We start from the raw sequence: 226,128 nt of genomic DNA on the forward strand, positions 1-226,128 counted from the left end.
CTTCTACAACCATCCCGACGGTTGGGGCAGCGGCATCGCTCCGGCGCTGATGACCGAGACGCTGCACCGCCTGCGCGCCGCCGGATTCGCGGAAGTGCACCTGTGGACCCTGCGGGACACTCCGCAGTCGCGTCGGTTCTACGTCAAGTGCGGCTTCGCCGAGAGCGGTGCCGCGCGGGACCTCGACTTCGGCGACGGCAACCTTCTGGAGCAGGTCGAGTACGCCCGCGGGTGCTGAAGGTGCCGGGGCGGACGGACCGTGGCTCCCTCACTCCGTAGCTGCGTGGCTCCGTAGGGTCCCGGGCCCCGTCAGCTCCCCGTACGCCGCCGCGGCACGGGACCGGGGACCGGGCGGGGCGACGGCTCGTAGGGGAACCGTGCCGCCGAGGGGTCGTCCGCGGGCGTGACCGGACCGCGGCCCCCGGACCGGTGGAAGACGTCCTCGAACTCGACGGGGTCGTCGAGCAGCAGGGTGGGGCCGGGCGGGCCGTACAGCGGTGGCCGGCCGTGGTCGATCCGGTAGCCCGTCTCCAGGACTTCCTCGAACGCGCTGCTGTTGCGGACCGCGGCGAAACCCTCGGTGTCGGCGCCCCATTCACCGCTGATCCGCCAGGTGTAGCGGAGGGCCAGCCGGCCGGCGGTCGGGCAGTGCCAGCGGAAGCGGGCGACGGCCAGTTCGCCGCTGACGCTGTCGAACCTGCTCCAGCCCCGGCCGTCCGGCAGGAAGGCTATGCCGCTCGCCTCCATCGCACCCACGGCGGAGCCGGACCAGGAGCCGACCAGTCGTTCGTCAAGGAAGTTCATCCGTTGATCATGCACGAGCCGGGCGCCGTCCGCTCATCCCGGCTCGACCAGGCCGTGCCGGTAGGCCATGGCCACCAGCTGGGCCCGGTCGCGGGCGCCCAGCTTGGACAGGGCGCGGCTCACATGGGTCTTCGTCGTTGCCGGGCTGATGACCAGCCGGGCGGTGATCTCCTCGTTGCTCAGGCCCTGCGCGGCGAGCGCGACGACCTCCCGCTCCCGGGTGGTCAGCCGGGTGAACACCTCGTGGTTGACCGCACCCGTCGGGCAGCCCGTACGGGACAGGAGGCGGCGGGTCAGGCCCGGCGAGAGCAGTTCCTCGCCGCCCGCGACCACCCGGATGCCGTGCAGGAGCTGGGCGGGGTCGGTGTTCTTGAGCAGGAAGCCGCTCGCTCCCGCGAGGAGGCCCTCGACGGCGTACTCGTCCTCGTCGAAGGTGGTGAGGATGAGGACCCGGACTCCGGTCAGGGAGGGGTCGGCGGCCACCTTCCGGATGCCCTCGATCCCGTCGGTGCCGGGCATCTGGACGTCCATCAGGATGACGTCGGGGCGGGTGGATCGGGCGAGTTCGGCGGCGGTGGCGCCGTCGCTGGCCTCGCCGACGACGGTCATGTCCGGCTCGCTGTCGATCAGCATCCGGAAGCCTCCGCGTACGAGCGCCTGGTCGTCGGCGATGAGCACCTTGATCATTGGATCTCCTTCCCTGTCGGCAGCGTGCAGTGCACCTCGAAGCCCCCTTCGGGCCGGCGGCCGGCGCGGAGCGTCCCGCCGAGCTTCGCCGCCCGGGCCCGCATGCCCTCGATGCCGTGGCCCCCGACGGCCGTCGCGGCGTCCACCGGCCGTCCGTCGTCGCGGACCGCTATCCGCAGCGTCCCGCCCTCGCGCGACCCGTAGTCGAGCTCCACCTGCACCGTCGAGGCGCGGGCGTGCCGCCGTACGTTGGTCAGCGACTCCTGGATGATGCGGAAGGCGGCGACGTCGACGGCCACCGGCACGGTCCGGTCCTCACCGTGCACCGTCAGTTCCACGTCGACCCCCGCGGTGTCCAGGAGGTTTTCGAGCCGGTCCAGTCCGCCGGTGGCGGTGCGCATGTCGGGCGACCGCATCGCGCGCAGCAGCACCTGCACCTCGGCCAGACCCTCGTCGCTGATCCGTTTGATCGTGTTCAGCGCCTCGGACGCCTGCTCCGGTTTGCGGTGCATCACGTGGACGGCCACCCCGGCCTGCACGCTGATCGCCGCCATGGTGTGGCCGAAGACGTCGTGCAGTTCCCGGGCGATCTCCAGGCGTTCCTCGGCGGCCTGCCGGCGGGCCTGCTCGGACGTGGCCTCGGCGATCCGCTCGGCCTGCTCCCGGGCACCCGCGGCGAACGCCTGGTGGTAGCGGACGGCCCCGCCCAGGGCCACCGCGGCGGCCTCCAGCGTCACGGCGTTGAACACCTGGTCACCGAACCACTCACCGTTCACCCCGGTACGGACCGCCAGGACCGTGGTGACGGCGGCGAGCAGGCCGCCCGCCACTCCGGCGATCAGGCCGCGGTACGCGGCGAGGGTGTAGCAGCCGATCAGCGGCGCGACGGTGATGAGCCTGCCGTGGTAGTCGAGGTGGAACCAGGCGAAGGTGACCAGGTTGAGCAGCAGCAGGCAGGCCAGGGGCAGCCTGCGCCGGGACGCGACCCCGGCTCCGGCCACCGCCGCCAGGGCCACCGCGCCCAGGTCCAGGGCCCCGGACGGCCCGGACGGACCCACCCGCAGGAATCCGGTGGCCAGTACCAGGGCGGCGAGCCCGGCACCCAGTCCGATGTCGGCCGCACGTAACACGTCCTACCCCCCACGCCGAGTCCCCCGGGCGCGTCCCCCGCCCCGCGGACATCTTGCCCGGCTGCGGGTCGCCCACCCAAGTGACGGGCGGAAACGGGCTGTTGGGGGGCAGGACGGAGGCTGCGCGGGCGGGGTGGGCGGCGCGGGCGGGATGGGCGGCGCGGGCGGGATGGGCGGCGCGGGCGGGATGGGCGGAGTGGGGAGCGGACGTGGGAACCGGCCCCCGGATGTGCATCATGGGACAACCCTGGCGGCGCGGTCCCCGCTGCCGCGTCCTCCGGGTGCGGCACCCGCCGGATACCGCCCGGGTATGACGCTACTCCCCCGGATGTAGCCCCGGGTTGCCGCTCCCGGCCGACGCGGCCCTCCGGGGCCGGGTAGCACCATCCATGCCCATGAGACGCTCCTTGAACACCCGGCCCGCGGGCGCCGTGGCGGACGGACGGCAGACGGAGGGATCCACCGGCATGCCGCCCGGGAGGCCGTTGCGGCGCTGGCCCGTCGTCGTGGTCCGCGCCCTGGCCACCCTCTTCCTGCTGGGCGTCCTCACCCAGGCGGTGCTCGCCGGGCACTTCGTGACCGGCGACGTGGACATGCTGAAGGTGCACAGTGCCGTCGGCGGGTCGCTGAGCCTGGTGCCCATCCTCCTGCTGCTCGCCTCCCTGGCGCAGTGGCGGTGGAGCGGCGGGCGGCCGTGGTACCCGGCCGTCCCCGCCGTGCTGCTGGTGCTGGTCGGCGCGCAGATCGGAGCCGGTGAGAGCCGCGCCCTGGCGCTGCACATCCCCCTCGGCGTGGCCCTCTTCGGGTTGTCGGTGGCGCTGGTGATCTGGGCGTACGGCTACCGCCGGCACCTCACCGGCGGATCCGCGCAGGACCCGCAGGACGGCGGCGCCGCGCCCCTGCGGTCCGTCCCGGCGGCGCGCAAGGAGGCCGCGCAATGACCGGATCGGGCGGGTGGGTGCCCGGGTCGGCCCTGAGCCGCCGGCGCTTCCTGGGAGCGGGCGCGGGTGCCGCCTTCGCCGGACTGACCGGAACCCTCGCCACCGGCTGCGGCCGGGAGACCAGCGGGGAACTGCTGCGCAGCGGCGGGGCGAAGCTCCCCCGCCGGTTCACCGTGCCGCTGCCCGTCCCGCGGACCGCGCAGGCCGTGACCGCGGGCGGGCCGGGCGCCGCCGACCTCTACGAGGTCGTGCAGCGCAGCGCAGGGGTCGAGATCCTGCCGGGCGTCCGGACGACGGTGTGGGGCTACGACGGGACCTTCCCCGGGCCGACGTTCCGGGTCAGGTCCGGGCGGGCGGTGACCGTACGGGTGACCAACGAGCTCACCGTGCCGACGTCGACCCATCTGCACGGCGGGGTCACCCCTCCGGACTCGGACGGCTATCCGACCGACCTCGTCGTGTCGGCGGGCGGCTTCCGCCCGGGCGGCGCCGGGCACGGCGGCCACGGCGGCGGGGGTGGCGGCGGGCACCTGTCGCACGTACCCGCCGACGCGTGGACCCTGCACGAACGGACCAGGGAGTACGCCTACCCGCTGGAGCACCAGCGGGCCGCGACGCTCTGGTACCACGACCACCGGATGGACTTCACCGGTCCGCAGGTGTGGCGGGGACTGGCCGGCTTCTTCCTCGTCGCAGACGCGGCCGAGGACGCCTCGGGGCTCCCCGGGGGCGCCCGCGACATACCGCTGATGCTGTGCGACCGGTCCTTCGACGCGGAGGGGCAGTTCCGGTACCCGGCGGCCGATCCCGCCCTCACCGGTGTCCCGGGCGTCACCGAGGACTACATGGAGGGCGTGCTGGGCGACGTGCTCCTGGTCAACGGGGCGCCGTGGCCGGAGCTGGAGGTGGACGCCGCCCGCTACCGGTTCCGGTTCCTCAACGGCTCCAACGCACGCCGCTACCGCCTCCGCCTCGACCCTCCCCCGCCGGACGGGAGCGCCCCGTTCACCCAGGTCGGGAGTGACGCCGGACTGCTCGCCGGGCCGCGCCCGCACGAGGAGGTGCCCATCGCCCCGGCCGAACGCTTCGACCTGGTCGTCGACTTCGCCCGCTATCCGGTCGGCACGGTGGTCACCGTCCGCAACACGCTGGGCGAGACGGAGTCGACCCGGGACGTGATGCGCTTCCGGGTGGTGCGCGCCGGACGCGACGACTCGGCCGAGCGGCCGAAGCTCCCCGAGGCGGACCTGCCCCGGCGGAACCAGGCCGTGCGCACCCGTACGTTCGACTTCCGCCGGACGAACGGCGACGGCGCGTCGATGTGGACCGTGAACGGCAAGTCCTTCGACGTGAAGGGTTCGCTCGCCGACCCGGCGCTGGGGACGGTCGAACTGTGGCGGTTCTCCAGCGACTTCCACCATCCGGTGCACGTGCACCTGGCGCACTTCGCCGTGGTGGGGCGGGGTGCGGGCGGTCCGGCGGCGACGGACGGCGGGTGGAAGGACACGGTGGACGTGCGGCCCTACGAGGTCGTCGAGGTGCTGGCCCGGTTCGACGGCTACCGGGGGCGGTACATGATGCACTGCCACAACCTGGAGCACGAGGACATGGCGATGATGGCCAACTTCCGCGTGGTCTGAGTGGTCTGAGTGGTCTGACTGTTCTGAGTGGTCTGACTGTTCTGAGCGTTCCGGGCCTGGAGGCCCGGCCCCCGGGGACGTCCTCGGGGGCCGGGCCCGCGCTCAGTGGGCGACGTAGGCCGCGAGGTGTTCGCCGGTGAGGGTGGAACGGGCGGCGACGAGCTCGGTGGGGGTCCCCTCGAAGACGACGCGGCCGCCGTCGTGGCCGGCGCCGGGTCCGAGGTCGATGATCCAGTCGGCGTGGGCCATGACGGCCTGGTGGTGCTCGATGACGATGACCGACTTGCCGGAGTCGACGAGGCGGTCGAGCAGGCCGAGCAGGTGCTCGACGTCGGCGAGGTGGAGGCCGGCGGTCGGTTCGTCGAGGACGTAAACCCCGCCCTTGTCCGCCATGTGGGTGGCCAGCTTGAGCCGCTGCCGTTCGCCGCCGGACAGGGTGGTGAGCGGCTGGCCGAGGGTGAGGTAGCCCAGGCCGACGGCGGCGAGGCGCTCCAGGACGCGGTGGGCCGCCGGGGTCTTCGCCTCGCCGTCGGCGAAGAACTCCTCGGCCTCGGTCACGGACATCTCCAGCACCTCGCTGATGTCGCGGCCGCCGAGACGGTATTCGAGGACGGAGGCGTCGAAGCGCTTTCCCTCGCACTCCTCGCAGGTGGTGGCGACCCCGGCCATCATGGCCAGGTCGGTGTAGATCACGCCGGCGCCGTTGCAGTTCGGACAGGCGCCCTCGGAATTGGCGCTGAAGAGCGCCGGCTTGACGCCGTTGGCCTTGGCGAACGCCTTGCGGATCGGGTCGAGCAGTCCGGTGTAGGTGGCCGGGTTGCTCCGCCGGGAGCCGCGGATCGGGGCCTGGTCGACGGACACCACGTCCGCGCCGGCCGGGATCGAGCCGTGGATCAGCGAGCTCTTGCCGGAGCCTGCGACGCCGGTGACGACGGCGAGCACGCCGAGCGGCACGTCGACGTCGACGTCCTTCAGGTTGTGCGTGGACGCGCCCCGGATCTCCAGCGTGCCGGTGGGCTTGCGGACGCTCTGCTTGAGGGAGGCCCGGTCGTCGAAGTGGCGGCCGGTGATGGTGCCGCCGGTCCGCAGCCCCTCGACGCTGCCCTCGAAGCAGACGGTGCCGCCCGCGGTGCCGGCGCCGGGCCCGAGGTCCACGATGTGGTCGGCGATCGCGATGACCTCCGGCTTGTGCTCGACCACCAGCACGGTGTTCCCCTTGTCGCGCAGGCGCAGCAGCAGGCTGTTCATCCGCTGGATGTCGTGGGGGTGCAGGCCGGTGGTGGGCTCGTCGAAGACGTACGTCGTGTCCGTGAGCGAGGAACCCAGGTGGCGGATCATCTTGACGCGCTGCGCCTCGCCGCCCGAGAGGGTGCCGGCCGGCCGGTCGAGCGAGAGGTAGCCCAGGCCGATCTCCACGAACGAGTCGAGGGTGTGCCGGAGGGTGGCGAGCAGCGGTGCGACGGAGGGCTCGGCGAGGGCGCCGACCCAGGTGGCGAGGTCGCTGATCTGCATCGCGCAGGCGTCGGCGATGCTGATCCCGTCGATCTTCGAGGAGCGGGCTCCTTCGTTGAGCCGGGTGCCGTCGCACCCGGGGCAGGTGGTGAAGGTGACCGCCCGGTCCACGAACTCGCGGATGTGCGGCTGCATCGACTCCTTGTCCTTGGAGAGCATCGACTTCTGGATGCGCGGGACCAGACCCTCGTAGGTCATGTTGATGCCCGCGATCTTCATCCGGGTCGGCTCCTGGTGGAGGAACGCCTCCAGCTCCTTCTTGGTGTAACGGCGGATCGGCTTGTCCGGGTCGTAGAGGCCGGACTCGGTGTAGAGGCGGTGGTTCCAGCCGCCCGGCTTGTAGCCGGGGATGGTGAGGGCTCCCTCGTTGAGCGACTTGGTGTCGTCGTAGAGCTGGGTGAGGTCGAGGTCGGTGACCTTGCCGCGGCCTTCGCAGCGGGGACACATCCCTCCGGTGATCCTGAACTCGCGGCGTTCCTTGGTGGTCCTGCCGCCGCGTTCGAAGGTGACCGCACCGGCACCGCTGATCGAGGCGACGTTGAAGGAGAAGGCCTTGGGCGAGCCGATGTGCGGTGTGCCGAGGCGGCTGAAGAGGATGCGCAGCATCGCGTTGGCGTCGGTGGCGGTGCCGACCGTGGAGCGGGGGTCGCCGCCCATCCGCTGCTGGTCGACGCTGATCGCGGTGGTGAGTCCTTCGAGCACGTCGACCTCGGGGCGGGCCAGCGTGGGCATGAAGCCCTGGACGAAGGCGCTGTACGTCTCGTTGATCAGCCGCTGGGACTCGGCGGCGATCGTGTCGAAGACCAGTGAGCTCTTGCCCGATCCGGAGACCCCGGTGAACACCGTCAGACGGCGCTTGGGGATCTCGATGCTGACGTCCTTGAGGTTGTTCTCGCGTGCGCCGTGCACGCGGATCAGATCGTGGCTGTCGGCGGTGTGACGCCCGGAGGACCGCGGGTCCTGCGCGTCGGGGGTGCCGGTGGGCTTGCTCATCGTGTCTCCGTCCGGGGGTGGCGCCGCCCGCGCGGGCCGGGCGGCGCACCTGGTTCCAGGCTTGATCGAGTCCGGGCCAGTATGACCCGTTCGGACCGCGCGGCGGCCGGGGAGGCGTGGCTGCGGGTCAGCTCGACTCGTGGATGCGGATCAGGTTGCCCGCGGGGTCTCGGAAGGCGCAGTCGCGCACTCCGTACGGCTGCTCGGCCGGCTCCTGGACGACCTCGGCGCCGCTCTTGCGCAGCCGGGCGTAGGCGCCTTCGAGGTCGGCGGTGGCCAGCGTGATGCGGGCGTAGGTGCCCTTGGCCATCATCTCGGCGATGGTGCGGCGCTCGTCGTCGGTGATGCCGGGGACGACGGCCGGGGGTTCGAGGACGATGGAGGTGTGGGGCTGGTCGGCGGGGCCGACCATGATCCAGCGCATCGCGCCCTCGCCGACGTCCTTGCGGACCTCGAAGCCGATGCCGTCCCGGTAGAAGGCCAGGGCGGCGTCGGGGTCGTCGTGCGGGAGGAAGACCCAGTGGATGGTGATCCCGGTGGAACCGTCGGCGCCGGTCTCCGCGCGGGCGCCGGTGCCGCTGCCCGTGCCCGCGTCCGCGTCCGCGTCCGCGCTGTTGTCCGTGTGGGTGATGTCCATGGCGACCACGCTAGGTACGGGCCGCTGACCGGCGCTTCTCCGTTCCTGACCGGTTCACCGAACCCCTCAGCGGGTGCGAGGTGCGCCCGGATGGGGGAAGCTGGCGGTGGCCGGACATCGGAACGGAAGGGCAAGGAGTGGGTCACGTGAACACACCGGGCGCCCGCCGGAACTCCGGCGCGGTCTGGAAGAGGGCAGGGGCAGCGACGCTGCTGTGCCTGGCGGCGGCCTTCGCCACCGCGTCCGTACCGGCCTCTGCGACGGGACCGGCGCAGCCGGTACAACCGCAGCGGCCCGTGGTGGTCGTCGACTGCTCCGGCGAGCCACAGGTACGCCCCGACGACTACGTGCTCGCCTGCGGCGACGGGAACAACCGCCTCGTCGACCTGAAGTGGAACCACTGGGGCGCGCAGACCGCGACGGCCCGTGGCATCGACATGGTCAACGACTGCGAACCCAACTGCGCGGGCGGCACGTTCCACTCGTACCCGGTGGAGGTCACCCTCAGCCGCCCCGAGGCATGGGACGCACGACCCGACACGCACCGCTTCACCACGATCCGTCTGGTCTACCCGCACTCCGTACCGACCCCGATGCCCCACGACGTCACGTACAAGATCGCCTTCTGACGCCGCTCGGGATGCGCAGTCCGGGTGGGTAGTGGCAAATCGGCCCGGTGGGGTGGGTGGCGCCGCTAGCGTGGGCGCGGATGGGCAGCGGGTGGTGGGAGGGGCCGTGGCGACGACGGTGGTGGGGTTCCGGATGGGCTGCGACGTGCGGGCCCGGCAGATCACCGTGATGGTGTCCCACACGGGCGTGCTGTACCGGTCCAACGGGCCCTACGGGAAGGCTCCCGCGCTGGGGAAGCCTGAGCTCTCGCCCGCGCTGTACGGTCCGCCGGCGCCGGCCGGGGGCGAGCATCCGCTGGCCCGGCCCATCGCGTCGTTGCGCAAGTACCACGCCCAGTGCCTGGAGAACGGCTACACGCGGGTCCTCATTCCGCCCGGTACAGCCGTACTCGACGTGGACGAGCGGCTCGAGGTGCCGGTGCCCGCGCCGGACCGGCGACGGCCCCGGCTGCCGCACCGGGAGCTGGCGGAGGCCTTCGTGGGTGAGGCGCCGTGTGCGGAGCAGTCGCTGGAGGAGGCGATCCGGGCCTTCCGGAAGCTGCTCGGCCTGCCGAACCGGTCGCTGCCGCAGGGCTCGGTGCCGCAGGGTCCGGTGCCGGACCGGGGTGGCCGGGGTGGCGGCGGGGCCCCGTTGCGACCCCCTCCGCCGCTTCCGTCGCTTCCGCCGCGCGCCCAGGCCCTGGCGCGGATGCTGGTGCACGGGCAGGTGCTGTCGTCACCGCGCGACCTGGCGGTGGGCTGGACCGTCAGCGGTGACAGCGTCCGGCTGCACGCCGGACACACGGGCCAGCACCTCAGCCGGGCGGCGGCAGCGGAGCTGCACGCGGCGCTCGGCGCCTGGCTGTCCATCGGCCGGCCCGGGTCGTGAGTGAGTTGGTGAGTGGGTGAGTAGGTGGCTGCGGGCCGTACGTACGGCCGGTGTGTGACGGCCGGTGCGTACGGCCGGCGTGCCGTCACAGGCTGAGTGCGTCCTCCGCGTTCGTCATCCACGCGGTCACGGAGTTCTTGTCGGGCGAGACGTACAGGCCGGGAGTGGACGCCTTGAGCGGCGTCTGCGCCAGGTCCGACTCGGTGTTCATGGTCATCGCGATCGAGTCGACCGTCTTGCCCTTGCCGTCCTTGAGACCGCCCATCAGCCCGGCGTACGCCGACTCGCCCGGAGCGAGCTTGATCGCGTGCTCGATGTCGGGCGCTGCGCCCCGCTCCTTGGCCTGGCCGTCCAGGTCACCGAAGGTCACGATCGGGTGGTCCAGGGCCCGGCAGGGCTTGGTGCCCTTGTTGGTGATCTTCAGGAGGTAGCTGCCGGTCGTGGGCTCGGCGAGGCCGGCGGTGAACTTCACGCCGAAGGTGCTGCACGGGAAGACGTCGAAGTCGGGGTCGGTCGACGAACCGCCGCCACCGGCCGGGGTCTTGGTCGGGGAAGCGTGCGGGATGCCCGGCTTGGACGGCTTGGGCGGCGTCGGCAGCTTGGTCGGGGTGGTCGGCAGGGGGTCCCGCGTGAGGGTGTGCGTCGGGGTCGCGGTCGGACTGGCGGTCCCGCCCGCCGCGTCGTCCCCGGTGGGACCGCAGGCGGTCAGAGCGGCGAGAGCGGAAACGGCGGTGAGGGCGACGGCGGCTCTGCGAACGGTGCTCATGGTGGGGTACCCCCGGCTGTGAAGTGCGACCTGCGCTGCTGGACTGACGAGCACCATCGTCCCGCCCAAGCTTCACAACTTGGTGACGGTGTGTTGCCGAGTCGACCACGATCGTGGCCCGTCTCCGGCGGTGCCCACCCGCCGCCGTGCGGAGGCAGCGGGTGAGCAGGACGCTCCGTCAGTCGAGGAGGCTGTCGGCGGTGGGGACCACGAGGCCGAACACGTCCGTGATGGCGGTCAGTGCCGCGGTCTGGAGCGCCGCGGCGGGTACGGCGCTGCCGTCGGGGGCGGCCAGGGAACGGGTGGCGGTGGCGTCGGCGACGACGGTGGGCCGGTAGCCGAGGTTGAAGGCGCCCTGGGCGGTGAAGGTGACGCACATGTGCGTCATGAAGCCGGCCAGGACCAGGTCCTTGCCACTGCCGGGGGCGAAGCCCAGGTCGGCGAGGGTCTTCTCCAGGTCGGTGGCGTGGAAGGAGTTGGGGAAGAACTTCACCACGACCGGTTCGCCCTCGACCGGGGCGACCTGCTCGCTGATGGAGCCGATGTGGGCACGGATGTCGTAAGGGGAGTTCTCGCCGCCGTCGTTGATGACGTGGATGACGGGGGTGCCCGCGGCGCGGGCCCGCGCCAGCAGTCGGGCGCCGGCGGCGAGGGCCTCCTCGGCGCCCTCCAGGGCCATGACCCCGGTGCGGTAGGTGTTCTGGAAGTCGATCAGGACCAGGACGGACTCGCCGAGTCGGGGCGGCCGGCCGTCCAGGCCCATCACCTCGCGGAGGGGGACGGAAGGGGTGGTGGCGTGGGTGGTGCTGTGGGTGGTGGCGTCGGCGGTCATCGTGGGGCCTTCCTCTGGGATGTGGGCATGGCGAGGCGGTCCGCCTCGCGGCATGCCGAGGGGATACGGGTGACACGGGTGGTACGGATGGCGGTCCGGCGTGCCGGGTCGGGTGGGATCGGATGGGGCCGGGTCAGGCCGGCTGGGTGCGGAAGCGGCGGCGGTAGGCCGCCGGGGTCGTGGCGAGCCGGCGTCGGAACGCCCGGTGCAGGGTCTCCGCCGAGCCGAGTCCGGAGGTGGCCGCGACCTGGTCCAGCGGGAGGTCGGTGGTCTCCAGGAGCCGTCGTGCGGCCTCGACACGGGCGGCTTCGACGTAGGCGGCGGGGCTGATGCCGGTCTCCTGTGTGAAGACGCGGGCGAAGTGCCGTTCGCTGAGGCACATCCGGGACGCCAGCGCCGCAGCGGACAGGTCGTCGTCCAGGTGGTCGGCGATCCACAGCCGCAGCGCGTCGATGTCCCGGCGGCCGGCCGCGGGCCGGCTCAGCGGTACGGAGAACTGGCTCTGGCCGCCCTGCCGCTTGAGGTACATCACCAGCTGCCGGGCCACCGACAGCGCGGTCTCCTCCCCCAGGTCCTCGGCCACCAGGGCCAGGGCGAGGTCCAGGCAGGCGCTGATCCCGGCCCCGGTCCAGATCCGGCCCCGGTCGGCACGGACGAAGATCGGGTCCGGGTCGACCGTGACGTTCGGGTGATCGGCGGTGAGCTGGGCGGCCGTCGACCAGTGGGTGGTCGCCGTCTTCCCGTCCAGCAGTCCGGCCGCCGCCAGGACGTGTGCGCCCACGCACACCGAGGCGACCCGCCGGGCGTGCGGGGCGGTCGCCCGCACCCACTCCACGACGGTGCCGTCGATGCGGGCGACGACTCCGTCGTCGACCACGTCCACGGCGCCGGGCACCAGGAGGGTGTCCACCCCTTCGCCGACGTCCTCGAAAGCGACGTCGGCGTACAGCCGCACCCCGGCGAACGTCCGGACCGGTCCGGCGGCCGGTCCGGCGAGCCGGACGTCGTAGCGCTCGCCCGCGGTCACCCGGTTGGCCAGCGCGAAGACCTCGGCCGGGCCGGTGACGTCGAGGAGGTCGACGTCGGGGAAGACCGCGATGACGACGCGGTGCGCAGGAGTGGGCATGCGTCCACCCTCTCCCGCGCCGTCCGTGGCCGCAATGACGATTCACCGTCACATTCGGACACGGCGGTCAGGGGCGGGGGCGCCGCGTCGGGCGCGCGTCCGTACCGGGCATCAGGGCCGGGGGGCAAGGACAGGGGCCGGGAGGACGGCCTGGTGGCGGGCGACCAGGGCGCGTACGGCCCCGGGGAGCCAGTCTTCGGGGGGCTTCTCCCCGGAGTGGGCCAGTCGTTGCAGGATCTCGGTGGGCGTGGGGCGTGCGGCCGGATCGTGCCGCAGGCAGTCGCCGACCACTGCGGCCAGGTCGGCGGGCAGGGCGTGCAGCGCCTGGTCGAGGACGGTGCCCCCGGGGAAGGGGGCCGCGCCGCAGGCGTGGCACAGCACCATCCCGAAGGCGTACGCGTCCACGGCCGGGGTCAGGGGCCCGCCGGTCAGCTGTTCCGGGGCGAGGAAGCCGCGGGTGCCGACCACGACGTTCGTGGTGGTGAGGGACGTCCCTTCGGCGGCCCGCGCGATCCCGAAGTCGATCACGCGCGGACCCGCGCCGGAGACCACGATGTTGCCCGGCTTGAGGTCCCGGTGGATGAGCCCGCAGGCGTGGATGCCTTCCAGGGCCTCCGCCAGTCCGAGGGCCAGGGCGCGTACGGTCGTGGCGGGGAGCGCTCCGTGGGTGCGCAGCACCTCGTGCAGGGACGGGCCCGGGATGTACTCGGTCACCAGCCAGGGCCGGGCGTCGTCGGGGCCGGCGTCCACCACGGGCGCGGTGTGGAAGCCGCCGACCCGCCGGACCGCGTCCACCTCCCGGGCGAAGCGCCGGCGGAAGGAGGGGTCCTGGGCGAGTTCCTCCCGGACCACCTTCACGGCCACCCGCCGGGCCCCGGGCGACACTCCGAGGTAGACGGTGCCCATGCCGCCCTCGCCCAGCCGGGCGGTCAGCCGGTAGCGGCCCAGCCGGTCGGGGTCGTCCCGGCGCAGCGGCGGGTGCCGGACGGGTTCGGGGGCGGGCGGGGCCGGGTGGCCGGCCGCGGCCGCACCGGCGGCCTCGGCCTCGGCGGCCCTGCGGAGCCGGGCGATCTCGATCTCGCCCTCGGCTCGGAGGAGCGCCGCCCGCTTCTCCCCATCCGCGCGCAGGATCTCGGACTGGCGGACGCCTTCGGCTTGGAGGATGGAGGCGCGCTTGTCGCGGTCGGCGCGCATCTGCTTCTCCATCGAGTCCTGGATGGAGGTGGGGGGTTCGATGGTCTTGAGTTCGACGCGGTGGATGTGGATTCCCCACTTGCCGGTGCCCTCGTCGAGCACGCCGCGCAGGCCCGCGTTGATCATCTCGCGGGAGGTCAGGACCTCCTCCAGGTCCATGGTGCTGACGATGGTGCGCAGGGTGGTGATGGTGAGGTATTCGATGGCCTGGATGTAGCTGGCGACTTCATAGGTCGCGGCACGGGGATCCGCCACCCGGTAGTTGACGACGATGTCGATGTCGACGACCAGGTTGTCCCCGGTGATGACCGGCTGCGGCGGGAACGGGACGACCTGTTCCCGCATGTCGATCCGGTTGCGGATCGTGTCGATGAACGGGACGACCAGGTGGAACCCGGAGGTCAGTACGCGCGCAAACCGCCCGTTGCGCTCGACGACGGCCACGCTCGCCTGCGGGACGACGTGCATCGTGCGCACGGCGAGCCACAGCAGCACCAGGCCCGCGGACAGGCTGACCAGCCACCAGACGTTCACCGAACCGCCCCCACCCCACGTGTGCTCCCCGGAAGCGCAGTTTCGCAGAACGTCTCTGCTCCGCACAGGCTTTGGGGAATTCGGGGTGAGGATCCGACCGGTCCCACAGGAACCGGTCCGCTCGGCCTCTTGCGTCACACGTGCGCGTGCTACGCGTTCGGGTCCCAGTCTGCGAGCTGCTCCATCGGCTCGGTGTCGCCGGCGGTCTCCAGGCCGTCGAGCGGGAGGCGCGCGTAGAGGTAGAGGACCAGTTCGCCCGCTGCGCCCCGCATCACCATGTCGCCCGGCTCCGCGCCGGCGGCGAGGTCGTCGCAGCGGACGCCGTCGGCGTCGAGGGTCAGGCGCCAGGAGCGGCCCTCGGTCGTGTGCAGGTCGATGGTCGCCGGCTTGAACGGCCAGGGGACGGTCGTCGCCGAGACGGTCGTCAGGAACTCGTCGACGCCCTCGACCGCGACGTCCGTCGGCAGCGGCTGCGCGGCCCCGTGGGTGAGCTGGACGTCGTAGGTGTGGACGGCGATCTCCTGGATCTGGTGCCGGGCCACGGCTCCGCTGGTCTCCGGGGCCTGCGAGCGGCCCCACCAGGTCCAGCAGCCGCGGTCCGGGCCGGCCTCGCGCATCGCGTCGAGCATCAGCTCGGTCGACTCGGCGAGCCAGGCGTCCAGGGCTTCGCGGTCGCGCGGCGCGGTCGGGGCGCCCTTCGGGTCCGTCCTCGCCGGGGGCTCGGCGCCCGGGCCCGCCGCGACGATGGCGGCCTGGCGGCGGCGGCCGTCGCCGAGGTGCTGCGCCAGTTCGCGCAGCGTCCAGTCCGGACAGGTCGGGACCTGGACGTCAAGGTCGGGGGCGGACGCGATCGCGGCGCGGAACGCGGCCGAGCGGTCTTCGATCAGCCGCAGGACCTCGGGAAACTCCAAGATTTTTCGCACGTCGGCTGTGTATCACGGTGCTCCGGCCGCCCGGTAGCGAATTTGTCGGACGATCACGCGCCGGACGGATCCTGGTCCGCCTCGGGCTCCAGTGCCTTGGCGAAGTGGAAGGCCACGATGTCGAGGCGCTCGCGCAGGTAGAAGCGGTGGGCGCCGGTGCGGTGGGTGCCGGAGTCGAGGCCGAGCTCGTGGCAGCCCGCCCGGCGGGCGTGGGCCTCCAGGTGGGCGATGAGCCGGTGGCCCACACCGGTGGAGCGGGCGGACTCGGCGGTCACCAGGTCGTCGACGTAGAGCCTGCGCAGGGAGCCGGTGTCGTGGATGATCCGCCAGCCGGCCGCGCCGACGCAGGTGCCGTCCTCCGTGTAGGCGGCGGCGAAGCGCAGGCCTTGGGCGTGGCCGTGCTCGTACACGTCGAGGAAGAGTTCGGGGGTGAGGTGGGGGCGCAGTTCGCGCAGGACCGGCAGGAGTTCGCCGACCAGGCGCGGGTCGCCGGGCTCGAGATCGATGATCTTCATGCCGGGGACGATATCCCAGGGGCGGGAAGCGGCATCGATGTGTGCCGGCGGCTGCGGAGGTGGCAGCATGCCGTGTCATGGCAGACGAACAGAGCAGTGTCTTCGAGGCCGGTCAGACGGGCCTCGTCATCGGCGTTCCGGAGGCCGAACCCGCCGTACGCGGCTGGCGGGAGCGGCTGAACCACTCGGCCTGGGCCGAGGTTCCGGCGCACGTCACCGTGCTCTATCCGTTCCTCGACGAGAGCCTTGTCGACGAGGGGGTCTGCGCGGCCCTGGCGGAGCTGTTCGGCCGCCATTCCGCATTCGACCTGCGGTTCGCACGGTGCGGCCGGTTCCCCGGGGTGCTGTACCTCGTGCCCGAGCCGGACGGGCCGGTGCGGCGGCTCACGGAGGCGGTCGTCGGACGGTGGCCCGAGGCCCAGCCCTACGGGGGCAAGTACGGGGAGGCCGTCCCCCATCTGACCATCGTCCAGAAGCAGGAGGAGGAGGTCCTGGACGAGATCGAGGCCGGGGTCGCCGACCACCTGCCGGTCTCCTGCCGCGTCTCGGCGGTGCACCTCATGGTGTACGACGGCGTGAAGTGGCAGGAGCGGGCCACGTTCGCCCTGCTCCCGGCCTCGGAATAGGGCCGTCCCGGCCTCGGAACAGGGCCGTCCGCGGCGAGCGCCGGCCGGCCCGGCGGGTCACCCCGTTGCGGGGTCCCTGCGCATCAGCAGGCGTCCCTGGCGGAAGCGTTCCCCGTCGACGGGGGCGCGCAGCATCCTGCCGACCTCGGTGAACCCGGCCTCGGCGGCCAGGCCGGCCAGGGCGTCGACGGGCCACCGGTAGGCGGTCACCACCTTGTGGTCGAAGGGGGTGACCGGGTCGCCCTCCGACTCGAAGAAGGCCAGCAGGAGGTGCCCGTCCGGCACCAGGACACGCCGGAACTCGGCGAAGTACGCAGGTAGTTCGTGAGGTGGGGCGTGGATGACCGAGTACCAGCAGACGATGCCCCGCAGGGTGCCGTCGGGCAGGTCCAGGGCGTCCATGGAGCCGACCTCGAACCGGAGGTCCGGGTAGGTCTCGCGGGCGATCCCGACCATCACGGGTGACAGGTCGACGCCGAAGACGTCCAGCCCCAGGTCCCTCAGGTGCGCGGTCACCGCCCCGGGCCCGCAGCCCAGTTCGGCGACGGAACCGGGGCCGGGGCCGATGCCCGTATCGGGGCCGGGGCCCGTGCCGGGGCCGGTTCCGGTTCCGCTGCCGCCCGCGAGTTCGGCGAACGCGGCGAGGGCCGCCCGGTCCAGCGGGCGGGTGTCGAGTGCGTCGCGGAACAACTCTGCGTAGAGGACGGCGACGGCGTCGTACGCGTCCGCCGTCGCACCGAGGTGGGAAGTGGGTTCGGCCATGGGGCAGCACCCTAGCCCCGCGGGGAACCCTCGGCGTGACGCGTCCGGTCGGCGGACAAGGCGTCGGACGGTTGTCCGGCGAGGTGGTCGCGGACAGGGCTCCCGGCCGGTCCCGCCGGTGGGCTGACGGCGACTCAGGGCGTTGTCAGTGGGTGGCCCTAGCGTTTTGGACATGAACCGATCCGTGCAGGCTTTGGCCTACGTACGTCCTTCCGCCCTGTCCGGGCAGCAGCTCGGGCTGGAGACCTCCGGTGGCACCACACCGGTCGGCGCGGAGGCCCATCCGCAGTTCTTCGCGGGTTTCCTGGCGGCGCCCCAGGCGGCCGCGCACGGGCTGCTCGCCGTCGCCGACGTCGCGGCCGCGCGCTACCACCAGCGGAACCCGGCCGCTTCGCTCGATCCGGTCGTCACCGGCAACGGCGACCGGCTGCGCTTCGAGTCGTTCTCCGGCTGCTGCGGGGTGTACGCCCGGCTGGACGTGCTGCGCGAGGGGCTCGGCGGGGCCGACACGGGGCACGGCACCACCAATGTCGACGTGAACAACCCCCTGCGGGAGGCGCTGTCGCGGCTCACCGGGGACGAGCCGCTGCACCTGCGGGTCGGACCGGAGGAGCTGGCGGTCACCACGGTGTCGGGGGCGGTGGTGGAGAAGAAGGTACCGCTGCCCGAGCGCTGGCTCCGCGGGTTCGCCGAATCGCAGGTGGTGAGCGCGGGGTTCGACCTGCGGGCGGAGCTGTCGGCCCCGGAGGCGGTCCGGTTCCTGCGGTCCCTGCCGCGCCCGACGGCGGGCAGTGGCGCACGCGCGGCGGGTGCGCGGCAGATGTGGGTGGTGCCGGCCGGGCGGGGGCTGCGGCCCACCACCCGTGCGGTGCCCGGCGCGGTGTGCCTGCCCGGCCCGGAGCGGCTGGTGGCGCTGCACCGGGTGCTGCGGCACGCCACCGGGCTGCGGGTGTACGGGCCGGCCGGACACGGCGGGCTGCCGTCGGCGAGCGCCTGGGAGGTCATGCTTCCGGGGATGCGGCTGACGCTGACCCTGTCACCGGAGACCTCGCGCGGGTTCTCCGGTGAGGGCGGAGTTCTTGAGTCGCTGGCCACCGACGAGGCGGCCGCCGACGCGGAGCTGGTGTCGGTGCTGCTGGCCTGGGAGCCGCGGATCGATCCGGCGGACCTGGCCGAGCAGTCCGGGCTGACGGCGGCTCGGGTGCGGGCGGCCCTGGCCCGGCTGGGCACTGCCGGGCGGGTGGGGTACGACGCGGCGGACGCGGCGTACTTCCACCGGGAGCTGCCCTACGACGCCTCCCGGGCGGAACGCGCCAATCCCCGGCTGGTGGCGGCCCGGAAGCTGCTGGCGGAGGGGGCGGTGCGGCCGTCCGCCGGCGGGGGCGCCACGTCGACCGTGCTCTCCGGTGAACGCCGCTACCAGGTAAGGGAGTCGGCGGGCGCGGTGCTGAGCTGCACCTGCCAGTGGTGGGTGGACTACCGGGGGCGGCGCGGGCCCTGCAAGCACGCCCTGGCGGTGCGGATGGCACGGCGCGCCGCCCTGGCAGGCCCCGCAGGCGCCGCTTCCACGGACGGCGATCCCCTCGCTTCCCTCTCTTCCTTCTCTTCCTTCTCTGACGAGCAGTACGACGCCACGAACGGAGCCACCCGGTGAACGACCTCATGAGCGCGATCCGTGCGGGCCGCAGCGATCTCATCTCCGCGCTGCTGGCCCCGCTGGACCGGGCCGCGCGGCGGACCCTGCTCGGCGAACTGCAGGCACTCCGCAAGGAACCCGGGAGTTGGGACTGGACCCGGTGGCACGAGCGGGCCGCGCTCAGCCGCGGGCTGTGGCTGGCCGGGGCCGGCTGCCACACCGGCGCCGCCGCGGCGGCGGCCTGGATAGGCGCCCGTGACCTGCGGCCGCAGCCGTCCCGGAGCCGGTCCGCGCACCTGATGACGGTCCTGGAAGGGCAGTCGGCGGAGTGGCTGGGCGATGTGGCACACCGGCTGGCCGCCCGCCGGGCCACCGCCGAGGAGGACCATGAGCTGATCGCCGCCCTGGTGAGCCGTTCCGGGTGTGCCGTGCCGACCGGCGAGCCGTTCGTGCACGGCTGGGTCCGGTCCCTCACCGACGAGGCGCTGCGCCACCGGTCGCAGGCCGGCCGGGCTCCGGACGGGCTGTCCGGGCTGGGCGCGGCGCTGCGCCGCAACCCGTGGACGGCGGAGCTGGTGCCCCGGCTGTTCGAAACGGTGGAGCCGGCGCCTTCGATGGCCGGCTGGGACCAGCCCGACACCCCCGGGCACTGGCCGGTGGAGCTGGCCGCGCTGGCGGCGGAGGGAGTGGTCGAACGGCGCGTGCTGCTCGACGGGGCCGTGGCGCGGCTGCTGCGCGGCGGGCGCCCGGCCGGACTCAAGGTGTTCATGGCACTGCTCCGGCAGCTGGAGCCGACGCGGGCGGAGCAGGTGGAGCGGATCGCCGACTGGGCGGCGCTGGCCTCGGACGCCCCGTCCGGTCCCGCCGGGTACGCGCAGGGGGTGCTGGCCGGGCTGGCCGAGTCCGGCGAGCTGGACCACGTACGGCTGGCGGAGGTGTCGGCGGCGGTGCTGTTCCGGCCGGAGAAGAAGTTCGCACGGGCGCAGCTGGTGCTGCTGGGGAAGGTGCTGCGGCGGGACCGTGAGGCCCGGCACGCGCTGCTGCCGGTGGCCGGGCCCGCGTTCGGGCACCCGGACCTGGAGGTGCAGGAGCGGGCGCTGGCGCTGGTCGCCCGGCACCTGAGGGAGGAGGACGTGGAGCTCCGGGAGGAACTGCTGGGGCAGGCCGCGGCGTTGAGCGCCGGGTTGCGGGAGCGGGCCGCGGAGGTCCTGGGCGGAGTGCCCGAGGACGGCGGTGCACCCGGAGCCGGCGGTGCGACCGTGGTCCCGGGCGGCGGGCTCGCAGGGCCGGTGGCCGGGGACGCGCCGTACGAGGAGGTGCTGCCGCCCGCTCCGGAGCGGCGGCCGCAGCCGGCCGCACCGGACTCGGTGGCGGAGACGGTGGAGTTGGTGGCGGCGGTGCTCGCCGGCCGCCGGCGCCACGCCTGGCGCGCTCCCGATCCCGTCGATCCGGCCGAGTTCGAGCGGGCCCTGGACGGGCTGGTCCGGCACGCCCACCGGGACCGGGCGGCGCTGGCGCTGGCCCTGCGGCCCGCGCTGGCGGGGCTGTGGTGGGCGACCCACGACGCCTCCCCCGACGGGCTGGCCGGGCTGGAGCTGCCCGTGGCGGCCCTGCTGGGGACGGTCAGGGCGGGCGAGCTGAGGCTTCCCCGGGACTGCAACGCCCGGGACGCGGGCTGCCCGTCCGGTGCCCTGGAGGACGTCGTCGACGCCCGGATGCGTGAGGTGGCGCTGCGGCTGCTGGGCGATCCGCAGCCGTTCCTGCTGGCGACGCCCTCGTGGGAGACGGGCACCATCGAACCGGGTGACCTGGTGGCCCGGCTGGAGGAGTACGCGGGCAGGGCGGTCGGTCCGGTGGACTTCGCTCAGGCGCTGCTGCGGGTGCGGCGTGACGGCGGGGCCGCGGCGGCGGCGCGCGCGCTGAACAGCGGGGAGGGACGCCGGCTGGCGGAGTGGCTGGACGGCGCGGGCGACCGCGGGCTGCCGGAGCGGACGCTGCACGATCCGGCGGACGTCCACGAGTGGAACCGGACGCGGGCCGACCACGAGCAGACGCTGTGGCGGACCGCGGAGCACTCCGTGGTGCGTGGCGAGTTCCCGGTCGCCTTCCGGCGGCTGGCCGAGGCCCGGACCGCCACCTGCTGGCGCTGCTATCACTGGCCGGTGCACGACCCGCAGCACGCGGCGGTGCTCCCGGAGGACCGGGAAACGCTGGCGGCGTGGGCGACGGTGGCCGTCACCGCGTGCGCCACGGCCGGCGAGGAGGGGGCCTGTGGTCAGCTGCCCCGGCTCGCGGAGCTCGGCGGTCCCGCGGGGCCGGTCCTGCACCTGCTGGTGGCGACCGGGCTGGGCGCGCGGCACGCCGAGGACCGGCTCGCGGCGGTGGACGCGCTGCTGGTCATGGCCGCGCGCGGGGAACTGGACACGGCTCTCGTCGGGCGGGAGCTCGCGGAGCTGCTGCGGCGGGGCACGGTCAAGCCGAACCGGCTCGCGGACGCGGCTCGTACGGCGGCGTCGACCGGGGCGTACGGGACGGTCTGGGCGGTGCTGGGCGAGGCGGTGCCGGGGGTGCTGGGGGCGGAGCCGTTGCATGGGGCGGGTGAACTGCTCGCCGTGGCGGCGGAGTGCGCGGAACAGAGCGGGGCGGCCGGCCCGTGCCCGGTGGTGGTGGTCGAGGCCGCCGGGCGGGGCGGGTCCTCGCAGCTGGTGAAGCAGGCGCGGCGGCTGCGGGCGGCGCTCGGGGGGTAGCGGGGGGCGGTGCCGCCCGCGCCGCGGCTGGGCGCAGCCCTTGCTCGTGGGCGGGGCTTCGGCCGGGCCCGGGGGCAGCTCCGGCCCGGCCCTGGCGGAGGGGGCGGGGCTGCGCTGGGGCGGGGTCGGCCGTGTCCGGTGTGCCCGCCCTCCCCCGAGCTCTTGGCTTCGCTCGAACAGGGGGACCCCCATCGCCTTGCGGGACGCCTGCCCACACCGGGGGGTGAGGGACGCGACCCCCTGCCCACACCAGCGGCAGGGGTCAGGGGGCGGGGGCTTCGCCGATGGGGCGGATGACCACCGGGTGTTCCGGGGAGCCGGGTGGGGTCGGGCATTGGGTGATGCGGGCGGCGATCTCGGTGACGCGGTCGAGGTCGACGCATTCCAGGAGCCAGTAGCCGGCCGGCTGGACGTCGGCGGCGGCGTAGGGGCGGTCGGTGATGACCGGTTCGGTGCCGGGTGATGCGGTGACGAAGCGGGCTTCGGCGGGGGCGGTGAAGCCCTGCGCGTCGAGGAGCTCGCCGGAGGCGGCGAGTTCGTTGTTGAGCTCGCCCATGAAGTTCACCATGGCGAGGAGTTCCTCGCGGCTCCACCGGGGCGGGCCCGGGGACTCCGTCCCTTCCATCGCCTCGTAGTCCGCCTGGGTCGCCTGGACCGTCACGAAGTATTTCACCGGGCCAGCGAAGCAGGTCGGCGCCCGGCCGGCTGCGCTGCCGGGCGGGCCCGGCCGCGTTTTCCCCCGCACGGCGCCGGAAAACCGGTTGCCCCGGGCCCGGGTCGTGGCGAACGATCGAGCGAGTGAGCAAGACCCGTACCCGCCTGGCCTCCCTCCTGCCCGACACCGCCCCCTGGCGTTCCAGCCGCGACTTCCGGCTGCTCTTCTACCAGGGCACGGTGACCTACTTCGGCAGCTTCATGGCGATGGTCGCGCTGCCCCTGCAGATCAAGGACCTGACCGGTTCGCCGCTCGCCGTCGGCGCCATGGGGGCCGTCGAGCTGGTGCCCCTGGTGGTCTTCGGACTGTACGGCGGGGCGCTGGCCGATGCCGTGGACCGGCGGCGGCTGATCCTGTGGACCGAGGCGGGGCTGGGCCTGCTGGCCCTGGTGCTGCTGGTGAACGCGCTGCTGCCGCAGCCGCTGCTGTGGCCGCTGTACGTGGTGGCGGCCGGGGTGTCGGCGCTGGCGGGGCTGCAGCGGCCCGCGCTGGACTCGCTGACCGCCCGGATCGTGGCGCACGACCAGCTGACCGCGGCGGCCGCGTTGAGCTCGCTGCGCTACCAGATCGGCGCGATCGCCGGGCCGTCGCTGGCGGGCCTGGTCGTGGCCTACGCGGGCCATGCCCCGGCGTACGCGGTGACGGTGGCCGGGTTCTCGGTGTCGGTGCTGCTGTGCACCCGGCTGACCCCGGCTCCGCCCGCCCGTGACGCCGAGCGGCCCTCGCTGCGCGGTATCGCGGAGGGCGCGCGCTACGCCTGGAGCCGGCCGGTGCTCCTCGGCACGTACGCGATCGACCTGGCGGCGATGTTCTTCGCCTTCCCCAACACGATCTTCCCCTTCCTCGCCGACGAGCTGGACGCGCCGTGGGCGCTCGGGCTGATGTACGCGGCGGGGTCGGTGGGCTCCCTGGTCGTGGGGCTGACCAGCGGCTGGACCTCCCGGGTGCACCGGCACGGGCTGCTCGTCGCGGGCGGGGCCGCCGGGTGGGGGCTGGCCGTGGCGGCCGCGGGCTGGTTCACGGACATCTGGGTGGTGCTGCTGTGCCTGGCCGCGGCGGGTGCCGGGGACATGCTGAGCGGTCTCGGCCGCTCCACGATCTGGAACCAGACCATCCCGGAGGGGCTGCGCGGGCGGCTGGCCGGCATCGAGGTGCTGTCGTACAGCGTGGGGCCCCAGCTGGGGCAGGTGCGGGCGGGCTGGTCGGCGGGCTGGACCGGGACCCGTACGGCGTTCTGGAGCGGCGGTCTGGCCTGCGTGGGCTCGGTGGCGGTGCTGGCGGCACTGCTGCCCGCGCTGCTGGTGTACGACGCGCGGACCGATCCCGATGCCCGCCGCCGGGCGGCGCAGGCCGCCGCCCGGGCTTCCGGCGGCCCCGAGAGCACGCCCGCGGCGGCCTGAGCACCGGCTCCGCCCCTCCCCCTCAGGGCCGCGCTCCCAGGGGCGCGCACTCAGGGCTGCGCTCCCAGGGGCGCGCACTCAGGGCTGCGCTCTCAGGGGCGCCACTGCCCCGTCCCCGCCCCCGTCCGGTCCGGGGCGGCCGCCGGGGCCGGGCCCAGGGTGGTGGTGCCGATGGCCGCGCGGTGGCCGAGGCCGGTGCGGTACGCGTCCAGGGCGGCTTCGGTGCGGCCGGTGCGGCGCAGCAGGTCGCCCAGCAGCCGGCACAGGTCGGCGAGGTCGCCGGTCGCGCCGCTGCGTTCCAGCAGGGCCAGGGCGCGCACGTAGTGCTCCTCGGCGGCCTCGGTCTCGCCGCGTTCCTCGGCGATGAGGCCGAGCAGCCGGTGCGCGCCGCCGGCGTGCACGGCGCCGTGGCTGTCGTCCAGGTCGAGCAGGGCCGACAGCAGTTCGGCGGCTTCCCCGTGGCGGCCGAGCCGGCGCAGTACGTCGGCCAGTTCGACCTCGACCTGTGCGGTGTAGAGCGTGGCGCGGCGGGTGGCGAGCATGCCGCGGGCGGTGCGCAGCTCCTCCTCCGCCGCGGGCAGTTCGCCGCACTGCGCCTTCACGTAGCCGCGCATCCAGTGGCAGTGCGCGAGGTCGGTGGCCAGTTGCAGCTGCCGGTACACGGCCTGGGCCCGGGCCAGTGAGGCGTCGGCCTCGGCGGTGCGTCCTTCGGCGAGGAAGGTGCGGGCGACCTGCCGGTGCATGCCGGCGACCAGGGCGGGGTCGGTGACCCGGGGGGCCAGGGAGAGGGCGGTTTCGGCGGCGTGGGCGGCGCGGGCGTGGGCGCCCATGTCGATGTAGGGGCCGATGACGGCGGCGTAGAGGAGGACGAGCGCCTCGGGGTCGGCGAGGCCCCGGGCGCCGAGTTCGTCGATGGTGGATTCCAGCAGGTAGCAGGCGTAGCGGAGTTCCCCGGCGAGGAGGTGGGCGACGGCCCGGCCGCGGATGGCGCGGGCGCGGCGCGGCAGCGGCTCCCCCGACTGGAGGGCTTCGGCCGCGGCGAAGTGCGCGCGGGCGCCCGTGAGGTCGCCGGTTTCGAGGGCGCAGTCGCCCAGGCCGAGCAGTGCTTCGGCCTGCTCGGCGGGCAGGTCGAGGCCCTCGGCGTCGGTGAGAAGGCGCCGGTAGAGGACGGCGGCCTCGTCGGCCGCGCCGGTGGCCAGGGTCCGCTGGGCGTCGGTGAGCGCGAGGCGGAGTTCGGTGGCCAGGTGGGCGGGGCGTCCGGTGGCGAGTTCCTCGTAGGTGGTGCCGAGCCGGTCGGCGAGGAAGCGCAGCGCCGTTTCCGAGGGGCGTACGCGGCCGGATTCGAGGGTGGAGATGTAGGCGGCGGTGTACGAGGGCTCGGCCAGCCGGCGCTGGGTCAGGCCGGCCTCCGTACGGAGCCGCTGTACTCGTCTGCCGATCTCGGCCGGGTCGTCCATGCCATGCCCCCTGGTCCTTCAACTCCCCTGGTTTTCAAGGGGACACGATCATTGCGCATCCCCTCCGGCACCCCCTAGTTTAAGCGACCGGTTCAATTCGCTTAAGTGAGCGGTTAATTGCCGCGTCCGTGCTGGAGGATGCCGTGCGCTCTGCCCTGCGCAGTTCCCTGTTGACGGCGGGGGTGGCCGCGGCCGCCCTCGCCTCGCTCGCCGCCGCGCCGGGTACGGCGTCGGCCGGTCCCGGTCCGGGGCCGGGGCCGCGGCCCCGGGTCGAGGTGGAGATACCCGGCCCCGAGGACGGGACGACGGCCGGCTCGGGGCGCGCCTCCGTGCCCTCCGCGGGGCGGACCGCCCCCGCCGGCCGCCGCCTGTCGGGGCAGGAACTGGCGGCGGACGGCGGGGTCGCCAAGATGATCGACAACGGCCCGTCCGCGGACCGGCTGGACGTGGTCGTGATCGGCGACGGGTACACGGCGGGCGAGCTGGAGCGGTTCCACTCCGATGCCCGGGCGAAGTGGGCCGAGCTGGCGGCCGTGGCGCCGTACACGACCTACCAGGGGCTGTTCAACGTGTGGACGGTCGACGCGGTGTCCCGGGAGTCCGGGGTCAGCGGTGACCCGGGGCGGGAGGTGGTGCGGGACACCGCGCTGGGGTCGTACTTCTGGTGCGGAGACATCGAGCGGCTGCTCTGCATCGACCAGGAGAAGGTCGACGGGTACGCGGCCCGGGTGCCCGACCCCGATCTGGTGCTGGTGCTGGCGAACAGCTCCAAGTACGGCGGGGCCGGCTACAACGAGCCCAGCGCGAAGCTCGGTTACGACGGCATCGCCACCGCTTCGGCGGGCCATGCGAAGTCCGGGCAGGTCGCCGTGCACGAGACGGGGCATTCCCTGGGGTGGCTGGCCGACGAGTACTTCTATCCCGGCGTCCCGGACTACGAGCGCTACACCGGCCCGGAGCCGGCCGAGCCGAACGTGTCCGGGCTGGACGCCGCGGCGATGGCGGCGGGCGGGGCGAAGTGGTACCGGTGGCTGGGCGAGCCCTCTCCGGACGGCGGCACCGTCGGCGCGTACGAGGGCGGCGGATACTACGTGAAGGGGCTGTACCGGCCGACGGACGGCTCGCTGATGCGCGTGCTGGACCGGCCGTTCAACCTGCCCGGGGTCGAGGCCATGATCGCCGGCTTCTACCGCCATGCACGGCCGGTCACCGCGCTCACCCCCACCGGGCGCACGCTGCGCGGCCACGAGTCGGCGCAGATCTCGGTGCCCAGGCTGACCGGGGCCGCCCCCGGCCGGCTGTCCGTCCGCTGGTCCCTGGACGGACGGGAGCTGCCGTTCCTCGCGGGGCGGAAGCGGGTGTGGGTGGCGGAACTGGGACTGCCGCTGCTCGACTTCCGCACGCACCGGCTGTCGGTCCGGGTCGAGGACCGGACGGCCTCGGTGCGGGACCCGCGGATCGCCCGGACGTTGGGGGCGACGGTGGAGTGGAAGGTCCGGCTGTAAGGCGCTGCGCGTGCGGAAGGCCGGGGGCGGGAGGCTGAGGGCCGGAGGCCGGAGGCGGGGGGTGAGTGCGGACGGGTGGCCGTAGGGGCGGCGGTGCACGGGACGGGACGGCCGCGCGGGCCTCCGGCCCGCACGGAATTTCGGCCGGGGAGCCGGAGTTGACAGCGGACATGACCATTGAGACTGATCCCCGGCCCGGCACGGACCGTTCGTTCCTCTTCCTCCTCGGCAGTTCCCGGCCCGAAGGCAATACGGAGATCCTCGCGCGGGCGGCCGCCGAACAGCTGCCCGCCGGCGTCACCCAGCGGTGGGTGGACCTCAGCGGGCTGTCGCTGCCCGACTTCCAGGACGGGCGGCACGAGACCGATGGGTGGCCGGTGAGCGAGGCGGAGGAGGAGCTGCGGCAGGCCACCCTGGAGGCCACCGACATCGTCCTGGCGTCGCCGCTGTACTGGTACACCCTTTCCGCGCACACCAAGCGCTACCTCGACTACTGGTCGGGCTGGCTGGCGGTGCCGGGCCTGGACTTCAAGGAGCGGATGGCGGGCCGGACGCTGTGGGGGGTGTCGGTCATGGCGCACAAGGAGGAGGTCGTCGCGGACGGCCTGGTGACCACCCTCACCCACACGGCGGCGTACATGCGGATGCGGTTCGGCGGGGTGCTGTTCGGCAACGGCTCCCGGCCGGGGCAGGTCCGCAACGACGAGCGGGCCGTCCTCCGTGCCAAGACCTTCTTCCGGCAGGAGGCCCCGCTCGCCTGGTTCCCGTACGAGGAGCAGGCCGGGGCACCGCAGGACGGAGCGCAGTAGGACACGGCGCGGTAGGACACGCGGGGGTCCGCCCCGCGCGGCCTACCGGTCTTCCATCAGGCGTTTGAGGGTGGCGAGGTCGGTGCGGACCGCCTCGGCGTCACGGCGGAAGTCCTCCCCGCTCGTGCCCTGGCGGCGGCGGAGGGTGAAGACCACCTCGCAGCCGGTCGCGTCGGGCAGGACGCGCATCGGATTGTGCACCGTCTCGCCGGTGGGGAGCGTGACCTCGTGGTCGAGTACGCCGAACTCGTTCGGCGGGGCGAAGGCGACCACGACGCGGCCCGGGAGGGCGGAGTCCGCGATCCACCGGCCGTCGACCTGTTCGATGGTGGTGCCGAGCCCGTGCGCCCACTGCGGCAGGTTGGCCGGGTCCGAGGCGAAGGCGTAGACGTCTGCCGCGGGGCGGTCGATGTGCGCGGTGATGTGGCGGGTGCTCGGGGTGTCCGTCTCCGGGATGTCCATGGGGTGACCGTAGGGCGTCGGGGGCCGTCGGGTCTTGACCGAATCGGCGCCGGGCCGCCCCGGCTGCTCGGCGTGCCCGGATCGGCGGTCGGAGGCCGGCGGGCGGCTGCTCCGCCTCAGACGGTCAGGGCCGGCTGTCCCGATGTGAGCAGGGCGAGGCGCTCGGCGGTGTCGCTGCCGGGGGGCGGGGTGTAGAGGACCACCCGTTGGTCGCCCTCGGGGGCGTACAGGACCTGGCAGTCCAGCTCCACCGGGCCGATCAGCGGGTGGGTGAGGCGCATGCGCGAGGTGCGGCGTACGGCGACCTCGTGGAGCTCCCACAGGGCGGCGAACTCCTCGCTCGCCGCCCGCAGCCGCTCCACCAGGCGTGTCGCAGCGGGGTCTCCGCTGCGCCGGCCCACGGCGGCGCGCAGGTCGGCGACGTGCAGCCGGCTGAAGCGGTCGTGCTCCTCCGGCGGGTGGGCGGCGCGCTGCGCGGGGTCGGCGAACCAGCGCCAGACCACGTTGCGGCCGTGTTCGGACACGGTGCACACGCCGCCGAGCAACGCCTCGGCCATGGCGTTCTGGGCGAGGACGTCGCCGAGGTCGCCGAGGACCTGCACGGGTGTGGACGGCAGCTGGTCGAGGAGGTGCAGCAGGCCGGGGCCGACGAGGTCACCGCTGCTCGGCACGGCCGGCGGGCGGCGGCCGGCCAGCAGGTGCAGGTGGTCGCGTTCGTCGGCGCTCAGCCGCAGGGCGCCGGCCAGCGCGGCGAGCATCTCCGGCGACGGCTGCGGACCGCGGGCCTGCTCCAGCCGGACGTAGTAGTCGGCGGACATGGCCGCGAGTCTGGCCACCTCCTCGCGGCGCAGGCCGGGGGTGCGGCGGCGGGCACCGTCCGGCAGTCCGACGTCCTGCGGGCGGACCCGCTCGCGGGAGCGGCGCAGGAAGTCGGCGAGTTGCTCACGGTCCATGCTCATGATCGCCATCCTGCCCCACGGCCCCGCCCGAACCGGAAGGGGGGACCGGCGATCCCAGGTTGCGGAGGTCTCTGCCGGACGCGCACCGGGGTCGGCATCGTGGGTCTTGCCAGGGCCCACGGGGCCCGGGGCACAGGTCACCACCACCCACGCGAGGAGCAGTTCCATGGCCACGGTCGACGTCAACGGCGCTCAGGTCCACTACGAGAAGACGGGCTCGGGGCCCGCACTGGTCCTGGTGCACGGCACCGGATCCACGGGGGCCGCGCTCAACTGGGGCCAGGTGCTCCCCCGGTTCGCCCCGAACCACACCGTGATCACCCCGGACCTCTCCGGGACCGACGTCACCGTGGACGACGGCTCGCCGCTGACCTCCGAGGGGCTGGCCGCGCAGGTCATCGCCGTCATCGAGGACGCGATCGGGGATGCGGGCGACGGTCCCGTCGACCTGCTGGGCTTCTCCATGGGCTCGACCGTCGCCGCCACCGTGGCCGCGCTCCGCCCCGATCTGGTCCGCCGGCTGATCCTGGTGGCCGGCTGGGCCCACACCGACGGGGACACCTACCTGCGGAGCCTGTTCACGCTCTGGCAGGACCTCGGCACCACCGACCCCGCGTCCTTCGGCCGCGCGGTGGCGATGACCGGCTTCAGCCGCCGCTTCCTCAACTCCATCGACCACGCCGCGTTCGACGTCCTGGTCTCGAACATGCCGCCGAGCGCGGGCACGCTGCGCCACATCGCGTACGACCTGGAGGTCGACATCCGCGGGCTGCTGCCCCGGATCGGGGCTCCGACCCTGGTGATCGGCGGGACGCAGGACATCACCGTGCCGGTCGAGCACAGCCGTGCGCTGCACGAGGCGATCCCCGGCAGCCGGTACACCGAGCTGGACGCCGGCCACGTCATGTTCTTCGAGCAGGAGGACCTGTTCGTCGGCCTGGTGGACGGGTTCACCCTGCCCGATGCGGCCGCGCCGGCCGGGGAGGTCTCGGTGGCGGCGGCGGGCTGAGCGTCCGGTGGCCCGTACGGTCTGCGCGGTCTCTGCGGGTTCAGTGGGTTTCAGTGGGTTCAGTGGGTTCAGTGGGTGCCGCGGTGCTCGTAGACCGTGAGGGCCAGGGCCTTCATCGCGGCCTCTGCACGGGTCGAGTCCGCTCCGTGGTCGATGGCCTCAAGCGCTTCGGCGGCGGAGATCCGCACGGGGCGGGGCAGGCCGTCGTAGGCGGAGATCCGGTAGGCGATGGTGCGGCGCGCGGCCCGCTCCTCGTCGGACACCCCGTCGGGGGTGAGGGGGAAGACCGCGGCCTGGTAGGTGGCGATGCTCATCACGACCGCGTCGGCGATGCCCTCCGCGTAGCCGTCGGCCCGGGACGACGCCGCTCCGGCGCCCGTTCCGATGCCGGATCCGGTGGTCGGTCCCTCGTGCGGGAAGCGGCCGACGGCGGGGCCGCCGGTGCCGAGGGGGCTGTCGTCGAGGGGGCCGTTGCCGAAGGGGCCGTTGCCGAAGGGGCCGTTGCCGAAGGGGCCGGTTACGTGCCGACGGGCCAGCCGCGCCCCCAGGCCCGCGCCCAGGGCGGCCGCGACGGCGGCGAGCACGGCCGTCAGCCAGCCGCCCAGCAGCAGTCCGAACAGGGCTCCCCCCAGCGCTCCGCACGTCACCAGCACACCGGTGATCATCAGGTGGACGCGGTGCCCGAGCGTGGACGTCATGTCCAGCAGTATGCACAGCGGCCGGTACGCCCGGACGGAGTACCCGGGCCTGCGGGGGCCCGGGCCGGGATCTTGAATGGCAGGTATGGCAGCCACGCCGGACGGAGAGCCGAAGAACCTGCTGCGTGCGGGTCTGGCGCAGCCCGGCCGGCTGCCCGAACTGCTGGCCGATTTCGGGCTGCGGTTCTCCGGCCCGCGCGCCGCCCGCGGGGTGGCGCGGCTGCGGGAGAAACGGCCCGACGCGGACGCCGCCGCGCTCGGCGGGGAGGTGGTCTCCCGGGGCATGCGGCGGACGGTGTCCGAGGGGGCGTTCGTCGGCGGGCCCTTCCTGCTGTTCATCCCGGTGGCGTTCTGCGCGGCGCTGCTGAGCCAGGTGAGGACGATGCTGGAGCTGGCCGCCGTCGCGGGGCTCGACCCGACCGCTCCGGAGCGGGCCCCGGAACTCCTGGTGCTGCAGGGGGTCTACCCGGACACCGAAACGGCGGCGAGAGCGCTCGCCGAGGGGCCTCCGCCGGGAGCCGGGGGGCCCTCGCGGCCCGGCCGGCTGCCGGCGCTGACCGCGCTGACGCTGCGGATGGCGAAGCTGCTGGGCCTGATGACCCCGGGGCAGGACGTCACCCCGACCTGGCGGACGAGACTGGCCCGGGTGGGGTCGTGGCTCCTGCTGGGCGTGGTGCTGGTGGTGGGGATGGTGGCGCCGCTGGTCTGGGTGCCGTACATGGCGGTGTCCTACCGGAAGGCCACCGCCCGGATGATGCCGCGGGCCGTCGCCTTCTACCTGTCGGACGTCCCGCCGGCGCCGCGGCGGCGCGGAGCGTACCGGGTGGATCCGGGGTCGCTGGCGGGGGCGCTGCGGGCCCTCTCCTCGCTGCTGGCGCCCGTGGGTCTGGTGCTCTTTGTGCTGGTCGCCGATGTGCGGCTGTTCGGGAGCTCCTGGCCGGTGCTGTGCATCGTGCTGGTCGCGGCGTCCATCGGTGCGGGGGTGCTGTGGCACCTGCACCGGCGGCGGCGCAGCCGGGAGGAAGAAGAAGAGGAAGAGCGGGAGGAGGGTGAGGGGCGCGGGGCGAGCGGGGAAGCCTGACCGGTCGGTCGCCCCGGCTGCCCGGACTCCGGGCGCTCCTCAACGGGATACAGGGCGCCCGGAGTCCGGCAGCCGGCCGCGGTCAGCGGTCCTCGCCGCGGCCGGCGGCCCTCACCGCGGCAAGCGGCCCTTGGCCGCGGTCAGCGGCCCTCGCCCGGGTCAGCGGCCCCTGCCCGGGGTCAGCGCTCCTTGAAGGGGTTGCCGCCGGCCGGGCCGGGCAGGACTCCGGCGTCGGCGGCCGCCAGGATCGCGTCCGCCTGGGCCTTGGTCAGCTTGCCGTCCTTGACCGCCTGGTCGAGACGCTCGGAAAGCCGCTCACGGATCTCGGCCGGGTCCGGTCGCCGTGCCTCACGGCGGTCCTTGGGGAGCGCCTCGCGCGCCTGGGCGTCCTTCTTGTGCTCCTCCCGCTGCGCGGCCCGGAACTTCTCCAGGGACTTGGTCACCTTGTCCGCGGGAACGCCGAGGTCCTTGGCGAGCGAGTCGGCCAGCTCCTTCTGCCGCTGCTCCTGGCGCTGCTGCCGCTCGGCGGCCTTCTCGTGGTGCAGGCCCCGTGTGTGCTCGGGCCCGGCGGCCGGCTTCCCCGAGTCCTCGGCGAAGGCCACGGCCGGGAAGACCAGGCCGATGCAGGCCAGGGAAGCGCCGGCGGCTATTCCCACGCGCTTGCGGACGTTGTTCATGGACACCCTCCGTGCTCTCGACCGGCAGATCCGGTCGACGCGCCCATTCTGGGAGCCGGGTGTGAGCAGAGGCTGGGCGCCGTATGAGAACCGCGTGAGAATCCGGTGCGTACGGCTCGGTCCGTGCGCCCCGGATATCGAATGTACGGGCGACGGCTGCGCGTCCTACGCTCGGCGGATGGACCCCGCCGTCATCGCCTGCGTCGAACTCCCCGTCACAGCACTGCTGTACGGCATGCTCGGCCTGTACCGGGTCCGGCAACAGCGGTGGTTCCGGCGGGCCGTGGACCGCTGTGCGGCGCTCGTGGTGGAGCCGTACCACGCCGCCGCCAAGCGCTGGTGGGCCGAGGACGACGTCTCGGCAGCCGCGGCGCGGCTGTTGCTCGACGGGCTGGTCACCGTCAACCACCGCGGCAGCCTGTCCCTCACCCCGGCCGGAGCCGACCCGGCGCGCCGCGCCGGACACCCGCTGCCGGACGCACTGCTCTGCGCGCTGCGCCGTCGTACCGCACCCGCACCGCTGGGGAGCGTCGAGTCGCGCGACAGCGAGTTCCGCACGGTCCGGGAGCAGTTCCACGCCACTTCCCTCGCCCGGCTGCGGGCCCGCCTGCCCGAGCCCTTCCGCGGCCCCGGAGTCCCGGCCAAGGCCGGAACCCTGCTGCTGCTCGGCTGGCTGCTGTTCACCACGGGCGTGCTGATGGGGATCCCGGCGCGCGGGACGACCGACCGGTTCGCCGCATGGGTGATCTGGTGGTCGCTGATCGCCCAGATCGTCTGGTTCGGCCTGTACGGCAGACAGCTGAGGAGGACCGGCAGTCTGCCCGAGATCCTCGAACGACACGTGGCCGCCCTGAGCCGGCACCCGGCGCTCACCGAACTGGCCGAGCGGGACCCCGAGGCCCTGGCCTGGCTGGGCCGGAGCCGCCTGCGGACCCGCCGTCGCCGCAACCGCGGCCGCCCCCGCCGGCGTACGACTCCGGCCGGCACGGCCGGCTGACGGGCGGTCGGACCGGCCGGCTGACGGGCGGATGGACGGGCTCGGGTCATGGCCGGACCCGGTGCCTCGAACGGCGCGTCGGCGAATGGCCAAACTGCGCGCTGGTCCGGGGCGGTGGAGGAGCCTACGCTTCCGCTGTCCGGTCGCCGCGATTCACGGCCTCCGGATGCGCGCGAGTTTGTCATGCGCATGGCGTACACGTTTCATGGCTCCGTTTGCACGGCTCCGTGTGCACGTCCCACCCCCATGCCCCACCCGCACGCCCCACCCGTGTTCCGTGCCAGCTTCCGCCGGCTGCGCGCCCCCCACTTCACCCCGCGTTCCACAGAAGCAGCGGATTGGAGAGTCATGGCCGGAGGAGTTCTGGTGAGCAGCGCGATCGGCGTGCTGTTCGCAACGGCCCTGCCCGCACAGCCCGGCACCGCGGCGATCACGGACCCGCCGCCGGACCGGATCGTCATCGAGGTCGCGACGGTCAACGGTTCCGGGTGTCCCAGGGACACCGCGGCCGTCGCCGTGTCCCAGGACAACACCGCCTTCACGGTGACCTACAGCCAGTACCTCGCCCAGGTGGGCGGCGGCGCGCCGTCGACCGCCGCGCGCAGAAACTGCCAGCTCAACCTGGTCGTGCACGTGCCGCACGGCTTCACCTACGCGATCGCCAGCGCGGACTACCGCGGCTACGCCTCCCTCGCCCCCGGCGCCGGCAGCACCACCAAGGCCTCGTACTACTTCCAGGGGTCACCGCAGACGGCGGCACGGGAGCACGCGTTCAACGGCCCGTACGAGGACAACTGGCAGGCCACCGACACGACCGACTGGGCGCAGCTGGTGTGGGCGCCCTGCGGGGTGCAGCGGAACTTCAACATCAACACCGAGCTGCGCGTGCGCAAGGGCACGTCGGCCCCCTCGTCCACCAGCTACATGACGATGGACTCCACCGACGGTGACATCAGCACCGTGTACCACCTGGCCTGGCGGGAGTGCCCCGGGGCCTGACGGACCGCGGGCGGGCCGGCCGCAGGAGGCGGGCCCGTCCGCGTGCCCCCGGCCGTGTCACGTGCCGTCGACGACGAGGTCGGCGCGGTGCCGGCCGGGGGCGACCAGGCGGGCGTTCGCCTCGTCGGAGCGGAGCACCCAGGCGCGGGCACGGCCGGGGTCCTTGCCGTACCGGACGTGGCGGTCGATCAGTCGCCGTACGCGCAGGCCGTCGTCGGGGGCGAGGTACCACGCCTCGTCCAGCAGGGACCGCACCCGGGCCCACTCCCCCGCGTCGTGCAGCAGGTAGTTGCCCTCGGTGATCACCAGGGGAACGCCGGGGCCCACGGCAATGCTCCCGGCGACGGGCTCCTCCAGGGTGCGGTCGAAGGCGGGCGCGTAGACGGTGGCCTTCGTCCCGGGGGTGCGGAGCCGGGTCAGGAGGGAGGTGTATCCGGGCACGTCGAAGGTGTCCGGGGCGCCCTTGCGGTCGGCGCGGCCGAGGCGGTGCAGCTCGGCCCGGGCCAGGTGGAACCCGTCCATCGGCACCACCACGGCCCGGTCCGGCCCCAGGGCCCGTACGAGCTCGGCGGCCAGGGTGGACTTGCCCGCTCCCGGGGGTCCGGCGATGCCGAGGATGCGCCGTCCGCCCGGGGTCGCCAGTGCGGCCGCCCTCGCCGCCAGTTCCGTCGTGTCCATGGGGGCATCCTCCCCCGGGGCGCGGGGCGAACGGGTGACGGTCCCGGTGTGCGGTGGTGGCTGCGGCCGGGACGGTGCGGTGATCCCTACGATGGCGTGCGCCCGTGTGCCCCCAACGGTGGAAGGGAACCTCGCGATGACTGCCGAGGACAGCACCGACCATGTCAGCCTGCACCTCTCCGACTGCGATCACGAAACCGCCGAGGTGGTCTTCGACGCGTTGCGCGCCTCGTTCTCCGATGTGTCGGCCCCCGGCGGAACGGTCCGGGCCGCCGGGGGCGGGGCCGCGGCGACCGTGTGGTCGCTGACGGTGGACGCATCGGCCCGCACGGGCTCGGACCCGGCCCCGGCCGAACTGGGCTCACCGGTGACCGCGGAACTCTACGGATCCGCCGACCAGGTCCGCCGGGTGCGGGAGGAGCTGGAGCGGGCCTTCGTCACGCAGGACCTCGGCACCGTCCCGGGCGAGCACGAGGTGGAGAGCCGGCTCCGGCTGACCGGCCGCTGAGACTCGGCCACCGGCCCCTCCGTCCCACGGGTCCGCCCTCCCGCCATCCCACCGGCCCTCCCGCCCGCCACGAGCGCGTTCGAGTGGCGGCGGGCCCGGAGGGCGGGTGACCATGGTGGCGGGGCCATCCGCGGGGGGCCGCACGCCCGGAGGCGGACGTGGCACAGAGAAGCGCAACGGACGTACTCGTCGTCGGCGCCGGCCCCGTCGGCCTGACCGCGGCCGTGGAACTGCGGCGCCGTGGGGTCTCCTGCAGGATCGTCGACCGTCTGGTGGAGCGGCTCCCCTTCGCGAAGGCCGTGGGCATCCAGCCGCGCACGCTGGAGATCTGGGACCGGATGGGAATGGTGCGCGAGGCGCTGGAGGCGTCCGTGCCGTTGCGCGGTCAGCTGCTGTACGTCAACGGGGCCGCGGAGGGCCGCTTCGACCTCGTCCTGCCGCCCGAAGTCCCGTACGGTTTCGCCGCGTTGCCGCAGTTCGAGACCGAGCGCATCCTGACCGGTGTCCTGGAGCGTTCCGGCGGGAGCATCGAGCGCGGCACGGAACTGGTGTCGTTCGCCCAGGACTCCGGCGGAGTGACCTGCCGGCTGGTCTCGGCCGCGGGCGTGGAGGAGGAGCTGCGGGTCGGGTACCTGGTGGGCTGCGACGGTGCGCACAGCGCGGTCCGCAAGGGACTCGGGCTGTCCTTCGAGGGCGGGGCCTTCCCCGAGGAGTACATGCTCGGGGACGTCGAGGTCGACTGGGACCTGCCCGAGGGGTACACGGTGCGGTCCTCGCACCTGGGCCCGGACGGCGCGGTGGACGACGTACTCGTGTGCATCCCGCTGCCCGGGCGCAAGCGGTACCGGATGTCGATGACGGTGCCGTCGGAGCTGTCGGTGGCGCGGCGGGGAGGGACGGGTGCCGGTGCGGATGCAGGTGACGGTGTCGCCCATGGCCTGGAGGGTGGCGTGGCGCCCGCGCTGGCCGACATCCAGGCCGTCCTGGACCGGCTGGCGCCGCAGCCGACGACGGCGTCGGCACTGCGCTGGTCGTCGGTGTTCAGGATCAGCCACCGGATCGTGGACCGGTACGGAACGGGCCGGGTGTTCGTCGCGGGGGACGCGGCGCACATCCACCCGCCGACCGGCGCCCAGGGCATGAACACCGGCATCCAGGACGCCTGGAACCTGGCCTGGAAGCTCGCCCTCGCGGTGGAGGGAGCTGCGGCACCCGGTCTGCTGGCGAGTTACGACGCCGAGCGGCGCCCGGTGGGCGAGGAGGTCGTGGGGCGGACGGTACGGCACGCCACGGAGGGCATGGAGGCGGACATGCGGGATCCGGCGGCGATGCTGCTCCGCGAGGCGCAGCTGCTGGTCGGGTACCGGGGCAGTCCGGTCGTTGGGCCGGATGAAGGTCCTGACGCAGGTCCTGACGCAGGTGCTGCCGCAGGTCCTGTCGGCGGTCCGGTGGGCTCGGGCGCGTACGGCGACGGGCCGCGGCCGGGTGATCGCGCCCCGGACTGCGGTGGGCTGACGTCCCGGATCGCGGCGTACCCGATGCGGCTGTACGACGTGCTGCGCGGGCGGGGGCACGTGCTGGTGCTGTACGACGGCGGGGGCGGGGTGGACGGGGGCCGGGCCGATGAGTTGGCCGAGGCTGCCCGGAAGTTGTCGGGTGGGCGGGTGGAGGCGTTCGTGGTGAGCGGGGCGGGTGGAGGGGACGGGGGCCTGGCCGGGGGGACGCTGCTGCCCGTGTACCGCGACGCGCGGGGCGAGTTCGCCCGGCTGTACGGGGTCGCAGCGGGCCGGGTGACGGCCTTCGTGGTGCGGCCGGACGGGTACGTCGGGGCGCGGGTTTCGCGGCCGGGGGTGGCGGAGCTCCGCGAGTACTTCGCGGGGGTGCTCGGTTAGGGCGTGGCAGTGCCTGCGCGTGGCGGGGACGGGTCCGGCGGAGCCGGGGCGATGCCCGCCGCGCCGGGGCGAGGGGGTGAAGCGGAGGTGCGCAATCCTGCCCGGCGGGTGCCGTGTGCCCACCCCCCCAGACTCCGTCCGGGGGGACCTCCACCCCCACGTTCTCGACTTCGCTCGAACAGGGGGACCCCCATCGCCCTGCGGCACGCCTGCCCACGCGACCGGTGGCGGCACGGGTGGGCGCACGGCGTGCGCAGGGTCAGGCAGGGGTGGGAACGCGGGGGGTCGTGTGGGACTTGAGGTGGGCGCGGAGGGTGAAGCCTTCGGTGGCTGCGTCCCAGGGGGTGAGGGGGATGCCGCCGGTGAGGATGCGGCGGGCCGACATGTGGTCGGCGGGGCGGTTGACCGACTCCACCGCGACCAGTTCGCCGTCGCGGAACAGCAGGACCGAGAAGGCTCCGCCGTCGGGGTCGCCCAGGACCACCTCGGAGTCCGCCGTGTGGCCGAGTCCCGCGATCTGCAGGGTCGTGGTGAACTGGCTGCTCCAGAACCACGGCAGGTCGTCGTACGTCCGGGCCCCTCCGGTGAGCCGGTCGGCGACCAGGCGGGCGTGGTCGACCGCGTTCTGCACCGATTCGATGCGCAGCGGCGCGTCAGCCCGCGGGTGCGGGAAGACCGCGCAGTCGCCGACCGCCGAGATCCGCGAGTCGCTCGTCAGCAGCCGGTCGTCGGTGACCACGCCGCCGGCGACCGCCAGTCCGGCCGCTTCGGCCAGTTCGGTGCAGGGGGTGACCCCCGCGCCGACCAGGACGAGGTCGGCGGGCAGGCGGCGGCCGTCGGTGAGTTCCACCTCCGCCACCCGTCCCTCCCCGTCGCCGTGGAAGGCCGAGACGCCCTGTCCGAGCAGCAGTGCGTTGCCGCGTTCCCGGTGCAGGCGGGTGAAGTGGCCGGCCGTGGGTGCCGAGGCGACCCGGGCCAGCGGCCGGTCGAGGTACTCGACGACCGTCACCCCGTGGCCCAGTTCGCGGGCCGCCGCGGCGAATTCGAGGCCGATGAACCCGGCACCGACGACCACCACGTGCGCGGCCCCGGCGAGGTCCTTGCGGAGCAGGTCGGCGTCCTCCAGGGTGCGCAGGGTGCGGATGCCGTGCAGGTCGGAGCCGGGCACGGGGAGGGTGCGGGGCCTGGCGCCGGTGGCCAGGACGAGGTGGTCGTAGGAGTGGAGGGTGCCGTCGCCGAGGCGGACGGTGCGGGCGGTGCGGTCGATGGCGACGGCGGTGCCCGTCACCCGCTCGATCGCGTTGCGCTCGTAGAAGGTCTCCGGTCGGAGCCAGAGCCGGGCTTCGTCCGCCTCGCCCTTGAGGTACGCCTTGGACAGCGGCGGGCGTTCGTACGGGAGGACTCCTTCGTCCCCGATGAGCGTGACGGTGCCCTGGTGGCCGTGTTCGCGCAGGGAGGCGGCGGTCTGCTGGCCGGCCTGTCCGGCGCCGAGGACGACGATGCGCGCGTTCACTGGGACTGCCTCTCGGGGAGGCGGACGACCAGGCCGTCGAGCTCGTCGGTGACCGTGAGCTGGCAGCTCAGGCGGCTGTTGGACTCGCGCCCGCAGGCCGTGAACTCCAGCATCTCGTCCTCTTCCATCTCCGGCTCCGCCAGCCTGCCCAGGCCCTCGGGCTCCACGTAGACGTGGCAGGTGGCGCACTGGGCGTAGCCGCCGCACTGGCCGAGGATGCCGTCGACGTCGTTGGAGACGGCGCCGCGCATGATGCTCGTGCCGACGGGGACGTCGAGCGTGGTCTCCTGGCTGCGGTCGGAGGCGAGGTAGGTGATCTTGGGCATCGGTGCTCCCGGGGAGGACGGTGGTCGGTCGTCGGTGCTGTTCGCTCCTTGTGGCCCCGAGATTAGGAACGGGCCATATCGACCGGATACCGGCGCACTATCGGCCCCACCGCCTGCCCCCGCCTGCCCGTTCCGGGTCCGGCGCCGACCCCGTACGCCTGCCGTCAGCAGAGGTCCGCCGGGCCGGCCGGGAGCATGGCGGTGAAGCGCGGGGAGGGTTCGAGGCCGAGTTCGGCGCGGACCAGGCGGCGGAAGGCGCCGTACTGGCGGACGGCCTCGACGGTGTTGTGCTCGGCGAGGTGGACGGCGACCACGGCCCGGTGGGCGCTCTCCCGGAGGGGTTCGATGCTCACGCAGGTGAGGGCGGCGTCCAGGGCGAGGGCGTGCCGGCCGCGGCGGGACAGCCGGGCACTGAGCGATTCCAGGGCGTGGAGGCGGAGCTGGCGCAGGCGTTCCCGTTCGAAGACCACCCATTCCTCGTCCCAGCCGGGCAGCAGGTCGCCGGCGAAGAGCAGGCCGAGGCCGGGTTCCTCGCCGGGGTCGCCTTCGGAGTTGACCACCCGCAGGGCCGTGCGGACGAAGTTGTGGACGTCCACGGTGAGGTCCTCGCGCAGCGCGAGGGTCTCGCCCCTGCTGTCGATCGGGGACGGGCCGCCCCGCCGCAGCCGCCACAGTGCGGTGCGCAGGCTGCCCTGCGCGTTGGTCTCGGCGACCTCCGGCCACAGCGTGCCCGCGAGGACGCTGCGGCCGGCCGGCGGATGGAGTCCGAGGAAGGCCAGCACCCGCTGTCCGGGGGCCTCGACGGGGACCGGCCTGGTCCGGCCGTCGGGGTCGCGGGTTTCGAGGCGGAAGGTGCCGAGCAGCCGCAGGGCGGGCGCCGGAAGTGACGTGTCGTACGGCATCGTCCCCCTTCTCCCCCTTCTTTCGCCGTGCTGCCAGGTTTGCCTTCCCTTCCGGTTCGTTGCGGAACCGGTCCGGGCGGGTGAAGTCGCGGCGCCCGGGCCGCCTCCGCGCCGCCTGCGGCGGCCGGTCACGGCGCCGGTGGCGTAGGCCCGGCGACCGGGGCGAACGTCGGTACCAGGGAGTGCGGTTCGCCCTGGTCGGCCGGTACGTACGCCAGCGGGGCGTAGTGGTAGTCCACCCCGTGCGGGCGGACCGGGGCGGGCCCGTCCTCCCGCTGCGGCCACAGCACGTCGCCGGGGACCGTGCGGGCCGGGACCAACCAGTGGTCGCCGCGGCGGAACCCGGCCCGTACCGGCGGCTGGTCCCGGCCCGTACGGTCGGTCCGGGCCGTCCGGCCGGTCCGGTCGGGGCGGTCGCTCCCGTACGTCCGACCGGGCCGGTCGCCCACGTCGGTGCCGGTGGACGGCGGCGCGGTGAACCGGACCGCCACACCGTCCTCCAGCGGGATCCAGGTGTCGAGGACCACGGGCAGGGCGTCCGCGGTCCCGGCGGGCCGGTGGTCCCAGCGGCGCAGGTGGGGGTGGAGTTCCGGGTCGCCACTGACGCACGGCGGTGGCGAACCCCCGGGCCGGGCGGGCGCGTTGGGGTCGGCGTCGAGGGTGACCGTACGGGCGGGCAGGTCGACGGCGAGGACCCGGTGGACGCGCTGCGGCGGTCCGGCCTGTACGTCGTCGGCGCTGTGCACGGCCGTCGCGTCGTCGACGAGTTCGACCATGTCGCCCACGTCCAGGGACAGGTGCCCGTCCCGGCCCCATTCCTCCAGGGTCACCACCGGCCCGGCGACCCGGGCGACGGGCAGTGCCACGGAGGCGTTCTCCCGGGACCACACGAAGGTGGCCACGGGCGGCCGGTCCGCGGCCTCCCTCGGGGTGCGGCGGCGGGGACGGACGACCGGGAGCTCGGGGACCTCCCCGGGGGGCGCGCCGCCCCCCGAGGTGTGGATCTGCACCCGGTAGAGCTGGTTCTCCGGGCCGCGGAACTCCGCCCCGGGCACGGTCACGCAGGACTCCGCCGGTCCGCCGGGCGGCTCCGGTGCGTGGCGGGCGCGGGCCGCCATCAGGCCGGCCGGGCGGTGCAGTCCGTCCAGCCAGAGCCGCAGTGCCTCGGCGGCTCCGCCGGGGCCGGGGTCCTCGCCGTCGAAGGCGTGCAGGGCCACCTGCCAGACGACCTTGGCGCGGGCGGCGGTGTCCGGGCCGTGGATGCCGAGGGCGATCTCGCGGATCGAGGGGTCCTGGACGGCGGTGATCTCCCGTTCCCAGGCGCGCAGGTAGACGGCGAAGGGGCCGTCCGGGACGGGGGCGGTCTCGGGGTCGACGTACCCCTCGGGTTGGGTGAGGTAGGTGGTGGCGGTGTCGTTCTCGACGAGGAGCCCGTCGATGTAGAGGCGTCCGGCGCCGATGGCGAGGTCCCCCGGCGGGTCCGTACGGGCGACGCCGAAGCCGGGTGCGGCCAGCGGGGCGGCGGTCGGTCCCAGCAGGTCGGCGACGACGGTGCGCAGGTGGTGGAGCAGGACGGCGGTCTGTTCGTTGGCGTCGGAGTCCAGGGTGACCCGGCCCTGCTGGTGGACGATCCGGGAGTAGTGCTTGGCGGGGTCGAAGGAGACCCGCGAGATGTCGGCGGACAAGGGGGGATGCCTCCTCGGTGGCGGGGCGGGGGCGAGGGCGGGGGCGAGGGCTCGCTGGGGGGTCGGGGCGGGGGCGGGACAGGTGCCGGGAGGGACGGTCAGGTGACGAACAGCACGTCGCCGTTCGCCCCGGCCGGGAGGAATTCGGCCAGCCGGCGGCGCAGTCCGTCCTCCCGCTGCGGCTGGAACAGGTCGTGGAAGGCGCCGGGTTCGGACCCGTCGTCGGCGCCGCGCCGGATCTCCGGCGGGCACGCGGAGGCCAGTTGGGCATAGCCGGGAGTGCCGTACGTCCGGCTGGTGAAGCGGGGGACGACGCGCCGGGGGTCGCCCGAGTGCGCCGGTTCGCAGTGGAAGGGCGGTGGGGTGCGGGACCCGGGCGGCAGCCAGCAGAAGCGGACGCAGCCGCGCTGCCGGACCGCGACGTGGACCGGTCCGTCCAGGACGCAGTTCTCCACCAGCCCGACGGCATGGGTGCGCAGCGCGCCGAAGACCGTGGTGCGGCGGGCGGAGAACTCGGCGTACGCGCAGCACTCCTCGGGGCCGGACAGGGCGGGCAGAGCGGTGGAGGTGGCGTCCAGGACGGAGTCGGAGACGAAGATCCGGTTCGGGGGGTGCCGGGTCCCGTCGGCCTCCACGGTGACGGAGCCGGTGATGCTGTGCTCGATCTCCAGGCAGGCCGGGGTGCGGACCAGTTCGATGCCCGGCTCGGCGGGATGCTCGCAGCGGCAGTCCCCGGCGAGGGACCAGCCGGGAACCAGCGTGGAGTGGCTGACGGTCACCCGCCCGACGGGGCCCTGGACGCGTACGCTCCGGCCGGTGACCAGCAGACCGGACAGGGTGAGCACGGGGAGCGGGCCGTGGCCGCGGCCCGTGCCGGTGACGCGCAGCGCGTCGGGGCGGTTCGCGTACACGTCGAGCAGCCGCAGCACGGGCCGGCTGTGCGGCGCGGCGCGCACGGTGAGCCGGTCGCCCCGGTCGAGCCGGATCTCGATCTGCTCCTGGAGGGCGATGGAGCCGACGAGTTCGACGGCCGCGGTCCGGAGGTCCGGACGGGCCGCCTTGTCGCGGCGCCAGTGGGCGAGCGCGTCCGTGAGCCGTTCGTGCCGCTCCCCCGGGCCGACCCGGTAGACGGCACCGGGCGGGATCGGGGCCCCTCCCGGTGCCGGAGGGCGGGGGTATTCGCCGCCGCCCATGTCGGCGGAGAAGGCGTGGTGGTAGCTGACCCAGAGCCCGGTGTCGGGGGCCGAGCGGGCCGGGAAGGCGATGCGGCCGAGGACCGGGTCGACGGCGACCCGCCCGTGGCGGGGCGGGTGGTCCCAGTGGGTCAGGTCGGCGGGGACGATCTCCGCGAGCGGGACCGGGGTGCCGCCGGCGCGCCACAGGCAGAGGCTCTTTCCCGGCCCGTAGTAGCGGGCGGGGCTGTCGGCGAAGGCCCGGCGGCGGACGAAGGCGGGCACGTTGGTCTCGTCCGCGAGGTGGGTGGGCGCGGGTTCCCGGACCGGGCGGGTCACCAGCGGGATGTCGTTGCCGAGGATGCCGAAGGTGTAGTGGCCGCGGTCCCGGTCGGTGCAGAACGCCGGGGCGCGGGTGACGGGGTGGGCGGTGAGCCGCCAGACGAACAGGCCGACGCCGTCGATGCCGGCCCGGCCGCCGGGCGGGTGCGCGGAACCCGTCCGGCGGGTGTCGGCGGTGTGCGCGAGCCCGTCGAACGGCCCGCCGGCCAGGTCGAGCGCGTCCCCGTGCCGGAGGTCCGCGAGACGGCCGGTGCGCAGCCGGGCGGCGGTCTCGTCCGGCCGGCCGGAGTGGCGGCGTACGGACTGGTGGAAGGCGAGGGCGTCACGGAACTCCACCGCCCGGGCGGGCCAGTCGGCGACGTCGCGGGCCAGGTCCTCCAGGACCGCGAGGGTGCCCTTGCGGCGCCGGTTGGCCAGGGTTCGGGCGATGTCGCGGCGCGTGGCGAGGACGGCGGCGAGTCGGCCGGCGGCCCCCTCACCGGCGGGCGGGGGCGCGTCGTGGCCGGGCAGCGGGTCGTGGCCGACCAGGGCTCCGAGGTAGGGCAGGACCCAGGGGCTGCAGGTCTCCACGAACCAGTCCTCGTAGGTCTGCCGTACGGAGTCCCGCAGGAGGGCGTGCTGTTCCTCGACCACGGCCAGCAGGGCCCGCAGGGGGTGGCCCTGTTCGGCGTCGCGGCGGCGGTGGAGGGCGGGGAGCAGGGCGTGGAGGGGACCGTCCGCCGCGCCCTCCGGTGCCGGTGGGGGCGGGGGCGGGGGTGTTCCGGCGAACGGCTCGGCGGCCGGGTCCGGCTCCGCGGTCGGGTCCGGCTCGGCGGTCATGGCAGCCTCCGCAGGATCAGGGTTTCGGGCAGGTCGGGGTGCATCACGGCGAGCTGGGCGGGGCGGATCCCGGTGGAGAGCAGGATCCGCCGGCCGGGCGGCAGCCGCACCGAGCGCAGGGTGGGATCGGCGACGGCGAGATCGGCGACGGAGATGCCGTGGCGGAGGGCGATCGAGGTGAGCGTGTCGGGACGGCCGGTGGGGTCCTCGCCGATGGTGTGTTCGAGGCGGCCGGGGCGGGCGGGCAGCGCGTCCACGGTCTCCGCCGCGCCCCGGAGGCCGGAGACCAGGTGGACCAGGGCCAGGGGGTCGGCGGGGGCGGTGATCCCGGCGAACACGTCCACGTCGACGTGGTCGACCCCCGGTACGGCCTGCACGGCGGCGAGTACGCGGCTCAGGTGGGCCGGCTGTGCGAGGTCGCGCGCGGCGAAGCCGAGCACGTCGAGCACGGCGGCGCGGACGGCGGGTTCGACGGTGCCGAAGGAGTGGTCGGGGAGCACCCGGATACCGGCCGACAGCACCAGCAGGACGAGTTCGCGTACGTCGACCCGGACGGGGAGGTGCGGGTCCCCGCAGGCGGCGAGGGCGCCGGCCAGGGCGGCCGGCAGCGGGTCGGACGGGGCGGTGGGGGCGTCGCCGGCCGCGGCGACGGTGACGTGGACGACCTCCCGGCGCCCGTCGAACAGCCGGGCCGCGGCCGCCTTTCCGATGCCGGGGCGGGCGCGGGCGAAGTCGGCGTAGTCGCTCACGGAGACCAGGCGGTCCAGGGCGCGGGTGCGCAGGGGGATCACGGTCCGGGTGTCCTGCGGCCCGTCGCCCCCGGTGCCGCCCGAGGCGGGCAGCGGATTCGTGACCGCGCTGACGCCTGGGGGCCGGCTCACGGCCTGGGTGATGCGGCCGGGCGGGAGGTTGCCGGCCGGTCCGGCGCCGATCCGGTAGGCGGCGGTGACGTTCTCCACGCCGGTGGGCAGCCGGGCGCCGTTCCGGCCGTCGCCGAAGGTGACCGCGGCGCCGTCGGCGGTCTGGGTGAGCAGGTATCCGCCGTCGAGCGGGCCGAGGGCGGAGAGGTCCTCCACGGGGTGCCGGAGCACCCCGTCCACACGCACCTCCAGGGCGGGTTCGGCGCCGGCGGGGGTGGCGGCGGGCAGGTGGGTGAGCGGTGCGGTGGCGGTCACCTGGCGGAGGGTGAAGGTCTGGCCGGGGAGGGAGGCGTCACCGCTGCCGAGCACTTCGGTGCGGGTCTCGCCCTGGGTGGCGGGGACGACGTTGGCGTGGACGGTGACCGTGTCCCGGCGGTAGGTGTGGGTGAGCGGCGCGGTCAGCAGGAGGGTGCTGTGGACGGTGTCGCCTGCGTCGGCCTCCGATCCGGCAGCCTCCCCGGCGGCGGCTTCCCCGCTCCCGCCGGGGTCCGGGCGGGACCGGAGGGACTGCCAGACGGTGGCGAGCACGGCCGGTTCGCTGCCGTGGATGCCGGTGGTGCCGGGGACGTCGGTGCGCTCGCCGGACACGACCAGACGGCGGCCGGGCCGCAGACCGGTGCAGACCCCGTCGAGTTCGATGCGGTCCCCCGCGATGTCTCCGGTGGCCGGCTCGTCGGCGAGGACGAGCCGTTCGCCGCCGGCGCGGACGGTGATGTCGTCGTACGGGACGCCTCCCCCGGCCGGCGGGGTGTCGTACCAGGGACCGTCGACCTCGACGCGGGTGACGGGCACGGTGACGGGGGGTGCGCCGGGCGGGACGGGCACGCGCAGCCGCAGCTGGGACACCGTCATAACCCTGACCCGGTAGGGGCCGTGGGCGGAGCCCGCCTGCTCGGCGACCAGCCAGGAGCCGGGCAGGATGCCGTCGTGGACGCCGTCCAGGAGTATCGCCTCCGCGGCGACCGCGGCAGCCGCCGCGGTCCGGGTGGCGCCGGCGGTCCGGGTGGCGCCGGCGGTCCGGGTGGCGCCGGCGTCCCCGGCGGTGCTGTCCCCCATACCGTCGACCGCCGCCGGTTCGGCGGGTGGCGGGGGCAGCGGGCGGGCCTTCACCCGCAGCACCTGGACGCCCGAGGCGGGGCGCGGCGGGGCGATCCGCTGGGTTTCCCAGGCCCGGTGGATGCCGTCGGCCAGGCGCGGATCGGCGGCGGCCAGCAGCCGGGGCACGGCGTCGGAGCGCGGGTCCCACAGGTCGGCGGGGGCGGGCTCGGGCAGCGGGCCGGCGGCCGGGGGGCGGGGCGGGGTGCGGCGCAGCGCGGGGAGCACGGCGGCGGTGGCGACCAGGGCGGTGGCCCGGTCGCAGTCCGCGGCGGCGGTGGACGCGTCCGTGCGGTCCGCGTAGTGCTGCGGGCAGACCAGGGCGTACGCGAGGGCCCTGAGGTATTCGGTCCCGGGCAGGCTGCGGCGCCGGTCGGCGGCGACGGTCAGCAGGGCGGCGTCCGTCGCACGCCGTGCCGCTTCCACGTCGCCGTCGAGCCATGGGGACGGGGTGCCGTTCGGCCGGGCGGTGACCAGGGCGATGCCCTCGGAGACCAGGCGGGAGGCTTCGGCGGTGCGCCGGTAGAGCGTGTCGTACGCGGTCGGGCCGTACGCGGTCCCGTCGTACGGAGCCGTGTCGCAGGCCGGCGTGTCGTCCACAGTCGTACCGTCCGCCGTCGTTGCGTCCGCGGTCCCGTCGCGAACGGTCGCGCGGTGCGCGGCGGGCTCCCGGTCTGCTTCCCCCTCCGGCTCGGCGAGGAGTTCGGCGGCGGCGCCCAGCGCCTCGCGGAGCGGGGCCGCCGCCGCGCCGGGCGGGGCGCTCCGCAACGCCCGGCCGAGCGCGGTCCGGGCCGCCTCGACCGGGTCGGGGACGGTGAGCGGGACCAGATCGACCGCGGTACGGCCGGCGGTGTAGTCGGGGTCGGCGGCGGACACCACCCGGACCACCGGATCGAGGACCTCGCCGAACAGCAGGAGCAGCCGGTCACCCGCCTTGAGGCCCAGGGCGGGTCCGGTCAGGGTGAGCCGGGCGGTGCTCTCGGCGGTGCCCCGGTCAAGGCGGGGCGGGGCGGTCCGGCGCACCGCGAGGGTGTTCCAGCGGGCATCGGTGAGCAGGTCCTCGGAGGTCTCGAAGACCTGCGGCAGCCCGCCCTCGGCGGGCACGCTCCGGGCCTGCGATCCGGCCGGTACGAGCGTGTGGGCGCCGGGGTCCAGGGTGTAGGCGAGGAGGGTGCCGGAGCCGAGCGCCGGCCGGGGCCGGTGGCCGACCAGCCGGCCGAGGCGGGCCGGCGACCCGGGCTCCACCGCGGTGGCGAGGTAGCCCTCCTGGACGTGCCGCTCGGTGTAGAAGGTGAGGACGTCGGCGACCACCGCCCAGCAGTCGAGCAGGGCGATCGCCGGGTCGTCCGCGGTACGGGCGGTGAGCCGGCCGAGTTCGGGGCGGGCGGCGAGACGACGGCGCATGGACTCCAGGAACCGGCCGTGGGTGCCGATGCGGCAGTGCAGTTCGGCGAGGCCCGGTGGGTTGTCGGTCGCCGCCGGGGTGGGCGGGGACCCGTCACGGCCGCCGCCCCGGCCGCAGGCGCCGGCACCGCCACCACCGGTGCGGCCACCGCCACTGTCACCGCCGCAGCCACAGCCACAGCCACAGCCACAGCCCAGTACCCCTTCCCCGTTCATCGGCCCCCTCCGACCAGCAGTTCCAGTACGCCGTGTTCGGGCCGGACCGGGTCCGCGTCCAGCCGGGCGATCTCGCCCGGTCGCAGCCGCAGGATTCCGTCGCGCAGCGCCTCGCCTGAGGGTTCGAAGAGCCGTTCCAGGGCGGTGACCCGCACGGAACGGACTCCGGGGACGGCGGCCGCGGCGGCGACGATCCGGCTCACCCGGACCGGGGTGCCGAAGGTCAGCTCGTCCGCGTGGAACAGCCCGCGCGTGCCGTCCGGCAGCAGCCCGCTGCCCAGGACCCGCGCCACGGCGGCGCGCACGTGCCCGGCCACGGCCGTGGGTTCGGCGGTCAGGCACAGCGCCAGCCGGAGCGGCACCTGCCGGGCCGGGCCGACGTACACCTCGTGGCCGATGCGGCGGACCCGGTGCAGGGCCTCGCGTACGCCGTCGGTCAGGCGGGCGGGGGCCTCGGCCGTACCGAGGGCGTCGACGGCGACCTGTGCCTCGTACCAGGAGCCGGTCCAGCGCAGCCGGGCGTCGGCCCGCTGGACGCCGGGCACCTGGCCGGCCAGGGCCGCGTAGTCCTGTTCGCCGACCGCGCGCAGGAGCCGGCGGGCCGCCTCGTGCGGCGCCCCGGCCCGTACGGCGGCGACGGGTTCGGGGTCGGTGCCGCCGGTGGCGGGCAACGGGTTGCGGGCCCGGAGGGTGACGCCGGACAGGCCGCGGAGCTCGACGGTGTCGATGGCCTCGGCTCCGACGTTTCCGGCGGTGCCGTTGCCGAGCCGGAAGCGCAGTTCGAGAACGCTGCCGGGGGCCGGCCGGGCTCCGTTGCGGCCGTCTCCGAACCGGAGGTGCAGCAGGCCGTCGTCGTCGGGTTCGCCGACGAAACAGCGGTCGGCGGGACCGCAGTCGAGGAGGTCGCGGCGGGGCAGCCAGGGCTCGTCCGACGTGCGGGGACCACCGGGCGGGGGTGGCTCGGTGGCGCGTACGGCGGGCAGGGCCTGCCTCGGGTCGGGGTCGAGGGCGGGACGGAGCGGACCGTGCAGGGCGGGGCGTGTGGGGTCGAGGGCCTCGCCTTCGGGCCCGCCCCAGCACTGGCCGACCTCCCAGCCCTCGTCGGCGGCCCGCAGGACGTGGCCCGCGCGGGCCCGGCGGGCGAGTTCGGCGAGCCGGGCGAGCTTGCGGTGCAGCAGTTCGTCGAAGCGGGACGAGAGGGTGCGCAGGGCGGCGACCGGGTCGGCGGCCGGCCGGAGTCGGGCCAGGGCCCGGGCTCCGAAGAGGGTTTCCAGCCAGGCGAGGGCCGCGCGGTCCGGGGGTGTGCCGGCCTCGGCGGCGCGCGACAGGGCGAGCAGCCGGGCGCGGGCCCGGTCGGGCAGGCCGTCGAGGCGGGCGGCCTGGGCCCGCCCCACGGCCTCGGGCAGCGGGTACGGCACGCTCCAGGTGACGGGGGGCGCGGCAGCGGCCGGGCCGGTGCCGGCGTCACCGGGCACCACCGGCAGGTACCGGTCGGGCAGTGCCGGGTAGGCCGGCAGGACGGCCGGGGTGCCTTCGTCGGCGCAGCCGAAGTCCGGCGGGCAGGGGCAGCCGGGTGTCCCGGGCGGCGGGGACGGCCAGGTCACCCGCTGGGGCGGTACGCCGGCGAAGGCGGGGTCGGCGCCGTGTTCGACCAGGACGGCGTTGCCGCGGGCCACGGCGGTCTCCATCGGTTCGCATCGCGGTCCGCCGACGGCACGGACCCGCAGCGGGAAGCGGAGGGCGTCTTCCGGGGCCCAGGTGACCTCCAGGAGCCGCCGTCCGTAGAGCGGGTCGGTGCGGCGGCGGACCCCGACGAGCCGGACGGCCTGCCGGTGGGTGCGGTCGGCGTCGGCGGGGAGGCCGGTGGCGGCGCCGAGGACTTCCTCGAGGACGAGGATGTCGCCCGGGGCGAGGGCGAGCCGGCCGGTGCCGGGGGCGTCCTCGTCCGCAGCCCCCTCGCCGTCGCAGCGGAGACCCTCGTCCGGAGCCCCCTCGCCGTCGCAGAGGGCGGCGCTGCAGGTGCCGGCGGGCAGGCAGAAGTCCGGTTCGCCCCAGTGCCACAGGGCGATCCGGGTGTGCTCCGGTCGGACGGTGGTGTCCCCGGCCCCCACCGGTTCGAAGACCTGCTCCCCGGCGCGCAGCCGGAAGGTGCCCGCGGGCAGGGTGACCCGGGCCGCGGCGGACAGGCAGACCACGGCACGGGCCGCGCAGCCCTCGTGCATCGGGTGGTCGACGAGCCGGACGTGGCGGCGGACCGAGGTGCGCAGCCGGGCGGTGTCGAGGTGGGCCTCGGCGGCCACCGCGTCCTGTTCCCAGGCGATTTCGTCACCGGCGTACGCGAACAGTTCGACGAGGGTGACCAGGAGGTCGGCGGCGTGCCGTTCGCCCCACCGGGGCAGGGTCAGCGCGAGCCGTTCCAGCAGGGTCCGGCGCAGGCTCTCGTAGTCCTTGGCGAGGTAGTCCGGCAGGGGTTCGGCGAAGGCGGCCGGCGGGGCCGGCTCGGGCTTGCAGTCGGCGGGGGCCGGGCAGTCCTGCCCGAAGGTGAACCCGGCGGAGGCGAAGAGCGGGTCGAAACCGGGGAGGGGCTCGGTGCCGGGCCTGCCCGACGGGTCGGCGGCCACGAGGTGCAGGCGGTAGCGGGAGATGTCGCCGGGGCGGTCCAGGTCGAGATGGATCCGGCCGGGCCGGTCGGCCTCGCGGACGGCGTGGGCGTACGGGTGGGGGTCTGCATAGGGGTCGCGGTCGGTAGCGGGGTCGAGGTCGGTGGTGAGGTCGAGGTCGGCGGCGACGGCGACGACCCGCAGGTCGCGGGCGTGAACGCCGCCGTCGATCCGGAAGTTGGCGGGGGTCAGACCCTCCGGCGCGGGTCCGAACAGGATGAGGGTGAGCCGGCGCCGGGTGGGGCCGACGGTCACCGCCTCGATGCCGTTGCGGCCGGCGGCGCGGGCGTCACGGGCCCGTCCGGCGGAGCCGGAGACGGGGACGCGGACAGGGACGGGGAGGGAGTCGGGGACGGGCGTGGCGCGGGTGTGTTCGGCGGTCACCGGGCGGCTCCCGTGGCGAAGGTGTCGGTGCGGACGGTACCGGTGGTCAGGACGGCGTACCGGATCTCGATCCGGAGGGCGGAGTCCTCGGCCGTGACGTCGAGCGCCTGCACGGCGACGACGTCCCCGAGCCACCGGTGCAGGGCTCCCTGGACGGTGATCCGGAGGGCGGCGGCGAGGTCGGGGCCGCACGGCTCGAAGACCAGGTCGAGCAGACCGCAGCCGAAGTCGGGCCGGTTGACCCGCTCCCCCGGGCTGGTGAACAGGACCTGTTCGACCAGATCGCGCACATGGTCGTCGGGACCGGTGAGCGCGGTGCGCCCGTCCGCCCCGACGCGGAAGGGGAAGTCCACGTTCAGGTCCGGGTCGAATGGCGTACCCATGCCGCTAGCCCGCCGTCACCCGGAGCTGGACCCAGTGCACCAGGGGCGTCGTCGGCGGCGGCCCCGCGCACACCCCCGCCCCGGGCACCGGCCCGGCGGGCGGCGGGTCCTGCACCAGCAGCGGCCGGCCGCCGGCCAGGACCCGGGCGGCGAGCCCGGTCCAGGCGACGCCCGTGCACGGCGGCGAACCTGACACGCCCGGGCAGCCGGTGACGGTCAGCAGGTCGGCGGCCGTGGCCACCGGCGCGCCTCCGGCCAGCGCCCGGAGCTGGGCGGGAGCGTCCCGGACCGTCCCGAGGTGGCCGCAGGTGATGACGGCGGCGGTCGTCAGGACGAAGGAGGCGGTGGAGGACGGCATCGCGGTCACCCCGGCAGCACGGTGAGCGCGCCGTTGCCGAGGTCGATCCCGGCCTGCGTCACCTTGATCGTGGGGCCGGCGGCGGAGGCGCCGATCTCGATGCCGCCCTCGTGCAGCCGGATGTAGGGGCCCGCCGGGCCCTTGAGCTGCAGCAGGATGCCGCCGGTGGGCCCGCCGAGGTCGGACAGCAGCAGGCAGGTCTGGGCCGGCGTGCCGATGACGACCTGGGGGGTGCCGTCGGGTGCCGCCTGGGCCGCGGGCGGCAGTTCGGCGGATCCGCCGCGCCAGAAGCCCGTCCACACCGCCCGGTCGGGGTCGCCCTCCGCGAACTGCACCCAGACCCCGGAGTTGACGAGCGGGACGACGTACATGCCGCTGGCCGGTCCGGCGAGCGGGGTCGCGGGCTGCGCCCATACGCAGGGGTCGTCGCCGAGCACGTCCGCGACGCGCACCAGCAGCCGGCCGGTGCGCAGCGGGTCGGTGTTCGAGACGACGACCCCCTGGTAGAGGCCGTGGAAGGGGGGTGCTGCCTTGGTCACGGGGTCACCACCGGGGTCAGGGAGCCGAGTCCGTCGCGGGTGAGGGTGAACTGCTGCCGGTACGCGCCGCGCGTGATGTCGTGGGTGACGCCGGCGACGTACCAGAGGCCGTCGTGGGCGGTGCCGGCCCCGCGTACGCCGACCAGCCGGCGGGCGCGCAGCACGTGCCCGTAGCGCAGCACGTCGAGGGTGCCGGTGCCGCGGACGGCGTCGGTGCCGGCGGCGGTCCGGCCGAGGCCCAGCAGCAGGGCCTCGGTCACCGAGCGGTCGCCGATGTCCGGCAGCGGCTCGTGGCGGAGGGTGACGGCGGGCCGGGCCGCGAGCGGGGGGTGCAGCAGGCCGACGTCGGGGACCGGCAGGTCGATGCCGGTCTTGGTGACTGGTTCGGTGAGGGTCACCGTGTACTGGGTGCGGGACAGGCCGTCGTAGGTGAAGTCCAGCGATTCGACGGTGGCCGCCGCCCCGGCCCCGAGGGTCAGGGCGGGCTGGACCGGCCCGGCGCGGACCTGCGGGCCCCAGTAGGCCAGGCTGCTCCCGGGCAGCGGGCCGGGTTCCAGGTGGAAGACGTACCCGACCTCCGCGGCGAGGGATTTGAGGTAGGCGAGGTCGGTGCCGGCCTGGAGGGGGACGTGCCGGACGGGGTCGGGTACGTCGGCCAGTACGGGCGGCACGGCGAGCGGCACGATCCCGTACGCCGCGTACTTGGCGCAGATGGCGAGGACCCGCGCCTGGTGGGGCATGGCGGGGTGGCAGGTCCGCTCGTGGCGGACGTCCATGAGGAGGGTGAGGTCCTCGCCGGTGACGGTGAGGAGGGAGGCTCCGGGCTCGGCGCTGGGTGCCAGCTCCTGCTGGGTGATGATCCCGTCGGACAGGACGCTGGGGGTGCCGCCGGCCACGGCGACCAGGACCACGCGGATGCCGGGGTCGAGGAATCCGGCGGGGAGCAGGGTCCGGCGGACGACCGAGCGGGCGCTGACGGCGAAGGTCAGCTGGAAGCCGCCGGCCTGCCCGGAGGTGCTGGTCACCTTGACCGACCGGAGCGCGTCGGCGAGGGCTGCGGGGACGGGGACGGCCAGCACCGGCCCCATCAGGAGCATCAGGCGGAGGCTACCGGTCACCCGGTCCCCCCGCCCGGAGCGAGGAGGGCGGCGGCCCCGGGCAGTCCGGCGGGCAGGGTGACGCGCAGCCGCCGGCCCGGGTGCGCGGTCAGTTCGGCGGGGGTCAGGACGCGGTGGGCGTCGGCGATCCGCCATGCCTGCTCGGGGTCGCCGAGGTACCGGGCGGCTATGTGGTCGAGCCGTTCGTGGGGAGCGACCGCGTGCACGGCGACGGTGGTGAGCGCATCGGGGTCGGGCATCGGGCGGCGGCGTACGTAGGTGACGGTGCGGCCGTCGGGCAGCCGGAGCCGGGCGGTGGGGACGTCGTGGTAGCGGCTGGTGGCGCTGAACATGCGGGCTCCTTCAGAGGGTGGTGGGGCCGTTGCCCGGACCCGTGCCGGGACCGGGACCGGGAGCGGTCCCGGGACCGGGACCGGGACCCAGGCCGAGACCGAGGCCGAGGTCGGACGGGGTGCGGGTGATCTGCGCGGCGAACCGTTCGCGGGATTCGTGGTGCTGCAGGTAAAGGAGGCCACCCTGGTTGCGGAAGCCGAGGTCGTCGACGGTCAGCACGCGGGCGGTGACCGCGACCTTGGCGCGGATCGGGTGCAGGGCAGTGTCGAACGCCTCCTCGGTCACCCCGAATTCGGTGATCCGCACCGGCAGGACCCGGTCCCGGCCGAGCACCAGGACCGTCAACGGCGCTTCGACCGGCGCCACTTCGATCATGCCGAGGGAGGCCATGCGGTCCTCGGCGAGCAGCTGTCCCAGGGGCGGGTAGAAGGCGCTCTCCAGGGCCGCGAGGACGGGCAGCAGACCGTGCCCGGCCTCCACGGGGTGCTCCTCGGGCGCCTCCAGCCGGTCGGCGGCGTCGAATTCGGCCTCGAACCGGTACGTCTCGTGGGGCGGGCCCTTCAGGCGCTGCGCCTCCAGGCGGTCGCCGGGCTCGGGACCGATGCCCTGGGGCTGGAGGGTCCGGGTCAGCGAATCGGGGTTGAACTGGAACGGTACGGTCCGCAAGGGGCGGCCGGTGCCCGGGTCGAGCTGGACGAAGCCGCCGCGGACCACCCGGGGCGCCCCGGGGAAGCCGGTCACGGCGCCTCCCGGCGGGGCCCTGCGGGGCGGGCGCCCGGGGTGCCGTACGCCAGGGCCGCGTGGAGGGAACGGGCAGCCGCCCGGCCTGCGGCGGCCGCTTCCCCGGGGCCGCCCGCCGGGGTGGCCGGGTGTGCGGCCGGGCGGGCGGCCGGGACGCCCGACGACGACGGGCCGGTGTCCGGGACGGTCAGGGACCGCACCCGGCGGGGCGCCCAGGCGGCGGGAGCGCGGAGCAGCCGGGCGAGTTCGGCGGTGAGCGCCTCCCGGAACTCGCGTTCCCGGGCCGGCCGCGCATGGGTGCCGGGCAGCCGGTCCGCGTCCACGACGAGGCGTTCGATGTGCAGTTCCACCCTCATGACGGCACCTCACCGGTCGGGACCGGCCGTGGGGGCCTGGGACGCGGCGGGGACTGCGGCGGGGTTTGCCGCGGGGTGTGCGGCGCGGTGTGCGGTGCGGTGTGCGGCCAGAGGAAGTCCCTTTCCCGTACGGGCTGTTCCAGTTTGCGGAACTCGTCCCGGGCGGCCCGCAGCACCAGCGGCATGGTGATCGCGGTCCCGTCCGCGGCGGCCAGGAAGGCGGCGTTGACCGCGATCGTGCGGGTCATGGCACCGCTCACGTCGAGCCGCGCCAGCCGCTCGTAGTCGAGCCGGTCGCGGCCCGGCGCCGCCGCGGGGAAGGCCCGCCGCCAGATCTCCCGGCGCTGGGCCACGTCCGGGAACGGGAACTCCACCACGAACCGCAGCCGGCGCACCATCGCGGCGTCCAGCGCCGAGCGCATGTTGGTCGCCATGATGGCCAGCCCCCGGTACGACTCCATCCGCTGGAGGAGGTAGTCGACCTGCACGTTGGCGTACCGGTCGTGCGCGTCCCTGACCTCGCTCCGTTTGCCGAGCAGCGCTTCCGCTTCGTCCAGGAACAGGACGGCGCCCCCGGCCTCGGCCGCGTCGAAGAGCCGGCGGAGGTTCTTCTCGGTCTCGCCGATGTACTTGCTCATCACCGCGGAGAGGTCCGTGCGGTACAGGTCCAGGCCGAGTTCGCGGGCGAGCACCTCGGCGGCCATCGTCTTGCCGGTTCCGCTGGGGCCGGTGAACAGGGCGGTCACTCCGAGTCCGCGGGTCCGGCGGTCGCCGAAGCCCCAGGTGTCGTACACGGTGCCCTGGCGGGTCACCTGGTCGGCGATCCGGCGGAGCCGGTCGCGGGCCGGTCCGGGCAGCACCAGGTCCTCCCAGCCGGCGTCGGGGCGGACCCGCTGGGCCAGGCCGTCGAGCCGGGACCGGCTGCGGAGCAGACAGGCGTCCCACACCCGGCCCGGCTCGTTCGCCGCGGCCACCTCGGCGATGGCGGGCAGGTCCAGGGCGAACTGGCGGGCGAGGAGGTCCACGTGGACGCCCGCGGCGGCCGGACCGAGCACCTCCCGCCAGGCGTCGGCCCGCTCGCGCGGGGTCGGCGGCCCCACGTCGACCACGACCGTGCCCCGCCCGGCACCGCCGCAGGCCGGCTCCGGTCCGAGGCCGGCGGCGGCGTCCCGGGAGCTGACGAACACCGGGGCGTCGACCCGGGTGAGGAAGCGGGCGACGGCGGCCGGGTCGTACGCGGCCCCGGTCGCGGTCCCGTACCCGTCGCCGGAGCCGTCGCCGTACGCGTGGCCGGAGCCGGCCCGGTCGTCGTCCGCGTCGAGGTAGAGGGCCGCCGGCAGCAGGGCGGTCTCGCGCTCCCAGAGCCGGGCCAGCTCCTCGGCCTCCTCGGCCCTGGCCGGCAGCAGGGCGGCCGGGAGGCGGTACGCCGGCAGTCCGAAGGCGGCCGCGGCGCAGGCCGCGACCAGCCGCTTGCTGCCCGGCTGCGCGCCCACCAGGTGGAGCACGGGCGGGGTGGCCGGGGCGCGGTCCCAGGCGGCCGTGCACTGCTCCACGGCGGCCCGCTGGGACGCCGGCAGGTCCGGGTGGCCGGCAGGCGGGAGGGGGGTGACCAGGTGGGCCAGCCGTTCGTCGAGGTGGTCGAGGCCCCGGACGTGGTCGACGATGCGCTCGTCGGCGCGTATCGGGCTGTTCAGGACGGCCGAGCCGGGGGCGCGGGTGATCCGCACCAGCCGCCAGTGCCGCAGGCGGCCGTGCGGGGACACCGCTTCCCAGGACGGGCCGGGGAGGACGGCGAGGGCGAGGCCGGGGGTGGGGAAGGGCATGGCGGTGGTGCCGTGGGCGGCGGCGAAGAGCCGGCCCATGGCCGGGTCGAGTTCCTCGGCGAGGCTCATGAGGAGCAGGTCGCGTTCGAAGCGGGTCAGGTCGAGGCGGGCCGCGAGGGTGACCAGGGCGGGGGGCGGGTCGGTCGCCTCGGCGGCGGCGATGCGGGCTGCTGCGGCGGCGAGGGCTTCGCCTGCGGCGGCGGCCGCAGCGGTAGGGGCCGGGGCGGTGGGGGCCGGCTGGGCCGCGGCCGGCGCGTCGCCTCCGGCGGGTCGGGAGGAGGGCTGCGGTTGCCGGTGGCGGCGCCATGGGGAGGGCGGACGTACGTCGGGCGGGGGCGCGACCGAGGGCGGCTGCGGTGCGGTCGGCGGCGGCGGCGGTGCCGTGTGCCCACCCTCCCCCAAGCTCTCGACTGCGCTCGAGCAGGTGGGGGTACCCCCGGCGAAGCCAGGGGGAGGACCCCCATCGCCCTGCGGCACGCCTGCCCACACGACGGGCGGGGGGCCTGCCCACACGGCGGCGGGTGGGTCGGGTTGGGCGTGCTCTGTCAGCAGGAGGCGGAGCCAGGTCAGCGAGGCGGTCAGGAAGTCCGCGTTGTGTCGTTCCCAGGGGTCAGTTGCGGGCATCAGGTCACCGTCAGCCGTTGGGTCGGGTCGTACGAGGGGCGGTCCGTGGTGCGGTCGGGGACGAGGAGGCTGTCCACGCCGTCCACGCGGAGGCGGACGGGGTGGCTGCCGGGGCGGGCGTGTCGCACCGTGAAGCGCGCGGTGTTCCCGGCGAGTTCGCGCGCGGTGTGGGCGTCGGCGCCGAGCAGCAGGTCGACGCGCTGGCCGGGGGCGAACGGCGGGTCGGCGGTCAGGGTGATCCGGGCGGTTCCCGCGCCGTCCCGGGTGACGGCGGCCGGCATGGTGCTGGTGATGGCCGGCGCGAGGGCCAGGTACCAGGGGCCCACGGGGAGTTCGGTCCTCGGGCTGCCGCCCAGCAGGGTCAGGGCGTGCACGCCCGCCGCGAGGCCGCCGGGCAGGCGCAGCAGGACCGGGTCTCCCGGGGCCGGCGCGGCGACCGGAACGTCGACGGCGTCGGGGGCGGGGCCGGTCGGGCCGGCTGTCGTGGCGGCGAGACGGGTGAGGCGGATTCCGGTCACCCCGGACAGGTGGGTGCCGTGGAGTTCCACCGTGTCCCCGGTACGGGCGGCCGGCCTGCCGCCCGGGTAGTGCAGCCGGTGCACCGCCGGGGTGGTGGGCCGGGGGTCGGCCCCGGCGCGCGGTCCGCGGCCGTCCGCGCCGCGTGCGAGTACGGGGAGCGGGGTGCGGACCGGCCGCCGGGAGTCGATGAGGACGGCCCGCACCTCGAAGGCTGCGGTGAGGCGGTAGGGCGTCTGGAAGACGCTCCACAGCGAGTAGATCTCCTTCTCGTCGACCGCGTGCCAGGTGATCCGGATGTGGTCGGGCTGCCGGGAGAGGTCGCTGAAGGCCGCGGTCTGGGCGAGTTCGGCCCGGCTGAGCAGCGGCCGGGTGTGCAGGGCCTGGAGGGCGGCGCCGAGCAGCCGGTGGGCGACCAGGTCGTCGTCGCCCTGCACGAACGGGGTGAGGAGGTAGTGCAGCACCAGGGGCAGGGGCGGTTCCCCGGTCTCGCCCGGGAGGAGGCCGGGTGGTGGGTCGTTGCGGCGTTCCGGGGCCGTCGAAGTGCGGTAGAGGAAGAGGTTGACGAGGCCCGGCTGCCCGGTCGGGCTGACCCGGTGCGGGGGGCGGGCGACAGCCGTGGCTCCCGGCTCGACGGACTTGATGCCGTCCTCGACGAGTGCCCGGAGCGTTTCGGTGACGGCCTCGATGGCCCGTGCGTCACTCACGTGGCACCTCCCTGGCGACGACTCAGGTAGGCGTCGAGCGAGAGGGAGGGTCCGCGCGGGGTGCGGCGTACGGGTTTCGCGTCGGCCGTACCCGCGGAACCGCCGGTCCCGCCCGAGCCGTTGGAGCGGATCTCCAGCCGGCCTATCGTGATGTGCACGGTGGTCTCCTCGGGCGGCTGCGGCGAACGTGCCGCGGGCCGTTCCGCAGACCCTTGCGCAGTCCGTTCCGCGGACCGCACCGGTGATCGTTCCGCGCCCCGCGTGCCGTTTCCGACGGCGGTCGCCGTCGCGGTGTACGACCCTTCCCACGGCAGCGCCCCGGGTCGGTTCGGGTCTGCGCCACCGCCGGAGGCGGGCGGGCCCGGGTGGGCCCCGTCGGCCGCGTCCCCGGAGAGGGGCTCGCCGAACGGCCCGGCCGGCGTGCGGGATCCGCGCACGGACGGCGCCGTACCGGACGCGGTGAGGCCGGTGACACCGGCGAGGCCGACCGGACGGGAACCGCCCGAACGCGTGCCGGTGCCGTCGCCGGATCCGGTGTCGGTCGGCGCGCCGCTGCCGATGTCCGACTCGCCGGGCTCGCCCGGCCCGCCCGGCCCGGTCACCACCGCGGCCGCCGCGCCCCGAGTCGTCCCTGATGCACGCCGGGCGGCGGGCGCACCGAAGCGCCGCCCTTCCCCGGGCAGGTCCGGTCCGGAAGCCGGCCGCGCCGGAGGGCCTGCGGACGGGCCGGGCACGCCGGGAACACCGGGCGCGGACAGCGCCGGTGGCGGGTCGAAGGGGGACGGCGGGCGGGGACGTACGGCGGCGGGGTCGGGCCGGCCGTGGGCCCGGTCGAGGACCCGGTCGAGGAAGTCGCTCATGCGCCGACCGCCTCCAGGTAGAACCGCCGCCGTGCCGGACTGAGCGCCAGGATCTCCTCCTCGCGCCAGCCGTACGCCCGTGCCAGGGCGTGTACGTCGGCCAGCAGGCCCCGGGCGCACGCGTCGAGGTCCGCCCAGACGTGCGCGGCGACGTCGACCGGGGCGGCCCAGGCGTGGGCGCAGACGGCGCAGGTCAGGTCGAGCCGGATGTCGGCGCGCGGGTCGAGGCCGGGCAGCGCCTCCGCGACGGCGGTGAGCACCGGTTCCGGCAGGGCTTCGCCGGCGGGCGGGGTGCCGTCGACGTCGAGCACGCACCGGGCGGCGAGCCGGCGGCGCGCCCCGGCGGCCGTGGCCGGGCCGACGTCGAGGAGGTCGCGGCTGGTGAGGGCGCGGTAGCGGACCCGGTGGCCGGCGGCCTCCAGGACGGCTTCGGCGGGCGCGGGCGCGGCCGGGCGGCGCAGCTCCGCCGCCGGGACCGCGACCTCCAGTTCCGTGCCGCAGTCGGGGCAGCGGGCCAGGCAGTCCAGGTCCCCGTCGAGGCAGGCGTCCCGCAGGGCGACCAGGAGCGCGTCGCGGGTTCCCAGCGGCAGGTCCCCGGCCTCGTCGGCGGTGTGCCCGCCCGCGGCGGCCGCGAGCAGGACGGCACGGGCCGTGGGGGTCCGGCCGACGGCGTCCTCCCAGCCGCGCAGCAGCAGGTCCTGGGTGAGCGGGCGCACCGGGGTCACACCGCCGGGTCGTCGAAGGCGACCTCGGCCGCGGGGGGCATGGCCACGTCGCGTATCCAGCCCTCGTTCTGCAGGGTGATGTGCTGGACCAGGACGGCGTTGGCGTTCGCGTCGAGTTCGGAGAGCGGCTGGTACTCCGACACCCAGCAGTTGAAGACGTGGTAGGAGAGCACTTTCTGGCCGGTCTCGTCGTGGATGTCGATGACGAGGTCCCGGCGGAAGTCCTTCAGCGAGGTCTCCCGTCCGGACGCCGAATTGGCGAAGCTCCACGTCTTGTTGGCCCATTTCTCGAACTCGTGGCCGTTCACGGTGACGCCTCGTTCGAGGACGATCGGGTCGTATTCGACGCGGCCGGGGAGTTTGGCGCTGGTGGACGGGGAGCCCCCGTCGCGGTGCTTGACCACTTCGACGGTCCGCTTCATCCCGGTGATCTTGTGGACGCCGAGGAAGGGCACGGTGCTGTCGCTGTAGCGGACGCGGAAGCGGAAGTTCTTGAGCGGGTCGACCCGCGCGGTGGTGGCCAACGACGGCTCCTTAAATCGACGTCAGACCTCGATCACGGACCTCTGGGCACAGGCCTCAGACCTGGAGCTGTCCGGCGAGCTGTTCGATGTGGATGATCACGAACTCGGCCGGCTTGAGCGGGGCGAAACCGACGACGATGTTGACGATGCCGCGGTCGATGTCGTTCTGCGGGTTGTTCTCCCGGTCGCATTTGACGAGGTACGCCTCGCGGGCGGTGGCGCCCTGGAAGGCGCCCTGCCGGAACAGCCCGTTCATGAAGGCGCCGACGTTGAGCCTGACGGAAGCCCACAGCGGTTCGTCGTTGGGCTCGAACACGACCCACTGGGTACCGCGGTAGAGGCTCTCCTCGATGAACAGCGCCAGCCTCCGGACGGGCAGGTACTTCCACTCGTCGGCGAGCCGGTCGGCGCCGCGCAGGGTGCGCGCGCCCCACACCACCGGGCCGAGGACGGGGAAGGAGCGGAGGCAGTTCACCCCGAGCTGGTTGAGCCGGCCGTTCTCCCGGTCGGTCATCGGGATCGCGGGCCGGGTCACCCCGGCGAGCGAGGCGGCGGTGCCCGCCGGGGCCTTCCACACCCCGCGCTGGACGTCGGTTCGGGCCATGACCCCGGCGACGGTGCCGCAGGGCGGCACGGTGGTCGGGCTGCCGTTGCCGGCGGGGTCGGGGATGACCAGGTCGGGGAAGTACACGGCGGCGTTGCGGGCGTCGTCCCCGGCGACCGGCGGGGCGGCCATGGCGGTCGCGGCGGCGTCGACGGTGCGCCAGGCGGCGGGCGGGTCGACGAGGAGCAGGGCGCGCCGGTCCACGCACAGCCGGGCGGCCGGGGCGAGGGCGGCCGCGGGTGCTCCGGGCAGGCAGAGCAGGTTGAAGATGTCGGTCCGCAGGAGCTGGTAGAGGCCCTTCTTGTCGGCCTCTCCGGTGGCACCGCCGCGGTAGTCAGAGAGTTGCGGGGGGTCGCCGTCGGCTCCGCCGCGGGCCCGGGCGTAGCGTGCGGGCTCGGCGTCGTCGAACGGGTCCTGGCTCGGGTCCGCGGCGGTGATCGCCTCGTGTGCGGCGGGGACCGCGTCGAGCACGGCGCCGGTGGCGGGGAGGGTGAGGAGGGCGGAGGCGCTCAGGGCCTTGTCGAGGGAGTTGGGGTCCTCGGGGCGGGAGCTGATGTTGAGGTGCCGTTCGAGGGTTCCGGTGCCCTTGTCGAGCACGGTGAGGTTGTAGAGGGTGGGCGCGGCGCCGGCCGGGAGCCGTTCGCTGGTGTCGTGGTCCACGCGGACGCGCAGCCGGTCCCCCCAGAGCCCTTCGCCGCGGGCGACGAGGTGCACCTTCTTCGGGCCGTCGAGTTCGACGGTGGATGCCTTGGCGTTCTTGGTGTCCTCGGCGTCACCGGTGTGGACGATGCGGACGATCTCGGCCTCGCTGCCGCCGTTGGCGTAGAACTGGTGGACCGCGTAGCCGAGTTGGCCGCCGGGGGTGACGCCGCCGAATATCCGCTGGTAGTCGGCGAAGCTGGTGATGTGGACGGGGCCGTCGGTCGGGCCGCGGAGTGCCGCCCCGACGAACGCGGCGACGGAGGTCGGCACCCCGGTGATGGTGTGGACCGCACTCCTGACCTCGTCGATGTACACGCCCGGAAACGTGGGACTGACGGGCACGACCGGCCCTCCTCTCGCTGTGCAGTGGTGCCCAGCGTGCCGGACGGCCGTGATCGGAGCGTCACTGATCCGTCACGAGCGGTGACCATCCGGATTCTCGCCCGGCCATCCCGGGAGGGCGGGTACCGGAGGGCCGGGTACCGGAGGGCCGGGGCCCGGGAGTCCGGTACCCCGGCCCTCCGGGGAGTTCTGCGCGGGGTCAGTCGTCGATGCGGTCCAGCACCTTGCCGAGGTCGACGAACTTGAAGCCGGTGGCGGTGCGTTCGCCGTCGTGCGGGGCGTCGTGGCCGTCCTGGACGACCAGGAGGCCGCGCGGGTACTTGGGGCCGAGGGGCTGCTGGAGGGCGGCCGCGCCGTCGCACTCCTCGGAGCCGTCGAGCTCGCGGGAGCGGGCGGTGATCCGCAGACCGCCCTCGTACTCGTTGACGTTCTTCCCGGCCTTGCCCGGCTTCCACGGGTTCCCGGCCTTCCCGGCCTTCCCGCCCTTGCGGCCGTAGAAGGCGAAGGTGTTGTCGCCCTGGCTGGACGCCATGAGGTAGCCGTCACCGCCGGGTCCGCCGATCACGGTGAGCCCCTCCACGTCGGCGGTCAGGTGGCGGCCGCCGAAGCCGGGGTCCGCTCCGGCGGCGCACTCCTCGGTCTCCTCGTCGTAGACGGCCGGTACGCCGTACTCGCGGACCCTGTCGACGAGTTCGGGGCGGCCGGTGAGGTCGGCGCGGACCCGCCAGATGCCGACGTCCTCCTGGCCGGCGTAGAGCATGCCGTTGGCGGGGTCGACCACCATGCCCTCGACCTGCGGCAGTTCGCCGGGCTCGGCGCACGGCGTCCAGGACGTGCCGTTGGGCAGGCGGAAGGAGGAGGGCAGGTCCAGGGTGCGGACCTGCCGGTATCCGACCGTGCCGCCGGGCCGGGCGAGGAGTTCGAGGAGGGCGACCCGGGTCTCGTGGCGGCGGCTGACCAGCGCGTACGAGCGCCCGGACGCGGGGTCGGTCCAGGTGGCGAGGCCGTAGGCGGTCCGCTGCTCGTTGATCTCGGCCTGGCCGGAGGAGAAGACCGGGCGGACGGCCGGGTCGGTGACGTCGGTCAGCGGGCCCTGCGGCCGTTCGCGGTCGATCCGGTAGAAGCGGAGCCGGTCGTTGCCCCGGTCGGTGACCACCGCGAGGTCCGTACGGCCGGAGGCCAGGCGCATGCCGTGGACGAGGTCGACGTTGTTGAACCGGCCCGGGGCGTCGTCCGCGCCGGGCCCGGCCGGGGCGGGCAGGGACTGGACCTGCGCGGCGTCGAGGTCGTAGACGCGCAGCCCGCCCTCCTTGGCGGTGGCGACGACCAGGCTGCGGGCGGGGTCGGTGCGGTTGCGCCAGATCGCGGGGTCGTCCGCGTTGGCGTTGCCGCCCTGCTCGTCGTCGAACAGCGGCGCGGTCTCGGCCGTGGGCGTCACCTCGGGCAGCGGGCGGGCCGCGCGTCCGCCGGGCGCGGCGGGCGCGGGCTGGGCGGCGGCCGGGGCGGGGGCGGTCACGGCGGCGGCGAGCAGCACGGCGGCCGCGCCCAGGGTGAACGCGGCGGGCCTGGTGGGGCGGTTGAGGGAGGTGGGACGGTTGAGGGTCACGAGGACTCCGGCATCGGGGCCGTGACGACATCACGGCCATGGGGGTGGACGCGCAGAGCCTCGGACCGCCGGATGACGTGCGGCGGTTGCCGCGGCGACGGTCCGGTGTGCGCCGGATGAACTCGGCACTCGGCCGCTGGATTCCCTTCCCATGCCCGTGAGTTGACGCTCATTCAGAACGGGTGGCGGTGATGACGTAGTAGTCGAGGATGCCCTGCTCGTACGCACGCAGGAAGTTGCGGGGCCAGGTGCCCGGTTTCCACTGGTCCGACAGCCAGCGGTCCCAGCCCCGCCAGACCGCCGGTCCGATCGACCGCACCTCGGCGCCGGTCAGCCCGGCTCCGGTGAACGCGCCGGTCAGCCCAGAGGCGGGCCGGGCGATGTCCAGTCCGTCGGCGAAGGTCTCCAGCATCCCGGCCAGCTGCCCGGCCCGTCCGGCCGACTCGTCGACGGTGAAGAAGCTCGCCACGACCACCCGGCCGCCGGGGCGCAGTACGCGGGCCGCCTCCCGCGCGAAGGCCGTCAGGTCGTCGAAGTGCTGGGCGGCCTCGACGCTGTACACGCAGTCGAACTCCGCGTCGCCGAAGGGCATTCCCTCGGCGGCACCCCGCACGAACCTCATCCGCCCGGGGCTGGCGTCGAGCAGCCGGGCGTTGGCCCGGCGGGCGCGCTCCAACTGGCTCGGGTGGATGTCCATGGCCGTGACGTGGGCCGGCCGGTACTCCTCCACGGCGAGCGTACAGCCGACCCCGAGTCCGCAGCCGACCTCCAGCAGACGGCGCCCGGCCAGGGGCCCGGCCGCGTCGAGCACGTGCCGGTACATGTCCTGCTGGCTGCGCACCCGGTCGGGCACGGACAGCGGGCGGTCGAGGTCGATGTCCCGCCAGTAGCCGAAGTTGATGAACCCTCCGGCGAAGACCGGGACCGAGCCGAGGTCCATCGGCCCGTACGTCTCCCGGACCGGGGCCCGCATCCCGTCCGCCCCGGCGGGACGCGCGTTCCGGGGCCCGCCGTCCTGTGCCCCTTCGGGTTCCTGCGCCGATTCCGTCACCCGCGCCACCTCCGGGACCAGTCTTGCGGGCGGGCCGACCCGTGTCGACCACGCCTGACCGGCGCGCCGCGGTCCGCTCAGCGCAGGAACGCGTAGGACGTGCCGTCCGGGGCGAGGTTGCGGGAACACAACGTCACGTCGCTGCCCTCCAGATGGGCCGGCAGCCATTCGCCGGAGGTCATCTCGTACAGGGGGCCGGCCGGAGTGTCGCGATCTCGATCGAACCGTAGGCGTCCACGATCTCCCGGAAGTCCGCCGGGAATCCGATGCCGAGCTCCTGCTCCAGTCCGGTCCACGGCTCCGGATCCGTCCAGTTGAAGCGCGGTTCACCCAACAGGGTCGATATCTGCGCGAGCGCCGTCACCGCTGGTGTCCTTCCTGAAGGGCGGGCATGTTCGGCGTGGCGTGCATGCGGGGCTGCGGGCATGCGGGGCTGCGGGCATGTGGGGCTGCGGGCATGTCGGGCGGGGTTCAGCTGCGGGTCCAGCGCTGTGACGCCTCGCCCGCGCAGGTCGCGGTCACCAGGCCGCTGGTCATGCCGAGGTCGAGGCAGCCCCCGCCCAACAGGCTGCGCAGGCTCCCGCCGGCACCCGTGCGCCAGAGCCGGCCGATGTCCTGGGCGCAGTCGCCCGCGAACACGGCCTGGCCGAGCCCGTTGGAGTACAGACAGCTGCCGGTCTGCTGGTTGACCAGCCTGAAGCTGCCGTCCGGCTTGCTCCGCACGGTCCACCGGGCGGTCGCGTCCCCGCAGTCCCCGGCGGCCGAGGAGCCGTAGACCTGGGTGATGCACCGGCCGTCGTCCCCGTTGCGGTAGCGGCCGGTGCCCGACGCCGGGGGCGGGGTGGCCCGGGTCGGGGGCTTGGTGGTCGGCCCGGGGGGTGCGGGCGTGCCACCGCCTCCGTTGGCGCCACCGCCGCCATTGCCGCCGGGGCCTCCGGGGCCGGAGGGATCGCCGGAGCCGCCGGAGGCCGCGGCGCCGCCGGAGCCCGGGTTTCCGCCCGGACCGCCGCCCTGGTTGCCGCCCTGCCCGCCGTCCTGCCCGACGGTCATCGCACCGCCGGCGGCGTTCTGCTGCGGGCCCGTGCCTCCCGGGCCCTGGCCGCCCGTACCGGTGGACGGCGCGCCCGGGCCGGGGCCCGGCGGAGTGCCGCCCGTGGCAGGTGCCGTCGGGCCTGAAGCCGGAGCCGCGACGGAGCCGGAGACCGGGACGGACGGCGAAGACTGTCCCCCGGCCCGGGGCGCGGACGTGTGCGGCAGGTTCTGTACGGCGAGCGTCGTACCGCCGGCGACCACGACCACCGGCACCACGGCGAGCACGATCCGCGTGCGGCGGCTGCGCCGCGGCCGCCCGGACTTCTCGAGCGGCCCGGACTGCCGCGGCTGCGCGGGCTCCCCCGCCTGCCCCGGCTCCCCGTCCGCCCCCGTCCCGGCTCCCGCCCCGGCCCCGGCCTCCGCCTGCCCGTCCGTGAGCGGCACCGTCGGCACGTCGATCTCCTGGACGTCCGCGGCGAACGCGGCCCGCTCGGCCAGTCGTTCGGCGATGGCCTCCGGCCACGGCGGGACCTCGTCCCGGCAGTGCTCCGAGGCCCGCTCCAGGAGTTCGGCGGCGGTGGGGCGGCCGTCGGGGTCCTTGTCCAGACAGGCCGCGACGAGCTCGGCGAGCTCCGGGTCCAGCTCCCGCAGGGGTTCCAGGCCGGGCTCTTCGTGGACGATGCGGTAGAGGACGCCGTGGCCCGACTCGTCGCCGAACGGCGGCCGCCCGCAGGCCGCGTACGCCAGGACCGAGCCGAGCGCGAACACGTCGGTGGCGCCGCTCAGGCCCCGTGAGCCCGAGGCCTGTTCGGGTGCCATGTAGGCGGGGGTGCCGACGACCATGCCGGTCCGGGTCAGCCGGCTCTGCTCGGCCGCGCGGGCGATGCCGAAGTCGATGAGGACCAGGCCGTCCGGGGTCAGCATCACGTTGGACGGCTTGAGGTCCCGGTGCACCATGTCCCGTGCGTGCACCGGCGCCAGGCTCGCCGCCGCCTCCCGCAGCAACCGCCACAGCGCTCCGGCCGGCAGGGGGCCGCCGTTGAGCTCCACCGCTTGTCCCAGGGTCAGCCCCGGGACGTAGGCGGTCGCGAACCACGGGGGCCGCGCGTCGCGGTCACCCGCGAGCAGCGGTGCGGTGCTCTCGGCGGGCAGCCGGGCGAGGTTGTCCAGCTCGTGCCCGAACCGCCGCAGGAAGTCCGGGTCCTCGCCGACGACGGAGGCGAGCAGCTGCTTGACGGCGACGTACCGGCCCTCGTGGATCCCCAGGTACACGCGTCCCATGCCGCCGGCCCCGAGCCGGCCCGCCAGCGGAATCGGCCCGATCCGGCGCGGATCCTCCGCGGCCAGCGGCTCGGCTCCGCTCCCCCTCAGCTCTGGCACGTCGGTAACCCCACCATCCGAACTGGAATCATTTTCCGGAATCTATCGCATGGGTCAGTCTGAACAGCCGGAGGGCCAGCTGGAGTTCGAGGGCACGGGACGGACTGTTCCAGTCCGCTCCGAGCAGCCGGGCGATCCGGTCGAGCCGCTGGACGACCGTGTTCACGTGGACGTGCAGGACGTCCTTGGTGCGGGTGAGGCTGCCGCCGTGCGCGAAGTACGCCTCCAGGGTGGCGGTCAGCTCCGTACCGCGTCCGGTGTCGTAGTCCAGGACCGGGCCGAGGGTGTCGCGTACGTACCCGGCCACGCCCTGCCCGTCGCCGAGGAGTACGCCGACGAAGCCGAGGTCGGCCGGGGCCGCGCCGTCCCCGGCGCGGCCCAGGGCTCGGAGGGCGGCGAGGCAGCGCCGGGCCTCGGTGTGGGCGGCCGGGAGGTCGGCCGGGCCGGTGGCGGGGCCGGCCGCGCCCACCGTGACCGCGTCCCCGGTCGCCTGCCCGAGGTCGGCGGCGAGCGACCGGGCCGCGGCCCCGGGGTCGGGGGCGGGGACGACCAGCACCACCTGCCCGTGGTGCAGTCCCGCCAGCCCGCCCAGCGCACGGGCGGCCCGGGCCGCGGCACCCAGCAGCCGGTCGCGCGGCACGGTGCCGGCGTGGGCGGCCAGCACTCCGTGCGGGCGGGAGAGGTCGATGCCGAGGCGGCGGGCCCGGCCGGCGAGACCGGCCGGATCCCCGGTCACGGCCAGCAGGTCGCCCAGGAGTTCGCCGCGCAGCCGGTCCTCGGTCGCGGCGACGGAGCGGCGCAGCAGCAGGAGCAGGGCGGTGACCACGGCGGCGCGTTCGAACAGCAGCCGGTCGGCGTCGGCGAGCCGGGGGCGGCCGGTGAGCGCGATGCTGCCGAGGATTTCGGGGCCGGCCAGGACGGCGCACACCCAGGTGCCCGGGGAACCGTCGAGCGGGACGGCCCGGCCGGCGGTCCGGGAGGCGGCGACGGCGGGGCCGGTCGGCGGGACGGGTCCGGCGGCGGAGCGGGCGAGTTCGGTGCCGTCGGCGTCGTGGACGAGGATCCCGGCGTCCAGGATGGCGGCGGTCCGGGCGGCCACGTCGGTGACGTCACCGCCGCGCAGCACCAGGTCGGTGAGCCGGTCGTGGGCCTCCTCGGCCCGGCGCAGCGCCTCGCTCTGGGCCCGTGTCTCCTCCATGAGCCGGGCCCCGTCGATGGCGATGGCGGCGTGGTCGGCGAGCGAGGACAGCAGGGCTATCTCGTCGGGGGTGAAGGTGCGCGGGGTCCGGTCGGCGGCGTAGAGGACCCCGATGACGCGGGTGCCCAGGCGCAGGGGGACGCCGAGGATGGCACGGAGTCCTTCTTCCCGGACGGCGTGGTCGATGGTGCCGGTGTGGCGGAAGCGTGTGTCGGTCCGGTAGTCGCCGGTGGCGTAGGGGCGGGCGGTCTGGGCGACCAGCCCGCCCAGACCCTGCCCCATGCCCAGCCGGACCTGCTGGAAGGCGACGGCGACGGAGCCGTCGGTGACCCGCATGTAGGTGTCGCCGGCCTCGTCGTCGTTGAGGGAGAGATAGGTGACGTCGGTGCCGAGCAGCAGTTTGGCGCGGTGCACGATGGCGCGCAGTACGGCGTCGGGGTCGCGGAGGGCCGCGAGGTCGCCCGCGGTGTCGAACAGGGCGGTCAGCCGGGATTCGCGGCGGCGGTGCCGGTCGATGGTCCGGTGGATGCCGAGCGCGGTCTCGGTGGCCGCGCGGAGTTCGGCGAGTTCCGCCGGGTCCGCCCCGGCCGCCTCGGCTTCGGCGGCGGGGCGGGCCAGTGCCTCCTCGGGGGCGCCCTGGGCCAGCAGGTCGAGCAGCTCCAGCAGCGGCCCGGTTCCGGTGCGGGCGGTGCCGCCGGCGGCGGGGTCGTCCGCGGCGGAGGTGCCGGCGGCGGGCGGTGTTCCGGTGGAGCGGCGGGCGGAGGCGGTCACGGGGGCGAGCATACGAGCCCGCAGGTCAGCCGCCGAGGGGGCGTGCAGGTCCGCCGCCGAGGGGTACGGAGCCGGGCCGGGCGTGCGCCCGGGCCGGGGGTACGGCGGCGGGTGCGTCGCGGGTCAGGTCCCGGCCGCGGGTCTCCCGGGCCGCCCACACGGTGAGGACGGTGACCAGGGACGCGGCGCACAGGTAGACGGAGACCGGCACGGAGCTGCCGTGGTCCTTCAGCAGTTCGACGGCGATGATCGGGGCGAGGGCGCCGCCGACGAGGGAGGCGAGCTGGGAACCCATGGACGCGCCGGAGTAGCGGACCCGGGTGTCGAACAGCTCGGAGATGAAGGCCGCCTGCGGCCCGTACATCGCGCCGTGGAGCAGCAGGCCGACCGTGACGGCGAGCGCGATCAGCGGGAAGGAACGGGTGTCGAGCAGGGCGAAGAAGGCGAACGCCCAGCCCGCCATGCCGGTGGCGCCGATGAGGGTGACGGGGCGGCGGCCGATCCGGTCGGAGAGCGCGCCCCAGGCGGGGATGGTCACGAAGTGGACGGCCGAGCCGATCAGGACGGCGTTCAGCGCGTCGCTCTTGGGGAGGCCGAGGTGGGCGGTGACGTAGACGAGGAGGAAGGCGGTGAGGACGTAGTAGGAGACGTTCTCGCCGAGCCGGGTGCCGATCGCGGTCAGGACCTGGCGCCATCCGGTCCGGAACACCTCGACGACCGGCGGCTTCTCCGGGGCTCCGGCGGCCTCCGCCTCCTCCGCGCGGCGCCTGGCCTCCAGGAAGACCGGGGACTCGGTGACGGAGATGCGGATCCACAGCCCGATCATCACCAGCACCCCGGAGAGCAGGAAGGGGATCCGCCAGCCCCAGGCGAGGAACGCCTCGTCGGACTGGACGGCGGCGAGCAGCGCGAGCACCCCGGTGGCCAGCAGGTTCCCGCCGGGCGCGCCGGCCTGGGGCCAGGAGGCCCAGAAGCCTCGGCGGGCGTCGCCGCCGTGCTCGGAGACCAGCAGGACGGCTCCGCCCCATTCGCCGCCGAGGGCGAAGCCCTGGACCAGCCGGAGCAGCGTCAGCAGGACCGGGGCGAGGGCGCCGACGGCGGAGTGGGTGGGCAGCAGGCCCATCGCGAAGGTGGCGCCGCCCATCATCAGCAGGCTGAGCACGAGCAGCTTCTTGCGGCCGACGCGGTCGCCGAAGTGCCCGAAGACGATGCCTCCGAGGGGTCGGGCGGCGAAGCCGACCGCGTACGTGAGGAACGCGAGCAGGGTTCCGACCAGGGGGTCGCCGGTGGGGAAGAACAGCGTGTTGAACACCAGGGCGGCGGCGGACCCGTAGAGGAAGAAGTCGTACCACTCGACGGTGGTCCCAACGAGGCTGGCGGCGACGACTCTCCTGATGTTGCCGGGGCTCGCTGACGGTGTGGCAGAGGCGGCCATGAGTACCACTTCCGGACTGGGGGCGGGGACGATTCCGTGTCGCCACACCATAGGAACGCCCAGGTCAACGGCACATGGTGCCGGTCGCCACACTTCCCGCCCCGAGGATGTGGACCGCACCCATGCCACCGTCCCGGCCGGCCCTGCCGGGGCCCAACCGGCCCCGAATCAGGTGCCCCCCGGAATGCAGACTTTGATGCATTTTGACGCTGCGGTGCCGACTCCCGTGCCGGTTTGGCGCTGACTACGCAGCGTTGAACTCGGCCATTCCCGGCCGGATCGGACCCCGGCACCTCCCCCGCGGCGATGCGACCGGCCCGGACAGGGCCGACCGCATCAAGGCCGCATCGCCGAGCGTCAAGCCGCTTGGACCACGGCCTCGAACTCGAGCGGAAGGCTCAGTTCGGTCTCACGCGTGAAGACCGAATCCATCAGAGCCCTCAGCCTCCCCGGCGCGTCCGGCATCACATGCGCGTACGTCTCGTGGGTGATGCGTGCATCAGGATATTGGTCCCCCCTGCCCAACCGGGGAGCGCCACGGGCAGCCCGGGGTCAGCCGCCACCCGAGCCGGCCGAGGCCGAACCTCCGGAGGTCCAGCGGGAGTTGGGCTGCGGCCGATCGCGCGTGCTGCGCTCGGTGCGCAGCGACACCACGACCCCAGCCGGGCCGAGCAGGGCCTTCAGCGCGTCGGCGAGCCGCCGCGGGTCGCCGCCGAACGGGAGCTCGAGCCGCTCCCGGACGCCCCGCAGGACGAGTTCCAGCGCGAGCGTGGAGACGGCCGGCTTGTAGTCCCCCTGGTACGGCTCCACCACCTTGTGCGTCAGCCGCACCTCGCGCAGGGTCTTGACGGGCAGCCAGTCGTCCGGCCCGGCTGCCCGGACCAACCGCAGAGACACGGGCACCCCGGCCGGCGCGAACTCCACCCGCAGGATGTCCCGGGCTCGGGCAGAGGCCAGCGCCAGCCAGCCGATCAGGTACTCCAGCCCGACGATCACCCCCACCACCACGAACACGGTCGACGCCCGCGCCCCGGCCAGCGTCATCGCGAAGGCGACGAGCAGGGTCGGCACGCCCAGAGCGAGCGGAGTGAACAGCGCCTGCCCCGCCGAGGTCAGCACGTTCCACGCCGGCCCGGCCGGGCCGACGCGCAGGACCAGATCCGTCGAGTCGGGGCCTTGTCTCAGCAAGGGATCGCCGGCCATGCCTCCAGCGTAGGACCGGTCCGCAAGAGCGCCTCGAGGGCCAGGCCAAGGGTGCTGTTCACTCACCCCGTGCGGCGCCGGGATGCCATCGTCCTCGGCGCAGTCTTCGCCCTCACTGGGTACAGCGGAAGGTCAGGCGCCATCCCGACGCCTGACCTTCTGCAACACCCTTCGGCCGTAGGGCTACACCGCGGCTTCGCCGACGAGGGTGCCGGCCGTGATGGCGCCTCGGAGGACGTGGGCGATTTCCTCGGGCTTGAGGTCGATGCGGTCGAGCCCCTCCGCAGTCAGCGGGATCTCTTCCAGCGCGTATTCGCCGCGGCCCTCTGCGCTGAACTCGGGTCCGGTGCGATCCTCGAAGGACCAGGTCGCGATGCGGGCGAGGTAGAAGAGCTGGCGCTCGTCAGCGGACTCCATGGTGTGGAGGAGGCGCACGATGTCGGCCTTCCCGGCGATCTCCTCGTGGATCTCACGGTGGAGGGCGGCCTCCCGGGACTCGTCACTGGGTTCGACACCACCGCCGGGGAGTACCCAGTACTCGGGGATGTCGGGCTTGGTACGGCGGATGACCAGCATCGTGTCGTCAGTGGTGACGAGGACGGCGCGGACTCGTTCCTTCATTTCGGTCTGTCTCCTTGCTTGTTGGCGGTCTCAGTGCAGCAGCCGGCCGCCGTCGACGTGGACGGATTGCCCAGTGATGAACGGGGCGGAGGGGCCCACGAGGAACGCCACCAGGGCCGCGACGTCTTCGGGCCGTCCACGGCGAGGGACACACTGGCGCTTGATCCGGTCTTCCGGGCGGGTACGGTGCTGGGTGGGGATGGTGTTCTCGGCCTCGACCTGGATGGCGCCGGGCATGACCGTGCTGACGCAGGATCCGTAGCGCCCCGGTTCGCGGGCGAGGGAGCGGGTCAGGCCCAGCCGCCCGGCCTTCGCGGTGCTGTACGCCACGAAGTTCGCGCGGCCGGCGCGGGCGTTGACGCTGCCGATGTTCACGATCCGTCCCCAGCGGCGTTCGATCATGCCGGCGTCACCGCGTGGCAGGTGCGGTAGTGCGCTGTGAGGTTCACATCGAGAGAGTAGTTCCAGGCGGCCTCGTCGGTTTCCTGCCAGGCGACTCGGGTGTAGGAGCCGGCGTTGTCGACCGGGATGTCGATGGGGCCGATCTCGGCGCGGACGAGGTCGACCATGGTCTGGACGGCGCCGGCGCCGGGGTCGGTGAGGTCGGCGTTCGCCGCGACGCCGGGACCGCCGTCGCGCTCGAAGGCGGCGAGCGCGCGTCCGATCTCGGCGCCAATGCCGGTGGCCCCGCCGGTGACGAGGGGCGCGTCCTGCGCAGCCGCGGCCGCGCCTACGACCACCGCGCCTACCGCTTGTTCGAGTACGGGTACACCGCGGTACTCGCCACTGTCTTCCTCACCCTCTGACGGTGACGGTCTCGGGTCGCCGAACGGGGGCGCCGGACGACGGGACGGCTTCGGGACGGTGGGCAGGTGACGGCCACGGGTGCGGTGGCAAGTCGATGCCAAGTCGGCGCCAAGGGGCTGCGGGCACCGTTCTGTATCCGTTGCCCGCAAGCGATCCAGGAGTACCCGAGCATGTCCCCCAGCAGTGCCTCCGAACGCCTCCACACCCATGGGACGGACGCGGCCCACGGCGTCCTTCGGAAGGTCCGTACCGGTGCCCGCACCATGCGCGCCCGGCTCGACGCCGGAGCGGCCCGATGACCGTCATCGACTCCGCTCCGCACGAGGTCCTGGACGCCTACCGGACCTGCGAGTTCGTCACCTTGGGCAAGGACGGGAGCCCGCTGGCCTGGCCGACGGCCGTCGCCCGCCGCGACGACGGGACCCTCCTGCTGACCACCTCACTCGCGTTCGCGCAGAAGGCGTTGAACATCCGCCGTGACGGACGGGTCGGGCTGCTCTTCTCGGACCCGACCGGAAGCGGGCTCGACCACGCCCCACAGATCTTCGTCGGCGGCCGCGCCCGGTGCCCCGACCGGGTCATGGCCGGTCCGCGGGGAGCCGAGGAGTACTGGCGCAGGCTCTTCGAGCGGCAGCCGCACAGCCGTGCCTACTTGCTGCGGCCCATGAGGCCGGTGATGTCCTGGTACTACCTGCGCCTGCTCATCACCGTCGAGCCCGAACTGGTGCTGGTGCGGCCGCCCCTCGCGGAACTGCCGCCCCATCGGGTGCCGGCACCTGCGACCGGAACCGTGGCCCTGCCCGGAGCAGCGCAGCTGGCGAGCCTGCCCACTGCCGTGCTGGCGGCGCGCGACGCCTCGGGCGCACCGGTACTCGCCCGCACCCGGCCGCGGCCGACACCGGCGGGCTACCTGGTCGAGGTACCGGTGGACTGCCCCGTGGAGCGGGGCCCGGCCGGCCTCCTGGTGCACCGGCACGACGAACGGCTCGACCACATGTACAACGCGCTCGTACGAGGAGACCTGCGCCGCACTGCCGCCGGCTGGCTGATGGTGCCGTCCACCGTGATCGAACCCATGGGCTCCGGCCGGGCCGCCGACGCCCTGCGCGTCCTGCGCCAGACGAAGCGGTCCACCGACCGGTACCTCGAACGGCGCGGCCTGCGCCGCCCGAAGGTGCAGTGGGACCGGTTCCGCGCCCTTGCGGACCCGGCGCCGGGGGCGGGGCCTGGATGGCATCCGACGGTGACGGGGTCGCCGCACCACTGAGCGCCGAGGAGTCGATCCGGGCCGGACCAGGTGGGCCGTATCCGTCCGTCGCATGCGGCGGTGCCCTTCCGCCCGGCCTCGGTGGGTGCGCTGCGGGCCGATTACGATGTTCTTGTCATGATCACATTGAAGGTGCTCGGCTCGTTCCGGGCCGAGGTCGACGGCCGTCCGGCCGAAGCGCGTGGCCGGCTCGCACGGATGGTTCTGGTCCAGCTCCTGCTCGCCCGCGGCGCTGTCGTGCCCACGGAACGGATCATCGAGAGGCTCTGGCCGACGAGCGTCCCACCGAGCGCGCAGGCATCGCTCCACGCCTACGTCGCACGCCTACGCCGCTCCCTCGAACCGGAACGCGCACCGCGGACCCCCGCACGGATCCTGGTCAGCGCCCCCTACGGCTACGCCCTGGCCCTGGACCCGGCAGCCGTGGACGCATGGGTGTTCGAGGACCGGGTGGCAGCCTGCTCGACGGCGGGGACGGCGCCGCACCTTGCCGAGGAGCAGCTGACGCGGGCCCTCGGCCTGTGGGGCGGGCAGCCGTACGCGGAATTCGCGGACGAGCCGTGGACCGCGAGCGAACGCACCCGCCTGGAGGAACTGCGCCGAAGTGCCCGCGAACGCCTGGCCGCCGCACGGCTCGCCTGCGGAAAGGCCGCGCAAGCAGTCGCCGATGCAGGAGCCCTGACCACGGAGCAGCCCCTGCACGAGGAGGGCTGGCGGCTGCTGGCCCTGGCGCTGTGGGCCCGTGACCGCCAGGGGGACGCCCTGGCCGCGCTGCGGCAGGCCCGGCACGTCCTCGGAGAGGAACTCGGCGTCGAGCCCGGACCGGCTCTGCTGGAACTCGAACAGGCCCTCCTGCACCAGCGTCTCGACCTGCTCCACCGGGCGACCCCGGCACCGGCCGCGGCCCCCGCACGCACCGAGACGCCCCCCGCCCCGCAGCCGGTGACGCGTCCGGCCGCGAGCCCCCGGCTCAGGACGCCGGCCGCGCCCACGGTGCTCGCCGACGACCGGCTCCTGGGCCGCGACGGAGAACTGGCCCTGCTCGCCACCGCGGCGGACCGGGCGCACACCGGCCGGGCCCAGGTGGTCCTGATCTCCGGTGAGGCCGGTATCGGCAAGTCCAGCCTCCTGGACGCCGCCCTGCGCCAACTGCCCGGACAGGGCTGGCTGGTCGGCTCCGGACAGTGCCCGGAGACCGAGGGCGCCCCGCCCGGCCGGGCCTGGTTCGACATGCTCCCGGATCTCGCACGCACCGCCCCACCGGGAACGTACACCGACGAGCTCGCTCCGCTCCTGGCCCCCGGCACGACGGGTGCCCCGGGACGGACGGACGGCAGCCCGGCACAGCGCTTCCGCCTGCACAGGGCCCTGCTCGGATGGCTCCGGGACACCGCCCTGCGGCAGCCGCTGGCGATCGTCCTCGACGACCTGCACCGGGGCGACCGGGAAAGCATCGAGCTGTTCCTGCTCTGCGCCGAACAGCTGCGCGACGTACCGCTGCTGCTGGTCGGCTCGTACCGCACCGGCGAGGGGGACCTGACCGAGGCACTGGCACGCCTGGCCTCCTGCTCTCCCGTGCGACTGGCCCTCGGCGGCCTCTCGGACGCCCAGGCGAAGGCACTGCTGCGCCGTGTCGCGACCGGCATGACCGATCGGGCGGCGACGGCTCTGGCCGAACGGGCCGGGGGCAACCCCTTCTACCTGCGGGAGAGTTCCCTGCTCCTGGCCGGTGAGGGCGAACAACAGGCGCTGGCCCGCATCCCGCAGGGGGTCCAGGACGTCCTGCGGCGACGGCTGGCCCTGCTCGCGCCGACCGTGACGGCCGGATTGCGCCTGGCCGCCGTGGCGGGCCGCGAGGCACCGGTCGCGCTCCTGGTCCATGCCGCGGACAGCGATGCCGATCAGCTCCTCGACGCCCTGGAGGCCGGTGTCACCGCCGGACTCCTCACCGAGCCGCGTCCCGGCACGGTCCGCTTCAGCCACGCCCTCGTACGGGACGCCCTGGAAGCCGACCTCACGCGGCTGCGGCTGGCCCGGATCCATTCCCGGCTCGGCAGGAGCCTGATCGCCCTCGGCTCCGACGACGTCGCCGCCACCGCCCACCACCTGCTGCGGGCGGCCACGGTCGTGACCGCCGACGCGGCGCCCGCCGTCCACCACGCCCGGCTCGCGTGCGAACAGGCCGTACGCCGCTACGCGCCGCAGAACGCCGAGGACCTCCTGAACGCGGCCCTCGGACTCCTCGCCGACCATCCGGCGGCCTTCGCGGACCAGGACGCCGCTCTGCTGCGCGTGACGCTGCTGGGCCGGCTGGTGGACTGCCGGATCCGGATGGGCGCCGTGGTACCGGCCCGCGAGGCACAGGAGCAGGCCGTGGCAGTGGCCCGCGAGGAGGGCCGGGCCGACCTGCTGACCGCCGCCTACACGACCTGGACCGAACCGACGCCCTGGCGCGTGCGCCCCTACGCGGCGTCCGATCCGGAGGCCGTCGCCGAACTCGAGGTCCTGCTGGAGGACCCGGGACTGACCGACCGGCAGCGGTGCCTGCTCCTCGATCAGCTGGCGGACGCGCTCGACGACACCGATCCGCGTGCCGTGGCCGAGGCGCGCCGTGCCGTGGAGCTCGCCCGGGCCGCCGGCGAGCCCCGGCTGCGCGGACTGACCCTCACCTCCCTGCTGCGCAAGGTCGACGGCGAACTCGAACCGGCCGCCTACGGGGAGCTCCACCGCGAGCTCACCGAGGTGGCCGGGGCCCAGGACGGCCCCGAGTACGCGTGGATGAGCGCCTATGTCGCCGCCCGGATCGCCGCCGCCCGCAACGACCCGGTGGAAATGGAGCGGTGTCTCGCACGATCGGACGAGATCGCCCGCACGTACGGGCTCCAGGGCGCGTTCGCCGTGGCCCGGTTGCGCCGTCCCATGCTCGCCATGGCCCAGGGCCGCTTCGAGGAGGCGGAGCACGCCATGGGGACGGCGGTCGCGGAGCTGCGGGCCCGCGGAGCGGTGGACCTCAGCGGGCTCGCCGCCCTGAGCATCGGGTGCATGCGGGTGCAGCAGGGCCGGCTCGCCGAGATGCTGCCCGTGCTCCTCGCGGTGTGGGAGCAGTACAAGCCCCACAACGAAGCCCTCGCCGCACTCGCCCTGCAGGCCGCGGGACGCCCCGAGGAGGCCCGGGAGGTCTTCGGCCTGCGCGTGCCGCTCCGGCGCGACTTCGCCTACTCCATCCTGGCCGGGCTGCGCGGCGCCGCCGCCATCGCCTTCGGCGACCGGACGGCGGCCGACGAGGTCTACCGGGACCTGCTGCCGCTGCACGCGCTGGCGGGCGGCGCGAGCAGCCTCAGCCTCGTCTTCCGCCCCGTCGCGCAGACCCTGGGAGACCTCGCCCGGTTCCTCGGGCGCCCCGAAGACGCCCGGCGCCACTACCTCGAAGCCGCGGAGGTGGCAGCCGCCTGGGAGTCCCCCCTCTGGGCGGAGGCCGCCCGCAGCGCCCTCGACGGGTTGGGGCCTGTCGTCAAACCCCCGTCGTAGCCCGGGGGTGGCGGCCCCGCGGGGCAGACGGGAGTTTGACGACAGGCCTCGGGGCCGGGGCGGGCCGGAAGGCCGTCACGGAGCGGGCTCGCCCAGCTCGGCGAGGAACTGCGCGGCGAGGTCGAGGACGTGCTCGGGCGAGTCGGTCGTCAGCTGGAGGTCCACGAGCACCTCGTCGGTCTCCGCCCCGCACATCACCCTGAGGTGGTCGCAGATCTGGCGCACCGTCCCGCGCTGATGGGCCTCCCCGGGTGCGGCCTCCGTCGCGGTGACCTCGGGGTTCACGCGGAACACCCGGCGCAGTGCCGCCGGGTCACGTCCCGCCCGCTCGGCGGCCTCGACGGCCACCGCCCACAGACCGTGGAAGAAGGGCAGCGGCATGGCCGCCCCGAGCCATCCGTCCGCGCGCCGGCCGACCCGCTCGAGAGCAGCCGCGGTGAAGCCGCCCAGCAGGATGGGCGGCCTCGGCCTCTGAACAGGTTTGGGCAGTACGGTCGATTCGGCGATCCTCCACAGGGCGCCGGTGTGCACGACCGTCCCGGGCCTCCACACGGCCTCCAGGACGTCGAGGGTCTCCTCCAGCCGGGCGCCGCGCCCCCGCCACGGTACGCCGGCGGCCTCGTACTCCTCCTGCATCCAGCCCAGGCCGAGACCCACGTCCAGACGGCCACGGCTGATCAGATCAAGGGTCGTCAGGGCCCGGGCGAGCACGAGGGGAGGCTGCCACAGGGCATTGAGCGTGTTGCTGCCCAGGCGTACCCGCCCGGTCGCCGCTGCCGCCACGCCCAGCGCGAGCAGCGGGTCGAGACGGGTGCCGTACCGCACGGGCATCGGCTTCCCGCCCGCGTACCCGTCGGGCGGGACGACCGGGGCCAAGAGCCGGTCGGCCACCCAGAGGCTGTCGCAGCCGAGCGCTTCCAAGGCCGTACACATCCCGGCCGAGCGATGAGGGTCGGCGAACGGGCCGAACTGAGGGACGGAGAATCCGATGCGCATCGGTGAGGACTCCTCGATCGGTACGGGAGGGGCGAGGCGATGGGGGCGCCCGCCTGGGCGGACGGGCCGCACCTCATGCGCCGGCGCGCCGGCCACGGATCCGCCGGGTCTCACGGCGGTACTGGCGCTGCCCGAGCAGTTTCCACAGCACCCGCGCCGGTACCGGCAGCCGGGTGAGGAACTCCCGGCGCTCCTCGGGCGAACTGTCCTCCAGGATGGCGCCCAGGGCGATCATCAGCCGGTCGCGGGGCGTTTCGGCGAGCCCCCGCTCCCCGACCGCGCGCCACTGCTCCTCGGTCACGTGGAGCGAGACCAGCGGCATGACCTCCCGCTCCTCCTCGTCGAGATGGGCGCACAGCTGCCGGTGGTGCCTGCGCAGAGCCTCGGCCAGCTCGTCCCGGTCCTCGGCCAGAGCCCGTGCCTGCCACCGGTCCATCAGCACCCGGACCTCACCCATCCCGTCGGTGAGCTCGCGATGCTGCGCCTCCATCGCCAGCACGTGCTCGGCATCGAGATCCAGGTGGGGCAGGACCGCGGGCCAGAGCATCTCGTCCTCACCGGTGTGGTGGGCGTGCAGCCCGATGGTGTAGAGCCGCCAGTGCTCGGCGAGTATCCGGGCGCGTTCCGTGTCGGCGGGCCGGACCTCCTGGACGAGTTCGGCCAGCAGCCGCGACTCGCGGCGGAACACCTGGTGGATCATCGCCATCTCGCGGGTGTAAGCGTGGACAGGGGAGTCTGGAACTTTGTTCGTGGTCATGTGTCCCAGTCTTCGGAGGCCGGTTGCAGGGCACTTGCACCTGACTTGCCGCTTCCGGCCCCCCGTGGCCCCGAGCCGCCCCGGCGCCATGCAATCAGCGGCGTACTCGTGAAGACGGGGAACCAGGGCCGGGCCCGTACTCCGGTGCAGATCAGCACCCGGTCGAAGGGAACCTCGCGCCCGTCGGCCAGACGCACGTGGCTGGCCGCCAGGTCCAGCCCACTGGCGGGCACGCCCAGCAGCCACTCCGCATCGACCTCACGACGTCGCGGCAGTGTGGTGTCCTCGTCGCGCAGCGCCTCCGCGGCCCGCAGCCCCCCGGTGACGCCCCGACGACGGCAATGCGGCCGTCGCGCTTGAACGCCCGCAGGGTGTCCGCGCCGGTCATGATGTCGATGCCTCCGCCGGGACGCCGCGTCCCTCCAGCTGATCGGCGGCTCCCGGCGGGTTCCCTATGCGGTGCGCAGCGCTTCGGTGGGCTGCATCCGGGCCGCGCGCAATGCGGGGAGCAGTCCGGCGACCGCGCCGATCGCGACGGCCGCACCGAGTCCGCCTCCCCAGGCGAGTGCCGGAACGACGGTCGCCCAGCCCTTGACATGGGCGTAGACGGCGGTGGCGACGGTGCCCAGCGCCACTCCGGCCACGCCACCGAGTGCGGCGAGCAGGATCGCCTCGCACAGGAACTGCAGACGGATGTTCCCCTTGGTCGCCCCGAGGGCCCGTCGCAGACCGATCTCGGAACGGCGTTCGAGGACGGAGATGACCATGGTGTTGGCCACGCCGATGCCGCCCACGAGCAGGGCCACCGCCCCGAGGCCCAGGAAGAGGCCGCCCAGCGCGGACTGCGTCGCGGCCCTGGCCTCCAGAGCGGCCGAGGGCCGGCTGACGGCGACCTCATCGGCGCTCGCCGGGTTGGCCGTCGCGGCCAGCAGGGCCCGGACCTCGGCGACGTGGTCGGTGTCGGCCCGTACGTAGACCATGGACGGGTGGCCGTCGAAGTCCAGGTACTTCTGCGCGGCCGGGAAGCCGACCAGCACCGAGGAGTTGATCTCGGGTGCCAGGGTCGCGGGGTTGAGGATCCCCGTGACGTGGAACCACTGCCCGCCGACCCAAATCCGCGTGCCCGGGTGGATGCGGTCTATGCCGAGGCGGCCGGCGGCCGCCGAACCGAGTACGGCGACCGGCTGCTCGGCCGTGGCCGCGTTGAGGTACGTGCCCTCGGCGACCGACGTGCGCACCGCATCGGGCAGGTCCAGGCTGGTGGCGTTCACGGAGATGCCGTTGGTGTTGATGCCGGGGATGTGCGGGTTGCGGAACGCGTTGGCATCGGTCTTGCCGGTGCTCTGGACGGATTCCACGTGTGTGACCCGGCCTATCATCGCCGGTGCGTCGACGGGCAGTTTCGCGGTCCCGCCACCGAGGACGCGGCCCGGGGTGACGGTGAGCAGGTTGGTGCCCAGCTTGTCGATCTCGGCCAGCAGTCCGGCCTGCGAGGAGGCCGAGAGCCCCATCACGGCCACCATGGCGGCGACTCCGATGGCGATGCCCAGGGCCGACAGGGCTGCCCGCATCCGCCTCGTCCGCAGCCCGACACCGGCAGTTCGGGCCAGGTCGCCCGGACGCAGCCGGCCGGGAGGGGTAGCCGTCGTGGTGGTCATGGCAGGTGCCTTTCCGTGGTCGTGGGCCGGCCGTCCGAACTGAGGTCGGCGACGATGTGACCGTCGAGGACCTCGATGCGGCGAGGCATCTGCGCGGCCAGCTCCCGGTCGTGGGTGATCACCACGATGGTGGTGCCTTCGGCGTTGAGCTCTTTCAACAGCTTGAAGATGGCGGCCCCGTTGACGCTGTCCAGGTTTCCGGTCGGCTCGTCGGCCAGCACGATCGCCGGGTTGCCGGCCAGCGCCCGGGCGATCGCGACCCGCTGGCGTTCGCCTCCGGACAGTTCCGGCGGGCGGTGATCGGCCCGGTGGGCGAGCCCGACCCGGCGCAGCGCCGCGGCCGCCGCCTCCAGCCGCTCGCCGTGCCTGGCGCCCGAGTACAGCATTCCGTCGGCGACGTTCTCCAGGGCGGTGGCGTGCCGGGCCAGGAAGAACTGCTGGAACACGAACCCGATCCGGGTCGCCCGCAGTCCCGCCAGGTCGCGGTCCGACATTGCGGCGACGTCGTCACCGACGATCCGGACCGTTCCCGAAGTGGGGCGGTCGAGGCTGCCCATGACCTGCAGCAGGGTCGACTTCCCCGAACCCGACGGGCCTACGATGGCGACCAGTTCGCCGCGGTGGATGGTGAAGCCTGCCCTGTCCAGCGCCACCACCGGCGACGCGCCGGGATACACCTTGGACACCTCGTGCAACTGGAGGACCGGCTCACCGGCCTCTCTTGTTCCGCCCACGCGCGCTTCCGTCTCCACTCTGTTCATGAGCCCGGCACCACCACGTTCTGACCGGCGCGCAGAGCCTCGCCGGTGACCTGCACGGTGCCGGCACTGTCGTCGAAGAGTCCCGTGGTCACCGGGACGAGGGTGTGCTTGCCGTCCTCGTCGACGACCTCGACCGCGTACCCGCCGCCCGGGCGTGCCAGCAGCGAGTCCACCGGCACCGACAGCACGTCGTTCACGGTCTCGGACACGATCGCGACCTGTACCGGCGCCTGGTCGAGTTCGCCGGTCGCCTTCGCGTCCAGCGGTTCGATCAGGACTTCGACGGTCATGCTCTGGTCCGTCCTGGTCGCCACCTTGCCGACGGACGAGACCACCCCTTCGGTGCTCTTGCCGTTGGGCAGGGTGATCAGCACCTTGTCGCCGGCCTTCACGGAAGCCTGCCGGCCCGCGTTGAGCGCGACGGTGACCCGGCGCTTGGTCGAGGAGCCCCTCAGCAGCACCCCGCCGCTTCCCGCGGCGCCGCCGACCATCCCTTCGACCTTGGTGACCCTGAGCGCGTCCACCGGCAGGAACACCGCTTCCGCGGTCGTCAGCCGGCCGGTCTCCTTGAGGCCGACGTCGTCCTGGAGTTCCATGAGCGCCCGGCGGGTCGCCCGGCTGAAGTAGTCCGACGTCGGATCGAGTTCGTCCTCGGTGGCGTGACCGAGGGCGACGAGGGCGGCGTTCAGCTGCCGGACGTCCGCGCCCTCCATACCGCGGGACAGATCCCGGTACAGCGGAACGGATCCGTTCAGCAGGATCACCGGCTTGCCGTTCACCCAGTACAGGGCCTTGCCCTGACCGATCGCCTCGCCGGTGGCGGGCAGCCTCGTCACCGTACCGTGGGCGTTGTTGATCACCGGATGGTCGCCCGCGTACCCCAGTGTCCCGTTCTGCCGGGTCCGCGCGGAGACCGTGCCCCGGGTCACCTTCGCGAGGGAGGTCGCGGAAGCGGCACTCGCGGTGGCGGCGTCGTCCTTCGTCCCGGCGTCGAACGGATCGGCGGCGGCGATCCCCGCCGCTCCGCCCGCGGCGACCAGGGCCACCACGACCGCGGCCGCCCTGACGCGGCGGCGCGGCCGGCGGGGGCGCGCCTCCCGGTCACTCGGCGGGCCCAGGGCGTCCGCATGCACCGAAGGGACCTGTGGGGCAGTCACGAACCGCTCCCGGGGCGCTCGACAAGACCGTCGCGTCCGCATTCCGACGGCCCGGGGCCGATGTCCGCCGGCAGGGCGCCCCTGGCGCCGCACCGGCGCATCGGCCGTTTCCCGGCCTCGTTCCGATCGGCCGCGCTGTTGGCGATGACAGCCATTCGACTCTCCATTGCTCGCTGGATTCCCGGCAGGCTCCTTCCTACGGCGGCGGCGGTTTCGGCAGCGTTTCGCACCTCCGACCGACCCGGAAGGCAGGCTTCCGGGCGAAACCGTGCGGAAACCGCTGGTAGAACATCCTGGAAGCTCGCTCCTGGATGGGCGTGTCCGATGTGCCGGCGGAGAGAGGGCGACAGGTGCGGGTGCTCGTGGTGGAGGACGACGAGGAAATGGCCCAAACGGTGGCCGTCGGTCTGCGCCGCGCGCAGATGGCCGTCGACGTGGCGCTGGACGGGCCCGGTGGTCTCGAACGCGCGCTGTGCAACGACTACGACGTGATCGTGCTCGACCGGGACCTGCCCGGCATGCACGGTGACGCCGTGTGCGCGGAGCTGATCGCGGCCGGCAACCGGAGCCGGGTCCTGATGCTGACCGCCGCGGCGACCGCGGAGGACCTCGTCGACGGACTCGGTCTGGGCGCCGACGACTACCTCCCCAAGCCGTTCGACTTCCCGGTGCTGATCGCCCGGATCGGCGCTCTGGCACGCCGGGCGCATCCCGCCGTGCCGCCCGTCCTCCGGCACGGGGACCTCGTCGTGGACACCGCCCGTCGCCGCGCCCGCCGGGGAGGACGGCCACTGGAGCTCGCGCCCAAGGAGTTCGGTGTCCTGGAGGTGCTGCTGGCCTCCGGGGGCCGCGCCGTTGCGGCCGAGGAACTCCTGGAACGGGTCTGGGACGATGCCGCGGACCCCTTCACCAGCGCCGTGAAGATCACGGTCAGCCGGTTGCGGGCCAAGCTCGGGAACCCCCCGGTCATCGAGACCGTCGCCAAGCGCGGCTACCGGATCTGAGGAGCCCATGCCTGCCATCGCCCGTCTCGCGGGGCACGGGGCCCGCCGGCGCCTCCCCCGCCGCACCGTGCGCCTGCGGATGACCCTGCTGTACGGGGGGCTCTTCGTCCTGTCCGGAGCCGCCCTGCTGGGCGTCACCTACGTCCTGGTGCACCGGGCCATCGCCGGGCAGCCGCTCGAGCTGTCGGTCAGCGGACCGGGCAGGGAGCCCGGCGTCATCCCCGCGCAGCCGCCCCGGAGCAGACAGGACGACCTGAAGACGCTCTCGGACCAGGCCCAGGACGCCATGGCCGGTCAGATCGCCGACGTCATGCACCAGCTGCTCGTCCAGTCCGGGATCGCGCTGGCCCTCATGCTGGCGGTCTCCATCGTGCTGGGCTGGATGGTCGCCGGACGCATGCTGCGTCCGCTGCGGACGATCACCACCACGGTGCAGGAGATCTCGGCGACCAGCCTGCACCAGCGACTGGCCCTCGACGGGCCCTCGGACGAACTCAAGGAACTCGGCGACACCTTCGACGGCCTGTTGAGCCGGCTGGAGACCTCCTTCGAGGCCCACCGCCAGTTCGTCGCCAACGCCTCCCATGAACTGCGTACGCCGCTGGCCAGGCAGCGGGCCCTCGGCCAGGTCGCGCTGTCCGACCCGGGGGCGACCGTCGAGTCCCTGCGGCAGGCCCACGAGCGCATCCTCGCCGCGGGCGCCCGGCAGGAGCGGCTGATCGAGGCGCTCCTCATGCTGGCCCGCGGCCACGCGGGCATCGAGGTCCGCCGGCCCTTCGACCTGACGGGGATCGTCCGGGAGGTCGTCGAGGCGCGGGCCGACGAGGCTGACCTGCGGACCGTGACGGTCCACACGTCGTACGCGACGGCCGTGGCGCCGGGGCACCGGCCGCTCGCCGAACGCCTCGTCGTCAACCTCGTGGACAACGCGCTGCGGCACAACTCCCCGCACGGCGAGGTACGGGTCACCACCGGGACCGTGGACGGTCACGCCGTCCTCACCGTCACCAACACCGGTCCCCCGGTGCCTCCGGAGGCCGTCGGCCGGCTCTTCCAGCCGTTCCAGCGGCTCGGCGCCACCCGGGTCGCACGGACCGAAGGCCTCGGGCTCGGCCTGTCCATCGTGCAGGCCATCGCCGACGCCCACGATGCCGGCCTCACCACCTCCACGAGGCCCGGGGGCGGCCTGAGCGTCACCGTCACCTTCCCCACCACGAGCGACTCCGCACCGGCCGCCCGGCGTCGGCCGCCCCTGTCGGTGCACTGACGGCGTGGCGTCATGCCGGGCGGGCCGTCGCCGGGGCGGGCCGTCTACTGCGGCGCCGGCCCGGGTCCCCCGGACTGGAACTGCTTGGGGCCGCCGGCGATCTTCTCCAGGATCGGCTGGCACGTCTTGTCGGCCGCCTTGAAGGCCGGGCCCTGAGGGTCGACGCCCAGCGTTTCGCCGTTGATGTCGAGCCCGCCCTCGGCATTGGGGTCGGGGAACTTCGGGACCCCGTTCTCCCGCATGCACTTGGAGTACGCCAGGGAGGCCTCCTGCACCCCGGCGGGCGGGGTGGCGTTGACCGCGGGCAGCAGTTCCCTGCACTTCTTGTCCGCGGCCTCGGCCTGTGAGGACTTCATGTCGACGGAGGCGTCGATGTCGAGCAGGCCCTGGGCGTTGGGATCGGGGAAGTTGGCAACTCCGTTCTCGCGCATGCACTTGGCGTACGCGAGCGTGCTCTTCCTGTCGCCCGAAGCCGCCCCCTTCGAGGCGCCCGGAGCGGCCGCGTCACCATCGCCGCCGGATCCTTCGCACGCGACCGCGAACAGCATGACGGCCGTCACCCCGGCCATGGAGGCCATCAGCTTCCGGGCCCGCCGCGACCGACCGGTGCTCGTGCTGTTCGGGCGACCGCGGCCAGAGGCACCTTGCATGTCAATCTCCGTCTCTCGTCGAGGTGTTCCCGGCGGCTCCGTCCGCGACCGTGCGGGGACGGAGCCGGGACTCTTGACCGGACGCTACGGATCGGAGGGTTTCGGGGAGGTATCACCGACGCGGGATGGGCGACGTGCTGCAAGGGGGCCGGTCAGGGCACCGAGCGGATGCGGCGCACCAGGATCGAGCCCGCGAGGGCCAGGCCGGCCGCGAGGGCGTAGAGGGCGGTGTATCCGCCGAGGTGGGTGACGACCGGGGCCGCGACCACCGGGGCCAGGACCTGGGGCAGCGCACTGGCGATGTTGATCACGCCCAGGTCCCTGCCCCGGTCCTCCGCACTCGGCAGCACGTCCGTGAGCAGGGCGAAGTCGACCGCCGTGTAGACGCCGAAGCCGAGGCCGAGCACGAGCGAGGCGACGACCGCGCCGGTCCAGGTCTGCCGGACGGCGAGCAGCAGGGTGGCCGCGGCGATGACCAGCCCCGACCGGATGACGTAGGACTTGCGGCGGCCGCTGCGGTCCGAGCGGATGCCGCTGATCACCACCGTGGAGAGCAGGGTGAGCGCGTTGAGCGCCGTGAGGACCAGTACGCCGGTGTCCGGGTCGCCGCCGTAGCCCACCGCGTCGGTCAGGTAGTAGAGCAGGTACATCGTGCTGATGGAGTACGACAGGTTCATCAGGAAGCGGGTGAGCCAGGCCCAGCCGAAGTCCGGGTGGCGGCGGGGGTCGATCCGGAAGCCGGTGAGGAAGGTCCGCCACCGGAAGGCCGGCCGGTCGGCGGGGGCGAGCGCCGAGTCGCGCCGCATCCATACGTAGGGCACGGCCGCGAGCACCGTGAATCCCGCGCAGGCCAGGTAGCCGGCGGTGATCCCGCCCGCGACCGTGGCCAGCGCCGTGCCGGCCAGGATGCCGACGACCTGGGAGACGCCGAGCCAGCCGCCGACCAGGCCGCGCTGCCGGGGCGGGACCTGGTCGGGGACGGCGGCGGTGAGTGCGGCGTAGGCCGCGTTGAGACCGAGCTGGACCAGGCACCAGCCCGCGATCACGGCGGTGACGCTCGCCGCCCGGGAGAGGAGCAGCAGGCCGGCGGCCCCGCCCGCCACCCCGGCGACCACCCAGGGGATCCGCCGGCCCGCGCGCGCCGTCGTACGGTCGGACAGCGCCCCGCAGACGGGGTTGGCGACCATCGAGACGGCTGCTCCCAGTCCCGTCACCAGGGCGAGGGTGGATGCCTTGTGTCCGGGGGCGAGTTGCTCGGCCTGGCGCGCCAGGAGCAGTTGCAGCGGGCCGAACCAGCCGACCCACACGCCGATGTTGGCGAGGGACAGCGCGCTCACCCAGCGGCCGCCGGGCGCAGTGCCCGTCTCCGCGGGTTCGGCAGGCGCGGCGGGTTCGTCGGGGCCCGCAGGTTCCGCGGCCTCCGGCCCCGCGGTCATCTGCCGCTCTTGATCAGGTCGCGGTACCAGGCGTACGACTCCTTGGGCGTCCGCGCCAGTGTCTCGTAGTCGACGTGCACGAGCCCGAACCGCTGTCGGTAGCCCTCCGCCCATTCGAAGTTGTCGAGGATCGACCAGATGAAGTAGCCGCGTACGTCGGCCCCTTCGGCCATCGCCCGGTGCAGGGCGCGCAGGTGGCCGTCGTGGTAGGCGATCCGGCGCGCGTCCTGGACCTTGCCGGTGCCCGGGTCCGGCCCGTCGCCGTACGAGCAGCCGTTCTCCGTGATGTACAGCGGCGGCAGCCGGTCGCCGTAGCGTTCGCGCAGGGTGGCGAGCAGCTCGCGCAGCCCGTCCGGAACCACCGGCCAGTCGAAGTCGGTGCGTGCGTACCCCTCGATCTCCCGGAGGGCGAAGGGGAGTCCGGAGGGGATCTCGATGCCGCCGAAGGCGGAGGTGCCGGCCGGGGTCGGCGCGCCGACGAGCATCGGGTTGTAGTAGTTGACCCCGTACCAGTCCAGTGGGGCCGAGATCGTCCTGAGGTCCTCGGCCACGGGGCCGGGCAGGAGGGAGTCCAGGCCGTCCGGGTAGGCGCCGGTCAGGATCGGGTCTGCGAAGAGGCGGTTGGTGAGCGTGTCGTACAACTCGGCGGCGGCCCGGTCTTCGTCACTCTCGCCGGCCGTCCAGACGGGGCTGTGCGAGGCGGCTATGCCGATCCGGCGCGCACCGGCCGCGCGCAGGGCCTGTACGCCCAACCCGTGCCCCAGGAGCTGGTGGTGGGCGGCGGGCAGGGCGTCGAAGACGAGCTGCCGGCCGGGGGCGTGCTCGCCCAGACCGTATCCGAGGAGGGTGACCTCGGCGGGCTCGTTGATGGTGATCCACATGGGCACGCGGTCGGCGAGGCGCTCCGCGACCACCGCGGCGTACGCGGCGAACCGCTCGGCGGTGTCGCGCTCCAGCCAGCCGCCCCGCTCCTCCAGGGCGAGCGGGGTGTCCCAGTGGAAGAGGGTGGGCACCGGGGCGATCCCGGCGGCGCACAGCTCGTCGACGAGCCGGTCGTAGAAGTCCAGCCCGGGGCGGTTGACCGGACCCCGCCCGTCGGGCAGGACGCGGGACCAGGAGACCGAGAACCGGTAGGCGTCCACGCCGAGTTCGGCCATCAGCGCCACGTCCTCCCGGTAGCGGCGGTAGTGGTCGGTCGCCACTTCCGCGTGCGAGCCGTCCTTGACGCGTCCGTGCTCCCCGGTGAAGGCGTCCCAGGAGGACGGGCCACGGCCGTCGGCCGTGGGCGAGCCCTCGATCTGGAAGGCGGAGGCGGAGACTCCCCAGAGGAAGCCGGCCGGGAAGCGGGGTACGGGCGCTGTCATGAGGACTCGCTTCGGTCGGGGAGCGGTGATGCCCGGCGCGGGTGCGGGAGGCGCTCCCCGGCCTGCGGCTCATGGAACTTTCGGGTCCCGGGGCCCCCGCTGTCAATGGAAAGTGAACATTCCTCAACTTCTCCCCCGGGGGGAGGCCCCGCCGTCCGTCCCGCCCCGGCCCACCGGCCACCACGGGGTGGGGATTTTCGGCCACGCCCTGGATCGGCGAACCGTTCATTCCCTTGATAAACGGCTCGATATCACTCATTCACCCGCACAGAAATGCGGAGAACCGAAGATTAGGAACGTTTCCTCAGGAGGAACACGACGCATTGCGGGGCGTCAACGAGGTCGTGTCCGCGGGCCGGCACGAAGGGGCTCCATTTGAGTCGAAGGCCAGGTGGGAGCAGCATCCGTGCATCATCCGACGATCAGGGTACTGCGCGCTTCGAGTGAAGGGAACGGCGACGATTTCGGTTGACCCGTGATCGCTGATATCAATTTCCCTGCGCCCGGATCCGCGCCGAATAACCCCTCTCATTTCGGTCGTGCACGCAGTGCCCCGACCTTCACCGAGAACGGAATCCGCACCATGCGAATCGCCTTCCGCAAGACCTTCGCCCTCGCCGCGCTGGCCCTGACCACCTCGCTCCTGCCGGCCGGTGAGGCGGGTGCGGCCGACGCCGCCCGGGCCGCCGTGCCCGGCCGGTACTGCCTGGCCAACACCTGGGGGACCGCAACGGTCTCCACGAAGCCCTGCGACCCCGCGGACCGGGGCCAGCACTGGACCGTCTCGGGCCACCAGATCGCCCTCACCAACGACCGCAACTACTGCCTGGCCAACGCCTGGGGCACCCAGAGCGTCTCCACCAAGCCCTGCAACCCCGGCGACCAGGGGCAGTACTGGAACGTCTCGGGCCAGCAGATCGCCCTGAACTTCGCCCCGGCCTACTGTCTCGCCAACGAGTGGAACACCCCGAACGTCGGCACGCAGCCGTGCGACACCGCGGCCAGGGGGCAGAAGTGGGTGGTCTTCAACGACCAGATCAGCCTGGCGGCGGTCGGCACCTGATCGGCTGACGGGGGGAACGTCCGGTCGAAGCGCCCCGCGGGCCCGCGGGGCGCTTCGATGGCCGGGACGGGGCGGGAGTGGGACGCTGAAGGCGGGGGCCGAACCGGCAGCCTCGGGAGGGCCGACATGGGTCGCGACGTCCCCGCACAGGTGTTCACCCGTGACGACCGGCGCCGATTCCGGGACAAGATGCACGCCTGCCTGGACGTGTTCACGCGGATGCTGCGGGAGTCCCGGTTCGAGTTCGAGCGGCCGCAGGTGGGCCTGGAGATCGAACTGAACCTGGTCGACGCCGCGGGCGAGCCCGCCATGCGCAGCACCGACGTCCTGGAGGCGATCGCGGACCCCTCCTGGTCGAGCGAGCTGGGCCGGTTCAACCTGGAGATCAACGTCGCGCCGCGGCGGCTCACCGCGGGCGGTCCCGACTCCTGGGAGCAGGAGATCCGGGACGCGCTCAACCACGCCGAGGAGCGGGCCGCCGCGATCGGTGCGCACCTGGTCATGATCGGGATCCTGCCGACGCTGGACCTGAAGGACGTGGGGCCGCACGCGCTGTCCGAGAACCCCCGCTACCACCTGCTGAACGAGCAGATCTTCGCCGCGCGCGGCGAGGACCTGCTGATCTCGGTGGACGGGGTCGAGCGGCTGCGGACGTACGCCGAGACCATCACGCCGGAGGCGGCGTGCACCAGCACCCAGTTCCACCTCCAGGTCTCGCCCGACGAGTTCGCGGACTACTGGAACGCCGCCCAGGCGGTGGCGGGGGTGCAGGTGGCCCTGGCGGCGAACTCCCCGTTCCTGTTCGGCAAGGAGCTGTGGCGCGAGACCCGCATCCCGCTGTTCGAGCAGGCCACCGACACCCGTCCGGACGAGATCAAGGTGCAGGGAGTACGGCCCCGGGTGTGGTTCGGCGAACGGTGGATCAACAGCGTCTTCGACCTCTTCGAGGAGAACGTACGGTACTTCCCGGCCCTGCTGCCGCTCTGTGACGAGGAGGACCCGCAGCAGACGCTGGACCGGGGCGGGACCCCGTCCCTCGCGGAGCTCACCCTCCACAACGGCACGGTCTACCGCTGGAACCGCCCGGTCTACGCCGTTGTCGACGGCGTCCCGCACCTGCGGGTGGAGAACCGGGTCCTGCCCGCCGGCCCCACGGTGGCCGACGTACTGTCCAACGGCGCCTTCTACTACGGGCTGACCCGCGCCCTGGTCGACGAGGACCGGCCGGTGTGGTCGCGGATGTCCTTCTCGGCCGCGGAGGACAACCTACACACCGCGGCCCGCCACGGGATCGACGCGCAGCTGTACTGGCCGGGAATGGGCCAGATCCCGGTGACCGAGCTGGTGCTGCGGCGGCTGCTGCCGATGGCGCACCTGGGGCTGGAGCGGTCCGGCATGGACGCGTCCTGGCGGGAGCCGCTGCTGGGGATCATCGAGCAGCGGTGCGTCAGCGGCCGCAACGGCGCGGTGTGGCAGTCGGAGGTGTTCCACCACATCCACGACATCGCCCACGCGGACCGGCACCAGGCACTGCGGCGGATGACCCGGCAGTACATCGACTACATGCACCTCAACGCCCCGGCCCACACCTGGCCGGTGGACTGACCGGCCCCTGCGGCCACCCGGCTCCCGGCCGCCCCCGGCGCTTCGGTCGCCGTGGCGCTTCGGTCGCCGTGGCGCTTCGGTCGCCGTGGGGCTTCGGTTGCCGTGGCCCGCCGCACGGGACCACACTGGAGACGTCAGCGCCGTTCCCCTTCCCCGAGAGGGGTGAGCCGGTGAGCTCCCTGCAGATATCCATCGCCGAAGAGGGGGCGGAAGCCGAACGCCTGGAGGGGCTGGCGGGCGTTCTGCGACAGGATCTGCTCCAACTGGAAGTTGACGACGTAACGACCCTCCGGGGCGGTGTCCCTCCCCCGGGCGCCCGTGGTGTGGTGTCCGAGGCGGGAACGCTCCTCGTCAGCCTGGGCACGTCGGTGACGGCCCTGAAGGACGTGCTCTCCGCCGTCGTGGACTGGTGGCGGCGCAGCCGCAGCCACCCGACGATCCGGCTGGAGCTGGACGGCGACGTACTGGAGATCTCCGAGGCCTCGACCACCCAGCTGGAGCGTTCGTTCGACTTGTTCGTCAGCCGGCATGCCCCGCGTGAGGCCGCCTGATGAACGATTCCCACGCGCGCCACGCCCTGATCATCGCCAACGACGCCTACGAGGACCCGGGGCTCCGGCAGTTGGTCTCCCCCGCCGAGGACGCGATCGCCCTGGCGGCCGTCCTGGCGGATCCCAAGGTGGGCAACTTCGACGTCCAGGTGTCCCGGAACGAGCCCCGGCACGCAACGGAACGGAAGATCGAGGACTTCTTCGAGGAGCGCAAGCACGACGACGCACTCATCCTGCACTTCTCCTGCCACGGGCTGAAGAGCGAGTCCGGCGAGCTCTTCTTCGCCGCCGCGGACACCCTGCACGCACGGCTCAAGTCGACCGCGGTGGCAGCCGAGTTCGTCCGCCGCTGTATGACGGGCAGCCGGGCGGGGAGCAAAGTGCTCTTCCTCGACTGCTGCTACGGCGGCGCGTTCTCGCACAGCATGACCATGCGGTCCGGCGAGGACGTACACGTCCTGGAGGCCTTCGCGGGGCCACACCTCGGCGGCGGCCGCGGCTGGGCGGTGATCACCGCGTCCAGTGCCATGGAGTACGCCTTCGAAGGGACCGAACTCAGCGGGGAGTTCGGCACTCCAAAGCCGTCCGTCTTCACCAGTGCGCTGGTACGCGGCCTCACCACCGGAGAGGCCGACCGCGACGAGGACGGCCTGGTGTCGCTCGACGAGCTCTACGAGTACGTGTACGACCGCGTACGCCAGGAGAACCCGCGCCAGACGCCCAGCAGAACGGTCAACCTCCAGGGCGATCTGTACCTCGCCCAGAGCGGCCGGAAGCGGATCAAGCCCGCACCCCTGCCGGACGACCTGAGGGAGGCCATCGCGAGCCCGAACGTGTTCAGCCGGCGGGGCGCCATCGCGGAGCTCCGCACCCGCATGACCAGCGGCCACCTGGAGATCGCGGCGGGCGCGCACGAGGCACTGACCGAGATGTCACAGCGGGAGATCCAGTGGGTCGCCGAGGAGGCGAACGCCGCCCTGCGCGGGGTGGCGCTGCGCCCCGAACCTGCCCGGCTGGAGTTCGGCATGCTGGTGCAAGGGGCGGAACGGCCGCATCGGGAGGTGCTGCTGTCCGGCCCGCCGCTGGCACGGCAGTGCGAGGCACGTGCGGAGGACGACCGGATCGTGGTGGAGCGGTCGGCGGCCGGGCTGGACGTGTGGGTCGACACGGGGCGGGCGGGCTCGCTGAAGGGCAGCGTGGCCCTGAAGGGGCCGACCGGCGAGGCCACGGTGGAGGTGCGCGCGGACATCGCCCCGAAGCCTGCCCCCGAGGCGCCCCCGAAAGTCCCCCGGGAGGCACCTTCGGAGACGCCCCCGGAAACACCGCCCAAGCAGACCTCGGAACCGCCCCCGAAGGCGCAGCCGGAAACACCGCCGAAGGAGACCCCGAAGCAAGGGGGCCGCCCCCGTCAGGAACCGCCCAGGCAGCCCTCGTACGCCCGCGGGACCGGTGCCGCGGCCCCGTCCGATGCCTCCGAGCTGCGGAAGCGGGCGGTCATCCTTTCCGTGTGCACGGTGCTGGCCGCGGTCGTCTCGACGGTGCTGCTGGTGATCAGCCTCTCCAACGCCAACATCGCCCTGTCGGACATCCAGGCGGTCACGGGGGAAGGAAAGGCGTTTCAGGAGGCGGTGAACCAGACCTCGCCCAACCTCAACCTCGTGGTCACGGAGGCTCTGGTGGCGTTCACCGCGGCAGCGTACGCGCTGGTGCTCGGGCATTTCACCAGGCGTGCCGTCGCCCGCGCGGCACCGCTTCTGTCCGGTCGGGACATGAAGTGGCTGACCAGGTCGTGCGCGATCGCGGTGAACCTGTGCCGTCTGATCCTGCCCATGAGCCTGCTCCTCGCCATCGGCGCGGTGGTCGTCCTGTAACGCCGGACCACCCGGTCAGTGCGCTCCCCAGCCGCCGTCCAGCGGGATGGAGGCACCGGTGAGGTAGCCGGTGTGGGGCCCGCAGAGCCAGACGGCGAGCGCGGCGACCTCCTCCGGCTCGATCAGCCGCTTGATGGCCGGGCGGGTGAGCATCACGTCCGTCAGGACGTCCTCGGGGGCGATGCCGTGGGCCGTGGCCTGTGCGCCGATCTGCCGTTCGACCAGTGGGGTGCGTACGTAACCGGGGCTGATGCAGTTGCTGGTCACACCGTGTTCGGCGCCCTCGATCGCGGCCACCTTGCTCAGCCCCTCCAGTGCGTGCTTGGCGGCCACGTACGCCGACTTGTAGGCGCTGGCGCGCAGGCCGTGCACGCTGGAGACGTTGACCACCCGGCCCCAGCCGCCGGCGTACATGTGCGGCAGGCAGTGCCGGATCAGCAGGAACGGCGCGGTGACCATCACCTTCTGGATGAGTTCGAACCGGTCGGGCGGGAAGTCCTGGAGGGGCGCGACGTGCTGCAGCCCGGCGTTGTTGACCAGGATGTCGACGGCGGAGGGCAGGCGCCCCGGTGCGTCCGGATCGGCGAGGTCCGCGGTGTGCGCGCGGCCCCCGGTGGCGAGGGCGGTCTCCCGGGCCGCGGCCCCGTCCCGGTCCACCACGTGGACCAGGGCCCCGGCCCGGGCCAGCGCCACCGCGCAGGCCCGTCCGATGCCGCTGCCGCCGCCGGTCACCAGGGCGGTCCGGCCGGTGAGGTCGGCACCCGTGAGGTCGGTGCCCATGAGCGTGTTCGCCCCGGCGCTGTCGCCGCGTTCGATGGTCATGGCCGGAAACGGTAGGGCCGCGCGGGCGGGCCATCCATGTGTGCGGGCACCACAGTCCGTGCAGGGTGCATGGTGGAGGCACACACCGGGAGCACGTGAAGAGCCGAGGAGAGACACCGTGGCCGTTCCGATCATCATCGACTGCGATCCCGGGCACGACGACGCGCTCGCGATCCTGCTGGCGGCCGGTGATCCCGCCGTCGACCTGCTGGCGATCACCACGGTCGCGGGCAACCAGACCGTGGAGAAGACCACGTGGAACGCGCGCCGGGTGTGCACGGTCGCCGGCATCACCGGGGTCCCGATCGCGGCGGGCTGCCCGAAGCCCCTCGCGCAGCCGCTCGCGGTCGCCGCCGACGTGCACGGCGAATCGGGCCTGGACGGCCCGTGGTTCCCGGAACCCACCGTGGAGGCGGAGCCGGAGCACGCGGTGGAACTGCTGTACCGGATCCTGACCGAGCACCCCGAGCCGGTGACGCTGGTCCCCACCGCCCCGCTGACGAACATCGCCCTGCTGCTGACCCGGTACCCGGACAGCGCGTCCCGCATCCGGGAGATCGTGCTGATGGGCGGCTCCACCGGGCGCGGGAACCGCACCCCGGCCGCCGAGTTCAACATCCACACGGATCCGGAGGCCGCCGACATCGTCTTCCGCAGCGGCGTGCCGCTGACCATGTGCGGGCTGGACGTCACCCACCAGGCGCTCGCCACGCCCGAGGTCCTGGCCCGCCTGGACGGGCTGGGGACGGACCTCGGGCGGGTCTGCGCCGAGCTGATCCGCTTCTTCGCCTCCACCTACCGCACGCTGTACGGGTTCCCGGCCGCGCCCGTGCACGATCCGGTGGCGGTGGCCCGGGTGATCGACCCGGGGGTCGTACGGTGCGTGGAGACGAACGTGGCGGTGGAACTGCACGGGGAACTCACCCGGGGCATGACGGTGGTGGACCTGCACCGGCGAACGGGCCGGCCGGTCAACGCGAAGGTGGCGCTGGAACTGCGTCAGGACCTGTTCTGGGACCGGGTGGTGGCCGCGATCGCCGCCCTGGGCCCGCAGGCCGGGGTCCGTTCCCCCTACGGCAGGTAGCGGGTGCGCCCTACGGCAGGTACAGGGTGTGGAGGAGGCGGTTGGGCACCGGTGGCGGGCTGCCCTGCAGGACTCCGGCCGTGGCGTTGCCGACCAGCCCCTGTTTCACCCGGTCCGGCGTGTCGGCGGGCCGGAACGCCAGGTGCAGGGCGGCGGCGCCGGCGGTGTGTGCGGCAGCGGTGGAGGTGCCGCTGAGCGTGGCGGTGGCGGTGTCGTTCGCCGCCCAGGCACTGGTGATGCCCACCCCGGGCGCGAACAGGGACACGCACTGGCCGTAATTGGAGGAGGAGGCACGGCGGTCGCTGCGGTCGGAGGCCGCGGCGACGACGGCCTCGGGCACCCGGGCCGGCGAGGTGGCACAGGCCCCGTCGGGGCGGGCGGAGCCGCCGGCGGCGACGGTGTAGGTGATGCCGGACGCGATCGAGGTGCGGACGGCGGCGTCGAGTGCGGCACTGGCGGCGCCCCCCAGGCTCATGTTGGCCACCGCCGGCCGCACGGCGTTCCGGGTGACCCAGTCGATCCCGGCGATCACTCCGGCGGTGGTGCCGGAGCCCTGGCAGTCGAGGACGCGTACGGCCACCAGCCGGGCCTCCTTGGCGACCCCGTGGGTGGCTCCGCCGACCACACCTGCCATGTGGGTGCCGTGGCCGTTGCAGTCCTGCCCGGCGCGCCCGTCGCCGACCGTGTCGGTGCCGACCGAGGCCCGGCCGCCGAACTCCGTGTGCGTGGTGCGCAGTCCGGTGTCGATGACGTACACGCGGACGCCGGGAGCGGTGGTGCGGTACGCGTACGTGGTGGAGAGCGGGAGCAGGCGCTGGTCGATCCGGTCGAGCCCCCACGGCGCGTGGGGCTGGGTGCCGGAACCGGCCGCGTCCGCGGCGGTGCGCACGGCGCCGTCCACGGTGACGCGGGTGTCCCGGTGGACGCGGGCCACCCGGGGGTCGCCGGCCAGCCGGGCGGCCTGGGCGCGGGTCATCCGGGCGGAAAAGCCGTGCAGGGCGGCGGTGTAGACGTGTCCGAGGCGGGCGCCGTCGGCGCGGGCGAGCAGGTCGCGCGCCGTGGACGTGGTGGCCGCCACGGCTCCGCCCGCCACCGGGGCGGACCCCAGGGCGGCGGGCTTGAGCACGACGATCCAGGAGTCGGGTACGACGATCCCGGAGCCGGGTACGGCGGCGGCCGCGTCCGCCGCGGGGACCGGAGCGGGGCCCGCCTCGACCGCCGGGCGGGCCGCTGCCTGCGGCAGTGCGCCGGCCAACAGCGCGGCGGTCAGCAGGGATAACGCGGGGAGACGGCGGCGGAACGCTCTCATGCGGGGACCTTCCCTCGGCCGGGTGCGGGCCGCGCCAGAGTCCCGCGGCGGCGCAGCCCGCACAAGAGTGCGTACCGGAGCCCGGGAGGGGACGGCCACCCGGGCTCCGGCGCCTTCCCCGGCACGCGCCGTCGTGCCGGGGAAGGGGCTCCGGAAGGCGGCGGGCCACCGAATCCTGCCGCCGCCTACAGGGGGACGGTGACGAAGGTCTTCCCGGCCTCGTTCTCGACGGCGATCGCCCGGACCGCCGCCGGGTCGACGGCGGCGGAGCCGTCCAGCGAGGCGCCCTTGGACTCGCCGTTGGTGTGGCTGCCGACGACCCAGCCGCCCGCGGTGGTACGGCTGCCGTCCTTGGCGACCACCACCAGCCGGCAGCGCTCGCCCGGCGGTACTCCGGTGACGGCGGCGTTGACCCTGACCCACCGTGTGGCAGGGGTCATCCGTACCGTCATCCGGGCTCCGGTGGCGGTGTCGGTGGCGGAGCCCACCCGGGTGCCGGCCGGGGGCGTGGCCGGTCCGGTGGGCGCCGTGGGCGGTGCCGTCGACGGCGGCGGGGGCAGGGCGACGGGCGCGTCCGATCCGCCGGTGGCCGTTCCCGCCCAGAACACCGCGGCCAGCGCGGCCGCGGCCGCGAGGCCGACGAGGGCCGCACGGCGCCGGCCGTCCCGCGCCCGTTCGCCGCGGACCTGGCGCAGGGTCCGCTGGAGCATCAGGTCGCCGCCCTGCGGCGGCCCGTCCAGGAACGCCTCCGGCGGGACTTCGCCGAGCGCCGCCTCCATCTCCCTCAAGGTGGCCACCTCCCGCCGGCACTCCTCGCAGCCCTTCACGTGTTCCTCGACGCGCCGGGCCTCGTCCTCGTCGAGCACTCCGAGGACGTACGGGCCGAGCTGTTCGTTCTCCTGGTGTCCTTCGTGCTGCTGCCGGTTCATGCGACCACCTCCCTGAGTCCGGCGGGGCGTGCGGGGCTGCCCGGTCGTCCGCTGCCTTCCCTGAACGTCTCGCGGAGCGCCTTGAGCGCGTAGTGCGAGCGCGATTTGACCGTACCCGCCGGGATGCCGAGGCGGTCGGCGGCCTCGGCGACGCTGTGCTCCCGGTAGTACAGCTCGGTGAGGACGTCCCGGTGCTCGGGCGAGAGCGCGTCGAGGGCGCCCAGGACGGTCATGGCGTCCACGACGGCGTCCGAGTGGTCCGCCTCCACCGGGGGCGTGGCGCCGGTTTCCGCGACCTCGGCGGGCCGGGCCGCCTTGGCGCGGTAGCGGTCGGTGATGATGTTGCGGGCCACCGTCAGCAGCCAGCCGCGCACCGATCCCTTGCCGTTGACCAGCGCATCCGAGTGCCGCCAGGCCCGGATGAGGGTCTCCTGGACGATGTCCTCGGCGGCGGCCCGGTCGCCGGTGAGCCGGGTCGCGTAGGCGAGCAGGGCGTTGCCGTGCTCCTCGTACACCGACCTGATCAGTGCCTCGTCGGTCGAGCCCCGCCTGTTCCGGGGCCACAGTGGTCCGGCCATTCTCACCCTCTCCGTACGCCCGGCGCGCGGCGCGTCCTTGCCGTGTGCGCCGCCCGCGTCGTGACCAACACGCGCCGGGACCCCCGGACGGTTCATGTGGTCCGCGTCACAGTGGCCGGTCGTGCGGAGGGGATGGTTCAGCAGCGGCGGCCCTCGTTGATGCAGGCGGTCACGGCGGCCATCCGTTCGTCCGTCATCACGTTGACGAACATGGCGTGATCGGTGAGCGGGCTGTGGCGCTGCTCGGCGAAGGAGTCGAGGGCGATCGGGGTGCCGGGCGGCACGTCGTAGGCGAGGGAGATCCGCAGCTCGGGGACGGCGAAGGTGCCCTGCGGGCACATCCCGTCGGGGGCGGCGAAGAGCAGGTGGGTGCGGGTCTCGGTGGCGGTGTCCAGGCCGTTCCAGCAGCCGGGGAAGACCAGGGTGCGGGTGAGCAGGTCGCCCTCCGGGCAGACGGGGTACCTGGTGGTGGAGCGGTCCGGTGAGCCGGTGCAGCCCCAGCGGGCGCGTACGTCGGCGGCGCGGCCGGCGGTGAACGCCACGGCGTCCCCGGTCATGGCGCGCAGGAAGCGGGGCATCGGGACGACCTTGCCGGCCGGGTTGCCGCGGAATTCCAGGCGGACCTCGGCGGGCAGCAGGATCTCGCCGGTGTTGCCGTGTCCGGCGGCCTTCTCGTGGGGCCGGGTGGCGGGGCGGTCGGTGCGGCGGAGCACCGGCCAGTAGTAGGTGGAGCGGTCTCCGTCCCTGCAGGTGGTGGGGGCGGCGGCGAGTTGGGGGTCGGTGGAGTCGGCGCGGGTGGCGAGGTTGCCGACGTAGGCGTGGGTGTGGTGGGCGCCGCCGACGAGGCCGGGCGAGACCACCAGGTTGTCCTGGTTGTAGTGGGCTTCCTCGTTGCGGCCGCAGTCGACGGTGACGGTGCCGGTGGAGGCGTCGGGTCCGGCCGGCGGTTCCCGGTGCTCTCCGGGCGGTACGTCGGTGATGTCGACGAAGTCGCCGGCGGCGGGCGGGGCTCCGGCGGCCGCGTGGTGCGGGCCGGTGTCCCGGGAGGCGCCGAGTGCGGCGGCGGTGAGCACCCCGCCCAGCACCAGGCAGACGAACAGCGTGAGCAGCAGCCGCCGTTCCTTGCGGGTCTTCCCGTCCATCCCCATGCGGGTCACGGTGGCCGCTGCCTCCTCGCGCGTCAACCACGCCTCCGGGGCCCTGGCGGGGACCCCGGAGGCGGACCGTGTGCGCGGCGGCCGGGCGTGCGGACGGTCAGCGGGTGCGGGACCGGTCGAGGGGTGCAGGACCGGTCAGGGCGTGAACGTCCAGCGCCGGTCGGCGGCACCGTTGCAGGTGGTCAGGGTCAGCGGGGTGCCGTTGCCGGTTCCCGGGCCGGCCGGGGCCAGGCAGCGGCCGCCGGAGCGCAGCGAGCCCTGGGGGCCCTGCTGCCAGGTCTGGGGCGCGCTGCCGTCGCAGGGCCGCACGGCGATGCGGGCGGCGGAGCCGTCGAGGCAGACGCCGGACAGGCCGGTGAGGCGGCCGTCGGGGTGCAGGGTCCAGCGCTGGTTGGGGCCTCCGTGGCAGGTGTAGAGGGTGGGTTCGGTGCCGGGGGTGGTGGCGCTGTGCGGGAGGTCGGCGCAGCTGCCGGACGCGGCGTTGACCAGGGTCGCGTCGGTGGGCGGGGGCATCGGGCGGCCGGTGGCGGTGATCTCGGCCGCGCTGGTCCAGGGGCCGCGTGAGCCCGCCTCGGTGAGGGCCCTGATCCGCAGGTAGCGGCCGGGGGTTGCGGCGAAGGAGACGTTCTTGACGGCGGCGGTGTCGGCGAAGGTTCCGGTCGCGACCGGGCTGCCCCAATCGGTGGTGCTGTCGGAGACGTACACCTCGTAGGCGCCGGCGCGGCCGTTGACCCCGCCGTCCTGCCGGGGCGTGTAGCCGATCCCGTCGACGGAGTGGCGGGCGCCGAGGTCGATCCGGAGCTCGTGCGGGAGCGGGGCGGCCGGGTTCGCGGACCAGGCGGTGTGCCAGAGGGTGGCCGGGTTCCCGTCGAAGGCGTTGGCCGCGGCCCCGTTCTCGGCGGCGGTCTCCTCGCTGTCGGCGTGTACGAGGCTCCACCCGGACTGCGGGAGGGCGGGCGAGCCGGGTACGGGTCCGGCCTCCGGGACGGCGGTGCCGGTGGCGGTGACGGTGAAGGGGCCGGAGCGGTCGCCGGCCTTGATCCACAGGATTCCGGAGCGGTCGGCCGGGTCGAAGTACCAGCCGGTCCGCGCGGCGTCGTAGGCGGACTTGGAGTCCAGTGCGGGCAGGGCCGCTCCGCCGGTGGTCACCGAGGTGGGGGCGGCGGCCACGTGCAGGCTGAACTCGTAGGCCCGGGAGGCGGGTTTGCCGGTGTAGTCGCCCTCCGCGGCGCCGACGGCGACGGTCACGGTGCCGCTGCCGGAGGCCGGGGCGGTGACGTCCACCCGCTGCCGGGAGAAGGCGCCGGACAGGTGGGCGCGGGTGATGCCGTCGTCCTCGTAGAGGGTGAAGGAGGAGCTGCCGCGCGGGTGGACGTCGTAGGTGAGGGTGGAGACGGGCTTCTCCCCGGTGTGGTTCATCTGCGGCCACATCGGCACGATGGCGCCGCCCTTGACGAAGAGGGGCAGGGTGTCGAGCTCCGCCTGGTAGCCGTTGAGCCAGCCGGGGCCGGTGTAGGTGCGGCCGGTCCAGTAGTCGGTCCAGGTGCCGGCGGGCAGGTAGATGCCGTCGCGGACGGTGGTGTCGGAGACCACGGGGGCGACCAGGAAGGAGTCGCCGGCCATGAACTGGCCGCTGGTGAGGTTGCCGCGGGCGACCGGGTCGTCGGGGTACTCCAGGACCAGGGCGCGGGTGGAGGGCACTCCGGTGTCGTGGGCGGTGCGGCTCATCGTGTAGAGGTAGGGCATCAGCCGCATCTTGAGCCGGAGGTACGTGCGGTTGATGGAGAGGTACGGCTCGGCGAACCGCCAGGGCTGCTTGTCCTGGTAGCCGGGCGCCGGGTTGGCGGCGCCCCAGCCGGACATGGTCATGAAGGCCGGGGTGAAGGCCTTCCACTGCAGGTCCCGTACGTACGTCCGCGGGCTGCCGCCGAAGATCCCGTCGACGTCCCCGGAGGCGTAGTTGAGGCCGGACAGGCCCGCCCCGGTGATGGCCGGGACGTGCCAGCGCATGTCGTCCCAGGTGCCGTGGGTGTCGCCGGTCCAGACGACGGCGTTGCGCTGGGTGCCGGCCCAGCCGTCGACCGTCCAGACGTAGCGGCGGGCGTCGGAGTTCCTCTCGATGCCGTCCACCGCCGCCTCCACCCCTTTGAACGCACCCCGGTAGCCGCCGCCGATCCAGGCCACGTCGGTCTTCACGCCGCGGGTGCCGGCGGTGCCGACCTCGTCGGCGATGTCCGCCAGGCCGGTGGAGGTCCACAGGCCGGTCCGGAAGCCCTTGGCCGCGAGGGCGTCCACCGTGGACTTCAGCGGGGCGGTGTAGCCACAGCCGTAGCCGTCGTTGGGGAGGAACCAGCCCGAGGGCATGTCCGCGGCGCGGGCGTCGGCGGCGTAGGAGACGACGTCGGGGGTGGTCTGGTGGCGGAGCCGGCCGTGGTCGCCCTGGTAGTCGGGACTGGAAGCGTTCCAGCAGTCCGCGTTGCCGAGTTCGAAGCCCCAGAGCGGGGCGAGGAAGGGTTTGCCGGTGACGTCGGTGTACCCGTCGAGCACGCCCTTGAGCGAGCCCGCGGTGAAGTACCAGGCGTCGAAGCGGGATTCGTCGTGGGTGAGGGCCGTGGGAGCGTCGAACGCGTAGGAGCCGGGGGCCCAGGTGTTGCGCATGACGCCGTATCCGTTGGTGGACATGTAGAAGGGGGCCGGGCTGGCGTTGTCGTTCTCGCGCCACCGGTTGTCGACGGCGACGGGCACGGTCTTCCCGCGCAGCGCCCACTCCCCCAGGCGCAGACCGGTTCCGTAGAACTGCTCGTCGGCGCCGCGGGCCAGGTACTGGGTGGTCCGGTTGCCGGTCCAGCTGGTGGGCCGGGTCTCCTGCCAGACCGGGGTGGTGTCGTCCGCCCGGTACACGGAGAACCGCAGGGGGGACTTGTCGACGCGGATCGACACGGCGGCGGTGGCGATCCGGTAGTGCGTGCCGGCGTCGGTGAGCGTGGCGGTGACCGGGCCGAAGTCGGTGGTGACGGCGAGGTCGGAGCCGGCCGGGTCGTCGGCGAAGGTGCCGTCGGGCGAGATCCGGATCCGGAAGACGTCGGCCCGGGCGAGGGCGACGCGGACCCTGGCCTTGGTGCTGGTGGTGAGCGTGAAGGTGTTCCCGGCACGGCTGATCCCGGTGGCGTTGCCGGCGGTCGCGGTGGCGGCGGCCGAGGCGGCCGGCGCGGGCGCCAGGGGGGTGGCGGCGAGGGCGAGGGCGAGCAGGCCGGCGAGGGCGAGCAGTGCCCCCGGGACCCGCCGTCGGATCCGCCGCGGGGGGCGTGGGGAGCGGGTGCCGCGCCGGTAGGGGGCGCGGTGCGCGAGGTGGATCCGGCGGGGGTGGTGGCCCGGCGCGGGTCGGCGTCGACGACGTGTCATGGGGCGGCTCCTCGGTGCGGTCCCGGACTTGTCATGCGCTCGGCAACATAGCGTGCCTGCACGCTCGGATGAAGGGAGATGCGCGAAAGAGGGCGATTCCTCGCACTATCGCGCACCCGATGAGGTCCGTCCGGCACCCCGGCGGCGGCCCGCGGGCCCGGGCGGGGCATGCTGGGGGCAGCCGGAACACGAACGGGCAGGGCGGAACGATGAGCGAAAAGGCCAGGAAGCTGTTCGAGGCGCTCGACCTCGACCACGACGGGAAGCTGACCCGGATCGAGGTGATCACGGCCCTGCGGAAGTTCGGTCCGACCCTCGCGGCCCACGGTGACCTGCCCTTCTGGGCGCTGGGGGACGCCGATGCGTCCTCCGCACTGTTCGACGCCGCCGACGGGAACGGGGACGCGGTGCTCACGTTCGAGGAGTTCGCCGCGGTCGTCGACCGGCGGTTCGGCTGGTAGCCCGGCCGCCCGCGCGTCGGGACGCTCCGTGACGGCAAAGGCGCGTACCGTCGTCCCCGATGTCTCCGGGGGGTTCCGGGCCCTCCCGGGGTGAGAGAATTCTTGAGACAGCCGAGGCGGATGGGGTTGACAGCCATGTCGACGTCTACCCATGAGGTGTTCGGTGCGCCGTGCTGGGTCAGCCTGATGACCCGCGATCTGGCCGCATCGGAGAAGTTCTACGGCGAGGTGCTCGGATGGGAGTTCCGTCCGACCAGGCTCGGCGAGTCCTTCCGTGTCGCCCTGCTGGAGGGCACACCGGTGGGCGGGATCGGGGGCATCGCCGAGAAGCTCTCCGCACCCGTGGTCTGGACGCCGTACTTCGCCGTGGACGACGCCGACGAGACCACCGCGCGGATCCGGGAGCGCAGCGGCACCGTGGCGGTCGGGCCCCTGACCTTCGGGACGGGCCGGGCGGCACTGGCCGCGGACCGCGAGGGGGCGGTGTTCGGCATCTGGGAGGGCGCGGCCATCCCCGACTGGCACGTGGGCCGGGTGAACGCCCCGGCCTGGCTGGAGCTGCGGACGCGGCAGGCGCTGGACTCGGCGATCTTCTACGGGGAGGTCCTCGACTGGGGGTGCGGCCGGGACGGCTGCTGCGAGACCTCCTTCGAGGACGACCACGTGGTGCTCCGGCACAGCGGGCACCCGGTGGCCCGCATCCGCGGCGGCGCCCTGGAGTCCGCGCCGGACCCCGCGATCCGGCCGCGCTGGCACGTCAACTTCCGGGTGGCCGGGCTCGACAAGACCGTGGAGACTGCGGTGTCGCTGGGCGGCACCCTGGTCAGCCGGGCGCCCGGCGAGGACGCCACGCACGCGACCCTGCGGGACCCCGACGGGGCGCTGTTCACCGTCGCGACGACCGTGGACGTGGATCCGTACGACCCGCCGGCCGCCACGGCCTGAAAGCACTGCTCCGACTCCGCCCCGCAGCAGGGCTGCGGCGTCGCGCGGTGTCGGAAACACATCGGACATACGCGTCCGCTATTCGGACACGTATGTCCGGCGTGTGAACTCTTCTCCGGGGTGAGGGCGCAGGGGCTCTCCACGGGATCACCAACTCACCTTTGCACGGCGTGAGTTGAGGAACGGGGAGGGTGGGGCGCCCCCGGGGGTGCGGGGGGCGGGAGGGGACCGGCAAGGGTTTTCCCCGTATCGGGTTCATCCCCGGTTTGCCTACTGTCTGCCCACCGGCGATCACTTCAGGCCGCGACACCGCGCCGGTACACCTCCCACACCGCACCAACCGGTCGCTCCGGCCCGTCCGGAAACGACCGCGAAGGGAAGACCGTGCACGCACCCAGACGGCTCATATCCGTCGTGGCGATGTCCGCCACCCTGCTCGGCGGTACCGTCACCACCTCGATGGCGCTGTCCCGTCCCGCCACCGCACCGGCCGGCGCCACCGCGGTCCCGCAGCCCGCCGCCCCGGTCGAGAACCTGATCGTCGGCTACAAGTCCGGTACGACCGAGGCGAGTTCCAACTCGGCCGCCGACGCGGACGCCAAGGCGAAGGGCAAGAAGGCCGGCGAGACCGTGGCCTTCGAGCGCCGCCTGGGCACCGGGGCCGCGCTCGTGGACCTCGGCGGCACGCTGGCGCCCGCCGAAGCGGCCGACGTGATGGCCCAGTTCCGTGCCGACCCGGACGTCGCCTACGTCGAGCCGGACACCCGTGCGTACGCGATGGCCACGCCCAACGACACCGAGTACGCCAAGCAGTGGGACCTCTTCGAGCCCACCGCCGGCATGAACGTCCCGGCGGCCTGGGACACCACCACCGGCACCGGCGTCACCGTCGCCGTCATCGACACCGGCTACGTCGCCCACTCGGACGTCGCCGCGAACATCGTGCCCGGCTACGACTTCATCACCAGCTCCAGCGCCGCCCGCGACGGCAACGGCCGCGACAGCAACCCGGCGGACGAGGGCGACTGGTCCGCGGCCGGCGAGTGCGGCACCGGATCCACGGCGAGCACCTCCTCGTGGCACGGCACGCACGTGGCCGGCACCATCGGCGCCGCCACCGGCAACGGCAAGGGCGTCGCCGGCATCTCCTACGGCGCGAAGATCCAGCCGGTGCGCGTGCTCGGCAAGTGCGGCGGCGCCACCTCCGACATCGTCGACGCCATCACCTGGGCGTCCGGCGGTTCGGTGCCCGGCGTCCCGGCCAACGCCACCCCGGCCAAGGTCATCAACATGAGCCTGGGCGGGTCGGGCACCTGCGGCACCAGCTACCAGAACGCCATCAACGCGGCCGTGACCCGCGGCACCACCGTCGTCGTGGCCGCCGGCAACAGCAACGCGGACGCCGCCGGATTCACCCCCGCCAGCTGCGGCAACGTCATCAGCGTCGCGGCGAGCAACCGCACCGGCGACCGCTCCTTCTACTCCAACTACGGCGCCTCCGTGGACATCGCCGCCCCGGGCGGTGAGACCCGCCGCGCCACCGACACGCCCGGCACCGTCACCACCCCCGAGAACGGCATCCTCTCCACGCTGAACTCCGGCACCAGCACCCCGGGCTCGGAGATCTACAAGCCGTACCAGGGCACCAGCATGGCCGCCCCGCACATCGCGGGTCTCGCCGCGCTGATGAAGTCGGCCAACTCCGGGCTGACCCCGGCCCAGATCGAGTCGGCCATCAAGAGCAACGCCCGTCCGCTGGCCGGCACCTGCACCGGCGGCTGCGGCGCCGGCCTGGCCGACGCGGCCAAGACCGTCGCGGCGGTCACCGGCCCGGTCACCCCGGCGTACGAGAACACCACCGACGTGGCGATCCCGGACAACGGCGGGGCCGTGACCTCCTCGATCACCGTCTCCGGCCGCACCGGCAACGCCCCGGCCGCGCTGAAGGTGAACGTGGACGTCAAGCACTCCTACCGCGGTGACCTGGTCATCGACCTGGTCGGCCCCGGCGGCGCCGTCAAGCGACTGAAGAGCTCCTCGAGCGACAGCGCCGACAACGTGATCACCACCTACACGGTCGACGCCTCCGCCTGGCCGGCCAACGGGACCTGGCAGCTGCGGGTCCAGGACGTCGCCGCCGCCGACACCGGCTACATCGACTCCTGGAGCCTGGGCTTCTGATCCCCGGCCCCATCCCCACCCCCCACCCCTGATTCACCCCCAGGGCGATTCGGGCCCCACCCCGGACCGCCACCCCCCACAGGTCCGGACCACCTGACCAATGGTCCGGACCAACACCCCCGCGGGCCTGCCGGAGCGTCATGTGACGGCAGGTCCGCGGGTCTTTTCCGGCTCCGGCCCCCCGACCGCCGGCCCCCCGCTGATTTCTGCGTCACACTCGGGTTCCGCTTCGGCCGTCACCTCGTATTCTCGCGCTCACAGGTTCACAGGTGAGGCACAGGATTCCGGGGAGCGAGAGGGTGGTGGCTGTGCGTGGCGGCGACGGGGAGCGCTGAGGCGACCGTCGGACACGGCGAACTGATCGAGGCGGTGGACCGCGCGCTGACCACGCGCGGCCGGGCGATCCTCACCGGTCCCACCGGATCGGGCAAGAGCACCCTGGCCGGGGTGGTGGCGGACGCCGCCGGACACCGCGGCCAGACCGTGCTCCGGCTGGCCCCCGAGGCCGCCGACCGGTGCATACCCGAGGGCTGTGCGGCGGCACTGCTGGCCGGTGTTCCCGGCAGCGTCCTGGACGGGCTGGCCGGACCGCAGCGGGCGGCGATCGCCCTGCTGCGCCGCGAGACCGACGCGCCGCGGGCCGGCCGAGACCACGTCGCGCTGCGCCTGGCGGTGGTGGAGGTGCTGCGGGCCCTGGCCGCCGCCGAGCCGGTGCTGCTGGTCGTCGACAACGCGCAGTGGCTGGACGAGGAGAGCGCCGCGCTGCTGCGGTTCGCGCTGCGGCTGACCCCGCCGGAGGTCCGGCTGCTCGCCGCGGAGTGCGCGCCGGGCGGGGCCCCGGTGGCGGAATCCCTGTGCGGCCCGGACACGCCCGTGCTGCGGGTGCCGCCGCTGGGCGCCGACGAGGTGGCCGAACTCCTCTCCCGGCGCGGCCTGCCGGCCCGGCTGGCCGGCCGGATCCACCAGGCCAGCGGCGGCAATCCGCGGCTGGCCCTGGCCCTGGGCCACTCGCTGGCCGAGGCCGGGGACGGCTGCGCCCACCACGCCGACACGCTGCCGGTGGCCGGCCCGGCCCGGGCGGTGACCGGGCGGCTGCTCGCGGAGGCGCCGGCCCGGGTCCGCGGCACCCTGCTGCTGGCCGCGCTGGCGGCCCGGCCCACCACGGCCCTGCTGCGGCGGGCCGGGCGGCCGGACGCGGAGGCCGAGCTCGCCGCGGCGGAGCGGGCCGCGCTGGTCACGGTGGCGCAGGACGGCACCGTGGAGTTCACCGCCGGGGCGCTGCCGGCCGCGCTGGCGGCGGACGCCGGCTGGCCGGAACGGGCAGCCGGGCACGCGGCGCTGGCCGAGGCGGTGGACGATCCGGTGCAGGCGGTACGGCACCGGGCCCTGGCGGTGGACCGGCCCGACGAGACACTGGCGGCCGAGATCACCGGGGCGGCGGCGGCCTGCCGGCGGCGCGGGAACCGGGCGCTGGCCGCCGAACTGGGCCTGCTCGCCGCCGAACGCACCCCGGTGGACCGGCCGCGGGACGAACTGGCCCGGCTGGTCGCGGCCGCGGAGGACGCGGGCTGGTCGGGGCGCGCCGACCTGGCCCGGCGTGCCGCGGAGGCGGTGCTGGAACGGGATGCGACGCCCGCCGACCGGGTGCGGGCCCGGCTTGCCGTGATCGACGCGGCCGGGCAGGCGCTGGCCGACCTCGACGAGACCTTCGCCCACGCCGCGGCCGACGCGGCCGGCGACCCCGCACTGCTGGCCGCCGTACGGCTGCGGGTGGCGTGGAAGCACAACCTGAGCGACGGGGACCCGGTGCGGTCGATGGCGGCCGCGGCGGAGGCCGGGGAGCTGGCGGCGGCCGGCGGGGACCGGGTGGCGGAGGCGATGGCCCTGACCGTACGCGCCCGGATGGGCCGGATCCTGGGCGATCCGGGGGCCGAGGACGTGCTCGCGGAAGCGCTGGCGCTGCCGGCGCCGGAGGTTCCGCTGGGGATGCGGAACGCCCCGCAGTACCTGGCGGTGCGGCACGCGCTGTTCGACGACCGGCTGGCGGACGCACGGGAGCAGCTGATGGTGCTGCTGCCCGCGGTGGAGCGCACCGGCTCCGCGGAGGACGTGTTCGAGGTGCTGCGCAGCCTCACCGAGGTGGAGCTGCGGGGCGGCCGGTGCGCGGCCGGGGCGGCGTGTGCGCGGCGGGCGTTGCGGCTGACCATCGAGGCGGGGCTGTCGCCGGGTCCGGCCTGGTACGTGGCGGCGATGGCGGAGTACACCGGCGGCAGCTTCACCCGGGCCGCCGGCTACGCCCGCCGGGGGGTACGGGCCTCGGAGGAGGAGCGCGACCAGGTGTTCCTGTCGCGGAGCCTGCACGCGCTGGGGCTGGTGGAGCTGGCGACCGGGGAGACCGTACGGGCGGTGGCGACGCTGCGCCGGGTGGCGGAGCTGGAGGCCGCGCAGCAGGTGGTGGACCCGTCGGTGCTGCGGTGGCACGGGGAGCTGGCGGAGGCGCTGGTCGCGGTGGACGCGCCGGGCGAGGCGGAGGAGCTGCTGGCCGGGGTGCGGCCGGCGGCCGTGGAGCTCGGGCGGGCGGGGGTGGTGGCCTCGCTGGACCGGGCGCGCGGGCTGCTGCTGTCGGCGGGCGGTGAGCCCGGAGCGGCGGTGGCACTGCTGGAGTCGACGGCGGAGGTCTTCGAGTCGCTCGGGCTGCCGTGGGAGCGGGGGCGGACGCTGCTGGCGCTGGGGCGGGTGGAACGGCGGCGCCGCCGCCGGGCCCCGGCCCGGGCGGCGCTGGAGGCCGCGGCCGAGGTGTTCGAGGCGGCCGGGGCGCTGCCGTGGGCCGCACTGGCGCGGGAGTCCGCGGTCGGCGGCTCCGGGCGGGGCACGGCCGGTCGGGGCGGGGCCGGGCCGGGTCCGGCGGCCGGCCACGGGGATCTCACCGAGGCCGAGATGCGGCTGGCGGTCCTGGTGGGGCAGGGGGCGAGCAACCAGGAGGCCGCGGCGAAGCTGTTCCTGAGCGTGAAGACGGTGGAGGCGCGGCTGACCCGCATCTACCAGAAGCTGGACGTGCGTTCGCGGTCCCAGCTGGCCACGGCCCTGCGCCGGCCCTGACCGGGCCGGCCGGGACCGGCCGCGCGCGTGCGCACCGACAGGCCCTAGTGCGGGTGGCGGACCACCAGGAGGGCTTCCACGTCACCCTCCGGCGCCCCGTACACGTGCGGGACGTCGGCCGGCCAGCTCGCGTGCGCGCCCGGGCCCACGGTCAGGGCGGGGGCGTGCGCCGGACCGACGCGGGCCCGGCCGGTGAGGACGATGATGTGCTCGGTGGTCCCGGGGGTGTGCGCGGCGGACTCCTGGGTGGAGCCGCCGCGGATCCGCATCCGGTAGGTCTCGGTGACCGCGGCGGCGTCCTCGAACCGCTCGGTGAGGACGGCGTCCACGGCCCGGCCGGAGACCTCCGCGGAAGATCCGTCCGGGTGCCCCGGGGAGGCGGCGTGCAGCACGCCGCTCAGCGGCACGCCGAGCGCGGTCGTGAGTGCGTAGAGGGTTTCGAGGGTCGGGTTGCGGCGCCCGCTCTCCAGCTCGGACAGGGTTCCCTTGCCGACCCCGGAGCGGCGGGCCAGCTCGGACAGCGAGATCCGGCGCGCTTCCCGCTGAGCCCGCAGCCGTGATCCGACTCGGGCGGCCAGGTCCCCGTCCATGATGTCCGCCCCTCCGCCCGTTCCCCGGTATCCGGTTGATCCGCCGCCCCCCGCGGCCTATCGTTCCACATACAGAACGTTCTGTATACGGAACGGCCCGTTGGTGCGGCCCGTTGGTGCGGCCCGTTGGTGCGGCCCGGCACGGAGGAGACAGATGGAGTCCCGGAACAGCTCACCCCTGCCCGACCGGTGCGTGCCGGTGGCCGAGGCCCTCGCCGCGGCCGGCCTGCCGGACCGGGTGCGCGTGCTCGACGAGTCCGCCCGTACGGCCGCCGAGGCTGCGGCGGCCCTCGGGTGCGAGGTGGGCGCCATCGCCAACAGCCTGGTGTTCCTCTCGGGCGGAGAGCCCGTGCTCGTGCTGACGAGCGGCGGGCACCGGGTCGACACGGCCGCGCTCGCCGCGCGGTGGGGCCGAGCCGGGCTCCGCCGGGCCACGCCCGAAGAGGTGCGCCGGGCCACCGGGCAGGCGATCGGGGGCGTGGCCCCCGTGGGCCACCCCCGGCGACTGCCCACCGTGGTCGACGAGGCGCTCACCGGCCACGACCGGATCTGGGCCGCGGCCGGCACCCCGCACACGGTGTTCCCGACCACCGCGGCCGAGCTGCTCCGCCTCACCGGCGGCCGCCTGCTGCCCGTCGGCCCGTGACGAGCCGGTCCGCGGGCCCGGGGACGGACCTGACCGGGCAGGTGGCGGTGGTCACGGGCGGCTCGGCCGGACTGGGGCAGGCCATCGCCGAGGGCCTCGCGGCCGTCGGCTGCACGGTGGTGGTGACCGGGCGGCGGGCCCCGGCGTGCCGGGCCGCCGCGGCCCGGATCGCCGCCCGGACGGGCGGCTCCGCCCTGGGGCTGGCCTGCGACGTCACCGACGAGGCCGGGACGCGCCGCCTGGTGGACACCGTCCTGGCCGGGTACGGACGCCTGGACGTGCTCGTGACCAGCGCCGGGATCCAGGCCCGCGGAGAGCTGGAGGCCCTCGATGCGGACACCTTGCGGCACTGTCTGGACGTGAACGTGGTCGGTACGTTCCTGGCCTGCCAGGCCGTCGTACCGGCCATGCGGGACGCCGGGTACGGCCGCATCGTCACCCTCGCCAGCGCACTCGGGCTCGTCGGGGCCGCGGGCCGGGCCGGCTACGCGGCGAGCAAGGGTGCGGTGGTCCAGCTCACCCGCAGCCTCGGGGCCGAACTCGCGGGCACGGGCATCTGCGTGAACGCGCTGGCTCCCGGGCCGTTCCTGACGCCGATGAACGAAGGCGCCCAGGACGATCCGCGCGTGCGGGAGTTCCTCGACCACCGGGTGCCGATGGGACGCTGGGCCGAGCCCGGCGAACTCGTCGGCGCGGCGCTGCTGCCGGCCTCGCCCCAGGCCTCGTACCTCACGGGCGCCGTCCTGCCGGTGGACGGGGGCTGGACCGCCCACTGAGCACGACCCGCCCCTCCACCCGGGGCCGGCCGGTCGGGGGGGGCGGAAGCCGTGGACCCCCGCCCCCGCGGCGGGCGCGCCTACTTGTGGAGGGGTACCGGGGGGCATTCCTTCCAGGCGAAGTGGTAGACGGTGCTGAAGGTGCCGTCGGTGGAGTCCATCGCCATGAAGCTGGTGGTGCTGGTGGTGTCGGAGGTGCCCGTGTCCACCCGGAGTTCGGTGTTGATGTTGAAGTTTCGCTTCTCGCCGCACGGGGCGAACGCCAGGGACTCCACCGGAGTGGCGTCGGTGACCTGCCAGTTGCCCTGGAAGGGGCCGTGGAAGGTGTGGCTGCGCCGCGAGGTGCCCGACATTCCCTGGAAGTAGTAGCCGGCCTGCTGGACGCCGTTCGCCCGGTCCTGGAGGCTGGCGAAGCCGCGGTAGTCGACCTTGGCGATGGCGTAGGTGTAGCCCTGGGGGACGTTCACCCGGAGGCCCAGCTGGCAGTTCTTGCGGAACTCGGTGGGCTGGGCGCCGAACCCGGCCTGGGCGAGGTACTCGCTGTAGGTGACGGTGAAGGCGGAGTTGTCCGGTGATACGTCCACGGTCGCACTGCCGGGGCGGCAGCCGGAGCCGTTGACGGTGGCGAGGTCGATGGTGACCCGGCCGGCGGGGTCGTCGGCGGGCCGGGGCACGGCCGTCGCGGGGGCGAGGGCGGCTGCTGCGACGAGGGCGGTGGCCGCGCCACCGATGAACACCGATCTGAACACGGGGTGCCTTGCCTTTCGTGCTGTGCGCTGGGGGCCGTACGGACCCTCCGGGCGTACTACAGCATGATGTGACTTATCGTCACGGGTTCCATGCCGGGCGAGCGGCCCCGACCACCCGCATGGACCTGACCGCCCGCACGAGCCTGACCGCCCGCATGAGCCTGACCGCCCGCACGGGCCTGATCACCCCCGCCGGCCTGATCGCCCGCACGGCCCTCAGGCCAGCGGGCGGGCAAGGAGGAGGGCCACGTCGTCCTGGACCGGGGCGACCGGAAGGCGGTCCAGGACCGCGTCGCAGACGGCCTCCAGCGGGAGGCCGGGCCGGCCGAGGGCGTCGGCGAGCAGGCGCAGGCCCTCGTCGAGGTCGCGCTGCCGGGACTCGATCAGCCCGTCCGTGTAGAGGGCGAGCATGCTGCCCGGCGGCAGCGGGACGTGCTCGGACCGGAAGCGGCCGCCGCCCGCGCCCAGCGGCGGACCGGGCGGGTGGCCGTCCAGGAAGGCCACCCGGCCGTCCGGGGTGACCACGGCCGGCGGGGGGTGCCCGGCCCGGGCGATCTCGATGCCCCCGGTCGCCGGGTCGTGGACCGCGTACACGCAGGTGGCCATCTCGTCCTCGCCCAGCTCGGCGACGGTGTCGTCGAGCGACCGGAGCATCCGGTCCGGCGGGACGTCGTACCGGGCCAGGGTCCGGACGGCGGTGCGCAGCTGGCCCATCACGGCGGCGGCGTGGATGCCGTGGCCCATGACGTCGCCGATGACCAGGCCGGTCCGGCCGCCGGGCAGGCTGATCGCGTCGTACCAGTCGCCGCCGACGTCGTGGACGCTGGCCGGGAGGTAGCGGCCGGTCAGGGCGAGGCCGGGGACGTCCGGCAGGGTGTTGTTGGTGAGGCTGCGCTGGAGGGTGAGGGCCGCCTCGCGCTGCCCGGTGAACATGCGGGCGTTGTCGATGTTGAGGGCGGCGCGGGCGACGAGTTCGTCGATGAGCAGGCAGTCCTGTTCGTCGAAGGGCTCACGGCTGGTCAGCCGCATGACCGCGACCGCGCCGATCGCCCGGCCGCGGGCGACCAGCGGGATCAGCCGGGCGGACCCGATCCGGGTGCCGAGGTAGCCGCGCAGGGCCTCGGCGCGTGGTTCGGTGATCAGGGCGGGGATGTCGGCGTGGGTCAGGGTCATCGGGCGGCCCTCGGCGATGCCCCGCTCGTAGACCGAGCCGCGCGGGATCTGGAAGGTCATCCCCGGGAGCAGCTTCGCGGTGGGCGCGTCGGAGTCGGGGAAGGCCGCGGCGAGCCGGCGGATCAGCCCGGGCCGGCCGGCGCCCGCCTCGTCGGGGGCGATGACCTCCTCCAGGATCTGCACGTCGGCGGAGTCGGCGAGACCGGGCACCAGGACCTGGACGATCTCCCGGGCGGTCTGCTGCAGGTCCAGGGTGGTGCCGATGCGGGTGCCGGCCTCGGCGAGCAGGGCCAGCCGGTGGCGCGCCCGGTCGGCCTCGACCAGGGCCTGCTGGCCCTCGGTGATGTCGATGAGGGAGGCGATCAGGCCGAGGGTGCGGCCGGCGCTGTCCCGCAGCGGCGCGTAGGAGCAGGACCAGGTGTGGTCCCGGCCGGGGTCGGCGGGGGTGCGGCCGGTGCGGCGGGTGTCGATGACGGGCGCACCCTGGTCGAGGGCGCGCTGCATCATCGCCTCCAGGGCGGTGGCGTTGACCCCGGGCACCACTTCGCTCAGGCGGCGGCCCAGGTGGTTGCGGGCGGAGACGCCGTTCATCCGGGCCAGGGCCTCGTTGACGCGGAGGAAGCGCAGGTCGGTGCCGAGGGTGGCCAGGCCGATCGGCGACTGGGTGAAGAGGGACTCCAGTGCGGCGAGGGAGTCCCGCATGCGCAGGACCTCGGAGGTCTCCACGGCGATCAGCAGCGCGCCGGAGCGGCCCGCCGCGTCGGCGGCCGGCAGGATCCACATCTCCATGGTCACCGGGTGGCCGTCCCGGTGGCGTACCGAGAGCGTGCCGCCGACGGTCTCGCCGGACTGGACCCGGCGGGTCAGTTCCTCGGCGAGCTCCCGGTTCCCGTCGGGGACCAGCACGCCGGCGGCGGGACGGCCCAGGACCTCGTCCGGGGTGTGGCCGAGCAGCTCCTGCGCGGCGAGCGACCACTCCACGACCCGGCCCTCTGCGTCCTCCCGCCAGAGGGCGATCGGGAGCAGGTCTTCGAGCACGCCCGCGTACCCCACGCTTCGCTGGGGTTGCTCCGGCGCCTCGCTCGCCCACTGATGTGTGTCCAAGGCAACGACCTCACCCCGGGGGGTACATTTCGCTCAAAACACCCTATCGGAGACCCGTGCGGGTGGCTCCCACAGGGCCTGGACGCCCCCCACGAGGCAGCATGGAGGGGTGACCGAATCGCCGGAGCCGAGGGGCCTGCTCGACGTCCTCGGCGTGGCTGCCGTCGTACTGGACTCGGAGGGGCGGATCCGGTTCTGGAGTCCCGACGCCGAGCGCCTGTTCGGCTGGAGCTCGGCCGAGGCGCTGGGCAAGTTCGCCGCCCGGCTGCTGGTCCGCGAGGAACACCGGGACCTGGTCATCAGGCTCTTCGCCGACGTCCTGGTGACCGGCGAGAGCTGGGCGGGGGCCTTCCCCGTGCGGCACAAGGACGGTTCCACCCGGATGGTCGAATTCCGCAACATGCGGCTGACGGACACCTTCGGCGACCTCTACGCCCTGGGCATCGCCGCCGACCACGCCACCGTCCAGCAGGTGGAGACCGATCTGGCACTGTCCGAGCGGCTGGTCTCGCAGTCGCCCATCGGGCTGGCCCTGCTCGACACCGAACTGCGGTACGTGCTGGTCAACCCGGCCCTGGAGCGGATCAACGGGATCCCGGCCGAGCAGCACATCGGCAACCGGATCCGGGACATGCTGCCCTTCCTCGACGTGGAGATGCTGGAGGGGACGGTGCAGCGGGTGCTGACCACCGGGGTGCCGCTGCTGGACCAGTTCACCGTCGGCCGCACCCCCGCCGACCCGGACGAGGACCACGCCTGGTCGGTCTCCTACTACCGGCTGGAGAGCCCGCACGGACGGGTGCTCGGCGTCGGCATCTCGGTCATCGACGTCACCGAGCGGCACCGGTCCGCCCAGGCGGCGGACCGCGCCCGGCGGCGCCTGGCGGTCATCGCCGACGCCTCGGCCCGGGTCGGCACCACCCTGGAGGTGGACCGGACGGCACACGAGCTGGCCGAGGTCGTGGTGCCCGACCTCGCCGACATCGCCGCGGTCGACGTGCTCGACTCGGCGCTGTCCTGCCGCCGCCCCGGGGCCCCGGAGACCGGTCCGGAGCTGTTCCGGGCCCTGGCCGTCGAAGCGGCGTACCCGACCGAGGCGCTGGACGCCGCCGACCCGGCCGGCGAGCTCACCATGTACGGCGAGGACCGCCTCGTCACCCGCTGCGTGCACACCGCCCAGCCGGTGATCGTCCCCCGCGTCGGCGCCGAGGACCTGAGACGCATCGCCCGCAGCGCCAAGGCCGCGGAGCAGCTGAAGCGGGCGGGGGTGCACTCGTACCTGGCGGTCCCGCTGATCGCACGGGGCGAGGTGCTGGGCGCGCTGGACCTCAAGCGGGCCCGCAACCCGCTGCCGTTCGACGAGGACGACGTCCTGACCGCCACCGAACTCGCCGCGCGCGCCGCCGTCAGCATCGACAACGCCCGCTGGTACCAGAGCGTCCGCAACTCCGCCGTCACCCTGCAGCGGAGCCTGCTGCCGGGCCTCCCCCCGCACCCGCCCGGCCTGGAGATCGCCTCCCGCTACCATCCCGCGCACGGCTCCAGCGAGGTCGGCGGCGACTGGTACGACGTGATCCCGCTGGCCGGGGACAAGACCGCCCTGGTGGTCGGGGACGTGATGGGCAGCGGCATCGACGCCGCCGCGACGATGGGACGGCTGCGGACGGCCACCAACGCCTTCGCGGACCTCGACCTCGATCCGGCGGAGGTCCTCCGGCACCTGGACCGGATCACCGGAGGGCTGGAGCACTACATCGCGACCTGCCTGTACGCCGTCTACGACCCGGGGCGCGCACAGCTCCGCTTCGCCAACGCGGGGCACCTGCCGCCCGCGGTGCTGCGCGCCGGCGGCCGGGTCGGGCTGGTGGAACTGCCCACCGGAGCCCCGCTGGGGGTCGGCGGGGTCCCCTTCGAGACCACCGCCGTGCCCTTCGGCCGCGGGGACCAGCTGGTGCTGTACACCGACGGACTGGTGGAGACCCGGCACGACCCGATCGACGAGCGGCTGGCGGCGCTGGTCGCCCTGCTGGACGACCCGGCCAGACCGCTGGAGGAGACCTGCGACGTGCTGCTCGACCGGCTGCGGCGCCCCGAGGAGACCGATGACGTCGCCCTGCTGATCGCCCGGAGCCTGCCGTGAGTCCCCGCGCGTGGGCGCGCACCGTGTCCGGGCAGGTCTTCGCCCTGATGGCGGTGATCGTGGTGCTGCTGGTCGCGGTGGCCGCCACGGCACTGGTCCTGCAGGCCCAGAACGACAGCCAGCGCGACGCCCGCAACCGGTCGCTGGCCGCGGCGGAGGCGTTCGCGCAGGCGCCGGGGCTGGAGCAGGCGCTGCGCTCGCCCGATCCCACCGCGCTGCTCCAGCCCCGGGCCGAGGCCGCGCGGCGCGCCTCCGGGCTGGACTTCGTCGCCGTGATGAACGTGCAGGGCATCCGGTACACCGACCCGCTGCCCAGCCTGATCGGCAAACGCGCCTCGGGGAACATCGCCCGGGCGGCGGCCGGCGAGTCCTTCACCGAGGTGTTCCACGGCGAGCCCAGTGACGCGGTCCGCGCCGTGGTCCCGGTGCGCGCCGCGGACGGCACCGTCATCGGCCTGGTCGGCACCGGGATAGAGATCCAGAACGTCGGCAACGCGGTCCAGGACCAGCTGCCGCTGCTGCTCGGCGCGGCCGCGGGCGCCCTGATCGTCGGCACGGCCGGCACCGCGCTGGTCACCAAGCGGCTGCGGCGGCAGACCCGGGGCCTGGGACCCGTCGAACTGAGCCGGATGAACGAGCACCACGAGGCGGTGCTGCACGCGGTCCGCGAAGGCGTGCTGATCATCGGCGCGGACGGCCGGCTGCAGCTGGCCAACGACGAGGCGCGGCGGCTGCTGGACCTGCCGCCGGAGGCCGAGCAGCAGCCGGTCGGCCGGCTCGGCCTGCCGCCGGCGATCGGCGGGCTGCTGGCGTCCGGACGGACGGCGACGGACGAGGTGCACCTGGCCGGCGACCGGCTGCTGGCCGTGAACGTGCGGGCCACCCAGTACCGGGGCGAGCACACCGGCACGGTGGCCACCCTGCGCGACTCCACCGAGCTGGCCGCGCTCGCGGGCCGGTCCGAGGTGGCGCGCAGCCGGCTGCAGCTGCTGTACGACGCCGGGGTCCGGATCGGCACCACCCTGGACGTCGTACGGACCGCGGAGGAGCTGTCGGAGGTGGCGGTCCCCAGGTTCGCCGACTTCGTCACGGTGGAGCTGCTGGACCCGGTGCTGCGCGGCGAGGAGCCCTCGGGGTCGCACACGGAGATGCGGCGCACCGCGCTGTGCGGAGTGCGCCCCGATCCCCCGCTGCAGCCGGTGGGCGACCTGATCCGGTTCGTGGTGCCGAGCACCCCCATGGCGGCGGCCCTGGAGCTGGGCCGCGCGGTGCACGAGGCCGACCTGACGACCGCGCCGGGCTGGATGGCGCAGGACCCGGAGGGTGCCGCGGAGGCCCTGGCGTACGGGATCCATTCGCTGATCGCGGTGCCGCTGCAGGCGCGGGGCGTGGTGCTGGGGATGGCGAACTTCTGGCGGGCCGACACCCCGGACGCGTACGGGGAGGAGGACCTGTCCTTCGCCGAGGAGCTCGCGGCGCGGGCCGGGGTGTCCATCGACAACGCACGCCGGTTCACCCGGGAACACACCATGGCGGTCACGCTGCAGCGCAGCCTGCTGCCGCGGGTGCTGCCGGAGCAGAACGCGGTGGAGGTGGCGTACCGGTACCTGCCGGCGAAGGCGGGGGTCGGCGGCGACTGGTTCGACGTGATCCCGCTGCCGGGGGCGCGGGTGGCGCTGGTGGTCGGCGACGTGGTCGGGCACGGGCTGCACGCGGCGGCCACGATGGGCCGGCTGCGGACGGCGGTGCACAACTTCTCCACCCTGGACCTGCCGCCCGAGGAGCTGCTGGGACACCTCGACGAGCTGGTCGGGCGGATCGACATGGACCAGGCGGAGGCCCGGGAGGGGCCCGGCATCACCGGAGCCACCTGCCTGTACGCCGTCTACGACCCGGCGTCCGGGCAGTGCTCGGTCGCCCGGGCCGGGCACCCCGGGCCGGCGCTGGTGCACCCGGACGGACGGGTGGAGTTCCCGGAGGTGCCGGCCGGGCTGCCGCTGGGGCTGGGCGGGATGCCGTACGAGTCGGCGGTGCTGGAGCTGGCGGAGGCGAGCCGGCTGGTGCTGTTCACCGACGGGCTGCTGGAGGACCGGGACCGCGATCTGGAGAGCGGGCTGGGACTGCTGCACGGGGCCCTGTCCCGGGCCGGCCGCAGCCCCGAGGAGACCTGCGTGGACGTGCTGGACGCACTGCTGTTCCCGGCGCCGAGCGACGACATCGCACTGCTGGTGGCCGGGACGCGGCTGCTGGCGTCGGACCAGGTCGCGGAATGGGAGGTGCGGGCGGATCCGGCGGAGGTGTCCCGGGTGCGGAACGCGGCCTCGGCGCAGCTGACCCAGTGGGGGCTGGACGAGGTGGCGTTCACCTCGGAGCTGATCCTCAGCGAGCTGATCACGAACGCGATCCGGTACGGGGCGGAGCCGATCAGGGTCCGGCTGCTCCGGGACCGGGTGCTGACCTGCGAGGTCTGGGACAGCAGCAGCACGGCGCCGCACCTGCGGTACGCGGCGAGCACCGACGAGGGCGGGCGCGGGCTGTTCCTGGTGGCGCAGATGGCCGAGCGGTGGGGCACCCGCTACACGGGGCGGGGCAAGGTCATCTGGGCGGAGCTCGCCCTCACCGGCGCGGCCGCGGCCGCCCCGGTGGTCCCGGGCCTGGCCGGCCTGAGCCTGGACGACCTGGAGGACCTCGCCTGGTGACCGGCGGTGCGGGGCTTGACGACGCCACGCCGCTCCGTGCGGGTCCCCGGCAGGGGTCAGTCGAAGGAGATCGTGATCTTGCCTGCGGTGTGGCCGGTCGCGCTGAGGGCGAAGGCGGCCGGGAGTTCCCGCAGGGGGAACGTGGCCGCGACCTGGACGGTCAGGCGGCCCTCGTCGGCCAGGCGGCCCAGTTCGGCGAGGTCGCCGCCGCTGGGGCGGACCCACATCCACTGGCCGCCCGCCCCGAGTACCGCCGGGTCGGCGATGGACGCGTGCCGGCCGCCCTTGCGGAGCACGGCCCGGGTGGCCTCCAGGGTGCCGCCGACGAAGTCCGCGACCACCGTGACCCCTTCGGGGACCAGGTCCCGGACCCGGTCGGCGAGGCCGTCGCCGTACTCGACCGGCTCGGCGCCCAGCGCCCGGACCCGGTCGTGGTTGCGGGCGGAGGCGGTGCCGATGACCCGCGCGCCGAGCGACCGGGCGATCTGGACGCCCATCGAGCCCACGCCGCCGGCCGCGCCGTGCACCAGCACCACGTCGTCGCCGGAGGTGCCCAGCCGGGTCAGCAGCTGGTACGCGGTCAGGCCGGCCAGCGGCAGGCCCGCCGCCTGGTCCCAGTCCAGCGCGGCGGGGCGCAGGGCGAGCGCCCGCACCGGCACGGTGACGTACTCGGCGAAGGTGCCGCCGTGCACCCAGTCCTTGCGGGCGTACGCGATGACCTCGTCGCCGACGGAGAACTCGGGGGTGTCGATGCCGACGGCCTCGACCACGCCCGCCACGTCCCAGCCGGGGACGACCGGGAACATGACCTCCATCAACCCTTCGAGCGCACCGGCCATGATCTTCCAGTCGACCGGATTGACGGCGGCCCGGCGCACCCGGACCAGGAGCTCGCCCGGTCCGTACTTGGGGCACGGCAGCACCGTCTCGGCGAGCACCTCCGGCCCGCCGTAGGTCTCGTACACCATGGCCCGCATTCTGGTGTTCTCGGACATGTGCCGGCCCTTCGCGCGTGCGGCCCGCCCCACAGTCCTCAATGGCACCACGTACGGGGCGTTCGGGCGAGGGGAATCCGCGAGGAATCGGCGAAGGGATCGGCGAAGGGATCAGCTGCCGGCGAGCAGGAGACCTCCCATGGTGAGCATCGTGGCGGCCACCAGGCCGTCCAGGGCCCGCCAGGCCCGGGGGGTGGAGAGCAGGCCGCGCAGCAGCCGGGCGCCGTAGCCGAGGCCGGTGAACCAGGTGAGGCTGGCCAGGGCGGCGCCGGCGCCGAAGGCCCAGCGCAGGTCGCCCCGGTCGGTGGCCAGGGAGCCGACGAGGAGCACGGTGTCGAGGTAGACGTGCGGGTTGAGCCAGGTCATCGCCAGGCAGGTGAGGACCGCGGCGCGGGCGGAGCCGGCGGTGCGGCCGTCCGCGGAGAGGGCGGCGCCGGGGTCGGGGCGCAGCACCCGGCGGGCGGCCAGGATGCCGTAGCCGACGAGGAAGAGGCCGCCGGCGATGCCGACGGCGGTGATCGCGGCCGGCCAGGCGGTGACCACGGCTCCCACGCCGGCCACGCCGAGGGCGATGAGCAGGGCGTCGGAGAGCGCGCAGATGGCGACGACGGCGAGCACGGCGTGCCGCCGTACGCCCTGGCGCAGGACGAAGGCGTTCTGTGCGCCGATGGCGACGATGAGGGAGAGTCCGGTGCCGAATCCGGCGAGGGCCGCTGTGAGGGTTGCGCTGCTCATGGCTCCGACCGTACGGATCGGGCGATCATGCGTACAGCTAAAGATTCTTACGCATCATTAGCGGAACTTTGGCTAGTCTCGTACGCATGATGGACGAGCTGCCCCTGGAACACGTACGGACCCTCCTCGCGGTGGTGGACGAGGGCACCTTCGACGCGGCCGCGGCGGTGCTGCACGTGACGCCCTCGGCGGTCAGCCAGCGCGTGAAGGCCCTGGAGCAGCGCACCGGGCGGGTGCTGCTGATGCGCACCAAGCCGGTGCGGCCCACCGGGTCGGGGCAGGTGGTGGTGCGGTTCGCGCGTCAGCTGGCGCGGCTGGAGCGGGACGCCCGGGCCGAGCTGGGCATCGGTGACGGGCAGGGACCGGCGCGGCTGCCGATCGCGGTGAACGCGGATTCGCTGGCGACCTGGTTCCTGCCGGCCCTGACGCGGGTGCCGCAGGACCCCCCGGTCTGCGTCGAGCTGCACCGGGAGGACGAGAGCCGCACCACGATGCTGCTGCGGGAGGGGCAGGTGATGGCCGCGGTCACCTCCTCCCCGGACCCGGTCGCGGGCTGTTCGGTACGGCGGCTCGGCCTGGCCCGCTACCTGCCGGTGGCCTCGCCCGCCTTCGCGGAGCGGTACCTGGGCGGGCCGCTGGAACGGGACCTGCCGGGGGCGCCGGTGATCGTCTTCGACCGGAGCGACGACCTGCAGGACGCGTTCACCCGCACGCTGACGCACGGGCGCACGGGCGCCGGGCCGGTACGCCACCACGTGCCGGCCTCGGAGGGGTACCGGGACGCGGTGGCCGCCGGGCTCGGCTGGGGACTGGTCCCCGAGCCGCAGGCGCTGCCCCTGCTCGGGTCCGGCGCGCTGGTGGAGCTGGCGCCGGACCGTCCGCTGGACGTCGCCCTCTACTGGCAGCAGTGGAAGCTGGACTCCCCCGCGCTGTCCGCGGTCGCCGGGGCGGTGATCGCGGAGGCGGCGGAGGCGCTGCGGTCAGCGTCCTGAGTGCCAGGTGTAGAACTGGCGGGCCATCGCGTCCTTCGGGCTCCGCCAGGTCTGCGGGTCGTAGGGCCGGACGAAGGCGGAGAGCTGTTCGCTGATGTCCTGGAACAGCGGGTGCCTGGCCGCCTTGGCGACCTCGGGGCCCGGCGGGTGCGGGGTCTCGAACAGGTGCAGGTAGACGTCGCCGAACTGGAAGAGGCTGCGGCGGGTGACCCCGACGATGTGCGGGAGTTCCCCGGCGTCGGACTCGGCGAACACCCGGGCGATGTCGTCCGCCGATTCCGGCTGCATCCGGGCGACGATCAGGGCTTGGTGCATCGGGCGGCCTCCTCAGACTCGCGCTTCGATCTTGTCCCGGATGAGTTCCATCTGGATCTTCGAGTTGTGGTTGATGCGGTGGGTCATCCCCGCGTCGTCGAGGGGGGCGCCGGGCTTCATGGCGAACTCCTGCCGCCAGCGCATCTTGGTGCCGCCGGGCACCGGGGTGTACTCCCAGTGGATGTTCATGAACTCGAACGGTCCGGTCTCCACCCGGCGGGCCTTGACCTGGAGTTCGTCGCGGGAGACGGTGCGCTCGGAGACCCAGCTCCACACCACGCCGTTCTCGTCGGGGTGCATGGCCAGGCGGAAGCGCGTGGTGTCGCCCTCTTCGGCGAGGATCTCGATGGACGCGTACTCGCTGAACAGCTCGGGCCAGCCGGGCAGGTCGTTGGTGACGTCCCAGACCAGGTCCAGGGGTGCGGCGATCTTGATCTCGTTGTCGGTGCGGCCGGGCATGTTCAGGCTCCCGTCACGAGGCAGTCGTTGACCAGGTCCAGGAAGGCCCGGGGGGTCTTGCAGTGCTCCACCTCGATGGGGAGCGGGTGGCCGTGGCGCTTCTCCAGCTCGGCGACGATGCCGAGCAGGCCGAGCGAGTCGAGGCCGTAGTCGGCGAACTCGGCGTCGGGGCGGTCCGCCAGGACGGCGGGCTCGACGCTGACGCCGGCGCTGCGCTTCATCAGCGCGCTGAGTTCCTCGACGGTGAGTCGGTCGGACATGGTGGTTTCTCCTTCTAGCGTGAGGGGCTGACGGGGGTGCGCAGGACGAGGGCCGAGTTGGACCCCATCAGGCCGCGGCTGAGGACCAGGGCGGTCCGGGGCCGGGAGGCCAGCGCGGCGCCGGTGACCAGGTTGAGGTCGTGGCACACGTCGAAGACGTTCGGTGTGGGCGGTACCAGGCCGTGTTCCAGGGCCAGTGCGGCGGCGGCCACGTCGAGCGCGGCGCTGCCGCAGTAGGCGCGGCCGGTACCGGTCTTGGGGGCGGTCACCGGCACGGTGCGGCCGTGGGCGGTGCCGAGGGCGTCGGCGATGGCGAGGGCCTCGGCACGGTCCGCCTCGGGGACGCCGAGGGCATCCGCGAAGACCACGTCGATCTCCTCCGGGGCGCAGCCGGCCTGGCGGAGCGCTCCGGTGATGGCCCGGGCCAGTCCCTCCCGGGACCGTTCCCACTGTCCGGCGCCGGTGAAGGTGGCGGCGTGACCCGCGACTTCGGCGCGGACCGGGGCGCCCCGGGCGGCCGCCCGTTCCAGGTCCTCCACGATGATGACGGCGCCGCCCTCGGCGGGGGCGAAGCCGCAGGCGGCCTCGGTGAAGGGGCGGTAGGCGCGCTCCGGGTCCGGGTGGGTGCTCAGCTCGGGGTAGCCCAGCTGGCAGACCATCGAGTACGGGGCGAGCGGGGCCTCCGCGGAGCCGACCAGCACGGCGGAGGTGCCGCGCCGGATGATGCGGGCGGCCTGGGAGAAGGCGTCGAGTCCGCCGGGCTCGTCGCTGGCCACCACCTGGCAGGGGCCGCGGAAGCCGCCCCGGATGGAGATCTGGCCGCTGGTGGCGGCGTAGAACCAGGCGATGGACTGGTAGGGGCCGACGTACTTGGGTCCCTGCCCCCACAGCTGCTGGAGTTCGCGCTGGCCGAACTCGCCGCCGCCGGAGCCGGCGGCGGTGATCACGCCGATGGAGAAGGAGTCGTCCTCGTAGTCGGCGCGGCCGAGCAGGGCCTGTTCCAGCGCCATGTCGGCGGCGGCCAGCGAGAAGTGGGTGAAGCGGTCGGTCTGCACCAGGTAGCGCTCTTCGACCAGGCCGTGCGGGTCGAAGTCCCTGACCTCTCCGGCCACCCGCAGGGGCAGGTGTTCGCAGCCCTTGCGGGTGATCCGGTCGAGTACGCAGGTACCGGCCTGGGTGGCCTTCCAGAAGGCGCTCTCGCCCACGCCGTTGGGGGCGACGACACCGATGCCGGTGATGACCGCGGTGCGGCCGGGGGTGGTCCCCGTGACGGGGGGCGCCGTTTCCGGGCTCATGCCGTCCTCACCTTCGTCCGGGTTTCGGGGGGCTTCGACATGACGACCGCGGATTGGAACCCGCCGAAGCCGCTGCCCACCGACAGGACGGTGTTCAGCTTCCGCTCGCGGGCGGTGACCGGGACGTAGTCGAGGTCGCACTCCTCGTCGGGGTGCTCGTAGTTGGCGGTCGGCGGGACCACCTGGTGGGTCAGGGCCAGTACGCAGGCCACCAGTTCGATGGCGCCGATGGCACCGAGCGAGTGGCCGACCATGGATTTGATGGAGCTCATCGGGGTCCGGTAGGCGTGCGGGCCCAGGACCCGCTTGACGGCGGCGGTCTCGTGCCGGTCGTTCTGCTTGGTGCCGGAGCCGTGCGCGTTGACGTAGTCCACCTCGGAGGGGGCGAGGCGGGCGTGGTCGAGGGCGGTGGAGATGGCGCGCGCCATCTCGATGCCCTCCTTGGTGAGCCCGGTCATGTGGTGGGCGTTGCCGAAGGTGGCGTAGCCGCCGATCACGCAGTGCACGGTGGCGCCGCGCGCCCGGGCGTGCTCCAGTTCCTCCAGCACCAGGACGGCGCTTCCCTCGCCGAGCACGAAGCCGTCGCGGCGGGCGTCGAACGGCCGGGAGGCGTGCTCGGGGTCGTCGTTGTTCGCCGAGGTCGCCTTGATGGCGTCGAAGCAGGCCACGGTGATGGGTGAGATCGGCGAGTCGGAGGCGCCGGCCACGCACACGTCCATCAGGCCCTCCTCGATGGAGTGGCAGGCGTAGCCGATGGCGTCCAGGCCGGAGGTGCAGCCCGTGGAGACCGTCTGCACCGGGCCGCGGGCGCCGACGTCCTCGGCGACCGTGGCCGCGAGGGTGGCCGGGGTGAACGCCCGGTGCAGGTCGGGGCGGGCGGGGTGGTGGTCCACGTCCCACCAGGCGCCCTTGCCGCTGACCAGGGTGTAGTCGGACTCCAGGCGGGTGGTTCCGCCGACCGCGCTGCCCAGGGAGACACCGGTCCGCCACGGGTCGGACCCGGCGAGGTCCAGCCCGCTGTCGCGGACCGCCTCCCGGGCGGCGACCAGGGCGAACTGGATGTACCGGTCGCAGCGCGCGACCGTGTCGGCGTCCAGGCCGTGCGCGGCGGGATCGAAGTCCACCTCGGCCGCGATCCGGGAGCGGAAACCGGCGGGGTCGAACAGGGTGATGCCGCGCGTCGCCGTACGGCCGTGGGACAGCAGGTCCCAGAAGGCCGGGGCGCCGATCCCGCCGGGGGCGACCACTCCGATGCCGGTGACGGCCACCCGCCGGGTCACGACACTGCCTCGGACGGGGCCGGGGCCGGTGCGTGGGACGGTGCCGCGTGTCCGACTCCCGCCGGGTTGGTCTCGGTGTCGACGTGGCCGAGCTCGGGCCGGGGGGCCAGCGGGCTGAGGTGGAAGACCATGCGGACCTCCTCGGATCCGACGTTGCGGAACCGGTGGCGGACGTTGAGCGGGACGAGCAGGCCCTGGTTCGGGAGCAGCTCGTGGGTGACGCCGTCCAGGTCGACCTCGACGCGGCCGGCCACCAGGAAGACGAACTCCTCGGAGTACGGGTGGTAGTGCTCGGCGATCCACTCGCCGGGCTCCATCAGAGCGAGGCCCATGAAGCCACTGGTCGCGCCGCATGAGGTCGGGGTGAGCAGGGCGCGCAGATCACCGCCCCGCCTGCGGTTGGGCTGAGTCTCGCTGAGGTCCACGATGCGTGGGGCGTGCGTGGTCATGACTGCGTTCCTCCTGGCGGGGGCGGGCTGGGGCGGTGCGTAGGGGACGGGGGTGGGGTCGGGTCGGGTCGGCGGGTACGGGCGCCCCGTACAGGTGCGTCGTACGGGCGCGGCGTACGGGCCGGCGCGTGCGGCCGGCGCGTGCGGGTCAGGCGTCCGGGCCGGAGGACCGGTCGGTGACCAGGCGCATGGCCGAGCGTTCGAGCAGCTGCGCGGGCTGCCGCGCGCCGGCCGGCGGCCGGTACGCCGTGCCGTCGAGCAGCCGGTCGAGCACCGCGGCCTTGCGCGGGCCCCGGATCCCGAGGACGGCGACGGGGTCCTCCCCCAGCGGCCCGCGCACGTCGATCAGGCGTACGACGATGTCGTCGCGCTGGAAGACGGTGGTGCTGACCACCGGTCCGGCGGTGTCGCCGGCCGCGGCCTCGGCCTGGCGGGCGAGGAACTTGGCGAGGAGCGTGCCGCGCCCGGGCCTGGCCCGGTAGTACACGGCGTGCCGCGTCACCTCTCCGGGACGGGACCGGGCGGTGTCGCCGTGCGCGGCCACGTGGTGCACGGCCGGCATGGCCGCCCGGGTGAAGAACACCCGTGCCGATTCCGGGTCGTCGAGGTCGCGTTCGACCTCCAGGTACGGGTTGATGGCCTCCTCCACGGCCCGGACCTCGGGCTGCCGGGCCACGTGCCGCAGGGCCTTGGTGAGGTCGCCCTTGACCTCGACCGTGCGCACGACCCGGTTGCCGTGCATGAAGAGGGTGGTGCGGCACAGCCGGGTGGTGTCGTCGACCTTCGCGGACGGCGGGTCGTACTCGGCGAGCAGCTTGGCGACCGCCTCCTCGCTGCCCGGGCGCACGGTGAAGGTCAGCGCGTGCCGCACCAGGTCGTCGCCGAGCCGCGGGGCCTGCTGGACCGCGCCGCCGGTCACCCTCTCGCCGGTCTCCCGCAGCACGTTGAAGCGCATCGAGGAGGTGGTGCGGATGCAGGCGCTCAGCGGGCGGATCTGGTCGATGTGCGCCTCGCTGTTGACCCAGTCGAGGAACTGCGGGGCGCTCGCCCACTCGCTGGTGATGAGCCATTGGGAGGGATTCTCGAACGACTGGCACAGCTGGTCGTTGAGGTGGCCCGGGGTCGCGGCAACATGGTGGCGGATCTGCTCGTAGGCCTCCAGGAACCGCTTCTGGGCGCCGTCGTGCAGGTCGACCAGCATGACGACGCGGAGCCGGGACCCGTCGAAGGCCGACTGCGAGACGCGATCGGGCAGGGTGATGGTCATCTTGCACGCTCCCTTGTGGTGACAACGGCCGCGTTCCGCGCGGGCCTCGTGTCCTTGCGCTGTCGGGTCGGTGGCAGCGGTGCGGGCGTCGGGCCCGCGGATCCGGCGGCAGGCCGGCCCGTCGTCCGGGCACGGGCACTGCTCCTCCTCTAGACAGATCGTTGCCGCAGCCTCCACAGAACGCGACACATGCAGATCAAGCGGGTGAATGACGGCCAGAGTGGGCCGGTCAGCGGGCATAGAAAGCTGCGTCATCCCCCGCCGGAAGGAGCCGAGCAGGCCATGGAAGAGAAATACGACGTCGAGGTACCGGTACTGGTGGTGGGCGGCTCCCTGGTGGGGCTGTCCGCCTCGCTGTTCCTGAGCCGGCACGGGATCAGGCACCTGCTGGTCGAGAAGCACGCCGGGGTGTCCCCCCACCCGCGCGGCCGCGGCATCAACGCCCGGACGATGGAGCTGTTCCGGGTGGCCGGCGCGGAGCCGCACATCCGCCGGGCGGCAGCGGTGCTGGAGGAGAACAAGGGGCTGATCCAGGCCACCTCGCTGACCGGTGGCGACCACCGGTGGCTGGTGGAGAACACCGACCCGGGCGGCGCGCTGGCCAGGTTCAGCCCCACCCGGTGGTGCCTGTGCAGCCAGAACAACATCGAGCCGGTACTGGCCGAGCTCAGCCGGGCGGCGGGCTCCGACGTGCGCTTCTCCACCGAGCTGATCTCGTTCGACCAGGACCCCGAGGGCATCGACGCCGTGGTCAAGGACCGCGACACCGGAGCCCACGTCCGGGTGCGCGCCCAGTACCTGATCGCCGCCGACGGGCCGCGCAGCCCCGTCCGCGAGCAGCTGGGCATCGCCCAGACCGGCAACGGGGACCTGTTCCACAACGTGAGCGTGACCTTCCGCTCGCGCCGGCTGCCCGAGATCCTCGGCGACCTGCGGTTCATCGTCTGCTACCTGGTCAAGCCGGGTGCGGACGGGGCGCTGCTGCCGGTGGACAACGCCGAGAACTGGGTGTTCCACGCCCCGTGGCACCCCGAGGTCGGCGAGACCATGGAGGACTTCACCGACGAGCGCTGCGTCGACCACATCCGGCGTGCCATCGGGGTCCCCGACCTGGACGTGGAGATCGGCGGGAAGGCGGCGTGGCACGCCGCCGAACGGGTGGCGGACCGCTACTCGGCGGGCCGGGTGTTCCTGGTGGGCGACGCCGTGCACGAGATGTCCCCGACCGGGGCGTTCGGCTCCAACACCGGTATCCAGGACGCCCACAACCTGGCCTGGAAGCTCTCGGCGGTGCTGGCGGGCGAGGCCGGGCCGGGCCTGCTGGACACCTACGGGGAGGAGCGGCGCCCGGTGGCGCTGGCCACCAGCGAACGGGCTTCGGCGCGTTCCGTGGAGCACGACCACCCCGGCTACTCGCCGCTGCCCGGCGCGCCCGGCGTGCCCGGCGGGCCGAGCGCCAAGGCCGGCAAGGACAGCCGGATGCTGCCGACGGCGATGGCGTACTGCTACCCGCGTGGGGCTCTGATCGGCGGCGACCCGGAGCGGGAGATCATCCCGGCCGGAATGCTGCTCGACGGATCGCCGGGCACCCGGGCCCCGCACCTGTGGCTGGAGGGGCCGGACGGCCGGATGTCCTCCCTGGACCTCTACGAGCGCTCGTTCACGCTGCTGAGCTCGCCGGGGACGCCGTGGCGGGCCGCCGCCGAGCGGGTGGCCGGGCGGATGTCCGTACGGCTGGCGGGGCCCACCCTGGGCGAGGGCCCGGACGCGGAGCTCCGGACCCCGGACGGGGCCGACTGGGCGGCCCTGCACGGAGTACGGGCCGACGGGGCCGTGCTGGTGCGGCCGGACGGGTACGTGGCGTGGCGGTCCGAGGGGCCGGTCGCCGACCCGGAGGCCGAACTGTCCTCGGTGCTGGACCGGGTGCTGCGGCGCGGCTGACGCGCGCCGCGGTGTGCGGGCCGGGTCGCCGGGCGTCACGCCGCGGTCAGCGGCAGGCCCAGCACCCGGCCCAGCAGGCAGCGTGAGCGACGCCCGGCCGCCGTACGGAACGGCGGCCGGGCGTCGTGTCGTGGCGCCCGCCGTGCTGCCCCGCCTGCTGCTCGGCGTGCAGCGCCAGGGCGAGGCGGCCGGCCGCGCAGGCGGTCAGCACGGCGGTTATGGCGGCGAGTTCCTCGGGTTCGGCGTGGCCGCGCTCTATCCGCAGCAGGGTGGTGCCCGGAAGGTCGTGTCGCATCGGCTCGGCTCCTCGTACGGAGTGCCGGTCGGGCCCTGCCCGACGGCAAGACAGCCCCCAAGCCCCCCTCCCGCGGCGGTCCGGCGGGCGGGGCCGCGGACGCCGGGTGGCGTAGGACGACGCTACGCGCCGCCCTTCGGCGTGTCGCGCGGGAACTCCCCGTGCGGGCGCGTCCGTTCGTGTCACCGCCGGGACGGCGCACGGGCCGTCGGGCCGGCCGGTACGGGGGACCGCTGGGCCGGGCGGGTGACGGCGGACACGCCGGACGGGTGATACGGGACGAACCGGCCGGGTGAACGTCGGGCGAAGCAGCCGGAGGACGGCGGACGAAGCGGCCGGGTGAACGGGGGGGCGAAGCGGCCGGGGGACGGCGTCCGGGGTGCGCCAGGTGACAAATCCCGCCCGCGGCGGGCGCCCGCCCGGCGGGTTCCTCGCATGCTGGCCCGCATGGACTATGCAGAGGCGGAGAAGGAAGCCGCGCGGAAACTGCCCGCGGCGCAGAACTGGAAGGCGCTGTACCGGCATTTCCGGCCGCACCGCTGGACCGTGGCGCTGGGCGCGCTGTTCTCGCTGATCGGTGCGGCGAGCGGGCTGGCGCAGCCCCTCGCCGCGAAGGCCCTGGTCGACCGGCTGGGCCGCGGGGACTCGGTGGCCGGGCTCCTGGTGCTGCTGACGGCTCTGGTGGTGCTGGCGACGGTCATCGACGCCCTCGGCGCGTACGTGCTGGAGCGGACCGGCGAGTCGGTCGTCCTGGCGGCGCGGCGGAGCCTGGTGGGGCGTCTGATGCGACTGCGGCTGCCGGAGGTGGAGCGCTCGCAGCCCGGTGACCTGATGTCCCGGGTGACTGCGGACACCACGCTGCTGCGTGCCGTGACCACCAAGTCGGTGGTGTCCGCCGCGACCGGCGGGATCACCTTCCTGGCGACGGTGGCCCTGATGGCGGCCATGGACCCGGTGCTGCTCGGGGTCACCCTCGGGGTGATCGTGCTGGTCGGCGGGGCCACCGGCGTGGTGTACCCGAAGATCGCGAAGGCTTCGGAGCGGGCGCAGGAGGCGGTCGGTGAGATCTCGACCGTGCTGGAGCGGGCTTTCGGCGCCTTCCGGACCATCAAGGCGTCCGGTGCCGAGGCCCGGGAGACCGAGCGGGTGGAGGCGGCGGCCGAGGACGCCTGGCGGCACGGCGTGACCTCTGCCAAGTGGCAGGCGGTCGCCGGTCCTTCGATCGGCCTGTCGGTCCAGGTGTCCTTCCTGGCGGTGCTGGGCATCGGCGGGGCCCGGGTCGCCTCGGGGACGATCTCGGTGTCCACGCTGATCGCCTTCCTGCTGTTCCTCTTCTACCTGATCGAGCCGATCTCCAAGCTGGCCGAGGCCGCCTCCCAGTACCAGGTGGGATCGGCGGCGCTGGCCCGGATCACGGAGGCCGAGGAGCTGGAGACGGAGCCGGTCGGCGGCGCGGCAGGGCCGGTGCCGGACGCGGGACCGCGGGTTCCGGCGAGCGTGTCCTTCCGGGACGTGCGCTTCGGGTACGGGCCGGACCTGCCGCCGGTGCACCACGGGGTGAGCTTCGAGGTGCCCGGAGCGGGCATGACCGCCTTCGTCGGCCCGTCCGGCGCGGGCAAGACCACCGTCTTCGGGCTGATCGAGCGGTTCTACGAGGCCACCGGCGGGGCGGTGCTCGTCGACGGCCGGGACGTCCGCGACTGGCCGCTGACCGAACTGCGGGCCACCATCGGCTACGTGGAGCAGGACGCCCCGGTGCTGGCCGGCACGCTGCGGGAGAACCTGCTGATGGGCGCGCCGCACGCCACCGAGGAGGAGATCGCGGACGTGCTGCGGCGGTCCCGGCTGGACGGTCTGGTCGGCCGCCTGCCGGACGGGCTGGACACCCGGGTCGGGCACCGCGGGTCCACGCTGTCGGGTGGCGAGCGCCAGCGGGTGGCGATCGCCCGCGCGCTGCTGCGCAAGCCCAGGCTGCTGCTGCTCGACGAGGCCACCTCGCAGCTCGACGCCGTCAACGAGCTCGCGCTGCGGGACGTGGTGGCGGAGGCGGCCCGGGACACCACCGTGCTGGTGGTGGCGCACCGGCTGTCCACGGTGACCCTGGCCGACCGGATCGTGGTCATGGAGGCCGGGCGGGTCCGGGCCACCGGGACCCACGAGGAGCTGGTGGCGGGCGACCCGCTGTACGGGGAGCTGGCCGCGACCCAGTTCCTGGCCGCGGCCGAGGCCCGTCCCGCACCGGCACCGGCGCCGGCGTCGGCGGCTGCGCCGGCGTCGGTATCGGCGTAACGACGCGCCCCGGGCCCGTTGCCCCTCCCCCGGTGCGGGGGCGGGGCAACGGGCCCGGGACCCGGTGACTAGATCACGCGGGCGGTGAAGACCAGGTACTCCCAGTCCATGGCGCCGTTGTTCATGAAGCGCTCCGCGAGCGCGTCGAGTTCCCGGTCGAGGGACTCGGTCTTGGCCGGGTCGGCAGCGTTGTGGTGGTACACGGCGATGGTGGGCCCGTAGCAGTTCTTGAAGAACTCGCGGAACTCGTGCGGCCGCTCGAAGCGGTCGACCCGGACGGTCCGGGTGCGGGCCTCCACTTCGGTGATCCTGTCGCCGAACAGCTCCCGTACGTGCGCCTCGTCGCCCCACAGCGGCGGCGGCTGCGACCCCGGCGGGGGCGGGGGCGCGAACGGCTTCAGGGCGGCGAACATCTGGCCGATGAACCCCTGGGGGGTCCAGTTGGCCAGGCCGATCCGGCCGCCGGTGCGGCAGACGCGGACCAGTTCGTCGGCGGTGGCCTGGTGGTGCGGGGCGAACATCACGCCCACGCAGGACATAACCGTGTCGAAGTCGCCGTCGGCGTAGGGCAGGGCTTCGGCGTCGCCCTCCTCCCACTCCAGCTCCAGGCCCTGTTCCCGGGCGAGCTGGCGGCCGACGTCCAGCAGTTCGGGGGTGAGGTCGGAGGCGACGACATGGGCTCCGGCCCGCGCCGCGGGGATGGCCGCGTTGCCGGAACCGGCCGCGACGTCGAGCACCCGCTGGCCGCTGGTCACCCCGCAGGCACGGGTCAGCACCTCGCCCAGTTCGGGGATGAGCCGCGACGCCACCGCGGGGTAGTCGCCCAGGGCCCACATCTGCCGGTGCTTGGTCTTCACAGCGCGGTCGGCAGCGGCCGCGTCACTCGCCTCGGTCATGCTTCCGAGCATGCACCGGGGGTCCGGGGGGCGCGCGCCCAGGCCCGCCCGCGGGTGAACCCGGCCGGGCCCGGCACTCCCCTCCCCCTTCGTCAGCCCAGCCGACCCGCTCCCCGGGAGGGGATCGCTTCGAGGACCGACGGGGTGCGGTGGCCTGCCCGGTGGAAGGCGGTGGTGACGGCGTCGGTGACCGTGCGGGCCAGGCGGTCGTGGACGAGGACGATCACGGAGCCGCCGAAGCCGCCGCCGGTCATGCGGGCGCCGAGTGCCCCGGCGGCCAGCGCGGTGTCCACCACGAGGTCGGTCTCCGCGCAGGAGATCCGGTAGTCGTCGCGGAGCGAGGCGTGGCCGGCGGTGAGCAGCGGGCCCAGGCCCTCGGTGTCCTCCGCCTCCAGGTGGGCGACGGTCCGGGTGACGCGTTCGTTCTCGGTGACCACGTGGCGGACCAGCGGGACGAGTGCGGCGGGCAGGCCGGCCAGTGCCGCGTCCAGGTCGGCCGCGGCCAGGTCGCGGAGGGCGGGCAGGCCGAGGAGGGCGGCCGCGCGTTCGCACCCGGCGCGCAGGGCGGCGTACGCGCCGTCGCCGAGGTCGTGCTTGACCCTGGTGTCGACGACCAGGAGGCGCAGGCCGTCCGCGGCGAGGCCGAAGGGGACCAGCCGGTGTTCGAGGGTGCGGCAGTCCAGGTGCAGGGCGGTGGCCTCGGCGCTGCAGAGGGAGGCCATCTGGTCCATGATCCCGCACGGCACCCCGGCGAAGGCGTGCTCGGCCCGCTGGGCGGTCCGGGCCAGTTCGGGGCGGGGCAGGCCCAGCCCGTACAGGTCGTCGTACGCGACCGCGACGGCGCACTCCAGGGCGGCGGAGGAGGACAGTCCGGCGCCGCTCGGGACGGTGGAGTCGATGTGCAGGTCGGCGCCGCCGCCCACGTCGTGACCGGCCTCGGCCAGCGCCCAGACCACCCCGGCCGGGTAGCGGGTCCAGCCGGTGGCGGCGCCGGGGGCGAGGCCGGAGAGGGGGAGCTCGGCGATCCGGCCGTCGCCCTGGGCGCTGTGCAGCCGCAGCAGGCCGTCGGTGCGGCGGCGGGCGGCGACCAGGGTGGTCCGGGGCAGGGCCATCGGCAGGCAGAAGCCGTCGTTGTAGTCGGTGTGTTCGCCGATCAGGTTGACCCGGCCGGGGGCCGACCAGACGCCTTCCGGTGCCGTGCCGTAGAGCTGCCGGAACGCCGCTTCCACGGTGTGGGTCCGGCTGTTCACCGGACCTCCCGCAGCCGCCGGGCGGCGTCCTCGGGGGCCACGTCGTTCATGAACGCCTCCATGCCGGATTCGGTGCCCGCCGGGTACTTGAGCTTGCCGGGGGCCCGCCGCACCGTGAACAGCTCCAGGTGCAGGGCGAGTTCCTCGCCGCCGCGGGACGGCGCCTGGTGCCAGGCGGAGACGTACGGGGTGGGTTCGGGGAGGCCGAAGAGCCGGTCGAAGCGGCCCAGCAGGTCGAGGTAGAGGGCGGGGAACTCGTCCCGTTCGGCCTCGGTGAGCCGGGTCAGGTCGGGCACCCGGCGGTGCGGGTACAGGTGCACCTCGTAGGGCCAGCGGGCGGCGTGGGGCACGAAGGCCGTCCAGTGCTCGCCTGCCAGGACCAGGCGTTCGGCGGCGGCGCGGGCCCGGGCCAGCAGGTCCTCGAAGAGGTTGCGGCCGGTGGCGGTGCGGTGCGCGGCCGCGGCGGCGGTCATCTTGGCGGTGCGCGGGGTGGTGAAGGGGAGGGCGTAGATCTGGCCGTGCGGGTGCGGGAGGGTGACCCCGATCTCGGCGCCGCGGTTCTCGAAGCAGTACACCTGCTCGACGCCGGGGAGGGCGGACAGTTCGGCGGTGCGGTCGGTCCAGGCGTCCAGGACGAGCCGGGCCCGGGCCGGGGTGAGGTCGGCGAATCCGGCGTCGTGCTCGGGCGTGAAGCAGACGACCTCACAGCGGCCCGTATCGCCCGCGAGGGAGGGGAAGCGGTTCTCGAACACCGCGACCTCGTAGTCGGTGGCCGGGATCTCGCCGGTGTGGCCGTCCCGGGCGGGGCAGAGCGGGCACACGTCGGCGGGCGGGAGGTGGGTGCGGGTCTGCCGGTGGGCGGCGATGGTGATCCAGTCGCCGGTCGCCTCGTCCCGGCGGAGCTCGGACCGGCTCTCGACCGGGGTGAGCGGGCGCGGATCGGGCACGTCGCGCACGGCGCCGCTCCCGTCGGCGTCGTAGTAGATCAGCTCACGACCGTCGGCGAGTTCCGTGATGCTCTTCTTCACCCGCCAAGAGTAAGCACGCGCCCCTCGGACCAGAGCCCCTCACGCCCCACGAGCTGCCGTCGGCCTCATGGCCACACGTCCGTCACCTTGGCCTGGCGGACCTCACTGCTGCCGGCTGCGGTGAGCGCCACCGTATTGAGGGGGTGCGAGGTGTCGAGTTCGCCCCAGGCGTCGGCGACCACCTGGGACCCGGCCTGACAGGTGGCCCCGCTGACGCGTGCCGTGACCTTGAACGGCGGGACCAGCCCTCCGTCCTCTGCGAAGAGCCGGGTGAAGTGGACCTGCGTCGGCCGGACGGGTTCCGGGGCCGAACAACTGTCGGCGACCAGTTGGGTCACCACCCCGACGATCGCCACGACGAGGATGCCCAGCAGCTTCATCCGCTCGAATGCCTGCCGTCACGCGGCCGCATCACCTGCCCGGCGCCCGGATGAACCCGGTGTCAGCCCTGCTCGGGGCTCATCGACGGGGGGTCGGTGTGCCGGCGCCGGTCGTCCTGCACGTCGATGCGGGCCTCGGTGCGGTGGGCGCGCTCGATGTAGTCGCGGACGACCGCCTCCACCGCGTCCTGGGGCGAACCCACGCCCGCGAGCACCATCACCTCCACCACCAGCTCGGCGTCCAGGCTGATGCTGACCTTGGCCATGGCTCCCCCTCCGGCCCGCACGGCGTCCGTTCCTGACGGGACTGTAGTCGGCGGCGCCGCGGGGACGCCCTTATTGGGTGGATCCGCCTTCCCGCCGTACCTAGAGTGACCGGGCACGTCTTCACCCCATGGATCCGGTCCCGCGGATCCGCTCCACGGACAGGTCAGCAGGTCATCATGCGTACGCACTATCCCCGCACGCCGCACCTGCCCTGGTCGCCGGGGGCCACGTCCGACGACGTGCGGGCCGGGGACCTGGCCGGGTTCGCCGGGCGCGAGGTCGTGGTCACCGAGAAGCTCGACGGGGAGAACACCACGCTCTACGCGGACGGGCTGCACGCCCGGTCGCTCGACTCCGGGCACCATCCGTCGCGGGCCTGGGTGAAGGGCCTTCAGGGCCGGATCGGCGACCGCATCCCGGACGGCTGGCGGGTGTGCGGGGAGAACATGTACGCCCGGCACTCGCTCCCCTACGAGGACCTCGACAGCTGGTTCTACGGGTTCTCGGTGTGGGACGGCACCGGCCGCTGCCTCGGCTGGGACGCCACCGTGCGGTTCCTGCGGGCGCTGGGGGTGCCGGTGCCGCGGGTGCTGTGGCGCGGTGTGTTCGACGAACGGGCCCTGCGCAGGCTCCGGTTGGACACGGCCCGGCAGGAGGGGTACGTCGTCCGGACCGTCGAGGGCTTCGGGCAGGCGGAGTTCGGGCGGCGGGTGGCCAAGTGGGTGCGGACCGGGCACGTGCGGACCGACACGCACTGGATGCACGCCGCCGTGGTCGAGAACGGGCTGGGGCCGGCCGCGGCACTGTGGGCGGTACGGTCCGGGGCCGAGCCCGATCCGGAGGCGCTGCTCGCGGCGGTGGGGCGGCGGGGACCGGGGGCCCGTTCCGCCGGGACCGCCGCTACCGCCTGCTCCTCCGGTGCCGCCGGTGCCGCCCGCTCCGCCGGTGCGGCCGCAGCCGTGGGTGCCGCGGGTGCCGCCGGCTCCCCCGGTGTCGCGGCCATGGACGCCGCCGGACGGGGAGCCGTCGTACGGGATGCCGTCGTACGTGATGCCGCCGGGCGGCTCGATCTGCTGGGGCGGACCGGGGACGACCGGCTGGCCGGCGTACTGGCGGCCGTACTGCACGACCGCCCCCGCGGCACCCTCGCGGCCTCGCTGGCCGGGCCGCTCGGGCTGCCCCTGGCACGGCGGGTGGCCGACCTGGTCGGGCTGTACCCGCTCCTGCAGCGGCCGTTCGCCGACGAGGAGCGCCGGGGCGGGCTGCTCCGGCTGTCCGCCGCCGCCGACCTCGGCGTCCTGCACGCGGTGTCCGGCGCCGTACTGGCCGCGGCTGCGGACGGTGACCCGGAGACGGCCGCCGCGCGGGAGCGGCTCGACTGGTCGGCCCTGTACGCGGAGGACGAGGGGCTGCTGGACGGGCCGCCGCTGGAACCCCTGCGGGCCGGGCTGCGCGAGGCCCTGGCGGAGCTGGCGCAACGGGACCCCGACGCGGCCGACCGGTGCTGGGCCGAGGCCCGGGAGGCGTACGCCCGCGGCGGGATCCGGACCGCGGGGGAGGCGGTCGCGGCCACCTGGCGCCGGCGGGACGGGGCCTTCCCCAGGCTGGTGCAGCTGGTGGGCCCCTCGGGCAGCGGCAAGAGCACGGTGGCGCGCGGCCTGCCGGGCATCGATGCGTACGTGTCCCTGGACGACCTGCGCTCGGCCCGCGGAGACCGCGCAGACCAGCGGGCCAACGCGGAGGTGCTGCGGGCCGGCCTGGACCGGCTGGACGGCGCCCTGGCCCGCGGGGGCACGGTGGTGTGGGACGCCACCTCGCTCAACGAACGCCAGCGCGGCCTGGTGCTCGGGGTGGCGCGGCGCCGGGACGCCCTGGTCACCCAGGTCGTGATGGTGGTGGACGAGGACGAACTGGTGCGGCGCAACGGCATCCGGCCGCACCCGGTCCCGCCGGAGGTGCTGGCGGGGCAGCTGCGCCGGTTCAGCCCGCCGTACCCGGGCCGGGCGCACCGCACCTGGTACGCCGGCCCGGACGGCCGGGTCGCGGACCGGGCCGGCGGACTGGCCGACCCGGCGGGCCCGGGTCCGGCCCGGTCGGCGGAGACGGACGGCACACGGCACGATCGGGGCGTGAGGAACTGATGCGAACCAGCGAGGAGATCTACCACCAGGTGCGCTGGGATCCGCGCTTCGATCCGGCGCGGTTCGTGCTGGGCCTGCACCAGCGCGGCGCGGAGCCCAAGCGGGTGCCGCTGCCCTCGTTCGTGCCGGGCGGCGAGATCCCCTGGCACCGGGTGCTGTTCGTGGAGGCGGACGGGCAGCTGGTGTGGGACCGGGCCAGCGGCCTGGACGTGGTGGGCCGGTCGGACGCCGGACGGGTCCGGGAGCCGCTGCGGCTGCCCGCGCCGTTCTTCACCGCGCGGACCCCGTACGCCTTCGACCCGGCGGCCGGGCAGTGGGCCCCGGCGCCCGCACCGAGCGCCTCCTCCCCCGCGGCCTCCGCCTCCGCCTCCGGCGCCCGCTCGCTGCGGGTGCTGACCTGGAACACCCTGTGGGACCGGTACGACGCCGACCGGATCGACACCGCCGCGCGCCGGCCCCGGCTGCTGGCCGCCCTGGCGGCCGCCGACGCCGACGTCATCGCCCTGCAGGAGGTGGAACCGGACCTGCTGGACATGCTGTTGGCCGCGGACTGGGTCCGGGCCGGCTACACCCTCGGCACCCATCCGGCCGGCGCGGACGTGGCCGACAGCGGCGTGCTGCTGCTCAGCAGGCTCCCGGTGAAGGAGGCCGGCGGGCACCGGCTGGGCCCGCACAAGGCCGTCGCCGCGATCGCGGTGGAGACCGGCGGCGGGCCCGTGGTGGTGGCCGCGGCCCACCTCAGCAGCGACCACTCCGAGGACGGGGCGGGCCGGCGGGCCGCCGAACTGGCCCGGCTGGCCGAGGGGCTGGGCGCGGTCGGCACCGAACTCGTCCTCGTCGGCGACTTCAACGACGGCCGGGAGGGCCCCGAGGGTCCGGCGGGGCGGCTCGGGATGCGGGACGCCTGGACGGAGACGCACGGTCCGGCCGACCGCACGCCCACCTTCGACCCGGCGGTGAACCCGCTCGCCGCGGTGTCCTCGCTGACCGGACGGGCCGCACGGCTGGACCGGATCCTGCTGCGGGGCACCGCGCGGGTGGCGGGCGCCGGGCTGCTGGGCGACGTACCGGACCGGGACGGCCTGTTCGTCTCGGACCACTACGGGGTCCGGGCCGACCTGTCGCTCGACGCGACGGGACCGGTGCCGGCCGCCGGAACGGAGGGGACGGGAGGCACGGAGGTCCTGGACGTTCCGGGGACGGCGCGCACGGCCCTGGCCTGGCTGCCGCCGGCCGGCGTGTGGCCCGCCGTCCAGGAACTGCGGCGGGCGTACGACCCCCAGGTCGACCGCTGGCCGCCGCACGTCAGCCTGCTCTTCGGCTTCGTACCGGAATCGGAGTTCGACCGGGCGGTGCCGCTGGTCTCGGCGGTGGCCGCGGCGGCGGACGGCTTCCCGGTGCGATGGGCGGGGGTGCACACCTTCGGTCACCGCGAGGACGCCACGGTCTGGCTGGACCCCACCGGCGCCGGCGAGGCGCCCTGGCAGGAGCTGCGGGCGGCCCTGGCGGCCCGCTTCCCCCGCTGCCGCGGCCGGGCGCCCGGCTTCACCCCGCACCTGTCACTGGGCCGTACGCCGGACTGGCAGCGGGCCGCCGCCGACTGCGCGGAACGGCTCGCCGGGCTGCCGCCGGCCCGGGCCGGCGAACTGGTCCTGCTGTCCCGGCGCGGGACCGAGCCGATGCGCGTCCGCGCCAGAGTGGCCCTGGGCACGGGCGAGGTCCGCTGGACACCGGAGGCGGCCACGGACGCCGTGGCCGCCACGGACGCCGCGGAGTACGTGGACGCCACGGAAGTCGTGGATGCCACGGACGGGGCACACACCGGGGACGGCGCGCACATCACGGACGGCACGGACGGCGCGCACATCGGGGACGTCACGGACCCGGTGGACGGCCCCGGGGAAGCCGAGGCCCTGCTCGTGGACACCGTCACGGCACGGGTCGCGGCGGCGCTGGGCGACGGGGCCGTGGAGGTGGCCGGGTCGAGGCGGATGGGGTGCTCGCTGCCCGGCGCGGACCTGGACCTCGTGGCGGCGCTGCCGGGCGCCGCGGACAGCGGCTCGGCCGGAGCCCGGATCGCCGCCGCGCTGCCCGAGGCGGACCGGCTGCGGCAGGTACGCGGCGCCCGGGTGCCGGGGCTGCGTTTCGCCGTGGGCGGGCTGGCCGTGGACCTGGTCCTGGTCGGCACCGGTGCCGTGGACCCGGCCCGGGCCCTGGCGGACCGGGCCGGGCTGGGCGAGGCCGCGGCGGTCGCGCTCAGCGCGCTCTCCGACGCGGACGCCGTCCGCGCGGCGGTGGCCGGCCGGGCACCCGCCTTCGAGCGGCTGGCCCGCCGGGTCAAGGGCTGGGCTCGGGTACGCGGCCTGGACTCGGCCCCGCACGGCGGGCTGCCGGGACTGGCCTGGTCGGTCCTGGCGGCCCGTACGGTCCTGGAGACGGATCCGGCCACACACGGCGAGGGCGAGGCCCTGCTGCGGGAGTTCTTCGCCCGCTGGGCGGCCTGGGACTGGCGCCGCCCGGTCGTCCTCACCGGCACGCCGCGAACCGGAGCTCCCGGACCCGGGACGCCGTATCCCGACGCCCCGGTGACGGTGCTCACCCCCACGCCCCCGGTGCGCAGCTGCACCGCCCAAGTCGGACCCGGCTTCCGGGACCTGCTGGTGCAGGAGCTCTACCAGGCGTGGGAGGCGCTGGAGAACGGCAGCCCCGGCGAGCTGTCGGCGCCGCCGCCGCTCCACCGCCGGCACGCCGCCTGGGCCGTGGTGACCGTACGGGCGGCCGGCCCGGCCGAGCACGACGAACTGCTGGGCCGGGTACGGGGGCGCACCCGCGCCCTGCTGACCGCCCTGGAGGAAGCGGGCGTGCCGGACGCGCACGCCTGGCCCCGCCCGTACCGGACCGGGCCGGTCTCCTCCCGCTTCGCGATCGGCCTGGGCCGCACCCCGCCGACGGAGTCCGCCCTCACCGCCCTCGCCGCGGCCTGGTCCGGGGACCTGCGTGGTGTGGACGTCAGCCGGGTCGCCGGCGGCGACCTCCCCTCGCTGCGGTAGGGGTGGCCGCCGGGCGGCACGTCAGGGCCGGGCCGCGACGGCCTCGACCTCGAACAGCACGTCGGGCGCGGCCAGGGCCGCCACACCGATGAGGGTCTGCACGGGCGGCTTCGCGCCCCAACCCTCCTGTACGGCCGCGGCGATCGGCCCGAGCTTGCTCATGTCGTGGTCCACCACGTACGTCCTGAGCCGGACGACGTGGCCGAGGTCGAGCCCGTGCGCGGCGAGGGCGACGCCGATGTTGCGGAACGTCTGCTCCACCTGCTCGCCGAAGTCGGCCGAGACGACCGCGCCGTCCGGGCCCGATCCGTACTGACCCGCGATCAGCACCAGGTCCGTGCCCGCGGGCACGGCGACGGTGTGGCTGTAGCCGAACGGAACGGGGTCGTGCAGGCCGTCCGGGTTGACGATGTCGTGTGCCATGGGAGTCACCTCTCGTGTGCGGAGCGCTCGCCCCGGCGATGCGCCCGTGTCCACGCGGCGCCCGCCCCTGCGGTGCGCTCGCGTCGTGATGAAGCCTCGCAACCAATCACGACACCCTGTGTCGTGTATTCCGCTAGCGTTCGCAGGTGCGCGCCGATCGGTTGGTTTCGCTGGTACTGCTGCTGCGGCAGCACGGCCGGATGTCCGGGGCCGCCCTGGCCCGTGAGCTGGAGGTGTCCACCCGCACCGTGCTGCGCGACATCGAGGCCCTGTCCGCGGCCGGTGTGCCGGTCTACGCCGAACGCGGCCGGCACGGCGGCTTCTCGTTGCTGCCCGGCTTCCGGACCGAGCTCACCGGGCTGAACCACGACGAGGCACTCGCCCTGGTGATCGCCGGATCACGGCGCGGCGCCCAGGTGTTCGGCCTCGGCCCGGCGCTCGCCTCGGCCATGCGCAAGGTGGTCGACGCGCTGCCCGAGAGCTACCGGGCCACCGCGGCCGGCGCGGCCCGGCGGCTGCTCATCGACCCGGAGACCGACCTCCTCGCGCGCCGGCGGGCCGCCGAGGAGGTGCCCGACGCGATCGCGGCCGCGGTACGGCGCGCGGTGTTCGCCGGGCACCGGCTGCGGATCCACTACGCGGCCGTGGACCGGGCCCCGCAGTGGCGGACGGTGGACCCGATCGGCCTGGTCACCGTCCGCGACCAGGGCTATCTGCTGGCCACGCGGTCCGGCGAGGACCGCACCTACCGGCTGTCCCGGATCCTGGCCGCCGAGGAACTGCCCGAACCGGCCCGGCGGCCGGACCGCGTCGATCTGGACCGGGCCTGGCAGGACCGCAGCGCCCGGTTCCGGGCCGGCGGCGAACAGGTCACCGTGCTGGTACGGATCGACCCGGCGCGGCGGGAGGAGTTGGCGGGCACCGCGCTGGCCGTGCTCGCCGAGGAAGCGGACGCGGAGGGCCGGCTGCGGCTGGAGGCCACCTTCCAGGACGCGCGGCACGCGGAATGGGCGCTGTGGCAGCTCGGGACCGACGTGGAGGCCCTGGCCCCGCAGTGGTTGCGGGACTCCCTGCACCGACGCGCCGCCGCGATCGCCGAGCGCTACGGCACGCCGTCCTGAGCGCGGGCGGTACGCCGCCGGCCGCCGTGTGGGGTCGCACCGGCCCCGGACCGGTGCGGGCCCGGCGGGGGCGCCCGGGCGCGGGTGGCAGGATGGGCATATGCCCGGTCATGGTGAGCCCTGGTCCCCCGCAGCCTCCGCGGAAGCGGACTGGCTGGGCGGACTCGGCGAAGACGACGGAATCCCCGGCTTCCCCGTACCCGGCCGCCCCGACGCCGCCTGGGTGCTGCACGCCATGTACGAGAGCGAGATCGGCCCCGGCGTGGTCTCCCACGACGAGCTGCTGCGTGCCGACATAGCGGCCGGCGACATCGAGATCCCGCTCGGCGTCGGCGGCGTGGACTTCAGCCGGCTCCCGCACGGCGTCGCCACCGGTGCCCGGCTCGGCCGGTCCGAGCGGCCCGGGCCCGGCTGGCGGCGGCTGCGCTGGTCCGAGCTGGCCGCCCGTACCGGCGCTCCCGTGGTCGCGGACGGCATGCCGCCCTCGCACCGCAGCGCGCCCGACGCCGCCCTCGAGGACGGCAGCTGGCCGGCCGGCATCCGGCCGCCCACCGAGGGCGGGCTGGACCGGCCCACCTGGGACCGCCTGGTGGAGCTGCTCGTCGCACACGGCCCGGACGGCGCGGGCACCCGCTGCTTCGCCTACTTCTGCCCGTTCCTGACCAATCAGTGGGAGGACATCCGGGCGCACCGGGTGGTGACCGGCCGGCTCGGCGACGCGCACGCCCTGTACGACTTCCCCGGCATGGCCGGCACCCCGTCCAACCTCTGGCCCGCCGACCGGTCCTGGGTCACCTACACCGACTGGGACCTGTGGGGCACCAAGGTCGCCGGTCCGCGCGCCCTGGTCACCGCGCTCGTCGAGGATCCCGAGATCGAGGCCGTACGGCTGCCCTGGGACGCCTGACCCCGTTCACGGACCCGCCGCAAGCCGGGCAAACCCGGGCTGATATTCCTGGAGGGTGACCGGAGACATCGCGGCAACCCCGCACACCCCCGCAGCACCGCGTCGTACCGACACGATCGAGTCGCTGATGGCGCGCTTCCCGCTGGTCCCGCGCGAGGCCGTGATCAAGGAGGACCTGCTGCGCGGCGGCATCGCCTTCGACGAATCCGCGCTCAGCGACAACGAGTCGGGCGAGGTCAAGCCGAAGTCGTACTTCATCTTCTCCTTCGACCACCGCACCCTGCCCGAGCTCGGCGCGGCCGCCCTGCGCCGCCCGCCGGAGGAGATCGTGCTCACCGGCGGCCCGTACGACCTGCGCCGGACCGTGGTCTCGGTGCGGGTCAACCCCGCCTCCCCGTACCGGGTCGCGGCGGGCGAGGACGGCGTGCTCGGGCTGTGGCTGGACGGCGCCCGGATCGCGGACGTCGGGGTGCCCCCGATGCCCGAGTACTACCGGCACAAGCTCAGCAACGGGAAGTCCGTGATGGAGGTGGCGCCCACCATCCAGTGGGGCTACCTGATCTACCTGACGGTGTTCCGGGTCTGCCAGTACTTCGGCGCGAAGAGCGAGTGCCAGTACTGCGACATCAACCACAACTGGCGCCAGCACAAGGCGGCCGGCCGCCCTTACACCGGGGTCAAGCAGCTCGACGAGATCCTCGAAGCCCTGGAGATCATCGACAAGTACGACACCGCGAAGGCATCCAAGGCCTACACCCTCACCGGCGGGGCCATCACCTCGCAGGTCGGCGGCAAGGACGAGGCGGACTTCTACGGCCAGTACGCGAAGGCCATCGAGGAGCGCTTCCCCGGCCGCTGGACCGGCAAGGTGGTCGCGCAGGCGCTGCCCCGCGAGGACGTGCAGCGGTTCTACGACTACGGCATCCGGATCTACCACCCCAACTTCGAGATCTGGGACAAGCGGCTGTTCGAGCTGTACTGCCCGGGCAAGGAGGAGTACATCGGCCGCGCCGAGTGGCACCGGCGGATCCTGGAGTCCGCGGAGGTGTTCGGCCCGCGCAACGTGATCCCCAACTTCGTGGCGGGCGTGGAGATGGCCGAGCCGCACGGGTTCCGGTCGGTGAACGAGGCGATCGCATCGACCACCGAGGGCCTGCGCTACTTCATGTCGCACGGGATCACCCCGCGGTTCACCACCTGGTGCCCGGAGCCCACCACCCCGCTGGGCAAGGCCAATCCGGAGGGCGCTCCGCTGGAGTACCACATCCGGCTGCTGGAGGCCTACCAGGCGACGATGGCCGAGTTCGGGCTGAGCTCCCCGCCCGGGTACGGCCCGGCCGGTGCGGGCCGGGCCGTGTTCTCGGTCAGTTCCTTCATGGACACCCTGCCCGCCAACGACGAGTAGGCGACCGGACGGGCGGACGGGTCGCAGGGCGCGGAGGTCCCCTCACTCGTACTCGGTGCCGCCCTTGCGGGTGAGGTAGGCCGGGCTGACCGCCTTCGCGATGGCCCGTCCGCCGGTCACCGGGCTGTACCGCTCGGTGGCCGACCGGACCACCACGCCCTCGCGGAGGTGCAGTCCGCGGCCGGAGACCGTCTCCCGTCCGGTCGCGAGGTCCAGCACGACGGCGGGGTCGTACGGTCCCTCGTACAGCCGGGGCACCAGCGGCAGTTCACCGTCGAGCAGGTCGGCGAGCTCGGCCTGGTCCAGCCAGCGGACCCGGCCGCCGATCTCGGCGGAGACGTCGAAGACGGCGTAACCGGGCCCCGTGGTGCGGGCGTCGGAGCCGTACACCAGGTCCTGGACGCCCGCTCCGAACACCTCTCCGAAGATCCCCACCCGGGTGGCACCGAGGCGCGCGGCCAGCCGGGCGGCGGCCTCGGGGACGCCGTGCGCGCGGACCGCCCGCCAGTAGAGGTTGCGGTCGTCCTCCTTCAGGGCCAGGCCCTTCGCCCCGAAGCCCTTGGAGGAGACCTGCACCCGTCCGTCCGCGGCGGAGAGGGTCAGCAGGCAGGCCGTGCCGTGGAGCTTCTCGGTGAGGTTCACCGGCTCGCCCGGCTCGAAGACGTGCGGGTAGCGCTGGAGGTTCTCGATGTCGACCCAGGGCAGCAGGTCGGGGGCGGACTCCACCTCGCCGTTCATGGTGGTGGGGACCGGGGGCACCCATTTGGTGATGCCGAGCAGGTCCGCGAAGTCGGTGCCGTCCTCCGCGGCGGCCTTCAGGTCGGTGCCGTCGAGGACGCGCGGCAGGCAGACCAGTCCCTGGGAGAGTTCGCCGCGCAGCCGGACCGCCTTGACCCGGTTGGCCGCGCTGCCGGCGAGCCGGCCGGTGAGCCCGAGCTCCTCGATCAGTCCGTCGGGCAGGACGGCCTGTTCGGGGATGTAGAGGGCGATGTCCCCGGTGCGGTGGCGGCCCTTGGCGACGACGGCGCGGTAGAGGCCGACCTGGGCCAGTTCGAGGGCGTCGGCATTGGGGTGCTCGTGGACGGTCAGGACTTCGGCGGTGACTCTCAGGGTCGACATGCACCCACTCTCACCGGCCGATTTCCGCTGGTCGAAGGGTTTTCCGCTCTGCTATGAATCGTACGTGGGTCCCCGAGCCCGCCCCAACACCCGAGGAGCAGCAGCCGATGCGACGTCCCGTCACCCTGGTCACCGGCGGCAGCCGCGGCATCGGCGCGGCCACCTGCGTACGCCTGGCCGCCGACGGGCACGACCTGGTCCTCGGGTACGTCCGGGACCGCGCGGCGGCGGAGGCCACCGCGGAAGCCGTACGGGCGGCCGGCGCGCGGTGCCTGACGGTCCGGGCGGACACCTCCGTGGAGGCGGACGTGGAACGGCTCTTCGACCGGGCCGCAGAGGGAGTCGGGCCGGTGACCGGGCTGGTCAACAACGCCGGAGTGACCGGGCCGCTGGGCCCGCTGGCCGGGGCCCGGACGGAAGACCTGCGGCGGGTGGTGGAGGTGAACCTCCTCGGGTACCTGCTGTGCTGCCGGCGGGCGGCCCGGGACATGACGGCCACGGGCGGCGGTGCGATCGTCAACCTGTCCTCGGCGGCGGCCACCCTGGGCAGTCCCGGCGACTACGTGCACTACGCGGCCACCAAGGCCGCGACGGACGCCCTGACGGTGGGGCTGGCCAAGGAACTCGGCCCGTCCGGCATCCGGGTCAACGCGGTCGCCCCCGGGATCATCGAGACGGACATGCACGCGGCGATGGGCGACCCCGACCGGCCCGCCAGGGCGGCCGCCTCCATCCCGCTGGGGCGGCCCGGCGCGCCCGGGGAGATCGCCGCGGCGGTCGCCTGGCTGCTGTCCCCGGACGCCTCGTACACGACGGGGACGGTGCTCCGGGTCTCCGGAGGCCGCTGAACCGGCCTACGGCGGCCAGGGCGCGGACATCCGGCCGGGCCGCGCCGCCGGGGGGCGCGCAGGGCTCAGGGGCCGCCGAGGGCCTTGCGGGTGGCGGGGCCGAAGACGCCGGAGGGGTCGTCGTGCAGATCGCGGTCCCGCTGGAACTGGCGTACTCCGCGCTGGGTGTCCTTGTCGTAGACGCCGGTGGCGGAGACGTAGGTGAACCCCTGGCCGAACAGCAGCTGCTGGAGGGAGCTCACCTCCGCCCCGGTGGCCCCGAGCCGGAGGGTGCCGGACGCCTCCGGCGGGCCGGGGCGGGACGCCTTGGGCTTCGCCGGGGGCGAGGCCGTGCCGCCGGCGCTGCCCCCGGGTGAGGGGGCGGAGGCCGATGGCGGGGTGGTGGTGGGCGTTGCGGTGGCGGTGGGTGTGGCGGTGGGCCCGCCGGACGGCCCGGCCTCGGGGGACGAGCCGCCGGCGCGGCCGCCCGGCAGGCCGGGGAGGCGGCTCACCGGCAGCGAGCCGTCGGCCTCCGTCCGCCGGGGCTCCGCCTCCGGGGCGCGCAGCAGGAGCGCGAGACCCGCCACCCCGGCGAGCCCGGCCAGGCCGACGAGCACCAGCCGGGTCCGGCGGGTGCGCCGTACGGCGGCCTTCCGGCTCTCCGCCCGGCCCCCGGTTCCGGCGGTGCCGGACCGGAGCCGGGTCGTGTGCCGGCCGTCCTCGGGCGCCGCCGCGGGTTCCGTCGGCCATGGCGCGGCGGCCCTGGGGCCGTCCCCGGCCACGTACCCGTACGCGTACGAGTCATCGCGGTCGTACGCGCGGCCGTGGTCATGGGCGTCCGCGTGGTCGCCGTGGTCGTGGCCGTCCGCGTCGTCGCCGTGGGCGGGGTCGTGCCCCGGTACGACGGCGGGTGCGGGGAAGGGGTCCGGGCCGGAGAGCGGACCGGGCCAGGGCACCGGCCACGGTTCCCCCACGGCATCCACGGCGGGCGGCCGGTCCGCTTCCGGTTCCGGCCGGACCGAGGCCGGTGCGTACGGGCGCACGAGAGGGCCGTCGGGCTTGACGGCTCCGGTCTCGTCACGTTGCTGGGACACGGAGCCGCACTCTTGCGCACACCGGGGCCAAGGTCAAACCCGCGCCGGGTCCTCACCCTGGAGGGTGTCCCGATTCCTGCCGACCTGGGCGGACTCCACCCTTCCGCTCCGTGCGCGCCGGGTGACCAGGATGGTGACGGCGGCGAGCAGGGTGAGGACGGCGCCGGACGCCGGGGCGGCCGCGACCGCGATCCCGTCGACCGCGAACCCTCCGATCACCGCGCCGACGGCGATGGCCAGGCAGAACATGGCCACCATCAGCGAGGAGGCGGCCTCGGCGGCTTCCGGGGCGGTCTGGTTCATCCAGTTCTGCACGCTGACCGAGACGCCGCCGAAGGCCAGGCCCCACAGCACCACCAGCGCTCCCCCGGCCACCGGGTTGGCCAGCAGGGCCAGCAGCGGCAGGACGGCGGTCAGCGCCAGGCTGATCACCAGCAGGGTCCGGCGGGCCTCACGGGGCCCGGACAGGAAGTTGCCCGCCAGGCCCGCGAGGCCGTAGCCCAGCAGCAGCGGACTGATCACTCCGACCGCGACGCCGGAGACGTCCTGAAGCACCGGCCGGACGAACGTGTAGGCCGTGAACTGCCCGGTGACCAACAGGAAGGTGACGATGACGCCGGCCCGGACGCCCGCGTGACGGCGCAGCAGGGAGGGCAGTTCGGCGAAGGTGACCGCCCGGCGGGGCGGCAGCGCGGGCAGCAGCAGGGCCAGAGCGAGCAGGGTCAGCAGGGCCAGCCCGCCGACGGCGGCGAAGGCGGCCCGCCAGCCGCTGACGTCACCGATCAGGGTGCCGGCGGGCACGCCGAGCACGGAGGCGGCGGACGTCCCGCCGAAGATCACGGCCATGGCACGGCCGACCTGGTGTTCGGGGACCAGCCGCATGGCCAGTCCCCCGACTATCGCCCAGAACCCGCCCACGCTGACCCCGGTCAGCACCCGGGCGGCCAGCACCACGGGAAAGTTGGGGGCGAGCGCGACGGCCAGGTTGGCCGCGGCCATCAGCGCGATCAGCAGGCACAGCGTCAGCCGGCGGTCCACCCTCCCGGTGGCGACGGTGACCAGGGGGGCCGACACCGCGGCGACCAGGCCGGGGACGGTCATCATCAGGCCCGCGGTTCCGTCGGACACCTCCAGGTCGGCGCCCATGGGCGTGAGCAGCCCCACCGGCAGGAGCTCGGAGGTGATGGCACAGAAGATGCTCAGGGACGCGGCGAGGACCGCCGACCAGGCTCTGAGCGGACTGGCGGGGGTGGGCGGAACGGATGTGGTCATGCGCGGACTCTCCACTGCGGTACGTGATCCGTCGGGACGGATCTCCGGTGCGGTGGATCCGGTGCGGCGGATCCGGTGTTTCGGCGAACAGTCGTTCCCTTGCCCCGATTCCGGCGGTATCACCCACAGGCGTGACGGAATGCGGCATGGTTGGGCGAGGGTACGGCATGGTGGTGCGATGCAGTTGCGCCGGGCCACCCGCCTGACCCTGTCCCTCGCCGTCCTCCTCGCCGGCGTCGGGTGCGTGTCCGCCGGTCCCCGGGGGACGCCGCCGGCCGGATCCATGACCGCGGTCCCGCCCGCCGGCACCCCGGAGCCGGACGCGGCGGCGGCGCCGGCTGCGTCCCCGGCCCCGCCCGCACCCCCGCTCGGCCGGCTGCCGGACGCGGACCGGCAGGTCGGGCGGCCGGAGCCGGACCGCGCGGAGGGCCCGCGCCCGCCGCGCGCCGTGAACCGCCCGACGGTACCCGGGGCCGGGGCCCGTCGACCGGTACGTCCGGCGCCGCCGCGCAAGGCGCACCCCCGTCCCCCGGCGGGAGCGCACCGGCACCTGCCGGTCCCGGGCACCGGGGCGGCGCAGCCGTACGGCCCGGAGGACCTGTGCGGGGCCGCGGAGGGGGCCGTACCGCCGTCGGTGGTGGACCTGTGCCTGGGGCAGTACGGCCGCTGACCGTCCGGCCCCGGGTCGCGGCCGCCCCGGGCCCGGAGTCACAGGGGCAGGGCCTTCGGGACGGGACTCGGCCCTCGGCGTACCCGCGGGCGGTGACGCCGTGCTACTCGGAGGATCCGGCGGACCGGGTGACGGAGCTGCAGGAGCCGGTCGTCCCGGCGGACCGGCCGCCGCCGCGCACCCGGGTGCGCACCGGGCCGCCGGCGCGGACGCGCCGCAGACCCCGGACGCGGTCCCGGACGCGCTCCCGGTCGGGTCCGCGGTCGCTCCCCCGGGAGCGGCGGTCCAGGGCGGCCCGGCCGCAGCGGCGCCACTCGGCCGGTGACAGCCGCGGGTTCTGGGCGCCGTTGGTGATCAGCGCGTTCACCGGGGTCATCGGGTCCCCGGCCGCGGCCTTCGCCAGCAGCACCCCCAGAGCCAGGGGGACCAGTGCGGTGGCGAGGGCCCGGCCGGCGACGGTGACCTGCCGGACGCGCGGCGAAGGCTGCGGCCGGGTGGCGCGCAGGGAGCGGGCCCTGTCGGCGATGCGGTTCATGGGCTCCATTCGACCAGCGCGGCCGGCAGCGGGAATCGGAGTGCGTACTCAGGCCGTTCGGCACCACATACTCAGACGCGCAGGCGGGCGGGCGTACGGACGCAGAGGTACGGGCATGGCGACCACGGCCGGGAGGGGGTCTCGGGACGGGGACCGGACCGAGGACGGAGACCGGATCCGAGACGGGGACCGGATCCGAGACGGGGACCGGATCCGAGACGGGGACCGGATCCGAGACGGGGACCGGCCCGGAGACGGGGACCGGCCCGGGAACGGAGGTGGGCCCGGGAACGGAGGTGGGCCCTTCGAGGCGGCCACCGGCGACGGGCCGCCGCTCCCGCCCGGCGCGGCCGCGCGGCGAGCCGCGGAGGTGCGCACCGCCTTCGAGGGGCTCCGGCAGATCCGTGCGGTCCTCGGGACCGAGGGACCGGCCGCCTGGGAACGGGAACGCCCCCTGCAGGCGGTCCCGCTGGCCCTGGAGGCGGCCGGCCTTGCGCCCTCCGCCGTCGATCCCTCGACGGACCGCCGTACCGCCACCGGCTACCGCGCCACTCCCGGTGAGGCCCCCGGCCGGGTGCGGGTGGAATGGGCCGGCCCGCCGGGCGGCGGCGCCCCGGCCGACGAAGCCGATCGCCTGGCGGCCTGCGCGGAGGCCCTGACGGGACTCGGCTGGCAGGCCCTCCTCTACCGCGGCCCCCGCGGCCGTCGCTTCCTGGAGGTGGAGCCGCCGCGGCCGACGTGAACCCCGCACCGGAAGGGACCTGACGGCGAGACCGAACAGCGGAGCCGAACAGCGGAGCCGAACAGCGCGGTCGGGCCTGGCCTGTACCGGCACGGCCGGTACGGGCGGCCGCCACGGGCGTCGGCGGTACCCGGCCGGGTCCCGCGGGCGCCCGGCCGGGACCGCCGCGACCGGCGGACCCGGCGGACCCGGCGGACCCGGCGGACCCGGCGGACCCGGCGGACCCGGCGGACCCGGCGGCGGGAATGGTGGGGACGGCGTCCCGGCGCCGGTGATGCCGGGTCAGTCCGGGTGGCGGAGCAGGCGGAGGGCGTTGGCGACCACGATCAGCGTGGAGCCCTCGTGGACCAGGACCGCCGGGCCGATGCCCAGGCCCAGGGCGGTGGCCGGGACCAGGACGGCGACGATGCCCAGGCTCAGCCAGAGGTTCTGCCGGATGATCCGGCTCGCCCGGCGGCTGAGGCCGGTGAGGAAGGGCAGTCGGCGCAGGTCGTCGGACATCAGGGCGATGTCGGCGGTTTCCAGGGCCACCGGAGAGCCGGCCGCGCCCATCGCGACGGCCACGGTGGCGCCGGCCATGGCGGGGGCGTCGTTGACCCCGTCGCCGATCATCGCGGTACGGCCGCCGTCCCGGCGGAGCCGGGCGACCTCGGCCGCCTTGTCCTCGGGCATCAGGCCGCCGCGGACCTCGTCCATGCCCACGGCCCGGCCCACGGCCGCGGCCACCCGCCGGTCGTCCCCGGACAGCATGACCATCCGGGTCACGCCCAGGCGGCGCAGTGCGGTGACGGTCCCGGCGGCGGCCCCGCGCGGGGCGTCCATCAGGCCGAGCACGCCGAGCCAGCGGTCGCCGTGCCGGACGAGCATCGTGGTGCGGCCGGCCGCGGCGAGTTCCTCGGTGCGGGCGCGGAGCGGCGGCGGTACGGGCGGGCCGTCGAGCGTGCCGGCGTGGGCGAGGCTGCCGATGTGGACGGGCCGGCCGTCGAGTTCGCCGGTGACGCCCCGGCCGACCACGGCCCGTACGTCCACCGCGCGGGCGGGGGTGCCGGGGGCGTCGCGGACGACCGCCCGGGCGAGCGGGTGGTCGCTCTGCCGCTGTACGGCGACGGCGACGCGCAGCAGTTCGGCGCGCCCGGTGCCGGGGGCGGGCTCGACGTCCGTCAGCCGGGGACGGCCCTCGGTGAGGGTGCCGGTCTTGTCGAAGGCGATGGTGCGGACCCGGCCGAACTCCTCCAGCGGGGCCCCGCCCTTCACCAGTGCTCCGCTCCGCGCGGCCCGCCCGACGGCGCTGAGCACGGCGGCGGGGGTGGCGATGGCCAGGGCGCAGGGGCCGGCCGCGACGAGCACGGCCATGGCGCGGTAGAAGGAGTCGGTGAAGGGTTCGCCGGCCAGCACGCCGGCCGCGAGCAGTACGGCGACCAGGACGAGGACGGCCGGTACGAAGATCCGCTGAAAGCGGTCGGTGAACCGCTGGGTGGGTGACTTGCGGTCCTCGGCCTCCCGGACCAGGCGGACCACGCGGGCCAGGGTATTGTCCGCGGCGAGGCGGGTGACGGCGATCTCCAGGGTGCCGGAGCCGTTGACCGTCCCGGCGTGGACCAGGTTCTCGGGGCCGGGCGCGGTGTCCGGGCCGGCCGTCGGGCGCTTGTCGGCGGGGACGCTCTCCCCCGTGACGGCGGACTGGTCGACGCTGCCCGTCCCGGCGGTGACCCGGCCGTCGGCGGGGATCCGGGTGTGCGGCCGGACGAGCACGGTGTCGCCCACGGCCAGGTCCTCGACGGGCACCTCCACGGGCACCTCGGCGGGCACTTCGGCGGGCACTTCGGCGGGCACTTCGGCCGGGGCGTCCGGCAGGGCATCGACCGGCATCGCGGCCGGAGCGGCAGCGGTGGCGTCGGCGGTGCCGGCGGAGCGGAGCCGCCGCGCCGTACGGGGGGCCAGCTCGCCCAGGGCTTCGACGGAGCGGCGGGCGCGCCCCAGTGCGTAGCCCTCCAGGGCGTGGCCGAGGCTGAAGAGGACCAGCAGGACCGCGCCTTCCTCCCACTTCCCGATGGCGGCGGCGCCGGCCGCTGCGACGAGCATCAGGAAGTCGACCTGGAAGGTGCCCCGGCGGACGGCGGCGAGGGCCTCGCGGAGGGCGAAGAAGCCTCCGAAGGCGTAGGCGGCCAGGAACGGCACGGAGGAGAGGGCCCCGCCGCTGCCGGTGAGGTCCAGGCCCAGCCCGGTGAGGTAGGCGGCGAGCGCCGACAGGGCGAAGACCAGCTCGGTGCGCTCGTGGTTCGGCGGCCGGGGTGCCTGCGGGCCAGGCGCCCGCGGGGTCCGGCGCGGCGGGTCCGCCAGGGCGGTGCAGGTGCCGCAGGCGGGGTCCGCGGTGCGGTGCGCGGTGTGCGCGGCGTACTCACTCGATGAAGTCATGACATCAACATATCAGCAGATTCAAATATATGGATGTCTGGACGTCATGATCCCTGCCCGCCTAGGCTTCGGCCATGGAACCCACGCTCCCGGAGACGGACGCCGAGGCCGTCGCGGAGGTCCTGCAGGGCCTGGCCTCCCCGGCCCGGATCCGCATCCTGGCGCACCTGCTGGACTCCCCGTCCGCGGTCGGCGACCTGGCCGCCGACCTCGGACTCTCGCAGCCCACCGTCTCCAACCATCTGCGGCTGCTCCGGCACCTCGGCCTGGTGGCCGGGCACCGGTCGGGCCGCAACGTGACGTACGAACTGCACGACGCCCACGTCACGGCCCTGCTCCGGGCGGTCCTGGCCCACGTGGGCCACACCGCCCGGTCCCGGTGAGCCGCTACGGCCCGAACGTCAGGGTCAGCTGCGGGGTGCCCTCGTTGGCGGCGGCCTCGGAGGACCACAGCCAGAGCGCGTCCGTGCCGGTGGCGGTCAGGGCCAGGTCGTAGCCGCCGCCGAGCGCCGCCGACACCGCCGCGGTGTTCAGGGCGGTCGTGTGCACGGCCGAGCCGTCCGGGATGCCCGGGAAGGTGCCGAGCACGGTGGCGCCGAGCGCCGGACGGTCGGCGTACGTGGTGCCCGCCTCCGTCCACGCCCCGGTGACCGGGACCACGGAGACCGTGTCGGCGGTCCCGGCGCCCGCCATGGTGCTGGTCTTCACGCTCAGCGTGGCCGACTTGAGCACCGTCCCGGCCGGCGCGGCCGGCAGGTCGAACCGCAGGTAGGAGGCGTAGAGGGCGCTGCCGCGCACGGCCAGCGAGCCGGAGGTGCCGTAGTTGGTGCCCGGCGCCCCCGCGTTGGCGTACGTGTCCGCGGCCGCGGTGACCCGGGTGACGGTGTTCGCCGGCGCCTTGGCCAGGTTGTGGTGGTTCTGCACCTGCGCCGCCGTCAGCACCGTCGGGTAGACGGCCGTTTCGTCCAGCTGTCCGGCGAAGAACTCGCTGGTGGGGCGGTCCGGCCAGCCGCCGAGGCTGTCGCCGCCGGCCCGCCAGTACCCGGCGAAGTTCTCGTGGGTGGTGACGTTCAGGGTGCCCTTCTGCACCCCGTCGACGTACAGCACCATGCCGGACGGGCCCTGGGTCGCGACCACGTGGTGCCACGCGTTGTCGTTGTAGCGGTCGGTGCCGCCCGTGGTGATGGTCCGGGTGGCCCCCGTGTACACGCCGAAGACGAGCCGGCCGTCGTCGGTCATGTACAGGTGCTTGTCGTACTGGCTGCTGCCCCGCTCGGTGTTGTTGCCGAAGCCCAACAGCTTGCCGCCGCGGGTGGTTCCCGTCCTGACCCAGGTCTCCAGGGTGTAGCTGCTGCCGACGGTGGTCCGCCGGTCGCTGTAGACCTTGTTGTCGGACCCGTTGAAGCCGATGGCGGTGCTCGGCCCGGTGACGGCCGCTGGGGTCTGGCGCAGGGCGGGCGCGTTGTGGTGGACGCCGCTGGTGTTGCCGCCGTCCGAGGAGTCCGCGACGTAGGGCAGGACGGACTCGTCCCACCGCCAGTACAGCTGGGCGCCGTCCGAGCGCACCCGGTCGGGGTACGCCTCCGGGGCGGTGGGGACGGTCACCGTGGCGGTGGCGGACAGGGCGCTGGTGTTGCCGGCCGCGTCGGTGGCGGTGACCCGGTAGGTGTAGGTCTGGCCGGCGCTGACCGTGGTGTCGGTCCAGGACGCCTGGGGGCGGCGGAAGAACAGCGAGTCGGCGTCGACCGTGGCGATCGGGGCGGCGGCACCGTTCCGGTACACCCGGTAGGTCAGCCGGCTGTCGTCGAGATCGAGGCTGGTGCGCCAGCGGACCTGGACCTGGCCGGGCCGGAAGCTGACCGCGCTCGCGGCCGGCGTGGTGGGCGCGCCCGTGTCGCCGGTGGAGGCGAAGCGGGTGAGGCTCTGCTGGGCCGCGCCGTTGACGGTGGTGAACTCGCCACCCACCCAGAGGTACGGGACGGAGCCCTTGGAGCCGACGGTCATCACCCGCGGGCCGATGCCCTCGCCGATGCCGTCGTTGGTGTCCGGGGCCCAGCCGAGCTTGCCCACGCTCGTGGTGGGCTGGGCCAGCAGGTGGTTGCGGCGGCCGTCGGGGAACTCGCCGACGCTGGAGCAGTCGTGTGCGTGCGAGGCGCTGTAGAGCACCGCCTTGTACGGCAGGACCGCCTGGGTGGCGCCGAGGCAGGTGTCGCGCCAGCGCTGGTTGAAACCGGCGAGGTCCAGGGCGATCCGGCCGTCGAAGACGCCGCCGCCGGTGCCCTCGTTGGCGGTGTAGAAGCCGGTGGCGTCGGCGGCGATGTCCTTGACGACCGAGTTGGTCTCGATGAACCCCGGGTAGGCCCGGGTGACCGCCCCGCTGCCGGCGTCGACCACGGCCAACGCGTGCGAGGCGGTGCCGTTGACGGTGAAGAAGTCCCCGCCGAGGAGGACCTTGGTCCCGTCCGGGGTGACCTCGACGGCCCGGCCGGGCTCGTCGGCGTTCGCGGTGAACGGGCGCAGGGCGCCGTCGGACGCGGCGACGGCGGCGAACCGCTGCCGGGGCTGCCCGGCGACGGTCAGGAAGTCGCCGCCGGCGTAGACGGTGTCGCCGGTGACGGCCAGGGCCCGGACGGTGGCGGCGAAGGCCGGCCGGAAGGCGGCCTTCGGGGCGCAGGTGGCCGTGTCGATGGCGGCGAGGCTGCTGACCGGGGTGCCGTTGACGGCGCCGAAGTAGCCTCCGGCGTACAGGGTCTTCTTGTCCGGCGAGAGCGCCAGTGCGCGGACGGTGGCGGTGCCGCTCGCCACGGTGAAGGAGAGCTTGCAGGAGGTGGGGGCGCCGGTGGCGGCGTCCAGGGCGGTGAAGTTGACGGCGGGCTGCTCGGCCCCGCCGGATCCGCCGGGCGGCCGGACGGCGGAAAAGGTGCCGCCCGCGTAGACGGTGCCGTCGGCCTCGGCGAGGGCCCAGACGACGCCGTTGGGCTGCCAGGTGGGCAGCGGGTCGGCGGTGAAGGCCACGGGCGGTGTGATCGCCGCGGCCTCGGGTGCGGATCCGAGTCCGAGACCGGCCCCGGTACCCGCCACGGACAGGACGACGGCGGCTGTCAGCCACCTGCTTCTGCGCATGTACCCCCCTCTTGCTGGGCGATCGGCGTACGCATGACTGTGCGCCCGTACGACATCCGTACGGGCGCACAATAGGGCTACCGGCCGTCCCCGGCACCCGACTTGGCCGATTACCTGCCCATTGCGGAGGTGATCGGGGGCCGCGCCGCGAGGCGGGCCAGCAGACCCGCGCGGTGCCGCGGGTCGGTGGCGAGGCCGATGGCGGTCCAGGCCATGGCCAGGCCGCCGTCCAGCACGGCCCGGTCGGCCGCGTCGGTGATGCCGTAGCGGGTGAACTCCGGGTTGTGCATGATCGTGTCGCCGCAGTCGTAGCCGATCATCGGGTGGATGGTCGGGACGAAGTGGGAGACGTTGCCCATGTCGGTGGAGCCGCCGCGCAGGGTCGGATCGGCGTCCAGCACCCGGCGGCCGAGGTCGCGGGCAGCGGCCAGGTAGCGGCGGCCGATGTCGAAGTCCTGGCGGAGGTCGGCGTAGTCGTTGCCGACGGTCTCCAGCGCGAGTTCGGCGCCGGTGGCCAGCGCCCCGGCCTCGAAGCAGGCCCGCACCCGGGCCTGGAGTTCGGCCAGCTCCTCGCTGGTGACGGCTCGGCAGTCGTAGTCCGCGGCGGTGGCGGAGGGGATGACATTGGCGGCCTCGCCGCCGGAGGTGACCACCCCGGAGACCACCGCGCCGGGGCGCATCTGCTGCCGGTAGGCGGCGATGGCCACCTGGGCGATCATCATGGCGTCGGCCGCGTTGATGCCGCGCTCGGGCATCGCGGCGGCGTGCGCGGCGCGCCCGGTGTAGCCGACCTTCCAGCTGCTGATGGCCAGCGAGCTCATGCCGACCGAGTCCGAGGGTCCGGCGTGCACCATCATCGCGGCGGCCACGTCGTCGAAGGCGCCCTCGCGCATCATGTCGATCTTGCCGCCGCCGAACTCCTCGGCGGGGGTGCCGAGCAGCTTGACGGTGATGCCGAGTTCGTCGGCGAGCGGGGCGAGGGCCAGGGCGGCGGCCACCGAGGCGGCGCCGTTGACGTTGTGGCCGCAGGCGTGGCCGATGCCGGGCAGGGCGTCGTACTCGGCGCAGATGCCGATGACCAGGTCACCGGTGCCGGCGGTGGCGCTGAGGGCGGTCGGCAGCCCGTACGCGCCCCTGCTCACCTCGAAGCCGGCGGCCTCGGCGAGATCGGCGATCCGGCGGGCCGCGCGGTGCTCCTCGTAGGCGAGTTCGGGGTCGGCGTGCAGGGCGTGGCTGAGGCCGAGCACGGTGTCCTGGTGCCGGGTGAGGGTCTGCCGGGCGTGCTCGCGCAGCGCGGCCTCGGTGCCGGTCACGACCTCGGTGCCGTTCACCGCGTCGGTGCCGGTCGCCGCGTCGGGGCCGGTCACTGCGACGGGGCCGTCCGTGGTCATGCGCGCTCCTTGCGGGACTGGTCGCGGTAGAGCAGGGCGATGCCCGCGCCGGCCACGGACACCAGGGCGCACACGGTCCAGGAGGTGGTGTACGCGCCGAGCTCGGGGAGCACCTGCCCGGCGGGGGTGCGGGCGGCGAAGACGGTCAGTACGGCGGCCGCGCCCACCGATCCGCCGACGTTGATCAGCAGTTCGTTGATGCCGGAGCCCACGGAGGTCCGGTCCTGCGGGACGGCCTCGACCGCGAGGGTGCGGGTGGAGTGCTGCAGGAATCCGGTGCCGAGGCCCGCCACGGCGGTGCCGGCCAGGAAGAGCACCCGGTCGGAGTGGCAGGTGAGGGAGAGCAGGTAGCCGGAGGCCATCAGCAGCGAACCGGTGACCAGGGTGAGCCGGTCGGAGACCCGGGCGGCGACGGCCGGGGCGATCAGTGCGCCGAGGGCCAGGACCAGCAGGTTGGGCAGCATGGCCAGCGCGATGGCGAAGGGGTCCAGGCCGAGCCCGTAACCGGTTTCGGCGGGGCTGGTGCCCAGGAACACCGGGTTGGCGACCTGCAGGCCGAGCATGCAGAAGGTGAAGGTCAGGGTGACCAGGGAGACGACGACCACGTTGCGGTGCCGGAACATCCGTACGTCGATCATCGGCTCGGCGGTGCGGAGTTCCACGGCCACCCACAGCGCGGTGACCAGCACGCCGCCGATCAGGGAGCCCAGCGTCCTGGCCGAGGTCCACTCCCAGCCGGGGGTGCCGCCGAGGCCGAGGCCGAGCATGACGGCCACCAGGCCGAGGCAGAGCAGGATGCCTCCGGCCCAGTCCACCCGGCCGCCGGGCCGGTGGTCGGACTCGGGGAGCAGCGGCCAGGTGACGGCGAGGGCCAGGCCGGTGGCCACGGCCGGCACCCACAGGGCCGCGGTGGGGCTGTCCACGGAGCGGGCCACCAGGCCGCTGGCGACCAGGCCGAAGGAGAGGCCGCCGACCAGCGCGGCGACCATGATGGCGATGCCGCGGCGGCTCTCGGCGCTGCCCCGGTCGCGGTTGCGGAGGATGCCGACCAGCAGCGGGAAGAAGCCGGCGAAGGCGCCCTGGAGGATCTGGCCCACGAGCAGCATGCCGAAGGAGCGGCTGAAGCCCACCAGGACCGCGCCGAGGAGCACGATGGCCAGGTTCCAGCGGAGTACGCGGCGGTGGCCGTAGAGGTCGCCCATCCGGGAGAGCACGGGCGTGAACGCCACGCTGGCCAGCAGGTTCGCGATGCTGATCCAGTTGAGGTCGGCGGCGGTGACGCCCAGGGTGTCGGTCAGACCGCGCAGCAGCGGCGAGAGGAAGCCCTGGTTGATGCCGGAGACGAGCTCGACGAGCGCGACGGCGGCGATCACGGCCGCGGCCGGGGTCGCCCGTACGCCCCGCCGTCTGACGGTGTCCGTGGGGGCAGCGGTGTCCGTCATACGTACCACCTCGTTCGGGAGAAGCCCTCGCGGGCCGGGCAGGAAGGGGGCGGACCGCCTCGGCCCCGGCGTTCGCCAGGGGCGGATGTGCGGATTCCGCATGACAATGTCGCCAGAGGGACCACCCGCGGGCAAGAGTGACCGTCAGAGTCGGCCGAACGCGGCATCGAGCCCGTCCATCACGGTGGATTCCGGCGTCAGGGCCTGTCCCTGCGCCCGGCACGGACAGCCGTTCCGCGTGCGAGAGGATGCGCGCCATGACCAACGGACAGCGCGGCGGGACGCCGCTCCCGCTCGACGCCGTCGACCACGAGGTGCTGCGCGCCCTGCACCGGGATCCGCGGGCCGCGTTCGCCGAGGTGGCCGCGGCGGCCGGGGTGCACGAGCGGACCGTGGCCCGCCGCCTCGACCGGATGACGGCGAGCGGCCGGGTGGGGTTCACGGCCGCGCTGATCCCCGAGCACCTCGGCGAAGGCGTCACGGCGGAGCTGGCCGTGCGCTGCGCGCCCGGGCGGGTGCACGAGACCGCGCTGGCCCTGGCCCGGCGGCCGGAGACGCGGTCGGTGGAGGTCGCCACCGGCGCCCTCGACGTCTTCGCGGAGCTGACCGCGCCGGACCACGACGCACTGCTGACCCTCATCGACTCGGCCGTCGGCCGGCTGGCGGGGGTCGTCGACATCCACTCCTCGGTGGTGCTGCGGCTGCTGCTGACGGCCAGCGACTGGGCCCCGTACGACGACGAGCCGACCGGCGTCCGCCGGCACGCCATGGAGGGCCGGCTCCTGCCCGAGCCGCCGGCCGTGGACGAACTGGACCGGACCCTGGTCGCCCTGCTGAGCCGGGACGCCCGGATGTCCACCACCCGGCTGGCGCGCGAGCTGCGGGTCGGCGAGACCACCGCGCGGCGGCGGCTGGCCCGGCTGATGGGATCGCACGTCCTCCACCTGCGCCTGCACGCGGACCCGGCGGTGCTGGGGTATCCGGTGGAGGCCCGGTTCCGGATCGGCGTGGACCACCGGCGGCTGGGGTCGGCGATCCAGCTGCTGGCCCGGGAGCCGGCGGTCCGGCACCTGGTGGTGACCACCGGGAGCACCAATCTGCTCGGCTACTCCAGCCACCGGGACACCCGCGCGCTGCACACCTTCACCACCAGCGTGTTCGCCCAGCTGGACGGGGTCACCCAGGCGGAGACGGCCCTGCTGATGCGGACGTACAAACGGGCGGGCGTCGCCGAGCAGGGCTGACCCCGGCCCGGGCGTGCCCATGGGTCCGTACCGGATCGGGCAAAAGCGTCCCGGAGCGGGCGCCGGGCGCTCTACGGTGCGGGGAGGGGCAGGCACGGCACGGCACGGAGGGCGGGACGGCGGATGGACGCTAGGGACGCGAGGGACCCAAAGGACTCCGTGGAGTCGCCGGACCCACTCGATTCGGCGGACTCGTCGCACTCGTCGGACGCGTCGTACTCGGCGGACCCGGCGGACCCTGCGGACTTATCGGACTCGTGGGACGAGGAAGAGGACCGGCGGCTGGCCCTGATCACCCCGGAGATCTCGCGGCGGACCATCGGGCTGCTGCGCCAGCTGGTCGGGCTGGAACCCCCCGAGCGGGTCCCGGAAGGCGCGATGGTGCTGGCCGACGCGGTCCTGGCCGAGCACGGCCCGGACGGACTGCGGGTGCTGGTCATGACCCTGTCCTCGTGGGCCACCGCGCAGATCGAGAACGTCGCCGAGCTGAGCCGGCGCAGCCACGAGGCCGTGCTCGACTCCATGGAGATCGCCTGCCTGGAGGCACAGGAGGGGGACTGACGGGGCGGACACACGCCCCGCGGAAGGGTTTCTTCCGTCCGGCAGCGGACACTGGAGGGACGGGGGGCCCTGATCGGAGGCCGTCGTGAGCACACCTTCCCCCACGCGCATCGCCGCCGCCCTGTCCACCGAGCACCGCGGACGGCTGATGTCCTTCGCCCGAGAGGTCAACTTCCCCGAGGGGGCCCGCCTCTTCGAGGAGGGCCGACGGGCGGACTCGTTCTGGATCGTCCGGTCCGGCACGGTCACGCTGGAGCTGCCGGTGCCCGAACGCCGCCCGGCCGTCATCGAGAGCCTCGGCCCCGGCGAGCTGGTCGGCTGGTCCTGGCTGTTCCCGCCGTACGTGTGGCAGCTCAGCGCCGAGGCGATGACCCCGGTGCGGGCGTACGAGTTCGACGGGGAGACCGTGCGGATGCAGATGGACGCCGATCCGGCGTTCGGATCCGCCGTCGGCCACTGGGTGGCGCGCGTCCTCGCCTACCGCCTGCAGCAGACCAGGACCCGGCTGCTGGATCTCTACCTGCCGCGGACCGGCAGCTTCGGCTGACCCGCGGGTGACGACACGGAGTCGGATCGCGTCATTTTCCCCGGGCCCCTCCCCCACCGGACCGGCGGCTCCGGGACATCGGCGCCGGACCGGGTCCCGGAGGGTGGGCCGGACCCTGCCCCCCAGGTGGGGCCCGGTGCGGATCGGACGATTCCGAGCTCGGCCGCGTCGCAGGTCGCGGCGTCGGCGCGGCCACGGACTGCACACATGCAGTCACCACACGTGACGCGAAATCGTACGGGCGAGCGGCGCCCGGCGCCGAGGTGAGCAAGACTCCTGTCCGTTATCCGGAGTCAAGATCCGAGGAGTGTTCGCAATGCGATCCATCATGCGCAGTCTGGGACTCGCGGCCACCGCCACGGCGATGACCGTGCTCGCCACACTGGCCTGGTCCGGGCCGGCGGGCGCCGCGCCGTCCGGGGCTGAGCGCCTGTACGCGCCCTCCGCGCTGGTCCTGGACATCACCGCCGGGGAGGACGCCGACGGGGGGACGATCCTGCGGGCGGTCACCCTGTCCTGTTCGCTGACCCCGGCGGGGACGCACCCGGACCCGTCGGCCGCCTGTGCCGAATTACGCTCCGCCGGGGCCGAGTTCGACGCGATCACGGACGCCGGCCGCGAGCTGGCGTGCACCCGGGAGTGGGACCCGGTGACGGTGACCGCGACGGGGGTCTGGGAGGGCCGCCGGATCGGCTACGAGCACACCTTCGCCAACCGGTGCGCCATGCGCAACAGCGGCGGGTCCGTGTTCTCGTTCTGAGGGCGCCGGGTCCGGACGGGCGTCTCTCCGGTCACGCTCCGTTCCGGGCACCGCGTTCCGGGCACAGCGATCCCGGCACCGCGCTCCGAGCCCGATCGGGCGGCCCGTCGCGCACCTGCGACGGGCCGCCGTCATGTCCGGGGGCACTGCCCCGGTCAGGGCGCCGGACCCGGTCCGGGCGCCGGTCCGGGTCCGGGTGCGGGTCCGGGTCCGGGTCCGGGTCCGGGTCCGGGTCAGCCCAGTTCGAGGCTGGTCACACCGTAGATCCCGGCCCGCTCCACCTCGGGCGCGGGCCCGGTGTACATCCGGGCGGCCTCGAACGTGGGCGCCAGACCCAGCTGTTCCACGAGGGTGGTGGCGGCCCGGTTCGCGTCCGGTACGTCCACGGCCACCGGCCCGCCGGCCCGCTCCGCCAGGCCGTGCACGAGGGCCGCGGCGATGCCCGGCGTCGCGGCGTAGAGCGGACCGATCCGCGATGCGCCGCTGCACGGGCGGACCACGCCGAGGCCCTCGATCCGCCCGTCCCGGACCGCCGCGAGGGCGGTGCGGCCCGGCAGCCCGGTCCAGGCGGCCAGGAAGGCGTCACGCGCCTCGGGGAAGAACCGCCGGTCATAGGCGGCGAGCAGGGCGAAGGGCAGGGTAGCCGCGTCGACGACCGAGACGCCCGGGCCGACGTCGGCCGGGCCCGCGGAGCCCTGCGGTACCCCTTCGTACCGGACGTTGTTCCAGGCCGGCAGGAAACCGGACTTGCGGTAGTTCTCCTGCTGGTCCACCACCCCGTCGAGACCGACCAGGCGGCCGTCGAGCCGGGCCATGCCGGCCTGCCAGACCTGGATGCCGTAGCCCTGGCCGCGGAATGCGGGGTGGGCGATGTAGAACCCGATGAAGCCGAAGCCGGGGCCGTAGCGGACCGCGGAGATGCAGGCGGCGGGCTTCCCGTCGACCCGCCCCAGCAGGAAGCCCTCCGGATCGGCCACGGCGAACGCGTACCGGTCGGTGGCGCCCGGGTTCCAGCCCTCCTCGTCGGCCCACGCGGTGAACAGTGCCATGTCTGCGGCGCTCGCGCCGGTGATGTCAAGTCCCCTCATGCGGGGTGTTGTACCAGATCGTGCCCGGCTCCCCGGCGGGTTCCGGCCCGCTCGCGGAACCCGCCGGGGAGCCGGCCGCGGGCGGTCAGTGCCCGCCGCGGGGCTCCAGGCAGCCGCCCTCGACGTACGCGCCGTGCGCCTCCACCTTCGGCGGAGTGCCCAGGAACCCGGTGACGCAGGGGCCCGCGCCGGGGACGAAGAAGGCGAAGCCGAGGGCCCCGCCGGAGGTGAACACCTCGCCCGAGGTGGTCCGGTAGCCCAGCCCTTCCAGGGACTTGCGCAGGGCGTCCTCGGTGGTGGGGGCCGTCTTCCCGGTGCCGAACAGGCCCTTGCCGATCCGCGCGGCGTGCGCACGGCCCCGGCACTCGGCCTCCGGCGACAGCTCGGCCTGCGCCCGGAAGGCGTGGTTCTCGGCGTACTTGGCGGCTTCGGGATCCAGCGGTTCCGTCGGACGGGGGGTGCCGGTCGGACTCGGGGACGCCTGGGCGTCCCTGCAGCGTGCGGCGATGTCCGGGAAGGTGCGGTCGTGCTCCTGCTTCCCGGCCGCCGCGGAGGCCGCCGCCTGCCGTACGTAGTCGGGAGTGGCGGAGGCCGATGCGCCGGAACCGGCTCCGGCCTTGGTCGTGCCGCAGGCGGTGAGGGCGAGCGCGCCCGCCAACAGAGCGGCCAGGGCGGGAGCGTGGACGTGGCGGCGGATCAACTCGGTTCTCCCGGTGCATCGGAGGACAAGGACGGAAGGGAAGGGCAGGGAACGGCAGGGAACGGAACAGAACGGAACCGATTCTGCACGGAGGCGCCGACAGCCGGCCTGAGTACCCCTACTCAGATGCGCACGGCCGAGGTTCACCCGTCCGTGGCGCACGGGCCGGTTAGGCGTCCGCCGCGGTGAGGCATGCTCCCAGCGGATGCGGTGCGGTGCGGCGCGAGCGGCACCGACCGGGCAGGGAAACCGGAGCAAGGCAAGGGGGACGCGGTGCTCGTCGAGACACGTGCGGCGCGGCAGGTGGCGGTGGTGTTCTACGGACTGGTGCTCGCGGGCGGTGCCGGGCCGGCGGCGGCCTCGGCCCTGCTGGTCCCGCTGCCCGGCGCGCTCGCCGCCGGGCTCGGACTGCTGGCCGGCGCCGCCGGAACCCTGGACCTGACCCAGCGGTTCGCCACGGCCGGCCGGGAGCTGCGCGGGCTGCTCGGCTCCGTGGCGGCGGTCTGGACGGCGACCGCGGCCCTGCTGCTCGCCACGGGGGGCCCGGTAGCGCCCGGGTAAACCGGTGGCCCCCACGGCGGGGTGATCCGTACAGTCCCCGCATGGGAAAGCCGCTCGTCGCCCTGCTCAGCGGGGCCGGAATGTCCACCGACTCGGGAATCCCCGACTACCGCGGGCCGAACGGCCTGTGGCGCCGGGAGCCGGACGCCGAGAAGCTCGTCACGTACGACCACTACATGGCCGATCCGGAGATCCGGCGGCGGTCCTGGCTGATGCGCGCCGAGATCGGCGCGCTCGGTGCGAAGCCCAACGCCGCCCACTTCGCCGTGGCCGAACTGGAACGCGCGGGCATCCCGGTCCGCGTGCTCACGCAGAACGTGGACGGGCTGCACCAGCTCGCCGGGCTGCCGGACCGGAAGGTCTTCGAACTGCACGGCACGGCCCGGGCCGTGGTCTGCACCCGCTGTCAGGTCCGGTCCGGGATGGACGAGGCACTGGCCCGGGTGGCCGCGGGCGAACCCGATCCCGCGTGCACGGCCTGCGGCGGCGTCCTGAAGGCGGCCACCGTGATGTTCGGCGAACGGCTCGACCCCGAGGTGCTCGCGCAGGCCATGGCCGTGGCCAAGGGCTGCGAGGTCTTCATCGCGGTCGGTACCACCCTGCAGGTGCAGCCGGCCGCCTCGCTGGCCGGCATGGCGGCGGAGCACGGCGCGCGGCTGATCATCGTCAATGCAGAGGAGACCCCGTACGACCCCCTCGCCGAGGAGGTCGTACGCGAGCCGATCGGAACCGCGCTGCCCGCGCTGCTGCGGCGCATCGCCGCGGAGCCGAGGCCGTAGCGCAGGGACGGACGCCGGCGGCGGACCGGGGCGGAGGGCTGCTCCCCGCCGTCGGCGCACCGGGGCGGAAGGTTACTCCGCGCCGTCGGCGGCCCGCCGCATCGCCGCCACGTCGAGCTTCTTCATCCCCAGCATCGCCCGGGTGGCCCGGCCCGCGCGCTCCGGGTCCGGGTCTGCGATCAGCTCGATCGCCCCGGCCGGGATGACCTGCCAGGACACCCCGAAGCGGTCCCTCACCCAGCCGCAGGCGACCTCCTGCCCGCCGCCCGAGGTGAGGGCGTCCCAGTAGTAGTCGGCCTCCTCCTCGTCGGCGCAGTGGACCTGGAAGGAGATCGCCTCGTTGAAGGTGAACTCGGGACCGCCGTTGAGGGCGACGAACTTCTGGCCGTTGATCTCGAACTCCACGACCATGACCGATCCGGGCTCGCCGGGTCCCGCGTCGGTGTAGCGGCCGACCCGGCCGCGGGTGCCGTCCTTGAACACCGACAGGTAGTAGTCGGCGGCGGCCTCCGCCTGCCCGTCGAACCACAGGCACGTGGTGAAACCGGTGCTGCTCATCTTCTGCCTCCTGGTATGGGGGGGGGAACTCCCCCATACAGACCGGTCCCGGGCCCCGGACTCATCGGTCGGGGCCCGGGACCGGCCCGGGAAGCACTCGTCCGGCCCAGTGGCCGGCGGCCGCTACTTCGTGCCGAGCATCCGGTCGACGACCTTGGCGGTGGCGTCGCCCCGGTCGAGGTCGGCGAACCCGGCGCGGAAGGCGGCCCGCTTCTCCGCGTACTCCTCGCCCAGCGCGTCGGCGTCGCGCACGGCCGCGATCAGGCTGTCCGAGTCCGCCAGCAGCGGGCCGGGGGCCTTCTCCTCCAGGTCGAAGGTGAAGCCGCGCAGCGTGTCCCGGTAGTGCTCCAGGTCGTAGGCGAACACCAGGATCGGCTTGTCGGTGAGCGCGAAGTCGCACATCACGGAGGAGTAGTCGCTGATCAGTACGTCGGCGACGAGCAGCAGATCGGTGGTGTCGGGCCAGCGCGAGACGTCCTTGACGAAGCCGTCCCGGACGGCGTCGCGGACCTGCTCGTTGACCCGGTAGTGGCCGCGGACCAGCAGGACGTGGTCCTCGCCGAGCTCGCGCCGGGCGGCGTCGAGGTCGATGCGCAGGTCGAGCTTGTAGCCGCCGCTCCAGCCCTCGCGGTTCTCCCGCCAGGTCGGGGCGTACAGGACGACCTTCTTGCCCTCGGGTACGCCCAGCCGGCGGCGGACCTCGGCGGCCCGCTCCTCGTCCCGCTTCACCAGGACGTCCGTACGGGGGCTGCCGACCTCCAGCACCTCGCCCTTGAAGCCGAGGGCGCGCGTGAGCACCGGGGTGGCGAAGGAGCTCGGCGAGGCCAGCAGGGTCCACTGGGCACTGTCGTGCTCCAGGGCTTCCAGGACCGCGGGGCTGGTGTAGTAGTCGTGGATGTAGTCGAGGCCGATCTGCTTGAGCGGCGTGCCGTGCCAGGTCTGTACGACGGTCTGGCCCTCGCGGCGCTCGAACCAGCGCGGGACGCTGTCGTTGGTGACGAAGTACTTGGCGCGGGCCAGGAGTTCCCAGGCCTCCTGGGAGTGCGGGTCCACGGCGCGGGCGGTCGCGGGGACCTCGGCGCGGCCGTCGTTGACCAGCCAGACGTGCTCCAGCTTCTCGCCGCGGCGGACCAGCTCGTGGTGGACGGCCAGCGGGGAGTCGCCTACGCCGTTGCCCTGGAAGGTGGAGTAGACGACGACGTCGCGGAGCGGCGCGGTGCGCAGCTGCGGGTAGGTCTCGTCGCGCATGACGCGCTGGTGGTAGCGGGCCCGGTCGTGCGGGCTGCGCAGCGGGTCGGAGACCAGGGCCATGCGGTCGTGGAAGCGGGACTGGACGTGGATGCGGCGGCCGTCGACGGTGGCCGTGACCGGGCTCTCGCCCAGGGCGGGGGCGGTCATCTGGACGGGGGCGCCGCGGTCGACACCGAGGAGGCCCGCGGTGGTCCCGGCCTGGGAGACCGGGCGCAGGGTCGGCCACCAGCGGCCCTCGGGCAGGGTGGCGCGGCCGGCGTAGGACTCGGGGAGGACCGGGGTGAAGACCGCTTCGAAGCGGCCGTCGGCGGTGCTGACCGGGTAGGCGTACTCCTCGCCGCGCCAGTTGTGCAGGACGAGCTCGTACTCCTCGTCGGCGTGGGCGGACGGCTTGTGGAAGGTGCCGCCGAGGGTGATCACGCCGTTGTCGGTGCTCGCGCGCTCGACCAGCGGGGGCGAGGGCTGCATGCAGAACTGCAGGTGGCCGACTGCGGTGCGCTTGACGTAGAGGGCACGGCCGGTGGTGTCGCCGGGGACCGGCAGGACCAGGCCGTGGAATCCGCCGCGCTCGTCGTGCGCAAGGTCCAGGCGGGTGCCGTCCGCCTTCTCGACGGAGACCGACCACGGCTCGGGGGTCCAGTGGCCGGGTTCGGTCTCGCGGTCGGGCACGGCGGCCAGCCCGTCGAGCGGGACCCGCACGGTGAAGGGGGTGCGGCCGTTGCCGGCGAGCGAGCCGGGCTGCAGCGGGAAGGTGGCGACCTTGCCGGTGTGCTGGTGCTCGGCGCGCAGCACGGCGCCGTCCCCGGGGTGTTCGGCGAGTTCGCCGCCGAGCTCGAAGGCTTCGGCGCCGGCGGTGCGGGCCTCGGTGACCCGGGCCTTGACGTTCTGCACCTTCAGGGACAGGGCGCTGCCGGCGGTGGAGGCCACGATGCGGACGTCCTGGTCGACCCAGTGGGCCGGCGGGGCCTGGGCGCTGTCGTGGTCACCGGCCATGAGCCGGGCCTGGTAGGGGATGGCCACGTCCTTGACGACGATGGAGGCGTTCCAGACGCCGTCCTGCCAGCGGCCGCCCTGCTGGAAGGCGGTCGGGTCGAGGACGGCGGTGAAGCCGGACCAGTCGGCGTGGCGCAGGGCGAGGTGCGCGTGGGTGGCGCTGACCTGCGGGTCGGCGACGGTGCGGGCGCCGACGACGACCTTGCGGCGCTGGCCCTTCTCGCGGAAGACCAGCTTCTTGCGGGAGCGGAGCCGGCTCTCGGCGCCGAGCTGGCCGGGGAAGCCGAAGCCGCGCAGGAGCAGCTTGCCGTCGGCCCACTTGACCGTTTCCAGGCCGCTGACCAGGCGGCGCTCGGGGCGGCCGACGGCGAGCAGCGGCGCCGGGACCGGCGGACGGCCCTGCAGGAAGGGGTAGTCGGCCTGCGGGCGGGCGAGGCCCTTGACCGGGATGCTCCAGGAGAAGTCGTCCTGGTGCTTGAGCAGGGCGATGAAGTCCTCGACGCGTCCCTCGCGGGCGAAGTACGCCTTGAGGCGGTCGCCGACGGTGAGGTCGGCCCAGGGCCGGGTGCCGATCTCGCGGACCAGGCCGCCGACGTCCTTGACGAAGGCGGCGCGGAAGTCCTCGCCGCCCTCGGGTACGTACTTGTAGATCAGCGGGAGTTCCTCGACGAGCACGTTGTGGTCGTACTCGCGCAGGTACTTGGCGTAGACCGGGCCTTCCTTGGCCTGGAGGGACTCGCGGACCAGGCGCACGGAGGTCACGCGGTCGGTGAGGGAGACCGGGTCGGTGGAGCGCTGGGTGATGGAGCGCTCGCCGGTCTCGCGGACCCGCCAGTGGTAGACGACGTCGCTGAGGATGTCGACGTTCTCGGCGAAGTAGTGGGCGGGGATGCTGACCGGGGCGTCCTCGTAGAGGATGCCCTCGGGGTACTGGAAGCCGTGCTCGTCCCAGAAGGTGCGGCGGTAGACCTTGTTCCAGGCGGTGCGGTCGGTGACCAGCGGCGCGAACTTGGAGATGTGGGTCTTCAGCCGGGTCCTCGCGAACGGCGCCTTGTGTCCCCAGGACTGGTTCATGCCGACCGAGCGGAAGCGGAGCACGTTGCCCGCGACGAAGTCGGAGCCCGTCGCGTCCAGGCTGTCGATCATCAGCTGATAGGCGTTGTCCGGCATGGTGTCGTCGCTGTCGACGAAGGCGAGGAACTCGCTGCCCTCGGAGATGTGGCGGGCGCCGACGTTGCGCGCGGCACCGAGTCCCGCGTTCTCCTGCATGACCAGGCGGAACCGCTTGTCCTTGGCGGCGAAGGCCTTGGCTATGACCGCGCTGGAGTCGGTCGAGCCGTCGTCGACCATGACGACTTCGAAGTCGCGGAACGTCTGGGCGGCCAGGGAGTCCAGGCACTCGTCGAGGTAGAGCTCAACGTTGTACACGGGGACGACGATGCTCAGGCGCGGTGACATGGGGTGCGAGCTCTCCAGCGGGCTTTGTCAGTCAATGATCAGCTAAGTACAACATCTTACGCGGTAACGACTTTGTGAAGTCCGGGCAAATCAGTACATTTCGCCAGATGTCAGTGAGGCGGGCGGCCAGATTTAAGCCGCCCGCCGCTGGACTGTGACCCGCTGGTGACAGCTCCGTTGACGACGCTCAGACCTCCAGGCCCGATTCGATCTGCCGGAGCTGGTGACGGGCCATCGCGAGGTTGGCCCGCTTCTTGTCCAGGGCGAGGTAGAGGAAGAGGCCCTGGGAGTTGCGGCCCTTGAGGAGCCGGATCAGGTGGTACTGGCCGCCGAGGGTGATCAGGATGTCCTCGATGTCGTCCTGGAGGTTCAGCAGCTCCATCGTGCGGACCTTGGCGCGCACCACGTCGGTGTTGCCCGCGGCGGCGACGTTGAGGTCGAGGTCCTTTCCTCCGCCCGCCGTCCCGAGGGCCATGCCGCTGCTGTAGTCGACGAGGGCGGCGCCGATCGCGCCGTCGATGGTGGTGGTGGCTTCCTTGAGGACCGTGTCGACGTTCGCCATGGGGATTCTCCGTTTCGATCGGGTACGCGGGTTCGTTGCCGTGTCGGGGACGGTGGTGTCCGGGAGTGCGGCGTTCTTCGGGAATGCAGGGTTCTTCGGGAATGCGGGGTTCTTCGGGAATGCGGCGTTCAGGGGCGCCCGCCGGGGCCCCGGCGGGCGAGGCTGGTGTCGATCAGTCCGGCTATGTGCAGGCTGGAGCGGCGGGCTTCCAGGTGGAGGCGGCCGACGTTGGCGCGGGGCTCGGCGAGCAGGGTGAGGACGGCGGCCTCGCCCGCGGCGTAGGTGGCGATGTAGCCGTGCTCCCCGCGGACGAGCAGTTCACGGAAGGCGCCCTGCCCGGTGGTGTCCGCCAGTCGCTGGGCGACCCCGAGGGCGGCGGCCGTGAGCGCGGCCACCGCCTCGGCCTCGGTGGTCGCGGAGTCCTGGGCCAGCACCAGGCCGTCGGCACTGGCGGCGAGGGCTCCGGTGAGCTGGGGGACGCGGGCCCGCAGCCGCCGGAGCTCGGCGAGTATCTCGGTCTCGGCTTCGGCGGGAACCGTCACCGTTCTCCTTTCGGGCTGGCGCCGGTCGGAACGCGGCCGCAGCGGGAGCCTCACAGGCTTGCCTCCAGGGCGTCGCGGAGCCGGCGGAGCAGGGCCACGTCCGGGCTCTGCGCTTCGGTGACCCAGTCGGGCAGGGGGGGCACGGCCGGTCGGGGGGCCGGCGCGTGCGGGGTCTCGACCAGTCCGGCCGCGGCGAGCCGCCGTACGTCGAGCAGCGTGTGGAAGGCCGGCCGGCCCAGGGCCCAGGCCAGCTGGGCGGGGGTCCGTACGCCGTCCGCGTGGCGGAGCAGGATCCGCTGGCGGGTGGTGACCGTCTGTCCGGGGGCGGCCTGCCGGGGCACCACCGGGGCGATGTCGAGGGTGGGGTAGGGCCAGACCGCGTCGAGGAGTTCGCGGCGCCGCCGGGTCTCGCGCTCCACGGCCTCGGCGGGGACGGAGCGCACCCGGCCTATCCAGTGGGTGGCGCCGCGCCGGAAGCGGGACGGGCCGGAGCCGGGCGAGAGGGCGAAGAACGCCGCGTCGTACATGGCGGCGAGGTGGCATATCTCCAGTTCGCCGTCGGCCAGACCGCCGCTGTCCACCAGGAAGCGGGCCACCTGGCGGCGGGCTCCGGCCCGGTCCACGGCCTCCCGCCAGCGTTCCGGGGCGAGTCCGCCGCCGGTGGTCAGCAGCACGTCCAGGCCGGGGGTGGCGGGGCTCTCCGCGTGCACGACGCGTCCGTTCTCCAGGAACAGGGTGCCGCGGTCCCTCAGCAGGGCTCCGGTGGCCCGCTCGGCGGCGAGCCGGGTCAGCAGGGGCGAGACGACCGCGCAGTCGGCGGCCGGGCGGGCGGCGCTCATCTCAGCACCAGCCCTTCGGCGAGATCGCGGAGTCTGATCCGGGCGAGGGCGAGGTTGCCCTCCGCTCTGTCCAGCCAGAGATGGAGGAAGACGCTGCTGTCGAAGCTGGTGTTCACGAAGCGCAGCACGTGGTATCCGGTGCGGGTGGTGACGATCAGGTCCTCGACCGGTGGCCCGTCGGCCCCCGGGGCCCCCTCCGTCCCCCCGGTCGTCCTGCCGCCCGGTCTGCCGTCCGGGACCTCCGCGGCGGACCGGAAGGTAGGCTCGGGGGGTGGTCCGGCGGAGGCGAAGGATTCGTATTCCGCGGCGGCCCGGGCCAGTTCGGCGGTTTCCGCCGCCGTGGTCTCGTGGTCGCCGACGGGCGACTCCCCCACGGTGCCGAGGGCCAGCCCGCTGCTCCAGTCCACCAGCGCGGCGCCCCGGGCACCGGGCAGGGTCATGGCTTGCAGCAGGCACTCGTCGATCCCGGGCACGCGGGCTCCCCTCCCGGCCAGATGTTCCGTAGCGCACAGTCGTACGGCGGCGACACAGAGGAACTTACTGAAGTTCCGCACTACGGAAGGGGGTTCTGGCATTTTCCAGCGGAACATGCGCGGAAGGTGACTCGGATTGGCCGAATCCGGCCGAGGGTGGTCACATCGCGAGCGGAAGCGTCCTCACAGTGCCCGGGCCTGGCCGGATCGGGCGGCCGGTCCTCAGCGAGCGCGTCGGCCGAGGCGTTCGGCGGACGCGCACAGCGCCAGACCCAGCACGGCCATCACGGCGTAGCCGAACACCTCCTGTCCGGTGGGGAGGAGGAAGCGGAGGAAGCCGAAGAGGCGGATCCAGCCGAACCATTCGTGGAGCAGGCCGCTGACGGCGCCGATGAAGAGGAGGAAGCCGGCGCCGCCGACGAAGCCCTTGGCGGAGGCGGGGCGGGGGGCCGGAGAGTTCGAGGAAGTCATGCCCGAACGGTAGGAAGGGCCGGGCCCGCGGGGCATCGGGCTTCGGGTGGCGGACCGGTGACCAAAGAAGGCGGCCCGGGACGCGCGTGTCGTACTTGAGTCGCGGCGTGCGCGCCGGAGGTCTTTCGGCAGGGCTCCCGGGCGCCGGAACGGTGCCCTCCCCGCATAGATTTCCCGGCATGCGCACTGCTCACCACAGCCGCCGGGACCGGGCGGCCGACCTGGGACTGTTCCTCCTCGCCGCCTTCGTCGCGGTCCTCAGCACACGCGCCGTACCGGCCGGCGAGGAGTACGCCGGCACCTGGCGGACCGCCGACCAGCTGCTCGGCGCGCTGGGCTGCGCCGCGGTGTTCCTGCGCCGCCGGTGGCCGGTCCGGCTGGCCGTGGTGCTGCTCCTCGGGGGCGGTGTGGCGCACTATCTGACCGGGCCGGCGCTGGTGGCGGTGTTCACGGTGGCCGCGAGCCGCCCCTGGCGGGTGACCGCGTGGGTGACCGCGCTGGCCTTCGCCCCGCTGCCGGTCTTCCTGTGGCGGCTGCCGGAACTGGCGGAGGACCGGGCCGGGTCGGCCGTGACGTACTTCGTGCTGATCGCCGGGGCCGTGGGCTGGGGCCTCTTCCGGCGGTCCCGGCAGCAGCTGATCACCTCGCTGCGGGAGCGGGCCGAACTGGCCGAGGCGGACGCGGCCCTGCGGGCAGAGCGGGCGCAGCAGACGGCGCGGGAGGAGATCGCCCGCGAGATGCACGACGTCCTCGGGCACCGGCTGTCGCTGCTGAGCCTGCACGCGGGTGCGCTGGAGTTCAATCCGGGGGCGCCGCGGGCGGAGATCGAGCGGGCGGCCGGGGTGATCCGGGAGTCGGCCCACCTGGCCCTGCAGGACCTGCGCGAGGTGATCGGCGTCCTGCGGGCCCCGCCCGGGGAGTTCGGCGACCGTCCGCAGCCCGGGCTCGGTGACGTGGCCGGGCTGGTGGCGGAGTCCCGGCAGGCGGGCATGCGCATCGAGTTCGACGGGCAGCCGGAGCCGACAGGCGCTGCGGAGGACGGTGGTGAGGGGGACGGCGGGACGGGGGATGGCGGTGCGCCGGACCGCGGGGTGCCGGACCGCGGGGTGCCGGACCGCGGGGTGGCGGACAACCGGGCGGCGGACGGCGGGGCCCGGGCCGCTCCGGAGCCCCCGCCGGTCGTCGGCCGGGCGGCGTACCGGATCGTCCAGGAAGCACTGACGAACGCACGCCGGCACGCACCCGGCGCGCCGGTCCGCCTGACGGTGTCGGGCGGGCCCGGGGACGGCCTGACCGTACGGGTATCCAATCCGCTGCGCGGTGGGGTTTCCGGTGGGGCGTCCTTCGCGGCTGCAGGTGCGGCGTCCGACGGGGCGTCCGGTCCGTCGACGGCCGCGGCCGGTACGGCTCCTGCCGGCGGTGGGCAGGGGCTGGTCGGCCTGGCCGAGCGCGCCCGGCTGACCGGCGGCCGGTGCGCGCACGGGACGGCGGACGGGGAGTTCGTGATCTCCGCCTGGCTACCCTGGGAATCTCCCGAACCAGGACTGTGAGGTACCGCCCGTGATCCGGCTGCTGCTGGTCGACGACGACCCCATCGTGCGCGCCGGGCTGCGGCTGATGCTCGGCGGGGCCCCGGACCTGGAGGTCGTCGCCGAGGCGGCCGACGGCGCCGAGGTGCCCGCGCTGGTCACGGCGCACTCCCCCACGGTCGTTCTGATGGACATCCGCATGCCCGGGACCGACGGACTGGCCGCGACCGAGGCGCTGCGGGCCCGGCCGGACGCGCCCGAGGTGATCGTGCTGACCACCTTCGACACCGATGACCACGTCCTGCGGGCGCTGCGCGCCGGGGCGGCCGGCTTCCTGCTCAAGGACACCCCGCCGCAGGAGATCGTCACGGCGGTGCGGAAGGTGGCGGGCGGGGAGCCGGTGCTGTCGCCCTCCGTCACCCAGCAGCTGATCGACCGGGTCGCGGGCGCGGTCCCGGCCGGCCGGGACGACCGCGCCGAGAGGGCGCGGGCCCGGCTGGCCCTGCTCGGCAGCCGGGAACGGGACGTGGCGCTCGCGGTCGGGCGCGGGAGCTCCAACGCGGAGATCGCCCGTGAGCTGTACATGTCCCTGCCGACGGTGAAGACCCATGTCTCCCGGATCCTGACCAAGCTGGACCTGAACAACCGGGTGCAGATCGCCCTCCTGGTGCACGACGCGGGCGAGTCCGGCCCGGCCTGACCCGGCCCTCCGGCGGTCGGCGGCGGACCGGCCGCGGGGCGGCCGCGGATCGGTTCGCGGACCGGTCGCGGATCAGTTCGCGCCGGTCACGAAAGCGGGCAGCAGCGCCTCCGCGACCAGACGGCGCGGCAGCGACAGCCCGAAGCGGTCTTCCAGCATGGTCAGGGTGCGCCGGGCGCGATCGTCGTCCGGCTCGTGTTCGGGCCGGGCATCGGTGCCGTCGGGGTGGAGTATGCCCGCGGAGACGAGCTCCGGCAGCAGGAAGTCCGGCTGGTGTCCGCCCCGCCACACCTCCTCGCCGAGCCCGAAGCAGCAGACCACCGCGCCGTCGCGGGCGTACCAGAACTGCCTGGGCGGGTGATCGGGCTGCGGGTCCAGGTGTACGGCCTCGGTGCCGTCACGGCCGATCTCGGCCAGCAGATCCGCACCCGCCGGGGCGCCGTGCTCCACCGCGAAGGACCAGTCTCCCCAGGTCCCGACGCGGGCCACGCCTTCCCCGTCCACCGCGTCCATCGCGAGGCTCCAGGCATCGGAGGCACCGAGATCGCCCGGGCGCAGGCCGGGCACCGCACCGAGTCGGGCGGCGAGCTCCTCGGGGTCGATGCCCCGGGCAAAGGTCAGTCCCGCGTACCAGTCCGGCCAGTCGGCCAGCCATGCGATGCCGTGCTCCACGGTGCCTCCCGAGGTGCGGTCGGTTCCCCCGGCACACCACGATACGTCCCGCCGGGATCCGGACCGGGGGCCTGTGGATTACGGTTCCGACCGCAACGGGTCACGGTTTCACCGGCCGCGGGTCGCGGCCTCACCGACCGCGACGGAGCACGGTTCCGTGAGGCACGGTCCCACCACCCGCGATCCCGCCACCCGCGGTCCCCCGGCCGCGGATCACGTGTCCGACGGGAGCAGTCGCGCGACCATGGAGTCGATCAGCCCGTCGACCGGGTAGGGGTCGAGCAGCGCGGGCACGGTCAGGTCGTCCACGATCAGCCCCAGCATCGCCAGGTACAGCAGCACCACACCGGTCCGGTCGCCCGGCAGTCCGGCGTCCAGGTGCCAGGCCACGTTGTCCTCCAGCTCGGCCGCCAGGAAGCCGGCCAGCTCTTCCCGGAGCTCCGGCCGCCGGGTGGCCTCCAGCCGCAGCTCCAGCATCGCGATGTGCACGCTGCGCTCGCGCCGCATCCGGGCGAGCAGGTCGCGCAGCAGGTCCGCGGTGTCCAGCGGACCGGTCAGCACGGACTCGTCGGGCACCAGCCGCTCACGGGTCCGGCGCAGGATCTGTCCGAGCAGCTGGGCCCGGTTGACGAAGTAGTTCGAGGCGGTGCCGGTCGGCACGCCCGCCTCCTTGTCCACCGCCCGCAGGGTCAGTCCGCGCGAGCCCTCGCCGGCGAGGACCTCGATGGCGGCGTCGAGCAGTGCGGCGCGGCGCTCCGGGTTCTGGCGCACGGTGTCCTTCCCTGGGGCGGATCTGGCACGTGGATGCTGCGGGCGGTGCGTGCCGCACGGCGTCCATGCCGCGGTGCGTCAGTACTGCAAGTGCAGTGCTCCGCTCACGTTAGCCCATGCCCGTCCGGTCGTTCCGCTCCCGGCCGGGACCCGCGCCTGGCCGACTCCAGCAGGTAGGGGACGTCGATCACCGCCACCTCCGGGGTGAACAGCAGCCGGGCCTTGAGCCGCAGCGCGATCTGGTTGTGCAGCGGCTGCTCCCACCAGCGGCCGACCACGAACTCGGGGATCACCACCGACAGCACCCCGCCGGGCTCGCGGGCAGCGAGTTCCTGCAGATGGGTCAGCACCGGGCGGACCACCTCGCGGTAGGGCGAGTGCAGGATCGTCAGCGGCATTCCGGGGTCGTGCTCCGCCCACTGCGCGCGCAGCTCCGCGGCCGCGGTCTCGTCGGCGGCCACGCTCAGCGCCGTCAGCGTGTCCGGCCGCAGCGCCTCGGCGAACCCGAGGGCCTTGAGGGTGGGCGCGTGCACGGAGGAGACCAGGACCACCACGTGGTGCCGGGCCGGCTTGCGCGGCCTCACCCCGGGGGCGACCTCGACCTGCCGGGCGACCTGGTCGTAGTGGCGCCGTACGGTCCGCATGCCGAGGAACAGCAGCGGCATGGCGATGACCACCAGCCAGGCGCCGTGGGTGAACTTGGTGATGAGGACGATGACCAGGACCACGCAGGTCATGGTGGCGCCGACCGCGTTGATGGCGCGGCTGCGGTGGATCCGTACGCGCTCCCCGGCCGGGGTGGCGGGGTCGGCGAGCACCCGGTTCCAGTGCCGCACCATGCCCGACTGGGAGAGCGTGAAGGAGACGAAGACCCCGATGATGTAGAGCTGGATCAGGCGGGTCAGGTTGGCGTCGAAGGCGACGATCAGGGCGATGGCGGTGAGCGCCAGCAGCACGATGCCGTTGGAGTAGACGAGGCGGTCACCCCGGTTGGCGAGCTGGCGCGGTGCGAACCCGTCCCGGGCCAGGATCGAGGCGAGCATCGGGAAGCCGTTGAAGGCGGTGTTCGCGGCGAGGATCAGCACCCCGGCGGTGGCCGCCTGGAGCAGGTAGAAGAGGAAGTGCCAGTCCCCGAAGGTGGCCCGGCCGATCTGGGCGAGGGCGGTGGAGGTCGGCGTCCCGGGCGGCAGCCCGAGCTCCGTCGGGTCCGCCGCCACGTGCACCTGGTACACCATGGCCAGCGCGGTGATGCCGGAGAACATGGTGACCGAGAGGGCTCCCATGGCGGCCAGGGTGGTGGCCGCGTTGCGGCTCTTGGGCTTGCGGAAGGCGGGTACCCCGTTGCTGATGGCCTCCACGCCCGTGAGCGCGGTGCAGCCCGAGGCGAAGGCCCGCATCGTGAGCAGCACCACGGCCAGTCCGGTGAAGCTTCCGGCCGGGATGATGGGCAGGTCGGCGGATTCGGCGCGGATGGTCTGGCCGGTCCCGAGACGGACCGCGGCCACCGCGAACATCACGTAGACGACGAGGACGAACCCGTAGGTGGGGATGGCGAAGACGCGTCCCGACTCGCGCACCCCGCGCAGGTTCATCACCGTCAGCAGCACCACGAAGCCGACGGACAGGGCGACTTCGTGGTCGCTCAGGGCGGGGATCGCGGAGGTGACTGCGTCGACCCCGGAGACGACGGAGACGGCCACGGTGAGGACGTAGTCGACGAGCAGGGCGCTCGCTGCGGTCAGTGCGGCGGACTGGCCCAGGTTCTCCTTGCTGACGACGTACGCCCCGCCGCCGTTGGGGTAGGCGTGGCAGGTCTGCCGGTAGGAGGCGACGACGACCACCAGCAGGAAGACGATCGCGGCGGCCGCGTACCAGGCGAGGTGGAGCAGGGCCACCCCGCCGAGGGCGAGGATCAGCAGGATCTCCTCGGTGGCGTACGCGACCGAGGAGAGCGGGTCGCTGCAGAAGATCGGCAGGGCGAGCCGTTTGGGGAGCAGGGTCTCGCCCAGCCGGGCGGAGTCGAGCGGTTCGCCGACCAGCACGCGTTTCGGATTGATGCGCCTCATTCCGGCATGATCGTTGATGATCACGCGGTTTCGTCCGATTCGTGATGGTTCAGTGCGTGCGCCACCCCGCGAGCTCCTCGGCCCGGTGGGCCAGCCAGAGGTCGTGGCGGGCGCTGGGCGACTGGAGCAGGGACCGTTCCAGCAGCACCTCGATCCTGGTCAGCCGTTTGCGCACACCGGGTACGGAGATGCCGAGCGCGGCGGCCGCCGCGGCGAGTTGGGCGTCGTGGCGCAGCCAGGCGCGGACGGTGTCCCGGGCGCCGGGCGGGGCGTCGGGCCCGGTCAGCGGGGCCAGGTGGCGGCGGGCCCAGTCGGCCAGGTCGGGGGCGCGCAATACGTCGTCCAGCCCGGAGCCGGCCGGGCCGGACTGCCCGACCTCTCCCGACGCCCCGGCCGGTCCCGACGCCCCGGACGCGCCGGACGCCCCGGGCACGTCGGCCGATCCCGGCATCCCGGCCGGGCGCGGCCGGCCGCCCGTCAGGGACACGGCACCGGTCAGGGACCAGGCACCCGTCGGGGACCCGGCGCCCGTCGGGGACCCGGCGTCGCGCGGCGCGGACCCGGCGCGCGGTCCGCCGTCTGCTCCGGCGCCGCCCGGGGTCAGCCGGAGCGCCAGCGACAGCGCCGCCTGGTGCCCCAGCCGGGCGAGGTCCAGCCCGAGGATGTCCTCCACCAGCCGCAGCCGGGTGGCCAGCGTGTTGCGGTGGATCCGCAGCAGCCGGGTGGCGTGCGAGGTGAAGTTCAGCCAGGCGTGGGCGGTGGCCCGCAGCTCCTGGGCGCCCGGGTCCTGCGGGCGCCGGGGGGCGTACGTGTGCAGGGGTGCGAGCGCGGTTTCGGCCCACCCGGTCCCCGCGGTGTGCGCGGCCAGTTCGAGCTCCGGGCCGGGGCCGAAGCGGGCGTGCCGCCCGGCCCGCCCGCGCGCCACGGCCAGGGCGTGGAAGGCCTGGGAGTACGCCCCCGGGGCGTCCCGCAGCGCGGCCTCCTCGCTGACCCCGGTCACGCACTCGGGCGCGGCCGCGGCCAGCGCACCGGCCAGCGGGTCCTGGTCGGCGGAGACCGCCGCCGCGTCGGAGGGGACCAGGGCGATGAGATGGCGTACGTAGACCGGACAGCGCACCACCCAGGCGCGCCCGCCGGTCAGTTCCGCGCACAGCCGGCCCACCTCCTCCCGGGCCCCGGTGCGGCACTCGATCACGTACATCCGCATCGGGTCGGGCAGCGAGGGGGTGAGGGCCTCGGCCACCTGGTGGGCGGTGGACAGCCGTCCGTTCATCAGCAGGTGCAGCACGGCCTCCCGGGCCCGGGACTCCGCCAGCGCCACCCGTTCCTCGCGCCGTGCGGCCTCCTCGGCGCGCCGCACCAGGGCCAGCGGCACGGCCGCGTCCGCCAGCAGCGCGGGCGCGCCCGGCGGGTAGGGGCGGGGCAGTACGGCGGCCAGTGCGCCGCGCCCGTCCAGCGCGAACAGCAGGGCGGTGGCCGCCGGGCCGTCGACGACGGCGGAACTGACCTGGCGGGCGGTCAGCTCTGCGGCGGCCCGGGCGGCCAGCGCGGGCTCCGGCCCGGCCGGCGGACCACCGGCCTCCAGGACGCCGGTCCAGCCTCCCAGCCGGACGGAGAGCCAGCGCAGCAGCGCGGCCGAACCACCGGTGTGGGCGAGCCGGTGCACCTTGAGGACGTCGTCGGAGCGGTTCCAGGTCTGAATGACGGGGTCCCTTCGGATGGGGGGACCCGCCATTCAACACCGGGACGCACACTGTGCGCAGTGATACCCGTCTCGTTGAACCACTGGGCAGAACGAATCCTGCAACGAGCTGCGGAGCGGCCTAGGTTGGTGCGCGAGCGGTCGGGTCCCGGTGATCACGGGGGAACACCGGGGCCCGCCCTCCGACCGGGTCGTCACATGCGCGCGGCCGCGCTGCGGATCGCCTCGCGGATGCGGGGGTAGGTCCCGCAGCGGCAGATGTTCGCGATGGCGTCGAGGTCCTCCTCCGTCGGCTCGGTGGTCCGCTTCAGCAGGGCGACCGCCGCCATGATCTGGCCGGGCTGGCAGAAGCCGCACTGGGCGACGTCCTGTTCCAGCCACGCCTCCTGCACGGGGTGCAGCTCCTCCCCGTCGGCCAGCCCTTCGATGGTGGTCACCTCGCGCCCGGCGCACGCCGAGACGGGGACCACGCAGGGGCGGATGTCGGCGCCGTCGAGGTGGCTGGTGCAGGCCTTGCAGACGTCCACCCCGCAGCCGTACTTGGGGCCCCGGATGCCCAGGAGGTCCCGCAGCACCCAGAGCAGCGGCAGGTCGTCGGGCGCGTCGACGGTGACGTTCCGCCCGTTGACGGTGAAGGTGTGCGAGGGCACGGCGGGACTCCTGGATCTCGAACGGAGGTGTGGTCGGGGGATGTCGGGGGCGGGGGTCAGCGGGGGTAGGGCGTGAAGTCGACGTCGAAGTCGAGCGGGAAGCTGCGGGGCTTGGTCCCGGTGGCCCGGGCGTAGGCGTTGGCGATGGCACCGACGGCGGCGGGCACGCCGAGCTCCCCCGCGCCGCCCGGCTCGTCGCCGGTGGCGGGCATCACGATCACCCGCACCTCGCGCGGGGTGTCCTGCTGCCTCGCCCAGTGGAACTGACTGTAACTTCCCTCCATCGGGAGACCCTTGTCGATGTGCAGCCCGGCCCTGAGGGTGGTGGAGATCGCGTCGATCAGCCCGCCGGCCATCTGTGCCTCCAGGCCCCGCGGGTTGACCGGCAGGCCCACGTCCACCGCGATGACCGCCTTGGTGACGCGCACCCGCTCCCGGTCCCGGGCGTCGATCTCCACCAGGCAGGCGGTCCGGGACTTGTACTCCTCGTGGAAGGCGATGCCCTGGGCGCAGCCGGCCGGCATGGTCCGCCCCCAGTCGCCCTCGGCCGCGGCCCGCTCGAGCACGGCGCGCTGGGCGGCGGTCTTCAGGAACGTACGGCGGAACCGGTACGGGTCCTGGCCGAGCCGGGCGGCGAGTTCGTCGACCACGATCTCCTCGGCGCCCCGGGTGTTGGCGGAGTACACCGACCGCCAGGAGCCGGTGGGGATGCCGGTCGGCACCTCGGTCAGCGCCTGGGTGGTCAGGCCGAAGTGGTAGGGGGACTTCACTGTGGTCAGGAACAGGGTCTGGGCGAGGGTGGCGTTGCCGATGCCCAGCGGGAGGTGCGCGGCGGTGGCGGTGACGATCTCGCCGAGGCCGTGCCGGAAGTCGGTCTCCGCGGCGGCCACCCGGTGTTCAAAGCTCAGCACCTCGCCGAGGGCGTAGGTGGCCCGGATCCTGTGGTGGGTGGCGGGGCGCATCCGGCCGTGCCGGGTGTCGTCGACCCGGGTCCACATCAGCCGGACCGGACGCCCGCACGCCTTCGAGACCCGTGCGGCCTCCAGGGCGCCGTCGAAGAAGAGGCGCCGCCCGAAGGAGCCGCCGGCCTGGACCACGTGGACGGTCACCTTGCCGACGGGCAGGCCGAGTTCGGCGGCGATGGTCTGGCGGGCCACGATCGGGGACTTCAGGCCGGACCAGATCTCGGCCCGGTCCGCCCGTACGTCGGCGACCGCGCAGTTGGTCTCCAGCGGGGCGTGGCTGACGAAGGCGAAGTCGAACTCGGCGTCCACGTGGGGGGTGAGGAGCGGGGGGACGAGCAGGGGCGGGGTGGCGGCGCGGAGTTTGGCCCGGATCACGTCGTCGGAGAGGTGGTCCGCGGGTCCGGGGCCCCAGGTGACCCGGAGGGCGGCCCGGGCGTCGAGGGCCTGGCCGAAGGTCTCGGCGACGACGGCGACGCCGGTCGGGACGGTGACCACGTGGAGCACGCCGGGCATGGCCCGGACGGCCGCCGCGTTGGCCACGGAGACGACGGTGCCGCCGAGGGTAGGCGGGCGGCGCACCACGCAGGGCTTGGCCCCGGGCACGTCGAGGTCGAGGGTGTACTGCTGCCGGCCGGTGACCATGGCGCGGGCGTCCACCCGGGAGGTGGGCCGGCCGACGAGGGCGTGTTCCGCGGCCGGTTTGGGGGTGGCGCCGAGGACGATCAGGGCGGGGTCGGCGGCCGCCTCGGCGAATTCGCCGTAGGGGGCGCTGCGGCCGTCGGGGGCGCGGACGGTGCCGTTCGCCGTGGTCAGGCGGGACGGGGCGAGGTTCCAGCGGGCGGCGGCGGCCGCGACCAGCCGGGCCCGGGCGGTGGCGGCGCAGCGCCGGACCGGGTCGTAGAGCGAGCGGATCGAATTGGAGCTGCCGGTGAGCTGGTTGAAGAGCAGCTCGGGGCGGGCGTCGTCGAGTTCCACCCGGACCCGGTCCAGCGGGGAGTCGAGTTCCTCGGCGACGAGCATGGCCACCGCGGTGGTCAGGCCCTGGCCGACCTCCTCCCGGGGCAGCCGGAACCGGATGGTGCCGTCCGCCTCGACGGTGAGCAGGAGCAGCCCGGCCGTGGGCGCGCCGGCGAGGATGAACAGGTCGCCGAGGTCGATCAGGTCGGCGGGGGCGGGAAGGGTGGGGATCACCGCATGGGCCGGCTGCGGGACCAGGGCGTCGGCCCCGGCCCGGGTGGCGACCGCCAGGGTCGGCGCCGCGACCAGATAGGTGAGGAACGTGCGCCGGCTCTGTCCTGTCATCTGTTCTCCGCCTGTTGGGCCGGCACGTGCACGCAGGGAAGTGACGTGCGAGTATCAGCTGATTACCGGCACGTAGAGTAGCGAGCGCGGCGGGGCGCGGGGAAGCGGGACGGACGGATGTGACGGGGTCCCCCGTTCGGGGTGGTTATTCCGTGAACTCTCCAGGTCCGGGTGGGTCGTACAGCTCGCCCGCGCGTACGGGGCACCCGTTTCGGAGGGACGTTTTCCGGCCATGGGTCGACCATGGAAGGGAGAAGGAAGCACCCGGCAGGGAGGAGGCGCGACATGCCCGCGTTCATGGACGTGCACACCAACATGAAGGGCATCACCAAGGACCAGCTGATGGCCGCCCACAAGGCCGACCTCGCGATCGAAAGCGAACAGGGAGTGCACTTCAAGCAGGCGTGGGCGGACCCGGAGTCCGGCCACGTGTACTGCCTCTCCGAGGCCCCCTCGGCGGAGGCCGTCCAGGCGGTCCACCGGCGGACCGGGCATCCCGCGGACGAGGTCCACCCGGTTCCGATCATTGTCTGATCGCCACCTGACCATGGTCTGATCGCCGTCCGATCGCGTTCCGATGGCCGTCTGATCGGATCCGGTCCGCACCGACGGTTCCGGCCGGCCGCAGGGCTGGCCGGAACCGTTCGCACGCTTCAGCTCGACCGGAAGGCCCTTGACATATGCCAGGGGCAAGGCCTCAACGGATGTTGCCAAACGCCTTACAGGCCCTCCCGGCCTGTGCCACAGTCGTGACGAGTCCTTCCCCCAGACTTGGCCGTGCCGCGCCTGTATCGGAGTTCCCATGCCGTCGCACCTGTTCGCGGACCGTCCCGCGCAGCCGCCCCAGCCCGGGTCGGTGGACGCGCTGATCAAGCAGACCCGGCGGCTCCGCGGTGATGTGGACGCGGTGCGCCGCGACACCGTCGTGGACGAACACGACGCCCAGGGCCGCTGGCAGCGCGCGCTCTGCGACCTCGCGGTCCATCACCTCGACGACCTCGGCGAGCACCTCGGACAGCTCAAGGAGGGCATGCCCGCGGTGGTCGCCCCGGAGCACGAGGCCCTCCCCGAGCCGACGGGGTACGACCCGGGCACGGACCTGTCGCGGGTCGGCAGCGCCGAATGGAACCTGCTCACCGACGAGGTCACCTGGTCGGAGGAGCTCTTCCAGATCTTCGGCCGGTCCCCGGAAGCCGGGCCCCTCCCCCTCGACGAACTGGGCTCCACCCTCTTCTCCGAGGACCAGCCGCTGCTCACCGCGATGGTGACGGCCTGTCTGGTCGACGGACGCCCCATCGACGGCGAGTTCCGCATCGTGCGCACCGACGGCCGGGTACGGACCCTGCACATGCGGGGCGAACCGGCCCTCGACGCCGACGGCTGTACGGCCTCCATGTGGGCCGTGCTGCGCGACGTCAGCGAACTCCGCCGCAGCCAGCGCGCGGTGCGCGAGACCCGCGATTCGCTGCAACGGCAGCAGGAGATCGCGCGGACCGAGCACCGGCTGGCCGTAGAGCTGCAGGAAGCCGTGCTCCCCCCGTGGCGCGGCTCCCTGCGTTTCCCCCACGGCAGCACCGGCGCGCTCGACGTGGCCGCGCACTACATGCCGTCCGCGAGCAGCGCGCTGATCGGCGGCGACTGGTACGACGCGCTGGAACTCCCCGACCAGTGCTCCCTGCTGACGGTCGGCGACCTGACCGGACACGGCGTCACCGCCACCTCCGGCATGGCCATGCTGCTCGGCGCGCTGCGCGGCATGGCCATGGCCGGCATCGCGCCGGGGCCGCTGATGGGCTGGCTCAACCAGCTGCTGGAGACCTCGGTCCAGCCCGCGCTCGGCTCCGCCGTCTGCTGCCGTTACGAGCCGGCCGGCCGGGTGCTGACCTGGGCCCAGGCGGGGCACCCCGCCCCGCTCCTGTTCCGCCACGGCTCCGGACGCTCGCTGGCCTCACCGGAGGGCATCCTGCTGGGCGCCACCTCCGGGGCGGTCTACGGGCAGGCCGAGGAGCGGCTGGAGGTGGGCGACGTACTCGTGCTGCACACGGACGGACTGACCCCGCGCAGCATCGAGTTCAGCAAGTCCGACGGCACGGAGCGGCTGCTGGCCCTGGCACCGCGCTTCTCGGCCGCGAAGTCGGCCCAGGAATGCGTGCGCCTGGTCATCGAGGAGTTCGGCGAGGGCGAGCGCGAAGACGACGCGTGCGTACTCGTGGCCCGCATCGGCGCCTGACGCCTCCGGCGGGGCCCGCAGTCCGCCACCGCGTGAGTCTGCGAGCGTTGCGGGCACCCCCGCCACCTTGCGCGCGCCCCGCCGCCGTGCGGGCAGATCGTGCGCAGGGCCGCACGGCACCGAAGTGCGCGCCCGCGCTGTGAAACCCCGCCTCCGCGGGCCTCCGAGCCCGCGGACCGCACCGTCGAAGCCCCCGTAGCCCCCGTAGCCCCCGCCGAAGAACCCCCGTTCGTCCCCCCGTCCGGGCCGCGACCCGCTCAGATCTCCCCCCCGCGCGCCCCCGCCCCGGGACTCCCCGGCAGCGCCTGCGCGATCTCCGCCCGGAGGTCCTCGATCCGCCCGAAGCCGGCGTACTCTCCGGTCAGCCGGTACATCTCGCGCAGCCGGTCCCAGGTCCGGTGCGAAGAGGTCTCGTTCATGGAGACCAGGGCCAGCCGGGCGTACCGGTCGGCCTGCTCCGGGTCGTCGGCGATGAAGCAGGCCGAGGCCAGCGAGATGTAGTCGAAGATCTGCGACCGGTTGTGCCCGGTGCCGCGCAGCCGCAGCGCCTCCTTGGCGTGCCGGGCGGCGACCGGCGCCGCCGACGCGTCGTGGTCCGCCAGGGTGCGGTAGGCCAGCGCCTGCATCCCGTGCAGGTCGGCCTCGTCGAAGTGCTGCATCCAGGAGGGCGGCGGCACATCGCCCTTGTCGGACACGAAGAGGTCCTCCGCCTCGCCCAGCGTGCGCCGCATGGCCTGGCCCTTGCCCATGGCGGCCTGCGCCCACGCCTCGATGGTGTGCAGCATGGCGCGGGTGCGCGGCAGCGCCTCCTCGCCGGCCCCCGAGCGGGCCAGCTTCATCAGGTCCAGGGCCTCGTTCGGCTTGCCCAGGTGGACCATCTGGCGGGCGGCCCGGGACAGCGCCTCACCGGCCCTCGGCCGGTCCCCGCCCTCGCGGGCCGCGTGCGCGGCGATGACGAAGTACTTCTGCGCGGTCGGCTCCAGGCCCACGTCGTGGGACATCCAGCCGGCCAGGACCGCCAGGTTGGCCGCCACCCCCCACAGCCGCCGCTGCAGGTGGTCCGGGTGGTGGTACGCCAGCATGCCGCCGACCTCGTTCAACTGGCCCACCACGGCCTTGCGCTGCAGCCCGCCGCCTCTGGAGGCGTCCCAGGCCCGGAAGACCTCCACCGAGCGCTCCAGCGCCTCGATCTCCTGGGAGCCGATGGGCGCCGCCTCGTAGCGGTCGAAGCCCGCGGCGTCGGCGTGGTGGGAGTCGGCGAACCGGCCGGGGTCCCGGTCCCGCCGGGGTTCGGTGTGGAGCCAGTCGTACATGGCGTTGGTGAGGGCGGAGCCGCCGGTGAGCACGGCGCTCGCGCCCATCATCCCGCGTCGGTTGAGCATGAGGTCCATTCCCGTGAATTCGGTGAGGACCGCGGCCGTTCGCTCCGGCGCCCAGGGCAGGCCGTCGGGGTTCTCCTTCGCCCCGTCCGGCTGCCGTTTGGCGGTGCGCCGCTGCCGTACGAACCCGAGGTCCTCGATGGTCACGACACGACCGAGCCGCTCGGTGAACAGGGCCGCCAGTACGGTGGGCACCGGCTCGCGCGGGGTCTCCCCCATGTCGATCCAGCGCCGCACCCGCGAGGTGTCGGTGGCCAGCTGGTGGTGGCCCATGGCGGCCGCCTGCCGGTTGACCATCCTCGCCAGCTCGCCCTTCGACCAGCCGGCCAGGCCGAACAGGTCGTTCAGACGGGTGTTTGGTCCTCTGCTCACGTCAAGCCCCCAGGTTCTCGGCTGAGTTGACAGTAACCCCGGGTCAGATGCCGAGCGACTATTCGCCAGGGTTCGCCAGGGCACGCCCGATGTTCCGCCACCCGCGCCGGGGTGTCAGGTAGGAATGCGCCTCCCCGACCCGGTCCCCTGCCGCACTCCCCAGGGTGACGAGGGGCCGGGCGGGGCGGCGTACGCAACTCGTCGGCGCACGAAGGGATCCGTATCACTCATGTACGCAGCATCGTCCTCCGTGTCCGCCCCCGTCCGGCCGCACCGCACGCTCCAGGCGGGCGGCGGCCCGTACCTGGAACCCGGCCGCCCTGCGGTCCCGGCGCAGGGCGCCGTGCGGGCGCGGCGGATGCCGGGCACCGGGACCCAGCCGCTGAGCGGAAGAATCGACCTGTCGGGGCCGCAGGGTGCGCAACTGCGCACCGCACTCGCCTCGGTGCAGCGGATCTGTCCGGAGTTCGCGCCGGTGCAGGTGCTGCGCCGGAGCGGACGGTCGGTCCTGCTGGTCGGCACCACCGGGCGGGCGACCGCCGTGGCCAAGGTTTTACTGGACCACTCGCCGGAGTGGCGCGAGCGGTACCGGCACGAAATAGCTGCGTACCGGGCGTTCGTCCGGCACCGCCCGCCGGTGCGGGTGCCGAGGCTGATCGCGGCCGACCCGGAGAACTGCACGCTGGTGGTGGAGCGCATGGCGGGCCGGGTGGCCGCCCTGCAGCGACACCCGGTGGAGGCCCCGCCGCGGGCCGACGTACGGGCGGTGCTCGGCGCGGTGTGCCGGGTGAACCAGTGGCGTCCGCCGGGCGACCTGTTCGGCCGTCCGCTGGACTACGCCTCCCGGATCACCCGCTACCACGAGCTGGGACTGCTGACCGACCGGGACCTGGGCGACCTGCAGAAGCTGCTGCACGGACTGGCGGTGTCGGGTCCGCAGTGGCAGTTCAACCACGGTGACGCCCTGCTCTCGAACGTGCTGCTGTCGCCCGCCGGTCCGGTGCTGCTGGACTGGGAGCACGCCGGCTGGTACCTGCCCGGGTACGACCTGGCCACGCTCTGGACGGTGCTGGGCGACGCCCCGGCCGCCCGGTCGAGCATCAGCCGGCTGGCCCAGTCCCAGGGCACGGCCGCCCGGGACGCCTTCCTGGTGAACCTGATGCTCGTCCTGACCAGGGAGATCCGGATGTCGGAGACGGCGGTCCAGCGCTCGATGCTGGCCACCGCCCCGACGCAGCCGCTGCCGGCGGGTGCCCTGTCCTCCGGTGAGGAACAGCGCCTGCTGCTGCGCCGGCTGCACGACGACTGCGGTATGGCCCGCAGAGCGGTGCGGGCGGCGGTCGGCACCCGCTGACCGGTCCACCCCACGCCCCGCCCGCCCCGCACCGAGCCCCCGGGAGCTTTCCTCCGCCCGGGGGCTCGGTGGTGTCCGGGGTCCGGGTGGCGGCGCGGCTCAGCGGTGTTCGGGGTTGGGGAAGTCGAAGCGGCAGCCGGCGTCCCACTCCGAGCGCCGGTTGCCGTGGGCGGGGATGCCGCCGGCCCGCTGGAGCATCGCCGCGAGGTGCATCAGGTTCCACGACATGAAGGTCGTGTTGCGGTTGGTGAAGTCGTTCTCCGGGCCGCCGGACCCGGGGTCGAGGTAGGAGGGACCGGGTCCGGCCTCGCCGATCCATCCGGCGTCGGCCTGCGGCGGAACGGTGTAGCCCAGGTGTTGGAGGCTGTAGAGCACGTTCATGGCGCAGTGCTTGACGCCGTCCTCGTTGCCGGTGACGATGCAGCCGCCGACCCGGCCGTAGTACGCGTACTGCCCCTGCTCGTTGAGCAGGCTCGAACAGGCGTAGAGCCGCTCGATGACCCGCTTCATCACCGAGCTGTTGTCGCCCAGCCAGATCGGACCGCACAGCACAAGGATCTCGGCGGCCATGATCCGCGAGTACAGCACCGGCCACTCGTCGGACTCCCAGCCGTGGTCGGTCATGTCCGGCCAGACGCCCGTGGCGATGTCGTGGTCGACCGCCCGGATGAGTTCGGTGGTGACTCCGTTCGCCTCCATGACCGCGCGGCTGCGGGCGATGAGGCCCTCGGTGTTGCTCACCTCCGGGGAGCGCTTCAGCGTGCAGTTCACGAAGACGGCCCGCAGGCCGGGATACGCCTGCGGCCCGTCGGTGGGCGGTTCCTGATGCCGGTTCACGGCTCCAGCGTGGACCGGTGGCGGGGGTGCCGCCACTCGCGTGGGCCGGCCGGGCGTACCGGTCGTACGCCCGCACGCGCCTTGACTTCACATGATCCCCCGAACATTTTTCTGATTCAGCATCAGGTTCCCCCGACCCTGCCCCCTGCCCCCTGCCCCTGGAGGCCGCCATGTCCTCTTCACCCACCCGCCGTACGGTCCTGGCCGGGACCGGCGCCGGGCTGCTCGCCGCGGGAGTGCTGCCCTCCGGTGCGGCCCGCGCCGACGACGGCCCGCCGCTCGGCACGTATGACGTCGTCGTGGTCGGCTCCGGAGCGGCCGGCATGACCGCGGCGCTGACCGCCGCGAAACGGGGCCTCAGCGTGGTCGTGGTCGAGAAGGCGCCGACCTTCGGCGGTTCCGCAGCCCGGTCCGGCGCCGGCATCTGGCTCCCGAACAACTCGGTGATCCTCGCCGCCGGCGTGCCGGACACCCCGCAGAAGGCGGCCGCGTACCTGGCGGCGGTCGTCGGTGACGGAGCTCCCGCGGACCGGCAGGCCGCGTTCCTGGGCAACGGGCCGCGCATGCTGGACTTCGTGATGGCGAACAGTCCGCTGCGGTTCCGCTTCATGGAGGGCTACAGCGACTACTACCCGGACCTGCCGGGCGGGCTGCCGAACGGCCGCTCGATCGAACCCGATCAGCTCGACGGGAACCTCCTCGGCACCGAACTGGCCCGGCTGAACCCGGCGTACATGCCGGTGCCCGCCGGGATGGTGGTGTTCAGCCAGGACTACAAGTGGCTGACGCTGGCGGCCGTGAACGCCAGGGGTGCGGCCGTCTCCGCCGAATGCCTGGCGCGCGGCGCCAGGGCGGCGCTGTGCGGGGAGAAGCCGCTGACCATGGGGCAGGCCCTGGCGGCGGGCCTGCGGGCCGGGCTCCAGCGGGCGGGCGTCCCGGTGTGGCTGGAGTGCCCGCTGGTCGACCTGGTCCTGGAGGGCGGGGCCGTCACCGGCGTGGTGGTGGAGAAGGCCGGCGTACGGGGCGTCGTACGGGCCCGGCGCGGCGTGGTCGTGGGCTCGGGCGGGTTCGAGCACAACGCGGAGATGCGGGCCCGGTACCAGCAGCAGCCGATCGGCACCCAGTGGTCGGTGGGCGCGAAGGAGAACACCGGGGACGGGATCCGGGCCGGGGAGCGGGCGGGCGCGGCGCTCGCGCTGATGGAGGACGCCTGGTGGGGCCCGTCGATCCCGCTGCCCGGCGAGCCGTACTTCTGTCTGGCCGAGCGGACCCTGCCGGGCGGGCTGGTCGTGAACGCGCGGGGCACCCGTTTCGTCAACGAGGCGGCCCCGTACAGCGACGTGGTGCACGTGATGTACGAGAAGGACCGGGGAGCGCCCGGCTCGCACATCCCGGCGTGGCTGGTCGTCGACCAGAACTACCGCAACAAGTACCTGTTCAAGGACGTGCTGCCGACGTTCGTGTTCCCGGATTCCTGGTACGCGTCGGGCGCGGTGAGGAAGGCGTGGACCTGGGACGCGCTGGCCGGGCAGATGGGGGTGCCGGCCGCCGCCTTCCGGGCGACGCTGAACCGCTTCAACGCGCAGGCGTGGAACGGCTCCGATCCGGACTTCGGGCGCGGGGACACGGCGTACGACCACTACTACACGGACCCGGGGGTGTACCCGAGCTCCTGCCTGGCCCCGCTGTGGGCGCCGCCGTTCTACGCCTTCCGGATCGTGCCGGGCGACCTCGGCACGAAGGGCGGGATCGTGACGGACGCCCGCGCACGGGCGCTGCGGCCGGACGGCTCGGTGATCCGGGGGCTGTACGCGGCGGGGAACGCCAGCGCGGCGGTGATGGGGCACAGCTACGCGGGGGCGGGGTCGACGATCGGGCCCGCGATGACGTTCGGCTACGTCGCGGCGAACGACATCGCGGACTCGGCCGCGTAGCCACCGGCGACCGTCCGACCTGCTCGGCCCGGCCGACGCCCTCGGCCCGGACGGCCCGGCCCGGGCTAGCCCTGCTGGAAGAGCTCGGCCGGGAGCGGCTTCAGCAGCGCGTAGAGGTCGTCGGTGATCGGCCGGTCCCAGCTGGCGATGGTGACCAGCACGTTGTCGCTGCGGTCGAACTGGACGCAGCTGATCCGGGACTCGGAAAGCTTGATCCGGCGGACGATGAGCAGGTTGTCGCCCTGCATGACCGGGCAGTCCTCCACGCCGGTGACCTCGACGTCCTCGTCGTTCTCCAGGGCGTCGAGGAGCTGGGCGACCTCGAAGGGGACCTGCTTGTCGGCGAGCTCCCGGGCCGGCGAGCCCTCGGGCAGGTTGCCGATGATCATCGCGGGGCCGCGGCCGCCGAAGAGGTCGTAGCGGAGGAAGACACCCTGGCAGCTGCCGTCGGCGGCGGGCAGCAGGCCGGCGCCGAGGTTGCCCGGCCAGTCCCCCGGATCCATGGCCAGGACGTCGAAGTCCGGGCCTGCGGGTGTGGCGGCGCGGTGGCGGCGGAGGAAGGACATGCGGCAATGGTACGTGGCCGCGTGGGTTTTTCCGGCTCGGGGGCCCCTTCCGGTCCGGCCCCGGGGGTGCGGCCCCCGGGGCGGGTCAGGGCCGGAGGGCGGAGGGGCCGGTGCAGGTGGCGCCCAGGGCCCGGACCCGGGCGCGGAGCTCCCGGTCGGCCGTGACCACGACGCAGCCCCGGCCGGCGTACTCGGCGGCCAGTTCGACGATGCGGTCGTCCCCGCTGCCGGGCGCGCTGTCCACCCTGACGCCGGGGACGGAGACCACGCCGCGGGCCGCCCCCTCGACCACCAGGACGATCTCGGGGGTGGTCCCGGGGGTGCCCTCGGGGACGCCGCCGGGCAGGGTTCCCGGCGGGGCGGCGGCGAGCCGGTCGCGGAGGCGTTCGGCGGCCCCGCGCCGGTCGCGCCACCAGCCGTCCGGGACGGAGCCGACCACGTTGGCGCCGTCCACGATCAGTACGCTGCGCGTGACGTCCCTGTCCGTCACGTCCTTGTGCGTCACGTCCTTGTGCGTCACGTCCCTGCGCATCCTCTCCTCGCCGTGCCCTGTTCTTCCCCCGCCCGGCTCAGACCGGGGGGACCAGCTCGAAGTACCGGTCGACGAGCCGTTCCTCCCCGGTGACCGTGAGGGCGCCGGCGGGGACGCGGTGCCACAGGAAGAGCATCAGGTCGGAGGCGCTGCCGGCGAGCTCCACGGCGGCCTGCCCGTCGGGGGCGAGCCGCACCTCGTCGCCGCGGAACTCGACCGTCCAGTCGCCCGGTCCGTCGGTCCGGCGGAACCGGTAGCGCTCCCCCTCCCCGGGCGGGACCGGCTGCATGGCGCGCCGTCCGGGGGCCATGGCCTGGATCGTCTGGAGGACCGCGTCGGCCGCCAGCGCGGGGTCGACGGGGGCGGGCTCGCCGATCGCGCCCTCGGCGTCCCAGCGGTGCACGGCTGCTTCGATGGTCTGCATCCGCAGCCAGAAGGCGGCGGTGTGCTCGGCGGGGTCCGGGTGCCAGGTCCAGACCGGCAGGTCCGGGTCGGTGGCCCGGAACAGCTCCGCGAGGTCGGCGGCTCCCTCGGTGAACCATTCGGTGAGCTGCGGCGGGGCCGGGGCGAGGTTCGGCGCCCGTTCGGGGTTCGGCCAGGCGGCGAGGACGGCCGGGTCGGAGGGCAGGCCGTACAGGGCGAGGTCGCCGTGATCGGGGCGCTCGGTCAGGGCACCGCGCAGGATGTGGGCGACGTAGCGGTGGACGCCGCCGAGGTGTCCGACGAGGTCGGCGACCGACCAGCCGGGGCAGGACGGGACCGGCTGCGCGGGCCCGCCCCCGTCGAGCGCCCGGTGCGCGGCCCGCTCGAAGGCGGCGACCTCACGCCGGAACGGGAGGACGCGGTCGGTGCCGGTGGCGTGCGTGGTCTCCTCGTGGTCCGCGGCCTCCCCTGCTGCTGCGGTCTCCCTGATGTCCGTACGGTCCATGGGGTCCATGGGTCCACTCTGCCAGTCCGGCGCCGTGCTCCGGCAGGTCACCCCTTGCGCAGCAGGCGGTATCCGAGCGCGGGGGCCAGGCGCAGGACCGCGTGCAGGAGCTTCACCCTGCCGATGCGGATCTCCGCCGTCTCACGGAGGATGCCGCGGATCACTGCCGCTGCCGCGTCCTCCGCGCTGATCTTGCCGCGGCCGCGCCCGCGGGTCATGTCGGTGTCGACCAGCGGCAGCACCGCGTCGATCACGCGGACCGGCGACGAGGCGTCCTCGCACTGGTAGCGCAGGGCCCGGGTGAAGGTGCGCGCGGCCGCCTTGGAGGCGCAGTAGACCGGCGCGGATGCCTTGGGGGCGAGCGCCAGGCCGGAGGTGACGTTGACCAGGACGGCGGATTCCTGGCGGTGCAGGTGCGGCAGGAGCGCCGTGGAGAGGGTGATGACGGAGTCCAGGTTGACGGTGAGCTCGCGGCGGACCGTGGAACGGACGGTCAGCGGGTCGTCCCGGAGGAAGTCGGTGTGCTCCTGTACCCCGGCGTTGTTGATGACCACGGAGAGCTGCGGATGACGCTCCGGCAGTTCCGCGGCGAAGGCGTCGACCGCGTCCGGGTCGGTGAGGTCGAGGGTGTGGGTGCTGACCCGGCCGGCGTGATCGGCCGCGAGGGTGGCGAGCCGGCCGGGGTCGCGGCCGACCGCCACCACGTGGGCGCCCTGGGCAACCAGTTGCCGGGTCAGTTCCCGGCCGACGCCGCGGGCGCCTCCGGTGACGAGGACGGTCCTGCCGGTGAGGTTCATGCCGTGGCCTTCGCGATCGGGTGGGGGGTGCGGACGAAGGCGGCCCGGTAGGCCGCCGGGGTGACGGCGGTACGCCGTTTGAAGTCGCGGGTGAAGTGCGACTGGTCGGTGTAGCCGCAGGCGAACCCGACGATGCACAGCGCGTGCCGGGTGTTGATGAGGAGGTTCGCGGCGGCCTCGGCGCGGGCGGTGGCGACCAGCCCGCGGAATCCGCCGGCCGGATGGAGCCTGCGCTGGAGGGTGCGGGAGGACATGCCCAGGCCCGCCGCGAGGCTGTCCAGGCTCCAGCGGTGCCCCAGGTCCCCGTCGAGCAGCCGGCGGGCGCGGGAGACCGGGTCGTCGGAGAGCCGGGCGGGCCCGCCGGGCCCGGCCGGCGGGCGGGCCGCTGCCGCGTCGGCGGCCGTCCAGGTGAACCGCCAGTCCGCGAGGTCCGCTCCGTGCGCCGGGAGGGTGAAGGCGCCGTCGGCGTAGACCGTTGCGCGGGCCCGGCCGGGGATGGCGGGTCCGGCGGTGACGGTGACGTCCCGGAGGCCGGCGGCCGCGAGCAGCTCGGTGAGCACTCCGAGGACGAGGGCGTCGGCCGCGGGTTCGGGCGGTGAGCCGGGCGGGCCGGTGTGCCGGGCGCGGATCTCCCGCTCCCCGGACTCGTCGGCTTCCCCGGACTCGTCGGCTTCCCCGGACTCGTCGGCTTCCCCGGATCCGTCGGCTTCCCCGGATCCGTCGACTGTGCCGAACCCGTCGACGACGACGCGGTTCCGGGATCCCGTGAACCGTTCCAGCCGGCCCCAGCGTTCGAACAGGTCGGCCGGGGTGCTCGCGTGGAGGAGCGCCGAGACGGCCGGGTCGGATCCCATCAGCGGCAGTACGCGCCCCACCCTCAGCAGGGGCAGCAGCCCGTGGCGTGCCGCGATGTCGGTCAGGTAGCGGTGTTTGGCCTCGAAGGGCATCCGGGCCCCGGTGACCGTTGGTGCCACGGTGGTGATGCCGTCGCCTGCGAGTGCCCGCTGCACCGCCGTGACCAGCGTGGAACTCCCGTATTCGCGCATGCTCTTCTTCCCCGTCGTCCTCTGACGGGGAAGACGTTAGGGGCGGTGCCCGCCGGGCGTCTTGAACGTTCACGCCATGGACGGCCGGGCCGGGGCGGGGCGGCCACGGCGGACGGGCCGGGCCCGCCACGGCCGGGCGGGCCGGTCGCTCAGGGGCGGGCGGATCCCGCGCCGGCGGCGGCGAGGGCTTCGGCGAGGCCGGCCCGGTCGGTGCCGAGCTTGCGGTAGACGACCGAGAGCGCGGCGTCGGCGGGGCGCTGCGGGTGGTCGAGGATGACCAGGGGCGGCGGGGTGGTGCGCACGGCGAGTTCCGCCACCGCCCGTTCGGCCTCGGTCAGCGCGTCCTCGGCCGGTCCCTCCCCGGCCGGCGGTCCGCCGGGCGGGGCGCCGCCGAGGCGGAGGAGGGTGCTCGTGGCCTCCGCCACCAGGCCGTCGGCCCCGCATTCGCGGGCGGTGACCACGGCACGGGTCAGGACTTCGGTGTCGCCGAGTGCGGTGCCGAGTTCGGCGAGGGAGCAGGCCAGTTCGTACCCGGCCGGGGAGGCGGCGAGCAGCTGGACGGATTCGGTCAGCAGTGCGACGCGTTCCGCGGCCGGGGCGACCTCGGCGGCGTAGCGGAGGGCCTGGCCGATGGCGGAAGGGGCGCCGAAGGCGCGTGCCCTGCGCAGGGCTTCGGCGGTCAGGGCGCGGGCCCGCGCCGGGTCGTCCGGCGCCACCGCGCGGGCCAGGTGGAGGCGCCAGGGGCACCAGGACGGGTTCTGGATGCCGCGCGGGGTCAGGCGCCGGTCCACCGCCTCCAGTTCGGCGGTCGCGGCCTTGCGGTCGCCGCGGGCGAGGAGCAGTTCGGCGTAGACGGTCTGGGAGTCGGGGAAGACCACGGCGGCCGGGAAGGGTTCCCCGTACTCGTGGTCCCGGGCGAGGTCCCATGCCTCGTCGGTCCGGCCGCGGGCGAGCAGGATCTCGATGAGGATGGCGACGGCGTACCAGTGGACGGGGGTGCGGCGGCCGACGCGCTCGGCGAGGCTGAGGCCGGCCCGGGCCAGTTCCTCGGCTTCGGCCAGCCGGCCGCGCCGGAAGCGGATGTAGGCGTGCAGGCCGTAGGCGAATGACAGGTGGGCGCCGCGCCAGCCCTGGCGTTCGAACTCGGCGGTGCCGGCTTCGAAGAGTTCCTCGGCGCGGCCGGGCCGGTCGGCGTAGAGGTGGGTGAGGGCGACGAGGACGGGGACTTCGAAGCCCCGGTCCTCCTCGGCCCAGCTGAACCGGTCGCCGAGGGCGCGGCGGGCGTGGTGGAGCACCACGTCGACGGGTTCGCCGCGCAGGGTGGCGTCCCAGGCGCGCAGGCCGATGACGTAGCGCTCGGTGAGGTCGCGGTCGGCGAGGCGGTGGAGGCGGCGGGAGCGGGCCGGGGAGTCGGGTTCGTCGGAGCGGAAGGCGTCCCACATGAACTGTTCGGAGGTCAGGCGGAGCCGGCCGCGGGAGTCAGGGGTGTGCGGGATCTCGGCGGCGAGTGCCTCGGAGGCTTCGGCGAGGCGGTCGCTGTGGGCGAGGACCTGGGCGAGCCGGATGACGATGCCCTGGCGGAGGGCGGGGTCGTCGAAGGGCTCGGCGAGGGCGGCGCGCAGGTGGTTGACGGTGGTGGCGGGCTCGGTGAGCAGGGAGGCGCAGCCGAGTTCGTAGAGGACGGCGGCGCGTTCGCCGAAGTCGGGTGGTTCGAGGAGGGCGCGGGCGAGCTGGCGGCGGGCGGCCTCCGGGGCACCGGCGCGAAGGTTCTCGCCGGCGGCTTCGCGGAGGGTGCGGACGACCCACGGGTCGCTCTCCGGGTGCGTTTCCAGGAGGTGCCGGGCGGCGGCGGAGGACCCGAGTCCGGCGTCGACGACGGCGGCCGCGGCCTTGCCGTGCAGGGCGGTCCGGAGGGCCTCCGGGATGGACCGGTAGAGGGCGGTGGCGATGAGCGGGTGGACGAATTCGAGGCCCTCGCCGTCCTCTCCGGCGGCGGAGAGGATACGGGCGGCGCGCAGCCGGACGGTGGCGGAGACCGCTTCGGCGGTGCCGAGGGCGGCGACCCGGGCGGCGATCTCCTGCGGGATGGCGGTGCCGAGTACGGCGCAGGCCCACGCGAACCGGACGGTGGCGGGGCCGAGGCTGTGCAGGCGGGCGACGAGTCCGTCGCCCTGCTGGGCGGCGGCGAGGTCGCGGAGCAGGGGTGCGCTGGATTCCACCGGGGCGAGGGAGCGGTCGCGGACCTTGGCGGTGAGTTCGACGGTCTCGAAGGGGTTTCCGGCGGTGACGGCCCAGGCTTCCCGGCAGAAGGCTTCGTCGGCGTGGGCCCCGACCGTTTCCCTCACCAGGGTGCGCACGGCGTCGGCGGTGAGGGGCTCCAGGGAGAGGGGGCGCTGTCCGGCGCGGCCGGGGAGCGTACGGAACGCCTCGGCGTGGGCGGGGAGTTCGTCGGGGCGGTAGGCGACGACGAGCAGCAGCGGGAGGTGTTCGGCGCGCGGGGCGAAGGCGGCGAGCCAGCCGAGGGATTCGGGGTCGGCCCAGTGGGCGTCGTCGAGGACGAGGACCATGGGGGCCCGCTGGACGGCGAGGTGGGTGAGGACCCAGTCGAGGCCGTCGCGCAGGCCCTGGGGGTCGGGCGGGGCGCCTTCCTCGGGGGCGCGCAGCCCGAGGGCGGGGGCGACGATGGCGTACCAGGACCCGAGGGCGGAACGGAGTTCCTCCTCGTTGGTGCCGGCCAGCTGGGGCTGGAGCAGCTGGCGGGCGACGTGGAAGGGCTGGCTCTGCTCCTGTTCGCCGCCGCGGGCGGAGAGCACGGTGCAGTGCCGGACGTGGGCGCGGCGGCGGAGTTCGGCGAGCAGGGTGGTCTTGCCGAGTCCGGCCGGGCCGGAGAAGGCGAGCAGTGCTCCGCCTCCGTCGGCCGCGGGGCCGGTGAGCCGGTCCAGGGCCTCGTCGACGGTGGCCAGTTCGGCCTCGCGTTCGAGCATGGTGCGCCGCATGTGCGTCCGGCGGTCCGTCATCGCTGGTTAACCCCCCGGCCTGTTCGGAGGTTCAGCGTACGCCCGCGCACGCGCGGGTGGAGCCATCTGTCCGTGAAAGATCGGATCTTCACCTGACAGGCGGGTGAGGCGCGTACGCTGCCGAGACGCGCGGGGCGGGAATCGACGTGGAACGGCCGGCGGGGCGGTGTGCCCACGCGTCCGGCCGGGCGGCGGTCGGGAGGGCGGGCGTCAGGTTTCGGCGGATCCGGCGCGGGCGGCCAGTCGTTCCAGCACGGTGACGGCCTCGGCGGCCCGTTCGGCGGGAACGAGCAGGTGGTCGTGGTGGTAGCCGGCGATGACGTTGCAGCTCAGCCCGTGCGCGGCGAGTTCGGCGGCGAAGGCTCCGGTGAGGCCGACCGCGTCGAGCGCGGAGTGGACGCGGAGGGTGATCCACCCGGCGACGTGGTCGTACGGCAGCCCGGCCGCGTCGGCCTCCTCCTGACGCAGCACCAGGGTGAGCCCTTCGGGTTCCCGCACGGTGGCCGCGGGCCGCAGCCCGGCCGGCACCTCGGCGCCCTCCACCGTGGTGAAGACGTACCTCTCGTCCAGCAGTTCGGGCCGCATGCCGCTCAGCAGCCGCTCCAGGTCACGCTCGGCCATCACGCACCCACCGTACCCGGCGGAGCGGGCGGGCTCCGGCCGACCCGCGGCACCGGGCGCGCGCACGAATGCACTCGCGGCAGGAGCATCGAGTGTCCGCCGGCACGAGGATTCTGACTCCGCGTCGACTGGTCATTCACTCCGCGTTGATCGGCGCTGCGAGGGAAACCTCAAGCCTTGCTTAACTGGCTTGACTCGACGGCTCGGCGTCCACCTACACTCCACCCTCGCCACTCTGGCGATCAAGGTTTCTGGAGGATATTCATGACCAACATTCGGCGCGTGATGGCCGTTGCGCTTCCCGCTGCGGCCGCCCTGGCCTTCAGCGTGACTCCGGCACAGGCCGGCGTCGGCATTTACTGCACGGGAGAGGCCAACTGCGGCACCTTCTATTACAACTCCGGCCTGAGCGGATCGCGCACGACGTTCACCGGCAGCGGCGGCATCAACGGCAGCATCAGCGACCTCGCGGGCTACAAGTTCCTGGACTCGGGTGCCGGCAAGGGCACGCCGGTGAAGAACGGCGCGGCCTCCTTCTACAACGGCAGCCCCACCCCGACCACGATCTTCTTCAACAGCGGCTACAACGGCGCCTGCGACACCGTCGCCCCGTACACGAACGCCAACCGTCTGGCGAACACGTACAACAACAACGCCGCGCTGGCGTTCGGCGCGTCCGGCTCGAACTGCTACAAGTTCAACTGACGGGCTGACGGGTAAACCGTTCCTTCTTTGCATGCAGGCCCCGTGTGACCTCCCTCATGGCCCGCACGGGGCTCAGCAGGAGCAACCAGATGAGACGTTTGGTGCCAGCCATGCTGGCCATGATCGCCCTGGTGGGGTGCACGGCACAGGGATCGCAGGATGACGGCGACCCGGCGCGGTCGAGCCGCCCCACCAAGGATTCCGAGGCGGCGAAGGGGTCCTATACGTACCGCCTGCCCATCGCCGCGTACAGCTACACGGACGCGGAGTACGCCTCCATCGGAGCGGCCGAGCACATGCTGGCACGTACCTGCATGGCCCGCTTCTCCCTGACCTACCAGCCGCCCCCGCCGAATCCGCCCCAGCCGGTCGCCGACCGCCGGTACGGCCTGTCGGACGAGAAGTCCGCCGCCCTCTTCGGCTATCGCATGGATCCCAGCGAGGCCCCGAAGCAACCCGCGCAGGTCGACGCCGACGTACGCGCCGTTCTGTACGGCAAGCGGGAGGACGGGTCCGCGCCCGCCGAATTCCGGGGGCAGAAGGTCCCGGAAAACGGATGCCTCGGACAGGCCCAGAGCGACCTTCGCAAGCAATACTCGGATCCGGAAGGAGCCGAGGCCGCCAGCCGGATATCGTCGCAGAGCTACGAGCAGTCCATGCAGCGGCCGGAAGTACAGGCCGGCTTCAGGAATTGGTCGGCATGTATGCAGAAGAATGGATACACATACGCATCACCTCGTGATCCGTTCGCTGCGCAGGAATTCCGCGAAGGCCCCGTGACGGAGCGGGAGAAGGCGACGGCAGGCGCCGATGTCGCCTGCAAGCGCCGGACCGGCCTGCTGGACGTGTGGTTCACCGAGGAGTCGAAGCTCCAGACGGCGATGATCGCCAAGGACCGGCAACTCCTCCAGAAGCTGCAGGACGTCCACCGGCAGAAGGTCGCCGCGGCGAAGGCGATCCTCGCGAAGGGCTGAACCCGCCTCCCGGTGGTCCGGGTCGAAGACCGCACCCGGACCACCCGGTGATCACGACCCGGTACGCCTAGGTGAGGTCGAAGTCACCGCCGCGGGCGCCGAGGACGAACGCCCGCCACTCGTCCGGCGCGAAGATCAGCGAGGGGCTCTCCGGGCGCTCGCTGTTGCGCAGGGCGATGAATCCCTCGACGAAGGCGATCTGTACGTCGCCCGCGCCCCGGCTGCTCGACTGCCACTCCGCCCCGGTCAGATCGAGGTCCGGCTTGCCCCAGCCGGCGAGGGGCTGCGAAATCGTGCTCTCGGCCACGTGGTGCTCCTCCCGTACCGCATGTGTCGTCGTCCGGGGGCAAGGTTAACCACAGCGGGCGGTGCCGGACAGGCCACGGTGCGTCACTCGCGCCCCTCGTGGCCGATCCGGCCCCTTCCGCGGAATTCCCTTTCCGTGCACGGCCGTTCGACGCGGCCCGGCGCCGGCCCTGGTCAGGAGGACGGCGGTTCGGCGCCCACCAGCCACATCGCGAAGAACTGGGCGCCGCCGCCGTACGCGTGGCCCAGTGCCCGGCGCGCCCCCGGCACCTGGTGCTCCCCGGCCTGCCCGCGCACCTGGAGCGCGGCCTCGGCGAACCGGATCATGCCGGAGGCGCCGATGGGGTTGGTGGAGAGGACCCCGCCGGACGGGTTGACCGGAAGGTCCCCGTCGAGTTCGGTCACCCCGGCCTCGGTGAGCTTCCAGCCCTCGCCCTCCTCCGCGAAGCCGAGGTTCTCCAGCCACATCGGCTCGTACCAGGAGAACGGCACGTACATCTCGACCGCGTCGATCTGCCGGCGCGGGTCGGTGATCCCCGCCTGCCGGTAGACGTCGGCGGCACAGTCCTTGCCCGCCTGCGGGGAGACGAAGTCCTTCCCGGCGAACAGGGTGGGCTCGCTGCGCATCGCACCGCCGTGCAGCCAGGCCGGCGGGCGCGGGGAACGGGCCGCGCCCGCCCGGTCGGTGAGGACCATCGCGCAGGCGCCGTCCGAGGACGGGCAGGTTTCGGAGTACCGGATCGGGTCCCACAGCATCGGGGAGGACTGCACCTTCTCCAGGGTGATGCCGTGCTCGTGCAGGTGCGCGTACGGGTTCTTCAGCGCGTTGCGGCGGTCCTTGTACGCGACCAGGGAGCCCACCGAGTCGGGGGCGCCGGTCCGCCGCATGTACGCCCGCACGTGCGGGGCGAAGAAGCCGCCCGCGCCGGCCAGCAGCGGCTGCTGGAAGGGAACGGGCAGGGAGAGCCCCCACATGGCGTTGGACTCGGACTGCTTCTCGAAGGCGAGGGTGAGGACGGTCCGGTGGACCCGCGCGGCCACCAGGTTGGCCGCGACCAGGGCGGTGGAGCCGCCGACGGATCCGGCGGTGTGCACGCGCAGCATCGGCTTGCCGACGGCACCGAGGGCGTCCGCCAGGTAGAGCTCCGGCATCATGACGCCCTCGAAGAAGTCCGGGGCCTTGCCGATGACGACGGCGTCGATGTCGGCCCAGGTCAGTTCGGCGTCGGCGAGGGCGCGGGTGGCCGCTTCGCGGACCAGTCCGGCGAGGGACACGTCGTGGCGGGCCGCGACGTGCTTGGTCTGGCCGATGCCGACGACCGCCACCGGTTCCTTCCCCGCCGCCGGTACGGCCGGTGCCGCTGATGCCGCCGGTGCCGTGGGCTCTGTCATGACTCCCCCTCGAGGACGGCCACCAGGTTCTGCTGGAGGCAGGGGCCGGACGTGGCGTGGGCGACGGCCCGGTCGGACTCGCCGCGGTGGATGCGGGCGGCGGCCTCGCCTATGCGGATCAGGCCGGCCGCCATCAGGGGATTGGCGGCCAGGGCGCCGCCCGAGGGGTTGACGGTGACCGAGTCGTCCAGCCGGAGTGCCTTGCGCAGCACCACCTCCTGCGCGGTGAACGGCGCGTGGAGTTCGGCCGTGTCGACGGGCCCGTCGAACAGTCCCGCGTGTTCGGCGGCGGTGCGGGACGACGGGGAGTCGGTGAGGTCGCGCAGGCCGAGGGAGTGCGCCTCGATGCGGTGGTCGATGCCGGTGATCCAGGCGGGGCGCGCGCACAGCGCGCGGGCGGTGTCACCGGCCGCGAGGACCACGGCGGCGGCGCCGTCGCCGATCGGCGGGCAGTCGCCGGTGCGCAGCGGCCGCACCCGGTAGTCGCCCTGCGGGACGGTGCCGCGGAGCTGGGCGTGCGGGTTGTCCTCGGCGGCGGCCCGGCTGCGGGCGCCGATGGCGGCGAGGGCCGCTTCGTCGCTCTCGCCCGCGTCGACGAGGGCCTGGGCCTGGAGGGCGGCCAGGGCGACCGAGTCGGGCCACAGCGGGGCCAGGTAGTACGGGTCGAGCTGGCGGGTGAGGACGTCTCGGAGCGGGCCGGGCGAGGACTTCCCGTACGAGTAGACGAGCGCGGTGTCGGCGTCGCCGGTCTGGAGTTTCACCCATGCCTCGTAGAGGGCCCAGGCGCCGTCCATCTCCACGTGGGACTCGGAGATGGGCGGCCAGGCGCCGACGCCGTCGAGGGTCATGGTGAAGGAGAAGGCGCGCCCGGCGAGGTAGTCGGAGGATCCGGAGCAGGTGAAGCCGATCTCCCCGGCCTTCAGGCCGGTCTGCCGCAGCACCTCGTGCAGCACCGGCATGACCATCTCGACTTCGCTGAGCTCGTCGGTGCGGCGCAGGTGGTCGCTCTGCGCGAAGGCGACGACCGCGACCTCGCGCGCGTATCGGGTGCGGCTTGCCTTGCGGTTCCGGTTCGCGTGCGCGTGCGCGTCGGTCACAGCAGCTCCTTGTACGTGTCGTACGCGGCGTCGGGTTCGCCGGTGGGGCGGTAGTGGTCGGGGTGGCCGCCGCCCTCGGTCCACACGGGTTCGACGCGGAGGCCCATCCGGACCCGGTCGTAGGGGATGCCGCCGATCCGCCCGTGCAGGGCGAGGCCCGCCCCGTCCAGGGCGATGTGGGCGTAGACGTACGGCACCTCGATGTCCAGGTTCTTCGCCTTGATGTTGACGATGCAGAAGGTGGTGACGGTGCCCGCCGGGCCCACCTCCACCCGGTCGGTGGTGGCGACCCCGCAGGTGGGGCAGGCGCCGCGGGGCGGGACGTACACCTTGTGGCAGGAGGGGCAGCGCTCGCCGACGGTCCGCCGCTCGGCGAGGGCGTTGATGTACGCGGTCTGGGCGCGGCCGGGGCTGTAGGTGTAGTCGAGCCGGGCGGGGGCGACGATGCCGGTGACGGGATCGTCGAAGGTGCCGTCGTGCGGGGCGGGTTCCGCCGTGGCGGAGGGGGCGTCGGCCGGCTCGAAGCAGGCGATGTCGGTGATGGCGCCGGTGCGTTCGGCGGCCCAGCGGATGCGGACGCGCATGCCGGTGCGCACGGCTTCCGGGCCGGGCGCGTCGAGGGCGTGCAGGAGGGCGGTGCCGGCGCCGTCGAGCCGTACGAGGACCCAGGCGAAGGGGGTGTCCAGGGGCTGGTTCGGGCGGGGGTGGTCGTTCCAGGCGAAGGTGGTGACGGTGCCGGTGGGGGCGACCTCGACCAGTTCGCGGAGCTCCTCGGCGGTGACCGGGTCGTACTCGACGGGCGGGACCATGACGGTGCCGTCGGAGGTCTTCACACCGAGCACGGTGCGCTCGCGCAGGCCGGTGAGGAAGGCGCTCTGGACGGGTCCGAGGGACCGGGTGAAGGGGAATTCCACGACGAGGGGGGCGCGGAGCAGGTCGGGCGGGGGCGCGGCTTGGGTCATGGCTGGTCTCCGAATCTGCGGTTCCCGCCGCTGCGGGCTGCGGGGCGTGGCGGACGGTACGACGGGCTGCACCACCGGCTGCGGGCCGCACCGGCGGCTGCGGGCTGTGGCGGATGCTGCGGCGGCTGCGGGCCGGACGACGGGCGGGCCTGCGCGTCGGGCCGGACATGCGGCGGTGGCCGGGGGTGCCGATGGGCCCGCCGTTCAGGCCCGGCGGTACACCGGAGGGCGTTTCTCGGCGAAGGCCTTGGCGCCTTCCTTGGCGTCGGCCGTGTCGAAGACCGGCCAGCCACGGCTGAGTTCGGAGGCGAGCCCGTCGGTCTCGGTCATCTCGGCGGTCTCGTACACCGATGCCTTGACGGCCTCGACGGCCAGCGGACCGCACGCGTTGATCTGCTCGGCGATCTCCAGGGCCTTCGCCAGCGCGGTGCCGTCCGGGACGACATGGCCGACCAGACCGACCCGGGCGGCCTCCTCGGCGGTGTACGGGCGGCCGGTGAGCAGCATCTCCAGCGCGTGGGTGCGCGGGATCTGGCGCTGGAGGCGGACGGTGGAGCCGCCGATCGGGAACAGGCCGCGCCTGACCTCGAAGAGGCCGAAGGTGGCGCCCGCGCCCGCGACACGGATGTCGGTGCCCTGCAGGATCTCGGTGCCGCCGGCCACGCAGTAGCCCTCGACGGCCGCGATCACCGGTTTGCGCGGCCGGTGGTGGCGCAGCATCGCCTTCCAGTGCAGGTCCGGGTCGGCCTTCAGGCGGTCCCGGTGGTGGTCGCCGTCCATGCCCTTGCCGGCCAGGGCCTTCAGGTCCATTCCCGCGCAGAAGTCGCCTCCGGCGCCGGTGAGCACGATCGAGCGGACCTCGTCGTCCTCGTCGGCCTCCAGCCAGCCGTCGTGGAGCCCGACCAGCAGGGGCAGTGAGAGCGCGTTCTTGGCCTCGGGCCTGTTCATGGTGAGCACCAGTGTGGCGCCCTGCCGTTCCACGGTCAGGTGTTCCGTCCCACCCATTGCCGTCCTCCCGTCCTCAAGACTAGAACAGGTTGCAGGAGGGGCGGGTGCAGTTCAATAGCTTTCTGACGCTCAGTCAGATTAATTCGCCGAGCCCCTTCCCAGTTGGAGTGGGCGGCGATCTAATGACCGCCATCGGCGGGCCGGGGGCAGCCGGGTCAACACAGGGCACGGGATCAGGAGGAACGGTGGAGTACAACCTTGCCGACCTTTTCGAGTCGGTGGTCGACGTGGTGCCGGACCGCGAGGCCCTCGTGTACGTGGACCACCCCGGGAGCGGAGCGGAGAGCAGGCTGACGTACCGGGAGCTGGACGACGCGGCCAACCGCCTCGCCCACCACCTGCTGGACAGCGGCCTGCGGGCGGGCGAGCACCTGGGGCTGCACCTCTACAACGGCGTCGAATACCTGCAGACGGTGCTCGCCTGCCTCAAGGCCCGCCTGGTGCCGGTGAACGTGAACTACCGCTACGTGGAGGAGGAGCTGGTCTACCTCTACAACGACGCCGACCTGGCCGCGCTGGTCTTCGACGCGGAGTTCACCGGCATGGTGGCGGCGGCGCTGCCGCAGACGGAGAAGCTGCGGCACCTGGTCCGGGTGGGGGAACCGCCGGCGGACGCGCCGTCCCTCGACGTGGTGGAGTTCGCCGACGCGGAGGCCGCCGGCTCGCCGGGGCGCGGATTCCCGCCGCGCTCCGCCGACGACCTGTTCATCATCTACACCGGCGGCACCACCGGCATGCCCAAGGGCGTGATGTGGCGTCAGGAGGACCTCTTCTTCGCCGGGCTGTTCGGCGGGGCGCCCTCGGGCGAGCCGGTGAAGCGGCCGGAGGAGCTCGCGGAGCGGGTGGCGGCGGGCGGCGCCGGGCTGACCTTCTTCCCCGCTCCCCCTCTGATGCACGGCACGTCGACGCTGACCTCGTTCGTGGCCTTCAACTACGGGCAGCGGATCGTCATCCACCGCAAGTACGCGCCCGAGGAGGTGCTGCGCACCATCGAGAAGGAGAAGGTGTCGAGCATCTCCCTGGTCGGCGACGCGATGCTGCGGCCCCTGATCGACGCGTTGCGCGGACCGCTGCGGGGCACGGACATGTCCTCCCTGTTCAGCATCTCCTCGTCCGGGGCGATCATGTCGGAGACGGTGCGCGCCGAACTCCGGGAGCTGGTGCCGAACGCCCTGCTCCTGAACAACTTCGGTTCCTCGGAGTCCGGTTCCAACGGGAAGGCGACGGACGACTCCGGGCCGGAGAAGGGCTTCCGCCTGGAGGTGAACGAACGGACGGCGGTGGTCGACCCGGTGACCCACGCGCCGGTCGCGGTCGGCGAACCCGGACGCCTGGCGCAGCGCGGCCACGTACCGCTGGGCTACTACAACGACCCCGCGAAGACCGCGGAGACCTTCTTCCGGCGGAACGGCGAACGGTGGGTCCTGCTGGGCGACATGGCCACGGTCGACGGCTCGGGCATCGTCACGGTCCTGGGACGCGGCTCGCAGTGCATCAACACCGGTGGCGAGAAGGTCTATCCGGAGGAGGTCGAGCAGGCGCTGAAGGCACACCCGGACGTGTACGACGCGCTGGTCGCGGGGGTCCCGGACGCGAAGTGGGGCAACCACGTGGCGGCGGTGGTCCAGGTCCGCCCCGGCGCCGACGCCCCGACCCTGGAGCAGATCCAGACCCACTGCCGGACGAAGCTGGCGGGCTACAAGATCCCCCGCCAACTGGTGATCACCCCGGAGATCCGCCGTTCCCCGAGCGGCAAGGCGGACTACCGCTGGGCCAAGGCGGTCGCCGCGGCGGCCGACACGGCCGGCCCGGAGGCGTAGCCACCCGGCCCGGGCCCGCCCCGCGCCTTCCATGCCCGGTCCGCGCCCTTCCGCACCCGGTCCGCGCCCTGCTCGCAGGCCGACCGGGCCGGGCCGGGCCGGGCGCGGGTCGCGCGGCCGGCATGCCGGGGGTGCCCGGAGCCTGCGGAGGCGGCCGTACAGACCCTAGAGCTTGCCGCGGAGTTCGGCGGCCAGGTTGCGGGTGCGCTCGGCGAGTTCCCGGCGATCCGCGGAGGAACCGGCCAGTGCCCGGACCTGCGCTTCGGTGAGCCGGTCGGGTCCGGGGTCCTCCAGCAGCCGGGAGACCTCGGCGAGCAGTCCGACCAGCCGGCGCGCGTCGGCTGCGCCGAGGTGCACCGAGACCGCGGGATCGATGACGGACATCGCCGCTCCTCCCTTCGGCGGAGGTCTCCGAGGATTCGGAGGTCCGAGAGAATTCGGAGGTCCGAGAATTCGGAGGTCTCTGACGCCTGTGAGATCTCCGAGGTCTCCCTACCGACGGTACGCCGGGCCCGCCGCCCGCGCTTGGCGCGCTTCCCGCGGCCGCCCCCGGAACTGCCGCGCGCGGTCGGGACGCCTCGTTCCCGGCCGTCAGCCGCCCGTGGCGAGGAACCGCTCAGCCCGCGCGGCGAACCACGCCGGGTCGTCGAGGAAGGGGAAGTGGGCCGCGCCCGGCTGGACGGCGACGGCGCCCCGCGGGAAGACCGCGGCGATCTCCGCGGCCAGCACGGGCGGAGGGTTCCCGTCGAACTCCCCCGCCAGGACCAGCACCTCCGCGGTCACCGCCCGCAGCGCCTCCCGGGTCGCGGGCGGGTCGAAGGCCCCCGGCCCGGAGTAGGCCAGGGCCGCCTCCTCGTTCTGCTGCCGCTCGCCCGCCTCCGCGTCCGCCCGCGCCGTGTCGTCCCAGCGGCCGTAGAACACCGGCATCGCCCGGTCCCACAGCTCGTCGTCCTCGTCCTCGCCCGCGAGGATCCGCTCGTACGCCGTCACCGCCGCGGCGAATCCGGGCACGGTGTCCTGCCGCAGCCGGGCCGCCGCCAGCCGGTGCCCCGGGGTGGCGGGGAGGCCGAGGGCCGTGGCGTTCGGGGTGACCATCAGGAGCCGCCGAAGCCGCTCCGGGTGCGCGGCGGCGTACAGCTGGGCCAGGAGCCCGCCGGCCGAGTGGCTCAGCACGTCCATGCGCTCCAGGCCGAGGTGGCCGCGGAGCGCCTCGACGTCGGCGACCTGGCGGTCCACCCGGTACGTGCCGCCGTCGGCCGGGGCGTCGGAGTCGCCCGTGCCGCGGAGGTCCAGCAGGACCAGGCTCCGGGTGGCGGCGAGTCCGCCCAGGTCGCCGAGGTACTCGGCGGCCCGCATCGGCCCTCCGGGCAGGCAGACCAGGGGTTCGCCCCGGCCCTCGACCCGGTAGGCGAGCCGGGTCCCGTCAGTGGTGGTGAAGATCGGCATGGGGCCATCAAAGCAGCGATCACCCGTTCGAGTCATTGAATATGCGGGCGCGGTCCGGCAAGCTACCGAATGATCGGTCGGTTGGCGTGAGGGGGCGACGGCATGAACGCGACGCACGGGACGGACGAGGGCGAGCGGCTGGGCCGTGACGAGCTGGAGGCGCTGCAGCTGGAGCGGCTGCGCGCCACCCTGCACCGGGTCTACGACCGGGTGCCGTTCTACCGCGAGTCCTTCGACAAGGCGGGAGTGCGCCCGGAGGACTGCCGGTCCCTGGCCGACCTGGCCCGCTTCCCCTTCACCACCAAGGCGGACCTGCGGGAGAACTACCCCTTCGGGATGTTCGCCGTGCCACGGACGGAGGTCCGGCGCATCCACGCCTCCAGCGGCACCACCGGACGGCCCACCGTGGTGGGCTACACGGAACGCGACCTGGAGGTGTGGGCCGACGTGGTGGCGCGGGCGATCCGCGCGGCCGGCGGCCGGCCCGGGGACGTGGTGCACATCGCCTACGGTTACGGCCTGTTCACCGGCGGCCTCGGCGCGCACTACGGCGCCGAACGGCTCGGCTGTACGGTCGTGCCCGCGTCCGGTGGGATGACGGACCGCCAGGTCCGGCTGATCCAGGACTTCCGCCCCGAGATCATCATGGTCACGCCCTCGTACATGCTGACCCTGCTGGACGAGATGGAGCGCCAGGGCATCGACCCGCGGACGACCTCGCTGCGCACGGGCATCTTCGGGGCGGAGCCCTGGACGGAGGAGATGCGCCGGGAGATCGAGGAGCGGCTCGGCATCGACGCGGTGGACATATACGGGCTGTCCGAGGTGATGGGCCCCGGTGTCGCGCAGGAGTACGCCGAGACCAAGGACGGCCTGCACGTCTTCGAGGACCACTTCCTGCCCGAGGTGGTGGATCCGGTGACCGGCGAGGTGCTGCCGGAGGGCGAGCCCGGCGAGCTGGTGTTCACCTCCCTCACCAAGGAGGCGATGCCGGTGGTCCGCTACCGCACCCGCGACCTGACGAGGCTGCTGCCGGGCACGGCCCGGCCGGCGTTCCGGCGGATGGAGCGGATCACCGGGCGCACCGACGACATGATCATCCTGCGCGGGGTCAACCTGTACCCGTCGAACATCGAGGAGATCCTGCTCCGCACGGCCGGAGTGGCGCCGCACTTCCAGCTCCGGCTGACCCGGGAGGGCCGGATGGACGCCCTGACGGTCCGCGCGGAGGCCCGCGCCGGGGTGGGCACCGCCGGGCGCGAGGCCGCGGCGGCGGCCGTGGTGCGCGCGGTCAAGGAGGGCATCGGGGTGTCGGTGGCGGTGGAGATCGTCGACCCGGGGACCCTGGAGCGGTCGATCGGCAAGATCAAGCGGATCGTGGACCTGAGGGACGCATAGCAGGCGTGGCCGGCGCGGCCCTGGCGGCGTCGGGCATGGCCGGCGTGTCGGGCGTCGCGGACATCGTGGGCGCCATGGGCGCCATGGGCATCACGGACATCGTGGGTGTCGCGGAGGTCGTGCAGGTCGTGGGCGGCACCGGCGCCGCCGGTCGGTAATCCGGCAGGGCCATCGTGTTGGTGGCTCTCCTGCCCTCCTCCATCATCCGGTGGAGGATCCGGGGCCGCCCGAGCAGGGCGTTGCGGGTGCGCAGGCCCCAGGGGGTGCGGGGAGCGAGGAAGGGGCCGGTCCGGTCGCCGCCTTTCTGGCAGCGCTCCGCGTAGGGCCGGAGCAGCCGCTCGTAGCGGGCGAAAGCGGCGCGGTGGTCGGGGTCGGCGGCCAGCTCCCCGGCGAGGACGTGCGCGGCGACCATGCCCGTGCCGGTGCCCATGCCGCCGATGGTGGCACCGCAGGCGGCATCGCCCACCAGGGCGATCCGGCCGGCGGACCAGGAGTCGACGTCGGCCCGGCTGATGGAGTCGAAGTACACCTCGGGGGCGTCTTCGAGGGACCGCAGGAGCCGGGGGACCTCCCAGCCGAGGCCGGCGAACGCCTCGGCGAGCAGGGCCTTCTGCCGGTGGAGGTCCTGCCGGGCGTGGCCGGGTTCCGGGGCGGCGAAGAGGAAGAAGGCGCGCGCCCGGCCGGGGTGCCGGTGGTCGGTGCCGGCACTGGCGAGCCGCCCGGGGGCGTTGAGGCCGACGGACCCCTCGCCGAAGACGAGGCCGAGGTGGTTCGGGAGGCTCCAGGTGGCCGCGTAGTAGCCGAGGTGGCGCACGTACCGCTCCTCCGGTCCGAAGGCGAGCCGGCGGACGTTCGAGTGCAGGCCGTCGGCGCCGATCACCAGGTCGTACGCCGCCGGCTCCGCGTGGCGGAAGGTGACGCGGACTTCGTCCCCGGTGTCCGTCAGCGAGGTGATCGAGTCGCCGAAGCGGTAGGCGGCGCAGGGGAGGCTGTGCTCGTACAGCACCCGGACCAGGTCCCCGCGCAGGACCTCGAGGTCCCCGCCCGCGAACTCGGCGGGCAGGTGCAGCAGTTCACTCCCGCCCTCGTCTACGAAGCGCATGGGACTGCCGCCGGTCCCCACCGCCCGCAGCCGGTCGAGCACGCCCGTCCGCTCCAGCACGGTGAAGTGGGTGTCGCCGCGGAAGTCCACGGCCTGACCGCCCTCGCGCAGGGCCGGGGCGACCTCCACGACCGTGACCTCGAAGCCGTACCGGCCGAGCCAGTGGGCGAGGGCGGAACCTGCGATGCCCGCACCGGAGATGAGGACGGTACGGCCGGTACGTGTGCTGCGGGACATGGACTGCTCCTCGGGTCGGGTCGGGTGGAGTCGGGCAGCGCCGCGGGCCACATCAACTGTGTCCCATGGACGCAATTTCTATGTGTGTACGGTAGACACAGTTTTTGGCCGACGCAAGGGAGGGAGCGGGGATGGAGGAGACGGTGCGGCTGCTGTGGGGGCCGCCCGCCGGGCCGCGACGGGGGCCCAAGCCGGCCCTGAGCCTGGACCGGATCGCCGATGCCGGGGTCGGGATCGCCGATGCGGAGGGGCTGGCGGCGCTGTCCATGCAGCGCGTGGCCGAACGGCTGGGCAAGACCAAGATGTCGCTCTACCGCTACGTTCCCGGCCGGGCCGAACTGGTCGCCCTGATGGTCGAGTCGGCGATCGGCGAACCACCGGGAGCAGCGGCGGGAACTCCGGCCGGCCAGGGCTGGCGGGAGCGGCTCGGCCACTGGGCCCGGTCCCAGGCGGCGGTCTTCCGGCAGCACCCCTGGCTGCTGGACGCCACTCTCGGAGCCCGGGTGATGGGCCCCCGGGAACTCGACTGGACTGAGGAGGCCCTCGGCGCGCTGGAGGGGACGGGCCTGACCGGGGCCGAGCGGCTGGACGCGGTGGTCCTGCTCACCGGGCACGTCCGGGGCATCGCCCAGCAGACCCGCGCCCTGGCGGGCCCCGCGGAGCACCCGCAGGAACCGGAGGAACCGGAGGAACCGGAAGGCCCGGAGGGCTCGGACGAGGCCCCGGAGGACCGGCTGGCCTCGGTGATGCGCCGTCTGACGGGCGACCACGGCGACCGCTACCCGGCGCTGACCGGAGCCCTGGCCGAGGCCGCGGCCCGGCCGGAGGAACGGAACCAGGCACTGGAGTTCGGCCTCGAACGCATCCTGGACGGCCTGGAGGCACTCGTCACCGCACGGAGCCGGGCGTAGGGCCACGACCCCCGCGGGGACCGCGGCACCCGCAGGCCCCGCGGGCACCCTGCCGTATGCACCCCTTCGGGCGGTCTTGCCGCCCGGCGCCGCGGGCCCCGGCCGGACGGCGGGTAGGGCACCTGGTGTGACCTCGACGTTCCGGCACCTGCACGACCGGCTCCTGGCCTCCCAGGTCGGTCTGCTGTGGAACCGGGGCCGGGAGATCGAGCTCATGCACCGGGCGATGGGGTTCGCCGCACTCGGATTCCTCACCCTGGTACCGCTGCTGATCGTCGTGGCCGCCGCCGCTCCGGGCAGCGGGGAGAACTTCGGCCGCTGGTTCGCGCAGGCCCTCGGGGTCACGGCTGCCTCCCAGGCCCAGCTCGAAGCGCTGTTCGGTTCGGCCGACCTGGCCCTGGAACGCACCACGGCGTTCGGCCTGGCCGCCCTCACCGTCTTCGGCCTGACCTTCGGCTCGGCCGTCCAGACCTGCTACGAGAAGATCTGGGACCTGCCCACGGCCCGCTGGCACACCATGTGGCGGCACGTCGTGTGGCTGGCCCTGCTGGTCTGCTACCTCGGCCTGCTGGTACTGATCCCGTCCCCGCCGCACAACCCCGCCGGCACCGTCTCGGGCACCCTCGGGGACCTCATCGGCACCTGCCTGTTCTTCTGGGTCTCGCAACGCGTCCTGCTGGGCGGCCGGGTGCGGTGGCGGCCGCTGCTGCCGGGCGCGGTGGCGACCAGCGCCGGCCTGCTGGGCCTGCGCATCTTCTCCCAGCTGGTGTTCTCGCCACTGATCGCGTCGAACGCCGTCACCTACGGGCCCTTCGGCACCCTCCTGGTCGTGCAGTCCTGGCTGGTCGGCGTCGGCTTCGTGGTCTACGGCGGCGCCCTGCTGGGGCGGATGGTGCACGAGCACATCACCCTCCGCCGGCTGCGGCGCACCGGCGTCCTCCCGCCAGCCGATCCCTCGGCGGAACCACCGACCGAGCCACCGCCGGAGCCACCGCCGGAGCCGCGGACCGACTCTCCGCCGTGACCCTCCGGCGGGCTCCCGGGGCCGACGGTCCCCCGGCCGGCTCCCTCGCACCCACTCCCCCGCCCGGCCCGCGGCACCCTCCCGGTACGGTGATCACTCGATCACCCGATTGGAGCCGTCCCGTGCCCAGCTGGCGCCGCACCCTCACCGCGGCCGACATCGCCGACCCGGCCCTGCGCGCCGACTACACCGCGGCCGCCCGCCGTGTACTCGGCCGTGAGAAGGCCCCGTACCTGGCCCTGCGGCTGCTGGCCGCGCCGCCCCTGGTCCCGTACCTGACGGCGGGTCTGGCCTTCATGAACCTGGTCGACGACATCGCCGAGAACGGCACGGCCGAGGAGCGGTCCGCCGGCCTCGCCGGGCTGGCCGAGGGCCTCGCCGCCGGGGGCGGCACGGATCCGGTCCTGCGGGCGTACGCTCACGCCGTGTCGGTGCGCGGGCTGCCCGGCCACTGGATCACCGACTTCCTGGCGGGCGCGGAGAGCGCCGAGGCCGGCTTCACCGGCTTCGCCGCCGAGGCCGACTTCCAGGCCTACCTCGACGCGTACGCCTGGCCGGGGATCACCGTCTTCACCGGACTGCAGTACCCGGGCGGACCGGACCGGGAACAGGCCGCGGCCTGGCGCCGTTTCGTGGACGCCGCCCAGCGGGTCGACTTCCTCGCCGACCTGGCGGGCGACCTGGCCGCGGGCCGCCTGTGCCTGCCGCTCGACCGGCTGGCGGAACACGGGGTGACCCGCGCCGACCTCGAACAGCACCGCGACACCGCCGCGGTGCGGGCGCTCCTGGCCGGTGAGTGCGCCCTCGCCCGGACCTCGCTCGATGCCGCGCGGGACGTGGTCGGCCACGCCGACCCGGGTCTCCGCCGGGTCGGGCGCACCATGCTGGAGCTGATGGCCCACCAGCTCACGCTGGTCGAACGCGCCGGACCCGCGGCGCTGCGCCGGGACATCGGCTACGGCACGCTGGCCCCCCTGCGCATCCTGACCCGCACCGCCACCGGCCGCTGACCACCGGCGCGGACGACCGGCCGATGGCCACCGGCGGCCGACAGCGGCCGTCGGCCCCGGCCGCCCGGGGGCGCTACCGGAACTCGTGCACGACCTCGATCCTGCCGACGATGTGCGCATTGAACCCGTCCAGCTCCTCCGCCGGCACCCACAGCTCCAGGATCGTCCGGCCTCCCACCTGCTGCACGGGGTAGCGGCCGAGGAACTCCGAATCGACCTCGAAGCGGGTGACGTAGCCGACACCGCTGTGCTTGACGTTCCAGTCCCGCGCGATCCGGATCGCGTAGTCCTCGTTGAGCACCGGGTAGAAGATCGGCTGGTCGGGCAGCCGCGGCGGCCAGGCGCGCCAGTCCGACTCCCGGACCAGCTCCAGCTCCTGGGGACCGGTGGGTCGCCACAGGGTCGTCGTGGGTCGCCGGCCGCTGCTCATCGGGATCACTCCCTGCGCTCGGCGGGCCATCGGCACGGCCCGCGGGAGCCCGGACGATACCGGCGCCCGGCGCACGCCGGCCACCGGGTTTCGGCGGCGCGTCAGCCGGTGAACCGGGTGCGGAGTTCGCGCTTGAGGATCTTTCCGCTGGCGTTGCGCGGGAGGGAGTCGACGAAGAGCACGCGTTTGGGGGCCTTGAAGTGGGCCAGGCGGTCGCGGGCGTGGGCGAGGACCTCCTCCTCCGTCACCGTGCCGCGCGGGACCACGACGGCGGTGACCGCCTCGATCCAGCGGTCGTCCGGCAGGCCGATCACCGCCGCCTCCGCCACTCCCTCGTGGGTGTAGAGGACGTCCTCGACCTGGCGGGAGGCGACCAGGACGCCGCCGGAGTTGATGACGTCCTTCACCCGGTCGACGACCGTGTAGTAGCCCTCCGCGTCGCGGACCGCCAGGTCGCCCGAGCGGAACCAGCCGTCACGGAAGGCGGCTGTGGTGGCCTCGGGGTCGTTCCAGTAGCCCAGGCACAGCTGCCGGGACCGGTAGACCACTTCGCCGGGCGTGCCGTCGGGAACCTCCGTGCCGTCCTCGTCGACGACCTTCGCCTCCACGTGCCGCACGGGACGGCCGCAGGACTCCATCCGGCCCTCGTGCTCGTCCGGTCCGAGGACGGTGGCGAGCGGGCCGATCTCGGACTGGCCGAAGCAGTTGTAGAAGGCGAGGTCCGGCAGCCTGTCCCGGAGGCGTTCCAGGACGGGGACGGGCATGATCGAGGCCCCGTAGTACGCCTTGCGCAGCGCGCCCAGGTCGCGCACGGCGAACTCCGGGTGGTTGGACAGGCCGATCCACACGGTCGGCGGGGCGAACAGGCTGTCGGCGCCGCCCTTCTCCACCAGGTCGAAGACCTGCTCGGCGACCGGGGCGTCCAGGATGGTGTTCTCCGCGCCCACGGCCAGGTAGGGCAGCAGGAAGACGTGCATCTGCGCCGAGTGGTACAGCGGGAGCGAGTGGACCGGACGGTCCTCCTCCGCCAGGTCGAGGGCCTCGACGGCGCTCTCGTACTCGTGGCACAGGGCCTCGTGCGTCATCATCGCGCCCCTGGGCAGCGCGGTGGTCCCCGAGGTGTAGAGGAGCTGGACCAGCGCGGTGGGGTCGGTGGACGGTCCGTACGTGGCCGGGGGCGCGGCCGTCACCTCCTGCAGGGGGCGCACCGGGTACCCGGCGGGGACCTTCCCGGCGAGCTCCGGGTCGGCGAGGACCAAGGCGCTGCCGGAGTTCTCCAGGATGTGGCCCAGGTCCTCGCCCGTGAGGTTCTGGTTGACCGGGACGTGCACCAGCCCGGCCCGGGCACAGGCCAGACAGGCGATCAGGTAGGCGTCGGAGTTGTGGGCGAAGGTGGCGACCCGGTCGCCCGGGGCCAGTCCCCAGGGGCCGCGGAGCAGGGCGGCCGCGGCGGATACGGCCGCGTCGAGCGCGGCGTACGTCCAGCTGCGGTCGCGGTGGCGGACGGCCGTCCGGTCCGGGACCCGCGCCGCGGTGTCCCGGACCAGGCCGTCGACGGTGTTGTGCCGGATCTGCCGCTGCTTCGTCACGCCGACCTCGTCTCACCCGTGGGACACCTGGGGGGTACCACACGGGATGCTGACAGATCGGCGCGCCGCCCGCAGGACTTCGGCCCGTCTCGCGGGCTCACGGAGTCACGCGCTCAAGGGCTCAGGGGCGCAAGTGCTCGGGGAGCCGAGGGCACAGGGGCCCGAGGCACGGGAGCACAAGGGCACACGGCTCAGGGGCACAGGGGCACACGGCTCAGGGGCTCACCGCGAGGAAGAGGTACGCGGCGAGGATGACCAGGTGGACTCCGGCCTGGAGGAGGGTGGCCCGGCCGGGGACCACGGTCAGCGCGCCGACGACCACGGTGAGGGCGAGCAGCACCATGTGGGTCGGGCCGAGCCCGAGGACGAGCGGTCCGGACAGCCACACGGTGGCCAGTGCGATGGCCGGGATGGTGAGGCCGATGCTGGCGATGGAGGAGCCGTAGGCCAGGTTGAGGCTGGTCTGGACACGGCCGCGGCGGGCGGCGCGGACGGCCGCGAGGGTTTCGGGGAGCAGCACCAGCAGGGCGATGACCACGCCGACGAAGGCCTGCGGGAGTCCCGCGTCCGCCACGACCGACTCGATGGTGGGCGAGACGGCCTTCGCGTCGCCGACGACGGCGACCAGGGCCACCAGCAGCAGGCCGAAACTGACCACGGCGGCGCGGAGGGCGGGCGGCTCCGCGTGCTCCTCTTCGGAGGAAGGGGTACCGGTCTCCACCGGGAGGAAGTAGTCCCGGTGCCGGACGGTCTGGACGCCGACGAACAGCGCGTAGAGGGCGAGCGAGGCCACGGCGGCGAAGGCGAGCTGGCCGGTGGAGAACTCGGGGCCGGGCTTGCTGGTGGTGAAGGTGGGCAGGACGAGGCTCAGCACGGCGAGGGTGGCGACGGTGGCGAGGGCGCCGCCGGAACCCTCGGCGTTGAAGACGGCGACCCGGTTGCGGAGGGCAGCGACGAGCAGGGACAGGCCGACGATGCCGTTGCAGGTGATCATCACCGCGGCGAAGACGGTGTCGCGGGCGAGGGTGGCCGTCTTGGGGCCGCCGTCGGCCATCAAGGTGACGATCAGGGCCACTTCGATGACCGTGACGGCGACGGCGAGGACCAGCGAACCGAAGGGTTCGCCGACCCGGTGGGCCACCACCTCCGCGTGGTGGACCGCGGCCAGGACGGCTCCGGCCAGGCAGAGCGCGACCAGTCCCACCGCCCAGCCGGGCATGGCCCGGCCCCAGCTGAGGATCAGCGCGACGAGCGCCACGAAGGGGACCACCAGGGTCCAGTCGGTCAGGGGCGATCTCCGCGTTGCCGTACTCATGCCCCCAAACTGCCATGATGACCGCGCTCGGGTCGAACCCGACACCGTACGGACTGCCGGGTGCGGGCCGGCCGGGGTCACATCGGGTGTCACATCGGGTGTCACATGGGGCGGTCGTGGCCCTCCCAGTACGGGTCGCGCAGCCGCCGCTTGTAGAGCTTGCCGTTGGGGTCGCGCGGCATGGCGGCGATGAAGTCCACGCTCTTGGGGCGCTTGTAGCCGGCGAGGCGGCGCCCGCAGTGGTCGAGGATCTCGGCGGCCAGGGCCGGTCCGGGCGTGAAGCCCTCGGCGGGTTCGACGACCGCCTTGACCTCCTCGCCCCAGTCGGCGTGCGGAATGCCGAAGGCGGCGGCGTCGGCCACGGCGGGATGGGCGAGCAGCGCGGACTCGATCTCGGCGGGGTAGATGTTGACCCCGCCCGAGATGATCATGTCGATCTTGCGGTCGCGGAGGAACAGGTAGCCCTCTTCGTCGAGGACACCGAGGTCGCCGACGGTGAAGAAGTCCCCGATGCGGTTGTTGCGGGTCTTGCCCTCGTCCTTGTGGTAGCTGAAGCCGCCGGTGCTCATCTTCATGTAGACGGTGCCGAGTTCGCCCGCGGGCAGCCGGTTGCCGTCGTCGTCGAAGACGGCGAGCTCGCTGATCGGCCAGGCCTTGCCGACGGTGCCGGGCTTCTTCAGCCATTCCTCGGCGGTGGCGAACGCGCCGCCGCCCTCGCTGGCCGCGTAGTACTCCTCCACGCACCGGCCCCACCAGTCGATCATGGCCCGCTTGACGTGGTCGGGGCAGGGCGCGGCGCCGTGGATGGCGTGCCGCATCGAGGACACGTCGTAGGCGTCCCTGGTCGGTTGCGGGAGCGCGAGCAGGCGGTGGAACTGGGTGGGGACCATGTGGGTGTGGGTGGCCCGGTGGGTGTCGATGAGGCGGAGCATCTCCTCCGGGGTCCACTTGTCCATCAGCACCAGCGGGTGCCCGATGTGCAGGGACGCGCCGGCGAACTGGAGCACGGCCGTGTGGTAGAGCGGCGAGCAGACCAGGTGCACGTTGCCGTCGAAGGGGCGGATGCCGAAGATGGCGAGGAAGCCGCCGAGGTAGGTCTCCTCCGGGAGCTTGCCGGGCAGCGGGCGGCGGATGCCGCGCGGCCGGCCGGTGGTGCCGGAGGTGTAGTTCATCACCCAGCCGAGGGTGCGCTCCTCGGGGGCGGTGTCCGGCTGCCCGTCGAGGAGTTCGGCGTACGGGCGGAAGCCGGCGACGGTTCCGACGGCGTAGCGGTGGCTCGCGGGCAGTGCCGCCTCGTCGGCGGCGGCTCCGGCGGCCTCGGCGAACCGTTCGTGGGCGATGAGCACCTTGGCGCCGGAGTCGGAGACGATCCAGGCGATCTCGGGGCCGACCAGGTGGTGGTTGACGGGGACGAGGTAGAAGCCGGCCTGGGAGGCGGCGAGGTAGGCGGTGAAGAACTCGACGCCGTTGGGGAGGACGACGGCGAAGGCGTCGCCGCGTTCCAGGCCGGCGGCGCGCAGGCCGTGCACGAGGCGGTTGGCGGCGGCGTGCAGCCGGCCGGCGGACCACTGCTCTCCGTCCGGAGCGGTGAGCACGACACGTTCGGGGTCGGCGGCGGCCTGGGCCCAGAATCCGTTCGGCACCTCGGCGGCGGGCGCGGGCGCCGCCGACTCGGTCGTGGCGGGCGCCGTAGTGGCGGGTGCGGTCTTGGCGGGCTCGGTCATGGCGGGCTCGCTCCTCCTCAGGCTCGGCCGGCGATGCGGTTGATGCGGTCGACCGCCCGCTCGAATCCGCGGGTGAGGTCGTCGAACACGGCCTGGACGCTGCGTTCGCTGTTCATCCGGCCGACGATCTGGCCGACGGGGGTGCCGAGCAGGGGCTGGACCCCGTACTTCTGGATGCGGGAGACGGCGTCGGCGACCAGGAGGCCCTGGAGCGGCATGGGGAGGGCACCCGGGCCGTTCGGGTCGTCCCAGGCATCGGTCCATTCGGTGCGGAGCTGGCGGGCGGGCTTGCCGGTGAGGGCCCGGGAGCGGACGGTGTCGCCGCTGCCGGCGGCGAGCAGCTTCTCGGTGAGGGCGCGGGAGTGGAGGTCGGCCTCGGTGGTGGTGAGCCAGAGGGAGCCGAGCCAGACGCCCTGGGCGCCCAGCGCCAGGCCGGCGGCGGCCTGTTCGCCGCTGCCGATGCCGCCGGCGGCGAGCACCGGCAGCGGGGCCACGGCCTCGGCGATCTCGGGGACCAGGACCATGGTGGCGATGTCGCCCGTGTGGCCGCCGGCCTCGTAGCCCTGGGCCACGACGATGTCGATGCCGGCGTCGGCGTGCCGGCGGGCGTGCTTGGCGCTGCCGGCCAGGGCGGCGACGAGCACACCGTGGTCGTGGGCGCGGGCGATGACGTCGGCGGGCGGGGAGCCCAGGGCGTTGGCGAGCAGCCGGATGGGGTAGTCGAACGCGACGTCGAGCTGGTTGCGGGCGACCTGTTCCATCCAGCCGGTGATGCGCCAGCCGGACGCCTCCCCCTCGGGCAGTGCGGGCACGTCGTACTTGGCGAGGGTGTCCCGGACGAACTCGCGGTGTCCGGCGGGGATCATCGCCTCGACGTCGGCCTCGGTGACACCGTCCACGGCCTTCTTGGCGGGCATGACCACGTCCAGGCCGTACGGCTTGCCGTCGGTGTGGGCCTGCATCCAGTCGAGGTCGCGCCGGAGTTCGTCGGGGGCGGTGTAGCGGACCGCGCCCAGGACGCCGAAGCCGCCGGCGCGGGTGATGGCGGCGGCGACCGCGGGGAAGGGCGTGAAGCCGAAGATGGCGTGCTCGACTCCCAGTTTCTTGCTCAGCTCCGTCTCCATGGGGCGCAGGATGCCGCAGTGCGGCGGCCGAGGGAAGAGGTTTTCTGATGCAGCGTCAGATTCTTTGCGGGCCGGTCGGGGCACCAGGTGCCGGGCGGACGGGCAGATAACCGTTAGCGTGCGCGAGGACGGACAGGAGGGCGGCTCATGAACGGGGAGACGGGGGCGTACGGAGGGGCGTGCGCGGACACGGGCACGGCCGGAGTCGGGGCCGGGCAGGCAGGTTCGGCCGCGGGCGGGCAGGCGGGTCCGACTGGGGCCCGGCAGGCGGGCTCCGCCGCGAGCAGGTGCGCGGACTCGGCCGGGGTCGGGCAGGCTGCTTCCGCCGCGAGCGGATGCGCGGGTTCGGCCGGGGGCGGGCTGAGCAGGCGGCGGCTCGGGGCGCGGCTGCTGGCGCTGGGCGGTGTGGTGCTGCTCGGTGCCGCGCTGCCCGGGAGCGCCGGGGCCGCGGGCGGGCCCGCCGAGCGGCGGGCCTTGCAGGGGCTGCGGCTGCGGTACGGATCGGCCCGGCAGGCGGGCCTGGTGGAACGGCACCTGGAGGCGGTGGCGGACCAGGCCCGGCGCTTCCTCGGCCCGTCCCCCGAACACCCCTACTACGCGGGGGCCGTGGTCCTCGCCGGGCGGGGCCGTACGGTCGCGCTGCACCGCGCGATGGGGGACGCGGTCCGGTACGCCGACTACGACGGCCGGACCGACCGGCCGCGCGAGTTCCCCGCGGCGGAGCGGATCGCGGTGGCGGAGGGCACCGTCTTCGACCTCGCCTCGCTGACCAAGCTGTTCACCTCGGTGCTCGCGGTGCAGCAGATGGAACGCGGACGGCTGGACCTGGAGGCCCGGGTGGACCGGTACCTGCCCGGCTTCACCGGCGGCGGCAAGGAACTGATCACGGTCCGTCAGCTGCTCACCCACACCTCGGGGCTGCGCTCGTGGGCGCCCTTCTACCAGGAGTCCACCCGGGAGGGTCGGCTGCGGCTGCTGTGGTCGGTACGACCGCAGGACACGCCCGGCACCGTCTACCGCTACTCGGACCTGAACCTGATCGCGCTGCAACTGCTCCTGGAACGGATCACCGGCCGCACTCTGGATGTCCTGCTCCACGACGAGATCACCGCTCCGCTCGGGATGCACCGCACGCGCTACAACCCACCGCTCTCCTGGCGCCGTACCATCGCCGCCACCGAGGTACAGCGGCCACCCTGGTCCGGTGTGGACCGCGGCCTGGTCTGGGGCGAGGTCCACGACGAGAACGCGTACGCCCTCGGCGGTGTCGCCGGCCACGCCGGCATCTTCGGCACCGCCTGGGACCTGGCGGTCCTGGCCCGGACCCTGCTCGACGGCGGCTGCTACGCCGGCAAGCGGATCCTCCGCCCCGCCTCCGTCGAGCTGCTGTTCACGGACTTCAACACCGCCTTCCCCGGCCACGACCACGGCCTGGGCTTCGAGCTCTACCAGCACTGGTACATGGGCGCGATGGCCACCCCGCACTCCGCCGGCCACACCGGATTCACCGGCACCTCCCTCGTCCTGGACCCGTCCTCCGACTCCTTCCTCGTCCTGCTGGGCAACTCGGTCCACCCGGTGCGCACCTGGCGGGCCGGCAGCGCCCCCCGCGTCGCCGTCGGCAACGCCTTCGCCCGCGCCGTGCCGGTCCGCACCCGGCACGGCGGCGCCGCCTGGTTCTCCGGCATGGCCCCGGGCGGTTCCGGCACCCTCACCCTGCCCCCGGTCACCCCGTCCGGCGACGGCGCCCGGCTGCGCTGCGCCGTCTGGTGGGACACGGTGCCCGGCGAGGGCGCGCTGACCCTCGAAGCCTCGGCCGACGGTGTGGCATGGACCCCCGTGCCCTTCACGACCGTACGCGCCACCGGCGGCAGCCCCGAGCAGTGGCCGGGCGGCACCGTGGGCGGCTGGTCGGGGCGGATCTGGCACCGCCTGGAGGCGCCCCTCACCGCCTGGGCCGGGCGGGAGGTCCGGCTCCGGTTCCGCCACACCGCAACCGGCCGGTACGTGGGTCGCGGGGTGTACCTGGACGTGCTGCGGATCTCGGAGCGGGCCGGGTCCCCGCTGTTCGCCGAGGACCGTCCGCAGGACGCGGCCCGGATCGAGGCGGCCGGCTGGACCCGTTCCACCGACTGAGCCGGACCCGCGACAACCGCAGCGGACACCGAAGGAGGACGCAGGACCGTGCAGCAGCCGCCCCGGCCGCCCCAACCGGATGGTCAGCCTGCCGGGCCCGGCCGGCCGGGCCGACCCGCCCGCGGTCGGTCCGGTCCCACCCGGACCTTCGGTGCTCCGGCGGCCTCGCTCACCGCGCTGATGGCCCTGCTCACCGTGGTCACCGGCCTGGTCGAGGCGGCCAGCCTGCTCGCGCTCGGCACCGTTTTCACGGGCATGCAGACCGGGAACGTGCTGTTCCTGGCCTTCGGCACGCTCGGCGAGGGCGGGCTGTCGGTCGTCGGCCCCGCCACCTCACTGGGCGCGTTCGTCCTCGGTGCACTGGCCGCAGCCCGCCTGGAACGGCGGCTGGAGGCCGAACGGCACCGCTGGTTCGTCATCGCCCTGCTCATCGAGGCGGTGCTGGTGGCCGGGGCCGCCGTGACCGCCTGGGACCTGCCCCCGGTGCGCTCCTCCCCCACCGGCCGCCATCTCGCCACCATCGCCCTGCTGGCGGCGACGATGGGCATGCGCAACGTCACGGCGATGCGGGTCAGCGTCCCCGACATGCCCACCACCCTGGCGACCCGTGCCATGACCGCGTTCGTCGCGGGCTCCGCGCTCGGCCACGACCCGGCGTTCGGCCACGCGCGGGGGGCCACCGCCCGGCGGGCCGGTTCGGTCGTCGCGATGTTCGCCGGCGGCCTGGCGGGCGCCCTCTGCATCCACCGGGGCTGGCCGCTGCAGTCACTGCTGCTGACCGCTGCCGCCCTGTCCCTGCTGGCGGCGCTCGCCCGCGTACCGCAGCCGCGGCTGGCCACGACCCGATGAGCCCGGGTGCGGTCAGGGCAGCGTCCAGATCTGCCGCGTGACGAGGTAGAAGACCACGACCCAGAACACGGTCACCGCGGCGACGATACCCAGACCCCTGAGGTTGACCCTGGCGGCGGGTTCGTCCGCCGGCGGCCACAGCCAGCGCTTGAGCAGCCGGTTCACGTAGTAGGGCATCGTGAAGAAGCTCATGGTGAAGCTCGACAGCAGGTTGCCCACGAGGAGCCCGAGCCAGAGCGGCCACTTCAGCGGCGACAGCAGGAGCGTGAGCAGGACGACGGTCGGGTACAGGCCCACCCAGACCGCGATGGCCGTCTTGGTCTCCGAGGGCGGCGGCACTTCCTTGCCGTTCTCCTCGAAGGCGAACCAGCTCCCGAACGAGTTGTCGATCGTGCGCAGCTTGAAGTCGTCGAACCTCTTGCCCTCGGCGAGGAGTTCCTGCCGTCTCTGCGAGGTCAGCCAGGCGTCGAGGTGCTCGGCGTTGTCGTACCGGTACAGGGTGGTCCATTCGTCCTGGAGTCCCTCGACCGGGCGGAAGACCTCGGTCCCGCGGAACCCCTCGAACTTGCCCTCCTCCTCGGTCATACGGCTCTGCCAGGCGAGGAAGTCGTCGACCAGGTGCGGGGCGATGCGGTGGGTGACCACGACGGTGACGAGCGGGTCCGCGGGCTGCGTGCCGCCGCTGATCACCTGCTGGGTCCCGGGGCCGTCGAAGTACTTCTCGCCGATGTCGAGGAGCCGCTGCCGGGTGGCGCCGTTGATCCACGCCTGCAGATGGGCGATCGAGTCGAACCGGTAGACGACGACCCAGTCGGGCTGCAGGGCCGTCGGCCGGGACACCTCGGCGCCGAGGTGTCCGGGGTACCGGGCGGCGGCGGCGTTGACGTCCTCCTGCCACTTCTCGTACTCCCGGTCCATTCCCGGCCTGATCGTGTGACCGATGATCACCGTCGCGGCGTCGGTGCCGCTCCCCGCGTGCCGATCGGTGGTCATCGTCCCGGTCCCGTCCGCGCCGACCTGCCTTCACCGATCCGGCTGTAGATGCGTTCCGGGGTCAGGGGCAGCTCGCGGAAGCGGACGCCCGTGGCGTCGCGGAGGGCGTTCGCCAGGGCGGGGGCCACCGGATTGATGCAGCATTCGGCCATTCCCTTGGCGTGCATGGGTCCGACGGAGTCCGACGAGCCCACCAGCAGCAGTTCGGTGCGGGGCACGTCGGCGTACGTGGGGATCCGGTAGTTGCGCAGGTTCGGGTTGACCATGGCGCCGTCCGCGTCGATCCGGTGGTTCTCGGTCAGGGCGAATCCGATGCCCTGGGCGACACCGCCGTCCACCTGGCCGCGGACCTGCTCGGGGTTGATCAGCACACCGGCGTCGGCCGCGTGGACGCTGTACAGGACACGGATCTCGCCCGTCACGGGGTGGACGGCGATGCGGAAGCCCTGGGTGTTGGAGGTCACGCTGCGGGGCGATCCGTATGCCTTGCGGGCCGCGCTGAAGCGGATGCCGCGCGCCCGGGCGACGGCGACGAGCTCGGCCAGCGGGACGCGGTCGTCCCCGCAGACGACGTGTTCGTGGTCCATCGTGCACATCACGGGGTGGACCCCCGTGTGCGCGGCGGCGAACTCCAGGATGCGGTCGCGCACCGCGTTGGCCGCGCGCTGCACCGCATTGCCCGCCACGAACAGTCCGGCGCTGGCGAACGCGCCGGTGTCGAATCCCGTGCGGTCGGTGTCGGACTGCACCAGGCGGATCCGCGACGGGGTGGTGCCGAGCTGGTTGGCCGCGATCTGCACGTGCGCGGTGGACGTGCCCTCGCCGAATTCGACGGTGCCGACGGCCAGTTCGTACACGAGGTCGTCGCCGAGGGTGATCCATGCCTCGGAGATGTGGTCGGTCGGGGGCGCGGTCTCGTGCAGGGAGCTCGCGACGCCGACGCCGAGGAGCCAACCGGGGCCCGGGGAGGGCTGGTCGGAGGTGCGGGCCAGGGCGCCGGCCACGAGGTCGATGCACTTGGACAGCCCGTCCTCGTTGAACATCACGTCGTCGGGGCCGTCGTGCAGGGCGATGAGGGAGTCGCCGGGGCGCACGATGTTGCGGCGTCTCAGGTCGAGCGGATCCATGTGCAGGGCGAGGGCCAGTTCGTCCATGGCCGATTCCACGGCGAAGGCCGGCTGGGTCATCCCGTAGCCGCGCAGCGCGCCGCTGGGAACGGTGTTGG

197 protein-coding genes and 2 pseudogenes (2 of these 199 only partly in view) are annotated in these 226,128 nt (G+C 74.1%); 68 read left to right on the plus strand and 131 right to left on the minus strand.

The window, feature by feature from the left end; translation table 11 throughout:
- A protein-coding gene (locus tag AB0O36_RS06300) for a GNAT family N-acetyltransferase (protein WP_365104841.1) crosses the window boundary here: on the plus strand, window positions 1–238 show its final stretch. It extends 260 nt beyond the left edge of the window; only the last 238 of its 498 coding nucleotides appear in the window; the start codon falls outside the window, past its left edge; it ends in the stop codon at window positions 236–238.
- A 71-nt stretch (window positions 239–309) separates the two neighbouring features.
- Here the strand turns inward: AB0O36_RS06300 and AB0O36_RS06305 are convergent, their stop codons facing one another.
- The 3 genes from AB0O36_RS06305 to AB0O36_RS06315 are packed head-to-tail and all read right to left on the minus strand — an operon-like array spanning window position 310 to window position 2,621.
- Complete coding sequence (locus tag AB0O36_RS06305; protein ID WP_365104843.1) at window positions 310–804, minus strand: hypothetical protein; 495 nt, start codon at window positions 802–804, stop codon at window positions 310–312.
- A gap of 33 nt (window positions 805–837) precedes the next feature.
- Window positions 838–1,491 (minus strand): response regulator transcription factor, encoded by a 654-nt coding sequence (locus AB0O36_RS06310; protein ID WP_365104845.1) that lies wholly within the window; start codon window positions 1,489–1,491, stop codon window positions 838–840.
- Window positions 1,488–2,621 carry a sensor histidine kinase gene (locus AB0O36_RS06315; protein WP_365104848.1) on the minus strand — a complete coding sequence of 378 codons (1,134 nt, stop codon included), beginning with the start codon at window positions 2,619–2,621 and terminating at the stop codon, window positions 1,488–1,490. The genes AB0O36_RS06310 and AB0O36_RS06315 overlap by 4 nt, the downstream gene beginning before the upstream one ends.
- Window positions 2,622–3,016: 395 nt before the next feature.
- Here AB0O36_RS06315 and AB0O36_RS06320 point away from each other — a divergent pair, with 395 nt between their 5' ends.
- Window positions 3,017–3,562 carry a hypothetical protein gene (locus tag AB0O36_RS06320; RefSeq protein ID WP_365104851.1) on the plus strand — a complete coding sequence of 182 codons (546 nt, stop codon included), beginning with the start codon at window positions 3,017–3,019 and terminating at the stop codon, window positions 3,560–3,562.
- Window positions 3,559–5,202 carry a multicopper oxidase family protein gene (locus AB0O36_RS06325; RefSeq protein WP_365104853.1) on the plus strand — a complete coding sequence of 548 codons (1,644 nt, stop codon included), beginning with the start codon at window positions 3,559–3,561 and terminating at the stop codon, window positions 5,200–5,202. The genes AB0O36_RS06320 and AB0O36_RS06325 overlap by 4 nt, the downstream gene beginning before the upstream one ends.
- Before the next feature lie 102 nt (window positions 5,203–5,304).
- On the opposite strand, the gene AB0O36_RS06330 is transcribed toward AB0O36_RS06325, so the two are convergent.
- Both AB0O36_RS06330 and AB0O36_RS06335 read right to left on the minus strand, forming a co-directional pair.
- Complete coding sequence (locus tag AB0O36_RS06330; protein ID WP_365104856.1) at window positions 5,305–7,707, minus strand: excinuclease ABC subunit UvrA; 2,403 nt, start codon at window positions 7,705–7,707, stop codon at window positions 5,305–5,307.
- Between the two features lie 127 nt (window positions 7,708–7,834).
- Window positions 7,835–8,344: a VOC family protein gene (locus tag AB0O36_RS06335; protein ID WP_365104859.1), complete on the minus strand. Its 510-nt coding sequence runs from the start codon at window positions 8,342–8,344 to the stop codon at window positions 7,835–7,837.
- 146 nt (window positions 8,345–8,490) lie between these two features.
- On the opposite strand from AB0O36_RS06335, the gene AB0O36_RS06340 reads away from it, so the two are divergent.
- Both AB0O36_RS06340 and AB0O36_RS06345 read left to right on the plus strand, forming a co-directional pair.
- The gene (locus AB0O36_RS06340) at window positions 8,491–8,973 is read left to right on the plus strand and encodes a hypothetical protein (protein ID WP_365104861.1); all 483 of its coding nucleotides are present in this window, start codon (window positions 8,491–8,493) and stop codon (window positions 8,971–8,973) included.
- Between the two features lie 106 nt (window positions 8,974–9,079).
- Complete coding sequence (locus AB0O36_RS06345) at window positions 9,080–9,841, plus strand: hypothetical protein (protein ID WP_365104864.1); 762 nt, start codon at window positions 9,080–9,082, stop codon at window positions 9,839–9,841.
- Between the two features lie 85 nt (window positions 9,842–9,926).
- On the opposite strand, the gene AB0O36_RS06350 is transcribed toward AB0O36_RS06345, so the two are convergent.
- The 7 genes and pseudogenes from AB0O36_RS06350 to AB0O36_RS06380 all read right to left on the minus strand — a co-directional run bounded on the left by AB0O36_RS06350 (window position 9,927) and on the right by AB0O36_RS06380 (window position 15,731).
- Complete coding sequence (locus AB0O36_RS06350) at window positions 9,927–10,607, minus strand: DUF4232 domain-containing protein (protein WP_365104867.1); 681 nt, start codon at window positions 10,605–10,607, stop codon at window positions 9,927–9,929.
- Between the two features lie 178 nt (window positions 10,608–10,785).
- Window positions 10,786–11,439, minus strand: a complete 654-nt coding sequence (locus AB0O36_RS06355) for an isochorismatase family protein (RefSeq protein WP_365104870.1) — start codon at window positions 11,437–11,439, stop codon at window positions 10,786–10,788.
- Window positions 11,440–11,572: 133 nt separating this feature from the next.
- Complete coding sequence (locus AB0O36_RS06360; RefSeq protein ID WP_365104872.1) at window positions 11,573–12,565, minus strand: GlxA family transcriptional regulator; 993 nt, start codon at window positions 12,563–12,565, stop codon at window positions 11,573–11,575.
- Between the two features lie 111 nt (window positions 12,566–12,676).
- Window positions 12,677–13,471 carry a serine/threonine-protein kinase gene (locus AB0O36_RS06365; protein WP_365105420.1) on the minus strand — a complete coding sequence of 265 codons (795 nt, stop codon included), beginning with the start codon at window positions 13,469–13,471 and terminating at the stop codon, window positions 12,677–12,679.
- Between the two features lie 171 nt (window positions 13,472–13,642).
- Window positions 13,643–14,227 (minus strand): annotated as a pseudogene (locus AB0O36_RS06370) (SPFH domain-containing protein); the annotation flags it as partial.
- A 215-nt stretch (window positions 14,228–14,442) separates the two neighbouring features.
- A complete protein-coding gene (locus tag AB0O36_RS06375; protein ID WP_365104875.1) occupies window positions 14,443–15,216 on the minus strand; it encodes a maleylpyruvate isomerase family mycothiol-dependent enzyme in 774 nt (257 codons plus the stop codon).
- 53 nt (window positions 15,217–15,269) lie between these two features.
- Window positions 15,270–15,731 (minus strand): GNAT family N-acetyltransferase, encoded by a 462-nt coding sequence (locus AB0O36_RS06380; protein WP_365104878.1) that lies wholly within the window; start codon window positions 15,729–15,731, stop codon window positions 15,270–15,272.
- 77 nt (window positions 15,732–15,808) lie between these two features.
- Here AB0O36_RS06380 and AB0O36_RS06385 point away from each other — a divergent pair, with 77 nt between their 5' ends.
- Window positions 15,809–16,357 carry a 2'-5' RNA ligase family protein gene (locus tag AB0O36_RS06385; RefSeq protein WP_365104881.1) on the plus strand — a complete coding sequence of 183 codons (549 nt, stop codon included), beginning with the start codon at window positions 15,809–15,811 and terminating at the stop codon, window positions 16,355–16,357.
- Between the two features lie 57 nt (window positions 16,358–16,414).
- Here AB0O36_RS06385 and AB0O36_RS06390 read toward each other — a convergent pair whose 3' ends face one another.
- The gene (locus AB0O36_RS06390; protein WP_365104884.1) at window positions 16,415–17,119 is read right to left on the minus strand and encodes a class I SAM-dependent methyltransferase; all 705 of its coding nucleotides are present in this window, start codon (window positions 17,117–17,119) and stop codon (window positions 16,415–16,417) included.
- 172 nt (window positions 17,120–17,291) lie between these two features.
- Here AB0O36_RS06390 and AB0O36_RS06395 point away from each other — a divergent pair, with 172 nt between their 5' ends.
- Complete coding sequence (locus tag AB0O36_RS06395) at window positions 17,292–18,773, plus strand: SWIM zinc finger family protein (RefSeq protein WP_365104887.1); 1,482 nt, start codon at window positions 17,292–17,294, stop codon at window positions 18,771–18,773.
- On the plus strand, window positions 18,770–21,502 hold the full coding sequence (locus AB0O36_RS06400; protein WP_365104890.1) for a DUF6493 family protein: 2,733 nt from the start codon (window positions 18,770–18,772) through the stop codon (window positions 21,500–21,502). Before AB0O36_RS06395 ends, AB0O36_RS06400 begins: the two co-directional genes overlap by 4 nt.
- Window positions 21,503–21,764: 262 nt before the next feature.
- Here AB0O36_RS06400 and AB0O36_RS06405 read toward each other — a convergent pair whose 3' ends face one another.
- A complete protein-coding gene (locus AB0O36_RS06405; protein WP_365104892.1) occupies window positions 21,765–22,175 on the minus strand; it encodes a hypothetical protein in 411 nt (136 codons plus the stop codon).
- A 116-nt stretch (window positions 22,176–22,291) separates the two neighbouring features.
- Here AB0O36_RS06405 and AB0O36_RS06410 point away from each other — a divergent pair, with 116 nt between their 5' ends.
- Window positions 22,292–23,617 carry an MFS transporter gene (locus AB0O36_RS06410; protein ID WP_365105423.1) on the plus strand — a complete coding sequence of 442 codons (1,326 nt, stop codon included), beginning with the start codon at window positions 22,292–22,294 and terminating at the stop codon, window positions 23,615–23,617.
- Window positions 23,618–23,709: 92 nt separating this feature from the next.
- Here the strand turns inward: AB0O36_RS06410 and AB0O36_RS06415 are convergent, their stop codons facing one another.
- Window positions 23,710–25,074, minus strand: coding sequence for a helix-turn-helix transcriptional regulator (locus tag AB0O36_RS06415; protein ID WP_365104894.1), 1,365 nt, complete (start codon window positions 25,072–25,074; stop codon window positions 23,710–23,712).
- A gap of 143 nt (window positions 25,075–25,217) precedes the next feature.
- Here AB0O36_RS06415 and AB0O36_RS06420 point away from each other — a divergent pair, with 143 nt between their 5' ends.
- Both AB0O36_RS06420 and AB0O36_RS06425 read left to right on the plus strand, forming a co-directional pair.
- The gene (locus tag AB0O36_RS06420) at window positions 25,218–26,579 is read left to right on the plus strand and encodes a M64 family metallopeptidase (RefSeq protein ID WP_365104897.1); all 1,362 of its coding nucleotides are present in this window, start codon (window positions 25,218–25,220) and stop codon (window positions 26,577–26,579) included.
- 170 nt (window positions 26,580–26,749) lie between these two features.
- Window positions 26,750–27,388 carry an NAD(P)H-dependent oxidoreductase gene (locus AB0O36_RS06425; RefSeq protein WP_365104899.1) on the plus strand — a complete coding sequence of 213 codons (639 nt, stop codon included), beginning with the start codon at window positions 26,750–26,752 and terminating at the stop codon, window positions 27,386–27,388.
- Between the two features lie 42 nt (window positions 27,389–27,430).
- Here AB0O36_RS06425 and AB0O36_RS06430 read toward each other — a convergent pair whose 3' ends face one another.
- Both AB0O36_RS06430 and AB0O36_RS06435 read right to left on the minus strand, forming a co-directional pair.
- A complete protein-coding gene (locus tag AB0O36_RS06430; protein WP_365104901.1) occupies window positions 27,431–27,850 on the minus strand; it encodes an SRPBCC family protein in 420 nt (139 codons plus the stop codon).
- Window positions 27,851–27,966: 116 nt separating this feature from the next.
- Window positions 27,967–28,818 carry a helix-turn-helix transcriptional regulator gene (locus tag AB0O36_RS06435; RefSeq protein WP_365104903.1) on the minus strand — a complete coding sequence of 284 codons (852 nt, stop codon included), beginning with the start codon at window positions 28,816–28,818 and terminating at the stop codon, window positions 27,967–27,969.
- 157 nt (window positions 28,819–28,975) lie between these two features.
- Between AB0O36_RS06435 and AB0O36_RS06440 the strand changes: the two genes are divergently transcribed.
- The gene (locus tag AB0O36_RS06440) at window positions 28,976–29,818 is read left to right on the plus strand and encodes an alpha/beta hydrolase (RefSeq protein WP_365104906.1); all 843 of its coding nucleotides are present in this window, start codon (window positions 28,976–28,978) and stop codon (window positions 29,816–29,818) included.
- A gap of 68 nt (window positions 29,819–29,886) precedes the next feature.
- Here the strand turns inward: AB0O36_RS06440 and AB0O36_RS06445 are convergent, their stop codons facing one another.
- Window positions 29,887–30,516 (minus strand): hypothetical protein, encoded by a 630-nt coding sequence (locus AB0O36_RS06445; protein WP_365104908.1) that lies wholly within the window; start codon window positions 30,514–30,516, stop codon window positions 29,887–29,889.
- A gap of 85 nt (window positions 30,517–30,601) precedes the next feature.
- Here AB0O36_RS06445 and AB0O36_RS06450 point away from each other — a divergent pair, with 85 nt between their 5' ends.
- Window positions 30,602–31,597: a hypothetical protein gene (locus tag AB0O36_RS06450; protein WP_365104911.1), complete on the plus strand. Its 996-nt coding sequence runs from the start codon at window positions 30,602–30,604 to the stop codon at window positions 31,595–31,597.
- Between the two features lie 179 nt (window positions 31,598–31,776).
- On the opposite strand, the gene AB0O36_RS06455 is transcribed toward AB0O36_RS06450, so the two are convergent.
- Window positions 31,777–32,274, minus strand: a complete 498-nt coding sequence (locus tag AB0O36_RS06455; protein WP_365104914.1) for a hypothetical protein — start codon at window positions 32,272–32,274, stop codon at window positions 31,777–31,779.
- 178 nt (window positions 32,275–32,452) lie between these two features.
- On the opposite strand from AB0O36_RS06455, the gene AB0O36_RS06460 reads away from it, so the two are divergent.
- Together AB0O36_RS06460 and AB0O36_RS06465 are read left to right on the plus strand one after the other, a co-directional pair.
- Window positions 32,453–33,271, plus strand: a complete 819-nt coding sequence (locus AB0O36_RS06460; RefSeq protein ID WP_365104917.1) for a hypothetical protein — start codon at window positions 32,453–32,455, stop codon at window positions 33,269–33,271.
- Between the two features lie 348 nt (window positions 33,272–33,619).
- A complete protein-coding gene (locus AB0O36_RS06465; RefSeq protein ID WP_365104919.1) occupies window positions 33,620–34,270 on the plus strand; it encodes a DUF4360 domain-containing protein in 651 nt (216 codons plus the stop codon).
- A gap of 57 nt (window positions 34,271–34,327) precedes the next feature.
- Here AB0O36_RS06465 and AB0O36_RS06470 read toward each other — a convergent pair whose 3' ends face one another.
- Window positions 34,328–34,948, minus strand: a complete 621-nt coding sequence (locus AB0O36_RS06470) for a nucleoside/nucleotide kinase family protein (protein WP_365104922.1) — start codon at window positions 34,946–34,948, stop codon at window positions 34,328–34,330.
- 136 nt (window positions 34,949–35,084) lie between these two features.
- On the opposite strand from AB0O36_RS06470, the gene AB0O36_RS06475 reads away from it, so the two are divergent.
- Together AB0O36_RS06475 and AB0O36_RS06480 are read left to right on the plus strand one after the other, a co-directional pair.
- Complete coding sequence (locus AB0O36_RS06475) at window positions 35,085–35,456, plus strand: hypothetical protein (protein WP_365104925.1); 372 nt, start codon at window positions 35,085–35,087, stop codon at window positions 35,454–35,456.
- A 158-nt stretch (window positions 35,457–35,614) separates the two neighbouring features.
- On the plus strand, window positions 35,615–37,348 hold the full coding sequence (locus AB0O36_RS06480; protein ID WP_365104928.1) for an FAD-dependent monooxygenase: 1,734 nt from the start codon (window positions 35,615–35,617) through the stop codon (window positions 37,346–37,348).
- A gap of 259 nt (window positions 37,349–37,607) precedes the next feature.
- Here AB0O36_RS06480 and AB0O36_RS06485 read toward each other — a convergent pair whose 3' ends face one another.
- The 30 genes from AB0O36_RS06485 to AB0O36_RS06630 form a co-directional block, all read right to left on the minus strand.
- A complete protein-coding gene (locus AB0O36_RS06485) occupies window positions 37,608–38,861 on the minus strand; it encodes an FAD-dependent oxidoreductase (protein WP_365104931.1) in 1,254 nt (417 codons plus the stop codon).
- Complete coding sequence (locus AB0O36_RS06490; RefSeq protein WP_365104934.1) at window positions 38,858–39,187, minus strand: 2Fe-2S iron-sulfur cluster-binding protein; 330 nt, start codon at window positions 39,185–39,187, stop codon at window positions 38,858–38,860. Before AB0O36_RS06490 ends, AB0O36_RS06485 begins: the two co-directional genes overlap by 4 nt.
- A gap of 164 nt (window positions 39,188–39,351) precedes the next feature.
- On the minus strand, window positions 39,352–40,089 hold the full coding sequence (locus AB0O36_RS06495) for a BTAD domain-containing putative transcriptional regulator (RefSeq protein ID WP_365104937.1): 738 nt from the start codon (window positions 40,087–40,089) through the stop codon (window positions 39,352–39,354).
- A gap of 128 nt (window positions 40,090–40,217) precedes the next feature.
- Window positions 40,218–41,774, minus strand: coding sequence for a DUF6519 domain-containing protein (locus AB0O36_RS06500; protein WP_365104940.1), 1,557 nt, complete (start codon window positions 41,772–41,774; stop codon window positions 40,218–40,220).
- Between the two features lie 98 nt (window positions 41,775–41,872).
- Complete coding sequence (locus AB0O36_RS06505) at window positions 41,873–44,107, minus strand: hypothetical protein (RefSeq protein ID WP_365104943.1); 2,235 nt, start codon at window positions 44,105–44,107, stop codon at window positions 41,873–41,875.
- On the minus strand, window positions 44,104–47,742 hold the full coding sequence (locus AB0O36_RS06510) for a putative baseplate assembly protein (RefSeq protein WP_365104946.1): 3,639 nt from the start codon (window positions 47,740–47,742) through the stop codon (window positions 44,104–44,106). The genes AB0O36_RS06505 and AB0O36_RS06510 overlap by 4 nt, the downstream gene beginning before the upstream one ends.
- Complete coding sequence (locus AB0O36_RS06515) at window positions 47,739–50,786, minus strand: putative baseplate assembly protein (RefSeq protein ID WP_365104949.1); 3,048 nt, start codon at window positions 50,784–50,786, stop codon at window positions 47,739–47,741. The genes AB0O36_RS06510 and AB0O36_RS06515 overlap by 4 nt, the downstream gene beginning before the upstream one ends.
- Window positions 50,783–51,169 carry a GPW/gp25 family protein gene (locus AB0O36_RS06520; RefSeq protein WP_365104952.1) on the minus strand — a complete coding sequence of 129 codons (387 nt, stop codon included), beginning with the start codon at window positions 51,167–51,169 and terminating at the stop codon, window positions 50,783–50,785. The genes AB0O36_RS06515 and AB0O36_RS06520 overlap by 4 nt, the downstream gene beginning before the upstream one ends.
- A 4-nt stretch (window positions 51,170–51,173) precedes the next feature.
- The gene (locus AB0O36_RS06525) at window positions 51,174–51,527 is read right to left on the minus strand and encodes a hypothetical protein (RefSeq protein ID WP_365104955.1); all 354 of its coding nucleotides are present in this window, start codon (window positions 51,525–51,527) and stop codon (window positions 51,174–51,176) included.
- A gap of 5 nt (window positions 51,528–51,532) precedes the next feature.
- Window positions 51,533–52,066, minus strand: a complete 534-nt coding sequence (locus AB0O36_RS06530) for a phage baseplate assembly protein V (protein WP_365104958.1) — start codon at window positions 52,064–52,066, stop codon at window positions 51,533–51,535.
- Window positions 52,063–53,163: a hypothetical protein gene (locus tag AB0O36_RS06535; protein WP_365104961.1), complete on the minus strand. Its 1,101-nt coding sequence runs from the start codon at window positions 53,161–53,163 to the stop codon at window positions 52,063–52,065. The genes AB0O36_RS06530 and AB0O36_RS06535 overlap by 4 nt, the downstream gene beginning before the upstream one ends.
- A 17-nt stretch (window positions 53,164–53,180) precedes the next feature.
- Window positions 53,181–53,516 (minus strand): LysM domain-containing protein, encoded by a 336-nt coding sequence (locus tag AB0O36_RS06540; RefSeq protein ID WP_365104964.1) that lies wholly within the window; start codon window positions 53,514–53,516, stop codon window positions 53,181–53,183.
- Between the two features lie 10 nt (window positions 53,517–53,526).
- Window positions 53,527–54,258 carry a hypothetical protein gene (locus AB0O36_RS06545; protein ID WP_365104967.1) on the minus strand — a complete coding sequence of 244 codons (732 nt, stop codon included), beginning with the start codon at window positions 54,256–54,258 and terminating at the stop codon, window positions 53,527–53,529.
- Window positions 54,255–54,614, minus strand: a complete 360-nt coding sequence (locus AB0O36_RS06550; RefSeq protein WP_365104970.1) for a hypothetical protein — start codon at window positions 54,612–54,614, stop codon at window positions 54,255–54,257. The genes AB0O36_RS06545 and AB0O36_RS06550 overlap by 4 nt, the downstream gene beginning before the upstream one ends.
- Window positions 54,611–56,839, minus strand: coding sequence for an ATP-binding protein (locus tag AB0O36_RS06555; protein ID WP_365104972.1), 2,229 nt, complete (start codon window positions 56,837–56,839; stop codon window positions 54,611–54,613). The genes AB0O36_RS06550 and AB0O36_RS06555 overlap by 4 nt, the downstream gene beginning before the upstream one ends.
- A 221-nt stretch (window positions 56,840–57,060) precedes the next feature.
- Complete coding sequence (locus AB0O36_RS06560) at window positions 57,061–58,284, minus strand: DUF4255 domain-containing protein (RefSeq protein WP_365104975.1); 1,224 nt, start codon at window positions 58,282–58,284, stop codon at window positions 57,061–57,063.
- Window positions 58,281–59,144, minus strand: a complete 864-nt coding sequence (locus tag AB0O36_RS06565) for a hypothetical protein (protein WP_365104978.1) — start codon at window positions 59,142–59,144, stop codon at window positions 58,281–58,283. Before AB0O36_RS06565 ends, AB0O36_RS06560 begins: the two co-directional genes overlap by 4 nt.
- Complete coding sequence (locus AB0O36_RS06570; RefSeq protein ID WP_365104980.1) at window positions 59,141–59,860, minus strand: hypothetical protein; 720 nt, start codon at window positions 59,858–59,860, stop codon at window positions 59,141–59,143. Before AB0O36_RS06570 ends, AB0O36_RS06565 begins: the two co-directional genes overlap by 4 nt.
- Before the next feature lie 5 nt (window positions 59,861–59,865).
- A complete protein-coding gene (locus AB0O36_RS06575) occupies window positions 59,866–60,393 on the minus strand; it encodes a phage tail protein (RefSeq protein WP_365104982.1) in 528 nt (175 codons plus the stop codon).
- A 55-nt stretch (window positions 60,394–60,448) separates the two neighbouring features.
- On the minus strand, window positions 60,449–62,041 hold the full coding sequence (locus AB0O36_RS06580) for a phage tail sheath C-terminal domain-containing protein (protein WP_365104985.1): 1,593 nt from the start codon (window positions 62,039–62,041) through the stop codon (window positions 60,449–60,451).
- Between the two features lie 199 nt (window positions 62,042–62,240).
- Complete coding sequence (locus AB0O36_RS06585) at window positions 62,241–63,575, minus strand: phytase (RefSeq protein ID WP_365105426.1); 1,335 nt, start codon at window positions 63,573–63,575, stop codon at window positions 62,241–62,243.
- A 241-nt stretch (window positions 63,576–63,816) separates the two neighbouring features.
- Window positions 63,817–64,698, minus strand: coding sequence for a methyltransferase domain-containing protein (locus AB0O36_RS06590; RefSeq protein WP_365104988.1), 882 nt, complete (start codon window positions 64,696–64,698; stop codon window positions 63,817–63,819).
- A gap of 178 nt (window positions 64,699–64,876) precedes the next feature.
- The gene (locus AB0O36_RS06595; RefSeq protein WP_365104990.1) at window positions 64,877–65,062 is read right to left on the minus strand and encodes a hypothetical protein; all 186 of its coding nucleotides are present in this window, start codon (window positions 65,060–65,062) and stop codon (window positions 64,877–64,879) included.
- A gap of 107 nt (window positions 65,063–65,169) precedes the next feature.
- A complete protein-coding gene (locus AB0O36_RS06600; protein WP_365104993.1) occupies window positions 65,170–67,110 on the minus strand; it encodes a protein kinase in 1,941 nt (646 codons plus the stop codon).
- Window positions 67,111–67,138: 28 nt separating this feature from the next.
- Window positions 67,139–68,974, minus strand: coding sequence for a GAF domain-containing protein (locus AB0O36_RS06605; RefSeq protein ID WP_365105428.1), 1,836 nt, complete (start codon window positions 68,972–68,974; stop codon window positions 67,139–67,141).
- A gap of 130 nt (window positions 68,975–69,104) precedes the next feature.
- Window positions 69,105–70,514, minus strand: coding sequence for an MFS transporter (locus tag AB0O36_RS06610; protein WP_365104996.1), 1,410 nt, complete (start codon window positions 70,512–70,514; stop codon window positions 69,105–69,107).
- 552 nt (window positions 70,515–71,066) lie between these two features.
- A complete protein-coding gene (locus AB0O36_RS06615) occupies window positions 71,067–71,717 on the minus strand; it encodes a hypothetical protein (protein WP_365104998.1) in 651 nt (216 codons plus the stop codon).
- Between the two features lie 183 nt (window positions 71,718–71,900).
- Complete coding sequence (locus tag AB0O36_RS06620; protein WP_365105001.1) at window positions 71,901–72,338, minus strand: NUDIX domain-containing protein; 438 nt, start codon at window positions 72,336–72,338, stop codon at window positions 71,901–71,903.
- A 30-nt stretch (window positions 72,339–72,368) separates the two neighbouring features.
- The gene (locus AB0O36_RS06625) at window positions 72,369–72,740 is read right to left on the minus strand and encodes an SDR family oxidoreductase (protein ID WP_365105004.1); all 372 of its coding nucleotides are present in this window, start codon (window positions 72,738–72,740) and stop codon (window positions 72,369–72,371) included.
- Entirely contained in the window at window positions 72,737–73,078 is a 342-nt protein-coding gene (locus AB0O36_RS06630; RefSeq protein WP_365105007.1) for an SDR family NAD(P)-dependent oxidoreductase, read from the minus strand. The genes AB0O36_RS06625 and AB0O36_RS06630 overlap by 4 nt, the downstream gene beginning before the upstream one ends.
- 237 nt (window positions 73,079–73,315) lie before the next feature.
- On the opposite strand from AB0O36_RS06630, the gene AB0O36_RS06635 reads away from it, so the two are divergent.
- The 3 genes from AB0O36_RS06635 to AB0O36_RS06645 all read left to right on the plus strand — a co-directional run bounded on the left by AB0O36_RS06635 (window position 73,316) and on the right by AB0O36_RS06645 (window position 77,940).
- Complete coding sequence (locus tag AB0O36_RS06635) at window positions 73,316–73,444, plus strand: hypothetical protein (protein ID WP_365105010.1); 129 nt, start codon at window positions 73,316–73,318, stop codon at window positions 73,442–73,444.
- Window positions 73,441–74,412, plus strand: coding sequence for a pyridoxamine 5'-phosphate oxidase family protein (locus tag AB0O36_RS06640; protein WP_365105012.1), 972 nt, complete (start codon window positions 73,441–73,443; stop codon window positions 74,410–74,412). The genes AB0O36_RS06635 and AB0O36_RS06640 overlap by 4 nt, the downstream gene beginning before the upstream one ends.
- 117 nt (window positions 74,413–74,529) lie before the next feature.
- A complete protein-coding gene (locus AB0O36_RS06645; protein ID WP_365105015.1) occupies window positions 74,530–77,940 on the plus strand; it encodes a BTAD domain-containing putative transcriptional regulator in 3,411 nt (1,136 codons plus the stop codon).
- 75 nt (window positions 77,941–78,015) lie between these two features.
- On the opposite strand, the gene AB0O36_RS06650 is transcribed toward AB0O36_RS06645, so the two are convergent.
- The 6 genes and pseudogenes from AB0O36_RS06650 to AB0O36_RS06675 all read right to left on the minus strand — a co-directional run bounded on the left by AB0O36_RS06650 (window position 78,016) and on the right by AB0O36_RS06675 (window position 83,269).
- On the minus strand, window positions 78,016–78,936 hold the full coding sequence (locus AB0O36_RS06650) for a TIGR03619 family F420-dependent LLM class oxidoreductase (RefSeq protein ID WP_365105017.1): 921 nt from the start codon (window positions 78,934–78,936) through the stop codon (window positions 78,016–78,018).
- Between the two features lie 73 nt (window positions 78,937–79,009).
- Entirely contained in the window at window positions 79,010–79,693 is a 684-nt protein-coding gene (locus tag AB0O36_RS06655) for a hemerythrin domain-containing protein (protein ID WP_365105020.1), read from the minus strand.
- Between the two features lie 119 nt (window positions 79,694–79,812).
- A pseudogene (locus AB0O36_RS06660) lies at window positions 79,813–80,081 on the minus strand (FAD-dependent oxidoreductase); the annotation flags it as partial.
- Between the two features lie 64 nt (window positions 80,082–80,145).
- Window positions 80,146–81,351 (minus strand): ABC transporter permease, encoded by a 1,206-nt coding sequence (locus AB0O36_RS06665; RefSeq protein ID WP_365105023.1) that lies wholly within the window; start codon window positions 81,349–81,351, stop codon window positions 80,146–80,148.
- Window positions 81,348–82,085, minus strand: coding sequence for an ABC transporter ATP-binding protein (locus AB0O36_RS06670; RefSeq protein WP_365105026.1), 738 nt, complete (start codon window positions 82,083–82,085; stop codon window positions 81,348–81,350). Before AB0O36_RS06670 ends, AB0O36_RS06665 begins: the two co-directional genes overlap by 4 nt.
- A 23-nt stretch (window positions 82,086–82,108) precedes the next feature.
- Complete coding sequence (locus AB0O36_RS06675; protein WP_365105028.1) at window positions 82,109–83,269, minus strand: peptidoglycan-binding protein; 1,161 nt, start codon at window positions 83,267–83,269, stop codon at window positions 82,109–82,111.
- A gap of 350 nt (window positions 83,270–83,619) precedes the next feature.
- On the opposite strand from AB0O36_RS06675, the gene AB0O36_RS06680 reads away from it, so the two are divergent.
- The gene (locus AB0O36_RS06680) at window positions 83,620–84,273 is read left to right on the plus strand and encodes a response regulator transcription factor (protein ID WP_365105031.1); all 654 of its coding nucleotides are present in this window, start codon (window positions 83,620–83,622) and stop codon (window positions 84,271–84,273) included.
- A 7-nt stretch (window positions 84,274–84,280) separates the two neighbouring features.
- The gene (locus AB0O36_RS06685; RefSeq protein WP_365105034.1) at window positions 84,281–85,540 is read left to right on the plus strand and encodes a HAMP domain-containing sensor histidine kinase; all 1,260 of its coding nucleotides are present in this window, start codon (window positions 84,281–84,283) and stop codon (window positions 85,538–85,540) included.
- 44 nt (window positions 85,541–85,584) lie between these two features.
- On the opposite strand, the gene AB0O36_RS06690 is transcribed toward AB0O36_RS06685, so the two are convergent.
- From AB0O36_RS06690 to AB0O36_RS06700, 3 genes are all read right to left on the minus strand, one after another.
- Window positions 85,585–86,190: a hypothetical protein gene (locus AB0O36_RS06690; RefSeq protein WP_365105037.1), complete on the minus strand. Its 606-nt coding sequence runs from the start codon at window positions 86,188–86,190 to the stop codon at window positions 85,585–85,587.
- A gap of 152 nt (window positions 86,191–86,342) precedes the next feature.
- Window positions 86,343–87,626, minus strand: coding sequence for an MFS transporter (locus AB0O36_RS06695; protein WP_365105039.1), 1,284 nt, complete (start codon window positions 87,624–87,626; stop codon window positions 86,343–86,345).
- Entirely contained in the window at window positions 87,623–88,990 is a 1,368-nt protein-coding gene (locus tag AB0O36_RS06700) for a GH1 family beta-glucosidase (protein WP_365105042.1), read from the minus strand. Before AB0O36_RS06700 ends, AB0O36_RS06695 begins: the two co-directional genes overlap by 4 nt.
- A 583-nt stretch (window positions 88,991–89,573) precedes the next feature.
- On the opposite strand from AB0O36_RS06700, the gene AB0O36_RS06705 reads away from it, so the two are divergent.
- The 4 genes from AB0O36_RS06705 to AB0O36_RS06720 all read left to right on the plus strand — a co-directional run bounded on the left by AB0O36_RS06705 (window position 89,574) and on the right by AB0O36_RS06720 (window position 94,080).
- Window positions 89,574–90,053: a ricin-type beta-trefoil lectin domain protein gene (locus AB0O36_RS06705; protein ID WP_365105045.1), complete on the plus strand. Its 480-nt coding sequence runs from the start codon at window positions 89,574–89,576 to the stop codon at window positions 90,051–90,053.
- A gap of 126 nt (window positions 90,054–90,179) precedes the next feature.
- A complete protein-coding gene (locus AB0O36_RS06710; protein WP_365105047.1) occupies window positions 90,180–91,658 on the plus strand; it encodes a glutamate--cysteine ligase in 1,479 nt (492 codons plus the stop codon).
- Between the two features lie 170 nt (window positions 91,659–91,828).
- Complete coding sequence (locus AB0O36_RS06715; RefSeq protein ID WP_365105050.1) at window positions 91,829–92,209, plus strand: hypothetical protein; 381 nt, start codon at window positions 91,829–91,831, stop codon at window positions 92,207–92,209.
- A complete protein-coding gene (locus AB0O36_RS06720; protein ID WP_365105052.1) occupies window positions 92,209–94,080 on the plus strand; it encodes a caspase family protein in 1,872 nt (623 codons plus the stop codon). The genes AB0O36_RS06715 and AB0O36_RS06720 overlap by 1 nt, the downstream gene beginning before the upstream one ends.
- Window positions 94,081–94,095: 15 nt before the next feature.
- On the opposite strand, the gene AB0O36_RS06725 is transcribed toward AB0O36_RS06720, so the two are convergent.
- Window positions 94,096–94,860 carry a 3-hydroxybutyrate dehydrogenase gene (locus AB0O36_RS06725; protein WP_365105431.1) on the minus strand — a complete coding sequence of 255 codons (765 nt, stop codon included), beginning with the start codon at window positions 94,858–94,860 and terminating at the stop codon, window positions 94,096–94,098.
- 160 nt (window positions 94,861–95,020) lie between these two features.
- On the opposite strand from AB0O36_RS06725, the gene AB0O36_RS06730 reads away from it, so the two are divergent.
- Entirely contained in the window at window positions 95,021–95,986 is a 966-nt protein-coding gene (locus AB0O36_RS06730) for a nucleoside hydrolase (protein ID WP_365105055.1), read from the plus strand.
- 10 nt (window positions 95,987–95,996) lie between these two features.
- Here AB0O36_RS06730 and AB0O36_RS06735 read toward each other — a convergent pair whose 3' ends face one another.
- From AB0O36_RS06735 to AB0O36_RS06755, 5 genes are all read right to left on the minus strand, one after another.
- Window positions 95,997–97,295, minus strand: coding sequence for a S8 family peptidase (locus AB0O36_RS06735; RefSeq protein ID WP_365105058.1), 1,299 nt, complete (start codon window positions 97,293–97,295; stop codon window positions 95,997–95,999).
- A gap of 185 nt (window positions 97,296–97,480) precedes the next feature.
- Window positions 97,481–98,224: a zf-HC2 domain-containing protein gene (locus tag AB0O36_RS06740; RefSeq protein ID WP_365105061.1), complete on the minus strand. Its 744-nt coding sequence runs from the start codon at window positions 98,222–98,224 to the stop codon at window positions 97,481–97,483.
- Entirely contained in the window at window positions 98,221–98,802 is a 582-nt protein-coding gene (locus AB0O36_RS06745; RefSeq protein WP_365105063.1) for a sigma-70 family RNA polymerase sigma factor, read from the minus strand. Before AB0O36_RS06745 ends, AB0O36_RS06740 begins: the two co-directional genes overlap by 4 nt.
- Window positions 98,803–98,939: 137 nt before the next feature.
- A complete protein-coding gene (locus tag AB0O36_RS06750) occupies window positions 98,940–99,950 on the minus strand; it encodes a DUF1996 domain-containing protein (RefSeq protein ID WP_365105434.1) in 1,011 nt (336 codons plus the stop codon).
- A 144-nt stretch (window positions 99,951–100,094) separates the two neighbouring features.
- Window positions 100,095–103,361, minus strand: a complete 3,267-nt coding sequence (locus tag AB0O36_RS06755; protein ID WP_365105066.1) for a TIM-barrel domain-containing protein — start codon at window positions 103,359–103,361, stop codon at window positions 100,095–100,097.
- A gap of 209 nt (window positions 103,362–103,570) precedes the next feature.
- Here AB0O36_RS06755 and AB0O36_RS06760 point away from each other — a divergent pair, with 209 nt between their 5' ends.
- The 4 genes from AB0O36_RS06760 to AB0O36_RS06775 all read left to right on the plus strand — a co-directional run bounded on the left by AB0O36_RS06760 (window position 103,571) and on the right by AB0O36_RS06775 (window position 110,047).
- Window positions 103,571–103,822, plus strand: coding sequence for an EF-hand domain-containing protein (locus AB0O36_RS06760; protein ID WP_365105069.1), 252 nt, complete (start codon window positions 103,571–103,573; stop codon window positions 103,820–103,822).
- Window positions 103,823–103,957: 135 nt separating this feature from the next.
- Window positions 103,958–104,767 (plus strand): VOC family protein, encoded by an 810-nt coding sequence (locus tag AB0O36_RS06765; protein ID WP_365105072.1) that lies wholly within the window; start codon window positions 103,958–103,960, stop codon window positions 104,765–104,767.
- Between the two features lie 420 nt (window positions 104,768–105,187).
- Window positions 105,188–106,948, plus strand: a complete 1,761-nt coding sequence (locus tag AB0O36_RS06770) for a S8 family serine peptidase (RefSeq protein WP_365105436.1) — start codon at window positions 105,188–105,190, stop codon at window positions 106,946–106,948.
- 312 nt (window positions 106,949–107,260) lie between these two features.
- The gene (locus tag AB0O36_RS06775) at window positions 107,261–110,047 is read left to right on the plus strand and encodes a LuxR family transcriptional regulator (RefSeq protein ID WP_365105074.1); all 2,787 of its coding nucleotides are present in this window, start codon (window positions 107,261–107,263) and stop codon (window positions 110,045–110,047) included.
- A 44-nt stretch (window positions 110,048–110,091) separates the two neighbouring features.
- On the opposite strand, the gene AB0O36_RS06780 is transcribed toward AB0O36_RS06775, so the two are convergent.
- A complete protein-coding gene (locus AB0O36_RS06780; protein WP_365105077.1) occupies window positions 110,092–110,637 on the minus strand; it encodes an XRE family transcriptional regulator in 546 nt (181 codons plus the stop codon).
- 154 nt (window positions 110,638–110,791) lie between these two features.
- Between AB0O36_RS06780 and AB0O36_RS06785 the strand changes: the two genes are divergently transcribed.
- Window positions 110,792–111,283: a YbaK/EbsC family protein gene (locus tag AB0O36_RS06785; RefSeq protein ID WP_365105080.1), complete on the plus strand. Its 492-nt coding sequence runs from the start codon at window positions 110,792–110,794 to the stop codon at window positions 111,281–111,283.
- Window positions 111,280–112,059 carry an SDR family oxidoreductase gene (locus tag AB0O36_RS06790; protein WP_365105082.1) on the plus strand — a complete coding sequence of 260 codons (780 nt, stop codon included), beginning with the start codon at window positions 111,280–111,282 and terminating at the stop codon, window positions 112,057–112,059. Before AB0O36_RS06785 ends, AB0O36_RS06790 begins: the two co-directional genes overlap by 4 nt.
- Window positions 112,060–112,139: 80 nt before the next feature.
- On the opposite strand, the gene AB0O36_RS06795 is transcribed toward AB0O36_RS06790, so the two are convergent.
- Window positions 112,140–112,808 carry a DUF4360 domain-containing protein gene (locus AB0O36_RS06795; RefSeq protein ID WP_365105085.1) on the minus strand — a complete coding sequence of 223 codons (669 nt, stop codon included), beginning with the start codon at window positions 112,806–112,808 and terminating at the stop codon, window positions 112,140–112,142.
- Window positions 112,809–113,024: 216 nt separating this feature from the next.
- A complete protein-coding gene (locus AB0O36_RS06800; protein ID WP_365105088.1) occupies window positions 113,025–115,085 on the minus strand; it encodes a SpoIIE family protein phosphatase in 2,061 nt (686 codons plus the stop codon).
- Window positions 115,086–115,194: 109 nt separating this feature from the next.
- Here AB0O36_RS06800 and AB0O36_RS06805 point away from each other — a divergent pair, with 109 nt between their 5' ends.
- Complete coding sequence (locus AB0O36_RS06805) at window positions 115,195–117,225, plus strand: SpoIIE family protein phosphatase (protein WP_365105091.1); 2,031 nt, start codon at window positions 115,195–115,197, stop codon at window positions 117,223–117,225.
- Between the two features lie 47 nt (window positions 117,226–117,272).
- On the plus strand, window positions 117,273–119,924 hold the full coding sequence (locus AB0O36_RS06810) for a SpoIIE family protein phosphatase (RefSeq protein WP_365105439.1): 2,652 nt from the start codon (window positions 117,273–117,275) through the stop codon (window positions 119,922–119,924).
- Between the two features lie 56 nt (window positions 119,925–119,980).
- Here the strand turns inward: AB0O36_RS06810 and AB0O36_RS06815 are convergent, their stop codons facing one another.
- A complete protein-coding gene (locus AB0O36_RS06815; RefSeq protein WP_365105093.1) occupies window positions 119,981–120,919 on the minus strand; it encodes an NADP-dependent oxidoreductase in 939 nt (312 codons plus the stop codon).
- A 111-nt stretch (window positions 120,920–121,030) separates the two neighbouring features.
- Window positions 121,031–121,654: a LysE/ArgO family amino acid transporter gene (locus tag AB0O36_RS06820; protein ID WP_365105095.1), complete on the minus strand. Its 624-nt coding sequence runs from the start codon at window positions 121,652–121,654 to the stop codon at window positions 121,031–121,033.
- An 89-nt stretch (window positions 121,655–121,743) separates the two neighbouring features.
- Here AB0O36_RS06820 and AB0O36_RS06825 point away from each other — a divergent pair, with 89 nt between their 5' ends.
- Window positions 121,744–122,646 (plus strand): LysR family transcriptional regulator ArgP, encoded by a 903-nt coding sequence (locus tag AB0O36_RS06825; protein ID WP_365105442.1) that lies wholly within the window; start codon window positions 121,744–121,746, stop codon window positions 122,644–122,646.
- Here the strand turns inward: AB0O36_RS06825 and AB0O36_RS06830 are convergent.
- The 7 genes from AB0O36_RS06830 to AB0O36_RS06860 form a co-directional block, all read right to left on the minus strand.
- Entirely contained in the window at window positions 122,635–122,961 is a 327-nt protein-coding gene (locus AB0O36_RS06830) for a TcmI family type II polyketide cyclase (RefSeq protein WP_365105098.1), read from the minus strand. The two genes, AB0O36_RS06825 and AB0O36_RS06830, sit on opposite strands and share 12 nt — an antisense overlap.
- Window positions 122,962–122,973: 12 nt before the next feature.
- A complete protein-coding gene (locus AB0O36_RS06835) occupies window positions 122,974–123,420 on the minus strand; it encodes an SRPBCC family protein (RefSeq protein ID WP_365105101.1) in 447 nt (148 codons plus the stop codon).
- Window positions 123,421–123,422: 2 nt separating this feature from the next.
- The gene (locus AB0O36_RS06840) at window positions 123,423–123,680 is read right to left on the minus strand and encodes an acyl carrier protein (protein WP_365105103.1); all 258 of its coding nucleotides are present in this window, start codon (window positions 123,678–123,680) and stop codon (window positions 123,423–123,425) included.
- A 14-nt stretch (window positions 123,681–123,694) separates the two neighbouring features.
- On the minus strand, window positions 123,695–124,975 hold the full coding sequence (locus tag AB0O36_RS06845) for a beta-ketoacyl synthase N-terminal-like domain-containing protein (RefSeq protein WP_365105106.1): 1,281 nt from the start codon (window positions 124,973–124,975) through the stop codon (window positions 123,695–123,697).
- Window positions 124,972–126,255: a beta-ketoacyl-[acyl-carrier-protein] synthase family protein gene (locus AB0O36_RS06850; protein ID WP_365105109.1), complete on the minus strand. Its 1,284-nt coding sequence runs from the start codon at window positions 126,253–126,255 to the stop codon at window positions 124,972–124,974. Before AB0O36_RS06850 ends, AB0O36_RS06845 begins: the two co-directional genes overlap by 4 nt.
- Entirely contained in the window at window positions 126,252–126,704 is a 453-nt protein-coding gene (locus AB0O36_RS06855; protein ID WP_365105111.1) for a cupin domain-containing protein, read from the minus strand. The genes AB0O36_RS06850 and AB0O36_RS06855 overlap by 4 nt, the downstream gene beginning before the upstream one ends.
- 148 nt (window positions 126,705–126,852) lie before the next feature.
- Complete coding sequence (locus AB0O36_RS06860) at window positions 126,853–127,971, minus strand: SchA/CurD-like domain-containing protein (protein WP_365105114.1); 1,119 nt, start codon at window positions 127,969–127,971, stop codon at window positions 126,853–126,855.
- A 282-nt stretch (window positions 127,972–128,253) separates the two neighbouring features.
- Here AB0O36_RS06860 and AB0O36_RS06865 point away from each other — a divergent pair, with 282 nt between their 5' ends.
- Window positions 128,254–129,912 carry an FAD-dependent monooxygenase gene (locus AB0O36_RS06865; RefSeq protein WP_365105116.1) on the plus strand — a complete coding sequence of 553 codons (1,659 nt, stop codon included), beginning with the start codon at window positions 128,254–128,256 and terminating at the stop codon, window positions 129,910–129,912.
- Between the two features lie 46 nt (window positions 129,913–129,958).
- Here AB0O36_RS06865 and AB0O36_RS06870 read toward each other — a convergent pair whose 3' ends face one another.
- Window positions 129,959–130,207 carry an acyl-CoA carboxylase subunit epsilon gene (locus AB0O36_RS06870; protein ID WP_365105119.1) on the minus strand — a complete coding sequence of 83 codons (249 nt, stop codon included), beginning with the start codon at window positions 130,205–130,207 and terminating at the stop codon, window positions 129,959–129,961.
- Window positions 130,208–130,654: 447 nt separating this feature from the next.
- Here AB0O36_RS06870 and AB0O36_RS06875 point away from each other — a divergent pair, with 447 nt between their 5' ends.
- Window positions 130,655–132,496: an ABC transporter ATP-binding protein gene (locus AB0O36_RS06875; protein WP_365105121.1), complete on the plus strand. Its 1,842-nt coding sequence runs from the start codon at window positions 130,655–130,657 to the stop codon at window positions 132,494–132,496.
- Between the two features lie 68 nt (window positions 132,497–132,564).
- Here the strand turns inward: AB0O36_RS06875 and AB0O36_RS06880 are convergent, their stop codons facing one another.
- From AB0O36_RS06880 to AB0O36_RS06900, 5 genes are all read right to left on the minus strand, one after another.
- A complete protein-coding gene (locus AB0O36_RS06880; RefSeq protein WP_365105124.1) occupies window positions 132,565–133,392 on the minus strand; it encodes a class I SAM-dependent methyltransferase in 828 nt (275 codons plus the stop codon).
- Between the two features lie 92 nt (window positions 133,393–133,484).
- Window positions 133,485–134,642: a galactokinase gene (gene galK / locus AB0O36_RS06885; protein ID WP_365105127.1), complete on the minus strand. Its 1,158-nt coding sequence runs from the start codon at window positions 134,640–134,642 to the stop codon at window positions 133,485–133,487.
- The gene (gene galT / locus AB0O36_RS06890; RefSeq protein WP_365105130.1) at window positions 134,639–135,670 is read right to left on the minus strand and encodes a galactose-1-phosphate uridylyltransferase; all 1,032 of its coding nucleotides are present in this window, start codon (window positions 135,668–135,670) and stop codon (window positions 134,639–134,641) included. Before galT ends, galK begins: the two co-directional genes overlap by 4 nt.
- A gap of 65 nt (window positions 135,671–135,735) precedes the next feature.
- Window positions 135,736–136,050: a hypothetical protein gene (locus tag AB0O36_RS06895; RefSeq protein ID WP_365105133.1), complete on the minus strand. Its 315-nt coding sequence runs from the start codon at window positions 136,048–136,050 to the stop codon at window positions 135,736–135,738.
- Between the two features lie 62 nt (window positions 136,051–136,112).
- Window positions 136,113–136,316: a DUF2191 domain-containing protein gene (locus tag AB0O36_RS06900; protein WP_365105136.1), complete on the minus strand. Its 204-nt coding sequence runs from the start codon at window positions 136,314–136,316 to the stop codon at window positions 136,113–136,115.
- A gap of 177 nt (window positions 136,317–136,493) precedes the next feature.
- Here AB0O36_RS06900 and AB0O36_RS06905 point away from each other — a divergent pair, with 177 nt between their 5' ends.
- Window positions 136,494–138,458, plus strand: coding sequence for an RNA ligase family protein (locus AB0O36_RS06905; RefSeq protein WP_365105138.1), 1,965 nt, complete (start codon window positions 136,494–136,496; stop codon window positions 138,456–138,458).
- Window positions 138,458–141,508, plus strand: coding sequence for a poly(A) polymerase (locus AB0O36_RS06910; RefSeq protein WP_365105140.1), 3,051 nt, complete (start codon window positions 138,458–138,460; stop codon window positions 141,506–141,508). The genes AB0O36_RS06905 and AB0O36_RS06910 overlap by 1 nt, the downstream gene beginning before the upstream one ends.
- Window positions 141,509–141,529: 21 nt before the next feature.
- Here AB0O36_RS06910 and AB0O36_RS06915 read toward each other — a convergent pair whose 3' ends face one another.
- On the minus strand, window positions 141,530–141,931 hold the full coding sequence (locus AB0O36_RS06915) for a Rid family hydrolase (RefSeq protein ID WP_365105143.1): 402 nt from the start codon (window positions 141,929–141,931) through the stop codon (window positions 141,530–141,532).
- A 146-nt stretch (window positions 141,932–142,077) separates the two neighbouring features.
- Here AB0O36_RS06915 and AB0O36_RS06920 point away from each other — a divergent pair, with 146 nt between their 5' ends.
- The 3 genes from AB0O36_RS06920 to AB0O36_RS06930 all read left to right on the plus strand — a co-directional run bounded on the left by AB0O36_RS06920 (window position 142,078) and on the right by AB0O36_RS06930 (window position 145,364).
- Entirely contained in the window at window positions 142,078–143,052 is a 975-nt protein-coding gene (locus AB0O36_RS06920) for a WYL domain-containing protein (protein ID WP_365105146.1), read from the plus strand.
- A 100-nt stretch (window positions 143,053–143,152) separates the two neighbouring features.
- Entirely contained in the window at window positions 143,153–143,959 is an 807-nt protein-coding gene (locus tag AB0O36_RS06925; protein ID WP_365105149.1) for a hypothetical protein, read from the plus strand.
- A 127-nt stretch (window positions 143,960–144,086) separates the two neighbouring features.
- Complete coding sequence (locus AB0O36_RS06930) at window positions 144,087–145,364, plus strand: radical SAM protein (RefSeq protein ID WP_365105443.1); 1,278 nt, start codon at window positions 144,087–144,089, stop codon at window positions 145,362–145,364.
- A gap of 42 nt (window positions 145,365–145,406) precedes the next feature.
- Here AB0O36_RS06930 and AB0O36_RS06935 read toward each other — a convergent pair whose 3' ends face one another.
- Window positions 145,407–146,483, minus strand: a complete 1,077-nt coding sequence (locus tag AB0O36_RS06935; protein WP_365105151.1) for an RNA ligase (ATP) — start codon at window positions 146,481–146,483, stop codon at window positions 145,407–145,409.
- A 107-nt stretch (window positions 146,484–146,590) separates the two neighbouring features.
- Between AB0O36_RS06935 and AB0O36_RS06940 the strand changes: the two genes are divergently transcribed.
- Complete coding sequence (locus AB0O36_RS06940; protein ID WP_365105154.1) at window positions 146,591–147,331, plus strand: SDR family oxidoreductase; 741 nt, start codon at window positions 146,591–146,593, stop codon at window positions 147,329–147,331.
- Window positions 147,332–147,396: 65 nt separating this feature from the next.
- On the opposite strand, the gene AB0O36_RS06945 is transcribed toward AB0O36_RS06940, so the two are convergent.
- Complete coding sequence (locus AB0O36_RS06945) at window positions 147,397–148,404, minus strand: peptidoglycan-binding protein (protein WP_365105156.1); 1,008 nt, start codon at window positions 148,402–148,404, stop codon at window positions 147,397–147,399.
- A 33-nt stretch (window positions 148,405–148,437) separates the two neighbouring features.
- Complete coding sequence (locus tag AB0O36_RS06950; protein WP_365105159.1) at window positions 148,438–149,676, minus strand: MFS transporter; 1,239 nt, start codon at window positions 149,674–149,676, stop codon at window positions 148,438–148,440.
- A gap of 178 nt (window positions 149,677–149,854) precedes the next feature.
- Between AB0O36_RS06950 and AB0O36_RS06955 the strand changes: the two genes are divergently transcribed.
- Window positions 149,855–150,346 (plus strand): hypothetical protein, encoded by a 492-nt coding sequence (locus AB0O36_RS06955; protein ID WP_365105162.1) that lies wholly within the window; start codon window positions 149,855–149,857, stop codon window positions 150,344–150,346.
- 103 nt (window positions 150,347–150,449) lie between these two features.
- Here the strand turns inward: AB0O36_RS06955 and AB0O36_RS06960 are convergent, their stop codons facing one another.
- Complete coding sequence (locus AB0O36_RS06960; RefSeq protein ID WP_365105165.1) at window positions 150,450–150,881, minus strand: hypothetical protein; 432 nt, start codon at window positions 150,879–150,881, stop codon at window positions 150,450–150,452.
- Window positions 150,882–151,110: 229 nt separating this feature from the next.
- Between AB0O36_RS06960 and AB0O36_RS06965 the strand changes: the two genes are divergently transcribed.
- Window positions 151,111–151,623, plus strand: a complete 513-nt coding sequence (locus tag AB0O36_RS06965; RefSeq protein ID WP_365105445.1) for a hypothetical protein — start codon at window positions 151,111–151,113, stop codon at window positions 151,621–151,623.
- Window positions 151,624–151,905: 282 nt separating this feature from the next.
- Here the strand turns inward: AB0O36_RS06965 and AB0O36_RS06970 are convergent, their stop codons facing one another.
- Window positions 151,906–154,038: a heavy metal translocating P-type ATPase gene (locus AB0O36_RS06970; RefSeq protein WP_365105168.1), complete on the minus strand. Its 2,133-nt coding sequence runs from the start codon at window positions 154,036–154,038 to the stop codon at window positions 151,906–151,908.
- 74 nt (window positions 154,039–154,112) lie between these two features.
- Here AB0O36_RS06970 and AB0O36_RS06975 point away from each other — a divergent pair, with 74 nt between their 5' ends.
- On the plus strand, window positions 154,113–154,421 hold the full coding sequence (locus AB0O36_RS06975) for a metalloregulator ArsR/SmtB family transcription factor (protein ID WP_365105171.1): 309 nt from the start codon (window positions 154,113–154,115) through the stop codon (window positions 154,419–154,421).
- A 4-nt stretch (window positions 154,422–154,425) separates the two neighbouring features.
- Here AB0O36_RS06975 and AB0O36_RS06980 read toward each other — a convergent pair whose 3' ends face one another.
- The 3 genes from AB0O36_RS06980 to AB0O36_RS06990 all read right to left on the minus strand — a co-directional run bounded on the left by AB0O36_RS06980 (window position 154,426) and on the right by AB0O36_RS06990 (window position 159,994).
- Window positions 154,426–157,161, minus strand: coding sequence for a DNRLRE domain-containing protein (locus AB0O36_RS06980; RefSeq protein ID WP_365105174.1), 2,736 nt, complete (start codon window positions 157,159–157,161; stop codon window positions 154,426–154,428).
- A 110-nt stretch (window positions 157,162–157,271) separates the two neighbouring features.
- The gene (locus tag AB0O36_RS06985) at window positions 157,272–158,552 is read right to left on the minus strand and encodes a M20 family metallopeptidase (RefSeq protein ID WP_365105177.1); all 1,281 of its coding nucleotides are present in this window, start codon (window positions 158,550–158,552) and stop codon (window positions 157,272–157,274) included.
- The gene (locus tag AB0O36_RS06990; RefSeq protein WP_365105179.1) at window positions 158,549–159,994 is read right to left on the minus strand and encodes an MFS transporter; all 1,446 of its coding nucleotides are present in this window, start codon (window positions 159,992–159,994) and stop codon (window positions 158,549–158,551) included. The genes AB0O36_RS06985 and AB0O36_RS06990 overlap by 4 nt, the downstream gene beginning before the upstream one ends.
- Before the next feature lie 257 nt (window positions 159,995–160,251).
- Between AB0O36_RS06990 and AB0O36_RS06995 the strand changes: the two genes are divergently transcribed.
- The 4 genes from AB0O36_RS06995 to AB0O36_RS07010 all read left to right on the plus strand — a co-directional run bounded on the left by AB0O36_RS06995 (window position 160,252) and on the right by AB0O36_RS07010 (window position 163,106).
- A complete protein-coding gene (locus AB0O36_RS06995) occupies window positions 160,252–161,238 on the plus strand; it encodes an Lrp/AsnC family transcriptional regulator (protein ID WP_365105181.1) in 987 nt (328 codons plus the stop codon).
- Window positions 161,239–161,397: 159 nt separating this feature from the next.
- Window positions 161,398–161,799, plus strand: coding sequence for a hypothetical protein (locus AB0O36_RS07000; protein ID WP_365105184.1), 402 nt, complete (start codon window positions 161,398–161,400; stop codon window positions 161,797–161,799).
- Window positions 161,800–161,884: 85 nt separating this feature from the next.
- A complete protein-coding gene (locus AB0O36_RS07005) occupies window positions 161,885–162,346 on the plus strand; it encodes a Crp/Fnr family transcriptional regulator (protein ID WP_365105186.1) in 462 nt (153 codons plus the stop codon).
- Between the two features lie 316 nt (window positions 162,347–162,662).
- The gene (locus AB0O36_RS07010; protein WP_365105189.1) at window positions 162,663–163,106 is read left to right on the plus strand and encodes a subtilase-type protease inhibitor; all 444 of its coding nucleotides are present in this window, start codon (window positions 162,663–162,665) and stop codon (window positions 163,104–163,106) included.
- A 233-nt stretch (window positions 163,107–163,339) separates the two neighbouring features.
- Here the strand turns inward: AB0O36_RS07010 and AB0O36_RS07015 are convergent, their stop codons facing one another.
- Both AB0O36_RS07015 and AB0O36_RS07020 read right to left on the minus strand, forming a co-directional pair.
- Complete coding sequence (locus AB0O36_RS07015) at window positions 163,340–164,194, minus strand: GNAT family N-acetyltransferase (protein WP_365105191.1); 855 nt, start codon at window positions 164,192–164,194, stop codon at window positions 163,340–163,342.
- Window positions 164,195–164,279: 85 nt separating this feature from the next.
- Entirely contained in the window at window positions 164,280–164,894 is a 615-nt protein-coding gene (locus AB0O36_RS07020; RefSeq protein WP_365105194.1) for a hypothetical protein, read from the minus strand.
- A gap of 273 nt (window positions 164,895–165,167) precedes the next feature.
- Here AB0O36_RS07020 and AB0O36_RS07025 point away from each other — a divergent pair, with 273 nt between their 5' ends.
- Both AB0O36_RS07025 and AB0O36_RS07030 read left to right on the plus strand, forming a co-directional pair.
- Window positions 165,168–165,455, plus strand: coding sequence for a hypothetical protein (locus tag AB0O36_RS07025; RefSeq protein WP_365105197.1), 288 nt, complete (start codon window positions 165,168–165,170; stop codon window positions 165,453–165,455).
- 41 nt (window positions 165,456–165,496) lie between these two features.
- On the plus strand, window positions 165,497–166,234 hold the full coding sequence (locus AB0O36_RS07030) for a Sir2 family NAD-dependent protein deacetylase (RefSeq protein ID WP_365105200.1): 738 nt from the start codon (window positions 165,497–165,499) through the stop codon (window positions 166,232–166,234).
- Window positions 166,235–166,306: 72 nt separating this feature from the next.
- Here the strand turns inward: AB0O36_RS07030 and AB0O36_RS07035 are convergent, their stop codons facing one another.
- The 7 genes from AB0O36_RS07035 to AB0O36_RS07065 form a co-directional block, all read right to left on the minus strand.
- The gene (locus AB0O36_RS07035; RefSeq protein WP_365105202.1) at window positions 166,307–166,792 is read right to left on the minus strand and encodes a VOC family protein; all 486 of its coding nucleotides are present in this window, start codon (window positions 166,790–166,792) and stop codon (window positions 166,307–166,309) included.
- A 123-nt stretch (window positions 166,793–166,915) separates the two neighbouring features.
- Window positions 166,916–170,494, minus strand: coding sequence for a bifunctional glycosyltransferase family 2 protein/CDP-glycerol:glycerophosphate glycerophosphotransferase (locus AB0O36_RS07040; protein WP_365105205.1), 3,579 nt, complete (start codon window positions 170,492–170,494; stop codon window positions 166,916–166,918).
- A gap of 187 nt (window positions 170,495–170,681) precedes the next feature.
- Complete coding sequence (locus AB0O36_RS07045) at window positions 170,682–171,056, minus strand: hypothetical protein (RefSeq protein ID WP_365105208.1); 375 nt, start codon at window positions 171,054–171,056, stop codon at window positions 170,682–170,684.
- A 128-nt stretch (window positions 171,057–171,184) separates the two neighbouring features.
- Entirely contained in the window at window positions 171,185–171,598 is a 414-nt protein-coding gene (locus tag AB0O36_RS07050) for a roadblock/LC7 domain-containing protein (protein WP_365105211.1), read from the minus strand.
- 50 nt (window positions 171,599–171,648) lie between these two features.
- Window positions 171,649–172,437 (minus strand): transcriptional regulator, encoded by a 789-nt coding sequence (locus AB0O36_RS07055; protein WP_365105213.1) that lies wholly within the window; start codon window positions 172,435–172,437, stop codon window positions 171,649–171,651.
- On the minus strand, window positions 172,434–172,910 hold the full coding sequence (locus AB0O36_RS07060) for a hypothetical protein (RefSeq protein ID WP_365105216.1): 477 nt from the start codon (window positions 172,908–172,910) through the stop codon (window positions 172,434–172,436). Before AB0O36_RS07060 ends, AB0O36_RS07055 begins: the two co-directional genes overlap by 4 nt.
- A 222-nt stretch (window positions 172,911–173,132) precedes the next feature.
- A complete protein-coding gene (locus AB0O36_RS07065) occupies window positions 173,133–173,381 on the minus strand; it encodes a hypothetical protein (protein WP_365105218.1) in 249 nt (82 codons plus the stop codon).
- Window positions 173,382–173,560: 179 nt separating this feature from the next.
- Between AB0O36_RS07065 and AB0O36_RS07070 the strand changes: the two genes are divergently transcribed.
- Both AB0O36_RS07070 and AB0O36_RS07075 read left to right on the plus strand, forming a co-directional pair.
- Complete coding sequence (locus AB0O36_RS07070; RefSeq protein ID WP_365105220.1) at window positions 173,561–174,931, plus strand: histidine kinase; 1,371 nt, start codon at window positions 173,561–173,563, stop codon at window positions 174,929–174,931.
- 10 nt (window positions 174,932–174,941) lie between these two features.
- Window positions 174,942–175,610 (plus strand): response regulator transcription factor, encoded by a 669-nt coding sequence (locus tag AB0O36_RS07075; RefSeq protein ID WP_365105223.1) that lies wholly within the window; start codon window positions 174,942–174,944, stop codon window positions 175,608–175,610.
- 72 nt (window positions 175,611–175,682) lie between these two features.
- Here the strand turns inward: AB0O36_RS07075 and AB0O36_RS07080 are convergent, their stop codons facing one another.
- The 6 genes from AB0O36_RS07080 to AB0O36_RS07105 form a co-directional block, all read right to left on the minus strand.
- Entirely contained in the window at window positions 175,683–176,282 is a 600-nt protein-coding gene (locus tag AB0O36_RS07080; protein ID WP_365105226.1) for a DUF6461 domain-containing protein, read from the minus strand.
- 213 nt (window positions 176,283–176,495) lie between these two features.
- Window positions 176,496–177,053, minus strand: coding sequence for a TetR family transcriptional regulator (locus AB0O36_RS07085; RefSeq protein WP_365105228.1), 558 nt, complete (start codon window positions 177,051–177,053; stop codon window positions 176,496–176,498).
- 104 nt (window positions 177,054–177,157) lie between these two features.
- On the minus strand, window positions 177,158–179,119 hold the full coding sequence (locus AB0O36_RS07090) for an APC family permease (protein WP_365105231.1): 1,962 nt from the start codon (window positions 179,117–179,119) through the stop codon (window positions 177,158–177,160).
- Window positions 179,120–179,168: 49 nt separating this feature from the next.
- Window positions 179,169–180,854, minus strand: a complete 1,686-nt coding sequence (locus AB0O36_RS07095) for a helix-turn-helix domain-containing protein (protein ID WP_365105233.1) — start codon at window positions 180,852–180,854, stop codon at window positions 179,169–179,171.
- Window positions 180,855–181,015: 161 nt separating this feature from the next.
- Window positions 181,016–181,471, minus strand: coding sequence for a (2Fe-2S)-binding protein (locus AB0O36_RS07100; protein ID WP_365105236.1), 456 nt, complete (start codon window positions 181,469–181,471; stop codon window positions 181,016–181,018).
- Between the two features lie 56 nt (window positions 181,472–181,527).
- On the minus strand, window positions 181,528–183,738 hold the full coding sequence (locus AB0O36_RS07105; RefSeq protein WP_365105239.1) for a molybdopterin cofactor-binding domain-containing protein: 2,211 nt from the start codon (window positions 183,736–183,738) through the stop codon (window positions 181,528–181,530).
- Between the two features lie 285 nt (window positions 183,739–184,023).
- Between AB0O36_RS07105 and AB0O36_RS07110 the strand changes: the two genes are divergently transcribed.
- Window positions 184,024–184,272, plus strand: coding sequence for an SCO4226 family nickel-binding protein (locus AB0O36_RS07110; RefSeq protein WP_365105241.1), 249 nt, complete (start codon window positions 184,024–184,026; stop codon window positions 184,270–184,272).
- Window positions 184,273–184,540: 268 nt separating this feature from the next.
- Window positions 184,541–185,968, plus strand: coding sequence for a SpoIIE family protein phosphatase (locus AB0O36_RS07115; protein WP_365105244.1), 1,428 nt, complete (start codon window positions 184,541–184,543; stop codon window positions 185,966–185,968).
- A gap of 257 nt (window positions 185,969–186,225) precedes the next feature.
- Here the strand turns inward: AB0O36_RS07115 and AB0O36_RS07120 are convergent, their stop codons facing one another.
- On the minus strand, window positions 186,226–187,719 hold the full coding sequence (locus AB0O36_RS07120) for a hypothetical protein (RefSeq protein WP_365105247.1): 1,494 nt from the start codon (window positions 187,717–187,719) through the stop codon (window positions 186,226–186,228).
- 229 nt (window positions 187,720–187,948) lie between these two features.
- Here AB0O36_RS07120 and AB0O36_RS07125 point away from each other — a divergent pair, with 229 nt between their 5' ends.
- Window positions 187,949–189,073: an aminoglycoside phosphotransferase family protein gene (locus tag AB0O36_RS07125; RefSeq protein ID WP_365105250.1), complete on the plus strand. Its 1,125-nt coding sequence runs from the start codon at window positions 187,949–187,951 to the stop codon at window positions 189,071–189,073.
- A gap of 99 nt (window positions 189,074–189,172) precedes the next feature.
- Here AB0O36_RS07125 and AB0O36_RS07130 read toward each other — a convergent pair whose 3' ends face one another.
- On the minus strand, window positions 189,173–189,910 hold the full coding sequence (locus tag AB0O36_RS07130; protein WP_365105252.1) for a flavodoxin family protein: 738 nt from the start codon (window positions 189,908–189,910) through the stop codon (window positions 189,173–189,175).
- A gap of 170 nt (window positions 189,911–190,080) precedes the next feature.
- Here AB0O36_RS07130 and kstD point away from each other — a divergent pair, with 170 nt between their 5' ends.
- Window positions 190,081–191,844: a 3-oxosteroid 1-dehydrogenase gene (gene kstD / locus AB0O36_RS07135; RefSeq protein WP_365105254.1), complete on the plus strand. Its 1,764-nt coding sequence runs from the start codon at window positions 190,081–190,083 to the stop codon at window positions 191,842–191,844.
- Window positions 191,845–191,909: 65 nt separating this feature from the next.
- Here kstD and AB0O36_RS07140 read toward each other — a convergent pair whose 3' ends face one another.
- From AB0O36_RS07140 to AB0O36_RS07170, 7 genes are all read right to left on the minus strand, one after another.
- Window positions 191,910–192,410 carry a hypothetical protein gene (locus AB0O36_RS07140; protein WP_365105257.1) on the minus strand — a complete coding sequence of 167 codons (501 nt, stop codon included), beginning with the start codon at window positions 192,408–192,410 and terminating at the stop codon, window positions 191,910–191,912.
- A gap of 85 nt (window positions 192,411–192,495) precedes the next feature.
- Complete coding sequence (locus AB0O36_RS07145) at window positions 192,496–192,930, minus strand: NTP pyrophosphohydrolase (RefSeq protein WP_365105259.1); 435 nt, start codon at window positions 192,928–192,930, stop codon at window positions 192,496–192,498.
- A gap of 49 nt (window positions 192,931–192,979) precedes the next feature.
- Complete coding sequence (locus tag AB0O36_RS07150) at window positions 192,980–193,879, minus strand: maleylpyruvate isomerase family mycothiol-dependent enzyme (protein ID WP_365105261.1); 900 nt, start codon at window positions 193,877–193,879, stop codon at window positions 192,980–192,982.
- A 38-nt stretch (window positions 193,880–193,917) separates the two neighbouring features.
- Window positions 193,918–194,667, minus strand: a complete 750-nt coding sequence (locus AB0O36_RS07155) for an SDR family NAD(P)-dependent oxidoreductase (protein ID WP_365105263.1) — start codon at window positions 194,665–194,667, stop codon at window positions 193,918–193,920.
- Window positions 194,664–195,713, minus strand: a complete 1,050-nt coding sequence (locus tag AB0O36_RS07160; protein WP_365105266.1) for an AraC family transcriptional regulator — start codon at window positions 195,711–195,713, stop codon at window positions 194,664–194,666. The genes AB0O36_RS07155 and AB0O36_RS07160 overlap by 4 nt, the downstream gene beginning before the upstream one ends.
- 149 nt (window positions 195,714–195,862) lie before the next feature.
- Complete coding sequence (locus AB0O36_RS07165; RefSeq protein WP_365105269.1) at window positions 195,863–198,730, minus strand: AAA family ATPase; 2,868 nt, start codon at window positions 198,728–198,730, stop codon at window positions 195,863–195,865.
- A gap of 210 nt (window positions 198,731–198,940) precedes the next feature.
- On the minus strand, window positions 198,941–199,354 hold the full coding sequence (locus tag AB0O36_RS07170; RefSeq protein ID WP_365105271.1) for an ACT domain-containing protein: 414 nt from the start codon (window positions 199,352–199,354) through the stop codon (window positions 198,941–198,943).
- 261 nt (window positions 199,355–199,615) lie between these two features.
- On the opposite strand from AB0O36_RS07170, the gene AB0O36_RS07175 reads away from it, so the two are divergent.
- Together AB0O36_RS07175 and AB0O36_RS07180 are read left to right on the plus strand one after the other, a co-directional pair.
- Window positions 199,616–200,056, plus strand: a complete 441-nt coding sequence (locus AB0O36_RS07175; RefSeq protein WP_365105273.1) for a hypothetical protein — start codon at window positions 199,616–199,618, stop codon at window positions 200,054–200,056.
- 110 nt (window positions 200,057–200,166) lie between these two features.
- Window positions 200,167–201,030, plus strand: a complete 864-nt coding sequence (locus AB0O36_RS07180) for a hypothetical protein (protein WP_365105276.1) — start codon at window positions 200,167–200,169, stop codon at window positions 201,028–201,030.
- Between the two features lie 67 nt (window positions 201,031–201,097).
- Here the strand turns inward: AB0O36_RS07180 and AB0O36_RS07185 are convergent, their stop codons facing one another.
- From AB0O36_RS07185 to AB0O36_RS07205, 5 genes are all read right to left on the minus strand, one after another.
- Window positions 201,098–201,337: a DUF397 domain-containing protein gene (locus AB0O36_RS07185; protein ID WP_365105279.1), complete on the minus strand. Its 240-nt coding sequence runs from the start codon at window positions 201,335–201,337 to the stop codon at window positions 201,098–201,100.
- Between the two features lie 173 nt (window positions 201,338–201,510).
- A complete protein-coding gene (locus AB0O36_RS07190) occupies window positions 201,511–202,728 on the minus strand; it encodes a thiolase domain-containing protein (RefSeq protein ID WP_365105281.1) in 1,218 nt (405 codons plus the stop codon).
- Window positions 202,725–203,825: a thiolase domain-containing protein gene (locus AB0O36_RS07195; RefSeq protein ID WP_365105284.1), complete on the minus strand. Its 1,101-nt coding sequence runs from the start codon at window positions 203,823–203,825 to the stop codon at window positions 202,725–202,727. The genes AB0O36_RS07190 and AB0O36_RS07195 overlap by 4 nt, the downstream gene beginning before the upstream one ends.
- Complete coding sequence (locus AB0O36_RS07200; protein ID WP_365105286.1) at window positions 203,822–204,787, minus strand: OB-fold domain-containing protein; 966 nt, start codon at window positions 204,785–204,787, stop codon at window positions 203,822–203,824. Before AB0O36_RS07200 ends, AB0O36_RS07195 begins: the two co-directional genes overlap by 4 nt.
- A 204-nt stretch (window positions 204,788–204,991) precedes the next feature.
- A complete protein-coding gene (locus tag AB0O36_RS07205; RefSeq protein WP_365105289.1) occupies window positions 204,992–205,792 on the minus strand; it encodes a crotonase/enoyl-CoA hydratase family protein in 801 nt (266 codons plus the stop codon).
- 188 nt (window positions 205,793–205,980) lie between these two features.
- Here AB0O36_RS07205 and AB0O36_RS07210 point away from each other — a divergent pair, with 188 nt between their 5' ends.
- The gene (locus AB0O36_RS07210) at window positions 205,981–207,615 is read left to right on the plus strand and encodes an acyl-CoA synthetase (RefSeq protein ID WP_365105291.1); all 1,635 of its coding nucleotides are present in this window, start codon (window positions 205,981–205,983) and stop codon (window positions 207,613–207,615) included.
- Window positions 207,616–207,780: 165 nt separating this feature from the next.
- Here AB0O36_RS07210 and AB0O36_RS07215 read toward each other — a convergent pair whose 3' ends face one another.
- A complete protein-coding gene (locus AB0O36_RS07215; protein ID WP_365105294.1) occupies window positions 207,781–207,999 on the minus strand; it encodes a hypothetical protein in 219 nt (72 codons plus the stop codon).
- 207 nt (window positions 208,000–208,206) lie between these two features.
- Window positions 208,207–209,061, minus strand: coding sequence for an alpha/beta hydrolase (locus AB0O36_RS07220; RefSeq protein ID WP_365105297.1), 855 nt, complete (start codon window positions 209,059–209,061; stop codon window positions 208,207–208,209).
- Between the two features lie 102 nt (window positions 209,062–209,163).
- On the opposite strand from AB0O36_RS07220, the gene paaK reads away from it, so the two are divergent.
- The gene (gene paaK, locus AB0O36_RS07225; protein ID WP_365105300.1) at window positions 209,164–210,459 is read left to right on the plus strand and encodes a phenylacetate--CoA ligase PaaK; all 1,296 of its coding nucleotides are present in this window, start codon (window positions 209,164–209,166) and stop codon (window positions 210,457–210,459) included.
- Here the strand turns inward: paaK and AB0O36_RS07230 are convergent.
- On the minus strand, window positions 210,428–211,798 hold the full coding sequence (locus AB0O36_RS07230) for an FAD-dependent monooxygenase (protein ID WP_365105303.1): 1,371 nt from the start codon (window positions 211,796–211,798) through the stop codon (window positions 210,428–210,430). The two genes, paaK and AB0O36_RS07230, sit on opposite strands and share 32 nt — an antisense overlap.
- A gap of 131 nt (window positions 211,799–211,929) precedes the next feature.
- Between AB0O36_RS07230 and AB0O36_RS07235 the strand changes: the two genes are divergently transcribed.
- The 3 genes from AB0O36_RS07235 to AB0O36_RS07245 all read left to right on the plus strand — a co-directional run bounded on the left by AB0O36_RS07235 (window position 211,930) and on the right by AB0O36_RS07245 (window position 214,743).
- Window positions 211,930–212,709 carry a TetR/AcrR family transcriptional regulator C-terminal domain-containing protein gene (locus AB0O36_RS07235; protein WP_365105305.1) on the plus strand — a complete coding sequence of 260 codons (780 nt, stop codon included), beginning with the start codon at window positions 211,930–211,932 and terminating at the stop codon, window positions 212,707–212,709.
- Window positions 212,710–212,836: 127 nt separating this feature from the next.
- Complete coding sequence (locus tag AB0O36_RS07240; protein ID WP_365105308.1) at window positions 212,837–213,733, plus strand: YhjD/YihY/BrkB family envelope integrity protein; 897 nt, start codon at window positions 212,837–212,839, stop codon at window positions 213,731–213,733.
- A 122-nt stretch (window positions 213,734–213,855) separates the two neighbouring features.
- Complete coding sequence (locus tag AB0O36_RS07245) at window positions 213,856–214,743, plus strand: squalene/phytoene synthase family protein (protein ID WP_365105311.1); 888 nt, start codon at window positions 213,856–213,858, stop codon at window positions 214,741–214,743.
- 73 nt (window positions 214,744–214,816) lie between these two features.
- Here the strand turns inward: AB0O36_RS07245 and AB0O36_RS07250 are convergent, their stop codons facing one another.
- The 5 genes from AB0O36_RS07250 to AB0O36_RS07270 form a co-directional block, all read right to left on the minus strand.
- Entirely contained in the window at window positions 214,817–215,173 is a 357-nt protein-coding gene (locus AB0O36_RS07250; RefSeq protein WP_365105314.1) for a hypothetical protein, read from the minus strand.
- A 101-nt stretch (window positions 215,174–215,274) separates the two neighbouring features.
- Entirely contained in the window at window positions 215,275–216,762 is a 1,488-nt protein-coding gene (locus AB0O36_RS07255; RefSeq protein ID WP_365105316.1) for an AMP-binding protein, read from the minus strand.
- A 214-nt stretch (window positions 216,763–216,976) separates the two neighbouring features.
- On the minus strand, window positions 216,977–218,077 hold the full coding sequence (locus AB0O36_RS07260; protein ID WP_365105318.1) for an ionic transporter y4hA: 1,101 nt from the start codon (window positions 218,075–218,077) through the stop codon (window positions 216,977–216,979).
- A gap of 101 nt (window positions 218,078–218,178) precedes the next feature.
- Window positions 218,179–219,801, minus strand: coding sequence for an acyl-CoA synthetase (locus AB0O36_RS07265; protein ID WP_365105321.1), 1,623 nt, complete (start codon window positions 219,799–219,801; stop codon window positions 218,179–218,181).
- 17 nt (window positions 219,802–219,818) lie between these two features.
- Window positions 219,819–220,925, minus strand: coding sequence for a nitronate monooxygenase family protein (locus AB0O36_RS07270; RefSeq protein WP_365105324.1), 1,107 nt, complete (start codon window positions 220,923–220,925; stop codon window positions 219,819–219,821).
- 147 nt (window positions 220,926–221,072) lie between these two features.
- Here AB0O36_RS07270 and AB0O36_RS07275 point away from each other — a divergent pair, with 147 nt between their 5' ends.
- The gene (locus AB0O36_RS07275) at window positions 221,073–223,061 is read left to right on the plus strand and encodes a serine hydrolase (protein WP_365105327.1); all 1,989 of its coding nucleotides are present in this window, start codon (window positions 221,073–221,075) and stop codon (window positions 223,059–223,061) included.
- Between the two features lie 48 nt (window positions 223,062–223,109).
- Window positions 223,110–223,910 carry a YoaK family protein gene (locus AB0O36_RS07280; protein ID WP_365105329.1) on the plus strand — a complete coding sequence of 267 codons (801 nt, stop codon included), beginning with the start codon at window positions 223,110–223,112 and terminating at the stop codon, window positions 223,908–223,910.
- A 12-nt stretch (window positions 223,911–223,922) separates the two neighbouring features.
- On the opposite strand, the gene AB0O36_RS07285 is transcribed toward AB0O36_RS07280, so the two are convergent.
- Both AB0O36_RS07285 and AB0O36_RS07290 read right to left on the minus strand, forming a co-directional pair.
- Window positions 223,923–224,903 carry an antibiotic biosynthesis monooxygenase gene (locus tag AB0O36_RS07285; protein ID WP_365105332.1) on the minus strand — a complete coding sequence of 327 codons (981 nt, stop codon included), beginning with the start codon at window positions 224,901–224,903 and terminating at the stop codon, window positions 223,923–223,925.
- Window positions 224,900–226,128, minus strand: partial view of a molybdopterin cofactor-binding domain-containing protein gene (locus AB0O36_RS07290; protein ID WP_365105335.1) — the final stretch only. The gene runs 1,498 nt beyond the window's last position; only the last 1,229 of its 2,727 coding nucleotides appear in the window; the start codon falls outside the window, past its right edge; it ends in the stop codon at window positions 224,900–224,902. The genes AB0O36_RS07285 and AB0O36_RS07290 overlap by 4 nt, the downstream gene beginning before the upstream one ends.

This window comes from Streptomyces sp. NPDC089799 (assembly GCF_040684755.1).
Lineage (GTDB): Bacteria > Actinomycetota > Actinomycetes > Streptomycetales > Streptomycetaceae > Streptomyces.

What these genes read in the sequence shown, in the direction of transcription:
- AB0O36_RS06305 (WP_365104843.1), bottom strand. Translation starts at nt 804, where the DNA reads ATGAACTTCCTTGACGAACGACTGGTCGGCTCCTGGTCCGGCTCCGCC.
- AB0O36_RS06310 (WP_365104845.1), bottom strand. Translation starts at nt 1,491, where the DNA reads ATGATCAAGGTGCTCATCGCCGACGACCAGGCGCTCGTACGCGGAGGC.
- AB0O36_RS06320 (WP_365104851.1), top strand. Translation starts at nt 3,017, where the DNA reads ATGAGACGCTCCTTGAACACCCGGCCCGCGGGCGCCGTGGCGGACGGA.
- AB0O36_RS06325 (WP_365104853.1), top strand. Translation starts at nt 3,559, where the DNA reads ATGACCGGATCGGGCGGGTGGGTGCCCGGGTCGGCCCTGAGCCGCCGG.
- AB0O36_RS06330 (WP_365104856.1), bottom strand. Translation starts at nt 7,707, where the DNA reads ATGAGCAAGCCCACCGGCACCCCCGACGCGCAGGACCCGCGGTCCTCC.
- AB0O36_RS06335 (WP_365104859.1), bottom strand. Translation starts at nt 8,344, where the DNA reads ATGGACATCACCCACACGGACAACAGCGCGGACGCGGACGCGGACGCG.
- AB0O36_RS06350 (WP_365104867.1), bottom strand. Translation starts at nt 10,607, where the DNA reads ATGAGCACCGTTCGCAGAGCCGCCGTCGCCCTCACCGCCGTTTCCGCT.
- AB0O36_RS06355 (WP_365104870.1), bottom strand. Translation starts at nt 11,439, where the DNA reads ATGACCGCCGACGCCACCACCCACAGCACCACCCACGCCACCACCCCT.
- AB0O36_RS06360 (WP_365104872.1), bottom strand. Translation starts at nt 12,565, where the DNA reads ATGCCCACTCCTGCGCACCGCGTCGTCATCGCGGTCTTCCCCGACGTC.
- AB0O36_RS06365 (WP_365105420.1), bottom strand. Translation starts at nt 13,471, where the DNA reads ATGGGCACCGTCTACCTCGGAGTGTCGCCCGGGGCCCGGCGGGTGGCC.
- AB0O36_RS06380 (WP_365104878.1), bottom strand. Translation starts at nt 15,731, where the DNA reads ATGAAGATCATCGATCTCGAGCCCGGCGACCCGCGCCTGGTCGGCGAA.
- AB0O36_RS06385 (WP_365104881.1), top strand. Translation starts at nt 15,809, where the DNA reads ATGGCAGACGAACAGAGCAGTGTCTTCGAGGCCGGTCAGACGGGCCTC.
- AB0O36_RS06390 (WP_365104884.1), bottom strand. Translation starts at nt 17,119, where the DNA reads ATGGCCGAACCCACTTCCCACCTCGGTGCGACGGCGGACGCGTACGAC.
- AB0O36_RS06395 (WP_365104887.1), top strand. Translation starts at nt 17,292, where the DNA reads ATGAACCGATCCGTGCAGGCTTTGGCCTACGTACGTCCTTCCGCCCTG.
- AB0O36_RS06415 (WP_365104894.1), bottom strand. Translation starts at nt 25,074, where the DNA reads ATGGACGACCCGGCCGAGATCGGCAGACGAGTACAGCGGCTCCGTACG.
- AB0O36_RS06425 (WP_365104899.1), top strand. Translation starts at nt 26,750, where the DNA reads ATGACCATTGAGACTGATCCCCGGCCCGGCACGGACCGTTCGTTCCTC.
- AB0O36_RS06430 (WP_365104901.1), bottom strand. Translation starts at nt 27,850, where the DNA reads ATGGACATCCCGGAGACGGACACCCCGAGCACCCGCCACATCACCGCG.
- AB0O36_RS06435 (WP_365104903.1), bottom strand. Translation starts at nt 28,818, where the DNA reads ATGGCGATCATGAGCATGGACCGTGAGCAACTCGCCGACTTCCTGCGC.
- AB0O36_RS06440 (WP_365104906.1), top strand. Translation starts at nt 28,976, where the DNA reads ATGGCCACGGTCGACGTCAACGGCGCTCAGGTCCACTACGAGAAGACG.
- AB0O36_RS06445 (WP_365104908.1), bottom strand. Translation starts at nt 30,516, where the DNA reads ATGACGTCCACGCTCGGGCACCGCGTCCACCTGATGATCACCGGTGTG.
- AB0O36_RS06450 (WP_365104911.1), top strand. Translation starts at nt 30,602, where the DNA reads ATGGCAGCCACGCCGGACGGAGAGCCGAAGAACCTGCTGCGTGCGGGT.
- AB0O36_RS06455 (WP_365104914.1), bottom strand. Translation starts at nt 32,274, where the DNA reads ATGAACAACGTCCGCAAGCGCGTGGGAATAGCCGCCGGCGCTTCCCTG.
- AB0O36_RS06460 (WP_365104917.1), top strand. Translation starts at nt 32,453, where the DNA reads ATGGACCCCGCCGTCATCGCCTGCGTCGAACTCCCCGTCACAGCACTG.
- AB0O36_RS06465 (WP_365104919.1), top strand. Translation starts at nt 33,620, where the DNA reads ATGGCCGGAGGAGTTCTGGTGAGCAGCGCGATCGGCGTGCTGTTCGCA.
- AB0O36_RS06470 (WP_365104922.1), bottom strand. Translation starts at nt 34,948, where the DNA reads ATGGACACGACGGAACTGGCGGCGAGGGCGGCCGCACTGGCGACCCCG.
- AB0O36_RS06475 (WP_365104925.1), top strand. Translation starts at nt 35,085, where the DNA reads ATGACTGCCGAGGACAGCACCGACCATGTCAGCCTGCACCTCTCCGAC.
- AB0O36_RS06490 (WP_365104934.1), bottom strand. Translation starts at nt 39,187, where the DNA reads ATGCCCAAGATCACCTACCTCGCCTCCGACCGCAGCCAGGAGACCACG.
- AB0O36_RS06495 (WP_365104937.1), bottom strand. Translation starts at nt 40,089, where the DNA reads ATGCCGTACGACACGTCACTTCCGGCGCCCGCCCTGCGGCTGCTCGGC.
- AB0O36_RS06505 (WP_365104943.1), bottom strand. Translation starts at nt 44,107, where the DNA reads ATGACCGCCGAGCCGGACCCGACCGCGGAGCCGGACCCGGCCGCCGAG.
- AB0O36_RS06510 (WP_365104946.1), bottom strand. Translation starts at nt 47,742, where the DNA reads ATGAACGGGGAAGGGGTACTGGGCTGTGGCTGTGGCTGTGGCTGTGGC.
- AB0O36_RS06520 (WP_365104952.1), bottom strand. Translation starts at nt 51,169, where the DNA reads ATGGGTACGCCATTCGACCCGGACCTGAACGTGGACTTCCCCTTCCGC.
- AB0O36_RS06525 (WP_365104955.1), bottom strand. Translation starts at nt 51,527, where the DNA reads ATGCCGTCCTCCACCGCCTCCTTCGTCCTGACGACCGCCGCCGTCATC.
- AB0O36_RS06535 (WP_365104961.1), bottom strand. Translation starts at nt 53,163, where the DNA reads ATGCTCCTGATGGGGCCGGTGCTGGCCGTCCCCGTCCCCGCAGCCCTC.
- AB0O36_RS06540 (WP_365104964.1), bottom strand. Translation starts at nt 53,516, where the DNA reads ATGTTCAGCGCCACCAGCCGCTACCACGACGTCCCCACCGCCCGGCTC.
- AB0O36_RS06550 (WP_365104970.1), bottom strand. Translation starts at nt 54,614, where the DNA reads ATGAGGGTGGAACTGCACATCGAACGCCTCGTCGTGGACGCGGACCGG.
- AB0O36_RS06565 (WP_365104978.1), bottom strand. Translation starts at nt 59,144, where the DNA reads ATGAGCGACTTCCTCGACCGGGTCCTCGACCGGGCCCACGGCCGGCCC.
- AB0O36_RS06610 (WP_365104996.1), bottom strand. Translation starts at nt 70,514, where the DNA reads ATGGCCGCCTCTGCCACACCGTCAGCGAGCCCCGGCAACATCAGGAGA.
- AB0O36_RS06615 (WP_365104998.1), bottom strand. Translation starts at nt 71,717, where the DNA reads ATGGCCGGCGATCCCTTGCTGAGACAAGGCCCCGACTCGACGGATCTG.
- AB0O36_RS06620 (WP_365105001.1), bottom strand. Translation starts at nt 72,338, where the DNA reads ATGAAGGAACGAGTCCGCGCCGTCCTCGTCACCACTGACGACACGATG.
- AB0O36_RS06625 (WP_365105004.1), bottom strand. Translation starts at nt 72,740, where the DNA reads ATGATCGAACGCCGCTGGGGACGGATCGTGAACATCGGCAGCGTCAAC.
- AB0O36_RS06635 (WP_365105010.1), top strand. Translation starts at nt 73,316, where the DNA reads ATGTCCCCCAGCAGTGCCTCCGAACGCCTCCACACCCATGGGACGGAC.
- AB0O36_RS06640 (WP_365105012.1), top strand. Translation starts at nt 73,441, where the DNA reads ATGACCGTCATCGACTCCGCTCCGCACGAGGTCCTGGACGCCTACCGG.
- AB0O36_RS06645 (WP_365105015.1), top strand. Translation starts at nt 74,530, where the DNA reads ATGATCACATTGAAGGTGCTCGGCTCGTTCCGGGCCGAGGTCGACGGC.
- AB0O36_RS06650 (WP_365105017.1), bottom strand. Translation starts at nt 78,936, where the DNA reads ATGCGCATCGGATTCTCCGTCCCTCAGTTCGGCCCGTTCGCCGACCCT.
- AB0O36_RS06655 (WP_365105020.1), bottom strand. Translation starts at nt 79,693, where the DNA reads ATGACCACGAACAAAGTTCCAGACTCCCCTGTCCACGCTTACACCCGC.
- AB0O36_RS06665 (WP_365105023.1), bottom strand. Translation starts at nt 81,351, where the DNA reads ATGACCACCACGACGGCTACCCCTCCCGGCCGGCTGCGTCCGGGCGAC.
- AB0O36_RS06685 (WP_365105034.1), top strand. Translation starts at nt 84,281, where the DNA reads ATGCCTGCCATCGCCCGTCTCGCGGGGCACGGGGCCCGCCGGCGCCTC.
- AB0O36_RS06690 (WP_365105037.1), bottom strand. Translation starts at nt 86,190, where the DNA reads ATGCAAGGTGCCTCTGGCCGCGGTCGCCCGAACAGCACGAGCACCGGT.
- AB0O36_RS06695 (WP_365105039.1), bottom strand. Translation starts at nt 87,626, where the DNA reads ATGACCGCGGGGCCGGAGGCCGCGGAACCTGCGGGCCCCGACGAACCC.
- AB0O36_RS06700 (WP_365105042.1), bottom strand. Translation starts at nt 88,990, where the DNA reads ATGACAGCGCCCGTACCCCGCTTCCCGGCCGGCTTCCTCTGGGGAGTC.
- AB0O36_RS06705 (WP_365105045.1), top strand. Translation starts at nt 89,574, where the DNA reads ATGCGAATCGCCTTCCGCAAGACCTTCGCCCTCGCCGCGCTGGCCCTG.
- AB0O36_RS06710 (WP_365105047.1), top strand. Translation starts at nt 90,180, where the DNA reads ATGGGTCGCGACGTCCCCGCACAGGTGTTCACCCGTGACGACCGGCGC.
- AB0O36_RS06720 (WP_365105052.1), top strand. Translation starts at nt 92,209, where the DNA reads ATGAACGATTCCCACGCGCGCCACGCCCTGATCATCGCCAACGACGCC.
- AB0O36_RS06725 (WP_365105431.1), bottom strand. Translation starts at nt 94,860, where the DNA reads ATGGGCACCGACCTCACGGGTGCCGACCTCACCGGCCGGACCGCCCTG.
- AB0O36_RS06735 (WP_365105058.1), bottom strand. Translation starts at nt 97,295, where the DNA reads ATGAGAGCGTTCCGCCGCCGTCTCCCCGCGTTATCCCTGCTGACCGCC.
- AB0O36_RS06740 (WP_365105061.1), bottom strand. Translation starts at nt 98,224, where the DNA reads ATGAACCGGCAGCAGCACGAAGGACACCAGGAGAACGAACAGCTCGGC.
- AB0O36_RS06745 (WP_365105063.1), bottom strand. Translation starts at nt 98,802, where the DNA reads ATGGCCGGACCACTGTGGCCCCGGAACAGGCGGGGCTCGACCGACGAG.
- AB0O36_RS06750 (WP_365105434.1), bottom strand. Translation starts at nt 99,950, where the DNA reads ATGGGGATGGACGGGAAGACCCGCAAGGAACGGCGGCTGCTGCTCACG.
- AB0O36_RS06755 (WP_365105066.1), bottom strand. Translation starts at nt 103,361, where the DNA reads ATGACACGTCGTCGACGCCGACCCGCGCCGGGCCACCACCCCCGCCGG.
- AB0O36_RS06760 (WP_365105069.1), top strand. Translation starts at nt 103,571, where the DNA reads ATGAGCGAAAAGGCCAGGAAGCTGTTCGAGGCGCTCGACCTCGACCAC.
- AB0O36_RS06765 (WP_365105072.1), top strand. Translation starts at nt 103,958, where the DNA reads ATGTCGACGTCTACCCATGAGGTGTTCGGTGCGCCGTGCTGGGTCAGC.
- AB0O36_RS06770 (WP_365105436.1), top strand. Translation starts at nt 105,188, where the DNA reads ATGTCCGCCACCCTGCTCGGCGGTACCGTCACCACCTCGATGGCGCTG.
- AB0O36_RS06780 (WP_365105077.1), bottom strand. Translation starts at nt 110,637, where the DNA reads ATGGACGGGGACCTGGCCGCCCGAGTCGGATCACGGCTGCGGGCTCAG.
- AB0O36_RS06785 (WP_365105080.1), top strand. Translation starts at nt 110,792, where the DNA reads ATGGAGTCCCGGAACAGCTCACCCCTGCCCGACCGGTGCGTGCCGGTG.
- AB0O36_RS06810 (WP_365105439.1), top strand. Translation starts at nt 117,273, where the DNA reads ATGGCGGTGATCGTGGTGCTGCTGGTCGCGGTGGCCGCCACGGCACTG.
- AB0O36_RS06815 (WP_365105093.1), bottom strand. Translation starts at nt 120,919, where the DNA reads ATGTCCGAGAACACCAGAATGCGGGCCATGGTGTACGAGACCTACGGC.
- AB0O36_RS06820 (WP_365105095.1), bottom strand. Translation starts at nt 121,654, where the DNA reads ATGAGCAGCGCAACCCTCACAGCGGCCCTCGCCGGATTCGGCACCGGA.
- AB0O36_RS06825 (WP_365105442.1), top strand. Translation starts at nt 121,744, where the DNA reads ATGGACGAGCTGCCCCTGGAACACGTACGGACCCTCCTCGCGGTGGTG.
- AB0O36_RS06830 (WP_365105098.1), bottom strand. Translation starts at nt 122,961, where the DNA reads ATGCACCAAGCCCTGATCGTCGCCCGGATGCAGCCGGAATCGGCGGAC.
- AB0O36_RS06835 (WP_365105101.1), bottom strand. Translation starts at nt 123,420, where the DNA reads ATGCCCGGCCGCACCGACAACGAGATCAAGATCGCCGCACCCCTGGAC.
- AB0O36_RS06840 (WP_365105103.1), bottom strand. Translation starts at nt 123,680, where the DNA reads ATGTCCGACCGACTCACCGTCGAGGAACTCAGCGCGCTGATGAAGCGC.
- AB0O36_RS06845 (WP_365105106.1), bottom strand. Translation starts at nt 124,975, where the DNA reads ATGAGCCCGGAAACGGCGCCCCCCGTCACGGGGACCACCCCCGGCCGC.
- AB0O36_RS06855 (WP_365105111.1), bottom strand. Translation starts at nt 126,704, where the DNA reads ATGACCACGCACGCCCCACGCATCGTGGACCTCAGCGAGACTCAGCCC.
- AB0O36_RS06860 (WP_365105114.1), bottom strand. Translation starts at nt 127,971, where the DNA reads ATGACCATCACCCTGCCCGATCGCGTCTCGCAGTCGGCCTTCGACGGG.
- AB0O36_RS06865 (WP_365105116.1), top strand. Translation starts at nt 128,254, where the DNA reads ATGGAAGAGAAATACGACGTCGAGGTACCGGTACTGGTGGTGGGCGGC.
- AB0O36_RS06870 (WP_365105119.1), bottom strand. Translation starts at nt 130,207, where the DNA reads ATGCGACACGACCTTCCGGGCACCACCCTGCTGCGGATAGAGCGCGGC.
- AB0O36_RS06875 (WP_365105121.1), top strand. Translation starts at nt 130,655, where the DNA reads ATGGACTATGCAGAGGCGGAGAAGGAAGCCGCGCGGAAACTGCCCGCG.
- AB0O36_RS06880 (WP_365105124.1), bottom strand. Translation starts at nt 133,392, where the DNA reads ATGACCGAGGCGAGTGACGCGGCCGCTGCCGACCGCGCTGTGAAGACC.
- AB0O36_RS06895 (WP_365105133.1), bottom strand. Translation starts at nt 136,050, where the DNA reads ATGAAGCTGCTGGGCATCCTCGTCGTGGCGATCGTCGGGGTGGTGACC.
- AB0O36_RS06900 (WP_365105136.1), bottom strand. Translation starts at nt 136,316, where the DNA reads ATGGCCAAGGTCAGCATCAGCCTGGACGCCGAGCTGGTGGTGGAGGTG.
- AB0O36_RS06905 (WP_365105138.1), top strand. Translation starts at nt 136,494, where the DNA reads ATGCGTACGCACTATCCCCGCACGCCGCACCTGCCCTGGTCGCCGGGG.
- AB0O36_RS06910 (WP_365105140.1), top strand. Translation starts at nt 138,458, where the DNA reads ATGCGAACCAGCGAGGAGATCTACCACCAGGTGCGCTGGGATCCGCGC.
- AB0O36_RS06915 (WP_365105143.1), bottom strand. Translation starts at nt 141,931, where the DNA reads ATGGCACACGACATCGTCAACCCGGACGGCCTGCACGACCCCGTTCCG.
- AB0O36_RS06925 (WP_365105149.1), top strand. Translation starts at nt 143,153, where the DNA reads ATGCCCGGTCATGGTGAGCCCTGGTCCCCCGCAGCCTCCGCGGAAGCG.
- AB0O36_RS06930 (WP_365105443.1), top strand. Translation starts at nt 144,087, where the DNA reads ATGGCGCGCTTCCCGCTGGTCCCGCGCGAGGCCGTGATCAAGGAGGAC.
- AB0O36_RS06935 (WP_365105151.1), bottom strand. Translation starts at nt 146,483, where the DNA reads ATGTCGACCCTGAGAGTCACCGCCGAAGTCCTGACCGTCCACGAGCAC.
- AB0O36_RS06940 (WP_365105154.1), top strand. Translation starts at nt 146,591, where the DNA reads ATGCGACGTCCCGTCACCCTGGTCACCGGCGGCAGCCGCGGCATCGGC.
- AB0O36_RS06950 (WP_365105159.1), bottom strand. Translation starts at nt 149,676, where the DNA reads ATGACCACATCCGTTCCGCCCACCCCCGCCAGTCCGCTCAGAGCCTGG.
- AB0O36_RS06955 (WP_365105162.1), top strand. Translation starts at nt 149,855, where the DNA reads ATGCAGTTGCGCCGGGCCACCCGCCTGACCCTGTCCCTCGCCGTCCTC.
- AB0O36_RS06960 (WP_365105165.1), bottom strand. Translation starts at nt 150,881, where the DNA reads ATGAACCGCATCGCCGACAGGGCCCGCTCCCTGCGCGCCACCCGGCCG.
- AB0O36_RS06970 (WP_365105168.1), bottom strand. Translation starts at nt 154,038, where the DNA reads ATGACTTCATCGAGTGAGTACGCCGCGCACACCGCGCACCGCACCGCG.
- AB0O36_RS06975 (WP_365105171.1), top strand. Translation starts at nt 154,113, where the DNA reads ATGGAACCCACGCTCCCGGAGACGGACGCCGAGGCCGTCGCGGAGGTC.
- AB0O36_RS06980 (WP_365105174.1), bottom strand. Translation starts at nt 157,161, where the DNA reads ATGCGCAGAAGCAGGTGGCTGACAGCCGCCGTCGTCCTGTCCGTGGCG.
- AB0O36_RS06985 (WP_365105177.1), bottom strand. Translation starts at nt 158,552, where the DNA reads ATGACCACGGACGGCCCCGTCGCAGTGACCGGCCCCGACGCGGCGACC.
- AB0O36_RS06990 (WP_365105179.1), bottom strand. Translation starts at nt 159,994, where the DNA reads ATGACGGACACCGCTGCCCCCACGGACACCGTCAGACGGCGGGGCGTA.
- AB0O36_RS06995 (WP_365105181.1), top strand. Translation starts at nt 160,252, where the DNA reads ATGACCAACGGACAGCGCGGCGGGACGCCGCTCCCGCTCGACGCCGTC.
- AB0O36_RS07010 (WP_365105189.1), top strand. Translation starts at nt 162,663, where the DNA reads ATGCGATCCATCATGCGCAGTCTGGGACTCGCGGCCACCGCCACGGCG.
- AB0O36_RS07015 (WP_365105191.1), bottom strand. Translation starts at nt 164,194, where the DNA reads ATGAGGGGACTTGACATCACCGGCGCGAGCGCCGCAGACATGGCACTG.
- AB0O36_RS07030 (WP_365105200.1), top strand. Translation starts at nt 165,497, where the DNA reads ATGGGAAAGCCGCTCGTCGCCCTGCTCAGCGGGGCCGGAATGTCCACC.
- AB0O36_RS07035 (WP_365105202.1), bottom strand. Translation starts at nt 166,792, where the DNA reads ATGAGCAGCACCGGTTTCACCACGTGCCTGTGGTTCGACGGGCAGGCG.
- AB0O36_RS07040 (WP_365105205.1), bottom strand. Translation starts at nt 170,494, where the DNA reads ATGTCACCGCGCCTGAGCATCGTCGTCCCCGTGTACAACGTTGAGCTC.
- AB0O36_RS07045 (WP_365105208.1), bottom strand. Translation starts at nt 171,056, where the DNA reads ATGGCGAACGTCGACACGGTCCTCAAGGAAGCCACCACCACCATCGAC.
- AB0O36_RS07055 (WP_365105213.1), bottom strand. Translation starts at nt 172,437, where the DNA reads ATGAGCGCCGCCCGCCCGGCCGCCGACTGCGCGGTCGTCTCGCCCCTG.
- AB0O36_RS07065 (WP_365105218.1), bottom strand. Translation starts at nt 173,381, where the DNA reads ATGACTTCCTCGAACTCTCCGGCCCCCCGCCCCGCCTCCGCCAAGGGC.
- AB0O36_RS07070 (WP_365105220.1), top strand. Translation starts at nt 173,561, where the DNA reads ATGCGCACTGCTCACCACAGCCGCCGGGACCGGGCGGCCGACCTGGGA.
- AB0O36_RS07090 (WP_365105231.1), bottom strand. Translation starts at nt 179,119, where the DNA reads ATGAGGCGCATCAATCCGAAACGCGTGCTGGTCGGCGAACCGCTCGAC.
- AB0O36_RS07095 (WP_365105233.1), bottom strand. Translation starts at nt 180,854, where the DNA reads ATGGCGGGTCCCCCCATCCGAAGGGACCCCGTCATTCAGACCTGGAAC.
- AB0O36_RS07105 (WP_365105239.1), bottom strand. Translation starts at nt 183,738, where the DNA reads ATGACAGGACAGAGCCGGCGCACGTTCCTCACCTATCTGGTCGCGGCG.
- AB0O36_RS07110 (WP_365105241.1), top strand. Translation starts at nt 184,024, where the DNA reads ATGCCCGCGTTCATGGACGTGCACACCAACATGAAGGGCATCACCAAG.
- AB0O36_RS07115 (WP_365105244.1), top strand. Translation starts at nt 184,541, where the DNA reads ATGCCGTCGCACCTGTTCGCGGACCGTCCCGCGCAGCCGCCCCAGCCC.
- AB0O36_RS07125 (WP_365105250.1), top strand. Translation starts at nt 187,949, where the DNA reads ATGTACGCAGCATCGTCCTCCGTGTCCGCCCCCGTCCGGCCGCACCGC.
- kstD (WP_365105254.1), top strand. Translation starts at nt 190,081, where the DNA reads ATGTCCTCTTCACCCACCCGCCGTACGGTCCTGGCCGGGACCGGCGCC.
- AB0O36_RS07140 (WP_365105257.1), bottom strand. Translation starts at nt 192,410, where the DNA reads ATGTCCTTCCTCCGCCGCCACCGCGCCGCCACACCCGCAGGCCCGGAC.
- AB0O36_RS07150 (WP_365105261.1), bottom strand. Translation starts at nt 193,879, where the DNA reads ATGGACCCCATGGACCGTACGGACATCAGGGAGACCGCAGCAGCAGGG.
- AB0O36_RS07155 (WP_365105263.1), bottom strand. Translation starts at nt 194,667, where the DNA reads ATGAACCTCACCGGCAGGACCGTCCTCGTCACCGGAGGCGCCCGCGGC.
- AB0O36_RS07160 (WP_365105266.1), bottom strand. Translation starts at nt 195,713, where the DNA reads ATGCGCGAATACGGGAGTTCCACGCTGGTCACGGCGGTGCAGCGGGCA.
- AB0O36_RS07165 (WP_365105269.1), bottom strand. Translation starts at nt 198,730, where the DNA reads ATGACGGACCGCCGGACGCACATGCGGCGCACCATGCTCGAACGCGAG.
- AB0O36_RS07175 (WP_365105273.1), top strand. Translation starts at nt 199,616, where the DNA reads ATGACCAACATTCGGCGCGTGATGGCCGTTGCGCTTCCCGCTGCGGCC.
- AB0O36_RS07180 (WP_365105276.1), top strand. Translation starts at nt 200,167, where the DNA reads ATGCTGGCCATGATCGCCCTGGTGGGGTGCACGGCACAGGGATCGCAG.
- AB0O36_RS07190 (WP_365105281.1), bottom strand. Translation starts at nt 202,728, where the DNA reads ATGACAGAGCCCACGGCACCGGCGGCATCAGCGGCACCGGCCGTACCG.
- AB0O36_RS07200 (WP_365105286.1), bottom strand. Translation starts at nt 204,787, where the DNA reads ATGACCCAAGCCGCGCCCCCGCCCGACCTGCTCCGCGCCCCCCTCGTC.
- AB0O36_RS07205 (WP_365105289.1), bottom strand. Translation starts at nt 205,792, where the DNA reads ATGGGTGGGACGGAACACCTGACCGTGGAACGGCAGGGCGCCACACTG.
- AB0O36_RS07215 (WP_365105294.1), bottom strand. Translation starts at nt 207,999, where the DNA reads ATGTCCGTCATCGATCCCGCGGTCTCGGTGCACCTCGGCGCAGCCGAC.
- AB0O36_RS07220 (WP_365105297.1), bottom strand. Translation starts at nt 209,061, where the DNA reads ATGCCGATCTTCACCACCACTGACGGGACCCGGCTCGCCTACCGGGTC.
- paaK (WP_365105300.1), top strand. Translation starts at nt 209,164, where the DNA reads ATGAACGCGACGCACGGGACGGACGAGGGCGAGCGGCTGGGCCGTGAC.
- AB0O36_RS07230 (WP_365105303.1), bottom strand. Translation starts at nt 211,798, where the DNA reads ATGTCCCGCAGCACACGTACCGGCCGTACCGTCCTCATCTCCGGTGCG.
- AB0O36_RS07235 (WP_365105305.1), top strand. Translation starts at nt 211,930, where the DNA reads ATGGAGGAGACGGTGCGGCTGCTGTGGGGGCCGCCCGCCGGGCCGCGA.
- AB0O36_RS07250 (WP_365105314.1), bottom strand. Translation starts at nt 215,173, where the DNA reads ATGAGCAGCGGCCGGCGACCCACGACGACCCTGTGGCGACCCACCGGT.
- AB0O36_RS07260 (WP_365105318.1), bottom strand. Translation starts at nt 218,077, where the DNA reads ATGAGTACGGCAACGCGGAGATCGCCCCTGACCGACTGGACCCTGGTG.
- AB0O36_RS07265 (WP_365105321.1), bottom strand. Translation starts at nt 219,801, where the DNA reads ATGACCGAGCCCGCCAAGACCGCACCCGCCACTACGGCGCCCGCCACG.
- AB0O36_RS07270 (WP_365105324.1), bottom strand. Translation starts at nt 220,925, where the DNA reads ATGGAGACGGAGCTGAGCAAGAAACTGGGAGTCGAGCACGCCATCTTC.
- AB0O36_RS07275 (WP_365105327.1), top strand. Translation starts at nt 221,073, where the DNA reads ATGAACGGGGAGACGGGGGCGTACGGAGGGGCGTGCGCGGACACGGGC.
- AB0O36_RS07285 (WP_365105332.1), bottom strand. Translation starts at nt 224,903, where the DNA reads ATGACCACCGATCGGCACGCGGGGAGCGGCACCGACGCCGCGACGGTG.